219 protein-coding genes, 4 tRNA genes and 2 pseudogenes (2 of these 225 only partly in view) are annotated in these 230,686 nt (G+C 60.7%); 86 read left to right on the forward strand and 139 right to left on the reverse strand.

Annotation, left to right across the window (positions count from 1 at the left end; all coding sequences use genetic code 11):
- A protein-coding gene (glcE, locus tag CO670_RS02260) for a glycolate oxidase subunit GlcE (RefSeq protein WP_097588787.1) crosses the window boundary here: on the reverse strand, positions 1-464 show its beginning. The gene continues 739 nt to the left of window position 1, outside the view; 464 of the gene's 1,203 nt are visible here — the first part of the coding sequence; its start codon is at positions 462-464; its stop codon lies beyond the left edge, outside the window.
- Positions 461-1,900, reverse strand: a complete 1,440-nt coding sequence (locus CO670_RS02265; RefSeq protein WP_097588788.1) for an FAD-linked oxidase C-terminal domain-containing protein — start codon at positions 1,898-1,900, stop codon at positions 461-463. The genes glcE and CO670_RS02265 overlap by 4 nt, the downstream gene beginning before the upstream one ends.
- A gap of 258 nt (positions 1,901-2,158) precedes the next feature.
- On the opposite strand from CO670_RS02265, the pseudogene CO670_RS02270 reads away from it, so the two are divergent.
- Positions 2,159-3,054 (forward strand): annotated as a pseudogene (locus CO670_RS02270) (LysR family transcriptional regulator).
- Positions 3,055-3,069: 15 nt separating this feature from the next.
- Here CO670_RS02270 and CO670_RS02275 read toward each other — a convergent pair.
- Both CO670_RS02275 and CO670_RS02280 read right to left on the reverse strand, forming a co-directional pair.
- Positions 3,070-4,227, reverse strand: coding sequence for an adenosylhomocysteinase (locus CO670_RS02275; RefSeq protein ID WP_097588789.1), 1,158 nt, complete (start codon positions 4,225-4,227; stop codon positions 3,070-3,072).
- A gap of 100 nt (positions 4,228-4,327) precedes the next feature.
- Complete coding sequence (locus CO670_RS02280) at positions 4,328-5,206, reverse strand: LysR substrate-binding domain-containing protein (protein WP_097588790.1); 879 nt, start codon at positions 5,204-5,206, stop codon at positions 4,328-4,330.
- A gap of 262 nt (positions 5,207-5,468) precedes the next feature.
- Here CO670_RS02280 and CO670_RS02285 point away from each other — a divergent pair, with 262 nt between their 5' ends.
- The 5 genes from CO670_RS02285 to CO670_RS02305 all read left to right on the forward strand — a co-directional run bounded on the left by CO670_RS02285 (position 5,469) and on the right by CO670_RS02305 (position 10,789).
- Positions 5,469-5,981, forward strand: a complete 513-nt coding sequence (locus CO670_RS02285) for an NUDIX hydrolase (protein WP_097588791.1) — start codon at positions 5,469-5,471, stop codon at positions 5,979-5,981.
- 62 nt (positions 5,982-6,043) lie between these two features.
- The gene (locus CO670_RS02290) at positions 6,044-7,543 is read left to right on the forward strand and encodes an inorganic phosphate transporter (protein ID WP_097588792.1); all 1,500 of its coding nucleotides are present in this window, start codon (positions 6,044-6,046) and stop codon (positions 7,541-7,543) included.
- 16 nt (positions 7,544-7,559) lie between these two features.
- Positions 7,560-8,297 carry a 16S rRNA (uracil(1498)-N(3))-methyltransferase gene (locus CO670_RS02295; protein WP_097588793.1) on the forward strand — a complete coding sequence of 246 codons (738 nt, stop codon included), beginning with the start codon at positions 7,560-7,562 and terminating at the stop codon, positions 8,295-8,297.
- A 146-nt stretch (positions 8,298-8,443) separates the two neighbouring features.
- Positions 8,444-9,817 carry a glutamate--cysteine ligase gene (locus tag CO670_RS02300; RefSeq protein WP_097588794.1) on the forward strand — a complete coding sequence of 458 codons (1,374 nt, stop codon included), beginning with the start codon at positions 8,444-8,446 and terminating at the stop codon, positions 9,815-9,817.
- A 102-nt stretch (positions 9,818-9,919) separates the two neighbouring features.
- Complete coding sequence (locus tag CO670_RS02305) at positions 9,920-10,789, forward strand: DUF937 domain-containing protein (protein WP_097588795.1); 870 nt, start codon at positions 9,920-9,922, stop codon at positions 10,787-10,789.
- Between the two features lie 88 nt (positions 10,790-10,877).
- Here CO670_RS02305 and CO670_RS02310 read toward each other — a convergent pair whose 3' ends face one another.
- Positions 10,878-11,177, reverse strand: a complete 300-nt coding sequence (locus tag CO670_RS02310) for a DUF1127 domain-containing protein (protein WP_097588796.1) — start codon at positions 11,175-11,177, stop codon at positions 10,878-10,880.
- Between the two features lie 203 nt (positions 11,178-11,380).
- Between CO670_RS02310 and CO670_RS02315 the strand changes: the two genes are divergently transcribed.
- Positions 11,381-12,334, forward strand: coding sequence for a LysR substrate-binding domain-containing protein (locus CO670_RS02315; RefSeq protein ID WP_097588797.1), 954 nt, complete (start codon positions 11,381-11,383; stop codon positions 12,332-12,334).
- 6 nt (positions 12,335-12,340) lie between these two features.
- On the opposite strand, the gene CO670_RS02320 is transcribed toward CO670_RS02315, so the two are convergent.
- From CO670_RS02320 to CO670_RS02335, 4 genes are all read right to left on the reverse strand, one after another.
- Positions 12,341-12,982, reverse strand: a complete 642-nt coding sequence (locus CO670_RS02320; protein WP_097588798.1) for a TetR/AcrR family transcriptional regulator — start codon at positions 12,980-12,982, stop codon at positions 12,341-12,343.
- Between the two features lie 296 nt (positions 12,983-13,278).
- Positions 13,279-16,341, reverse strand: a complete 3,063-nt coding sequence (locus tag CO670_RS02325) for an autotransporter domain-containing protein (protein ID WP_097588799.1) — start codon at positions 16,339-16,341, stop codon at positions 13,279-13,281.
- Between the two features lie 250 nt (positions 16,342-16,591).
- Complete coding sequence (locus CO670_RS02330) at positions 16,592-17,008, reverse strand: MAPEG family protein (protein ID WP_097588800.1); 417 nt, start codon at positions 17,006-17,008, stop codon at positions 16,592-16,594.
- A 106-nt stretch (positions 17,009-17,114) separates the two neighbouring features.
- Positions 17,115-17,870 carry an SDR family oxidoreductase gene (locus CO670_RS02335; protein WP_097588998.1) on the reverse strand — a complete coding sequence of 252 codons (756 nt, stop codon included), beginning with the start codon at positions 17,868-17,870 and terminating at the stop codon, positions 17,115-17,117.
- A 93-nt stretch (positions 17,871-17,963) separates the two neighbouring features.
- Here CO670_RS02335 and CO670_RS02340 point away from each other — a divergent pair, with 93 nt between their 5' ends.
- Entirely contained in the window at positions 17,964-18,881 is a 918-nt protein-coding gene (locus tag CO670_RS02340; protein WP_097588801.1) for a LysR family transcriptional regulator, read from the forward strand.
- Between the two features lie 8 nt (positions 18,882-18,889).
- On the opposite strand, the gene CO670_RS02345 is transcribed toward CO670_RS02340, so the two are convergent.
- The 3 genes from CO670_RS02345 to CO670_RS02355 form a co-directional block, all read right to left on the reverse strand.
- On the reverse strand, positions 18,890-19,444 hold the full coding sequence (locus CO670_RS02345; protein ID WP_097588802.1) for a hypothetical protein: 555 nt from the start codon (positions 19,442-19,444) through the stop codon (positions 18,890-18,892).
- Position 19,445: 1 nt separating this feature from the next.
- Positions 19,446-20,930: an IMP dehydrogenase gene (gene guaB, locus CO670_RS02350; protein ID WP_097588803.1), complete on the reverse strand. Its 1,485-nt coding sequence runs from the start codon at positions 20,928-20,930 to the stop codon at positions 19,446-19,448.
- A 246-nt stretch (positions 20,931-21,176) separates the two neighbouring features.
- Positions 21,177-22,169 (reverse strand): MBL fold metallo-hydrolase, encoded by a 993-nt coding sequence (locus tag CO670_RS02355; protein WP_097588804.1) that lies wholly within the window; start codon positions 22,167-22,169, stop codon positions 21,177-21,179.
- Positions 22,170-22,413: 244 nt separating this feature from the next.
- Here CO670_RS02355 and CO670_RS02360 point away from each other — a divergent pair, with 244 nt between their 5' ends.
- The gene (locus tag CO670_RS02360) at positions 22,414-23,838 is read left to right on the forward strand and encodes an MFS transporter (protein ID WP_097588805.1); all 1,425 of its coding nucleotides are present in this window, start codon (positions 22,414-22,416) and stop codon (positions 23,836-23,838) included.
- Between the two features lie 9 nt (positions 23,839-23,847).
- Here the strand turns inward: CO670_RS02360 and CO670_RS02365 are convergent, their stop codons facing one another.
- Both CO670_RS02365 and CO670_RS02370 read right to left on the reverse strand, forming a co-directional pair.
- Positions 23,848-24,567, reverse strand: a complete 720-nt coding sequence (locus CO670_RS02365; protein WP_097588806.1) for an RlmE family RNA methyltransferase — start codon at positions 24,565-24,567, stop codon at positions 23,848-23,850.
- Between the two features lie 8 nt (positions 24,568-24,575).
- Positions 24,576-26,135 (reverse strand): Ppx/GppA phosphatase family protein, encoded by a 1,560-nt coding sequence (locus CO670_RS02370; protein WP_097588807.1) that lies wholly within the window; start codon positions 26,133-26,135, stop codon positions 24,576-24,578.
- Between the two features lie 245 nt (positions 26,136-26,380).
- Between CO670_RS02370 and CO670_RS02375 the strand changes: the two genes are divergently transcribed.
- A tRNA-Gln gene (locus CO670_RS02375) sits at positions 26,381-26,454 on the forward strand.
- Positions 26,455-26,599: 145 nt separating this feature from the next.
- Here the strand turns inward: CO670_RS02375 and CO670_RS02380 are convergent.
- The 9 genes from CO670_RS02380 to CO670_RS02420 all read right to left on the reverse strand — a co-directional run bounded on the left by CO670_RS02380 (position 26,600) and on the right by CO670_RS02420 (position 35,108).
- Complete coding sequence (locus CO670_RS02380) at positions 26,600-26,899, reverse strand: antibiotic biosynthesis monooxygenase family protein (protein WP_097588808.1); 300 nt, start codon at positions 26,897-26,899, stop codon at positions 26,600-26,602.
- Positions 26,896-27,321: a cupin domain-containing protein gene (locus CO670_RS02385; RefSeq protein WP_097588809.1), complete on the reverse strand. Its 426-nt coding sequence runs from the start codon at positions 27,319-27,321 to the stop codon at positions 26,896-26,898. The genes CO670_RS02380 and CO670_RS02385 overlap by 4 nt, the downstream gene beginning before the upstream one ends.
- A 12-nt stretch (positions 27,322-27,333) precedes the next feature.
- Entirely contained in the window at positions 27,334-28,713 is a 1,380-nt protein-coding gene (locus CO670_RS02390) for an NAD-dependent succinate-semialdehyde dehydrogenase (protein ID WP_097588810.1), read from the reverse strand.
- Complete coding sequence (locus CO670_RS02395; protein ID WP_097588811.1) at positions 28,710-29,540, reverse strand: TIM barrel protein; 831 nt, start codon at positions 29,538-29,540, stop codon at positions 28,710-28,712. Before CO670_RS02395 ends, CO670_RS02390 begins: the two co-directional genes overlap by 4 nt.
- Positions 29,540-30,616 carry an Ldh family oxidoreductase gene (locus CO670_RS02400; protein ID WP_097588812.1) on the reverse strand — a complete coding sequence of 359 codons (1,077 nt, stop codon included), beginning with the start codon at positions 30,614-30,616 and terminating at the stop codon, positions 29,540-29,542. The genes CO670_RS02395 and CO670_RS02400 overlap by 1 nt, the downstream gene beginning before the upstream one ends.
- 33 nt (positions 30,617-30,649) lie before the next feature.
- Positions 30,650-32,161, reverse strand: a complete 1,512-nt coding sequence (locus tag CO670_RS02405; RefSeq protein WP_097588813.1) for a tripartite tricarboxylate transporter permease — start codon at positions 32,159-32,161, stop codon at positions 30,650-30,652.
- A 59-nt stretch (positions 32,162-32,220) separates the two neighbouring features.
- The gene (locus CO670_RS02410; protein WP_097588814.1) at positions 32,221-32,718 is read right to left on the reverse strand and encodes a tripartite tricarboxylate transporter TctB family protein; all 498 of its coding nucleotides are present in this window, start codon (positions 32,716-32,718) and stop codon (positions 32,221-32,223) included.
- 30 nt (positions 32,719-32,748) lie between these two features.
- On the reverse strand, positions 32,749-33,732 hold the full coding sequence (locus CO670_RS02415) for a tripartite tricarboxylate transporter substrate-binding protein (RefSeq protein WP_097588815.1): 984 nt from the start codon (positions 33,730-33,732) through the stop codon (positions 32,749-32,751).
- A gap of 119 nt (positions 33,733-33,851) precedes the next feature.
- Positions 33,852-35,108, reverse strand: coding sequence for an isocitrate/isopropylmalate dehydrogenase family protein (locus CO670_RS02420; RefSeq protein WP_348628100.1), 1,257 nt, complete (start codon positions 35,106-35,108; stop codon positions 33,852-33,854).
- A 48-nt stretch (positions 35,109-35,156) separates the two neighbouring features.
- Between CO670_RS02420 and CO670_RS02425 the strand changes: the two genes are divergently transcribed.
- The 31 genes from CO670_RS02425 (at position 35,157) to CO670_RS02575 (ending at position 67,821) form a co-directional block, all read left to right on the forward strand.
- Positions 35,157-36,071 (forward strand): GntR family transcriptional regulator, encoded by a 915-nt coding sequence (locus CO670_RS02425; RefSeq protein ID WP_097588817.1) that lies wholly within the window; start codon positions 35,157-35,159, stop codon positions 36,069-36,071.
- A 147-nt stretch (positions 36,072-36,218) separates the two neighbouring features.
- Positions 36,219-36,692, forward strand: a complete 474-nt coding sequence (locus tag CO670_RS32435; protein ID WP_141502216.1) for a hypothetical protein — start codon at positions 36,219-36,221, stop codon at positions 36,690-36,692.
- 86 nt (positions 36,693-36,778) lie between these two features.
- Positions 36,779-37,954, forward strand: coding sequence for a glycosyltransferase (locus CO670_RS02435; RefSeq protein ID WP_097588819.1), 1,176 nt, complete (start codon positions 36,779-36,781; stop codon positions 37,952-37,954).
- 27 nt (positions 37,955-37,981) lie between these two features.
- Positions 37,982-38,821: an ABC transporter permease gene (locus CO670_RS02440; RefSeq protein WP_097588820.1), complete on the forward strand. Its 840-nt coding sequence runs from the start codon at positions 37,982-37,984 to the stop codon at positions 38,819-38,821.
- Positions 38,822-38,831: 10 nt separating this feature from the next.
- Positions 38,832-40,061, forward strand: a complete 1,230-nt coding sequence (locus CO670_RS02445) for an ABC transporter ATP-binding protein (protein WP_097588821.1) — start codon at positions 38,832-38,834, stop codon at positions 40,059-40,061.
- Positions 40,062-40,083: 22 nt separating this feature from the next.
- Positions 40,084-40,770 carry an acylneuraminate cytidylyltransferase family protein gene (locus tag CO670_RS02450; RefSeq protein ID WP_097588999.1) on the forward strand — a complete coding sequence of 229 codons (687 nt, stop codon included), beginning with the start codon at positions 40,084-40,086 and terminating at the stop codon, positions 40,768-40,770.
- Positions 40,767-43,016, forward strand: a complete 2,250-nt coding sequence (locus CO670_RS02455; protein ID WP_097588822.1) for an N-acetylneuraminate synthase family protein — start codon at positions 40,767-40,769, stop codon at positions 43,014-43,016. Before CO670_RS02450 ends, CO670_RS02455 begins: the two co-directional genes overlap by 4 nt.
- Before the next feature lie 16 nt (positions 43,017-43,032).
- Entirely contained in the window at positions 43,033-44,013 is a 981-nt protein-coding gene (locus CO670_RS02460; RefSeq protein ID WP_176538855.1) for a GDP-mannose 4,6-dehydratase, read from the forward strand.
- Positions 44,003-45,499 carry a hypothetical protein gene (locus CO670_RS02465; protein ID WP_141502218.1) on the forward strand — a complete coding sequence of 499 codons (1,497 nt, stop codon included), beginning with the start codon at positions 44,003-44,005 and terminating at the stop codon, positions 45,497-45,499. Before CO670_RS02460 ends, CO670_RS02465 begins: the two co-directional genes overlap by 11 nt.
- Positions 45,500-45,801: 302 nt before the next feature.
- Complete coding sequence (locus tag CO670_RS02470) at positions 45,802-46,437, forward strand: class I SAM-dependent methyltransferase (protein ID WP_097588825.1); 636 nt, start codon at positions 45,802-45,804, stop codon at positions 46,435-46,437.
- A 16-nt stretch (positions 46,438-46,453) separates the two neighbouring features.
- On the forward strand, positions 46,454-47,752 hold the full coding sequence (locus CO670_RS02475) for a glycosyltransferase (protein WP_141502220.1): 1,299 nt from the start codon (positions 46,454-46,456) through the stop codon (positions 47,750-47,752).
- Positions 47,752-48,600, forward strand: coding sequence for a methyltransferase domain-containing protein (locus CO670_RS02480; RefSeq protein ID WP_097588827.1), 849 nt, complete (start codon positions 47,752-47,754; stop codon positions 48,598-48,600). Before CO670_RS02475 ends, CO670_RS02480 begins: the two co-directional genes overlap by 1 nt.
- Positions 48,597-49,400, forward strand: a complete 804-nt coding sequence (locus tag CO670_RS02485; RefSeq protein ID WP_097588828.1) for a class I SAM-dependent methyltransferase — start codon at positions 48,597-48,599, stop codon at positions 49,398-49,400. Before CO670_RS02480 ends, CO670_RS02485 begins: the two co-directional genes overlap by 4 nt.
- Before the next feature lie 120 nt (positions 49,401-49,520).
- On the forward strand, positions 49,521-50,276 hold the full coding sequence (locus CO670_RS02490) for a phytanoyl-CoA dioxygenase family protein (protein WP_176538856.1): 756 nt from the start codon (positions 49,521-49,523) through the stop codon (positions 50,274-50,276).
- Positions 50,277-50,335: 59 nt separating this feature from the next.
- Positions 50,336-51,778 (forward strand): putative sugar O-methyltransferase, encoded by a 1,443-nt coding sequence (locus CO670_RS02495; RefSeq protein ID WP_176538857.1) that lies wholly within the window; start codon positions 50,336-50,338, stop codon positions 51,776-51,778.
- On the forward strand, positions 51,775-52,974 hold the full coding sequence (locus CO670_RS02500; protein WP_097588831.1) for a methyltransferase domain-containing protein: 1,200 nt from the start codon (positions 51,775-51,777) through the stop codon (positions 52,972-52,974). The genes CO670_RS02495 and CO670_RS02500 overlap by 4 nt, the downstream gene beginning before the upstream one ends.
- Positions 52,971-54,296 carry a glycosyltransferase gene (locus CO670_RS32440; protein ID WP_141502224.1) on the forward strand — a complete coding sequence of 442 codons (1,326 nt, stop codon included), beginning with the start codon at positions 52,971-52,973 and terminating at the stop codon, positions 54,294-54,296. Before CO670_RS02500 ends, CO670_RS32440 begins: the two co-directional genes overlap by 4 nt.
- Positions 54,297-54,341: 45 nt before the next feature.
- Positions 54,342-55,391 carry a dTDP-glucose 4,6-dehydratase gene (gene rfbB / locus CO670_RS02510; RefSeq protein WP_097588833.1) on the forward strand — a complete coding sequence of 350 codons (1,050 nt, stop codon included), beginning with the start codon at positions 54,342-54,344 and terminating at the stop codon, positions 55,389-55,391.
- Entirely contained in the window at positions 55,388-56,260 is an 873-nt protein-coding gene (gene rfbA, locus CO670_RS02515; protein WP_097588834.1) for a glucose-1-phosphate thymidylyltransferase RfbA, read from the forward strand. The genes rfbB and rfbA overlap by 4 nt, the downstream gene beginning before the upstream one ends.
- A gap of 21 nt (positions 56,261-56,281) precedes the next feature.
- The gene (locus tag CO670_RS02520; RefSeq protein WP_097588835.1) at positions 56,282-57,241 is read left to right on the forward strand and encodes a hypothetical protein; all 960 of its coding nucleotides are present in this window, start codon (positions 56,282-56,284) and stop codon (positions 57,239-57,241) included.
- A 60-nt stretch (positions 57,242-57,301) separates the two neighbouring features.
- Complete coding sequence (locus CO670_RS02525) at positions 57,302-58,198, forward strand: methyltransferase, TIGR04325 family (protein WP_176538858.1); 897 nt, start codon at positions 57,302-57,304, stop codon at positions 58,196-58,198.
- Between the two features lie 78 nt (positions 58,199-58,276).
- Entirely contained in the window at positions 58,277-59,407 is a 1,131-nt protein-coding gene (locus CO670_RS02530; RefSeq protein ID WP_176538859.1) for a DegT/DnrJ/EryC1/StrS family aminotransferase, read from the forward strand.
- Positions 59,394-59,837 (forward strand): FdtA/QdtA family cupin domain-containing protein, encoded by a 444-nt coding sequence (locus tag CO670_RS02535; protein WP_176538860.1) that lies wholly within the window; start codon positions 59,394-59,396, stop codon positions 59,835-59,837. The genes CO670_RS02530 and CO670_RS02535 overlap by 14 nt, the downstream gene beginning before the upstream one ends.
- Positions 59,834-60,682 carry a glycosyltransferase gene (locus CO670_RS02540; RefSeq protein ID WP_097588839.1) on the forward strand — a complete coding sequence of 283 codons (849 nt, stop codon included), beginning with the start codon at positions 59,834-59,836 and terminating at the stop codon, positions 60,680-60,682. The genes CO670_RS02535 and CO670_RS02540 overlap by 4 nt, the downstream gene beginning before the upstream one ends.
- A 26-nt stretch (positions 60,683-60,708) precedes the next feature.
- The gene (locus CO670_RS02545) at positions 60,709-61,710 is read left to right on the forward strand and encodes a class I SAM-dependent methyltransferase (protein ID WP_097588840.1); all 1,002 of its coding nucleotides are present in this window, start codon (positions 60,709-60,711) and stop codon (positions 61,708-61,710) included.
- A 70-nt stretch (positions 61,711-61,780) separates the two neighbouring features.
- Positions 61,781-62,926, forward strand: coding sequence for a glycosyltransferase (locus tag CO670_RS02550; protein WP_097588841.1), 1,146 nt, complete (start codon positions 61,781-61,783; stop codon positions 62,924-62,926).
- Positions 62,923-63,735, forward strand: coding sequence for a class I SAM-dependent methyltransferase (locus tag CO670_RS02555; protein WP_097588842.1), 813 nt, complete (start codon positions 62,923-62,925; stop codon positions 63,733-63,735). The genes CO670_RS02550 and CO670_RS02555 overlap by 4 nt, the downstream gene beginning before the upstream one ends.
- A 39-nt stretch (positions 63,736-63,774) precedes the next feature.
- Positions 63,775-64,572, forward strand: coding sequence for a glycosyltransferase family 2 protein (locus CO670_RS02560; RefSeq protein WP_097588843.1), 798 nt, complete (start codon positions 63,775-63,777; stop codon positions 64,570-64,572).
- 132 nt (positions 64,573-64,704) lie between these two features.
- The gene (gene gmd, locus CO670_RS02565; RefSeq protein ID WP_097588844.1) at positions 64,705-65,808 is read left to right on the forward strand and encodes a GDP-mannose 4,6-dehydratase; all 1,104 of its coding nucleotides are present in this window, start codon (positions 64,705-64,707) and stop codon (positions 65,806-65,808) included.
- Entirely contained in the window at positions 65,801-66,763 is a 963-nt protein-coding gene (locus tag CO670_RS02570) for a GDP-L-fucose synthase (protein ID WP_097588845.1), read from the forward strand. Before gmd ends, CO670_RS02570 begins: the two co-directional genes overlap by 8 nt.
- 143 nt (positions 66,764-66,906) lie before the next feature.
- Positions 66,907-67,821, forward strand: a complete 915-nt coding sequence (locus CO670_RS02575) for a hypothetical protein (protein ID WP_245425729.1) — start codon at positions 66,907-66,909, stop codon at positions 67,819-67,821.
- Between the two features lie 41 nt (positions 67,822-67,862).
- Here the strand turns inward: CO670_RS02575 and CO670_RS02580 are convergent, their stop codons facing one another.
- The 3 genes from CO670_RS02580 to CO670_RS02590 are packed head-to-tail and all read right to left on the reverse strand — an operon-like array spanning position 67,863 to position 69,848.
- Positions 67,863-68,666, reverse strand: coding sequence for a Fis family transcriptional regulator (locus tag CO670_RS02580; RefSeq protein WP_097588847.1), 804 nt, complete (start codon positions 68,664-68,666; stop codon positions 67,863-67,865).
- The gene (locus tag CO670_RS02585) at positions 68,663-69,268 is read right to left on the reverse strand and encodes an RNA polymerase sigma factor (protein ID WP_097588848.1); all 606 of its coding nucleotides are present in this window, start codon (positions 69,266-69,268) and stop codon (positions 68,663-68,665) included. Before CO670_RS02585 ends, CO670_RS02580 begins: the two co-directional genes overlap by 4 nt.
- Positions 69,269-69,311: 43 nt before the next feature.
- Complete coding sequence (locus CO670_RS02590) at positions 69,312-69,848, reverse strand: tetratricopeptide repeat protein (protein ID WP_097588849.1); 537 nt, start codon at positions 69,846-69,848, stop codon at positions 69,312-69,314.
- 173 nt (positions 69,849-70,021) lie between these two features.
- Here CO670_RS02590 and CO670_RS02595 point away from each other — a divergent pair, with 173 nt between their 5' ends.
- From CO670_RS02595 to CO670_RS02605, 3 genes are all read left to right on the forward strand, one after another.
- Complete coding sequence (locus CO670_RS02595) at positions 70,022-71,074, forward strand: type III polyketide synthase (RefSeq protein WP_097588850.1); 1,053 nt, start codon at positions 70,022-70,024, stop codon at positions 71,072-71,074.
- Positions 71,071-71,574 carry an isoprenylcysteine carboxylmethyltransferase family protein gene (locus CO670_RS02600; protein ID WP_097588851.1) on the forward strand — a complete coding sequence of 168 codons (504 nt, stop codon included), beginning with the start codon at positions 71,071-71,073 and terminating at the stop codon, positions 71,572-71,574. The genes CO670_RS02595 and CO670_RS02600 overlap by 4 nt, the downstream gene beginning before the upstream one ends.
- 73 nt (positions 71,575-71,647) lie before the next feature.
- Positions 71,648-72,895 (forward strand): FAD-binding oxidoreductase, encoded by a 1,248-nt coding sequence (locus tag CO670_RS02605; RefSeq protein ID WP_097588852.1) that lies wholly within the window; start codon positions 71,648-71,650, stop codon positions 72,893-72,895.
- Here CO670_RS02605 and CO670_RS02610 read toward each other — a convergent pair.
- The 8 genes from CO670_RS02610 to CO670_RS02645 form a co-directional block, all read right to left on the reverse strand.
- A complete protein-coding gene (locus tag CO670_RS02610) occupies positions 72,885-73,424 on the reverse strand; it encodes a gluconokinase (protein ID WP_097588853.1) in 540 nt (179 codons plus the stop codon). The two genes, CO670_RS02605 and CO670_RS02610, sit on opposite strands and share 11 nt — an antisense overlap.
- 26 nt (positions 73,425-73,450) lie before the next feature.
- Complete coding sequence (locus CO670_RS02615; protein ID WP_097588854.1) at positions 73,451-74,404, reverse strand: peptide ABC transporter ATP-binding protein; 954 nt, start codon at positions 74,402-74,404, stop codon at positions 73,451-73,453.
- Positions 74,401-75,417, reverse strand: coding sequence for an ABC transporter ATP-binding protein (locus CO670_RS02620; RefSeq protein ID WP_097588855.1), 1,017 nt, complete (start codon positions 75,415-75,417; stop codon positions 74,401-74,403). The genes CO670_RS02615 and CO670_RS02620 overlap by 4 nt, the downstream gene beginning before the upstream one ends.
- Entirely contained in the window at positions 75,417-76,307 is an 891-nt protein-coding gene (locus CO670_RS02625; protein WP_097588856.1) for an ABC transporter permease subunit, read from the reverse strand. Before CO670_RS02625 ends, CO670_RS02620 begins: the two co-directional genes overlap by 1 nt.
- Before the next feature lie 9 nt (positions 76,308-76,316).
- Positions 76,317-77,321 (reverse strand): ABC transporter permease subunit, encoded by a 1,005-nt coding sequence (locus CO670_RS02630; protein WP_088676910.1) that lies wholly within the window; start codon positions 77,319-77,321, stop codon positions 76,317-76,319.
- Positions 77,322-77,408: 87 nt separating this feature from the next.
- Positions 77,409-79,004, reverse strand: coding sequence for an ABC transporter substrate-binding protein (locus CO670_RS02635; RefSeq protein WP_097588857.1), 1,596 nt, complete (start codon positions 79,002-79,004; stop codon positions 77,409-77,411).
- Positions 79,005-79,342: 338 nt separating this feature from the next.
- On the reverse strand, positions 79,343-79,825 hold the full coding sequence (gene rirA / locus CO670_RS02640) for an iron-responsive transcriptional regulator RirA (protein WP_097588858.1): 483 nt from the start codon (positions 79,823-79,825) through the stop codon (positions 79,343-79,345).
- Positions 79,826-80,096: 271 nt separating this feature from the next.
- Positions 80,097-81,593, reverse strand: a complete 1,497-nt coding sequence (locus CO670_RS02645; RefSeq protein WP_097588859.1) for a CoA-acylating methylmalonate-semialdehyde dehydrogenase — start codon at positions 81,591-81,593, stop codon at positions 80,097-80,099.
- 121 nt (positions 81,594-81,714) lie between these two features.
- Here CO670_RS02645 and CO670_RS02650 point away from each other — a divergent pair, with 121 nt between their 5' ends.
- Positions 81,715-82,029 carry a putative quinol monooxygenase gene (locus CO670_RS02650; RefSeq protein WP_097588860.1) on the forward strand — a complete coding sequence of 105 codons (315 nt, stop codon included), beginning with the start codon at positions 81,715-81,717 and terminating at the stop codon, positions 82,027-82,029.
- Positions 82,026-82,907: a LysR family transcriptional regulator gene (locus CO670_RS02655; protein WP_097588861.1), complete on the forward strand. Its 882-nt coding sequence runs from the start codon at positions 82,026-82,028 to the stop codon at positions 82,905-82,907. The genes CO670_RS02650 and CO670_RS02655 overlap by 4 nt, the downstream gene beginning before the upstream one ends.
- Here CO670_RS02655 and CO670_RS32850 read toward each other — a convergent pair.
- The 4 genes from CO670_RS32850 to CO670_RS02675 all read right to left on the reverse strand — a co-directional run bounded on the left by CO670_RS32850 (position 82,904) and on the right by CO670_RS02675 (position 84,307).
- Entirely contained in the window at positions 82,904-83,071 is a 168-nt protein-coding gene (locus CO670_RS32850) for a hypothetical protein (protein WP_088676904.1), read from the reverse strand. The two genes, CO670_RS02655 and CO670_RS32850, sit on opposite strands and share 4 nt — an antisense overlap.
- A 48-nt stretch (positions 83,072-83,119) precedes the next feature.
- The gene (locus CO670_RS02665; protein ID WP_097588862.1) at positions 83,120-83,557 is read right to left on the reverse strand and encodes a DUF4174 domain-containing protein; all 438 of its coding nucleotides are present in this window, start codon (positions 83,555-83,557) and stop codon (positions 83,120-83,122) included.
- A 91-nt stretch (positions 83,558-83,648) separates the two neighbouring features.
- Positions 83,649-83,725 (reverse strand) — tRNA-His (locus CO670_RS02670).
- 132 nt (positions 83,726-83,857) lie between these two features.
- Entirely contained in the window at positions 83,858-84,307 is a 450-nt protein-coding gene (locus CO670_RS02675) for a phasin (protein WP_097588863.1), read from the reverse strand.
- A gap of 210 nt (positions 84,308-84,517) precedes the next feature.
- Here CO670_RS02675 and CO670_RS02680 point away from each other — a divergent pair, with 210 nt between their 5' ends.
- Positions 84,518-88,324: a PAS domain-containing sensor histidine kinase gene (locus CO670_RS02680; RefSeq protein WP_097588864.1), complete on the forward strand. Its 3,807-nt coding sequence runs from the start codon at positions 84,518-84,520 to the stop codon at positions 88,322-88,324.
- 305 nt (positions 88,325-88,629) lie between these two features.
- Here CO670_RS02680 and CO670_RS02685 read toward each other — a convergent pair whose 3' ends face one another.
- Positions 88,630-90,582, reverse strand: coding sequence for an acetoacetate--CoA ligase (locus CO670_RS02685; protein ID WP_097588865.1), 1,953 nt, complete (start codon positions 90,580-90,582; stop codon positions 88,630-88,632).
- A 230-nt stretch (positions 90,583-90,812) separates the two neighbouring features.
- Between CO670_RS02685 and CO670_RS02690 the strand changes: the two genes are divergently transcribed.
- Positions 90,813-92,705 carry an AsmA-like C-terminal region-containing protein gene (locus CO670_RS02690; protein WP_097588866.1) on the forward strand — a complete coding sequence of 631 codons (1,893 nt, stop codon included), beginning with the start codon at positions 90,813-90,815 and terminating at the stop codon, positions 92,703-92,705.
- Between the two features lie 56 nt (positions 92,706-92,761).
- Here CO670_RS02690 and CO670_RS02695 read toward each other — a convergent pair whose 3' ends face one another.
- From CO670_RS02695 to CO670_RS02715, 5 genes are all read right to left on the reverse strand, one after another.
- Positions 92,762-93,580, reverse strand: a complete 819-nt coding sequence (locus CO670_RS02695; RefSeq protein ID WP_097588867.1) for an ABC transporter permease — start codon at positions 93,578-93,580, stop codon at positions 92,762-92,764.
- Positions 93,581-93,583: 3 nt separating this feature from the next.
- Positions 93,584-94,495, reverse strand: coding sequence for an ABC transporter permease subunit (locus CO670_RS02700; RefSeq protein ID WP_097588868.1), 912 nt, complete (start codon positions 94,493-94,495; stop codon positions 93,584-93,586).
- A 4-nt stretch (positions 94,496-94,499) separates the two neighbouring features.
- Positions 94,500-95,642: an ABC transporter ATP-binding protein gene (locus tag CO670_RS02705; protein ID WP_097589000.1), complete on the reverse strand. Its 1,143-nt coding sequence runs from the start codon at positions 95,640-95,642 to the stop codon at positions 94,500-94,502.
- A gap of 87 nt (positions 95,643-95,729) precedes the next feature.
- Positions 95,730-96,827 carry a polyamine ABC transporter substrate-binding protein gene (locus CO670_RS02710; protein ID WP_097588869.1) on the reverse strand — a complete coding sequence of 366 codons (1,098 nt, stop codon included), beginning with the start codon at positions 96,825-96,827 and terminating at the stop codon, positions 95,730-95,732.
- 126 nt (positions 96,828-96,953) lie between these two features.
- Positions 96,954-98,363, reverse strand: coding sequence for an XRE family transcriptional regulator (locus CO670_RS02715; protein WP_097588870.1), 1,410 nt, complete (start codon positions 98,361-98,363; stop codon positions 96,954-96,956).
- Positions 98,364-98,652: 289 nt separating this feature from the next.
- Here CO670_RS02715 and CO670_RS02720 point away from each other — a divergent pair.
- Positions 98,653-98,955: pseudogene (locus CO670_RS02720) on the forward strand (isocitrate lyase); the annotation flags it as partial.
- A 21-nt stretch (positions 98,956-98,976) separates the two neighbouring features.
- On the forward strand, positions 98,977-99,213 hold the full coding sequence (locus CO670_RS02725; RefSeq protein WP_088680481.1) for a hypothetical protein: 237 nt from the start codon (positions 98,977-98,979) through the stop codon (positions 99,211-99,213).
- 89 nt (positions 99,214-99,302) lie between these two features.
- On the opposite strand, the gene CO670_RS02730 is transcribed toward CO670_RS02725, so the two are convergent.
- A complete protein-coding gene (locus CO670_RS02730; protein ID WP_097588871.1) occupies positions 99,303-100,172 on the reverse strand; it encodes a LysR family transcriptional regulator in 870 nt (289 codons plus the stop codon).
- An 89-nt stretch (positions 100,173-100,261) separates the two neighbouring features.
- Between CO670_RS02730 and CO670_RS02735 the strand changes: the two genes are divergently transcribed.
- Entirely contained in the window at positions 100,262-100,489 is a 228-nt protein-coding gene (locus tag CO670_RS02735) for a hypothetical protein (RefSeq protein WP_097588872.1), read from the forward strand.
- On the opposite strand, the gene CO670_RS02740 is transcribed toward CO670_RS02735, so the two are convergent.
- The 4 genes from CO670_RS02740 to CO670_RS02750 form a co-directional block, all read right to left on the reverse strand.
- Positions 100,462-102,309 carry a methyl-accepting chemotaxis protein gene (locus CO670_RS02740; RefSeq protein WP_097588873.1) on the reverse strand — a complete coding sequence of 616 codons (1,848 nt, stop codon included), beginning with the start codon at positions 102,307-102,309 and terminating at the stop codon, positions 100,462-100,464. The two genes, CO670_RS02735 and CO670_RS02740, sit on opposite strands and share 28 nt — an antisense overlap.
- A 203-nt stretch (positions 102,310-102,512) precedes the next feature.
- Positions 102,513-105,044, reverse strand: coding sequence for a methyl-accepting chemotaxis protein (locus CO670_RS02745; RefSeq protein ID WP_097588874.1), 2,532 nt, complete (start codon positions 105,042-105,044; stop codon positions 102,513-102,515).
- 311 nt (positions 105,045-105,355) lie between these two features.
- Complete coding sequence (locus tag CO670_RS33615) at positions 105,356-105,487, reverse strand: hypothetical protein (protein ID WP_280951315.1); 132 nt, start codon at positions 105,485-105,487, stop codon at positions 105,356-105,358.
- Positions 105,488-105,664: 177 nt separating this feature from the next.
- Complete coding sequence (locus CO670_RS02750; RefSeq protein ID WP_097588875.1) at positions 105,665-106,864, reverse strand: NAD(P)/FAD-dependent oxidoreductase; 1,200 nt, start codon at positions 106,862-106,864, stop codon at positions 105,665-105,667.
- Positions 106,865-106,973: 109 nt separating this feature from the next.
- On the opposite strand from CO670_RS02750, the gene CO670_RS02755 reads away from it, so the two are divergent.
- From CO670_RS02755 to edd, 5 genes are all read left to right on the forward strand, one after another.
- Positions 106,974-108,410, forward strand: a complete 1,437-nt coding sequence (locus CO670_RS02755) for a glutamine synthetase family protein (RefSeq protein ID WP_097588876.1) — start codon at positions 106,974-106,976, stop codon at positions 108,408-108,410.
- 8 nt (positions 108,411-108,418) lie between these two features.
- Positions 108,419-109,714: an FAD-binding oxidoreductase gene (locus CO670_RS02760; RefSeq protein WP_097588877.1), complete on the forward strand. Its 1,296-nt coding sequence runs from the start codon at positions 108,419-108,421 to the stop codon at positions 109,712-109,714.
- Positions 109,715-109,848: 134 nt separating this feature from the next.
- Positions 109,849-111,324 carry a glucose-6-phosphate dehydrogenase gene (gene zwf, locus CO670_RS02765; protein WP_097588878.1) on the forward strand — a complete coding sequence of 492 codons (1,476 nt, stop codon included), beginning with the start codon at positions 109,849-109,851 and terminating at the stop codon, positions 111,322-111,324.
- A gap of 10 nt (positions 111,325-111,334) precedes the next feature.
- Positions 111,335-112,033: a 6-phosphogluconolactonase gene (gene pgl / locus CO670_RS02770; protein ID WP_088688827.1), complete on the forward strand. Its 699-nt coding sequence runs from the start codon at positions 111,335-111,337 to the stop codon at positions 112,031-112,033.
- Positions 112,034-112,101: 68 nt separating this feature from the next.
- Entirely contained in the window at positions 112,102-113,922 is a 1,821-nt protein-coding gene (gene edd, locus CO670_RS02775) for a phosphogluconate dehydratase (protein WP_088688828.1), read from the forward strand.
- 81 nt (positions 113,923-114,003) lie between these two features.
- Here edd and CO670_RS02780 read toward each other — a convergent pair whose 3' ends face one another.
- The 6 genes from CO670_RS02780 to CO670_RS02805 form a co-directional block, all read right to left on the reverse strand.
- Positions 114,004-114,357 carry a hypothetical protein gene (locus tag CO670_RS02780; RefSeq protein ID WP_020920408.1) on the reverse strand — a complete coding sequence of 118 codons (354 nt, stop codon included), beginning with the start codon at positions 114,355-114,357 and terminating at the stop codon, positions 114,004-114,006.
- A gap of 176 nt (positions 114,358-114,533) precedes the next feature.
- Positions 114,534-115,622, reverse strand: coding sequence for a sn-glycerol-3-phosphate ABC transporter ATP-binding protein UgpC (ugpC, locus tag CO670_RS02785; protein ID WP_088688829.1), 1,089 nt, complete (start codon positions 115,620-115,622; stop codon positions 114,534-114,536).
- A gap of 21 nt (positions 115,623-115,643) precedes the next feature.
- A complete protein-coding gene (locus tag CO670_RS02790) occupies positions 115,644-117,296 on the reverse strand; it encodes an alpha-glucosidase (RefSeq protein ID WP_097588879.1) in 1,653 nt (550 codons plus the stop codon).
- 34 nt (positions 117,297-117,330) lie between these two features.
- The gene (locus tag CO670_RS02795; protein WP_088688831.1) at positions 117,331-118,494 is read right to left on the reverse strand and encodes a carbohydrate ABC transporter permease; all 1,164 of its coding nucleotides are present in this window, start codon (positions 118,492-118,494) and stop codon (positions 117,331-117,333) included.
- 1 nt (position 118,495) lies between these two features.
- Positions 118,496-119,509, reverse strand: a complete 1,014-nt coding sequence (locus tag CO670_RS02800; protein ID WP_088688832.1) for a sugar ABC transporter permease — start codon at positions 119,507-119,509, stop codon at positions 118,496-118,498.
- 182 nt (positions 119,510-119,691) lie between these two features.
- Entirely contained in the window at positions 119,692-121,053 is a 1,362-nt protein-coding gene (locus CO670_RS02805) for an ABC transporter substrate-binding protein (RefSeq protein ID WP_097588880.1), read from the reverse strand.
- Between the two features lie 295 nt (positions 121,054-121,348).
- Between CO670_RS02805 and CO670_RS02810 the strand changes: the two genes are divergently transcribed.
- Positions 121,349-122,377 (forward strand): substrate-binding domain-containing protein, encoded by a 1,029-nt coding sequence (locus tag CO670_RS02810; protein ID WP_097588881.1) that lies wholly within the window; start codon positions 121,349-121,351, stop codon positions 122,375-122,377.
- A gap of 130 nt (positions 122,378-122,507) precedes the next feature.
- Here CO670_RS02810 and folD read toward each other — a convergent pair whose 3' ends face one another.
- The 26 genes from folD to CO670_RS02940 form a co-directional block, all read right to left on the reverse strand.
- Positions 122,508-123,407 carry a bifunctional methylenetetrahydrofolate dehydrogenase/methenyltetrahydrofolate cyclohydrolase FolD gene (gene folD / locus CO670_RS02815; protein ID WP_097588882.1) on the reverse strand — a complete coding sequence of 300 codons (900 nt, stop codon included), beginning with the start codon at positions 123,405-123,407 and terminating at the stop codon, positions 122,508-122,510.
- Between the two features lie 120 nt (positions 123,408-123,527).
- Positions 123,528-125,276 (reverse strand): succinoglycan biosynthesis protein exop, encoded by a 1,749-nt coding sequence (locus tag CO670_RS02820; protein ID WP_097588883.1) that lies wholly within the window; start codon positions 125,274-125,276, stop codon positions 123,528-123,530.
- A 171-nt stretch (positions 125,277-125,447) separates the two neighbouring features.
- Positions 125,448-126,293 carry a WecB/TagA/CpsF family glycosyltransferase gene (locus CO670_RS02825; protein WP_088688837.1) on the reverse strand — a complete coding sequence of 282 codons (846 nt, stop codon included), beginning with the start codon at positions 126,291-126,293 and terminating at the stop codon, positions 125,448-125,450.
- A 293-nt stretch (positions 126,294-126,586) separates the two neighbouring features.
- Positions 126,587-127,126, reverse strand: coding sequence for a hypothetical protein (locus tag CO670_RS02830; RefSeq protein ID WP_088688838.1), 540 nt, complete (start codon positions 127,124-127,126; stop codon positions 126,587-126,589).
- Complete coding sequence (locus CO670_RS02835) at positions 127,126-127,491, reverse strand: hypothetical protein (protein ID WP_003570277.1); 366 nt, start codon at positions 127,489-127,491, stop codon at positions 127,126-127,128. The genes CO670_RS02830 and CO670_RS02835 overlap by 1 nt, the downstream gene beginning before the upstream one ends.
- 11 nt (positions 127,492-127,502) lie before the next feature.
- Complete coding sequence (locus CO670_RS02840; protein ID WP_088676871.1) at positions 127,503-128,066, reverse strand: rod-binding protein; 564 nt, start codon at positions 128,064-128,066, stop codon at positions 127,503-127,505.
- A gap of 31 nt (positions 128,067-128,097) precedes the next feature.
- A complete protein-coding gene (locus CO670_RS02845) occupies positions 128,098-128,511 on the reverse strand; it encodes a hypothetical protein (RefSeq protein WP_097588884.1) in 414 nt (137 codons plus the stop codon).
- Between the two features lie 7 nt (positions 128,512-128,518).
- Positions 128,519-129,271: a flagellar biosynthetic protein FliR gene (fliR, locus tag CO670_RS02850; RefSeq protein ID WP_097588885.1), complete on the reverse strand. Its 753-nt coding sequence runs from the start codon at positions 129,269-129,271 to the stop codon at positions 128,519-128,521.
- A complete protein-coding gene (flhA, locus tag CO670_RS02855) occupies positions 129,268-131,355 on the reverse strand; it encodes a flagellar biosynthesis protein FlhA (RefSeq protein ID WP_097588886.1) in 2,088 nt (695 codons plus the stop codon). The genes fliR and flhA overlap by 4 nt, the downstream gene beginning before the upstream one ends.
- Before the next feature lie 90 nt (positions 131,356-131,445).
- Positions 131,446-131,712, reverse strand: coding sequence for a flagellar biosynthesis protein FliQ (gene fliQ / locus CO670_RS02860; RefSeq protein WP_009992823.1), 267 nt, complete (start codon positions 131,710-131,712; stop codon positions 131,446-131,448).
- 79 nt (positions 131,713-131,791) lie between these two features.
- Positions 131,792-132,220 (reverse strand): flagellar hook assembly protein FlgD, encoded by a 429-nt coding sequence (gene flgD / locus CO670_RS02865; protein ID WP_097588887.1) that lies wholly within the window; start codon positions 132,218-132,220, stop codon positions 131,792-131,794.
- A complete protein-coding gene (gene flbT, locus CO670_RS02870) occupies positions 132,211-132,660 on the reverse strand; it encodes a flagellar biosynthesis repressor FlbT (protein WP_012482697.1) in 450 nt (149 codons plus the stop codon). Before flbT ends, flgD begins: the two co-directional genes overlap by 10 nt.
- A complete protein-coding gene (gene flaF / locus CO670_RS02875; RefSeq protein WP_097588888.1) occupies positions 132,657-133,004 on the reverse strand; it encodes a flagellar biosynthesis regulator FlaF in 348 nt (115 codons plus the stop codon). The genes flbT and flaF overlap by 4 nt, the downstream gene beginning before the upstream one ends.
- Positions 133,005-133,040: 36 nt before the next feature.
- The gene (locus tag CO670_RS02880) at positions 133,041-134,087 is read right to left on the reverse strand and encodes a flagellar hook-associated family protein (protein WP_097588889.1); all 1,047 of its coding nucleotides are present in this window, start codon (positions 134,085-134,087) and stop codon (positions 133,041-133,043) included.
- Between the two features lie 3 nt (positions 134,088-134,090).
- The gene (gene flgK / locus CO670_RS02885) at positions 134,091-135,578 is read right to left on the reverse strand and encodes a flagellar hook-associated protein FlgK (protein ID WP_097588890.1); all 1,488 of its coding nucleotides are present in this window, start codon (positions 135,576-135,578) and stop codon (positions 134,091-134,093) included.
- Between the two features lie 18 nt (positions 135,579-135,596).
- Positions 135,597-136,898, reverse strand: coding sequence for a flagellar hook protein FlgE (locus tag CO670_RS02890; RefSeq protein ID WP_097588891.1), 1,302 nt, complete (start codon positions 136,896-136,898; stop codon positions 135,597-135,599).
- A 126-nt stretch (positions 136,899-137,024) separates the two neighbouring features.
- Positions 137,025-137,696, reverse strand: coding sequence for a winged helix-turn-helix domain-containing protein (locus CO670_RS02895; protein ID WP_008523683.1), 672 nt, complete (start codon positions 137,694-137,696; stop codon positions 137,025-137,027).
- Positions 137,697-137,976: 280 nt separating this feature from the next.
- Positions 137,977-138,540 carry a lytic transglycosylase domain-containing protein gene (locus CO670_RS02900; RefSeq protein WP_097588892.1) on the reverse strand — a complete coding sequence of 188 codons (564 nt, stop codon included), beginning with the start codon at positions 138,538-138,540 and terminating at the stop codon, positions 137,977-137,979.
- Positions 138,482-139,942 carry a flagellar hook-length control protein FliK gene (locus tag CO670_RS02905; RefSeq protein WP_097588893.1) on the reverse strand — a complete coding sequence of 487 codons (1,461 nt, stop codon included), beginning with the start codon at positions 139,940-139,942 and terminating at the stop codon, positions 138,482-138,484. Before CO670_RS02905 ends, CO670_RS02900 begins: the two co-directional genes overlap by 59 nt.
- Position 139,943: 1 nt before the next feature.
- Positions 139,944-141,233: a chemotaxis protein MotC gene (gene motC / locus CO670_RS02910; RefSeq protein WP_097588894.1), complete on the reverse strand. Its 1,290-nt coding sequence runs from the start codon at positions 141,231-141,233 to the stop codon at positions 139,944-139,946.
- Positions 141,234-141,243: 10 nt separating this feature from the next.
- Positions 141,244-142,560, reverse strand: a complete 1,317-nt coding sequence (locus CO670_RS02915; RefSeq protein ID WP_097588895.1) for a MotB family protein — start codon at positions 142,558-142,560, stop codon at positions 141,244-141,246.
- On the reverse strand, positions 142,557-143,186 hold the full coding sequence (locus CO670_RS02920; protein WP_097588896.1) for a hypothetical protein: 630 nt from the start codon (positions 143,184-143,186) through the stop codon (positions 142,557-142,559). The genes CO670_RS02915 and CO670_RS02920 overlap by 4 nt, the downstream gene beginning before the upstream one ends.
- Positions 143,187-143,385: 199 nt before the next feature.
- Positions 143,386-144,348 carry a flagellin gene (locus tag CO670_RS02925; RefSeq protein WP_097588897.1) on the reverse strand — a complete coding sequence of 321 codons (963 nt, stop codon included), beginning with the start codon at positions 144,346-144,348 and terminating at the stop codon, positions 143,386-143,388.
- 300 nt (positions 144,349-144,648) lie between these two features.
- Positions 144,649-145,557 (reverse strand): flagellin, encoded by a 909-nt coding sequence (locus tag CO670_RS02930; RefSeq protein WP_097588898.1) that lies wholly within the window; start codon positions 145,555-145,557, stop codon positions 144,649-144,651.
- A gap of 246 nt (positions 145,558-145,803) precedes the next feature.
- Positions 145,804-146,712 carry a flagellin gene (locus CO670_RS02935; protein WP_097588899.1) on the reverse strand — a complete coding sequence of 303 codons (909 nt, stop codon included), beginning with the start codon at positions 146,710-146,712 and terminating at the stop codon, positions 145,804-145,806.
- A 282-nt stretch (positions 146,713-146,994) separates the two neighbouring features.
- Positions 146,995-147,900, reverse strand: coding sequence for a flagellin (locus CO670_RS02940; protein ID WP_097588900.1), 906 nt, complete (start codon positions 147,898-147,900; stop codon positions 146,995-146,997).
- Between the two features lie 481 nt (positions 147,901-148,381).
- Between CO670_RS02940 and CO670_RS02945 the strand changes: the two genes are divergently transcribed.
- Positions 148,382-150,298 carry a glycosyl transferase gene (locus CO670_RS02945; RefSeq protein WP_097588901.1) on the forward strand — a complete coding sequence of 639 codons (1,917 nt, stop codon included), beginning with the start codon at positions 148,382-148,384 and terminating at the stop codon, positions 150,296-150,298.
- A gap of 79 nt (positions 150,299-150,377) precedes the next feature.
- On the opposite strand, the gene fliP is transcribed toward CO670_RS02945, so the two are convergent.
- From fliP to flgF, 13 genes are all read right to left on the reverse strand, one after another.
- A complete protein-coding gene (fliP, locus tag CO670_RS02950; protein ID WP_097588902.1) occupies positions 150,378-151,115 on the reverse strand; it encodes a flagellar type III secretion system pore protein FliP in 738 nt (245 codons plus the stop codon).
- Positions 151,112-151,618 (reverse strand): flagellar basal body-associated FliL family protein, encoded by a 507-nt coding sequence (locus tag CO670_RS02955; RefSeq protein WP_097588903.1) that lies wholly within the window; start codon positions 151,616-151,618, stop codon positions 151,112-151,114. Before CO670_RS02955 ends, fliP begins: the two co-directional genes overlap by 4 nt.
- Before the next feature lie 12 nt (positions 151,619-151,630).
- On the reverse strand, positions 151,631-152,347 hold the full coding sequence (gene flgH, locus CO670_RS02960; protein WP_088688858.1) for a flagellar basal body L-ring protein FlgH: 717 nt from the start codon (positions 152,345-152,347) through the stop codon (positions 151,631-151,633).
- Positions 152,344-152,883: a MotE family protein gene (locus CO670_RS02965; protein WP_097588904.1), complete on the reverse strand. Its 540-nt coding sequence runs from the start codon at positions 152,881-152,883 to the stop codon at positions 152,344-152,346. Before CO670_RS02965 ends, flgH begins: the two co-directional genes overlap by 4 nt.
- Positions 152,880-154,001 (reverse strand): flagellar basal body P-ring protein FlgI, encoded by a 1,122-nt coding sequence (locus CO670_RS02970; protein WP_088676847.1) that lies wholly within the window; start codon positions 153,999-154,001, stop codon positions 152,880-152,882. The genes CO670_RS02965 and CO670_RS02970 overlap by 4 nt, the downstream gene beginning before the upstream one ends.
- Positions 153,998-154,480: a flagellar basal body P-ring formation chaperone FlgA gene (gene flgA, locus CO670_RS02975; RefSeq protein WP_097588905.1), complete on the reverse strand. Its 483-nt coding sequence runs from the start codon at positions 154,478-154,480 to the stop codon at positions 153,998-154,000. Before flgA ends, CO670_RS02970 begins: the two co-directional genes overlap by 4 nt.
- 16 nt (positions 154,481-154,496) lie before the next feature.
- The gene (flgG, locus tag CO670_RS02980; protein ID WP_088676845.1) at positions 154,497-155,285 is read right to left on the reverse strand and encodes a flagellar basal-body rod protein FlgG; all 789 of its coding nucleotides are present in this window, start codon (positions 155,283-155,285) and stop codon (positions 154,497-154,499) included.
- Between the two features lie 19 nt (positions 155,286-155,304).
- On the reverse strand, positions 155,305-155,649 hold the full coding sequence (locus CO670_RS02985) for a flagellar hook-basal body complex protein FliE (RefSeq protein ID WP_097588906.1): 345 nt from the start codon (positions 155,647-155,649) through the stop codon (positions 155,305-155,307).
- Positions 155,650-155,651: 2 nt separating this feature from the next.
- A complete protein-coding gene (gene flgC, locus CO670_RS02990) occupies positions 155,652-156,068 on the reverse strand; it encodes a flagellar basal body rod protein FlgC (protein ID WP_088676843.1) in 417 nt (138 codons plus the stop codon).
- A gap of 5 nt (positions 156,069-156,073) precedes the next feature.
- Positions 156,074-156,466, reverse strand: coding sequence for a flagellar basal body rod protein FlgB (gene flgB, locus CO670_RS02995; RefSeq protein ID WP_097588907.1), 393 nt, complete (start codon positions 156,464-156,466; stop codon positions 156,074-156,076).
- A gap of 170 nt (positions 156,467-156,636) precedes the next feature.
- Complete coding sequence (locus tag CO670_RS03000) at positions 156,637-157,179, reverse strand: flagellar protein (protein WP_088676841.1); 543 nt, start codon at positions 157,177-157,179, stop codon at positions 156,637-156,639.
- A 2-nt stretch (positions 157,180-157,181) separates the two neighbouring features.
- A complete protein-coding gene (gene fliI, locus CO670_RS03005) occupies positions 157,182-158,579 on the reverse strand; it encodes a flagellar protein export ATPase FliI (protein WP_097588908.1) in 1,398 nt (465 codons plus the stop codon).
- A gap of 70 nt (positions 158,580-158,649) precedes the next feature.
- Positions 158,650-159,384, reverse strand: coding sequence for a flagellar basal-body rod protein FlgF (gene flgF / locus CO670_RS03010; RefSeq protein ID WP_097588909.1), 735 nt, complete (start codon positions 159,382-159,384; stop codon positions 158,650-158,652).
- Between the two features lie 253 nt (positions 159,385-159,637).
- Between flgF and motA the strand changes: the two genes are divergently transcribed.
- The 6 genes from motA to CO670_RS03040 all read left to right on the forward strand — a co-directional run bounded on the left by motA (position 159,638) and on the right by CO670_RS03040 (position 164,943).
- Positions 159,638-160,510, forward strand: coding sequence for a flagellar motor stator protein MotA (gene motA / locus CO670_RS03015; RefSeq protein ID WP_088676838.1), 873 nt, complete (start codon positions 159,638-159,640; stop codon positions 160,508-160,510).
- Positions 160,511-161,461 (forward strand): FliM/FliN family flagellar motor switch protein, encoded by a 951-nt coding sequence (locus CO670_RS03020; RefSeq protein ID WP_097588910.1) that lies wholly within the window; start codon positions 160,511-160,513, stop codon positions 161,459-161,461.
- A 65-nt stretch (positions 161,462-161,526) separates the two neighbouring features.
- Positions 161,527-162,114, forward strand: coding sequence for a flagellar motor switch protein FliN (fliN, locus tag CO670_RS03025; protein ID WP_097588911.1), 588 nt, complete (start codon positions 161,527-161,529; stop codon positions 162,112-162,114).
- Between the two features lie 28 nt (positions 162,115-162,142).
- Positions 162,143-163,183: a flagellar motor switch protein FliG gene (fliG, locus tag CO670_RS03030; protein ID WP_088676835.1), complete on the forward strand. Its 1,041-nt coding sequence runs from the start codon at positions 162,143-162,145 to the stop codon at positions 163,181-163,183.
- A gap of 231 nt (positions 163,184-163,414) precedes the next feature.
- Positions 163,415-164,494, forward strand: coding sequence for a flagellar biosynthesis protein FlhB (gene flhB / locus CO670_RS03035; protein ID WP_097588912.1), 1,080 nt, complete (start codon positions 163,415-163,417; stop codon positions 164,492-164,494).
- Positions 164,495-164,499: 5 nt separating this feature from the next.
- Positions 164,500-164,943 (forward strand): hypothetical protein, encoded by a 444-nt coding sequence (locus CO670_RS03040; RefSeq protein ID WP_097588913.1) that lies wholly within the window; start codon positions 164,500-164,502, stop codon positions 164,941-164,943.
- A 16-nt stretch (positions 164,944-164,959) separates the two neighbouring features.
- Here the strand turns inward: CO670_RS03040 and CO670_RS03045 are convergent, their stop codons facing one another.
- The 13 genes from CO670_RS03045 to CO670_RS03105 form a co-directional block, all read right to left on the reverse strand.
- Positions 164,960-165,706 carry a helix-turn-helix transcriptional regulator gene (locus tag CO670_RS03045; protein ID WP_097588914.1) on the reverse strand — a complete coding sequence of 249 codons (747 nt, stop codon included), beginning with the start codon at positions 165,704-165,706 and terminating at the stop codon, positions 164,960-164,962.
- An 8-nt stretch (positions 165,707-165,714) separates the two neighbouring features.
- Positions 165,715-166,461 (reverse strand): helix-turn-helix transcriptional regulator, encoded by a 747-nt coding sequence (locus CO670_RS03050; RefSeq protein ID WP_097588915.1) that lies wholly within the window; start codon positions 166,459-166,461, stop codon positions 165,715-165,717.
- A gap of 386 nt (positions 166,462-166,847) precedes the next feature.
- The gene (fliF, locus tag CO670_RS03055; protein WP_088688864.1) at positions 166,848-168,539 is read right to left on the reverse strand and encodes a flagellar basal-body MS-ring/collar protein FliF; all 1,692 of its coding nucleotides are present in this window, start codon (positions 168,537-168,539) and stop codon (positions 166,848-166,850) included.
- Positions 168,540-168,674: 135 nt separating this feature from the next.
- Positions 168,675-169,064: a hypothetical protein gene (locus CO670_RS03060; protein ID WP_097588916.1), complete on the reverse strand. Its 390-nt coding sequence runs from the start codon at positions 169,062-169,064 to the stop codon at positions 168,675-168,677.
- Positions 169,065-169,080: 16 nt separating this feature from the next.
- Complete coding sequence (cheD, locus tag CO670_RS03065; RefSeq protein WP_097588917.1) at positions 169,081-169,635, reverse strand: chemoreceptor glutamine deamidase CheD; 555 nt, start codon at positions 169,633-169,635, stop codon at positions 169,081-169,083.
- Positions 169,632-170,021 carry a response regulator gene (locus CO670_RS03070; protein WP_003556488.1) on the reverse strand — a complete coding sequence of 130 codons (390 nt, stop codon included), beginning with the start codon at positions 170,019-170,021 and terminating at the stop codon, positions 169,632-169,634. Before CO670_RS03070 ends, cheD begins: the two co-directional genes overlap by 4 nt.
- Positions 170,021-171,067 carry a protein-glutamate O-methylesterase CheB gene (gene cheB, locus CO670_RS03075; RefSeq protein WP_088688865.1) on the reverse strand — a complete coding sequence of 349 codons (1,047 nt, stop codon included), beginning with the start codon at positions 171,065-171,067 and terminating at the stop codon, positions 170,021-170,023. The genes CO670_RS03070 and cheB overlap by 1 nt, the downstream gene beginning before the upstream one ends.
- Complete coding sequence (gene cheR, locus CO670_RS03080; RefSeq protein WP_088688866.1) at positions 171,064-171,972, reverse strand: protein-glutamate O-methyltransferase CheR; 909 nt, start codon at positions 171,970-171,972, stop codon at positions 171,064-171,066. The genes cheB and cheR overlap by 4 nt, the downstream gene beginning before the upstream one ends.
- On the reverse strand, positions 171,969-172,436 hold the full coding sequence (locus CO670_RS03085) for a chemotaxis protein CheW (protein ID WP_097588918.1): 468 nt from the start codon (positions 172,434-172,436) through the stop codon (positions 171,969-171,971). Before CO670_RS03085 ends, cheR begins: the two co-directional genes overlap by 4 nt.
- A gap of 4 nt (positions 172,437-172,440) precedes the next feature.
- Positions 172,441-174,729: a chemotaxis protein CheA gene (locus tag CO670_RS03090; RefSeq protein WP_097588919.1), complete on the reverse strand. Its 2,289-nt coding sequence runs from the start codon at positions 174,727-174,729 to the stop codon at positions 172,441-172,443.
- A 17-nt stretch (positions 174,730-174,746) separates the two neighbouring features.
- Entirely contained in the window at positions 174,747-175,112 is a 366-nt protein-coding gene (gene cheY1 / locus CO670_RS03095) for a chemotaxis response regulator CheY1 (RefSeq protein WP_003570362.1), read from the reverse strand.
- On the reverse strand, positions 175,109-175,405 hold the full coding sequence (locus tag CO670_RS03100; protein ID WP_088688868.1) for an STAS domain-containing protein: 297 nt from the start codon (positions 175,403-175,405) through the stop codon (positions 175,109-175,111). The genes cheY1 and CO670_RS03100 overlap by 4 nt, the downstream gene beginning before the upstream one ends.
- Positions 175,406-175,468: 63 nt before the next feature.
- Positions 175,469-177,097 carry a globin-coupled sensor protein gene (locus CO670_RS03105; protein ID WP_097588920.1) on the reverse strand — a complete coding sequence of 543 codons (1,629 nt, stop codon included), beginning with the start codon at positions 177,095-177,097 and terminating at the stop codon, positions 175,469-175,471.
- Between the two features lie 625 nt (positions 177,098-177,722).
- Here CO670_RS03105 and CO670_RS03110 point away from each other — a divergent pair.
- Complete coding sequence (locus CO670_RS03110; protein ID WP_088676821.1) at positions 177,723-179,144, forward strand: glycosyltransferase family 39 protein; 1,422 nt, start codon at positions 177,723-177,725, stop codon at positions 179,142-179,144.
- Positions 179,145-179,151: 7 nt separating this feature from the next.
- Here CO670_RS03110 and CO670_RS03115 read toward each other — a convergent pair whose 3' ends face one another.
- The gene (locus CO670_RS03115; RefSeq protein ID WP_088676820.1) at positions 179,152-179,412 is read right to left on the reverse strand and encodes a helix-turn-helix domain-containing protein; all 261 of its coding nucleotides are present in this window, start codon (positions 179,410-179,412) and stop codon (positions 179,152-179,154) included.
- 79 nt (positions 179,413-179,491) lie between these two features.
- On the opposite strand from CO670_RS03115, the gene ybaL reads away from it, so the two are divergent.
- From ybaL to CO670_RS03135, 4 genes are all read left to right on the forward strand, one after another.
- A complete protein-coding gene (ybaL, locus tag CO670_RS03120; RefSeq protein WP_088676819.1) occupies positions 179,492-181,312 on the forward strand; it encodes a YbaL family putative K(+) efflux transporter in 1,821 nt (606 codons plus the stop codon).
- Between the two features lie 54 nt (positions 181,313-181,366).
- Positions 181,367-181,747 carry a hypothetical protein gene (locus tag CO670_RS03125; protein ID WP_097588921.1) on the forward strand — a complete coding sequence of 127 codons (381 nt, stop codon included), beginning with the start codon at positions 181,367-181,369 and terminating at the stop codon, positions 181,745-181,747.
- A gap of 85 nt (positions 181,748-181,832) precedes the next feature.
- Positions 181,833-184,379, forward strand: coding sequence for a protein translocase subunit SecD (secD, locus tag CO670_RS03130; RefSeq protein ID WP_088676817.1), 2,547 nt, complete (start codon positions 181,833-181,835; stop codon positions 184,377-184,379).
- Positions 184,380-184,504: 125 nt separating this feature from the next.
- Positions 184,505-185,218: a HAMP domain-containing sensor histidine kinase gene (locus CO670_RS03135; RefSeq protein ID WP_097588922.1), complete on the forward strand. Its 714-nt coding sequence runs from the start codon at positions 184,505-184,507 to the stop codon at positions 185,216-185,218.
- 16 nt (positions 185,219-185,234) lie between these two features.
- On the opposite strand, the gene CO670_RS03140 is transcribed toward CO670_RS03135, so the two are convergent.
- From CO670_RS03140 to CO670_RS03155, 4 genes are all read right to left on the reverse strand, one after another.
- Positions 185,235-186,182, reverse strand: coding sequence for a sialate O-acetylesterase (locus CO670_RS03140; RefSeq protein ID WP_097588923.1), 948 nt, complete (start codon positions 186,180-186,182; stop codon positions 185,235-185,237).
- Between the two features lie 377 nt (positions 186,183-186,559).
- Entirely contained in the window at positions 186,560-186,997 is a 438-nt protein-coding gene (locus CO670_RS03145; protein WP_088676814.1) for a response regulator, read from the reverse strand.
- A 31-nt stretch (positions 186,998-187,028) separates the two neighbouring features.
- Positions 187,029-187,733, reverse strand: a complete 705-nt coding sequence (locus CO670_RS03150) for a LuxR C-terminal-related transcriptional regulator (RefSeq protein WP_097588924.1) — start codon at positions 187,731-187,733, stop codon at positions 187,029-187,031.
- A gap of 486 nt (positions 187,734-188,219) precedes the next feature.
- Positions 188,220-188,591, reverse strand: a complete 372-nt coding sequence (locus CO670_RS03155; protein WP_097588925.1) for a response regulator — start codon at positions 188,589-188,591, stop codon at positions 188,220-188,222.
- A 192-nt stretch (positions 188,592-188,783) separates the two neighbouring features.
- Here CO670_RS03155 and CO670_RS03160 point away from each other — a divergent pair, with 192 nt between their 5' ends.
- Genes CO670_RS03160 through CO670_RS03175 form a run of 4 tightly spaced genes read left to right on the forward strand, consistent with a single transcriptional unit; the run spans position 188,784 to position 194,641 of the window.
- On the forward strand, positions 188,784-190,928 hold the full coding sequence (locus CO670_RS03160) for a PAS domain-containing sensor histidine kinase (RefSeq protein ID WP_097589001.1): 2,145 nt from the start codon (positions 188,784-188,786) through the stop codon (positions 190,926-190,928).
- Positions 190,915-191,340 (forward strand): response regulator, encoded by a 426-nt coding sequence (locus CO670_RS03165; RefSeq protein ID WP_097588926.1) that lies wholly within the window; start codon positions 190,915-190,917, stop codon positions 191,338-191,340. Before CO670_RS03160 ends, CO670_RS03165 begins: the two co-directional genes overlap by 14 nt.
- Positions 191,341-191,344: 4 nt before the next feature.
- Positions 191,345-192,940, forward strand: a complete 1,596-nt coding sequence (locus tag CO670_RS03170; protein ID WP_097588927.1) for a response regulator — start codon at positions 191,345-191,347, stop codon at positions 192,938-192,940.
- Between the two features lie 21 nt (positions 192,941-192,961).
- Positions 192,962-194,641: a VOC family protein gene (locus CO670_RS03175; protein WP_245425733.1), complete on the forward strand. Its 1,680-nt coding sequence runs from the start codon at positions 192,962-192,964 to the stop codon at positions 194,639-194,641.
- Here the strand turns inward: CO670_RS03175 and CO670_RS03180 are convergent.
- From CO670_RS03180 to CO670_RS03190, 3 genes are all read right to left on the reverse strand, one after another.
- Positions 194,607-195,512, reverse strand: coding sequence for a DMT family transporter (locus CO670_RS03180; protein ID WP_097588928.1), 906 nt, complete (start codon positions 195,510-195,512; stop codon positions 194,607-194,609). The genes CO670_RS03175 and CO670_RS03180 overlap by 35 nt on opposite strands.
- Positions 195,513-195,621: 109 nt before the next feature.
- Positions 195,622-197,058: an FAD/NAD(P)-binding protein gene (locus CO670_RS03185; RefSeq protein ID WP_097589004.1), complete on the reverse strand. Its 1,437-nt coding sequence runs from the start codon at positions 197,056-197,058 to the stop codon at positions 195,622-195,624.
- A 92-nt stretch (positions 197,059-197,150) separates the two neighbouring features.
- Positions 197,151-197,585 carry an OsmC family protein gene (locus tag CO670_RS03190; protein ID WP_097589003.1) on the reverse strand — a complete coding sequence of 145 codons (435 nt, stop codon included), beginning with the start codon at positions 197,583-197,585 and terminating at the stop codon, positions 197,151-197,153.
- A 143-nt stretch (positions 197,586-197,728) separates the two neighbouring features.
- Here CO670_RS03190 and CO670_RS03195 point away from each other — a divergent pair, with 143 nt between their 5' ends.
- From CO670_RS03195 to ligD, 4 genes are read left to right on the forward strand one after another with little or no spacing between them, the layout of a single operon-like run.
- Entirely contained in the window at positions 197,729-197,989 is a 261-nt protein-coding gene (locus CO670_RS03195; RefSeq protein ID WP_088688881.1) for a hypothetical protein, read from the forward strand.
- A 35-nt stretch (positions 197,990-198,024) separates the two neighbouring features.
- On the forward strand, positions 198,025-198,255 hold the full coding sequence (locus CO670_RS03200) for a DUF2188 domain-containing protein (protein ID WP_097588929.1): 231 nt from the start codon (positions 198,025-198,027) through the stop codon (positions 198,253-198,255).
- Positions 198,256-198,272: 17 nt separating this feature from the next.
- A complete protein-coding gene (locus CO670_RS03205; protein ID WP_097588930.1) occupies positions 198,273-199,112 on the forward strand; it encodes a Ku protein in 840 nt (279 codons plus the stop codon).
- 1 nt (position 199,113) lies between these two features.
- Positions 199,114-201,624, forward strand: a complete 2,511-nt coding sequence (gene ligD, locus CO670_RS03210; protein ID WP_097588931.1) for a DNA ligase D — start codon at positions 199,114-199,116, stop codon at positions 201,622-201,624.
- 2 nt (positions 201,625-201,626) lie between these two features.
- Here the strand turns inward: ligD and CO670_RS03215 are convergent, their stop codons facing one another.
- Positions 201,627-202,430: a Ku protein gene (locus tag CO670_RS03215; protein ID WP_097588932.1), complete on the reverse strand. Its 804-nt coding sequence runs from the start codon at positions 202,428-202,430 to the stop codon at positions 201,627-201,629.
- A gap of 410 nt (positions 202,431-202,840) precedes the next feature.
- Here CO670_RS03215 and CO670_RS03220 point away from each other — a divergent pair, with 410 nt between their 5' ends.
- Positions 202,841-204,175 (forward strand): O-antigen ligase family protein, encoded by a 1,335-nt coding sequence (locus tag CO670_RS03220; RefSeq protein WP_097588933.1) that lies wholly within the window; start codon positions 202,841-202,843, stop codon positions 204,173-204,175.
- 22 nt (positions 204,176-204,197) lie between these two features.
- On the opposite strand, the gene CO670_RS03225 is transcribed toward CO670_RS03220, so the two are convergent.
- Positions 204,198-205,343, reverse strand: a complete 1,146-nt coding sequence (locus CO670_RS03225) for a NosD domain-containing protein (RefSeq protein WP_097588934.1) — start codon at positions 205,341-205,343, stop codon at positions 204,198-204,200.
- 301 nt (positions 205,344-205,644) lie between these two features.
- Here CO670_RS03225 and CO670_RS03230 point away from each other — a divergent pair, with 301 nt between their 5' ends.
- From CO670_RS03230 to CO670_RS03245, 4 genes are all read left to right on the forward strand, one after another.
- Positions 205,645-206,532: an AraC family transcriptional regulator gene (locus CO670_RS03230; protein ID WP_097588935.1), complete on the forward strand. Its 888-nt coding sequence runs from the start codon at positions 205,645-205,647 to the stop codon at positions 206,530-206,532.
- Between the two features lie 142 nt (positions 206,533-206,674).
- Positions 206,675-207,076, forward strand: coding sequence for a heme-binding protein (locus CO670_RS03235; RefSeq protein WP_097588936.1), 402 nt, complete (start codon positions 206,675-206,677; stop codon positions 207,074-207,076).
- A gap of 40 nt (positions 207,077-207,116) precedes the next feature.
- A complete protein-coding gene (locus CO670_RS03240; RefSeq protein WP_097588937.1) occupies positions 207,117-207,920 on the forward strand; it encodes an SDR family oxidoreductase in 804 nt (267 codons plus the stop codon).
- Between the two features lie 70 nt (positions 207,921-207,990).
- On the forward strand, positions 207,991-208,539 hold the full coding sequence (locus tag CO670_RS03245) for a nuclear transport factor 2 family protein (protein WP_097588938.1): 549 nt from the start codon (positions 207,991-207,993) through the stop codon (positions 208,537-208,539).
- 15 nt (positions 208,540-208,554) lie between these two features.
- Here CO670_RS03245 and CO670_RS03250 read toward each other — a convergent pair whose 3' ends face one another.
- The 17 genes from CO670_RS03250 to CO670_RS03330 form a co-directional block, all read right to left on the reverse strand.
- Complete coding sequence (locus tag CO670_RS03250; protein WP_097588939.1) at positions 208,555-208,920, reverse strand: cytochrome C oxidase subunit IV family protein; 366 nt, start codon at positions 208,918-208,920, stop codon at positions 208,555-208,557.
- Positions 208,921-208,927: 7 nt separating this feature from the next.
- On the reverse strand, positions 208,928-209,647 hold the full coding sequence (locus tag CO670_RS03255; RefSeq protein WP_097588940.1) for a heme-copper oxidase subunit III family protein: 720 nt from the start codon (positions 209,645-209,647) through the stop codon (positions 208,928-208,930).
- Positions 209,648-209,658: 11 nt separating this feature from the next.
- Positions 209,659-210,372 carry a cytochrome c oxidase subunit 3 gene (locus CO670_RS03260; RefSeq protein ID WP_097588941.1) on the reverse strand — a complete coding sequence of 238 codons (714 nt, stop codon included), beginning with the start codon at positions 210,370-210,372 and terminating at the stop codon, positions 209,659-209,661.
- Positions 210,369-212,147, reverse strand: coding sequence for a cytochrome c oxidase subunit I (gene ctaD / locus CO670_RS03265; protein ID WP_097588942.1), 1,779 nt, complete (start codon positions 212,145-212,147; stop codon positions 210,369-210,371). The genes CO670_RS03260 and ctaD overlap by 4 nt, the downstream gene beginning before the upstream one ends.
- A gap of 68 nt (positions 212,148-212,215) precedes the next feature.
- Positions 212,216-213,034, reverse strand: a complete 819-nt coding sequence (locus CO670_RS03270; protein WP_097588943.1) for a cytochrome c oxidase subunit II — start codon at positions 213,032-213,034, stop codon at positions 212,216-212,218.
- Positions 213,035-213,178: 144 nt separating this feature from the next.
- The gene (locus CO670_RS03275; RefSeq protein WP_245425735.1) at positions 213,179-213,568 is read right to left on the reverse strand and encodes a cytochrome c family protein; all 390 of its coding nucleotides are present in this window, start codon (positions 213,566-213,568) and stop codon (positions 213,179-213,181) included.
- Positions 213,569-213,892: 324 nt separating this feature from the next.
- The gene (locus CO670_RS03280; protein ID WP_097588945.1) at positions 213,893-215,986 is read right to left on the reverse strand and encodes a carboxy terminal-processing peptidase; all 2,094 of its coding nucleotides are present in this window, start codon (positions 215,984-215,986) and stop codon (positions 213,893-213,895) included.
- A gap of 202 nt (positions 215,987-216,188) precedes the next feature.
- Positions 216,189-216,264 (reverse strand) — tRNA-Phe (locus CO670_RS03285).
- A 169-nt stretch (positions 216,265-216,433) separates the two neighbouring features.
- Entirely contained in the window at positions 216,434-216,646 is a 213-nt protein-coding gene (yacG, locus tag CO670_RS03290; RefSeq protein WP_088676783.1) for a DNA gyrase inhibitor YacG, read from the reverse strand.
- A 132-nt stretch (positions 216,647-216,778) separates the two neighbouring features.
- A complete protein-coding gene (locus CO670_RS03295) occupies positions 216,779-217,399 on the reverse strand; it encodes a Maf-like protein (protein ID WP_010028866.1) in 621 nt (206 codons plus the stop codon).
- A gap of 37 nt (positions 217,400-217,436) precedes the next feature.
- Positions 217,437-217,655: a translation initiation factor IF-1 gene (gene infA, locus CO670_RS03300; protein WP_003545338.1), complete on the reverse strand. Its 219-nt coding sequence runs from the start codon at positions 217,653-217,655 to the stop codon at positions 217,437-217,439.
- Positions 217,656-217,778: 123 nt separating this feature from the next.
- On the reverse strand, positions 217,779-218,264 hold the full coding sequence (locus tag CO670_RS03305; protein WP_176538861.1) for a low molecular weight phosphatase family protein: 486 nt from the start codon (positions 218,262-218,264) through the stop codon (positions 217,779-217,781).
- Complete coding sequence (locus CO670_RS03310; RefSeq protein ID WP_097588947.1) at positions 218,261-218,734, reverse strand: UPF0262 family protein; 474 nt, start codon at positions 218,732-218,734, stop codon at positions 218,261-218,263. Before CO670_RS03310 ends, CO670_RS03305 begins: the two co-directional genes overlap by 4 nt.
- A gap of 4 nt (positions 218,735-218,738) precedes the next feature.
- Entirely contained in the window at positions 218,739-220,037 is a 1,299-nt protein-coding gene (hisD, locus tag CO670_RS03315; protein ID WP_097588948.1) for a histidinol dehydrogenase, read from the reverse strand.
- 58 nt (positions 220,038-220,095) lie between these two features.
- The gene (locus tag CO670_RS03320) at positions 220,096-220,527 is read right to left on the reverse strand and encodes a DUF2948 family protein (RefSeq protein WP_097588949.1); all 432 of its coding nucleotides are present in this window, start codon (positions 220,525-220,527) and stop codon (positions 220,096-220,098) included.
- 94 nt (positions 220,528-220,621) lie between these two features.
- On the reverse strand, positions 220,622-221,914 hold the full coding sequence (gene murA, locus CO670_RS03325; protein ID WP_097588950.1) for a UDP-N-acetylglucosamine 1-carboxyvinyltransferase: 1,293 nt from the start codon (positions 221,912-221,914) through the stop codon (positions 220,622-220,624).
- A gap of 92 nt (positions 221,915-222,006) precedes the next feature.
- The gene (locus tag CO670_RS03330; protein ID WP_097588951.1) at positions 222,007-222,201 is read right to left on the reverse strand and encodes a hypothetical protein; all 195 of its coding nucleotides are present in this window, start codon (positions 222,199-222,201) and stop codon (positions 222,007-222,009) included.
- Positions 222,202-222,357: 156 nt separating this feature from the next.
- On the opposite strand from CO670_RS03330, the gene CO670_RS03335 reads away from it, so the two are divergent.
- Together CO670_RS03335 and CO670_RS03340 are read left to right on the forward strand one after the other, a co-directional pair.
- A tRNA-Thr gene (locus CO670_RS03335) sits at positions 222,358-222,432 on the forward strand.
- Between the two features lie 227 nt (positions 222,433-222,659).
- Entirely contained in the window at positions 222,660-222,902 is a 243-nt protein-coding gene (locus CO670_RS03340; RefSeq protein WP_097588952.1) for a DUF982 domain-containing protein, read from the forward strand.
- 222 nt (positions 222,903-223,124) lie between these two features.
- Here CO670_RS03340 and CO670_RS03345 read toward each other — a convergent pair whose 3' ends face one another.
- The gene (locus tag CO670_RS03345; RefSeq protein WP_097588953.1) at positions 223,125-223,391 is read right to left on the reverse strand and encodes a hypothetical protein; all 267 of its coding nucleotides are present in this window, start codon (positions 223,389-223,391) and stop codon (positions 223,125-223,127) included.
- 168 nt (positions 223,392-223,559) lie between these two features.
- On the opposite strand from CO670_RS03345, the gene CO670_RS03350 reads away from it, so the two are divergent.
- A complete protein-coding gene (locus tag CO670_RS03350) occupies positions 223,560-223,826 on the forward strand; it encodes a hypothetical protein (RefSeq protein ID WP_097588954.1) in 267 nt (88 codons plus the stop codon).
- A 107-nt stretch (positions 223,827-223,933) separates the two neighbouring features.
- Positions 223,934-225,994: an ATP-dependent helicase gene (locus CO670_RS03355; protein WP_097588955.1), complete on the forward strand. Its 2,061-nt coding sequence runs from the start codon at positions 223,934-223,936 to the stop codon at positions 225,992-225,994.
- 123 nt (positions 225,995-226,117) lie between these two features.
- Here CO670_RS03355 and CO670_RS03360 read toward each other — a convergent pair whose 3' ends face one another.
- The 4 genes from CO670_RS03360 to galE all read right to left on the reverse strand — a co-directional run.
- Entirely contained in the window at positions 226,118-227,056 is a 939-nt protein-coding gene (locus CO670_RS03360; RefSeq protein WP_097588956.1) for an MBL fold metallo-hydrolase, read from the reverse strand.
- 241 nt (positions 227,057-227,297) lie between these two features.
- Positions 227,298-228,350: an enoyl-CoA hydratase/isomerase family protein gene (locus CO670_RS03365; protein WP_097588957.1), complete on the reverse strand. Its 1,053-nt coding sequence runs from the start codon at positions 228,348-228,350 to the stop codon at positions 227,298-227,300.
- A gap of 124 nt (positions 228,351-228,474) precedes the next feature.
- Positions 228,475-230,436, reverse strand: a complete 1,962-nt coding sequence (locus tag CO670_RS03370) for an EAL domain-containing protein (protein ID WP_097588958.1) — start codon at positions 230,434-230,436, stop codon at positions 228,475-228,477.
- A 123-nt stretch (positions 230,437-230,559) separates the two neighbouring features.
- Positions 230,560-230,686, reverse strand: the final stretch of a protein-coding gene (gene galE, locus CO670_RS03375) for a UDP-glucose 4-epimerase GalE (protein WP_097589005.1). The gene runs 908 nt beyond the window's last position; the window shows 127 of its 1,035 coding nt (coding positions 909-1,035); the start codon falls outside the window, past its right edge — the gene reads right to left on this strand; its stop codon occupies positions 230,560-230,562.

Genomic DNA, 230,686 nt, shown 5'->3' on the forward strand with positions numbered 1-230,686 from the left:
AGGCCGGTGACATTCTTCATCACCCGGCCGCCGGCCTTGATGACCTCGCCCCTGCCGTTGACGAAGCGCACCCCGAGCAGGCTGTCGCGGGCAGCGCCCGCAACGAGGCGGCGCGGGCCGGAGACATTGGCGGCGAAGACGCCGCCGATGGTCGGCTCGCCCGACCTGCCCATGACAAGGCGATGATCCATCGGCTCGAAGGCGAGCATCTGGCCTGCTTCGGCGAGCGCCGCCTCGACCTCGGCAAGCGGCGTGCCCGAACGGACCGTCATGACCATCTCGCCGGGATTATAGGCGAGGATGCCGGAAAGCCTGGTCGATCGCAGCCGGTCTTCGGCGGCAACGGCATTGCCGAAACCCGAGCGCGTATCGCCGCCGCAGATCGCAAGCGGCCGGTTCATCTCCGCATGGGCGAAGACGATCGCCGCCGCCTGTTCCTCGCTCGTCGGCATCAGATCGATCATGCGGCAGGGCGTCCTTCGAGCGGGAAGACCTTCGAGGGGTTGAGGATCCAGCCGGGATCGAAGGCGGCGCGCACCGCCATCTGCTGGGCAAGGTCGGCCTCGGAATATTGATGCCGCATCAGGTCGCGCTTCTCGATGCCGACGCCATGCTCGCCGGTGAGGCAGCCGCCGGCATCGACGCAGAGCTTCAGAATATCGTTGCCGGCCGCTTCCGCCCTGGCGGCATCCTCGGGATCGTTGGCATTGAAGAGGATCAGCGGATGCATGTTGCCGTCGCCGGCATGGAAGACATTGGCGACGCGCAGGCCGTAATGATCAACGATCTCCGCTGTCCGCTTCAGCACATGGGAAAGCTGGCTGAGCGGCACGGTGCCGTCCATGCAGATATAGTCGGCGATCCGGCCGGTGGCGCCGAAGGCGGATTTGCGGCCCTTCCAGATCAGCGCCGCTTCGGTCGCCGACTGGCATTCGCGCACGGTCTTCACGCCGTGCCGGCGGGCGATTTCGACGATGTCCTTCAGCGTCGCGTCCATCTCGGCTTCCGAACCTTCGACCTCGACGATCAGGAGCGCGCCGACATCGAGGGGATAGCCGGCATGGGCGAAGGCCTCGCAGATCTCGATCGCCGGCTTGTCCATGAATTCGATCGCAACCGGAATGATGCCGGCGGCGATGACATCGGCCACGCAGGCGCCGGCTTCCTCCGACGCTTCGAAGCCGAAGAGCACCGGGCGCGCGCCTTCCGGCTTGGCGATCAGCCGCACCGTCGCCTCGGTGACGATGCCGAGCTGGCCCTCGTGACCGCAAACGAGGCCGAGCAGATCATAACCCGCCGCATCCAGCGCCATGCCGCCGAGTTCGATCACCGTGCCGTCGACCAGCACCATTTTGACGCCGAGCAGATTGTTGGTGGTGACGCCATATTTCAGACAGTGGGCGCCGCCGGAATTCATGCCGATATTGCCGCCGATGGTGCAGGCGAGCTGCGAGCTCGGATCGGGCGCATAGAAGAAGCCATCGGCGGAGACGGATTCGGAAATATTGAGATTGGTGACACCTGCCTGCACCACGGCGACGCGGTTCGCCAGATCGATCTCGAGGATGCCGTTCATCTTGGAGAGACCGAGCACGACGGCATCCTCCTGCGGAATGGCGCCGCCGGACAGCGAGGTGCCGGCGCCGCGCGGCACGACGGGAATCCCGTAGCGATGGCAATAACGCATGACCGCAGACACCTCGGCCGTCGTGCGCGGCAGCGCGACGGCAAGCGGCAGGCGCCGATAGGAGACAAAAGCATCCGTCTCGAACGGCACCAGCTCTCGCGCCTCATGGACCAGGCATTCCGGCGGCAGGAGATCGGTCAGATCGGCAACGATCTGGGCCCGCCGCGCCAGCACGTCGGCACGGGGTTTCAGAAACGGAATGGCGTCGGACATGGCGTTCTCCCCAGAGCATGATGCCGAAAAATGTGCGCGGTTTTCGGGCGACATCATGCTCTAACTCTTTAACAGAACAGGATTCAGATCTTAGGCCAACCGGCCTAAAATCATTCTGTTCTAGTCCTGGCGACGGGAAAATGACAGCGGGAACCGGCCGCGAACCTCCCTGCCGCCGTGACATCGGCTTAGCACTTTCCCGAAACCGGCGCAAATGCTAAGCACTTATGCCAAAAGAGGAAAAAGCCGCAGAACCTTATGACCAATCTGGGTGATCTCGAAATCTTCGCCAAGGTCGTGGCCACAGGAAGCATGTCGCTCGCCGGCCGGGCGCTCGGCTTTTCCCCCGCCGTCGTTCCAAGCGCATCAAGCGGCTGGAGGACAGGCTCGGCACCCGGCTTCTGCAGCGCACGACGCGGCAGATTTCGCTGACGGAAGCCGGGCAAGGCTTCTACGACCGCGTCCTCGGCATCCTCGCCGGCTTGGAAGAGGCCGAGTTCTATATTTCCGGCCGCTCGACGCAGATGCACGGCACGCTGAAGATCTCGGCGCCGACCTCCTTCGGGCGCATGCATATCGCGCCGCATCTCAAAGACTTCATGGAAGCGCATCCGGACCTTGCGATCAATCTGGTGCTGACCGACGAATTCTCCGACATCGTCGGCGGCGGCTTCGACCTGGCCATCCGCATCGCCGAACTCACCGATTCAAGCCTCGTCGCCCGACGGCTCGCGCCGGTGCGCCGGCTGCTCTGCGCCTCGCCGGATTACCTTGCCGCGCATGGCAAGCCTGAAACCATCGACGCGCTGAAACACCACCGCTGCCTGCCGGCGCACAACAACGACACCTGGCGGCTGAACGGGCCGGACGGACCGCTCAGCCTGCGGCCGGAGGGCATGCTGATCACCAACTCCAGCGAAGTGATCCGCGAGACTGTCATCGCCGGCCTCGGCATCGCGCTGCGCTCCACCTGGGATATCGGCGAAGAACTCAAGGCCGGCCGCCTGGTGCAGGTGCTGCCGGCCTATGAGGGCTCGCACAATGTCGCGCTCTCGGCCGTCTATCCCAGCCGCCAGTTCCTGCCGGCCAAGTTGCGGCTGTTCATCGATTATCTCACCGAGCTTTACGGACCCGTTCCCTACTGGGAGCTCTGACTGAAGGCGGCAGGGTCAGCGCGACAGATCGAGATAGGCGTTCGCCACCATCGCATCGATATCGGCCGGCACCGGCACGACGCAGGACCCGGCATCGGCTTCGCCCCTGGCGATGCGCTCCAGGCAGCGCGCCTGAAGCGTGAAACCGAGATCCATCGATTCGGCGGAATTGCCGAGCGGCCGCGGACCGGCAAGATTGGCCATATGGCCGCCGCCGAGCACGTGAAAAGACCGGCCGTCCTTCAGATGGAACGTCTCGATATGCTCGGCCTCGTAACGATCGATGCCGATAACGTCGGGATGGCGCCGAAAGGCTTCGACGTCGATCTCACGCGGGAAATGGCCGCCATTCATCAGGATTGCACCGTCCTTGAGGAGCGGCAGGTCGGCGGCCGTGACGATATCGGCAAAACCCGTAACGGTGACGAGAATATCGGCCGAGCGGATCGCCGCCTCGCGCAGCGGCGTGACGAAACCGTCGAGATGGGCTTCGAGCGTCGTCACCGGATCGATATCGACGACGCTGACGGTGGAAAAGGCATTGCGGAAACAGGCGGCCGTGCCTTTGCCGCAGGCGCCGTAGCCAAAAACCGTGACGCGTTTGCCATTGGTGGACCGGTTGGTGAAGCGCAGATAGCTTTCGAACAGGCTCTGGCCGACGGCATGCCTGTTTTCGGCGAACTGCTTGATCGGGCTGTCGTTGATGACGAGGATCGGCATGTTCAGGCGCTCGCGCATCGGTAGCAGCCGCGTGCGGCCCGACGTCGTCTCCTCGGTGCCGCCAAGGAGGTTCGCATAGGGCTTTTCCGCGGCGATGGCGAAGAGATCGCCGCCATTGTCGAGCAGCAGTTCCGGCCTTTCGGCAATCACCGCTTCCAGGCTCTGGTGATGCGCGGCAGGATCGGTCGTCTGGGTGGCAAAGACGGTGATGCCCTGTGCACGCAGGAACTCGACCGTCGAAGGCTGGGTGCTGTTGAGGTTGCCGGTGCAGACGAGATGCGCCCCGCCGGCGCGAAGCGTCATCAACAGCGCTACCGTCTTCGGCTCGAGATGGATGCCGGTGCCGATCGACAGGCCCTCGAAGGGGCGCGTGCGCTCGAATTCGGCCGCCGTGGCCTTGAGCAGCCGGCAACTGCTGGCGATCCAATCGATGCGGGTTGCAGTCCTTTCCATCATGTTCTCCTCTGCGTCTGATGCCGGCGCCATTTCTAGCTGAGCGAAAGGATGGCGAGTATGGAGGTTATTCTGACGAAAGAGCAGAAAATCTGCCCCTTCAGGCTCGCTTCCCGCAACGAAGCAGCCAGCCGGACAAGGCAGCAAAGGCCGGCCGTTTCGCATCGGGCTTGCGGCAGCAAAGGCTGTAACCCGAGGGCCGGGAGATGAAGTCGTAGGGCGCGACCAGCCGCCCGCGCTCAAGATCGTCTTCTATCGAGGCGCGCGGCGCAAGGGCGATACCAAGCCCGGAACGGGCCGCACCGAGCGCCAGCAGCAGATCCTCGAATTCCTGGCGGCGTGAAAAGGCGACGGGCGGCGTGGCGCTTTCGGCAAACCATTCGTCCCATAACTTCGGGGCGCTGCGGCTGACCAGCATCGTTTGCGCAGCCATTGCGGTGGGGTCTTTCGACAGCATCGCCGCAAGCGCCGGCGTGGCGACCGGGCCGAACTCGTCCTCCATGAAGCGCAGCGCGGTAATCCCCGCGGCCGGCCGGTATTCGCCGCCCATGATCACCGCGTCCAGTTCCGGGTGCTTCTGCAGCGGTTCGACCACGGTCATCGGGACGATATCGACCAAGAGATCGCCGAGGCCGGCCTGCATGTCCGCGACGCGCGGCATCAGCCACCAGACGGCGAAGGCGGAGGGAACGCCGAGGCGGAGGCGGCCCGTTCCGGCACTTTCGAACTCCGAAGCGGCGCGCTGCAGGATGTCGAATGCCGCGCCCGAGGCTTCGGCGAAAGCGCATGCCTCGCCAGTCGGAACCAGCCTGCGGCCTTCGCGTGTGAAGAGCTTGCGGCCGAAGTGATTCTCGAGCGTCGCGATCTGCTGGCGCACGGCGCCGCGCACGACATTCAGCTCCTCGGCGGCCTTCAAAATACTGCCGTGGCGGCAAACGGCCTCGAAGGCGCGCACGGCATTGAGAGGCGGTAGACGCATAGTTGCCACATTCGCAAAATGATTGGGAACAATTGATCCCGCCATTGATTAGAAAGCAAGACGAAGCCATATTGTACACCTGTGCAATATGGCGCATTCGAAACAGGTCGTGACGGATTTCTGAGCCTGCCCCTGCTCGATTTCCCCTAAGAACGGCGGTGAAACCACGTTTCGGACCGTGCTCGGTTTTGGATTGCGTAAGCTTTCCGTGATACACGTATATGAGTGATTCCTAACAACCACTGCGAAGGTGACCCGACAATTGACTCTTCTCGCCAGATTGGCATCCGATGTGCAACTGATGTTCCGGCGTCCGCCGCGACAACAATACGGCGCGCTGTGCTACCGGGTGAAGAAGAAAAGCGGTGAGGTCGAGGTGCTCCTGATGACGAGCCGCGATACCGGCCGCTGGGTCATTCCCAAGGGCTGGCCGATGAATGGGAAATGCGCCCATGAAGTCGCGATGCAGGAAGCCCTGGAGGAAGCCGGCGTCCGCGGCTCCGTCGAGGCGGAAACGCTCGGCGCCTATACCTATCCGAAGGTGCTGCGCGACGGGGTGCAGGTGATCTGCAAGGTGCAGGTCTATGCGCTCGAAGTCACCGACATGGCAAAGAATTTCAAAGAGAAGGGCGAGCGCACCATCGAATGGGTGTCGTTCGACGAGGCGGCCAAGCGCGTGCGCGAACCGGAGCTGCGCCACCTTTTCCTCGCCTTCAAGCAAAAGATGATCGACAGGCTTTCGGCCAAACCGGCGAAGCAAATTCCGGCGGAATGAATCCTGCCATCTTGCACTGCTAAAAAAGCAGCGTAGAAGCAGATTTATCTCTGGAAAAACGAATGCCGCCACGCCCAGCAGTTCTTACCAAACGCACGCTCGACAAAGATCTCGATAAGATCACCTATGTCGAGGACGCGGCAAAGCATGTGGCGCGACGGCTGGTGGCCCCCGGTCTTGGGCTGATTTTCCTTGGTCTCGCCATGCTGTTTGCCGGCGTCTACGTCTTCGACCGGCCGGGAGCCGTGCTCGTCGTGGCGGCAGCCGCCCTTGCCGCCTACATGGCGCTGAATATCGGCGCCAACGACGTGACCAACAATGTGGGCGCGGCCGTCGGCGCACGCGCCATGACGATGGGCCAGGCGCTTGTCATCGCCGCGATCTTCGAGGTCCTGGGGGCCACGATCGCCGGCGGCGAGGTCGTCAAGACGATTTCCTCCAACATCGTTGATGCCGCCCAGGTGCCGCCTGTGGTGCTCGGCTGGATCATGATGGCGGCGCTGACCGCGGCAGCCCTCTGGATCAATCTCGCAACCTGGATGAACGCGCCGGTTTCCACCACGCATGCGATCGTCGGCGCGGTGATCGGCGCCGGCGTCGCCGCCGTCGGGCCGGAGCCGGTAAACTGGCGGGTGATGCTGGAAATCACCTCGAGCTGGATCACTTCGCCGCTGATCGGCGGACTGATCGCCGCCGGCCTGCTCTATCTCGTCAAGACGCTCATCATCTATCGCGACGACAAGATCGCGGCGGCGCGGCGCTGGGTGCCGGTCCTGGTCGCCGTGATGGCCGGCAGCTTCATGGCCTATATGGTGCTGCAGCTGTCGCCCGCCGGTCGCTTTCCGTCTCTCACCGTCATTCTCATCGGGATCGGCATCGGCCTGGTGAGCTGGCTTTGCGCCCGCCCGCTCGTGCTCGCGCAAGCGCGGAATCTCGAAAACCGCAACAGCTCGCTGCGGGCGCTGTTCCGCCTGCCGCTGATCGGGTCGGCAGCGCTGCTTTCTTTCGCGCACGGGGCAAACGACGTTTCGAACGCTGTCGGGCCGCTGTCGGCGATCGTCCGCTCCGCCAGCGTCGGTGGTGACGGAGGCGCGGGCCACCCGCCGCTCTGGGTGATGCTGATCGGCGCCTTCGGCATCTCCGTCGGCCTGCTGCTCTTCGGGCCGCGCCTCATCCGCCTGGTCGGCGAAGAGATCACCAAGCTCAACCCGATGCGCGCCTATTGCGTCGCGCTGTCGACCGCTTTCACCGTCATCGTCGCCTCCTGGCTCGGCCTGCCGGTCAGCACCACGCATATCGCCGTCGGCTCGGTGTTCGGCGTCGGTTTCTTCCGCGAATGGTATACCCGCAATTCGAAGCGCCGCATCGCCTATATCAGGCGCAAGACCGAGACCTGGGAGCTCGACGAGCCGGAGGAGCCGAACGTCCACGAGAGGCGGCGGCGTTATCTGGTGCGCCGCTCGCATTTCATGACGATCGTGGCTGCCTGGATCGTCACCGTGCCGGTTTCGGCCACGCTTGCGGCAATGATTTATTGGGCTATGTTCGCGCTCTTCGTCTGAACTTCTGAGTTTTCAAATGCGCGCCAATTTTCGCATGCAACGACTGTTCGTCGATGCGCCGCTTTCCCGCGGCGCCGTCCTGGAGGCAAATTCCGACCAGTTCAATTATCTCGCCAATGTGCTGAGGATGGAGGATGGCGCGGAGATCCTGCTCTTCAACGGCCGTGACGGCGAGTGGAAGGCGAGCCTCTCCTTCCCCACACGCAAACGCATCCTGCTGACGGCAAAGGAAGAGACGCGGCCGCAGCCGGCGCCTTGCGACCTGCATTATCTCTTCGCGCCGCTGAAGGTCGGGCGCATGGATTATCTCGTGCAGAAAGCCGTGGAAATGGGAGCCGGTTTGCTGCAGCCTGTGGTGACCCAGCACGTGCAGGGAAAGATCACCAATCTCGGCAAGCTCCGTGCCAACGTCGTCGAGGCAGCGGAGCAATGCGGCGTCCTCGGCATCCCTGAGGTGGCCGAGCCGGCGAGGCTTTCCGACCTGCTCGACCGCTGGCCCAGCGAGCGCCGCATCATCTATTGCGACGAGGGCGATGCCGGGCAGAACCCGCTGCCAGTCTTGTCCGCCATTAGGGAAAGGCACCTCGCCCTGCTGGTCGGGCCGGAAGGCGGCTTTTCGGAGGAAGAACGCGCCCGGCTTCGAAGCCTCGATTTCGTCACCGCCATTCCGCTCGGACCGCGCATCCTGCGGGCCGACACGGCAGCCGTTGCGGCGCTCGCCGTGGTCCAGGCGGCGATCGGCGACTGGACGTGACGCCGAAAACGGGTTGACGCGGAAATCACTGCTGTTTTTTTGATGCGTCATTGAAAGAATTTCACTTGCAACATACGTGGCTTGGGTCCTAATCACCTTCCAATTGCCCGGCCCCCTGGGCGCCTTTTCGAATACAGGTACCCCGCATGGCCCGCGATACTACCGACCAGACGCCGCTCTCTTCGGTCCAGGAACTGACCGATTACCTCGCTGCGGGCAACAAGCCGCGGGAGCGCTTCCGGATAGGCACCGAACACGAGAAGTTCGCCTTCTTCCGCGCCGATAACAGCCCGGTTCCCTACTTCGGCGATGCCAGCATTTCCGCCCTGCTCACCGGCCTGCAGAAAAAGAGCGGCTGGGAGCCGATCATGGACGGCGCCAACATCATCGGCCTTGCCGAACAGAACGGCATGGGGGCGATCTCGATCGAGCCCGGCGGCCAGTTCGAATTGTCAGGCGCGCCGCTGGAGACGATCCACCAGACCTGCAAGGAATCGAACCAGCATCTGGCGACGCTGCGCGAAATCGCCGAGCCGATGGGAATCCGCTTCCTCGGCATCGGCGGCAGTCCGAAATGGACCTATGCGGAAACCCCGCAGATGCCGAAATCGCGCTACGAGATCATGACCCGCTATATGCCGAAGGTCGGCACCCAAGGTCTCGACATGATGTACCGCACCTGCACGATCCAGGTGAATCTCGACTTCTCCTCGGAAGCCGACATGCGCAAGAAGATGCGCGTCTCGATGAAGCTGCAGTCGCTGGCGACCGCGCTGTTTGCATCCTCGCCCTTCACCGAGGGCAAGCCGAACGGGCTGCTCTCCTGGCGCGGCGACATCTGGCGCGATACCGACAACCGCCGCGCCGGCCTGCTCGATTTCACCTTCCGCGACGATTTCGGCTTCAAGGACTATGCCGAATGGGCGCTCGACGTGCCGATGTATTTCATCGTCCGCGACGGCCGTTATCACGACTGTACGCGCGTCACCTTCCGCCAGTTCATGAACGGCGCATTGAAGGGCGAGGTCGCCGATCCGGCGCCGACGATGGGCGACTGGACCAACCATCTTTCGACGCTCTTCCCCGACGTCAGGCTGAAGCGCTTCCTCGAAATGCGCGGCGCCGATGGCGGCCCCTGGCGGCGCATCTGTGCCTTGCCGGCCTTCTGGGTCGGCCTGCTCTACGAAGACGCAGCCCTGGAGGCGGCCGACGAACTGACCAAGGATTGGGGCTTTGCCGAGATCAGCGCCCTGCGCGATGCCGTTCCGGCGCAAGGGCTGAAGGCTGCGTTTCGCGGGCATGCGCTCTTCGACGTGGCGCGAGAAGTGATCGGCATATCGCGGGCCGGCCTCAAGGCGCGCGGCAAGCTCAACGGGGAAGGCCAGGACGAGAGCATCTTCCTTGCGCCGCTCGACGAAGTGCTCGCCAAGAAGGCGACGCTCGCCGAGGATCTGCTTTCGCTCTACAACGGCCGCTGGCAGGGTTCCGTCGAGCCGGTCTTCGAAGACTATCAGTACTGAGACCGTCTCTCTAAGTTCCTCTGGCAAAAAGCCGTTTGCGCATTACCATTTCCGGATATAGTGACGCTACAACGCGTCACGACTCGGGGAAAGGGACCTTCCATGCTGCCACTCTTCGACATGATGATGCAGGCGCAGAACGGTGCGGCGATGGAGGCGGTCGCCCGGCAATTCAACCTGGCGCAGGAACAGGCGACCAAGGCGATGGCCGCACTGATGCCCGCTTTTTCCGCCGGCCTGAAGCGCAGCACCAGCAACCCGTATGATTTCGTCGGGCTGATGCAGGCCGTCGCCTCCGGCAATTACGCGCGCTATTTCGAGGATATGAGCCGGGCCTTCACACCGGAGGGCATTTCCGACGGCAACAACATCCTCGCCCAGCTTTTCGGCTCGAAGGAGGTCTCGCGCGCGATCGCCGCCCAGGCGGCGCAGATGACCGGCATCGGTCAGGACATCTACAAGCAGATGCTGCCGGTGCTGGCCGACACGCTGATGGGCGGGCTCTTCAAGCAGACGACCGGCCAGATGGCCTCGCCGGTCAATCCCTTCGTCAACACGGCAATGGGCGAGAGCATCCAGAAATGGCTTGAGAGCACCGGCTTTGCGCCGAAGCCGAAGGCAGCCCCTGAGCCCAGCATCTTCGACAATCCGTTCACGCAGGCGATGCAGGTGATGTTTTCGACGCCGAAGCCGGAGCCCGCGTCTCAACCGAACCCCTTCCTCGACAATCCCTTTGCCAAGGCCTTCCAGGAAATGATGGCAGGTCTTAGCCAGCAGCCGGCGGCCAAATCCCCGGCAGCAAAGCCCCCCGAGCCTCCGAAAGAGGAAACGAAGGCCAAGGCGGAAACCTATGCCGAGATGCTGAACGCCATGTTCGACAGCGGGCTCGAAGTGCAGAAGAGCTACCAGAAGAGCCTGGAAGCGATCTTCGAAACCTACCGGCCGAAACCTTCTTCTGAAACCAAGGAATAAAAAAACCCGGAGATGGCTTGGGAAAAGCCGATCACCGGGTCAAGCGGCAGGGCTATTGGCTATCACCCTGCGGGGAAACTCGACGCCCCTACTCCTGGTAGGGGCGGAAGAGCGACAGGCTCCAGCGCTTTCGCGCCGAGCGCGTCAGATGTTCCGACGGGTCCTCGAAAAAGGTCGAGGCCAGGAACGCGGAGGTAAGGTCGGACCTGGTAAGGCCGATATCCCTCAGCTGACTGTCGTTCAGATCATGCAACGCGTTGATCTCCATGCGATTGCGGAACCCGCGAAAGAGGGCGACCAGCGGAGCGAGACCTGCCACCAGACGCTGGAAAAGCGTCGGGGTCAGCTTGCTGCAGTCGAGTTCTATTGTTCGGTCTGTCGTGTGCATCGAACTCTCCTTTCTTTCGGGCACGCAACAACCCACCCCGCCCGCGAGGTCGTGCGGGAGGGATCAGGCTGAATTCTGCTTGGACAGGCAGGGTGTCTGTCCTTCACTTTGCTTGATTTGCATCCCGAAGATGCCAAAGACCTATTGATCAGTCCAACGAATGTTTCTAATGATTATCATCAGCTATCTTTATGGGTGATACCATGTCCGCGCCTCTTGATCTCGACCAGTTGCAGACTTTCATCGCCATCGTCGATTCCGGCAGCTTCACCAAGGCGGCCGACAAGGTCTACAAGACCCAATCGGCCGTTTCCATGCAGATGCGCCGCCTCGAGGAGCGCATCGGCAAGCAGCTGTTCATCAAGGACGGCCGCGGCAACCGGCTGACGGTCGAGGGCGAGAAGCTGCTCAATTACGCCCGGCGCATCATCCGCCTCAACAATGAGGCGATCGCCGCCTTCGACGACAACAGGCTGGAGGGGACGCTGCGCATCGGCACGCCTGATGATTACGCCGACCGCTATATGCCCGAGATCATCGGCCGCTTCGCCAAGACGCATCCGAACGTCGAGCTCTACATCGTCTGCGAGCCTTCGGTGGACCTTGCCGAGCGCATGCACAAGGGCGAGCTCGATATCGCGCTCGTCACCCATAACCCGCGCGAGCGCATGTCCGATGTGGTGAGAACCGAGCCGCTCTGCTGGGTCGGATCGGCCAACCATCCGATCCGCGACGATGCGCCGGTGCCGCTTGCCGTCGGCCGGCGCGACTGCCAGTGGCGCCAGCTCGCCTGCTCGGCGCTCGATGCTGTGGGACGCGAACACCAGATCCTGTTCACCAGCTGGTCCTGCACCGTGGTTGCCGCCGCCGTGCTTGCCGGCATGGCGGTTTCGGTGATGCCGGAGTCGGCTTTGCGGACGGGCATGAAGGTGCTGAGCCAGGCCGATGGTTTTCCGGCGCTACCACCGGTGCAGATCGGCATCATGAAGCGGCCGGGCGTCTCGATCTCGCTGATGAACGCGATCACCGCCCATATCACCGCCTGCCTCGACAACATCACGCCTGCCGTCATCGACGACAATCTCGAGGCGGACGTCAAATCCGCCCAGGCGCGTTACCCGCGGCTGAAGGCCGCCAACATGGTGCCGAGCTGGTAGAGGCGCTCAGGCGGCGCTTGGCGCCGCAGCGGCGAAAAGCGAGGCGCGGATGACGCGCTTCCACTCGTCGAGCATGCGCCGCGCCAGGGTTTCCTCGCTGACGGCCGCAAGCCGGATGACGGCGCCGATCAGGTGGCTGAAGAGGTAAGTGCGCGCATACATTTCCTCGTCGCAGAGATCGGGCGCCAGCTGGCGGACGGCGTCCTGGAAGATGCCTGCGACGCGGCCGCTATGCTCGATGTTCAGCTGCAAGAGATCCTGATCCGTCTCCGTGCCCATCCAGACGCCGAGATAGACGGGGTCGTTGCGGTAGGATTCATAGTACCAGTCGATGGTCGCGCAGACGAGATCGAGCGCCTGGTCCAGCGACTGTACATCGGCGAACATCGCTGCCGCCTTCGCCTGGATTGCCGAAGCGTGCTGGTCGAACAGCGCTTTGACGATCGCCGCCTTCTCCGGAAAATACTGATAGACAGAACCGATCGGCACCTTGGCGGCGACGGCGAGTTCCGTCATCCGCATGGCGCTGACACCTTTTTTTGCAATGATCTTCGAAGCGGCGGCGAGAATGAGGTCCAGCCTCTGGATACTGCGCTCCTGCTTCGGCTTCCTGCGGAGGCCGATCCGATCTACGCTTTCCGCGCCCATGTCGTTCCCATTCTTATCGTTTTTCACGCAGGAAGAAGCTCTCGGCCAAACCGGCGCATCGGGCCGATATGACATGCAGGTCTTCATCCGCGGTAAATGGAAACGCTCACATTTTAACGACCGGCAAAAGCCCGTGAAAATCGGCGCGCAGCAGCACCGATTGTCTCCTCACGCGCGTAAAGAACGCCGTAGCACTTTAAAATTGCTGGATAATTTCATCCGTGGGCCGATTGAGGCCGCCGCGCCCGGCAACCTGCCGCTTCCCCTCCGTCGCCATGAATGCAGGTCAGCGGATGTTAGAACTTCACCGACAGCGTCGCTTTGACGCCATGCTGCTGCGCGCCCTCGGCGATCTGGCCGGAATAGGCAATACCGAGGGCGGAGTTTGGGTTGAGGTCGAAGTCGAGCCCGGCAGCGAGGATGAAGGCGTTGCGCGCCACCGGGATGCCGGCGACCGTGAAGTCGTCGCCTCCCGCAAAAGCATGCGTCGCCAGCGGAACGGTATCGCCGGCCGCATGCCGCCAGCCCGACATGCCGCGCAGGGTGGCATTCGTCCCGCCCAGGCGAATATCCATCTCGGCATGCAGGCCAAGCGTGGCGACGGTGGTGTTGGTCGTGCGGCTCGAACTGTCGAGCGCGGCCGCCCCGCCCTCTTCGGTAAAGCCCGCCGTGCGAACCGCCACGTGAGCGAGATTGACGAAAGGCTCGAAGGAGGCCGCCGCCGTATCGAAGCGATAGCCGAGCTCGGCGAAGGCCTGCAGCGTGCCGGCGCTATAGCTCGCATCGAGCCTGTCCTCGAAGCTTCCGATCACGACGCGGCGGCTTGTCTCGATCTCGTGCCAGGTATGGGCAAGGCCGGAGCGGAAAGCGAGATTGCCCCACTGCGTGCCGGCATAGAGGCCGAGATGATAATCGTCGCTCGATCCCGACGAGGCGCGGTGGCGCGGGTCGAAGCCTGAGTTGCTGTAGCCCGCCATCAGGCCGAGCCTGACGTCATCGAAGCTGGTGTCTACGCCGGCCAGAAACCCGCCGGTCTGATGGCGCAGCGTGGCGGCGTTGCCATCCGTGGATGCCTCGCTCAGGCCGCCAAAGGCCGTGCTCCAGAACACCGGCCCTTCGGGCGTATCGGCGGCGATCAGTTCCGGACCGCCGGGCCAGAAGGCCTGTATCGGGACCGCAGCAGCACCGGGATCACCGAAAGCGGAGCGCAGGCGCTCATTGGCGGCCTCGCGGACAAAGAGGCTCTGGGTGATCAGCCCCGTCTTGATCGAGGCATGGATTTCGCCGGAAAGCGCATCGAAGCTCGCCTGAATCTCCGACTCGTCGTCCGGCAATGTGACGATCGCGTCGTAAATGTCGTTGCCGGTTCCGAGCTGCTCGGCAGCCCCCGCCGCGGCAATCTGGTTGCGCGTCGCCGCCATGTCGGTGAAGCTCACGTCGTTGCGCGCGATCTCCAGATAGACGTTGTTCAGGTCATAGGAGAGGTCGGCTGCCAGGAAGGCATAGTTGGAAGTGACGGCGCCGAACGTGCCGCTGATCCCGCCGGCAGCGGTCAGGATGGTATAGGTGGAGAAGGGCTTGTAGTTGCCATTCATCCCGACATGGGTGACGGTGGCGCCGTTCAAAAGCGCGGTGCCGGCGACCGAGATGAAATCGCTGGCGGTGCCGCCGGGATCGACCTCGACCTCATAGGTGGAGCTTGGATCGAAAGTGAGGTTGCCGCCGACAGTCAATGTTCCGATGGAGTTGCCGGGCGCAACGGTGACGCCCGCGCCGATGTTCAGCGTCCCAATGGACCCCGAGCCGCCCAGTCTGCCGCCCGTCATCGTCAGGATGCCGCCAAGGCTGCCATTGACGATCAGACGGCCGTCCGACACGGTCGTGGTGCCGGCAAAGCCCGAACTGTTGCCGGTCAGGAGCAAGGTGCCGCTGCCGAGCTTGGTGAAATCGCCGCTGCCGGAGAATATGCCGCCATAGGTGCTGTCGCTTGCCTGATCGATCGTGAGATCGGCGCTGCCGATCGCGACCTCGCCGCCGCTTCCGGAAAGCTCCGCCATCGTCAGATCGAAGCCGCCGAGATCGAGTATGCCGCCATTGACCGCATAGGCGCTATTCTGCACGAAGGCGCCGGCGCTGCCCGCCAGCAGCCTGCCGGCATCCACCGTCGTCACGCCGGTATAGATGTTGGTGCCGGAAAGCGTCAGCGTACCCGTGCCCTGCTTGGTAAGGCCGCCCGTGCCTTGCAGATCGGCGGCGATACCGACGGCAAAACCGTTGGTATCGATAAAGGCGCCGCCGGCGTCGATCGTGACCTCTCCGGCGCCGAAGCTGCGCAGGAAATTCGCCTCGTTGCCCGTTGCGCGCAAAATACCGCCGTCGAAAACGAGGTTTGCGTCACCGGCCCCTCTCTCGACGTAACCGGTTTCCAGGACGCCGCGCCCGCTTCCGGCACTTCCGTCAATCTCCACCGTTCCCGTGGCACCGGAATCGTCGGCGATAACCACCTCGGACGCAGACACCAGGCCGCCATCGCCGATCGTGACGCCGCCTGTGCCGAATTCGCCGACAAAGAGTGCGCCTGAGCTGATCCAATTCGACCCCGTTCCGGTCACGCTCACCACGCCGCTGCCGACAGAACTGTAGCCGACATAGCCTTCGCTGCCGGTGACGGAGCCGCCATTCGAAATGGTCAGCGTTCCTGTCCCCGCCTCGCCGACCGAGACATAGGTGGAATTGTTCCAGACCGAATTCGCGCCCGTGACGATCACCGCGCCGACGGCGCTGGAATCGTTGCTGATATAACCGGAGGCGCTGTTGACCGTCCCGCCGTTCGAGATGGTCAGCGTGCCGGCGCCGCTATCGCCGATAGTGATGTCCTGGGAGCTGGTCCAGGTCGAACCTGCGCCGGTGACCGTGACCGTACCGCTCGCGCCGGAGAAATAGCCGACATAGCCGAAGGCATTTTCGACCACGCCGCCATCTTCGATGCTGAGCGTGCCGGTGCCCTCATGGCCGACATAGAGGTCGTCGGAACTAGTCCATGTGGAGCCCGGCCCCGTCACCGTTACCGTGCCGGCCGCGCCCGGATCGACGCCGAGCACGCCGAAATCATTGCTGACATCGCCGCCATTGCGGATGATGAGGGCCGCGTCGTCGCCGCTTTGCTCGCCTACGAGGAGATCGTTATTGATCGTCCATGGACTTGGCTGCGTGCCCGGACCGGTTCCGCTCGGATCGTTGCCGTCGACAATCTCCGTATCGTTGCCACCGATGACCTGCTGCGCCCATGCCGGCTCTGCCGCCAGCATCAGCGCCAGAGCCACGCTGCTGGCTGATCCCGCAAGTCTAAGCGTGGCCATCCGATGGATTGGCGCCCCGCCTGTCTTCTCGCCCGTCTTCGCTCGCAAATCGTCCTCACCACACTTCGCTCGCGCAGAAATAGACGAATCAATTTAAATATTAGTAACCATGTTCCTGAAATTATTCTTCGACCACGACGCCGCGTGTCTTTGCGGAGGCAGAACCCACGCTGCAACATCTTGAATTCTTGTGTAATTTCCCTGCTAAATCGATTCCAATCCAAGGAACCGTTCAGGAGCTCGGCGAGCGTCAGCCCATCGCCATCCAAACAGCCAACCAGCCCCACATGGCGGCCAGCGCAACATAGCCGGCGGCGAAGAGCGGGCTGCGGTAGCGCAAGTCGTTGCTGGTGACATGCACGCCGGCATGCGCGTAACGCAGGGCGACGAAGAGCCAGGCGAGGCAGACGCAAACAAGATTATCGGCCTCGGTGACATAGAGAAGAACACAGCAGGCGTAGAAGAGCACAGGCAATTCGAACTGGTTGGCCAGGCAGTTCTTGACGACCAGGCTTTCGGCGGGCTCGCCGCGATTTTCGCGGTAATCGGATTTCGCGATGCCGCCGGCGCGGACCATTTTTGCGCGACGAAGCCCAAGAAGCGCATAGAGACCGTAGACCAGGGCCACATGGGCGATGAGTGGCCAGAAGATTTCATAGCCGGTCATGGTCGCTGCTTCCTTTCCGCTTCCGCATGTTGTCGGCAGCATTAGCGGAAAGGAAAAGCGGATGCCAGCGGCTCGCCGCTGTGTAACCGCAAACCGGATATTGGTTTCACACCTGGGCGCTGCCGCCATCCACGAAGAGTTCGGCACCGGTAACGAAGCTGGAATCATCCGAGGCGAGGAAGAGTGCGGCAGCGGCAACCTCCTCGGCACGGCCGACCCTGCCCATTGGTACCTGCGCCGCCAGGGCAGCGAGCAAACCCTGCTGTTGGGCCGGGTCCTTACCCGCCAACTCGACCAGTCCGGTCGTTTCCGTCGGGCCGGGACTGAGCGTGTTGATCCGAATGCCGCGATCCTTCAAGTCGAGGATCCAGTTGCGCGCAAAGCTGCGCAAGGCGGCTTTCGATGCCGCGTAAACGCTGAAGGCGGGTGTGCCGGTGGAGCCTGCAGTCGACCCCGTCAGGATGACCGATGATCCCTGCGAGAGCAGTGGCAAGGCCTTCTGCACCGTAAAGAGAACCCCCTTCACGTTCCGATCGAACGTGTCGTCATACTGCTCTTCCGTGATTTCGCCGAGGGGCAACATGGAGCCGCCACCTGCGTTGACGAAGAGCACATCAACTCTCCCGGCCTCTGCCTTCACCTTCTCATAGACGCGATCAAGGTCGGCGAGGTTGGCTGAATCAGCCTGAATTCCCACAACTCCGCCGCCGATCTCAGCGATTGCTGCATCGAGAACATCCTTGCGACGGCCCGTGATAAAAACCCGTGCGCCCTCAGCCACGAAGCGCTTAGCCGCTGCAAGGCCAATGCCGGAAGTGGCACCGGTGATAACCGCAATCTTCGCATTCAATCGTTGTGTCATTGTCGTCTCCTTTTGGTTCGACTGAAGCTGAGATATGGACGAGGCTATCGTTTCGGAATAGAAAGAATTGAAAGCCATTGTTTCAGGAATGAAATGACCAAGTTTCCCGATTTCGAGGGACTGGCGATGTTCGCAAAGGTCGCCGAGGAGCGTTCTTTCGTGCGGGCCGCGCAGACGCTCGGCGTATCGGTTCCGACCGTTTCGCGAGCCATAAGCCGTCTTGAGCAGAGGCTGGGCGCAAGGCTCTTCAATCGCACCTCGCGGCAGCTCGCTTTGACCGATTTCGGCCTGCGACTGGTCGACAGCGCCGCACGGATCTATGCTGAGGCAGAGATGGCGGAGGACGCCGCCCGGGAGCTTGCGACCCGGCCGAAGGGGCTCATCAGGCTTGCCGCGCCGATGGACTTCGGGACACGCTGGCTGGCCCCGATCCTGCCTGACTTTTTCGAGCTCTTTCCGGAGATTTCCATCGACCTGCACATGAGCGACGCCGTCGTCGATATCGTGGGAGACGGCTTCGATGCGGCACTTAGAATCGCGGTGCTGCCGGATTCGTCATTGGTCGCGCGCAGGCTGACGCCGGTGGATCGCTTCATTCTCGCTGCACCCGCATACCTCGATCGCTACGGCGTACCGGGACATCCCCGCGAACTGGCGGCTGACCATTGCCTCGGATACGCCTACAGGGCGCGACAGGACGTCTGGCGTCTGCGCAACAATGAAGGCAAAGAGGAGGTCATCGTGCCAAGCGGCCCTCTCAGGGCCACCAACTCGCAAGCATTGGTGCCAATGGCGTTACGGGGCCTCGGGATCATCGAACTGCCCGAATTTCTCGCGCACGACTATCTCATCGACGGCCAGCTGACGCCAATCCTTCCCGACTGGACGCTGCCGACCGGCGCACTGTATTTCGTCACACCTTCGGCTCGGAGCCGGCCAGCGAAGCTCGAGGTCCTTTCCGATTTCATGATGGCGAGACTGTCAAAGCCGGTTTGGCGGCAGAGGAGCTGATAGCTGCTTCAATCTCGGCCCGGCGACAGCCAACGGCCGATGGCAAGCCTGACAAGGACGATGAACGAGATGGCGAGGCACGCGAATTTCAGCCGTGTCATCCATGGCAGCAGCTGCGCGGCGAGGCCTGCGGAAGGACTGTCGCCGAAGGCGATCAGACTTGAGATATTCTCGCCGTAGTCGGCGATGCCGTAGACGAACGGCAGCAGATAGACCGCGCGACCGACGAGCGGGGGCAGCGATCGTCCAAACCAGGCATCGACAGGCCCGAGCCTCAGGAAGGCGAGGAACAGCAGCGCCGTCAGCAAGGCCGGAAAGATCAGCTCCGGCCCGAAATACATGGCGCTCAGCAGTCTCGCCGCCGTCTCGTTCTCATCCAGCAGCTTCTGCATATGGAAGACGGCCGACTCGTCGTAACCGGCGAAATAGGTGTCCAGCACCGCCTGCCCGGTTTCGTGCTTGAAGGGCACGACGAAGCCGAAGGTCGTCCAGGCGAGCACGGCAAGGCAGAGAGCTGCGAGCAGCGCGACCACCCAGAGGGGAATCCCGCTGCCCGCCTTCATGTCAGAGACCGGCGCCCGGATAGTTCGGGCTTTCGCGGGTGATCGTCACGTCATGGGCGTGGCTTTCGCGAAGACCGGCGCCGGAGATGCGCACGAAAGTGGCGCGTCCCTGGAAATCCTTGATGTCCTTGCCGCCGACATAGCCCATGGCCGCCTTGAGGCCGCCCGCGAGCTGGTGGACGACGGCCGAGACCGGCCCCTTGTACGGCACCTGGCCTTCGATACCCTCCGGCACGAGCTTCAGCGTGTCGCGCACTTCCGCCTGGAAATAACGGTCGGCCGAGCCGCGGGCCATGGCGCCGACGGAGCCCATGCCGCGATAGGCCTTGAAGGAGCGGCCCTGGTAGAGATAGACCTCGCCCGGGCTCTCATCGGTGCCGGCCAGCAGCGAGCCGATCATGACGGCGGAAGCACCGGCGGCGATCGCCTTGGCAAGGTCGCCGGAGAACTTGATGCCGCCATCGGCGATGACGGGCACATCCTGATCCTGTGCGGCCTGAACCGCCGACATGATGGCGGCGAGCTGAGGAACGCCGACGCCGGCGACGATGCGCGTCGTGCAGATCGAGCCCGGGCCGATGCCGACCTTGACGGCGTCAGCTCCGGCATCGATCAGCGCCCTCGTGCCGTCATAGGTGGCGACATTGCCGGCCATGATCCTGACCGAGTTGGAAAGCTTCTTCACCCGGGTGACGGCGTCGAGAACGCGCTGCGAATGGCCATGGGCGGTATCGACGACCAGAAGATCGACGCCGGCCTCGATCAGCCGCTCGGCGCGCTCGAAGCCGTCATCGCCGACGCTGATGGCGGCGGCGGCGCGAAGCCTGCCCTGCGCATCCTTGGAGGCGTTCGGGTTCAACTGCGACTTCTCGATGTCCTTGACGGTGATGAGGCCGACGCAACGGCCTTCGGTGTCGACCACCAGCAGCTTTTCGATGCGATGCGAATGCAGCAGGCGCTTGGCTTCCTGCTGGTCGACGTTTTCCTTGACGGTGACCAGATTGTCCTTGGTCATCAGCTCGTGGATCTTCTGCTCCGGATCGGAGGCGAAGCGGACGTCGCGGTTGGTGAGGATGCCGACGAGGCGGCCGGACTTTTCGACGACGGGAATGCCCGAAATGCCGTGCGACTTCATCAGGCCCAGCGCTTCGGCGAGCTTCGCCTCCGGACCGATGGTGACGGGATTGACGACCATGCCGCTTTCGAACTTCTTCACCTGGCGGACCTCTTCGGCCTGCTCGACCGGCGTCAGGTTGCGGTGGATGACGCCGAGGCCGCCGGCCTGGGCCATGGCGATCGCCAGCCGGCTTTCGGTGACGGTGTCCATGGCCGAAGAGAGGATCGGGATGTTGAGGTCGAAGTCGCGGGCGATGCGGGTTGCGATATTCGTCTGGCCGGGCATGACCTCGGAGTGACCGGGCTGCAGCAGCACGTCGTCGAAGGTGAGCGCGTCCGCGCCGGTTGCCGTTTCTATGATGCGTGCCATCGCCAAATTCCTTCAGTTAAGAAAAATGCAACCCGTCCCGGAAACGAATCGTCCGCCCCGGCGGTGTGCATGAGTTGCTTGGAAGTTGGCGAGGGCTGGTAACACGTCTATGACAGGAAGGAAATAGCAAAAAGCCCGGCATGTGCGCCGGGCTCGTCATGGGTGCCATGCATCCAAAGCGCATCGCGTCAAACTTGGTCGATGCGACGCTCTACCGCCGCACACTTCCAGGCGACATGCGGTCGATCAGATGTCGAACTGATAGGTCTTCGGCACGAAACGATAGCCGGTCTCCTGCTTCTCGGCGAAGCCGACCGCCGGGAACGGCATGTGGTAGCCGAGAAAGGCGATCTTATCGGTGGCAATCATGTCGAAAACCTTGCGGCGGGCGGTTGCGGCCTGCGCCTTGTCCATATCGAAGCGCACTTCCCAATCCGGGCGCAGCAGCGACAGGATATAGTGGTTGGCCGTATCGCCGGTCAGCACCAGGCGCTTTCCTTCCGATTCGACATGGAACACCATATGCCCGGGGCTGTGACCGGCAGCCAGCATCGCCGTCATGCCGGACGCGACGCTGTCGCCATCCTTGATGAAGGTGGCTTTTTCGACGAGCGGCGTCACATTGGCGAGCACGGCCTTGTGGCCGCCTTCGGCCGGCGTGCCTTCGCGCGCCTTGTTCGACCAGAAATCATATTCGGCCTGGCCGATGACATAGCGGGCATTCTTGAAGGCCGGTGCGCCGTTTTCCATCAGCCCGCCGATATGGTCGCCATGCAGATGGGTGAGCGCGACGATGGTGACGTCGTCTGCCGAATATCCGGCGGCTTTCAGTCCCTCGGCAAGCTGGCCAGCCCCGCGCGCGCGGCCGCCGGCGCCGAAGCCGGTATCGACGAGAATGACATCCGAACCGGTGTCGATGAGAGCCGGCGAATAGCCGTTCACGAACTTGTCGGCCGGCAGGAAGTTGGTGGTCAGCAAAGTCTTGACGGTTTCGGGATCCTGATTGGTGCCGAAGGTCTCATAGGGCTTTTCGGAAATGTTGATGCCGTCGCGTACGACGGTGAGCTTATAGGAACCGAGCTTGAATTGATTGATTTCAGGCAAAGGCGCTGCATTCATATTGCTGCTTTCTCCAGTCGCGGCCGCTTCGGCCTTCTGTCTTAAAATCATCGGCGCCGCCAGCAAGCCGAGGCCTGCGGCAAAAAGCGTGCGTCGCTTCATTCGCGTTGAAATTGCCATATCCACTCCCCTATGATGCGCGGCGTCTCGCCACACTGCCCCGACAATTCGCCAGCCGGGGGCCCTGCCCCGGCCAAGCAAACATATGTCAATCTTGACAGGCGAGAATGTCGGACAAGCCATCTCACGCAGACGTGAACCAAACGTGTCATCCAGGCAGATTGAAGGATTGGCAGGCTTTGGAAGTGGGACTACACAGCAAGCACCTTTCCTGATCCAATCCGCGGCCTATCAAGGCTCCCCTATGAACCGCATCGTCCCGCTGATTCTCGCCGTCGCCCTCTTCATGGAGCAGATGGATTCCACCGTGATTTCGACGGCGCTGCCGGCGATCGCTAGGGATCTCCATGTCGGACCGATCACGCTGAAGCTGGCGCTGACCTCCTACATGGTGGCGCTCGCCGTGTTCATTCCGGTCAGCGGCTGGATGGCCGACAGGTTCGGCGCCAAGAAGATCTTCCGCCTTGCCATCTCCGTCTTCGTCGTCGGCTCGATCTTTTGCGCCGTCTCGTCCAACCTTGTCGAATTCGTCTTCGCCCGCTTCCTGCAGGGCATGGGCGGGGCGATGATGACGCCGGTCGGCCGCCTCGTCCTCGTGCGCACCACGCAGCGCAGCGACCTCGTCTCGGCCATGGCGCTGCTGACCATTCCGGCGCTCGTCGGCCCGCTCACCGGCCCGCCGCTCGGCGGCTTCATCACCACCTATTTCAGCTGGCACTGGATCTTTTTGATCAACGTTCCGGTCGGCATCATCGGCATCTGGCTTGCGACGATCTTCCTGCCGGAGGTGGAAGCGACGGCGCCGCCGAAGCTCGATCTCACCGGCTTCGTGCTCACCTCGCTTGCGGCCGCAGGCGTCGTCTTCGGCCTGTCGGTGGTCAGCCTGCCGGCCCTACCCCCGATGATCGGCATCACCGCCACCTTGATCGGCCTTGCCAGCGGCTTCCTCTATGTCGGCCATGCCAGGCGTCACCCGGCGCCGATCCTCAACCTCAACCTGTTCAGGAATCCGACCTTCCGGGCCTCGACCACGGGCGGCAATCTCTTTCGGATCTGCGTTGGGGCCATGCCGTTCCTCACGCCGCTGATGCTGCAGCTCGGCTTCGGACTGACGCCGTTCCAATCCGGCCTCATCACCTTTGCCGGGGCGATCGGTGCGATCACGACGAAGTTCATGGCCAAGCGCGTCTTCGCCGCCACCGGCTTCCGCACGACGCTTATCTGCGCCGCCATGGTGACGACCGGAGTGACCGTCATCACCGGCTTCTTCACGCCGGCAACCCCGCATCTCGTCATCATCGGCGTGCTGCTTCTTGGCGGCTTCTCCCGCTCCTTCATGTTCACCGGCGTCAATGCGCTTGCTTTCGCCGAGATCGACGATGCCGAAGCCAGCCAGGCGACATCGATGAGTTCGGTGATGCAGCAGATCAGCCTGGCGCTCGGCGTCGCGGTCGCAGCCGCGATCCTGGAAACCTCGATCTATTTCCGCGGCGAGGCGTTGCAGGTGGCCGATTTCCACCTCGCCTTCTACATCATCGCCGGACTGACGGTCGTTGCGACCATTCCCTTCTTCAAGATGGACGGCAATGCCGGGGCGGTCGTTTCCGGCCACCGCTCGAGGCGCATGGCGGCATCGGCTGGTGAAGCAGAGCAGCCGGCAGTAAAATAGGCCAGAAAATCAGGCTTCCGGCTCTTCGCCTTCCGCCTTGCGGCCTTTGAAGCCCTTGGCGAGCAGGAACATCTCGACCGATTCGGCGCGAGACGAGTTCGGCTTGACATGGACGACCTGGCGGAAATTCTGCTTCAGCATGGCGAGCAGTTCGCGCTCGGTGCCGCCCTGGAAGGTCTTGGTGAGGAAATGTCCGCCCTCCCCCAGCACCTCGATGGCGAAATGGGCCGCCACCTCGCAGAGGTGCATTGTGCGCAGATGGTCGGTGCGGTGATGGCCGGTGGTGGGTGCCGCCATGTCCGATATGACGAGATCGGGCGTGCCGCCGACGGCCTCCATCAGCTTTTCCGGCGCCGTCGGGTCGAGGAAATCGAGCTGCAGGAACTTCACGCCCGGCAGCTGGGCCATTTCGAGAAAGTCGATCGCGGCCACGCGGATATCCTCATCCGTCGAGCCGGTGACCTTGGCGGCGATCTGCGACCAGCTGCCGGGAGCAGCCCCGAGATCGATGATGCGCTTGGCGCCGCGCAGGATATGGTATTTCTCGTCGATCTCCAGCAGCTTGAAGGCGGCGCGGGCGCGATAGCCCTCAAGCTGGGCGCGCTGCACATAGGGATCGTTGATGTGGCGCTGCAGCCACTGGCGGGAGGACGCCTTCATCTTCTTGTTCTTGACGCGCTGGCCGAGCTTGCGGCCGGTGCGGTTTCCCGCGATCGGTGCCTTGGTCATGCCTTCCCCTATCTAGCCCGCTGGCCGCGGCGATTGCGATTGCGCCGCCACACACCGTCATCGGCCATCATGTCGGTCAGCAGGCCTTCCCTCAAGCCGCGATCGGCAACACGCATGCGCGGGCTCGGCCAGCGGCGGCGGATCGCCTCGAGGATGGCGCAGCCGGCAAGCACGAGGTCGGCGCGATCGGGCCCTATGCAGGGATTGGCGGCGCGGCTTGCGAAATCCCAGGAGAGCAGTTTTGCCTGCATGGCTGAGACCTCGCCATCGGACAGCCAGATGCCGTCGACCTTGCGCCGGTCATAACGCGGCAGGTCGAGATGGACGCCGGCGAGCGTCGTGACCGTGCCCGACGTGCCGATCAGGTGAAAATCGCCGCTCTGGGCGATCTCGATCTCCGGGCAGTCGAAACCACCGAGCATGCCTTCGACCTCACGCACCATGCCTTCGAAGAGCTCCGGCGTCACGTCGCGTCCGCCGTGGCGCTCCGACAGCGTCACGACGCCGACCGGCAGCGAAGTCCAGTGGGTGATGTGATTGGCCAGCCGGCTGAAGCGATTGTCGCCGATACGGATGACGGCGATTTCCGACGAGCCGCCGCCGATATCGAAAAGCACGACGGAGCGTGTCTCCCGCCCGACGAGCGACGAGCAGCCGGAAACGGCAAGCCGCGCTTCCGTTTCGCGGTCGATGATTTCGAGCGCAAGACCGGTTTCGGCGACGACCCGGCGGAGAAACTCCTCGCCATTGATCGCCTGACGGCAGGCTTCGGTGGCGATCAGCCGCATGCGCCGGATTTCCCGATTCCTCAGCTTGGAGGCGCAGATCCTCAAGGCTTCGATCGCCCGGTCCATCGCGTCGTCCGACAGACGGCCGCTCGCCGCAAGGCCTTCGCCGAGACGGACGATACGCGAGAAAGCATCGACGACGCGGAACTGCCCCGGGCGGGTCGGCTGAGCGATAAGGAGACGGCAATTGTTCGTGCCGAGATCGAGCGCGGCGTAGAGCTCCTCCGGCCACGCATGCTCGCCGGCCTGGCGATCGCCGTCGCGACCGGGACGAACGTCACCATCCTGACGGCCCTTGCGGATCACGCTCGCGCCATTCGGCGTTTCGCGCGGCTCGACACTGCGCGCCGTCTGCTCCATATGGCTTTCACGCTGCAGCGAAGGCTTTGCCGGCGCCAGCGGCCGGCCCTGCAGGCCGCGCTTGCCGCGATGCTTGCGGCGGTTGCGCCGGCTCGGCACCGAATCGCCATCGACCCGGCCGGAGTGACCTGCCGCGGCCGCCTGTTCCATCGCATGGGGCTGAAGTGAACCGTCCTGCGCAACGCCTTGTCCGCCACGGCGGCGGCGCTTTCGCTTGCGGGCCGGATTCCCGGCTGCATCCTCTATCGGGCGCGCAGACTGTCCGGCATTGCCGGAAAGCTCATGCGAAGCGGGATGAGCCGCGCTGCGGGTTTGCCCGCCACGCTTGCCCTTGCGGCGCCTGGACTTCTTGCCGTCCCTGCGCCCTACCGCCGACGCCCCGTCAAATTGCGGCTTGGCGCCGCCTTCGGGGTCTTCCACGTTCGTTTTCCATCGCGCCGCGCAAGTCCCAAAGGTATGCAGCTGGCGCTCATTCGATTTTTGCGTTGCCGCAAAGATATCAGCGCCCGCCGAAATCGCCAAATTCTTTTTTGGACAAGGGATTTGCGGATAAGTTGCCCGGGTCCCTTGCAGCACCGGATTTTTTTCAAAACAGGTATTTGCAATCCTCAGGCTTTTGTTTATAAGCGCCGCACACCAGCCGAACCGCCCGCCGGTTTGCCTGCTGGGGAATAGTTCAATGGTAGAACAGCGGACTCTGACTCCGTCGATCTTGGTTCGAATCCAGGTTCCCCAGCCAATTCTCTCTGAATCCCCTTAATTCCTTGATTTTCAATCGTATCGGATCGCGTTCAGGCATCCGCGGTTTTGACGTCGGGCTCGCCAAAGCAGCGATCGGTAGGGTCAGGGCAAAGCTGCGGCCGCAGCGCGTTTCCTATGCGTGATCAGCCATAGAAAGCGGTGCATTCCGAATGGGTGACGCTCGGCGGGCCGTCGAAGTACGGACCGACAAGTTTGCGCCATTCCTGGAAATCGTCGGAATTGCGGAAGTCGACAACGTGGTCGTCGACCGTCTCCCATTTCACCACGAGGCGATAGATTGATGGCGTCTGGACGACCCGATGGAGGGATAGGCCGTGGCATCCCTTGGCGCGCAGGAATAGCGGCGCGGCCTTGCCGACACCCTCCTCGAACAACCGCTCGCTGCCAGTCTTCACGGTGATCTCGGCAACTTCAAGAATCATTGGCCCGTTCCTGCCTGATGACCGTGTTCGGCATCGATGGCGCGTTCCTCACCCGTCGCGATCATGGTTCGCGTTGCGTCGATCGATGCATAGATCCAGAAGATCCGCATCGGCTTATCCGTGGCGTTGATGAAACGATGCGGGACGTTGGCAGGAATCCACGTCGTATCGTTGGTATCGAGGTGATGCCTGATACCATCGATCTCCGCGATCGCCTGCCCCTCGATGACCATGACGCTCTCTTCGCAATTGTGCTTGTGCAAGCCGATGGCGGCCCCCGGATCAAAGGCGGTGATACCGTTGATCATGCTGGTCGAGCCGCATTTGCGCGTGACGAGCGGAGTCGTGCGCGCGCCACCGCCGCGGTCGTTCGTCTTCAGGTCGCGGGGGCGCAGAATTGCAGGCTGGGCCGATGAGGTCATAATTGTCATTCCTTATTTTGCGGCGCTGGCCGGACCGATCCAGATGGTCTTGATGTTCACGAATTCCCGGATCCCGTAGACGCCGAGTTCACGGCCGTATCCGGACCGCTTGATCCCGCCGAAGGGATAGCGGGGATCGGACGCCACCATACCGTTGATGAAGACGGCACCCGCATCGAGATCGCGGGCGAGCTCACGGGCACGCTTGACGTCGCGGCTCCAGATCGCCGAGCCAAGCCCGAATTCCGTCTGGTTTGCGAGGCGGATCGCTTCTGCGGCAGTCTTCACCCGAACGATGGCGGCAACCGGCCCGAAGGTTTCTTCCCGGAACGCGGTCATCTCGGGCGTTACGCGATCGAGAACGGTCGGCGGATAGTAGAAACCCTCGCCTTCCAGCGGCTTTCCGCCCATGGTCAGCGTGGCGCCGGCAGCAACTGTTTTCTCGACCTGGGCATGGAGGCCCGTCATAAGGTTGGCGCGCGCCATCGGACCGATGTTGGTATCGCGTTCCATCGGATCGCCGATCTTCAGCTTGGCAACGCCGGCACAGAACAGCTCGACGAACCGATCGGCGACACTCTCCTCCACGATGAAGCGCTTGGCGTTGACGCAGGACTGGCCGACATTGATGTAGCGTGCCTTGACCGCGACCGCTGCCGCTTCTTCGAGATCGGCATCAGCAAGGACGATGAACGGATCGGAGCCGCCGAGTTCAAGCACTTGCTTCTTCAGCGCTTTGCCTGCCTGCGCAGCAACGATCGCGCCGACTTCCGTCGAGCCGGTCAGGGTGACGGCGGCAATGCGGTCGTCCTCGATCAGGCCTGCAACCTTCCCCGGCTCGATCAGAAGCGTGCGGAACAAGCCGCTTGGGCAGCCGGCCTCCGCCATCACCTCCTCGATCGCAAGCGCGCATTGCGGCACATTGTTGGCATGCTTCAGGATCGCCCCGTTGCCGGCGGCAAAGGCCGGCGCGGCAAACCGGAAGAACTGCCAGAAAGGGTAGTTCCACGGCATGATGGCGAGAACGACGCCAAGAGGATCGAAAGCGACGGCACTCTCGGAAGCATTGGATTTGAGGGGCTCGTCGGCGAGATATTGCGGAGCATGCGCCGCGTAGAAATCGCAGTTGTAGGCGCACTTCTCGATTTCGGCTTCCGCCTCGACAATCGGCTTGCCCATTTCGAGGGTGATCATTTCCGCATAACGAGACTTGTTGGCCCGGAGAACCTTCGCCATCCCGCTCAAGAGGCCAACCCGTTCGCTGACGGGAACCTTCCGCCAGGTTTTCTGAGCCTCGGCGGCGGCAGAGAGCGCAGCCTCGACATAGCCGTCGTCATGGAGCTCATAGCGCGCCAGTTCGCTTCCGTTCGTGGGATTGATCGCCGTTATCATTCGGGCCTCCTGTATTTGCGTTCTTGCTTGGCATTTGCTGCCATGAATTGCTTCCAGCGCGGCAGGAAGGCAGCGCTATCGACCGTGGTTTTCGACGGGACGTATTCGAAGCCGATCGCCCCTTCGAAAGCCTGGGATTGCAGGAGCTTGAGCAGCGCTTCAAAATCAACGGTTCCGGTTTCCGGCTCATGCCTGCCGGGGTGGTCGGCGATGTGGATATGGCCGATCCGGTAGTGGTTCGCAGCGATCCAGGCTTCAAGCCCAACGCCATTCGCACAGGCATGATAGGTATCGACGAGGAGCGAGATGTTGCCCGGTCCGAACATGTCCTGAACCTTGGCGGCATGCTCAAGCGTCGACATGGCATAGCCTGGCACGGCAGCGTCGCTGATCGCCTCGATCAGCACCTTGACCGATGTGCCTGCCGTACGCTCGACCGCATAGGCCAGGTTGCCCTGATAGGTTTTGGCGATGGAAGCGCCGTCGCTCGCCGACGGAACCCCTGCCATCGGGTGCACAAAAGGACAATCGACGGCGATCGCATAGTCGAGGGCGCGATCGAATTGCTCACGAAAGCCCGCCTCCCGTCCGGGGATGGCTGCGAGCCCCTTCTCACCCCGGCTGGCGTCGCCGACGGCAGCCGCCATCTGCGAGAGGACAAGTCCGCAGCGTGCCAGTTCCGCCCGCATATCCGCCGGGGGAATCGCAAAGGGTTGCGGATGCTCGATCGCCGTGAAACCGGCATCTGCCGCAGCCGCAATCCGTTCAAAGAGCGGCAGCTCGGTAAAGAGATAGCCGATATGGGCTGACCATCGGTTTTGCGGCATCAGGCAGCCTCGCCCTCAGACCGTCCACGGGGAAAAGCGGCCCCGATACGCTCGCCTTCCCTCGTCAGGTCGGCGATGACATTTGCGGTGATCGGAACACCGGTTTTCGAGCGCTCCTCTTCCCGCCGCTGTTCCGGTTCGCCAGGCATCATGATCTCGTCGACGCCGGCCGCCCTGGGCAGTTTCTTGATGCGCTCGTAGAATTCGTCCATGCGGGCTTCGAAATTCTCCAGCGACATGAACAGGTCGGGTTTGATGGCAAAGAACAGATGCCCGACGTTCTGCGGTTCGCTGTGATCGAAATAGAGGCTCCTCACGTCGCCGCCAAAATTCGCGCCCGTGAGCACTCCGGACATCAAGTCCATCAGCGTCGCGAGCACAGAGCCTTTCACGCCGCCGAACGGAAGGCAGACGCCCTCGAAAGCTTTTGCGGCGTCGGTCGTGGGGTTGCCGTCGACATCAAGCGCGAGGCCTTCGGCAATCGCCTCGCCTTTCATGGCCGCAAGGCGAATCTTGCCGCGGGCGATTACCGTCATCGCCATGTCCATGACATAGGGTGCATACTTGCCGCCAGGTATTCCGGCGGCGATGGGGCTTGCACCGAGGAACGTCGTTCGGCCGCCCCACATGGGGATCGCAGGCGACGAATTGGTGAAGATCATCGAGATATAACCGGCTTCGATTGCCTGCAGAGCATAGAGCGCGCCCATGCCGAAATGCGTGCTGCGATGGACGCCGACGAGACCGATGCCGTTCCGGCCCGCGAGCGAAACGGCCTCGTCCATCGCCTTGTGAGAGGCGATGAAGCCCATGCCGTTGTTGCCATCGACGATGGACACGGCGCCCGCCACCTTTTCCACCGTGACATCAGGGCGCGGATTGACAAGCCCGCGCTGCAGCCGCTCGACATACATTGGAATGCGCGAGACGCCGTGGGAGTCGATGCCGCGAAGGTTCGCCTTCACCAGATCCCGAGCGATGACGGCTGCGTCCGCATCGGACATGCCGGTGCCAACGAAGACCTTCCTCGCAAAGGCAATCAGTTCGTCCGCTTGGAAATATTTGACTGTAGACATAGCAAGCTCCCTGAATTGGCTGGCGGCGTTCGCTCAGACGTTTGGAGACGTTTCCCGTTCATGGCGCGCGGCACGCCAGCGATAGATGGTCGGGAGAATGACAAGCGTTACGGCAACGATCAGCAGCGCCAGCGAAATCGGGTGGGTGAAGAAGACACTTACATCGCCCTGGCTGATCGTCAGTGCGCGGCGGAATTGCTGCTCGGCGAGCGGTCCAAGGATCAGGCCGACGATGCACGGAGCGACGGGTACGTTCAGAACCCGCATGCCGAAGCCGACGAGGCCAATGATCCAGAGGATCGCAACATCGACAATGTTGTTGTTGAGCGTGTAGGCACCCATCGTCGCAAAGAGCAGAATGCCGGAATAGAGCCAGGGCCGCGGAATGTTCAGAAGCTTCACCCACACACCCGCGAGCGGCAGGTTAAGAAGCAGCAGCATGACGTTTCCGATATAGAGGCTCGCGATCAGGCCCCAGACCAGTTCGGGATTGTTATCGAACAGAAGCGGTCCGGGCTGGATGCCGTATTGCTGGAAGGCGGCCAGCATGATCGCCGCGGTCGCCGACGTCGGCAGCCCGAGAGCAAGCAGCGGAGCAAGAACGCCGGCGGCCGACGCATTGTTTGCCGCTTCCGGTCCCGCCACCGCCTCAATCGCTCCGTGGCCGAACTCTTCCGGGTTCTTCGATAGGCGTTTCTCCGTGAGATAGGACAGGAAGGTCGGGATCTCGCTTCCGCCGGCGGGCAAGGCGCCAATCGGGAAACCGAGCGCGGTACCACGCAGCCATGGCTTCCAGGACCGGCGCCAGTCTTCGCGGCTCAGCCATTTGGATCCCTTGAGCTGGTAGATTTCCTCCGTCTCGAAACAATGGCGCGCGACGGTGAAGAGTGTTTCGCCGACGGCGAAGAGGCCGACGGCAACCACCACGACGTCTATTCCATCGAGGAGTTCCGATATGCCGAGCGTGAAACGCGCCTGGCCTGTTTGCAGGTCGATGCCCACCAACCCGAGCGCCAAGCCGAACAGAAGGCTGGCCAGTCCCCGCGAAAGCGAATCTCCCAGAACCGCAGTCACGGTCGTCAGCGCGAGAAGCATCAAGGCAAAATACTCGGTCGGACCGAACAGCAGCGCCAGTTTGACCATCAGCGGCGCAACGAATGTCAGCGCGATCGTGGCGATCGTCCCGGCAACGAACGATCCGATGGCGGCCGTCGCCAGGGCCTGTGCGCCACGCCCCTTTCGCGCCATTGCATGGCCGTCCAGGGCAGTCACGATCGATGCGGATTCACCCGGTGTATTCAGGAGGATCGAGGTGGTGGAACCGCCATACATGGCGCCGTAGTAGATGCCGGCGAACATGATGAAGGCGCTGGTCGGGTCGAGCCCGTAGGTGACGGGAAGAAGCAGGGCCACGGTAAGCGCCGGGCCAATTCCTGGCAGAACCCCAATTGCCGTTCCGAGCGTCACTCCGACGAGAGACCAGAACAGATTGTAAGGCGTTACCGCGACGGCGAAGCCGTGAAAGAGTGCTGCTAATGTATCCATGATCAGTCCGCCCTTTGGGCATGAGAAATATGCGTGAACTCAGGGTTTCGATTCCCGCGTCACACCGACCCGCCAAACGCGATGATGAGGTCTTCGATGGTGCTGCCCATCGGCAGATCGAGGTCGAGGCCGTAGTCGAATACGAGGTAGGTCACCGAACTCAGGGCGATGCCGATCACGATGTTACGAATGTGGGACCGACTGCCGAAAGCCATCGCGGACGTGGCGAAGAGGAAGGTTCCGGAGAGGATCCAGCCGAGCCGCTCCAAGATCATGAGTTGCGACGCAAAGGCCGCAGCGACGATGATGACCGCCTTCCAGTCGAGTTCGAGGAACTCCTCCGCTTCGAAACGGCGGAGGATGGCCTCATAGAGCAACTGGGCACCGACGAGAATGAGTCCACCCGCGATCAAGGCTGGAAACAAGCCCGGTCCGATCACCGCCTGAGCGGCGATGGGAGGTGTCATCCACGTGTCGATCGCAATGAAGAGCCCGAGGCTTAAGGTCGCGAGCCCAAGGACCGTTTCACCGATCCGGAAGTTGGCCGATTTCAACATGATGATACCTCCCGATGCCGTGGGCTCCCGTCAGAGGAGCCCGACCTCCTTCAGAGCGCTCTCGACGCGCTTCTGCTCCCCGGCAAGAAACTCGCCGAACTCCTTGGCCGGCAGGTAGGTGTCGATCCAGCCACGCTTCTCCAGGGCGGCCTTCCAGTGATCCGTCTTCACCATGGAAGCGATCGCCTTTTCGAGATCCTCGCGGTCCTTATCCGACAGCTTCGGATGCGCCATGATCCCCCGCCAGTTCATGACCGCGAGATCGACGCCCGCTTCCTTCAGGGTAGGAACATCGACGCCAGGGATGCGCGTGTCGCCCGTGACGGCAAGGGCGCGGAGCGCTCCGGCCTCGACCTGGGCGCGGAACTCCTCATAGCCGCTGATGCCGACGGTTGCGTGCCCGCCGAGCGTCGAAGCAAGAACTTCACCACCGCCGGCATGGACGACGTAGTTGATCTTCTTCGGATCGACCCCGACGGTCTTGGCGATAAGACCGGCCGCAACGTGGTCAATGCCGCCGATGGAGCCGCCGGCCCAGGCAACCTTGCTGGGATCGGCCTTCAGACGGGCAACGAGATCGCCCATCGTCTTGATGTCCGAGTTCGCGGGTACGACGATGGCGTCCGCCTCGCCCATCAGCCGTGCAACCGGGACAGTCTGGTCGAGGGTAACCGGCGACTTGGTGGTCAGGACGCCGCCGACCAGTGCGAAACCGATCACCATCGCGCTCGGGTGCCGGGGCTTGGAGGTCACGAACTGGGACAGCCCGACAGTGCCACCGCCGCCGGCAACGTTCTGCACCTCGACCGGCCCCGTCAGCTTCTGGTCCTGAAGGATCGTCTGGACCGTACGGGCGAGTTGGTCGTAGCCGCTGCCGGGACTGCTCGGAGCCATGATGTGAAGAGATTGCAGTTGCTCGGCTGCAAGGGCGGTCGCCGCCGTTTGATGAACGAGCACCGCTGTCGCCGCTGCCGCAAGCAGCGTCGTGAAAGCGCGTCTGGTTACAGTTTTCATGGAAGATCCTCCAATCCATGGTTTGTGCAATTCGATCCCAGGGACTGCCGATCAGCCCCTCCTCCAGGATCACCGGCACACAATCCGGCCAGCCCCTTTCGGGAATTCTTTTGCGACTGCTAGGCCGCTGTGCTCGGGGCGGCTTCCGCCCTGATCGCCTCCGCGACCTTCGTCGTGAACGCGTCGGTGTCGAGGGTTCCGCCAAGGTCGCGGGTGCGCAGGACGGGGCGGCTCAAGACCGCCTCCACCGCATTCTCGATCATCTGAGATGCGCGCAGAAGATTGGCGTCATTCCGCCGCTGCCCGAGCCAATGGAACATCATGGCGGCAGAAAGAATGAGCGACGTCGGGTTGGCGACGTTCTTGCCCGCAATGTCGGGAGCCGAACCGTGCTGGGCCTGGGCCACGCAGATGTCTTCCCCGGCATTGATCGAGCCCCCCAGCCCCAGGCTGCCCGACAGTTCCGACGCTTCGTCGGACAGGATGTCACCAAACATGTTGGTCGTGACGATCACGTCGAACCTGTCGGGGGAGCGGATCAGATGAGCGGCAGCGGCATCGACAATAAGCTCCTCGAGCTGGACGTCCGGATAGGACTCGGCAACCTTCCGGACCTCCCGAAGGAACAATCCGTCCGAGAGCTTGACGACATTGGCCTTATGAACGGCCGTCACCTTCTTGCGGCGGCCCCGCGCGATTTCGAATGCGGCCTTGGCAACGCGAGAAGACGCCTTCGCGGTCACCTTGCGGATTGAAAAAGCCAAGTCGGGATCGGGCATGAACTCCCCCGTTCCGGCGAACATGTTGCGGTCGGAGTAGAAGCCTTCGGTGTTTTCGCGGACGATGACGAGATCCATGGGTTTGCGCAGGATCGTGAGGCCATCACGGGAGCGGCACGGACGGACATTGGCAAACAGCTCGAACTTCGTCCTCAGTTCGCCCGAAGGATTGATGCCTCCCTTGTCCCGGGCAGGATATTCGTAGTGAGACACCGGGCCGAGAATGACTCCATCTGCCCTGGGGACCTCGGTCAGAACGGCTTCAGGCAGTGTCGTGCCCTGCTCTGCCAGGGATTTCAGGCCGATGTCGAGCTTCTGGAATTCCAGTTGCAGTCCGATGGCAGCGTCGGCGGCCTTCAACACATTCAAGGTCGCGGCCGTAATTTCCGGTCCGATCCCATCGCCTGGCAGCACGAGAAGCTTGAGTGTCATTTCTTTCCTCACATGGTTCCGAGAGATGGAGGAGGGCGCGCAAGATCGTTCGCCCACCGTGTAGCGGGCGTGCTGAAAGCTGCGATCAAGTTGGAGTCCTCCAGACCGACTTTGGTCTTTTTCTCCTCTTAAATACCAAGTATCCAAGATAGTGGTATTTTGCAAGCGATAAATACCAAATTCTCTTGGCGAGGTTTCGACGCTGTGGCATAGATGAATGAAATCGGGAGTTTAACCGTGCAGACCACGCCATTGATCGCCAGCCTGGCGGACCAGATCGTCGCCCATATCCGCACCGATAAATTGGCAGAAGGGGATCGGCTTGTTGAACGCAAACTCGCCGAGCAGTTCCGGGTGTCAAGGTCGCCCGTCAGAAACGCCATGAAATTGCTGCACGACATCGGCGTGCTGAAGCAGAGCGATGGCGGGGGGTACATGATTGCCGACGTCGAAGCCGCCCAGAAGCTGTCGCTCGAATCTTCCTCCGCGGAAGAAGATGAGAAGATCTATCTCACGATTGCAGACGATCGGCTGCATGGCCGGCTGCCGGAGAGAATCACCGAAAGCGAGTTCCTGCGACGCTACGACCTGACCAAGGGACGTCTCTCGAAGATCCTGCTTCGCATGGCCAATGAAGGCTGGATCGAACGCCTTCCCGGCAACGGCTGGGCCTTCCTGCCAGTGCTGACATCGCTGCAAGCCTATGAGGACAGCTATCGCTTTCGTCTCCTGATCGAACCCGCGGCTCTGCTGGAACCGACCTTCAAACTGAACCGCCCGACCCTGCTTCGCTGCCGCGAGGAACAGCAATGGCTGGTGGACGGCGGCATCTGGACTGTGTCGGATGCGAAACTGTTCGAACTCAACAGCGGCATGCATGAGGCAATCATCGAGTGCTGCCAGAACAGCTTCTTCATCGAGTCGCTGAAACGTCTCGACCGCCTGCGCAGGCTTATCGACTATCGCCAGATGCTGGATCGGCAAAGTGCTCGCGAGCGAAGCCGCGAGCATTTGCAGCTGCTGGATCTCATCCTTGCCGGAAAGAACCAGGAGGCGTCCCGCTTCATGGCGCAGCACCTTGAGGATCTCAGCCGATTGAAAACGGTTGCACGGGAGGTGCGGGGGTAGGTGTGCAGTTGGCTTGGACCTCCAGTGCGGAAATAATTTCCGCCAGTCCCTGCTGTTGACTGAGGCCTAAAGCCAAGGCCCGAAGCCGGCTCCACGGTCGTTCGCGATGCGAAAACAGAGGGAATTTCAAGGCGTTCCGATAAGCCCTTGAAACTGTATAAGAATCCAGATTCCTCAGCCAATTCTCTTTACCAAAGAAATCAAATGTTTATAGAGAGCAGAAGAGTGCCAGCAAGAGCGGTTCCTGGCGGAACTTCTGTCTTGTCGCGACGACTGGAAACTGGCAATTCGAATGCTGATATTTCGATTATCGATTGGAGAGAATACATGCTGCGTGTGTCATGCTGGTTAATTATCCCGGCAGCGATAGCGGCAATTTTCGACCGAGCTCTTGCTATGTCGCTCAATGACGGGTCCGGCGATCCTTTCTATATCGCGCACAATATCGGCGCCGGATTGGGGGACCTGACATTCCACTTCCTTTGCGGTTTCATCTTCGCCTTGGCCGCTCGATATCTGTTTACCAGCAAGGTGGCTCGTGGCCCTTATACAGGTCTATTAACTGGCATCTTCGCAATTGTGATTTTTGCCGTTCTGGCAGCGATTGGCGCCATCTATTGATCTGTCGACTGAAAAGGCGGCAGGTATGGACAGGCAGACTTCACCTTCGGCCCAGTGCTAAATGACTATCGGAAGCTTTCAAAAGAATGGCCATGCGCGTTTTCATTATCAATACCGATTATCCTGTGTTTCTGCGCAGGTTCTATGCTGACCACCCTCATCTGGATTCGGCTTCCTATGCCGAACAGATGGCAGCGCGCAACGAAAGTCTTTTTGGCGTCTTCGACGCTTATTCGCTCGGATTTCGTCACTGCGGCCATGAGGCGATCGAAGTTCATGCCAACAATGGCACGATGCAGACTGCTTGGATGAAGGAAAATGGTTATGCTCCTCCTCGCCTAGCCACCCGTTCGAAACCTTCTCTATGGGCGCGAGCAGCAAGACGCTTGCTACCCACAGCGACGACCCGACAGCTTATAGACTCAAGCTTCACGCTTCGTCCGGCGACCCCAGTCGAGGGGTGGTCTCTGGCCGAAATGTTACTTGAGCAGGTCAAGCTATTCCGCCCTGATATTGTGCTCAATCAGTCAGTAAGCGAGGTGGGTTCGGATCTCCTCATGAAGATGAAGCCTCACGCGGGTAAGTTCGTCGGCCAGATAGCTTCGCCGTTGCCTGATAATGAAGGCTATGCGGCTTACGATATGATGATTTCATCGCTGCCGAACTTCGTCGACTTCTACCGACGGAAAGGCATTCCCGCGCACCTCAACAGGCTCGGATTCGATCCGCGTGTTCTCCATACGATCGGGCGCGTGGAGCGCAATATCGACGTATCATTTGTGGGCAGTGTTTCGGAAGCGCATGCGGATCGAACGACGTTGCTCGAATATTTGACCAGAAACACCGACATCGCTATATGGGGCGGCGGCAGGGACCAGTTGAGCAATGCATCGCCTATTCTACCGCGACACAAAGGCGAAGCGTGGGGTGCGGAAATGTTCCATATTCTCGGCTCATCAAAAATAACGGTGAACAACCATATCGGCATTGCTGAAAATTTTGCGAATAACATGCGCCTTTACGAGGCAACAGGCATGGGTGCGCTCCTCGTGACCGATCGCAAATCGAATATTGCGGAAATCTTCGAGCCTGGAAGAGAAGTCGTATGTTACGACAGCGCTGAGGAATGCGCCGAACTGATACGGTTTTATCAGAAAAACGATCACGAGCGGGAGCGGATCGCGCAAGCGGGCCAGAGACGAACTCTCCAAGATCACAACTACAATATCCGAACGCAAGAACTATCGAAGCTGTTTGCCTAACAGCATATTGAAGGACGGCTTTGGCGCATGGAACATATGAATGAGCATGTGGTGAAAATTCATCCGAGAAAAGGTTTCTCGTCAGTGAATTTTGCCGAGCTGTTTGAATATCGATACCTGCTTTACCTTTTTGTGTGGCGAGATGTGAAGACCCGCTATAAGCAGTCTTATATCGGCCTCATCTGGATTTTGCTGCAGCCGCTTGCAACCATGGTGATCTATTCTGTCTTCTTTGGTTATCTCGCGAGGTTTCCGTCAGAAGGCGTACCGTACCCCGTCTATATTCTTGCAGGCATCACCTGCTGGCAATTTTTCAGTCGCTCGTTGACAAGTGTCAGCACGAGCTTGGCGGACCAGCAAGCTCTCCTAAGCAAGATCTACTTTCCTCGGCTGCTCGCTCCGATCGCGGCCCTGCTCAGTTCGCTTTCCGACCTCGCCGTACTTTTCCTGCTGCTTCTTTGCGTGATGGTGATTTTCGGCGTTCCGCCATCCTTCAACATGGTTGTCGCTTTCGGCTACCTGATCCTGCTGGGTCTTTTAGCGCTTGCGATCGGTCTGATCCTCACTGGGCTCGACGCATTGATCCGCGACGTGCGCCACGGATTGGCGCTCGTTACACAGCTGTGGTATTTTGCATCTCCGATCATCTATCCGATCGAACTCGTTCCAGAGCAATTTAGGTTTTACTATCTTCTCAATCCGACGACGCCATTGGTGCAGGGATTCCGTTGGGCGCTGCTCGGCGGAGGTGTTGCGGCGCCACCGGCGTGGGCAGTCATCACCTCCATCTGTGTCACCATCGTATTAATGCTGATTGGCTTGATGCTGTTCCAACGTCTGGAACGCACGATCGTCGACCACATCTAGGGCCTCCGAAATGTCGCATCCAGTTATCACGGTCGATAACCTGTCTAAATACTATCGGCTGGGCGAAACCGCCTCAAGTGGAGGTGCGCTGTCGTCGCTGACATCGCTTTTCAAGCCTCGTTCGACTGCACAAACAACGAGAGATCTTTGGGCGCTTAAGGACGTCTCTTTCGAAGTCCCTCGAGGACAGGTCACAGGGATTATTGGTCGCAACGGAGCGGGTAAAAGCACTCTGCTGAAAATTCTATCGCGCATAACGGACCCGACCAGTGGCTCGGCCACCATTCATGGCCGCGTCGGCTCGCTACTTGAAGTGGGAACTGGCTTCCACCCTGAACTGACCGGTCGTGAAAATGTCTTCCTCAACGGCTCCATTCTCGGCATGGCACGAAGCGAGATCGAGAGGAAGTTCAATGAAATTGTCGAATTTTCTGAAATCGGCATTTTCATAGACACGCCGGTAAAGCGTTACTCCAGCGGCATGTACACGCGGTTGGCATTTTCGGTTGCGGCTAATCTGGATCCGGAAATCCTGATCATCGACGAGGTCTTATCCGTCGGCGATGCCGCTTTCCAAAAGAAGTGTCTGGTGAAGATCAATCATCTGATGAGGAGTGGCCGGACAGTCCTCTTCGTCAGCCACAATATCGGATCGATCAACGAGCTATGCAACTCGGCTGTCCTTCTTCACAAAGGAAGGATGGTAAAGTCGGGAGGCGTCAGCGAGACGATCGAGGAATACACCAAGCTGATTGCTGAGAGTTCCACGACCCAGAATGAAACCGGCTACCACGGTGACGGCGTCAGCTTGAATCGCATCGCTGTGACGAAATCGGATGGCACGCCGGAAACCGTTTTCGATCTCAACGATGAGATTGTCCTAAACTTCGAATATCAGGTGCATAAACCGCTTGAGACCTTGCAACTATGTATCGTCCTCTCGCGCAATATGATCGAACTGTTCTCCAGTTTCGATACCGACGGCTTGGAAATGCCGTTGATTCGCCGCGACCCCGGCAGATATCGCGCATCTTTTCATATTTCACCGGGTTCGCTGAAGGCAGGCGGCTATTCGGTTGCGACTTATCTCGGCACGATGACAGACCTCTTATTGGAGGTGCCCGCCTCTACACAGTTCACCATCGAGGAGCTATCCGAAAATACTGCTTACCGAGGTTACAGAAGGGAGCGGCTAGGCCATATCGTCGCCCCCGGCCTTTGGGATACAGTTGAGCTCTGATATTGACAGACTAGGTTCCGACGTGAAAATACTTGCAATCATACCGGCACGGGCCGGCTCCAAGGGCATCCCTCGCAAAAACCTTCTGCCTCTGGGCAATAAGCCATTGGTTGCATGGAGCATTCAGCAAGCCCTGGAAGCAACCTCCATCGATCGAGTCGTTGTGTCGACAGATGGCGCCGAGATAGCCGACGTCGCGCGTCGCTATAAAGCGGACGTGCCTTTCCTGCGACCCGAGCACCTTTCCACGGATACATCTTCAACAGAAGATGCGATGATCCACACGGTCGAAACGTTGGCAAAAACGGGCTATAATCCAGATTTTGTCATTCTTCTTCAGCCCACCTGCCCTATCCGCAAGCCAGGGTCTGTCGAACGCTCCATCCGGACTCTCTTCAACACCGGCGGCGACAGTGTCGTATCGGCGCGCGAGATCCATCCCTTCCTTTGGCAAAACCCCACAGACGCCCACGCGCACTACGATTTTCGCAATCGACCACGTCGTCAAGACGTTGCGGAGGAAGACGGGCTCTATGAGGAGAATGGTTCCATATATATAACTCGGACGGAAATCCTCACGCGCGACAAATGTCGCCTGGGTGGAAAGATTGGAATTTATCAGATGTCTGCGATTGAGAGCATCGACATCGATACGATTGACGACCTTACGCTGGCGGAAGCCGCGCTTCGCTCGACAGGTATGCTATGATCATCGACAGGAACATCTCCAAATACGCCGTACTTTCCGACGCCTCGATTACAGAGGCGCTTACCCAGATCTCGAAGAATAAAAGGGGCTTTGTTCTTTGCCTTAGCCCCACAGGTCATCTGGATGGTATACTCACGGACGGAGATTTCCGGCGATGGATATCGGCAACTCCGCGCATCGAGCTCGATCAACCCGTGTTGTCGATCTGCAACCGGTCGGCAGTCAGCGCTCGCGATGACAGCCCGACGGAACTACTTATCGGGCTGTTTAACGGCCAGGTTAAGTTCGTGCCGTTGATCGATGCGCATGCAAAGGTGACGGCGATTGCGTTGGCCCAGACCGACGATGGCTTCGAGATTGCGGGGCGGAAAATTGGTCCTGACCAGCCCAGCTTCATTATTGCTGAGATCGGGGTAAACCATAATGGCAGCGTTGCCGTCGCCAAACAGCTCGTTGACTGCGCAGTAGAGGCTGGCGCCGATTGCGCCAAGTTTCAGCTTCGCGACCTGCAGTCACTCTACCGGAACAATGGAAAATCCGACGATGCAAGCGCCGACCTTGGCGCGCAGTATACGCTCGAAGTGCTCGCCCGATCCAATCTTACGAATGAACAAATGGGCGAGATTCTCGATTACGCCCGCTCGCGCGGCATCGTCCCCCTCTGCACGCCGTGGGATCTGCGTAGCGTTGCCTATCTAGCCGCCTGGGGCGTAGAGGCCTTCAAGATCGCATCGGCCGATCTCACCAACCATCAGTTACTCCGCGCCGTAGCGGCCACTGGTAAGCCGATGATCCTGTCAACAGGCATGTCACGCGAAGCCGAAATCTTGGAAAGCGTTGGTGAATTGCGTCGAGCAGGCGCGCAATTTGCGCTGCTCCATTGCAATTCGACTTATCCGGCGCCTTTCAAAGACGTGCATCTCAGATACATGGATCGGTTGGCAAAGCTTTCGGGCGCCATCGTGGGCTACTCAGGACATGAGCGAGGTTATTCGGTCCCGATCGCCGCGATCGCTCGCGGTGCCTCTATCATTGAAAAGCATATTACATTGGACCGGAACATGGTCGGAAACGACCATAAAGTGAGCCTCGAACCCGGCGAATTCAAGGATATGGTGACGGCAATTCGCGAGATAGAAGCTGCTCTCGGAACATCCGCTGTTCGGGAACCTTCTGTCGGCGAAATGATGAACCGCGAAGTGCTCGCCAAGAGCCTTGTTGCCTCCTGTGACATAGCCGAAGGAACAAAGATCGATGCTTCGATGGTGTCGATTACAAGCCCTGGGAAAGGGCTGCAGCCCAATCGCATAAACGAGCTTGTCGGCCGTGTTTCGAACCGCAAGATCGATGCGGGTGACTTCTTCTATCCGACGGATTTGCAGGATGCGATTGTCAGACCGAGGGCTTTCTCGTTCAAGCGCCCTTGGGGTATCCCTGTTCGTTACCATGACTGGCGGCAACTTCATCAGGGACTGCCGATGGATTTCATCGAATTCCATCTTTCGTACAAGGATATCGAAGCCGATCTCGATCGTTTTTTTGACACCGAAGTCCAGACCGGACTCGTGGTCCATAGCCCGGACCTCTTTGCGAATGATCACATTCTGAATCTGGCGGCCGATGACGAGGAATATCGAGAAATCTCGATCGGCCACCTGCAATCAGCCATCGATGCTGCGCGAAGCCTGAGACGCTGGTTCCCCAATGCAGGAAAGATACCGCTTGTGGTGAGCCTCGGCGGCATGTCCCGCGATGAAGCTGTTCCCAAGGATCGTATTCCGGAGCTCTATCAACGGGTCGCGGACTCCCTTCTACGCGTCGACAGCACAGGCGTGGAGATCATGCCGCAAACATTGCCACCATTTCCGTGGTATCTCGGTGGACAGTTGCATTGCAATCTGTTCGTCGATCCCGAAGATACGCTGGAATTCGCGAAAAGCACCGGGCTCAGAATTTGCTTCGATGTTTCGCATTCCAAACTCGCCGCCAACCACCGGGGACGCTCTTTTGACGAATATATCGAGCTGTTGGCGCCTGTAACCGGCCATTTGCACATCGTCGACGCCGCCGGCGTAGATAGTGAAGGCCTGCAGATCGGCGAAGGGGAGATTGACTTTGTCCGGCTAGGCGCGCGCTTGGCCGAACTTAGCCCCGGTATTTCCTTTATTCCGGAGATCTGGCAAGGGCACAAGAATGCCGGTGAGGGATTCTGGATTGCGCTCGATCGGCTGGAAGGAATTCTGTGATCGGAGAACACTGACCATGGCGATCCGTGCACTTGTAACGGGCGTGACCGGTCAGGACGGTTCCTATCTTGCTGAACTGCTTCTGCAGAAGGGATATGAAGTGCACGGTATTGTCAGGCCCGAGCGCCTGGCACATCAAACGCTGATGCCTGAATATCTTCAATTGCTTCTTTCGAAGATCGTCGTTCACGGTGCTGACCTGCGCGACATTACAGGGATTGCCGGTATTTGCCGATCAGTTGCACCAGATGAAACTTATCATCTTGGCGGTCCCAGTCGCGTCGATAGTAACGTCACAGGCAGCTCTGATGTCTATCATGCGATCTTCGGCAGCACCAAAGCCCTCCTCGACGCAGTGAGCGATCGTCCCGGCAACCGCTTCTTTCTTGCCAGCACGTCCGAGATCTTCGGCAATCCCGTGCAGACGCCACAAACTGAACTGAGCGCTCGCAATCCACGCTCTCTCTACGGATTTGCGAAACTCGCAGCAACCGATCTTGTCGCGCGGTACCGTACGACAACTGGCGGCTTCGCCTGCACAGGAATCTTGTTCAATCACGAATCAACCCGCCGGGAACCGTTTTTTCTCTCGCGCAAGGTTACCCGCGGCTTGGCAAGAGTGGCGCTAGGTCGGCAACAACACGTAAGTCTGGGAAATCTCGACGCCCTGCGAGACTGGGGGTATGCTCCAGACTATGTCGAGGCAATGTGGGGCGTTTTGCAGCATAGCACGGCGGCAGATTATGTTGTCGCCACGGGCAAAATCAGAAGCGTCCGGCAGTTGGTCGAGACCGCCTGCTCCGTTCTCAATCTTGATCCCGCAGACTGTATCGAACAGGATCCGCGATTTTTCCGGCCGCTGGAGCCTATACCACTCTGCGGGGACCCACACTTTATCGAGCGCGAAATCGGATGGCGCGCCCGAAAATCCTTTGAAGAACTGATCCGTGAAATGGTCTTGCACGATCTTGACGCAGAGAAAAAACGTGGGGAATAAACCTGCGCGTAACGGAGTTGTCGATCCTAAGGCCTACCGCTTTCAATCTGCTCTAATTGAAGCGATCGAAGCACATGTTTCGGCTCTCAGGCATACTGGATTTCGCGCCCTACGCTATCGAGGGGCCGATTTCGGCCGTGTCATTGCGATCGAACTCTATTTCCGGCTGATCAACGACGCCGATCTACGGAACGCTTTTGATCGGCACGTCGCCGGCGAGACATTGCCCGATCACCCAGACGCCATTCCTATTTCGACCGTTGCGAATTGGGTGTTCCAGCACATGTCCGGTCGCTATCGAAACCCGTTGACAACGCTGGATGGCTGGAAAGCTTTTGTTCGGGAGCGCCTTCAAGACCTGCGCGCTTGTAGGCGGGCGCGGAACAGGCAACCAAACGGACGCGTTCGACGCGAAAAGAAAAGTCCCGTTGTGGCACTTGCCCTGTCGCGACGATTCTACTTGTATCTTTTACCCATCATGCAGCGGACCGGCAGTGATCCCATATGGCTAGTTCCGGACAACCAGCCATGGGTAGATGATCTCGTTGCACAAGGCAGCCGCGTCGAGCGCTTCCCCACCGGCCCTGGCGTGGAAGCGCAGTCACCGATCATTGGCCCGTTGGCGAACTGGGATGCGAGCCTTCGAAGATACGATCACTTCGTCGAGGCTCTTCGCGAGCTGTCGCCGGCGACGGTTGTTGTCGCTGAGGGTAACAATCCCGACGACGAAATTTTGGCGCGTGCGGCGCAATCCGTTGGCGTGCCCAGTATCGGCATTCAGCAGGGTTGGTCACCCGTCATTCATAATGGTTTTCGTCGCATGCAATTCGACATGTTTTGCGTTTGGGGCGAGGAATTTGCCCGCATGCTGCGCCCCCTCAATCGGAGGCAACCATTTGCGGTCACCGGAAGCCATATGATCGCACCTCTGGAAAGAAAGACGGACCCAACCGCGCGCGGGATTTCCATTTTCCTTCAAAAGGATTCCCTGCTAATCACGAAGTCTGCCTGGATCGGAATGCTCGACTTCGTCCGCTGGTGTGCAGCCACTTGGCCCGATCGTGAAATTCTCGTCCGAGAACATCCCGCCGGCCCGCTCAACGCCGAGGAATTGGCAGCGATCGGCAGCTTTGAGAACATCGTGTTCTGCCCCGCCCGCGATATGCCGCTGCAGGAAGTGCTTGATCGGTCCGAGCTCGCGGTCGCATTCTTCTCAACAACGTTGATCGAAGCCTTAGGACGCCATGTGGTACCACTTATCGTCAATATCACGGGCGCACCCCGCTACTCCCCCGATCTGGAGGCCATGGGTGTCGCAGTAGAAGTTCATGATTTTGATCAAGCGAAGGTCGCCGTCAAAAATCTTCTTGATGGGGATATTTCTCGCATGCAACACCGCATTCCAGCGATTATAAACCGCTTTTTTGCTGCCAAGAGAGACGCGGCACTGGACAATATCGCTCGGCTGATTAAGAAGTCCGGCTAGTCGGTGGTAAATCTGCGGTGGTATTGCGTGTAAGTTGGAGGGCCTAACCAGTGCCAGAACCGGAAAAGAACGATGTTACCGTTTCGAGAATGGTGCCGGTCACGTCGTTTATAGCCCTGCCCTACCGGCATCACAATTGGGAAACGCCTGTCGAGCGTATTGAATCCCGTTCGACTGCACCGGCCCAGACGACAGGAGCACTGGAACTACCTCAGTGGGTATTTCGTGTCGCCCGTCTCATTCTAGGCCCCCGTCTATATAACATGCTCAGGCGTCTCGCCAGGCGCCAAGAGAGGTAATTAATGTCTGTCGTCAAGGAAAGCTGGTCTTCATTCGATTCCAACATTGCAAAGATATACCTCGACGGATTCGGCCATCCTTCGGAACGCTCCAAACACCTCATGGCCAGCGTGCTAATCGAGATCTTTGGCGGTTCTGAATTCCATCTCGCCGATTTCGGGTGCGGCAACGGTCATCTTTATCGCTTCTTTCGAGAGCGCGGACTACAGTTGCGTTACACGGGCTATGATTTTTCGACATCGCTGCTTCAGGCTGCGCGCGAACGCTATGCTGATGACGATAAAGCTGTGTTTCTCGAACGCGACATTCAGAATCCGGCAGCGGAACTTGGCAGTGCTGATATCGTCCTGTATTCACACGTCCTCGAAACCTTGGAGGCGCCAGGCGCCTCCCTCGAAGCTGCTAAACGAATGGCACCCCGGATCATGATCCGCTTTTTCCAGCCTCCGGCCGAACGCTTTGATCTCGTCGAACTACGGATGCTGGATGTCGGAAATGGTGAACCACAAGTGCCTTATCTGCGTCGCTCGTTTTCCCTCGACCACTACAACCTTCTCCTGAACAAGGTTGGATGCACATCGGTGGATGTGCATCAGGTGGAAGGTGACGTCGATCAGGTTCACGTCCTGAATTTCTGAGGTCTTCTTAATTTATATGGCTTGTTTTCTAAAGGCACCTGAAGGGGATAAAAAGGGTTGCGTCGTATTTACAACGCCAGAACGCGACAATGTCATCCGCAATTCTCCGGGTGTGCGCGCCGCTCTGGAACGTCTGAAGAAGCGCTATCTCATAGGCTTGCATCATAACTGGCACGACTATTCATTCCGTTATGACTCCCTCTTTGATTTCAGCATGGCTGGCGATGGCGATCTGATAGAGGTCGACAATGCGCCATTCGAACGTATTCCGCTTGATGCGTGCAACTTTTCACCGAATTTTTTTCTGCAGCCACGCGCAGCTGAATCGTTTTGGGATATTTTATACGTTGCACGCGCTGTTGCCTTTAAAGGTATCCCTGAACTACTTTCTACGGTCCGCGCGCTTTACGATACAGGACACATGTATCGTGTTCTTTTTATATGCCCCACGCAGAAGAAAACCGAGCTACCGGGAATAGCCGACCTTCGCGAACATTTCGAAGCAATGTTCACACCGAAGGAGCGTCAGTTTTTCACGTTATTGACCTTAGATTGGGATTATCCATTCCCGCTGGATCTCGAGACTCTATCGTTCTTCTACAGAAATAGCCGTATTTTTCTTCATCCGGCTCCGGAAGAGCGCCGTTGCAGGACTGCAGCCTATGCGTGGGCCGGCGGCATGCCCGTTGTGGCGAACGAGCACGTCGCCAGCATTCTGCCCGCCAGCTTCCATAAGCCACCCTATTTATTCAAGTATGAAAATCCGTCAGACATACCAGCGGCTGTGATTAACGCTCTGCAATATACCGAAACAAATGAGACCGATTGGTCTGTGGTATCAGATCAATTTTCTAGTATAAAATCCGCTGCGAGGATCGATGCGATGTTGGGCGAGATTGCCACAGCCTCGGACCGAGGGCTCATGTCGCCGCACCCGATCATGCCAATAGGCCTCGATATTCGACTCGGGCGTCACCACCGGTTAGCGGTGGGCGGCAATCGCATAGGATACTCAATTGAGGAATTTTGTGATGTTTTGATGAAGTGCGGCGACGACGATCTCCTTAGATGTCTGAATGAAGCTGATCCTGAGATCGCCCTCGGCCGATATGTCCAAGACCCACCCGGGGTAACGGAGGACGTTATATCGGGGGGCAAGAGAGGTCACACTTCACCGTTGCCAGAGACTGTTTCATCAACGCGGCGGACGGCTTCTCCCGAAGATGGAGCGGCCGCAGCGGCGCAGCAGCATCGAGTGGGGTGGGCACTCTGGGCAGCATCTCGACGATGGCTAGGAGCCAGAAGGAAACGCTGATGGGTATGCTGATTTACGATGCACTGGTCTTGGGCAGGATTGCACAAGAGATCGCAGAAAGGAAAAGCTGCCTTACACTCGGGGTTCCAACGCTAAATTTTAAGGATGAGCATTTTCTTCATCATTGGACCACGCATCCAAATTTGGCAAATGCGAACATCGGCCGGCAGCCGTTTGATACCTCAGCCGGCTTTTTCCAGAATCTGGGTTTTGAGAATACATCAGCCCTGGACATTTCCGATTACGAAGGGGCCGATATCGTTGCGGATTTGAACGATCCTGATTTGCCTCAGAAGATCGGCAGACAATTCGATGTAATCTATGACAGCGGTACGTTGGAACATATATTCGACGCACCAGCAGCAATGAGGTCAATTGCACAGCTTGTGAGGGTCGGAGGTGTTGTTGTCCATGCGACCCCGAGCAACGGTTTTCTTGACCATGGATTCTGGCAAATCAGCCCTGACCTCTATCGGACTTTTTATAAAAAAGCTGGGTTCGAGGTTCTGACTTCATCGCTGTTCGTATTTGCGGATACCCCATACGCAATGCCCGCAGAGCAAAATCTTTATCGAACCCATGGTCGAAAATACATAACAAGAATGGCGCCAGAGGCGATTCTCGTTTTTGCAGCCCGCAAAACCCATGATGGCGATCTCGGACCGATATCGCTGCAGGAATACTACTCGCATATCCACGCAGATGCGTCGGCGGAGACAACAGCGCGCTTCTTTCTGAAATTCGGCGAAATTCCCGATCCGGATCAGATCCCCGCGCAGTCCGCCGGGCTTAGTGCGCGTGGTGTCCTTTCAGCACTTCTTTCCCGTCTTGGAGTACGAGACCGATGACTCTTATCGACCTCCTGCGGGCGGTTCGTTTGCTTCGGCAGCGGAAATCCGATTCAGAAGCAGCAATGGCGATCGAGCTAGCTGGCGGCAGGCTCATTTACGACAGGCATGTAAAGCTGGGCTCTTTCGAAAAACGGGAAGTTGCCGTCAATACCGGAATTAATAAAGAGATCGACGCACGCCGGATTATTTTCGACACGCAGACTCCGAGTGGCCTCTTCTTCGAGATCGGAAGTGGCAGCGGCGATCTGACTTATTTGCTTGGCATACAAGGCAACTTCAAGTTCGATGAACGGGAGCGCGAAAAAAACCGGGCACGGTTCGAACAGAAATTTCAATATCGAGGGAATGATCTTGAGGGCGATGTGGAGCGTAATATCCTCGGGGGTGATATCTGCTCGCCGAGCTTCCTTCAGAGTTCAGGTTGCAAGCCCGAATCTGCGTCCGTAGTGTATTCCAACAATGTCTTCGAGCATCTGCGCCAACCTTGGATTGCTGCGGAAAATGCTTATCGCATTCTCAAACCTGGTGGCGTTTGCATCACGGTTGTCCCATTCTCCCAACGCTATCATGAGTCGCCAGGTGATTATTTTCGATATACGCATACCGGCTTGGCGTCTCTGTTTGAGAACGTAGGTCCGGTCGAAGAGATATTGAGTGGCTATGACATTCTCGGCCGTCGAAATAATTGGCAAGGCGGCGGCAAGGCCAACGACTTGGTGCCGGTGGATGCGTTTGGCGCTTGGCGCGAAACGTGGTTTACGTTTTACGCTTTCAGAAAACCTCTAGTACAGCCGTAGGGTGCAATGATGTTGAGCATTAAGAACGGGATTGACGCCAGGAACTATTGGAGATCGATCTTAAGGTCGCAGCAAGAGCACGCCCTGCCCGTTAAAGCAGAGGAACTCTCGGCGTATCTGATGTCCGTGCGTTCGGATTCTGCGGACATCGTGAAGCGTATCGCTTCCGACGGAGTTGCAGTTATCGAGAACTATTGGTCAGCTGAGCAATGCGGCAAGGCGCTTACCGAAATGGACAGCGCGATCGACACTTATCCCGATTGCGTGAGGAAGTTTTCCGGTGGCGCAGACATGCGGATGTTCGGCGTCGAAATGGTCAGCGAAACAGCGCGGCTTTTTCACGAGGATAAATACCTTCGATCAATGGGGGAACTTATTGGCGGCTGTGGCCTCTATAATTTTGCGACGCTCGGTGCGCGAATTGATGCGACCGACACCAACCGTGGCTCGGGCGACGGCTGGCATCGCGACGCCTTCGGCTTCCAGTTCAAGGCGATTATCTATCTCTGCGACGTAACACCAGAAAACGGGCCGTTTGAATATATTCCTCGCAGCCACAAGGAATGGCGGGTTGCGATCGATTCGGCGCTCGGCCGCCTGCCAGTTCCACCGGAAAGCCGGATCGAGGATGCCCGAGTCCAAAAGATGATTGCCTCCGGCGCGGCTTCGTCCAAGACATTTATCGGCAAGGCAGGAACACTTGTGCTAGCGAATACGACCGGTGTTCACCGAGGCACTCCGTTGCTCCACGGCCGCCGCTATGCCTTGACCAACTATTACTATCACCATTTCCAGATCGGCGAGACGATGCTGCAGAAATTTGCACCGATGATGCCTGGTACGGCCGAGCGCATCGCCGACATGATCGCGAGTTAAAAGTGGGAACCTTGCTCTTCAGGGGGCGAGGCTGAGTTCTTATGAGACAGGCGCCGCATATGACTTCGATCCAGAAGCTGAAGAGTAATTTTTCGTTGGTCCAAGATCTGATCGACACCGAGGCAAAGAAATCGGCTGCAACCGTTTGGGGGCGAACATCTGAATTCTGGGAAGGCATCTTCAGTGAGCGATCCAATTTTCCTTCAATGGTTGATTTCCTCGCATTTCGACGAGGAGATTTTGGCTATGGCATGGCCGACGAACGGCAAGGCGAACTTGCCCGGGAAGAGGAGCATGCGCGTCGAACCAGCGAAATATTTCGCCAGACGGTCGATCCTCGCCGGATTGGTGAATTGGACGAATCCTCGCTGGGTGCTCCCTTCGTCTTCGAGAATTTCGGCGCTTTGCGCAGCGCGGCTTTCTGGACGAACGCAACAACAGCCATACGCATAAGGGACCTCGTACAGCGTCATCATGCCAGCCCGGCAAACACCCTGAGCGTGCTGGAAATTGGTGCGGGTTGGGGTTGTGTGTCCGATCTGTTGCATCAACTGCTGGAGATCGGCAGCTACACGATCATCGACCTTCCAGAAAATTTGTTTCTGTCAACCAATTACGTAGCAGCGACACGAGACGTTCGCCTTGTCCCCCTCAGAATTACTGGACCAAAGATCCAAAGCATAGCGCCGGGTTCTCTTGCTTTTGGACTTCCGGGTTGCTTGCCTGTTATTGACCATAAATATGATGTCATCATCAATAGCTTCAGCCTGCAGGAGATGGATCTTGCAACTGTAAAAGGTTATTTTTCCTGGATAGCCGACATATTGGCGCCAGGTGGCATATTCTTATCATTTAACTCTCATGGCAAGGCAGGCGTATTGAAGCCGTCAGACTATCCTCTGTCCGGTTTTCGCATCCGCGAGTTGGGCATGTTTCGGGTCTATCCCTCCGGACTATTGAATACGATCCCCTATGAAATGGTTCTCTCAGCGGCTCCTGACGATGCCGGGTGTGACGAAAACACACTGGATGTTCTTGGGTGCCTCATGCAATTCGGGCTCGGAGATGATCTGAAGGATATTTGCGCAAGCTTCGTTGCAGGCGACATCGACAAAGATACGCAATCGGCGTTGAACGACCTTGGCGGATTTTTCTCATCCTCCCGCTCCGATCGAGCAAAGGCTCTTACTAAGCGGGCGGAGCAGATGCTCCCAGCCATCACATCCTATCTGCGTGCCATGGATGCTTTTGCCGCGGGTGAAATGGCGGCAGCAAAGATCGCATTCTCCGAAGCTCTCCGGCTTCGGCTAAGCGGGTTTGCAAAATTGCGGGCATGCGCGCACATGGCGATCATCGATCGTCGCAAGGAACTCGCCCTGTGGGACGAGGATTTCCATGCGCTCTTCGCTTATCCGGAGCTGAAACGCATTCTTGAAGCCTCTGACGGCGGCCCATTCAAGCTGCAGTTTGAAAAAATCGTGTCGGTGAATCTTAGATCATGAACGCGCTGAACAAATCACCGTTGCGGGGAGCTGCTGCGGCATTGTTAAGAGATATCGCCACGCGGTTGCGCAAAGGAGTCACCGTTCCGCTGACCGGCGTCAATATTTCCGTAAATGTGGCACGCCTTCAGAGCGGTGGCATTGTTTCCCAAGCCGCAATAACGACCGAAGCCTGCGATAAACAGAAAACGCTCGACGATGTGGCTTTAAGGATATTGCGAGGGCATATACGCGCTGTGCTGGAAAAATGCCCCGAGCTGAAGCGCTTCTATCATCCTCTGCTTGAAAGTAATCTCGAAAAGACAAATGCGTTTCTGGATTTTTTGAACGATACGCTTGTTGTATTCGAGAATAATGCCCGTGGCGTCCACGTTCGCCGGCAATTGGCGAAACTGCGCGAAAAGATCGGGGAGGACGATGTAGCGCAGATCGTCAATCAGCAGATTGCCATCAGCGATCTCGACGATGGTGTTATCGAACGTGCTTTGATCCTCATTGACGACCGACAATACGGCGAAAAAGTCGCAAGTGATGTCCAGGCGTTCGATGATAGCTACGAGGCGTCTCCACCGTTCTTGGCATTTACCAGAAGCAATCTAAACTTCCAGGGAGACGTCCGAGGCAATAGCCTCGTTTGGTTTTTAAGACAAAATCCAGGCATTATTGCTGGAAAGCGGATACTGCACATCGCACCCGAGGATGTAGTTTCACATTATATTCTGGAGCATCAACAAGAGCTGAATTGCACCTATGAGACGCTCGACGGCTTCAGTAGCACTGTAGATTATGCGCAGGATATTACGAACCTCCAGTTTTCGACCGGTATGTTCGATTTGATTATCTGTCATCGGGTTCTGGAACACGTAGTTGACGATCTGAGCGCCATGGCGTCGATGTTCAGAATATTGTCGCCAGGTGGAGTGCTCGATATATCCGTCCCACAAAGTATGAATCTCGCTACGACGAATGAATGGATCGCGCAGGATTCTACGCATCACGATCACGTTCGCCAATATGGGCGCGATTTTGCTTTCCGATTGTGTTCGGTCGGATTCGAAGTTTCGGTTGAGCGAGGTCTATTGGAACGGGATCTAACGGATCACCGCTCGGATGGCACCTATCCGATGCGCCACTATATTTGCAGGAAGCCGATAGATAGCGTGGATACCGCGAAAGGCGGAGCGTTCGCTTTGTGACAGCCTTCCCTATCTATCTCGTCAATCCTATTTCCGGTCACGGCCATTTGGATGCCTATGCTCGTCTTTATGCACGGGCTCTCGCCGAACTTGGCCATCAGGTTATTCTGCTTGCTCCTTCGGACGGTGGAACAACCGCCTATCTCAAGCGCAACACTCCCACCGCGCTCAAAAATTTTCGGTTCTTTTCATTCGATGCACTTGATGATGAGTTGCGCTCACGTAGCAACAATCCACGCGCCAACCTTTCCACAATTGCACGTGCGCGCCTGGTGTTGGCAGAGGAAGGTTTGTCAGGCATTCATGGCAGGCTTCGCCTGTATTTATCACGCATTATCATGCGACTATCCCCCGCTGTGGGGACATTTCTTGGTTTGAACCGGAGCAACCCCCGTATCTCTTTTGCGCCGTTTCCCGGCAGGATCGATCTTGCTCGTGAGTGGAGCAATCTTCCCGAGGGGCTGATCTTTTTTCTCTATTTGGACATGATGGCGGAAGATCAGCAAAGCCTTGAAACATTGCATGGCGATATTTCGCCTTGGGGTGGAATCCTGTTCCATCCAAGAAATAGCGAGAGCCTGCGAAGCAAGGGGCCCGAACAATATCTCCTGACGCCGATGGCACGCGGAGCGCTTTTTCTCGTCCCCGAAGCGGCGGAGGACTATCGCTCTGCTTGCGATAACCTATCTGTCACGGTCGTTCCTGATGTCGCTGATCTCGAGCCCGCCGAACAACCGGCCGCCATCGCCCGTAGCATCCGCGCGAGGGCAGCTGGCAGAACGGTCGTTCTGCAGGTCGGAACGCTCACACCGCACAAGGGCATTCTCGATCTCCTGGAAGTCGTTCCCAGAGCCGATTCTGAACGCTTCTTCTTCGCTTTCGTCGGCAAGGTCTACGAGGAGGCATTCGGCGACGACGCCGGCCGGGTCAGGGATTTCTTTTCCAATCCTCCTGAAAACGTTCTCGTGTACAATGGCTTCATCGATGATGAACGCGACTACAATTCGATCGTCGCCTCAGCCGACGTCGCCTTTGCCGTGTATCGGAATTTTCCAAGCTCCAGCAATATCCTGACAAAGGCCGCCGAATTCAATATCCCCCTTCTCGTCAGTGATCGTTACATGATGGGGCAACTGATCCGTGAATACGACATTGGCATCGCTGTGCCCGAGGGCAACTCGGACCGCATTCTGACCGGTCTAACAACGGCTGCGGAACGCGAATGGCCCAGTGAGAATTTTCAAGCCTATGTTCGCGAGCGATCGATCGAACGGTTGAAAATGGTGCTCGGAGAGGCAATAAGAACTTGGCACATGCGGTAAATGCCATTAGGTAGCGCCGACTTGGATATCGGAAAGCAGAGCAGAATGAAGACTGTAATTGTTACTGGCGGCTGTGGATTTATCGGTTCCCACTTCATCGAGGTTCTTCTTGAGAAGGGATATCGCGTCGTCAATGTCGACGCTTTGACCTATGCCGGTGACCCCATCAATACGCGGAGCTTCGCCGACAAGGACAACTATGCCTTTCTGCACGCCGACATTGGCGACAGCGCTCTGATTGCGGATGCTCTATATAAGTTTCGTCCGCATATGGTTTTCAATCTGGCGGCGGAAAGCCACGTGGACCGCTCGATCGACAACGCGACACCTTTCCTTACAACAAACGTCATTGCAGTCCACAGCCTCCTCGATACCTGCCTTGTTTACTGGCGCAAGCTAAGCGAGATCGAAAAGGCCGAGTTTCTCTTCGTCCAGATGTCGACCGACGAAGTCTATGGCTCCATCAGCGAAGGCGTCTTCACCGAAGAAAGCAATTATGCTCCCAATTCGCCCTATGCAGCATCGAAGGCCGCCGGCGATCACCTTACACGGAGCTACCGGGTAACCTATGGCTTGCCTACGGCGATCGTGCATGCCTCCAATACCTATGGTCCGCGTCAGTTTCCAGAAAAGCTCATACCGCATATGATTGCTTCGGCATTGGCCGGTAAACAGCTTCCGGTTTACGGAGCCGGCGACCAGGTTCGCGACTGGATGTATGTAGGCGACGTTGCGCGAGGGCTCGAGTATGTGGTCGCGGAAGGCAAAACTGGAGGCGTATACAATTTCGCCGGCGGACAGGAACGTCGCAACATCGATACCGTCAAATCAATCTGTGCGATCCTCGATACGCTTGTTCCAAAGCAAGAATCCTACGCCGGATCCATCAGCCACGTTACGGACCGGCCGGGCCACGACGCGCGTTACGCCATGAGCAGTGAGAATGTCGGGCGTCTATTTGGGTGGAAGCCCGAGACCGCCTTCGAAGATGGTCTTGCAAAGACAGTCAGTTGGTATCTCGAAAATGGCAGCTGGATGGATTATATCCGCAACCGAGGATATTCCATACAGCGCATCGGGGGCGCCGATACATGAGACGCGGCATTGTTTTGGCAGGCGGCAGCGGAACCCGACTTGCACCTTTGACGACGGCGGTGAGCAAACAATTGCTGCCGATCTACGACAAACCGATGATATATTATTCGCTTTCGGCGCTGCTGTTGAGCGATATCCGAGAGATTTTAATAATCTCGACCCCGCGCGACCTTCCGCTGTTCCAGCATCTTCTTGGAGACGGCGCACGCTTTGGAATCAGTTTGCACTATGCGGTCCAGGAAAATCCAAACGGCCTAGCGGAAGCCTTCATCATCGGAGAGAAGTTTCTGGATGGCTTGCCCAGCGCACTGGTTCTCGGCGATAATGTTTTCTACGGCGAAGGGTTTTCGGATCATCTGATGACCGCGAGCAGCCGGACGCGAGGGGCGACGGTCTTCAGCTATCCTGTTCAGAACCCGAGAGATTTTGGCGTCGTTTCCTTCGGCGCCGATGGGCGGGCTTTGGCAATCGAGGAAAAGCCGGAAAAGCCGAAGTCTAACGCCGCCGTAGTCGGCCTTTACTTTTATGATGAACGTGTCGTGCAGTTTGCGCATGAACTTACGCCTTCGGCACGTGGAGAGCTTGAGATAACCGACATCAACAAGCGCTATCTCGAAATTGGCGACCTTTATGTCGAGCAGCTTGGCCGCGGATTCGCCTGGCTCGATACCGGTACCTTCACATCGATGCTTGACGCGACCAACTTTGTCGCGACACTGCAGCGCCGCCAGGGTTTGCGCATCGCCTGTCTTGAAGAAATCGCATTCCGAAAGGGCTGGATTTCTGAAACCGACCTGCTCTCTCATGCCGAACGCTACAAGAACAGCGAGTACGGCAAATATGTACTGGAACTTCCTAATTTCGTTTGAGAGAGACTGAGTGTCCGAGCAATGACCGTTCATTTCTGCACGCTGTTCGACATGCGCTACGCGACACGCGGGCTGGCCATGCTTGAAAGCCTTCATGCCAGCTTCAAGGGCCACATGACGGTCACCATTCTCGCGATGGACGATCGAGTGCCGGCGTTGATCCAAACAATGGGCCGTGCAGAATGGAAGGTCCTAACTGTTGATATGATGGGCGATGCTGAGCTGATCACAACTCGCAATACCCGTCCGCATCGGGAGTTCTGCTGGACGTGCGCTCCAGCATTTTCAGCGCATATAGTCAATCAAAGCAAAGACGGTGACCTCGTCGTCTATGTCGATGCCGATTTGTTCTTTTTCGGGTCTCCACAGGTCCTTCTGGATGAACTTGCCGATGACGGCACAATTCTCATTCACGAGCATCGCTATTCAGCTGACCGTTTGCACTACGAACCTTCTTCCGGTCGTTTCAACGTCGGCTTCGTCGCGTTCCGTGTCGGTGATGAAGCGCGAAGCTGCGTGAGCCGCTGGCGCCAGCAGGTTCTCGACAAGTGTGTTCTCGATCCGGAAAACGGCTACTGCGGTGACCAGGGATATCTGAACGAATGGCCATCGCTCTATCCGGGATTACGCATTCTCAAGAATCTCGGCGGGGGAGTTGCGCCGTGGAATCTCGTAACCTACACGGTTGGCGGGGATGCAGCGCAGCCGGTAGTCGATGACGCTCCCGTCGTGTTTTTCCACTATCATGCGTTTCGGACGGTATCCGTAGCAGGGCTCGCACATATCGCAGCCATTCCCGCATGGGGATATGATTTTTCAAAATCAGCGAAGCGTCTTCTCTTTGCCAATTATGCAAGCCGGATTCGGAAGATCAGTTACCAAGCCAGAAAGGCCGGGTTCATGACTGCGGCGGATACAAGTCATCCGCTAAGGGATGCCATCCGCTCCTGGCTAGGTGGTAATCTTATTTTAGCGATCTAGACGCAGTCGACCCGAACCGGGGTTCCCGGGGTGGCCTGACGCGAAAATATGAGGGGTGAGATGGCAAACGCAAGACAGGTGATCGTTCGATTACTACCGCCAATTCTCGCCGATCTTCTGCGCGCCGCAAAGCATCGTGTCGGACATGCCAACTCTTTCAAAGAAGCTTTGGGAAATGCCGTCTCCGGGGAAAGGCCTGAATGGGAAGCCGTCCCCGCCGATCGGTGGACCGCAAGCAATGGTTGGCTTCATCCTTCGATTGTGGCAACGCAGATCGAGAAGTGGCGAGAGTTCTCGCGATCTATCCAAAGTCCGGAACCCTTCGGCAAGTCTCACGAGGCCAATCCCGAAGCCGCTATCAATATCAGTGCCCATAACATTACCATGACGTTCGGCTATGCTGTCGGTAGGGTCGTCGTTGAAAAACAAAGCGGCGATGCAACGCGACTTCTCGACTGGGGCGGCGGGATCGGCCACTATGCCTCACTTGCACGCGAGCTGTTTCCCGGTGTTCATTTTGACTATGTAATCCGAGAACTCGAGACTTTGGCAGAGGCAGGTCGGCCACTTTTGCCGCAGGTTCGCTTTCTTTGCGATGATGACCAGGCGCTGTCGCAATCTTATGATTTGATCTTTGCCAGCAGCTCGCTGCAGTACAGCCGAGATATTTATGGCCTTCTGTCGAAGATGGCAGAAAGCGGCAGCCGGTGGATAATGGTCTGTCGTATGCCGTTCATCGATCATGCGGACGATTTCGTCGTGCTGCAGCGTCCGCATCGCTATGGCTATAATACCGAATACACAGGCTGGTTTCTCAATCGCTTCAAATTTATCGACTTTATGAAAGCGAAAGGCTATCGGCTTGATCGGGAATTTCTGAACGACGAACGCCCCTTTGTGCCAAATGCAGTAGAACAGTGCACTTACAGGGGCTATCTGTTTGAAAAGATACGCTGACGTCAGCGTTGGTCTTACGAGGATGGCCAGCCAGTTTGTCGGCAGGAACTGAACGTTTTTGAAGGGAGATTTCTTCTCGTGGACGCAGTGACGGAAAGCACAGTCGGCCTTGCCGATCCGAGACGCGATCTTGCTCGATTTGAAGACCAGTTGGTTGAGGCCGCAAGACGTGTCATTGCCAGCGGCTTCTACATCAATGGAACCGAGGTACGCTTTTTCGAAGAAACGATGGGACGGGCTCTCGGTCTCGAATCGCCGGTCGTCGGTGTCGGCAGCGGAACGGATGCGCTGATCATGGCGTTGCTTGCAGCCGGCATTGGTTCTGGCGACGAAGTCATCGTCCCCTCGCATACGGCAGGTCCCAGCGTCGCCGCCATTCGTGCAGTTCTTGCCACTCCAGTGTTCGTCGACGTCGAGGCAGATACTGCCTGTGTCGATCCCGATTGCGTAGCGCAGGCTGTATCGCCGAGGACCAAAGCTATTCTGGCCGTTCACCTTTACGGCCATCCCGCGGATATGGATCGGCTAAAGCCAATAGCGAAACGTCACGACCTCGTCCTTATCGAAGATTGTGCGCAGGCGCAGGGTGCGCTACTCCATGATCGACCCGTGGGCTCGATTGGGGACCTCGGCTGCTTCTCTTTTTACCCGACGAAGAATCTCGGCGCCATTGGCGATGGCGGCGCGGTCAGCGGCAGCAAAGAACGGCTGAAAATCGTTCGCAAGCTCAGAACCTATGGCTGGAGCGAGCCTCAATATTCTGATCTCGCGCTCGGGCGCTGTTCCCGCCTTGACGAAATTCAGGCCGCCTTCCTCAACGTGAAGTTTTCGACGTTGGACACAGACGTCAAGAGCAGGCGGCGCATCGCTGAAATATATAAGAATCGGCTTTCTGATCTGCCGATCGAGCTACCTGTAGAACGGCCTGGGGCCTATCACGCCTACCATCTCTTCGTCGTCAAGACGGCTTCCCGTGATCCGCTTCGTGAATATCTTTCTAGGGCTGGCATCATGACAGGGCTTCACTATCCATTCCCTGTGCATGTCCAGCCGGGCCTTTCCCAAGGTGCACGCACTGCGGGCTCGCTCGTCGTAACGCTTGATCTTCAAGCAAAAATCCTGAGCCTGCCGCTCTTCGTCACCATGACAGATGCAGAGATCGAAAGGGTTGTCACAAGCGTGCAAGATTTCTTCCGTGGCAGGCATTGAGATGGCCGGCACAGCTCTCGATAAGATTACACGTGGAAAGGTCAGCCTATTCAAAGATGCCCGCGGAGCACTTGGGGTGGTCGATTTTTCCAAAGAGATTCCTTTTACGCCGGTACGAATGTTCTGGATTCATGATGTGCCGACAGGCGGACAACGTGGCGCCCACGCACACAAAGCCTGCACCCAGTTCATCATATGTGGCCAAGGGCAAATAGAAATCGACGCGTTTGACGGCACGCGGAGAGAGGAAATCAAGCTATCCGCAGGCGAATATGTCAACCTCGTTCCCGGTATCTTCGCGACGCTGACCTTTCCCCAGGAACATTCAACAGTGACGGTACTTTGCGACCGTCCGTACGAAGCAGATGATTATATCTACGACGCAGAGATGCTTGCGAGAGGTTCTATCGTTGCGGATGGGCGCAAGTGAACTTCAGTGTTTTCGTGCTTGTTCCCGTCTTCAACAGGCTGCACCATACCCAAACGATGGTGGAGTGCCTACGCGCTCAGGAAACCGAGGCAAAGCTCGTCATTGTCATCATAAATGACGGATCAACCGACGGGACAGCCGAATATCTCGCCGAGCAACCCGACCTGGTCGAACTGAAGGGTGACGGCACTCTATTTTGGGGCGGGGCTATGGAGCGTGGCCTGCAATACGCGCTGCCACGCTGCTCGGAAGACGACTACATTCTGTTCCTGAACAATGATACGTATTTTGCTCCCGGATATGTCGACGCTCTCGTTCGAGCGAGTCGGGAGAATGGCGATGCCGCAGTTGGCAGCATGATTCATGATGCGAATGTCCAGCCGCCGCTTGTTAGCATCGGGGCTCGCGTCAATGTGGCTCGGATACGGGTTACGGATATCATCGACGAACTTTCGGCTGCCGAGCGGACTGATCCAGCGGAATTCTATTTTCCTGATGCTCTTTCCGGGCGGGGCACATTATTTCCAGCTGTCATCTTCAGACAGTATGGAACTTTGGTACCGAAGCTCTTGCCACATTATTTTGCGGACTACGAATTGTCGATGCGCTTCCGACGCAAAGGAGTGCGGCTGGTAGTATCTCGTGATGGTTTCGTCATCTCCCCTCCGATCTACGGGAACTCAACGGAAGGAATGACCTTAACGGAGCGACTTTTCAGCATTCGCTCTTCGAGAAACCTGCGCCATACCCTGACGTTCTTTTGCTTGGTGGGAACACCAATGCAACGTCTGACTGCACCTTTACGGCTGCTTGCTAAAGCTATATGGCAGGGCGTCAGACGATAGGTATTTGAGAGCGAGACGGAATTTTCATGGCGGCAGGGAACATCGGGGCATGTATCGCGTGTGGCGGTAAGAACGAGCCTTTCATCGATCGCATCTGGGATGATCGTTATGGCAGCCCGGGGATATTCTCTGTCTTGAAATGCGAGAATTGCGGCCAGATGGTCACCGCCCCCCCTTTGTCGGAAGCTGATCTTCCCGATCTCTACAGTCGCTACTACCCACGTGGCAACGTCGATTTTGGCGCGATCGAGCGTGAAGCAGCGGCGGTGACGATGCCTGGAGCATCTGAGAAAAGGCATCGTGAAGGCACGGACAATCAAGGACACTATGCCGTGCTACCTGGACAAACTGTCCTCGACATTGGCTGCGGCTCGTGTGTTTCACTGCTTGAGGTTCGCAATCTCGGCGGTACGGCGTTTGGCGTCGAGGCGGATCCGAACGTGCGGGCGATCGCCGAGCATTTCGGCCTGAATGTTCATATCGGCAATATTCACGATAATCCCTTTCCCGGTCAAACATTCGATTTGATCGTACTCAACCAGGTCATTGAACATGTTCCCGAGCCCTTGGCGCTGTTACGTCTTGTGCGCGAGCGGCTAGCTCCGGGTGGCAAGGTTATTCTTGCATTTCCGAATACCGGATCGCTAAACCGGAAGTTTTCCCGTGGGAAGTGGATCAATTGGCATATTCCGTACCATTTGCACCATTACAATAAGAAGTCTTTCGGGCTCATCGCTGCCAAGACCGGCTATCGCGTCGCCAGCATGAAGACGATTACACCGAATGTGTGGACGATCCTGCAGTTGCGGGCATTTGGTGACGTTGCTGCCGAGGGTCAAGCATCCTCCGCATGGACGGGTCGAGGTCCTTCCGTTCCCTCGACGAGTTCGTTCGCTATGCGGTGGAAAAACCGCTTCGCATCGCGTGTTTCCGGTACGGCGGGCAGAACAATGACGTACGTCAACAGACTAGTGGACCGCCTGGGCTTCGGCGACAGCCTTCTCGTCGTTCTGCAAAAGCAAGACTGAGAGCCAGGCTTCAATAGCTCGTGCAGCTGTCGATCGGCTAAGTGAACGGCAGCAAAGGAAGCAGATTCGGATGCGGATCGTCATTTTCGATACCTACTATCGGCAATTTCTCTCGCGGCATTATGCCGCCAATCCCGCGCTTGCTCTTGAAAGCTTCGACGATCAACGGTGCAGCCTGCTCTCGCAATTCTTCGGCACGTCGGATTTTTACTCCCACCATCTTAATGATCTCGGCTGGGAGGCGCATGACCTGATCGGCAATTGCGTGCCCCTACAAATGGCATGGGCTCGCGAGAACGACTTTCCCATCCGCGAATTTTCACTCAAAATACCACATCGCTTTTTTCGAGTGCCGTTGGTCGGACCATTGCTTTCCTCCATGCCGGGCCTTCTCGACGTTGCCATCGCTCAGATCCGCAAACTGAAGCCCGACGTTCTCTATTGCCAGGATCTAAGCTTTTTCCCCAGCCGCGTCCTGAAAGAGCTGAAACGCGATACCCGCTTGATCGTCGGCCAGATCGCCTCCCCACTACCCCCAACGGATTTTCTTTCCGGTTACGATCTTATTCTCACCTCCTTTCCCCATTTTGTGGATCGCATTCGGGGGCTGGGTATCAAATCGGAATATTTTCGTATCGCTTTCGAGCGCCGAGTTCTCAATGCGCTAGGCGCCGTCGAGAAGGATATCGATATCTCCTTTGTTGGCGGCATCAGTCCCCATCATAAAAATGCAATCCCGATCCTCGAACATCTCGCGCGCACCACGAAAATCGCGTTCTTCGGTTATGGAGCAAAGAACCTGCCGCAGGATTCGCCGATTCTTGCCGCTCACCGGGGGGAGGTCTGGGGCCTCGACATGTATCGTGCGCTCGCGCGAAGCCGCATCACGATCAATCGACATATCGCGGTCGCAGAAAACTATGCCAACAATATGCGACTCTACGAGGCAACAGGCGTCGGTTCTCTTCTTCTAACCGACAGCAAGAGCAATCTCGGCGATCTTTTCGTCGAAGGGCAGGAAGTCGTACCCTATTCGGATGCGCGCGACGCTGTGGAAAAAATCAATAAATTGCTGCAAGAACCCAATGAGATTAGTCGAATTGCGGCGGCTGGCCAGCGGCGGACGTTGGCTGAGCATACCTATGAGCACCGCATGCATGAACTCATCGGTATTCTCGAACATCACATCGACGGCCGCCGAGGGAGGCTTGCATGAAAGCCTTTACACGTCGCCTGTTGAAGAGATACCCCCGGCTACAAGATGCCGCGAAGTTGCTGATGGGTATTGTCGATCCACGCTTCGGCGTATCGTCACGATATGCCCTCGTAGCGGGAGACGAGGTTTCGACGGAAGCGGAACGGTTGGCCAAATCGTGGACGGCGGCCTCCATTCCTGCCCGCCAGCGGCAGCTGGTCGACCGGCAATTGCAGGATTTCGCCTCCGGAAAATCCATCCAAGCCTTCGATGTTTTCGTCGATCTGCTGAAACCGCACGCTCAAGAAGGGCATACGCGAAGCCTGCTCGAGATCGGCTGTTCCAGCGGCTACTATTCTGATGTCCTGAGACTTCGCGGCCTTCCTTTCGCTTACAGCGGATGCGACTATTCACCTGCCTTCATAGCAATGGCGCAAAGCCATTATCCCGAAATTGATTTCCGCGTAGAGGATGCGACGCGGCTGACCTATCCCGACGCGTCTTTCGACGCCGTTGTCTCAGGTTGCTGCCTGCTGCATATTCCCGACTACGAAGCAGCGATAGCCGAAACAGCGCGTGTTGCGCGCGATCTCGTCCTGTTTCACCGTACACCATTGGTGATCGGCAGACCGACCGAAGTTTTCACAAAAGCCGCCTATGGAGTCGAGACGATCGAAATTCATCTTTCCGATGCATTGTTCTATCAGCTGCTGGCCAATCACGGGCTGAAAGTTGTTCAAACTGCAACCCTCTCGACCGACCAGACACCACGCGGCCCCTCGGAAGTCATCAGCATCCTCTGCCGCAAAACGGAGCCGTCGCATGCATAACCATTGCGTTGCTATTTCAATAATGGCTGCGATGTTTCCATGACGACAACTGCCTCCACTTGTGCTGCGCGACCCCACATCACCTTGATTACCGTTTGCTGGAATGTGGAAAAAACCATTGCAAGCACCTTGGCCTCCGTCGACGCTCAGACGTTCCGGAACTTCGAACATCTGATCATCGACGGTGGCTCGACGGACGCGACCCTGTCAATCATCGCTGCCGCCGGCAATCGTGTGGTTTTCTCAGGCCCCGACAAAGGCATCTATGACGCGATGAATAAGGGAATCGCCCGGGCATCGGGAGATATCATCGGCTTCCTTAATGCGGACGACATGTTCGCGAGCAATCTGGCTCTTGAAACGATTGCCAGTGCACTTGAAGATGAAAACTTCGATTGCTGTTATGGCGATCTGATCTATGTCTCGCAACAGGATACCAGCAGGCAGGTTCGATACTGGAAGTCTTCCCCATTTACGGCCGGGGCCTTCCGCAGAGGATGGTGCCCTCCGCATCCAACATTTTATGTCCGTCGTGCAGTCTATGAAAAATATGGCGTCTTCGACCTACGCTATTCTCTTGCAGCCGATATCGAATTGATGATGCGATTCCTCGAAAGAGCTCGCATTACCTCTCTCTATATTCCGGAGATATTGGTAAAAATGCGTCTTGGGGGAGCGACGAACAAGAGCTTCAGCAACATCCGGCGACAGAACGCTGAGATTCTTCATGCACTGGCAATGCATGACCTCAAAGTTTCGCGACTTGCGTTCTGGGCGCCCAAGCTTGTAAACCGCCTGCGGCAATTTCTTAGGAAGAGACAGGAAACAAGGGATTGAACATATAGCAGATGCGTTATCGTAGCATTCCGGGGGTGCCAATGATTGCATTTTGCGCTATGCCGCCACAACAAGCTGATGAGGCACTCAGCACTTGAGACCGCAAATCTATTATATCGGGAAATGAGACTTATGAAACAGACGGGGCGTGGCGATCAGAAGGTAGCATTGATAACGGGCGTAACCGGCCAGGACGGCGCATATCTCTCCGAACTTCTGCTGGAGAAAAATTATATCGTCCACGGGGTCAAGCGTCGGTCCTCTTCATTCAATACATCTCGAATCGAGCATCTTTACGAAGATCCGCACGTAGAGGATCCGCGCTTTATTCTGCATTTCGGCGACCTGACGGATTCGACCAACCTTATCCGCATCATTCAGGAAACCCAGCCGGACGAGATCTATAACCTTGCAGCACAAAGCCATGTGCAGGTCAGCTTTGAAACGCCGGAATATACCGCAAACGCTGACGGCATCGGCACGCTGCGTGCCCTTGAAGCAATTCGTCTTCTGGGACTGACAAAGAAAACACGTTTCTACCAGGCATCCACATCAGAGCTTTATGGAAAGGTACAGGAAGTACCGCAAAGCGAAACGACACCTTTCTATCCGCGCAGTCCCTATGCGGTTGCAAAACTTTATGCCTATTGGATTGTCGTTAACTATCGTGAAGCCTATGGAATTCATGCCTCCAACGGCATCCTCTTCAACCACGAAAGCCCAATTCGCGGTGAAACCTTCGTGACGCGAAAGATCACGCGTGCGGCGGCGGCAATTCATCTCGGCCTCCAGAATAAGCTTTATCTTGGCAATCTGGATGCTCAGCGCGATTGGGGGCACGCCCGCGAATATGTGCGCGGCATGTGGCTCATGCTGCAGCAAGATCAGCCGGACGATTATGTGCTGGCAACCGGCGAGACCCATACGGTTCGCAGTTTCGTTGAAAGATCCTTTGCTGAAGTCGGAATTACCATCGAGTGGAAGGGTGAAGGCGTCGATGAAAAAGGATACGACACGGCAACCGGTCGTGCCGTGGTCGAAGTCGATCCGCGCTACTTCCGGCCCACAGAGGTCGAACTACTGATCGGCGATCCGCGCAAAGCGCAGGAAAAGCTGGGATGGAAACATGAAATCGGCCTCGACCAGTTGGTCAAGGAAATGGTGCGCGAAGATCTGAAGATTATGGCGCGCACGCCACTTGACAATGGCGGCAACAAGGGATTGGTCAATGTCTGACATCCTCTACAGCCTCGCGGGTAAACGAGTCTGGATTGCCGGTCACAAAGGCATGGTGGGTTCGGCCATCGCCCGCCGGCTGGAGAGCGAAAATTGCGAAATATTGACGACGGATCGCAAGGATGTCGATCTTCGCAATCAGGCGCAAGTCGATGCTTGGATGACCGCGTTCCGCCCACAGGCGGTCTTTCTTGCCGCCGCCAAGGTTGGCGGTATTCTTGCCAACGATCAGTTTCCTGCCGATTTCCTATATGACAATCTAATGATGGAAGCGAATATCATCCATGCCGCTTATAAGGCGGGGGTGGAAAAGCTCCTATTTTTGGGATCGAGTTGCATCTATCCAAAATTCGCCAGCCAACCAATCGTCGAGGAAGCGTTGCTGACCGGCACGTTAGAACCAACTAACGAATGGTATGCCATTGCGAAAATCGCGGGCATCAAACTATGCCAGGCATATCGTCGCCAGCACGGTGTGGATTTCATATCCGCTATGCCTACAAATCTTTACGGGCCAGGCGATAATTTCGATCTCAACTCCAGCCACGTTGTGCCCGCACTGATTCGAAAGGCACATGAGGCCAAGATATCAGGCAAGCTGGCGATCACGATCTGGGGAACGGGAAATCCCCGACGTGAATTCCTCCATGTTGACGATTGTGCGGACGCATGTGTGCATCTGATGAAGGTCTATTCAGGCGACAGCCATATCAATGTTGGCTCGGGCGACGATGTCACCATTCTGGAGCTGACAAAGCTTGTTTGCGATGTCGTCGGTTTTTCCGGAGAGATTGATCATGATCTCTCGAAGCCAGATGGAACTCCGCGGAAACTTATGAGCGCAACAAAACTGCGATCCTTTAACTGGGCGCCTCGCATCAGCCTTGAAGAGGGAATCGCTGATGCATATCGTGCCTTTCTAGGAGGCGAATATGCGATGCGGGCCTATGGTTAAGTCGTCCGGGTCGTAGCCTGACTCTCGCAAGCAAGTCATTTGAAGGCGTTTCCGACGCCCGAACAGCCTTACGAGACAACTCGAATATGACAAAATATTTCTGCACGCTTTTCGATAGTGGATATCTTATCAAAGGGATAACCATGATCGACAGCCTCATGCGTCAGAGTTCAGATTCTCACGTTTTCGTACTCTGCCTGGACCAGCAAACCAGTGACATCATCACGCTTCTGGCGATCCCAGGCGTCACGGGTATATCGCTTGCCGAAGTGGAGACGGAAGAACTCCTTCAAGCAAAAAAAACACGGGGCGTGGCTGAATATTGTTGGACGCTTTCGCCCTGCCTCCCTTGGTATCTATTCGAGAATTACCCGGAAATTGATTTACTTACCTATCTCGATTCCGATTTGCTTTTTTATTCCCCGCTTCAGCCGATCTTCGATGAGATCGGAGACAGCTCCGTCGCAATTATCGAACACCGCTTTGCGCCGCGGCTCCACGACCGCGAGGTGAATGGAAGATTCTGTGTTGAATGGGTTACGTTCCGACGCGACGACGAAGGAATGGCCTGTCTCTCCAGATGGCGCGATCAATGCATCGAATGGTGCTATTATCGTCTAGAGGACGGGAAAATGGGGGACCAGAAGTATCTCGACGAGTGGCCCGACCGTTATAAGCACTGTCATATCATAGAGCATCCCGGCGCCGGTGTTGCACCGTGGAATTATGAAAAGCATACGTTCGGCGTGAGTGCAATGGGCGCCATCATTGTTGATGCATCACCGCTAATATTCTACCATTTTCACCAATTTCAACTGCTTGAAAATGGTGGTTTCGATCGGCTTTCAACCTTTTACACGTCTGTTTGCCCGGAGCCTGATGGGATCTACCTCGCTTATGAATCCGCATTGACGCGAACATTGGAGCGGGTGCGAACGATTGTGCCGGGATTTTCAGGTGGATTGCGCTCATCGCGTCAGGTAGCGCGCAGGCGCTGGGCGCAGCGATATCTACCTTTTACCCTAAAAGAGGCGATTCGTCGTTTTCTGCGATATTAGAAACACCATACTACCCCGGAAGTCGAAATTTAGGCGAAGTCTCACGCCGCCACCCTCCCCCGCACCTCATCCGCCATCGCCGCCATCCTGTCCGCCGCCGCATGGCCGATCAGCATGAAGGCGTGTGTCGCGTTCGACCAGTAGACGACGTTCATGCCTTTGCGGCTCTCGAGGTCCGGGGCCTTCGGCCCTGCGTCCGACCTGACGATGCAGAGCGCCATCGGGCCGGTTTCGGGGTCGAGATAGGCGATCTGGGCGAGCGGTTTGGCGTCATATTGCAGCAGCAGAGCGCGCTTGAAATCGATACCCGGAAGCGCGACGGCTTCGGGGGAGAGCGACAGGTCGAGTTTCTCGTCAAGCGGGCCGAGCTGGGCGGCCTGTTCCTCTCTCGCGGGCACGGGACCGGCCAACGTTTCCGGCGTGTAGAGCGAGATATATTCGGCAACCACAGCGCGCCATTCGCTGTTTTCGTCCTTTGCCGAAAAGCTCCGGCCGATGCCGATGACGGCGCGGTCGATGGCGATGCCGGCAACGAGTGAGGCGGCAAGGGCGCCGAGGAAGCGGCGGCGGGTAAGGATCGAGGGCGCGGAAGCAGGTTTTAGGCTGTCGCGCGGCGGAATGGCGGCGAGCATCACCTCCAGTCTTTGGCGTGGCGCTTCGGCGAGCAGCGGGGCGAAGGCCTGTTCGAAGGGCAGGCTGGCGCGCGACAGGAATTCCAGCCTTTCGGCGACGCTCTTGTCTTCGTTCACCATGGTTTCGATGCGCGCGGCCTCTTCGGCCGTCAATTCGCCGTCGATGAAGGCGGTCAGATCCTCGTCGGAGGGAATGGTGTGTTTCTCGTTCATTGCCGTCCCCCTTCCGCTCCGGCGCCGGAGAGCTTGGCGCGGGCAGCCGCCAGCCGGCTCATCACGGTTCCGATCGGAATATCCAGTATGTCTGCGACCTCGCGATAGGAAAGTCCTTCCACATAGGCGAGGAAAACCACCGTCCTTTGCGCCTCGGGCAGCGCGTTGACCTGCTTCAGCACCTGCCCCGCCATCACATGCGTTTCGGTATCGTGGGCGCCGTCGAAAGTCAGTGTCTCGCCGGCATCGACGAACCCCTGGCCCTGGCGCACCCGGCGCGATCGGATCTCGTTCAGCCAGATCGAATGCAGGATCGAAAACAGCCAGCGGTCGAGCCGGGTGCCGGGAACGAACTGGCCGGCACGCTCCAGCGCGCGGAGGCAGGTTGCCTGCACCAGATCGTCGGCGACGTCGCGCTGATGCGAGAGAACGAGGCCATAGCGCCAGAGCCGCGCCAGATTTTCCGTCAGGCCGCTCCTGATATCCGCTTCGCTCGCGATGGCCGCCTCCGTCAGTCCTGTGTCCGTGGGAATCGCCGGGTGAACCGGCGATTCCGCACTTGCACGACTATAGGCAGGAAATGGAGTGCGCGCGACCGACATTCGGGTATCCCTTCCCGTTCCCTGTCCTGCCCTTGCCGGCCGATCAGATCTTCGACGGATCGAGGATTGCGGCGTTCAGATCCTGATATTCCTCGCAAGCGGTGCCGCAGATCGCCTTGATGGTGCTCAATTGCTCCCTGGCAAGATCGAGCCGGCCTTTGACGACATAGGCTTCGCCGAGATATTCGCGGACCTTGGCATATTGCGGATCGAGCTTCACCGATTGGAGGTAATAGGAGATGCCTTCGTCGGTCCGGCCGAGCTTGCGGGTGGCATAACCGCGATAATTCAGCACCTCGGCCGTGTTCTGGTCCTTGACCGTGTCGAGCATGGCAAGCGCCTCTTCGTAGCGACCGGCCTTGGCGAGCGAATAGGCATAGTCGGTGCGGTTCTCGTCCGACACATTGGCGCTCTGCTGCTTGACGCATTTCTTGGTCTTCTGGTCGTAGATCTCGCCCTTCTTGCAGGTCGGCATAGTGCTGCTGTCGTCACCGATCGCAAAGACGGGGCCGGCGAAGAGGGAAGCGGCGAGGCAGCCGCCGAGAAGGATGGAAGCGGCGCGAATTGTCATGTTCGTCATGGGAAAACTCCTCGAGAGTGACGTTGCGAGGAGAGAACACCGCTGCATCAGGCTTTATTCGGCGGCGTTTTTATTTTTCGTCATCACTGCTTCGTGAAGCAATTGCGGCCGAATAAATCATCGGGACCGCGTGTTTTCTCAGTCGTTGCGCCAGGAGCGACAAGGAGAATTCCGTGACCTATACCGTAAAACTCATAAGCCTCGCCGTCGCCGCACCCGAACACGTCATTTCCCAGGCACAGGCGGCCGAAGCCTCCGCCCGGCTGTTTGCAGACCGTTTCGACGATTTCCGCCACCTTGCCCGTGTCTTCGAGAGCGCCGGCATCAACAAGCGCCATGCGGCGCGGCCGCTTTCCTGGTTCGACGAACCGCATGGCTGGCAAGACCGGATGCAGGCCTATTCGGAGGTGGCGGGCGGGCTCTTCGTCGAGACCGCCACTTCGGCACTGCGTCAGGCGGGGCTTGATGCCGGCGATGTCGATTGTGTCGTGACGGTTTCATCCACCGGCTTCACGACGCCGAGCCTCGATGCGCAGCTTGCCCGCCGCATGGGCTTCAGGGCCGATATCGAGCGCGTGCCTGTCTTCGGGCTCGGCTGTGCGGCCGGCGTCTCCGGTTTTGCACTCGCCTCGCGGCTGGCCCGCAGTCGGCCGGGCGCTGTCGTGCTCTTCGTCTCGGTCGAGCTCTGCACGCTTGCCTTCCGCCTGGACGAGCTGACGCGGGCGAACATCATCGCGACGGCGCTTTTCGGCGACGGTGCGGCGGCCTGCGTGCTGCGATCGGGCGAAGGCGGGCTGGCGGAGGTGGAATCGACCGGCGAGCATCTCTTTCCCGACACGCTCGATATCATGGGCTGGAAGATCGACGACGGCGGCTTCGGCATCGTGCTGGCGCAATCGCTGCCGCCGTTTGCCGAGAAGGAGCTCGGCCCGGCGGTGACGGCCATTTTGGCACGCAACGGGCTGAAGCGGCAGGATATCGGCCGCTTCATCTGCCATCCCGGCGGCACCAAGGTGCTGGCCGCGATGGAGAGCGCCTTCTCGATGGCGCCGGGCACGCTCGATCACGAACGCGCCGTGCTTGCCGAATATGGCAATATGTCCTCGCCGACCGTGCTCTTCGTGCTGGAGCGGGCGATCCGCGCCGGATTGCCGGAACGGGCCGCGATGATTGCCATGGGGCCGGGCTTTTCTGCCAGCTGCGTGACGCTGAGGAGGGCCGCGTGATGTGGCCGTCAGTCGCCCTTCTTGCATTCGTGACGCTGCAGCGGCTGGGGGAGCTCGTGCTTGCCCGGCGCAACACCGCAGCCCTTCTCGCCAGGGGCGCCAGAGAAGTGGCGCCGGAGCACTATCCGGCCATGGTGGCGCTGCATGCCGGCTGTATCATCGGCCTCTGGCTGCTCGCGCCAGGCAGGTCGGTCGGGCTCTTCTGGTTCCTGGTCTTCATGGGGCTGCAGGCGCTGCGGCTCTGGGTGCTGGCGACGCTGAAGGAGCGCTGGACGACGCGCATCATCATCCTGCCGGGCGCGCCGCTCGTTACATCAGGCCCCTATCGGTTCCTGCGGCATCCGAACTATGCGATCGTCGTCGGCGAGATCGCCGCGCTTCCGCTCGCCTTCGGCCTGCCGCTATACGCACTCGTCTTTTCGCTTCTCAACGCCTTCGTCCTGCTCATCCGCATGAGAGCCGAAAATACCGCACTGGAAAGCGCAATGATTTTGAAATGAATGCGATTTTTTGTTTGCGCGGCAGTAGCGGCAGGGGCATTTTCACCTGATAACAAAGCGGAATTCAGGGGAAATGACGAAGAACGCAATCGTGCTCGGCGCCGGCATCGTCGGGGTTTCCACGGCCATCCATCTCCAGCGGCGCGGCCGGCAGGTGACGCTGATCGACCGCAAGGATCCGGGCCGGGAAACCTCCTTCGGCAATGCCGGGCTGATCCAGCGCGAAGGCGTCGTGCCCTATGGTTTTCCCCAGCAGCTCGGTCTCCTGCTGCGCTATGCCCTCAACAATCGCATCGACGCGCATTATCACCTGCGCACGCTGCCGAGCCAGGTCACCTTCCTTGCCCGCTACTGGTGGAATTCCAATGCGCGGCGCCACGAAGCCATCACCCGGGCCTATGCGCCGCTGATCGAGAACTCGATCGCGGAACATAAGGACCTGATCGAGGCCGCGCAGGCGCAAGCGCTGATCCGCAAGGATGGCTGGATGAAGATTTACCGGACGGAGGCCAAGCGCGACGAGGCCTTTTCGGAAGCAGCGCTCTGGCGAAACGAATTCGGAGTCGAGTATGACCGCCTGAGCGCGGAAGATATCGCCCGCATGGAGCCCGACATCAGGGGCGATTTCGTCGGCGGCCTGCGCTGGCGCGATCCCTGGTCGGTGCTCGATCCGCATGCGCTGACATCGGCCTATCGCCGCTATTTCGAAAGCCTCGGCGGAAGGTTCGTGACGGGTGAGGCCGCCTCGCTCGGCCAGTTCGGCTCCGGCTGGAAGATCATGACCGGGGAAGGCCCGCTCGAGGCGGATGATGCGGTGATTGCGCTCGGCCCCTGGGCGGCCGTCGCAACCCGCCGGCTCGGCTATCGCTTTCCGCTCGGCGTCAAGCGCGGCTATCACATGCATTATGGCGTTGAGGGCGATGCCGTTCTCAACAACTGGACGCTCGATGCCGAGCGCGGCTATCTCCTGGCGCCGATGAGCCGCGGCATCCGCCTGACGACGGGAGCGGAGTTCGCAAGGCTCGATGCGCCGAAGACGCCGGTCCAGCTCGACCGGGCTGAAGCCGTGGCCCGCACGATCTTCCCGCTCGGCAAAAGGCTCGATCCGGAGCCCTGGATGGGCGCGCGCCCCTGCACGCCGGACATGATGCCTGTTATCGGCAAGGCGCCGCGCCATCAGGGCCTGTGGTTCGCCTTCGGCCATGCCCATCACGGGCTGACGCTTGGGCCGGTGACCGGCCGCGTGCTGGCAGAGGTCATTACCGGCGAGACGCCGTTGATCGACATCGCGGCCTATTCGCCGCAGCGCTTCAAGCCGTGACGCCGAGGGTCGCGAGGCCCTTCAGAGCCGTTGCCGCGATGCCTTCGATCGTATCGCCGATATCGACGGTGACGACGCCTTGTTCACCTCTGGGCATCTCAAGCGTCGCCAGCTGGCTTTCGAGCAGGGTGACCGGCATGAAATGCCCCTTGCGCTCGCCCATACGCTTTGTCAGGAGCGCCTGGGAGCCTTCGAGATAGACGAAAAACAGATTGCCGCCGGCGGCAATGCGCAGCCTGTCGCGATAGAGACGCTTCAGCGCCGAGCAGGAGACGATGATGCCCTCGCCCTTCTCCAGCGAAGCCTTCATTCGTTCACCGATAAGGTCGAGCCAGGGCATGCGATCCTCATCGGTCAGCGGAATGCCCTTCGACATTTTCTCGACATTGGCGGCCGGATGCAGCGCATCGCCTTCGACGAAGGGCAGGTGCAGGGCTTCGGCAAGCTTTTCGCCGACGGAGGATTTGCCGCAACCGCTGACCCCCATGACGATGATCGCATGGGGCTCGTTCAACCGCTCATCCGGCATGGTTCCTCCAAACCCTCGTTTCCCGCTCAGTCGAGCGGGAAGTGACAGGCATATTGTTGCGCACCCTCTCCACTTAGTTCGGGAGAAACCTGGCGGCAATAGTCCTGCGCCTTCCAGCAGCGCGGATTGAAGTGACAGCCGGACGGCGGCTTCAACGGCGAAGGCAGCTCGCCCTGCAGACGGATGCGGTTCTTGGCACGTTCCGGATCGGCAATCGGTGTCGCCGACAGCAGAGCAGCGGTATAGGGATGGCGCGGCCGCGCGAAGACCTCGGCGGCGGGACCGGTTTCGACCGGGCGGCCGAGATACATCACCATCACCTCATCGGCGATGTGATGGACGACGGAGAGGCCATGCGAGATGAAGAGATAGGCAAGGCCCATCTCCTTCTGCAGATCCATCAACAGGTTCAGGACCTGCGCCTGGATCGAAAGATCGAGAGCCGAAACCGGTTCGTCCAGCACCAGCACCTTCGGCCGCAGCATCAAAGCGCGGGCAATGGCGATACGCTGGCGCTGGCCGCCGGAGAACATATGGGGGTAGCGGCCGTGATGTTCCGGACGAAGGCCGACGCGGGCCATCATCTCCTCCACCTTGCGGCGGCGGGCGGCGGCATCGAGGTCGGTGTTGATCTTCAGCGGCTCCTCGAGGATGGCGCCGACTTTCTGGCGCGGGTTGAGCGAGCCGTAAGGATTCTGGAAGACGATCTGCACCTGGCTGCGCAGGCTGCGGTCGCCGACCTCAGCGGGTTTGCCGTCGATCAGCAATTGCCCCGATGTCGGATCCTCGATCATCGTGACCAGGCGGGCGAGCGTCGACTTGCCGCAGCCGGATTCGCCGACGACGGCGAGCGTCTTGCCGGATTGGAGGCTGAAGCTGACGCCGTTCAGCGCCCTGACGGTCGCATCGGCTTTGAAGAGGCCGCGGTTGACGGTGTAGAAGCGGGCGAGATCCCTGCCCTCAAGAACAGCGCCCGTCATACCAGGTCTCCTGCAGTTTCAGTGGCCATGACACCGGGATGCCCGAGTGGCTTGCCGTCTTTCAAAGGATAGTTGCAGAGTGCCAGCCCAAGCTCCGGCCCCTGGCGGACGACGCCGCGTTCGCACTCGACGGTGGCGTAGCCGCAGCGCGGTGCGAAAAGACAGCCCGTCGGGCGGCCGTGCTGACCGGGAACGACGCCGGCGATGGAAGGAAGCCGCTGACCGACTTCGGCGCGCTCCGGCAGGGCGGCAAGCAGAGCTGCCGTATAGGGATGGTGCGGATCGCGGAACAGCGCCTTGACCGGCTGCTCCTCGACCTTCTGGCCGGCATATTGCACCTGCACGCGCTCGGCGGTTTCGGCAACGACACCCATGTCATGGGTGATCAGCACCAGCGCCATGCACTGCTCCTTCTGCAGGCGCACGAGCAGATCGAGGATCTGCGCCTGGATCGTCACGTCGAGCGCCGTCGTCGGCTCGTCGGCGATTAGGAGTTTCGGATTGCAGGCGAGCGCCATGGCGATCATGACGCGCTGGCTCATGCCGCCCGACATCTGATGCGGGAAGTTCGACAGGCGGTCTTCCGGCGCCGGGATGCCGACGAGGTTCAGGAGCTCGATCGAGCGTTCGCGGCGTTCCTTGCGGTTGAGACCCATATGGACGCGCAGCGTCTCGCCGAGCTGGAAGCCGACCGTGAAGCACGGATTGAGGCTCGACATCGGCTCCTGAAAGATCATCGCCATGTCCTTGCCGACGATCCTGCGGCGCTGGCGGGCGGAAATGCCGCGCAGATCCTGGCCGTCGAACTGCATGCGGTCGGCGGTGATCTTCGCCGTCCAGGGCAGAAGCCCCATCAGGGCCAGCATGGCAACGGATTTGCCCGAGCCGGATTCACCGACGACCGAGAGGATTTCTCCTTTGTCGCAGGTGAGCGAGACGCCGTCGACGGCGCGGAAAAGACCGGACGAGGTTTGAAATTCGACGGTCAGATTTTCGATTTCGAGAAGTGGCATCACGACCTCTTCAGCTTGGGATCGAGCGCATCGCGCAGACCGTCGCCCATCAGATTGATGGCGAGAACGGTGATGAGGATGGCAAGACCCGGAAATGTCACAACCCACCAGGCGCGCGAGATGAACTCACGGGATTCGGCGAGCATCGTGCCCCATTCGGGTGTCGGCGGCTGTGCGCCCATGCCGAGGAAGCCGAGGGCGGCGGCATCGAGGATCGCCGCCGAGAAGGCGAGCGTCGCCTGGACGATCAGCGGCCCAAGACAGTTCGGCAGGATCGTCTTGAACATCAGGCGCAGGGTGCCCGCACCAGCAACGCGCGAGGCGATCACATATTCCTTCTCCCGCTCCGAAATGACCGAGGCGCGCGTCAGCCGGACGAAATGCGGCTGGTTGACCAGCGAAATCGCGATCATCGCATTGGTGAGGCCCGGCCCCAGCACGGCGACCAGCACGAGTGCCAGCAGCAGCGACGGGAAGGCCAGGATGATATCCATCAGGCGCATGATCGCCGTATCGATCTTGCCGCGGAAATAGCCGGCGACGAGGCCGATCAGAACGCCGCAAATGACCGAAAGTGTCACGACCACGACGCCGATGAACAGCGAGAACCGCGCGCCATAGATCAGCCGCGAAAGGATGTCGCGGCCGACTGCATCCGTTCCGAGCGGGAAGGAGGCGCGGCCTCCCTCCATCCAGGCGGGCACGGCGAGCAGCACCTCACGGTTCTGCTCGTTCGGCGCATGCGGCGCAAAGACCGGCGCGAAGACCGCGACGACGAGAATGATGACGAAAACAACGAGGCCGATGACGGCGCCCTTGTTGCGGGAGAAATAATGCCAGAACTCCGCAAGAGCGGATGGCTGGCCGGTTTTCACGGTGACCGTGCTCATGGTCCGCTCCTAGTGACGAATGCGCGGATTGATGAAGCCGTAGAGAACATCAACAATCAGATTGACCAGCATGATGACGCCGGCGATCAGCAGAAGACCGCCCTGGACCACGGCGTAGTCGCGCTTGAAGACCGAATCCACCATCCACTTGCCGATGCCCGGCCAGGAAAAGATCGTTTCGGTGAGGATGGCGCCGGCGAGAAGGACGCCGATCTGCAGGCCGATCGTGGTGATGACGGGGATCATCGCATTGCGCAGCGCATGCACGCCGACGACACGCAGCGGCTTCAAGCCCTTCGAGCGCGCCGTGCGGACATAGTCCTCGCCCAGCACCTCGAGCATCGCCGAGCGCGTCTGGCGCGCGATGACGGCAAGCGGGATCGTCGCCAGCACGATGGTTGGCAAGATGAGATAGCTGACAGCCGAGGCGAAGGCGCCCTTCTGGCCCGACAGCAGGCTGTCGATCAGCATGAAGCCGGTGACCGGCTTAAAGAAATACATCAGCGAAATGCGCCCGGACACCGGCGTCCAGCCGAGGTAGCCCGAGAAGAAGATGATGAGCAGCAAGCCCCACCAGAAAATCGGCATGGAATAACCGACAAGGGCGATGCCCATCACGCTTTGATCGAACCACGTGCCTCGCTTGACGGCCGCAAAGACGCCGGCGGGCACGCCAAGACAGACCGCGAGGATGATGGCGCAGAAGGAAAGCTCCAGCGTTGCCGGAAACAGCGTCAGGAATTCGCCGAGTACCGGCCGCTTGGTGACGATCGAAGTGCCGAGATCGCCTTGCAGCACTTTTCCGAGGTAATCGAAATACTGCACATACATGGGCCGGTCGAAACCGAGATCGTGCATGATCTGGGCGTGCCGCTCCGGCGCCATGACACGTTCACCCGACAGAAGCATGACGGGATCGCCGGGAAGCAGGCGGATGAACGAAAAGGCTATCAGGGAAACGCCGAGGAATGTCGGTATCAGCACCGCGAAGCGGCCGAGGAAAAAACGCAACATGGCAGATGTCCAATAGTTTCCGGCGGTCAGGGGGCGCCTGACCGCCGGCTGCGCCCAGCTCTGCCGGGCATTCTTACATTATTCTTGTTATTCGGATACGTCGACGCCGTCGAAACGGTGAATGCCGAGCGGGTCCATCTGGAAGCCGGAGACCTTCTTGCTCATCGGGACGAAGACGAGCGAGTGATCGAGGGTCGCCCAGGGGGCTTCCTTCTTGAAGATCAGCTGGGCCTGCTCATAGGCCTTCGTGCGCTCGCCGACATCAGCCGTGAGCTTGGCCTTGGTCATCAGGTCGTCATATTCCTTGTTGCACCACTGGGCGCGGTTGTTGCCGCCGACGGCATCGCAGCCGAGCAGCGTATCCATGAAATTGTCAGGGTCGCCGTTGTCGCCGGTCCAGCCAAGGATGACGGCGCCGTCGCGCTTCACGTCGGAGGAGAGCTTCAGATATTCGGCCCATTCATGGGTGACGATCTCGACCTTGACGCCGACCTTGGCGAAATCGGCCTGGATCAGTTCGGCGGCGCGGCGCGCATTCAGCATGTAGGGACGCGACACCGGCATCGCCCACACCTTCATGCTGAGATCCTTGACGCCGGCATCGGCAAGCGCCTTCTTGGCTGCATCCGGATCGTATTTTTCGTCCTGAACGGCGTCGTTATAGGACCACATCGTCGGCGGGATCGGGTTCTTGGCAACGGTGGCCGCACCCTGGAAGACGGCGTCGACGATCGCCTGCTTGTTGATCGCCATGTTGAGCGCGCGGCGAACCTCCGGCTTGTCGAAGGGAGCCATCTGCGTGTTGTAGGCGAGGTAGCTGACGTTGAGGCCGGCCTGCTCCTGAACGACCAGATTTCCATCCTTCTTCAGTTCCGGAACGTCGGCGGCGTTCGGATAGGGGATCAGGTGGCATTCGCCGGCCTTCAGCTTCTGAGCGCGGACAGCGGCATCAGAGGTGATCGCGAAAACCAGATCGTCGATCTTTTCCTTGCCCTTGAAATAGGTTTCGTTCGCCTTGTAGCGGATGACAGCATCCGGCTGGTAGGCGACGAAGGTGAAGGGGCCGGTGCCGAGCGGCTGCTGGTTCAGCTGTGCCATCTTGCCGTCGGCGGCAAGCTTGTCGGCATATTCCTTGGAAACGACCGAAGCGAAATCCATGGCGAGGTCGGCAAGGAACGGCGCTTCCGGGTGGTTGAGCGTGAACTTGACCGTGAGGTCATCGACCTTCTCGACCGACTTGATGAGCTCAGGGAAGCCCATGCCGGCGGCGTATTCGTAGGAGCCGCCCTCGACATATTTGTTCCACGGATTGTCGGACTTCAGCTGGCGCTCGAAGGAGAACACCACGTCGTCGGCGTTGAAATCGCGCGTCGGCGTGAAGAAGTCGGTGGTCTGGAACTTCACACCGGGATGAAGCTTGAAGGTGTATTCCTTGCCATCGTCCGAAACGCTCCAGCTGTCGGCCAGGCCGGGTTCGATCTCAGTGCCGCCGTGCTTGAATTCGACGAGGCGGCTGTAGACGGTGCGCGACGACGCATCGAAGGTCGTGCCTGCCGTGTAGAGGCTCGGGTCGAAGCCTTCCGGCGAGCCCTCGGAGCAATAAACAAGGGTCTTGGACCAGGCCGACGTCGCCATGACCGAAATCAGGGCCGTCGCTGCCAGCATGACAGAGATCTTTTTCATAGTATTGTTTCCCGGTTGTTCTTTTTTGATGTCTGGAGACCGCAGATAGGCATCCCGATCGACGGTCGATGGAACGACATTTATCTACTGAAAGCAACGGGCTAAGGAGAAAATTTTTCCAGTTGGACAATTTTAGAAATTTTCAGTCAAAAATCAGCCTCAATTGGAAATATTCGCACAAAAACGACCGAAATTTTGTCGCATTTGGTATAAAAACGCCGCCAGAGGCGACATGTGACCGACATTTCCCAGCTTTCGAAGCGGGTTCGACGCGCCAAAACAAAACCGCGGCTGCCCAGGCAACCGCGGTTTCAGAAGTCTGCGCTGCTCTTTAAAATTCAGGCGGCCGGCGCCACGATGGCGGGCTTGCGATATTCCTGTTCGCCGGTCAGACCGAGAAGGAAATTGATCTGCGGACGCGCCTTGACCAGGTCGTCGATCGTATATTCCGAAAGCACGCCGAAGAAGGCGTTGAGCGCCTTGCGCAAGGCCGAGTTCAGGCCGCAGCTGTCGACCAGCGGGCATTCGACCATGCCGTCGTCCTCGAAACATTCGGCCATGGCGAAACTGTCTTCCGTCACCCGCACGACATCAAAGAGCGTGATCTCGGCCGCCGGCTTGCCCAGGCGCACGCCGCCGTTGCGGCCGCGCACGGTCTCGACCAGACCCGCCTTGTTCAACGGCTGGAGGATCTTGAAAAGAAAGAGTTCGGAAACCCCGTAAGCCTTGGCAATTTCCGGAATCCGGCTCAGCTGCCCTTCATTGGCAGCACAATACATCAACATGCGAACCGCATAGTTGGTCTGCTTCGTCAACCGCATGCCGATCTCCTGACTCGTGCTATTCAGACCTATATAGGCGGTTTGCTAGTTTTGAACAATTCCAAAATATGAAATTCGCATTCAGCTTATGAGGCCAATTGCCGCGACGTCAATCCCGTTTCGGAACCCTCTGGTTGCAATCCAAACCAGTCTGCGCACTTGGGGCCCGAATGGATGGCAGCGCGCCGGTCCGGTAGCCAGCCTGTTTCCAACGATCAAATGAAACGGGGGCCGAATGGCCCCCGCATTGCGAATCGATGGATTGCGCAGATTACTTCATCGTCGGCATGACGAATTCCGCGCCGCTCTTGATGCCGGACGGCCAGCGGGCAGTCACGGTCTTGGTCTTCGTCCAGAACTTGATCGAATCGGTGCCGTGCTGGTTGAGGTCGCCGAAGCTCGATGCCTTCCAGCCGCCGAAGGAGTGGTAGGCGAGCGGAACCGGGATCGGGACGTTGATGCCGATCATGCCAATATTGACGCGCGAGGCGAAATCGCGGGCGGCATCGCCGTCACGGGTGTAGATCGCGACGCCGTTGCCGTATTCGTGCTTCATCGGCAGCGACAGCGCTTCTTCGTAGTTGTTGGCGCGCACGACGGAGAGAACAGGCCCAAAGATCTCGGTCTTGTAGATATCCATTTCCGGCGTGACATGATCGAACAGGCAGCCGCCGACGAAATAGCCGTCTTCATAGCCCTGGAGCTTGAAATCGCGGCCGTCGACCACGAGCTTGGCGCCTTCTTCGACGCCACGGTCGATGAGGCCGCGAACGCGGGTATAGGCTTCCTTGGTGACGAGCGGACCCATGTCGGCCTTGTCGTCGGTATAGGGGCCGATGCGCAGGGATTCGATCTTCGGCGTCAGCTTTTCGACGAGACGGTTGGCCGTTTCTTCACCGACCGGAACGGCAACCGAGATCGCCATGCAGCGCTCGCCGGCCGAACCGTAGCCTGCGCCCATCAGCGCGTTGACGGCCTGGTCCATATCGGCATCGGGCATGATGATCATGTGGTTCTTGGCGCCGCCGAAGCACTGGGCGCGCTTGCCGTTCATCGCCGCCGTGCCATAGACGTAGCGAGCGATCGGCGTCGAGCCGACGAAGGAAACGGCGCCGATATCGGGATCGGTGAGGATGGCGTCGACCGCGCCCTTGTCGCCGTTGACGACGTTGAGAATGCCGGCGGGCAGGCCAGCTTCGATCATCAGTTCGGCAAGACGGATCGGCAGGGACGGATCCCGCTCGGAAGGCTTCAGGATGAAGGCGTTGCCGCAGGCGATCGCCGGCGCGAACATCCACATCGGGATCATGCCCGGGAAGTTGAAGGGGGTGATGCCGGCGCCGATGCCGACCGGCTGGCGGATCGAATACATGTCGATCGCAGGACCCGCACCCTCGGTGAACTCGCCCTTGGCGAGATGCGGAATGCCGCACACGAATTCGCAGACTTCGAGGCCGCGAATGACGTCGCCCTTGGCGTCCTCGATCGTCTTGCCGTGCTCCTTGGAGAGCATTTCGGCCAGCTCGTCCATGTGCAGGTTCAGGAGTTCGACGAACTTGAAGAAGACGCGGGCGCGGCGCTGCGGATTGGTGGCAGCCCATTTTGGCTGCGCGGCCTTGGCGTTCTCGACGGCGGCGCGCAGTTCCTCGACGCTAGCGAGCGCCACGGTCGCCTGCACTTCGCCGGTCGCCGGATTGTAGACGTTGCTGGTGCGGCCGCTGGTGCCGGCAACATGCTTGCCGCCGATGAAATGACCAATCTCACGCATGGGTGTTCCTCCTGTTTTTGGGATGCCCCACAATCGCACTTCAATTTGCACAAATCAATGCGCGGATATAAGCAACCATTGTGCGTAGATTAAAGTCAGACGATAGGAAGGACAATCGCCGATGAGCGAAGAACATGTCGTCCGGATGGCAGAACTCAAGATCGACCCCGCGATGCTCGAAGCCTATCGCGCATTGCTGGCCGAGGAGATCGAGGCATCCGTCGCGCTGGAAGAAGGCGTCCTTTCGCTCAGCGCGGTTTCGCTGAAGGACGACCCGAGCACGATCCGCATCCTCGAGGTCTACGCGAGCAGCCAAGCCTACGAAGCGCACCTGAAGACGCCGCATTTCCTCAAATACAAAAGCGAGACGGCCGGCATGGTGGTCTCGCTGACGCTGATCGAGGTCGACCCCATCATGATGCGCGCCAAATCATGAACTGGGATGATGTCCGCATCTTTCTGGCCGTTGCCCGCACGGGACAGATCCTCGCCGCGTCCAAAAGGCTGGGGCTGAACCACGCGACGCTCTCGCGACGGCTGACCTCGCTCGAAGAGGCGCTGAAGACCCGTCTTCTCATCCGCCGGCCGACCGGCTGCGAGCTGACGGCGGAAGGCGAAGTGTTTCTTGCGTCGGCGGAACGCATGGAAACCGAAATGCTGGCCGTCCAGGCCAATCTCGGCCACACCGATGCGGCGATCGCCGGAACGGTGCGGGTGGGCGCGCCCGATGGTTTCGGCGTTTCCTTTCTTGCGCCCCGCATGGGCCGGCTGATCGAGCGCCATCCTGAACTGAAGATCCAGCTCGTGCCGGTGCCGCGCTCCTTCTCGCTGTCGCAACGAGAGGCCGATATCGCCATCACGCTCGAGCGGCCGCAGCAGGGCCGGCTCGTTTCCTCGAAGCTCATCGATTATACGCTCGGTCTTTATGCCTCGCGGGAATATCTGGCCTCGCAGGGAGCACCCCCCGATATCGACGCTCTCAAGGCGCATCGGCGCATCGGCTATGTCGAAGACCTGATCTTCACCGCGTCGCTGAATTTTTCCGGCGAAGTCATGCGCAGCTGGGATGCGGGCTTTGAGATCTCGACTGCGATCGGTCAGACGGAGGCAGTCCGCACGGGGGCCGGCATCGGCATCCTGCATAACTACATCGCCCGGCAATATCCCGAACTCCAGCGCATCCTGCCTGATATTTCGATCCGCCGCGCCTACTGGACGACCTATCACGAAACGGCGCGCGATCTCTTGCGCGTCAGGAGCGTCGCAGACTTCCTCCAGGAACTCGTCAGCGCCGAGCGGCACATCTTCCTTTAGCGCCGGAACGTATGTTTTGCCGGCTCGTCGTTCTCGTCGGGATTTGGGACGGGCGCCTCGTCGGGCAGCCGGTCCGGCTCCGGTTCCTTGATCGGAGGCACCGGCTTCCAGCCGGGCGCGGGCATCGGCGGCTGATCGGGAATGGGTTCGTTCGGCAGGGACATGGCGGCCCTTCCTTTCATGATGTTCGTCGTAAACGATGTTCGGTCGGGTTATTTGTCCGGCTTCAGCGTTTCGGCGGCGCGCATCGGCATGCTGTCGATGATCGCGAATAGTTCGCCGCCGGTAATCGGCTCGCTGACCTTGAGCTTGACCGTGCCGTCCTTGCCGACAAGGAAGGCGGAAAATTCGCCCGGTTCGGACGCCTCCAGGTCGCGGCGCAGCGCTTGCCCGTCCAGACCCTCGGCCGCGCCGAAGAGCGACCGTACAGTGTCGCCCGACACTTTCAGCACCACCATATCGCGCTCGTCGAGCGCGCCTCGATCAGCAAGCAGCTGATTTTCCTGGCGGGCGGCGCGGGCATTGTCCTTGTCGGCGAAAAGGATGAAGACTCGGTTCTTCCACTGGAAGGCCGCAAGGCTCTCGGCCGGCGCATAGGCGCTGTTCGTCTCATCGATCTTGGTCGCGCCGTAGAGCAGGGTTTTCGACATGCGGGTTCTCCATCATCTTGGAGAACGGCCCGGGATGGCGCGGGTTCCATCGAAATGAGCGAAACCGTCTTCACTGCTATTCTGGGGAGAATGGTACGGTTGGGGGGTCTCGAACCTCCGACCTCAGGTGCCACAAACCTGCGCTCTAACCAACTGAGCTACAACCGCACATACCGCGCTCGGCGCGATGGGGGTCACATACGAGGACTTGGCGATGAATTCAAGTCCAAATTCCTCGCCAATATACAAAAAGGCTGGACGCGAGGTCCAGCCTTTATATCACTGAACGGCAAAAACCGATCAGGCAACCTTGAAGGAGGCCATGGCCTTTTCGGCGGCTTCCTTGGAGGGCTTTGCGAGCTTTTCGGCAACCTGCTTGGTGGTTTCCTGGATCGACTTCGCCTGTTCGACGGCGATTTCGGCCTGCTTGCGCAGGAAGGAGGTCTGCAGTTCGAAGAATTCGGCTGCGGACTTGACGCCGAGCAGCGCTTCCATGTGCGAGAGCGAGCTTTCGGCGTTTACGCGCAGAACGTCGATCGCCTTCAGGCCGATCTCGACGGTGCCGGCCTGGGCCGTCTGCACGGTGGCTTCGAGCGTCTTGCCGGCTTCCTCGCCAGCGGTCTTCAGCTTGGCATAGGCGTCCTTCGACTGCTGTGCGCCCTTTTCGGCGAAATCACGGAAGGATTCCGCGAGCTTGGAAGGGTCGAAAGAAGCGATTGAAAAAACGTCATCGGTCTTTATGGTAGCCATGTCGCATTCCTTTGGGTTGAGGCAGTCGCTGCCTGTGATCATCGAATGACGTCTATATAGGATAGTTTATTGTGCATTGCAACATTTTTTGTGCGACGCACAAGTCGTTAACCTTTCTGGCCGAAAGGACCCTGCCGTTCTGGACCGGTTTGCGACCTGCAGTTATTAATAAGCCGTTAATTTAGAGGCCGACAGCGACAAGGTTCGAACATGCCCGCAGTCCAATATCCGTTCATTGACATTGCCGTGCATGCACGGGTGCGGGAGCGCTTTTCACGCGGCGAGGCGATGGTGCTGTTTTCGGCCGATCTTGCCCGTCTGCTCTGGGCGAACGGTGCGGGTGCGGAGCTTTTCGGCCACTCGGCGGTCTATGACCTGCTCGATCAGGGCATCGACCGCGGCGACATCACCTTCCGTCAGCTGGAAACGGCCGCGCGCCAGCTTGCCGACATCGGCGACAGCAGAAATCTGATGATCCGCGTCGCCAAGGGCTTCCAGCGCGTGCAGGTGCAGGCCGCGGCCGAATTGATCCGGCTTTCGTCGGGCGAAAAGGCCATCCTGTTTTCCGTGCCGGTCTCGGCAAGACCGATGGCATCAGGCGCTGCCGCCGCCCAGATGCTGCAGGGGCTCGATGATCCCGACACGCATATGGCCGTCATCGGCGCCAATGGCGAGGTCATCGCCGCCTCGCCTGGCTTTGCCTCGCTCGCCATATCAGGCGAGACCGCAAAGACGCTGATCAATCTTGCAGGCGCCCATCCCGACCGGCTGGTGAAGCGTCCTGTCGCGACCGGCAGGGGCTATCTGCCTGCCGCCGTCGGCAAGCTCAGCGACGAGCCGGCGCTCAATCTGCTCTTTGCGGTCGAGACCGTGCTCGGCCACCTCGACCCGATCGATCCGCCGGGGCATGAAACCATCGATACGCGCCTGCCGCAGGCCGCTGACGTCCCCGCGCCGCAGGCGACTGGCGCGCCCGCGGGAGACGAAAGCCCGGCGCCGGCCGAAGCGCTTCAGGACGAGCCCGCCGCCACGGGCTTCACCGAAATCATCGATGCTGTTTCTGACATCGAAGAGGTCGAGGAGACGCTCGAAGAAATCACCGGCGAAAGCGACCAGGCGGCCGCGGCAGAAGGAGACGACGCGGTTGCGGAGACGCATCCTGCCGAGCACGAGATGCCGGAAAGCGATGGCAGCGTGATCGACGGCAGTGCAGTGGAGGTCGAGGAGCCTGCCGCGACCGTCGATGACGACGTAATCTCTGGCGGCGAGACGGCGGAAGATGCGGCGATGGCGGAAACGCCTGCGGAGGCCGGCGACACGCCGAATGAAGAGGCGCCGGCAGCCGTCCGTGAAGAACCCGCACCCGCGACGGCTGAAGTTGCCGACGTGCCCCCTGCCCCCAAGCTCGCGGCCGAGCCCGGCTTCGTCTTCAGGCCGAACAGCCGCGCCACGCGCTTCGTCTGGAAGATCGATGCGGATGGCCGGTTCAACGAGGTCAGCCATGAATTCGCCGAGGCTGTCGGTCCGCATGCGTCCGACATCATCGGCTCCGCCTTCAGCGATATCGCCGCGCTCTTCAATCTCGATCCCGATGGCAAGCTTTCCGAAGCGCTCGCCCGCCGCGATACGTGGTCCGGCAAAACGATCCTCTGGCCGGTCGAAGGCACCAGCCTGGTCGTTCCGGTCGATCTCGCGGCTTTGCCGACCTATACCCGCAATCGCGATTTCGACGGTTTCCGCGGTTTCGGCGTCGTCCGGCTGTCCGATGCGCAGGAAGACCCGCTGGCGCTTGGACTGACGCTCGGCCCGGACGGGATCGGCCATGATGCGGCGAGCCTCGGCCCGGTGCCCGAGCCCGTTGCCGACGAGGACGCTGCGCCCCAGCATATTCCGGCTGAAACGGCCGTGGCGGAAGATCAGGCGGCTGCAGCAGCCGAGTCGGAGAGCCGGGTGTCGACGCCCGAAGGAGTTGCCGCCGGCGCGCCTGCCCTTGAAGCGCCTATCTTCGAAAGCGCGGCAGAGGAAGCCGAGGGCAGCGCCGACGCCGGGCAAGCCTCAGCCGCCGAACCGGCCGCCAGCCCCGCGGATGAGCCGCCGGCACTGCGCATTTCGGAAACGCCCAATCGCCGTTTCACCGACAAGGTCGTTCAGCTTCACAGCGGCGGCGCCGGATTGACGGCTGCAGAACAGGCGAATTTCCGCGAGATCGCCAAACGTCTCGAAGCCTTCGGCGCGCGCAAGGAAGACCCAGCCGCCCCGGAAGCGGTAGAAGCCGCCCCCACGGAGACGGCCGATCTTCAGGAAGCGCCCACAATCCAGAAGGTCGAGGCCGAAGTCCCCCTCGTCGGTGAAGCAGCGCCGCAGGAAGCGATCTTCGAAAATGCGGCCGAGGCCGAGGGTGAAGACGACGCGCCGGCAATCATCGCCGATGACGAGGCGACGGAAGGGCTCGAGGAGACGGTCAGCCAGATCGAGGTGCTGACGAGCTTAATCCCGCCGCGCGTGAAGATGACGGATGGGCTTTCGGCCGGAACGGTCGACCAATTGCCGGTCGCCGTGCTCATCCATGTCGGCGATGCGCTGCTCCATGCCAATCCCGAATTCATGCGGCTGACCGGCTACGCGTCGCTCGATGCGCTGCGCGAGGTCGGCGGCATCGAAGCCCTGCTGCAGCGCCGCGAACTCGAGGAAAAGGCGGCGGGCTCCGGCACCATGATGCTCGTCAAGGCCGACGACAGGCTGGTGCCGGTGACTGCGCGGCTGCAATCGGTGCGCTGGGAAGACGCCAATGCGCTGATGCTGGCGCTGATGCCGGTGGAAGGCAAGGACGACAGCCGCGGCGACGCCAGCCGGTCCGAAACGCGTCCCGAGCGGATGGTCGAGAAAGTCGCCAAGCTGCAGATCGAGGTCGAGGAATTGCGCTCGATCCTGGAGACGGCGACCGACGGCGTCGTCGTCATCGGCACGGAAGGCGACATCCGCTCGATGAACCGCTCGGCGAGCGCGCTTTTCAATTACGATGAGCAGGAGACGCGCGGCAAACCCTTCGTGATGCTGTTTGCCCATGAGAGCCAGAAGGCGGTGCTCGACTATCTGAACGGCCTTTCCGGCCATGGTGTGGCGAGCGTCTTGAACGACGGGCGCGAAGTGATCGGCCGCGAGGCCGGCGGCGGCTTCGTGCCGCTGTTCATGACGATGGGCCAGCTGACCTCCTCCAACGGCTATTGCGCGGTCATCCGCGACATCACCCAGTGGAAGCGCACCGAGGACGAACTGCGCAACGCCAAGGGTGCGGCCGAAACCGCCAATGCCCACAAGACGGATTTCCTCGCCCGTGTCAGCCACGAAATCCGCACGCCGCTCAACGCCATCATCGGCTTTTCCGACATGATGGCCGGCGAACGCTTCGGGCCGATCGGCCATCCGCGCTACATCGAATATGCCAACGATATCGGCCGCTCCGGCCGGCACGTGCTGGATATCGTCAACGACCTGCTCGACATTTCGAAGATCGAAGCGGGCGAGATGGATCTCGATTTTGCCGCCGTCGGCCTCAACGAGGCGGTCTCGGAGGCCGTGGCGCTGGTGCAGCCGCAGGCGAACGGCCAGCGCGTCATCATCCGCACGGCGCTGTCGCATGCGGTGCCCGACGTCGTGGCGGATCTGCGCTCGATCAAGCAGATCGCGCTCAATATCCTGTCCAACGCCATCCGCTTCACCCCCTCGGGCGGGCAGATCGTCGTTTCCACCTCCTATGAGGCGAACGGCAGCGTCGTCTTGCGGGTCCGCGATACCGGCGTCGGCATGACACGCAGCGAACTCGACCAGGCGATGAAGCCGTTCCGGCAGGTCTCCTCGACCCAGTCGCGCCATCGCGGCGACGGCACCGGGCTCGGCCTGCCGTTGACCAAGGCGATGGTGGACGCCAACCGGGCGACCTTCTCGATCAATTCGGCGCCGAACGAGGGCACGCTCGTCGAGATCACCTTCCCGTCGCAGCGCGTGCTGGCCGGCTGATCCGGAGTATTTTCGTTCCGTTGAAATTCTCTATCTCTTTGTTTTCATGCTATTCTTTGGAAGACGCCGCGAAGTTTTGCCGGAATTGCTCTCAGAAAAAAAGGCAGCCAAAGGCTGCCTTGAATTTGTGCTGTTCAACAAGAGCTCAGTCGATCAACGTCATGTTTCGTAAGCCCGGAGGCTCCAGGCCGCCTCGTTCATGTGCGGCCCCCAAGTTGCTTCACCTTTGACCAACCTTTCTTAACGAAAGGTTTCCATGACAACGAATTGATGAATGGTGAAAGCTTATAGTTTACGATCCCTTATCAGGTCCGCAATTCCTCCAAGCCCGCAAAGAGCTGCAGCGCCTCGGGATTGGCGAGCGCCTCCTGGTTTTTCACCGGCCTGTTGTGGACGACTTCGCGCACGGCAAGCTCGACGATCTTGCCTGACTTGGTCCGGGGAATATCGGCGACCGCAATGATCTTTGCCGGCACATGCCGCGGCGAGGCGCCGGTGCGGATGCGCGTCTTGATCGCCTTGACGAGATCCTCGGTCAGCGTGACGCCGGATGCAAGGCGGACGAAGAGGATGACGCGCACGTCGTCGTCCCACTCCTGGCCGATGCACAGCGCCTCGGCCACTTCCTCCATCTGCTCCACCTGATTGTAGATCTCGGCCGTGCCGATACGCACGCCGCCGGGATTGAGCGTCGCATCCGAGCGGCCATGGATGACGAGGCCGCCATGCTCCGTCCATTCGGCGAAATCGCCGTGGCACCAGACATTGTCGAAGCGGTCGAAATAGGCGGCGCGATATTTGGCGCCGTCGGGATCGTTCCAGAACATGACAGGCATGGAAGGGAAGGCCTTGGTGCAGACGAGTTCGCCCTTCTCGCCGCGCACCGGCTTGCCGTCATCGTTCCAGACGTCGACCGCAAGGCCGAGGCCCGGCCCCTGGATCTCGCCGCGCCAGACCGGCTGCAGCGGATTGCCGAGCACGAAACAGGAGACGATATCGGTGCCGCCGGAGATCGAGGCGAGCTGCACATCCTTCTTGATGCCCTCATAAACGAAGGTGAAGCCCTCCGGCGACAGCGGCGAGCCGGTCGACGTCATCAGCCGCAGGCTGGAAAGATCATGGCTTTGGCGCGGCGTCAGGCCGCTCTTGCGCACGGCATCGATATATTTCGCCGAGGTGCCGAAGATCACGAATTTTTCGGCTGCGGCATAGTCGAACAGCACATTGCCGTCCGGGGCAAAGGGCGAACCATCGAACAGGCAGAGCGTGGCGCCGCTGGCGAGCCCGCTGACCAGCCAGTTCCACATCATCCAGCCGCAGGTGGTGAAGTAGAACAGCTTCTCGCCGGCCTCGAGGCCGCAATGCAGCCGCTGCTCCTTGAGATGCTGCAGGAGCGTGCCGCCGGCCGAATGAACGATGCATTTCGGCACGCCCGTCGTGCCTGAGGAAAAGAGGATGTAGAGCGGGTGGGAAAAGGCAAGCGGCGTGAACTCGACCTCCCTTGCCTCATAGGGCGCAATGAAGGCTTCGAGCGTCGAAGCCCCTGGCGTCTTGCTCGCCACCGCCCCGGCATCGCCGGCGTAGTGGACGACGATCGCCGGCACGCCCAAGCTTTTCGCCACCGCAGCGACCTTGGCGCCGACATCCTGCAGCTTGCCGGAATACCAATAGGCATCGCAGGCGATGAAGAGCTTCGGGCCGATCTGGCCGAAACGGTCGAGCACGCCCTGCTCGCCGAAATCGGGGGAGCAGGACGACCAGATGGCGCCGATCGAGGCGGCCGCGAGCATGGCGGCGACGGTCTCCGGCATGTTCGGCATCATGGCGGCGATGCGGTCGCCTTCGCGGATGCCCTGCGCTTTGAAGGCCTGCTGCAGCTTCGAGACCAGCGCGCGCAGCCGGTCCCACGACCAGCGATCCTCGACCTTGTCCTCGCCGCGAAAGATGATGGCATCGCCCCCGCCGCGGCCGGACAGCAGATTTTCGGCAAAATTCAGCGTCGCGTCGGGAAAGAAACGGGCGCCGAGCATGCTGTCGCCGTCGATAAGGATCCTTGCGCCGCGCTTTCCTTTCACACCGCAGAAATCCCAGACGGCCGACCAAAATTTCTCCCGCTCGGCAACAGACCATGCATGCAGGTCCTCAAAGCCCGAAAGCGAAAGCCCGAAGTCGGCATTGCAGCGCTCCATGAAGGCATGGATCGGGCTTTTTGCGAGGGCTTCGTCCGATGGCACCCAAAGTGGTCTGTTGTCCTGCATTCAATCCTCCTCCCCAATATCGTCTTTATATCATGCTGCATTGCATTATAAAGGCCGGAACCCGACCGGATCCGACGCCCGGCGAACACCCGGAAATCGCAATCCGTCAGCGTCGATTTCAAAATACCGGCAGCCGCGCAACGCCGGGGGATTTGCATCTAAGAGGCATTTCCTATATCCGGCGAAATCAACGCATAACGGGTTAACCGGCTGAATTACCGGCGGAGATCATGAGTACGTCAAGACATCGCAGGTGGCGCAGGAAGATCGGGCCCGTTTCGCGCTGGCTCCCGGCATTTGCGCGCCTTTCGACGCTCTTCCTCCTGATCGCGCTGGGGCTTTTCGTCGCCCTCAGGGTCGCCGCGCCCTATCTCATCTCGACCGGTTTCGTGCGCTCCGGCATCGAGGAGGCGCTGTCGAAATGGACGGGCTATCATGCCGAGATCAAGGGCAGCCCGGTTCTGGAATTCTGGCCGACGCCGCGCATCACGCTGAACCAGGTCACCATCCGCCAGCCGCGTGAGAGCGGCGACAAGCTGCTCGGCAGCGTTGAAAGCCTGTCGGCCGATTTCAGCCTGATCGACGCTCTGAGAGGCCGGACGAGCTTCCACGAATTCCACCTGCTGCGCCCGAACCTTGCGCTGACGCGTGACGAGAAGGGGCTGATCGACTGGAGCTATGCGGGGCTACTCGCGCGCGCCATCAGCGGTGTCCGCTACGAAAACGGCGCGGAGGTGCTCGATCCTGATCTTGACGCCGAGATCGGCGCGGTGACAGTCGAGGACGGCACGCTTGTCGTTACCGACGTCAGGAGCAACAAGATCTATCACTTCGACAGCGTCACGGCCGACATCGCCTGGCCGAGGCTTTCAGGCGCCATCTCGGCGGTCGTCATCGCCCGCATCAACGGCGAGGACCTGAAGATCGACTATGCCTCGCGCCAGCCGCTGCTCGCCTTTGCCGGCAGGAACGCCGAGGCCAGGACGTCGCTGACGTCAAATCTGATGACCGCACGCTTCCAGGGCGTCGCCAGCATCGCCAGCCTTTCGTCCCTTTCCGGAAACGTCGCCGTCACCATTCCCGACATGCCGCGGCTTCTCACATGGTCAGGCAAATCGATCCCCGGCATCGGCACACTGAAGAGCGCTTCGCTCGACTCCGACATCATGTCGTCCGGCAGCGGGCTGCGCTTCAACAATCTCAGCCTGTCGCTGAACGAGGCGAGCGCCACCGGCGTGATGGACCTCTCGACCGCGCCGGGCAAGCGGCCGAAGATCGGCGGCACGCTCGCCTTCGACCAGATGAACCTCAAGCCATTCCTCGACGCCTTCGCGCTGAGGCTCGCCGCCGGCGAGGCAGAGGAAATCTCCGCCGACATGAGAGAGCCGCTGAAGATGCTCGATGTCGACGTCAGGCTTTCGGCCCGCCGTGCGCAGATGGGGCTCTTCGAGCTTTCCGATCTCGGCGCCAGCATGATCGTGACCGGCGGGGAGGCGAAATTCGACATTGGCGACAGCCAGTTCGAAGGCGGTGAAATGACGGCGCATCTGGAGGCGACGCAACGCGATTTCGACGGGGGCGGGAAATTGCAGCTGTCGATCCGCAACGCCGACTTCGCTGCCCTTGCCGAACGCCTGCAGCTCAAGGGGCCGCTGCCGCTTGCGACAGGATCGCTCGATCTCGACCTGCAGTCGTCGAAGGCGATCTGGACGGCCGGTCTCGGCGACGTCACCGGCAAGCTGCACTTCTGGACGCGGGAAGGCACGATCCCCGGTATCGACGCCGGGGCGCTGCGGACCCAGGCGGCCCAAAAGCCGTTCTTTCCGCTCAGTGCCGCGGCGAGCGGCGCTTTCACCTTCGACCAGCTGGACCTTCAGGCCGATTTCGCCAACGGCTCCGCAGAAATCCGTGACGCCCGCGTCGCCGGGCCGGCGCAGACGCTGACGCTTTCCGGCGTCGTCACCTATCAGACGAACGGACTGGCGCTTTCCGGATCGCTGGAGGCGACCGACCCGGCCAAGGCGGCGGAGCTGCCGCTTCTGCCGTTCTTCGTCGGCGGCTCATGGCCGAACCCGGTCATTTCGCCGGTTCCGCTTCTCAACAGCACACCCCACGCGCAGTAGGCCGACACCGGACAGGACTTGCCGCGAAACCGCTGCACACTTTCGCGCGACACGCTTTAGGCGCCGGCGGCTGCCGCGCGCTCATCGCGCTCGCGTTGCACTTCGCGGCGCTTGGTGATGACCGAAGCACAGATGACGCCGACCGCCACGATGGCGATGAGGATCGTGCAGACCGCATTGATCTCAGGCGTCACGCCGAGACGCACCTGGCTGTAGATCTTCATTGGCAGCGTGGTCGCACCCGGACCGGAGGTGAAGCTTGCGATCACGAGATCATCCAGCGACAGGGTAAAAGCCAGTATCCAGCCGGAAAACACCGCCGGGGAAATGATCGGCAAAGTGATTTCGAAAAAGGTGCGCACCGGCGGCGCTCCCAGATCCTGCGCGGCTTCCTCGATCGACTGGTCGAAGCTCAAGAGCCGCGATTGCACCACGACGGCGACGAAGCACATGGTCAGCGTCGTATGCGCCAGCGTGATGGTCCAGAAGCCGCGATCGAAGCCGATCGCCACGAAGAGCAGCAGCAGCGACAGGCCGGTGATGACTTCCGGCATGACGAGCGGCGCATAGACCATGCCGGAGAAGAGCATGCGGCCGCGGAAGCGGGTGTAACGCACCAGCGTCAGCGCCGCCATGGTGCCGAGCACGGTCGCGAAGGTGGCCGACAGCAGGCCGACACGGATCGTCACCCAGGCGGCGTCGAGCAGCGCCTGGTTCGACAGCAGTGAAACATACCACTTGGTGGAGAAGCCGCCCCAGACGGTAACGAGCTTCGACTCGTTGAAGGAAAAGACCACCAGAAGCACGATCGGCAGATAGAGGAAGGCAAAGCCGAGCACGACGGAGATGATGTTGAAGCGGGTCCATCTCAACATGGCTTACTTCCCCCGCTCTTCGGCCTTGGCCTGCGCATTCTGGAAGAAGACGATCGGGATCACCAGGATCATGAGCAGGATCGTCGCGACCGCCGAGGAGACCGGCCAGTCTCTGTTGGCATTGAATTCGTTCCAGAGCGTCTTGCCGATCATCAGCGTCTGCGAGCCGCCGAGAAGATCGGGGATGACGAATTCACCGACGGCCGGGATGAAGACCAGCATGCAGCCGGCAATCACACCGGGGATCGACAGCGGAAAGGTGACGCGCCAGAAGGCCTGGATCGGCGTGCAGCCGAGATCCTGGGCGGCCTCGATCAGCGTGCCGTCCATCTTTTCGAGCGCCGAATAGAGCGGCAGCACCATGAAGGGCAGATAGGAATAGACGATGCCGATATAGACGGCCGTCGTGGTGTTGAGGATGATCAGCGGGCTGTCGATGATATGCAGCGACAGCAGAAGCTGGTTCAGCAATCCCTCCGGCTTCAGGATGGCAATCCATGCATAGACGCGGATCAGGAAGCTCGTCCAGAAGGGCAGGATGACCAGCATCAGCAGCGTCGGGCGAATGCTGCGCGGCGCCTGCGCCATGCCATAAGCGATCGGATAGGCGATCAGCAGCATCAGAAAGGTCGAAATACCGGCAATGACGACGCTCGAGAGATAGGCGTTGAAGTAGAGCGGGTCGTCCGTGAGGTAGCCGTAATTGTCGAAGGAGAAGGTCGCGACCTTGCTCCAGAAACCGGCCCAGCCATCGGCAAGCGAGAAGACCGGCTCGTAAGGCGGTATGGCGATCGCCGTCGTCGACAGCGAGATGCGGAAGACGATGAAGAACGGCGCCAGAAAGAACACCAGCAGCCAGGCATAGGGAATGATGATGACGAGGCGGCTGTAGAAGCGAGAGGCAAATGTTCCCATAGGCTCAATCCTTCAAGAGCACGCCGGCATTCTCATCGAAGGAGATCCAGACGTCCTGATCGTAGCCGAAGGGGTCGTCGACGGAACGCTGCGCGTTGAGAGAAGAGGCTCTGACGACTTTGCCGCTCGGCAGCTTGATATGAAAGACGGTCATGTCGCCGAGATAGGCGATATCCCAGATCTCGCCCTTGACTGAATTGACCGAGGCATTCGCGGGTGCTGCACGCGTCACACGGATCTTTTCCGGGCGGATGGCAAAACCGACCGCATTGCCGATGGCCGGTGTTTCAGCGGCGGCGCTGCGGATGGTGAAGCCGCTTTCGACCGATATTTCGACAGCGCCGTTTCCAGATGCCGCCACCTTGCCGTCGAAGATGTTCACGTCGCCGATGAAATCCGCGACGAAGCGGGAATTCGGCGCCTCGTAGATTTCGGCGGGCGTTGCGACCTGCACCACCTTGCCGTGGCTCATGACGGCGATGCGGTCGGCCATGGTCATCGCCTCTTCCTGGTCGTGGGTGACGACGACGAAGGTGAGGCCGAGGTTCTGCTGCAGGTCCATCAGCTCGAACTGGGTTTCCTCGCGCAGCTTCTTGTCGAGCGCGCCGAGCGGCTCGTCGAGCAGCAGCACCTTCGGGCGCTTGGCGAGCGAACGGGCGAGCGCCACGCGCTGGCGCTGGCCGCCGGAGAGCTGGTTCGGCTTGCGGGAGGCGAATTGCTCGAGTTTGACGAGCTTCAGCATCTGCGCGACGCGTTCGGCCATTTCGTCCTTCGGCATGCCATCCTGCTTCAGACCGAAGGCAATGTTCTTCTCGACCGTCATGTGCGGGAAAAGCGCGTAGGACTGGAACATCATGTTGACCGGCCGCTTGTAAGGCGGCGTGCCGGCAAGATCGGTGCCGTCGAGGACGATTTCGCCCGAAGTCGGCTGTTCGAAGCCGGCGAGCATGCGCAGAAGCGTCGACTTTCCGCAGCCGGACGCGCCGAGCAGCGCGAAGAACTCGCGGTGATAGATGTTGAGCGAGAGATCGTCGACGGCGGTGAAATTGCCGAAGCGCTTGGTGACATTCTTGAAAGCGATGAAAGGTTTTGCGGACGGATCGGTCCAGGGTGCGAAAGCGCGGCGGATATTGCCCAAAGATTTCATCATTATTCCCCGAAAAATATGCAGCCGGCTTCCACCCGGGCCGGGAATTGAAAGGCCCGGACGTTGCCGTCCGGGCCTGGCATCAAATTACTGGCCGGTGACGACCTTCGTCCAGATTCGCGTCGCGGTGCGCTGCGTCTTCGGATCCCACGGCTTGACGGTGAAGAGGTTCTTCATCACCTCCTCCGTCGGATAGACAGCCGGATCCTCCAGCACTTCCTTGCTGATAAACTGCTGGGAAGCCTTGTTGCCGTTCGCATAGAAGGTGTGGTCGCTCGCCTTGGCGATGACCTCGGGCTTCATCATGTAATTCAGGAACTCATGCGCTTCGGCCACATGCGGCGCATCGGCCGGGATCGCCATCATGTCGAACCACATCTGGGCGCCCTGCACGGGGATCGAGTAGTTGACCTCGACGCCGTTCTTGGCTTCGGCCGCGCGGTCGCGGGCCTGCAGCATGTCGCCGGAATAACCGAAGGCGATGCAGATGTCGCCGTTGGCAAGGGCGTTGATATATTCGGACGAATGGAACTTGCGGATATAGGGGCGCACCGCCGTCAGCAGTTCCTCGACCTTCTGGAAATCCTCGGCCTTGGTGGAGTTCGGATCGAGGCCGAGATAACGCAGGGCCGTCGTCATGACGTCCTTCGGGGTGTCGAGCACGTAAATGCCGCAGTCCTTGAACTTTTCGGCGACCTTCGGATCGAAGATCACTTCCAGACCGGGCTTGGCATCGGGACCGAGGATTTCGGCGACCTTCTTGACGTTGTAGCCGATGCCGTCGGTGCCCCACATGTAATCGACCGCATATTCATTGCCCGGATCGTAGGCCGCGGTGCGCTGCAGGATCACGTCCCACATGTTGGAAAGGTTGGGCAGTTTGGACTTGTCGAGCTTCTGGAAGACACCGGCCTGGATCTGGCGCTGCAGGAAGTCGGCTGTCGGAACAACGACGTCATAACCGGTGCCGCCGGCGAGCAGCTTGGTTTCCACGGTCTCGTTCGAATCGAAGGTGTCGTAGACGACCTTGATGCCCGTCTCCTTCGTGAAATCGGTCAGGATGCTGTCGTCGATATAATCCGACCAGTTGTAGACATTGACCACGCGGTCCTGCGCAAAGGCCGGAGCGGCAGCAAGGAGCGCGGCAACGGCGGCGGCCGTCACGCTTGGGATGATTGACCTCATGACTTCTCCTGTTTGTTCAAAGAGCCCGCACCCCCGGACGTCTTTTCCCTCTGGTTTTGCTCGCAGACTAAGAAGGAATTTCGCAGCCCACAAGCGCAAAATCCTGCGTCTTCAACGATTTCACAATCACTGGAAATCGAAGGCGCTAAGCCCCGCCACCATCTCATCGAGCCCGAGCGGCCTCGTCACCGGTGGCTCGGCGCGGGAAAGACAGCCGCGCCGCTCGCAGAGGCGGCAGGCCGGACCGATCGTGACCGGCTCGAGCGCCGTCGCCTGCCCGTAAACCAGCCCCTCGCCGAGGGTCGCGTCACAGCCGATCAGGATCGCGGTGCGCCTCACCCTTTCGCCGAATTCGACGCTCGGCCCCTCCAGCGTACGGGCGACCGTCAGGAAGGATGCACCATCCGGCATGACGACGGTCTCGGCGAGGATCTGGCCCGGCTGCAGGAAAGCGGCATGGATGTTGAGCTTCGGGCAGCCGCCGCCGAAACCGGCCTGCGGGAAACCCTGGGCGCCGGCTCTGCGCAGCCGGTGGCCTGCGGCATCGATCTCGATCAGGAAGAAGGGGATCGCGGCGGCGCCGGGGCGCTGCAGCATAGTAAGCCGTGCGGCGGCATGGCCGAAGGAAACGCCGAAGCGGGCCCGCAATATGTCGATGTCGTAGCGTGTCGATTTCGCCGCCGACAGAAAAGCCTCGTAGGGCATTGCGAGCGCCAGCGCGGCGATGCGGGCAAGCTCGAAACGGGCGATGCGGCGCGCCTCGGCCGAAGAGAGCGAGAGATCGTCGAGTTCGGCATCGATGGCCGGCAGCAACGCGAGCGTGACGGCCTCGACGGCAATTTCATGGGCGCGGTCCGCCTGCGACAGGCGTTCGGAGATGAAGAGCCGCATCGAGTGGCGATCGAAACGGCGGCGCAGATCCGGCATGACGTGCACCGGCAGGACACGCACGGCAATGCCGCGCTCGGTGCGCAGCCAATCCTTCAGCCCGGCGCCGAGATCGGTCCCGCCGGGAAGCGTTGCGGCAAAGGCTTCCGCCGCCGTCTCGATCCGGGCGAAATAGCCGGACCGGCGCTCCAGCGTCTCGCGCACCTCATCGAGCGGCAATCGGCCGGCGGCGATCGGCGCATGGCCTTCGGCGGCCATCAGCGCCGTCAGGTCGGAAAGTCTCGCCGCCTGCTCGCGATAGGCGCGATAGAGCTTGATCATACCGCTTGCGGCATTGGGCGCGGCTTCAGCCACCTCCACCAGTTCCTGGTCGCCGGGCAACTCACCTGCCAGCAGCGGATCGGCAAAAACTTCCTTGAGCTGACCGAGACTGCCGCCGGTCTGGCCCCGCAGCTCCTCCAGGTCGACCCTGTAGACCGACGCGAGCTTAAGAAGAAGCTGCACCGTCAGCGGCCGCTGGTTGCGCTCGATCAGATTCAGATAGGAGGGCGAGATCTCCAGCGCTTCGGCCATGGCCGTCTGCGTCAGCGCCAACGCATTGCGGATGCGCCTTACTTTCGCGCCGGCAAATATCTTTCGTTCCGCCATGTCACACCCTTTGACAAGCGAGGCGAGCCGTATTTACAAGAATTTACAAATTCACAGCGCCCCACTGTCAATCCTCCTCATCTTAACCTCTTTTCGGCCCGGAAATCAAAGGTTTTTCTGGCTATCTCAAGCGATATTGTCAATCTTGTCACGCATCCACTTTGCATTGAACTTCAGCGAGGAGAGCGGCATGACCGATTTTTACAAACTCGCCCAAACACGTCGGCAACCCGTTTCGCCGGCATCGAGAGGCCCTACTCCGCCGATGACGTGCAGCGGCTCAGGGGCCAACCTGGACGAGGCGACGATCGCCAAGTTCCAGCGTGAGCTCGGCGCGATGGGCTCCAAGCTGAACTACGGCATGTACGAGCTGGCGCGCGGCTATCGGCAGCAGCAGATGTCGGCCTATTCCGAGCTGCAGGAGGCGGAGTTCGCCGCCGAGGTCAACGGCTACACCGCCACCAAACATCAGCGCGAGGTCGGCACCGGCTATTTCGACGCCGTCTCGCTCGCCATCACCGGCGGCCGGTCTTCGACCACGGCGATGCATAATTCAACCGAGCATGCGCAGTTCAAACCGGCTGCGGAATAACCCGAAGAGGAGGAGAAGACCATGGCATCCATCGCACGCGTCCGGGAACGGGCCGAGGAGCAGGCAAGCAGCATGAGCGACGACCAGCAGACGACGATCCGCATGCTCGCCAACGACCTGCACCGGCTGAACCAATCCGTCATGAAAGCCGTCGAGGCCGGCGTCTCGGTCGAGCTGGTGCGCTCGGCCCGTCATCATGGCGGCGACGGCAACTGGGGCGACCTGCTGATCCCGGTCGTCGTCACCAACCGGCATTGACGAAAGAGGCGGCCCGGCTGGTTCGGGCCCCAGCCATCAGTCGAAGCGCCCGCGTGTCCCGGAGATGCGCGGGCGCTTCATCGTGAACCTCAGCCTCGGCTTGGCCGCTTTCCGGCGAAGAGATCGGCATAACTTCTGATGAGCTTCGTCATGCGGTCCGCGACCGTGCGGATCTCCGGGCGATGACGGTCCTCGGCATTCATGACGATCCATTGCCGGTGGCGCAATTCCGGCAGCTCGCTGCCCTGGCGCTGCAGCTCGGGATGAAGATCGCCGACGAAACAGGGCAGCACCGCCTTGCCGGCGCCGGCGCGCACGAGATCGGGCAGCGAACGCGGCCGGTTGACGGTGGCGACGATGCCGGCGGCGGCATTGGCGTGCGGCCAGCGCAGATAGGCCGATATCGCCTCCTCCTCGGCGACCGCGATCCAGCGCTCGTCGGTTTCGGCGGCATTGCGCCTGACATAAACGGCATAGGCCACCTCGCCGAGCAGACGCGCGGCAAGATTGGCTTCCGCCGGCTCGAAGGCGCGAATTCCGATATCGCTCTCACGATAGGCAAGGCTCGCGCGCGCCTCGCCGATGGTCAGCGCGATGGCGAAGGCATCGCCCGGCATGCGGATTGCGGCGAAATTCTCCGTCAGCAGCCAGGCGACCCAGGTGCCGGCGGCAACCCTGACGGTCGTGGCGCCCTCGCCGGATTGCCGCCATGCTTCCACCTTGCGGGCAGCGGCTTCCATTTCCTGAAGATGATCGAGCAGCGCCTGGCCATCCTGCGTCAGGCGGTAGCCGGTCTGGCTGCGCGAAAACAGGGCACGACCGATCTCCTGTTCGAGATCGAGCATGCGCCGGCCAACGGTTGCGGGGCTGAGTCCGCTTGCGGTGCTCGCCCCGGTCAGCCCGCCGAGCCGGGCCACTTGCAAGAAAAGCTGGTAGGAATCCCAGTTGGCGTTTTTCATTGGTGAAAAACATAGTGGAATTTCTTCTATTTATGAAGAGAAATTTGACGCTTAAATCAGGTGATGTCTTGCAATGAAAGGACATTCCCATGATCGACATGGTCGCAATCGCAGCCATCCGCGATACTCAATATTCCTGGCGATGCCGTTCGAAGCTGCGCGAGGATGAATTCTATGCCGAATTCGGAGACAGTCCGCTTGTTCGTTTCGCCACCTGGCTGACATCAGTCGATCTCAGATGGCGAGAAGGCCGCACGCCGCCGGCCCAAACCGACGGCGGCTGCGGGGTTCAGGCGACCTTCCTGGCCGTCAGGTGAGCGGATGCGGGCTCTGCGCCGATACGGAAGCGCTCAATCAACGTCATCAATGTATCGGCCTCGCCCGCCAGCAGACGGCTTGCCTGCGTCGTTTCGGCCACCATCGAGGCGTTCTTCTGGGTCATCTGGTCCATGGCATTGACCGAACCGTTGACCTCCTGCAGCGCGGCGGACTGATCCCGGCTTGCGGTGGCGATGGTTTCGACATGACCGCTGATCGCGATGATCTCATGGCTGATCGAGGCAAGCACGCTGCCGGTCTTCTGGACCAGCTCGGAGCCTGCGGTCACTTCCCGGCTGGATGTCTCGATGAGCGACTTGATTTCGCGGGCCGCATCGGCCGAACGCTGGGCGAGTTCGCGCACCTCCTGGGCGACGACGGCAAAACCCTTGCCCGCCTCGCCGGCGCGCGCCGCCTCGATGCCGGCGTTCAGCGCCAGGAGATTGGTCTGGAAGGCAATGTCGTCGATCACCTCGATGATCTGCTCGATGCGCTGCGAGGCCTCCTCGATGCGCTCCATGGCGGCGACGGCGTCGCCAACGACGGCGCCGGAGTTGTCGGCCGTTTTCTTGGTGGTAGCGACCACATTGTTCGCTTCCCGGGCACGCTCGGCGGAAGAACGAACCGTCACGGTGATCTCCTCGACTGCGGCGGCGGTCTCCTCCAGGCTGGCCGCCTGGGCCTCGGTGCGCTTGGAAAGCTCGTCGGCGGAGGCGGAGACGGCGCCGCTGTTGCGCTGGATCGTCGAGGCGCTGTCGCGGATACCCGACAGCGTATCCTGGAGCCGCAGCAGGGACGCGTTGAAATCGACGCGCAGCTGTTCGAGCCGGCCGACGAAAGGCGTGCCGATCGTCTGGGAGACATCGCCCTGCGACAGGCGCCCGAGACCGGCGGCCAGCTGGTTGACGGCAAAATCGATCTGGCCGTCGAGCGAGCGCTTGTCGGCATCGTTCCTGGCGCGTTCGGCATCGCTCAACGCACGCTGTTCGGCGGCCTGTGTTTCCAGATCGCGCTTGGCGCGGGCGCTGTCGCGGAAGAGCGCCAAGGCCCGGCCGATCTCGCCGAACTCGTTCTTCTTGGCGATGCAGGGAACCTCTCCCTCGAGATTGCCCGAGGAGATCGAATGGACGCTCGCGGTCAGCGCCAGAAGCGGCTTCACCGACAGCCGGATCGTATAATAGGCGAGAACGCCGACGAGCAGCATGACGATGAGGCCGACGCCGAGAACCAGCATCTGCAGCTCATTCAGGCGCTCGTAATAGACTTCCATCGGAATGCCGATGAAGAGAAGGCCGACATTGGCGTTCGATGCGTTCTTGATCGGGAAGTAGCCGGTCATGAACTTGCGGCCGAAAAGATCCGCCGGGCCGTAATAGGCTTCGCCCTTGGCGAGAACCGGCTGGGCGGGGTGATTGGCGACGAGCTTGGTGCCGACGGCGCGCTCGCCGTTTTCCTTCTTGACGTTCGTCGATATGCGGACGTAGTCGCTGCCCTCTTTCTGGAAGATGGTCGCTACACCCGCGATCGACTGCGCCGTGCGGTCGACCAGCGAATGATCGGCAAGGGCCGGAATGGCGTCTTCGGTGACGGCGGCAAGCTGATTGTCTTTGACTTCGATCTTGGCTGCCTGGTCGGCCGCGCCATAGAGGACGGCCATCGCGCGGGTGGCGTTCCTGGCGTCGGCAACGGCCCCGTCCATGACATGGTAGCTCAGATTGTAATAGGTCGCGCCGACGATGGCGGCGGTGCTGACAGCCAGCAGAAACAGCGTGATCGCGACGATCTGGCGTACGATCGACGTAGAGAAAAGGCGCAGCATCAAAACCCCCGGCCAAGACAAGCAATGCTAAATTAGCCGAAAAGCGTTAAGGAAAATTTTCGGTGAATCAGGGCCGCCGGAGATAGCGATCCGCTTCGTTTCAGGACGTTTCCGCCTCCCGGCGGAGCACGATTTTCAAGGCGCGGACAAACGAAAATGGCCCCGGAAGACCGGGGCCATTCGAATGAGAATGGGATCGATGATCAGGCGGCGCGGTAGACAGGCGCTTCGGCCGCCTCGCCGTCGATCTTGAACTGCTGGATGAGGCGGCGCAGCGAACCCGCCTCGTCGGCGAGCTCGCGGCTGGCGGCGGTGGTCTCTTCCACCATCGCGGCATTCTGCTGCGTCATCTGGTCCATCTGGTTGACCGTCGCATTGACGCTCTGCAGCGCGTTCGACTGATCGTGGCTGGCGCGGGCGATCATCTCGACATGCTGGCTGATCGTGACGATCTGGGCGCTGATCTTGGCGAGCACCGTGCCGGTCTCCTGCACGAACTGCGAGCCGGAGCTGACCTCGTTGGTCGACTTGTTGATCAGGCCCTTGATTTCCTGGGCCGCGGCTGCGGAGCGCTGGGCGAGTTCGCGCACCTCCATGGCGACGACCGCAAAGCCCTTGCCCGCCTCGCCGGCGCGCGCCGCCTCGATGCCGGCGTTGAGCGCCAGGAGGTTGGTCTGGAAGGCGATCTCGTCGATGACGCAGATGATCTGCTCGATCTGGCGCGAGGCATCCTCGATGCGGCCCATCGCATCAATGGCGTTGCTGACGACGACGGCGGAGTCATCGGCGCTGCGCTTGGCCTGGCGGACGATCTGGTCGGCATCCTTGGCGCGTTCGGCCGACGACCGGACCGTGACGGTGATCTGATCGACGGCGGCCGCGGTCTCCTCGAGCGAGGCAGCCTGCTGTTCGGTGCGCTTGGAAAGATCCTCGGCCGACTGGGCCATCTGGTTGCCGTTGCCCTGGATGAGTTCGACATTGTCGCGGATCTGGCTCATCGTTGCCTGCAGGCGCATCATCGACCCGTTGAAATCCTGGCGCAGCTGTTCGAGGCGGCCGATGAAGGGCGTTTCGATCGTCGTCGAGATATCGCCCTGCGACATGCGTTCGAGGCCGGCGGCGAGCTGGTTGACCGCGAATTCGATCTGACGATCCATCTCCCGCTTTTCGGCATCGTTGCGCTGGCGCTCGTGTTCGGCGGCGGCGCGCTCCTCGTCGCTCTGCTCCTCGATGCGGATCTTCGAGATGGCGTTTTCCTTGAAGATGCCGAGGGCGCGGGCCATGTCGCCGATTTCGTCGTAACGCTTCTCGCCGGAGATGCTGGTGTCCAGCGCTCCTTCGGCGATGCGGCGCATGGCGGCGGTGATCTGGCTGATCGGGCGCTGCAGCGTCAGCACCAGGGCGATGCCGCCGAGGATCGAGAGCAGGATGCCGAGGCCGGTGGTCATGACGGAGATGCTGTTAGCCTGGGTGCGCTCGGTTCCGGCCGTCTGCTTCTGCAGCTCGGCGAAATCGGTGAGCTTCCTCCAGATATCGTCAAGTTCCTGACGAGCCGCAGCATAGGCCGCGACACGCTGGCCGATCGTATCGACGATCTTGGAGCCGCCGCCGGAGATCACATCGAGCGCCGGCTGGATCGCGCCGGAAATGCCTTCGGCAAAGCCCATGCCCTTGGCGCTGGTGGTCAGCACCTGCATGTCCTTGCCAAGCGTGCCGGCCTGCTGCTGCAGACGCACGAGGTTCTCCTTGCTCGAGTTGGCGAGGAAATCGGAAAGAACGATCTGCAGCGAATAGACGGAGTTTTCGAGGCGCCGTGTATCCTGGAGGACGGAGTTGGTCTGGGCGATGCGGCCTTCGAGATCGGCGAAGCGCTGCGTCGCCTCGCGCATCTTCTGCGTCGCGGTCAGCTGCGTATAGGTGGATGTCTGGCGGAAGCGCGAAACGAGACGGCCGAGCTCGGCGATGTTCTCGTCGGTCGGCGCCGGCATCTCGGTGATCGTCTTGATACTGTCGATGGTCGCGGCCAGCGAATCGATGACGTTTTTCTGGTTGGTGGGAACCGAGATGGCGATCAGGCGCTGGGACTTCGTAATCTGAGGCAGCTGTTCCTTGATGTAGGCGATCTTGTCCTGTGGCGTCTGCGGCTTGCTGTAGCCGCTGGCGACGCTGCCGAGGAAATCGCCGCCCTTCAGCAGGCGGTCGGCCGTGCGAAGGGTGATGGTGGCGTCGCCTTCGTCGCGCTGGAGCGCGGTCTGCAGCTCGTCGGCCTGGTAGGAGACCGTGAAGCGGGTGCTGATCAGGCTCTTCTGCGCCGCGTCGATCGACTGGTGCAGCGCCACTTCCTGCTCGTGCAGCGCCCAGAGCTTGTCGACGACGCCTGAAATGTCCTTGGTGCGGCGCGACGCTTCGGCAAGGCTGTCGCGGCCGGCAGCCTGTTCGCCGACCTGGTTCAGCGTCTGGTCGAGCACGCCCTGCTGGGTCTTCAGATCCGCAAGCAGCTTGTCGCGCGCTTGCTGGCTGGTGATGCGCAGGAAATCGTCCATGGAACCGTAGAGATCCTTGAAGCCGCTCAGCGACTGCAGGACGCTGTTGGAGATCTCCATGCGGCCCTGCAGAAGGCCCGACGCGTAGAGGCCGGTCAGGCCCACCGCCGAAATGGTGACCACGAAGGGCAGAACGAAGATCAGAACCTTCGTCTTGATCCTGAAACGGGAAAGAATCTTATCAATCAACATGGCGTTCCGGGCCTTTCATACATCACTCCTCCCGCAGGCGGCCACATGGCGCCAGCCGGGTACGCATCGAGATGTGCTTGTTTACACTGGGGAACCCGGAGGCCAGGCGGCAGTCATTGCCAATTCATTTCCAAGCAACTTGGAGACGCCCAAAACATTCGTGGGCAATTGTGTCGGATTAGTTATTAATTTTCGGATAAGCGGTAAGGCAGAGTTAAGCCAAGGTGGTGAAATAGTTGTAAATTATGGCCCGCGGCCAGCAGGCCGCGAAGACGACATCACACGGGTCCGTTCCGTGCCTGCCGGCAAGATCAGAGGAAGTGGGAGAGCAGCAGTGCGAGGCTGGCGGCGGTGGCGCCGGCGGCGAGCATGAGATAGTGCAGGGCGGTCGGCTTTGCCTTGGCAATTGCGATGGCGCGGGCGCGTCGTGCGTTTCTGGTCATGCTCGAAACCTCACTTCTCATGTGACACAACAATCCAACAAATCGGCCAGTCCGTAAAGCTTAATTTAGAAAGAGCTATGCAAACCGCCAATTAAGACAGGATGGCGCACCTCTATTAAGAAGTCTTGAATCGAGATTGCTAATATATGCCGGAGCCGCGTGCAGAAAAACAAAGCTTCAGGCGTATTCGCCCGCGGCAAAACCGGAGGCCCAGGCCCACTGGAAATTATAGCCGCCGAGCCAGCCGGTAACGTCCACGCATTCGCCGATGAAATAGAGGCCGGGAACGGCCTTGGCCTCCATGCTGCGGGAATCGAGCGCCGCCGTATCGATGCCGCCGAGCGTCACCTCGGCCGTGCGGTAGCCTTCCGAGCCGGAAGGCTTGACCGGCCAGCTCTGGGCGCTGGCGGCAAGGCGCATGAGCGTCTTGTCGGGCAAGTCGGCCATGTTGCCGGAGATCTTTTCGCGCTCGACGAGAAACTGCCCCAGCCGCTTCGGCAGGATCTCGCCAAGCGCCGTCTGCGCCGACTGGCGGCCATTGCGCTGCTTTGCCGCCTTCAGCTGCGCCGCAATGTCGATCTCCGGTTCGATCGCAACGACGATCTCGTCGCCCTCGCGCCAGTAGGAGGAGATCTGCAGGATCGCCGGCCCGCTGAGGCCCCGATGGGTAAACAGCAGCGCCTCGCGGAAAGCGGTCTTGCCATGGCGGATTTCGGCCGGAGCGGAAATGCCGGCAAGCGGGGCGATGGCCTCGAGCAGGCCGGGATCGAGGGTCAGCGGCACGAGGCCGGGGCGAGTTTCCAGCACGGGCAGGCCGAACTGTTCGGCAAGGCGATAGGCAAAGCCGGTGGCGCCCATCTTCGGGATCGATTTGCCGCCGGTCGCAACGATCAGCGACGACGCTTCATAGACGCCCTCGCCGGTCGAGATGCGGAAGCTGCCCCCTGCCCTTTCGACGCCTGATATCTCGGTGCCGAGATGCAGCGCCGCGCCGGCCGCGCGCATCTCGTCGAGCAGCATGCGGATGATATCCCTGGCGCTCTCGTCACAGAAGAGCTGGCCGAGCGTCTTCTCATGCCAGGCGATGCCGTGGCGCTCGACCATGGCGATGAAATCGGCCGGCGTGAACCGGGCAAGCGCCGACTTGCAGAAATGCGGATTGGCCGAGAGGAAATTCTTCGGTCCGGCATGGATATTGGTGAAATTGCAGCGGCCGCCGCCGGAGATGCGGATCTTTTCGCCGGGCGCTATCGCATGGTCGAGAACCACGACGGAACGGCCGCGTTTACCCGCGCGGATGGCCGCCATCATGCCCGCCGCCCCGGCGCCGATGACGATGACGTCGCTCTTGCGCTGCAAACCCGTTTCCCCGATCAAAAGTCGCGTCTTCTTTTTCCATCAAAGGGCGAAAGTCAACGTTCCCAACCCCTCGCCAATTGCCACAGTCCGGTTATGATGGCGCCAAGATCAACCAAACCGGTGTGTCATGTCCCCAAAAAAGACGACGCTGAAGCCTGCCAGAAACGTATCCGCCTCGACGAAGACACCTCCGGACCCCGGATCCCTGCGCGGCGTTGCGAACTGGAAGGAAGCGGCGCAGTGGCTGAGAGCCAGGGGCATCGAAGACATCGAATGCATCACGCCCGACCTTGCCGGCGTGCCGCGCGGCAAGATGATGCCGAGCTCGAAATTCACCTCGAACACCTCGCTGGCGCTGCCCTCGGCAATCTACCGGCATACGATTTCGGGGGAATATCCCGAAGAGACAGAGAGCTTCCGCTACGAGCCGCGCGACAGCGACCTGAAGCTGATGCCCGATCTTTCGACACTTTCGGTCGTGCCCTGGGAGACCGACCCGACGGCGCAGGTGATCTGCGACATCGTCGATTCGGACGGTGGGGAAGTGCCCTATACGCCGCGCAACGTGCTGAAGCGGATCATGAGCCTCTATCACGACCGCGGCTGGAAGCCGATCGTCGCGCCCGAGATCGAATTCTACCTCGTCGCCAAGAATGACGATCCCGACTATCCGCTGCACCCGCCGAAAGGCCGGTCCGGCCGCTCGATCCTCGGCGGCCAGGGTTATTCGATCGCCGGTATCAACGAGTTCGACGAACTGATCGACGACATCTACCATTTCTCGGAAAAACAGGGGCTGGAGATCGACACGCTGATCCATGAGGAGGGACCGGCCCAGCTCGAAATCAACCTGCGCCACGGCAATCCGATCGAGCTTGCCGACCAGGTGTTCCTGTTCAAGCGCACGATCCGCGAGGCGGCGCTGAAGCACGACATCTATGCGACCTTCATGGCCAAGCCGATGCAGGGCCAGCCGGGTTCGGCGATGCATATCCACCAGTCGGTGGTCAATATCGAGACGGGCAAGAACGTCTTCTCCAATGCCGATGGCTCGGCCTCGAAGGAATTCTTCCATTTCATCGGCGGCATGCAGAAATTCGTGCCGAGCGCGATGGCGATGCTTGCCCCTTACGTGAATTCCTACCGGCGCCTGCAGCCCGACATGTCCTGCCCGGTCAACAATGCCTGGGGCTACGACAACAGGACGACGGCCTTCCGTGTTCCGGTTTCCGATCCGCAGGCAAGGCGCGTCGAAAACCGGCTGCCGAGTTCGGACGCCAATCCGTACCTGGCGCTCGCCGCTTCGCTGGCGGCCGGTCTGCTCGGCATCATGAAGCAGATCGAGCCGACGGCGCCGACAGAGGATTCGGCCAATGAAGGCTCGATCGATCTGCCGCGCGGCCTCTTGGAAGCCGTGGCGCTGATGGAAGACGAACCCGCCTTCGAAGAGGTCTTCGGTTCGCAGTTCATCGGCCTTTATGCCGGCGTCAAACGCGGCGAATTCGAAACCTTCATGCAGGTGATCAGCCCCTGGGAGCGGGAATTCCTTCTGCTCAACGTGTGAGGCATATCATGGCATCGCAGGAGATGTGGCAGAGCCCGATCGCGCCCGGGCTATCCTGGTATCAGGCAACGGTCGGCGAGCGGCCGACCTATCCCGCTCTCGACGGGTCGAGAACATGCGACGTCGCCATTGTCGGCGGCGGCTATACCGGTCTGCAGGCCGCCTATAATCTCGCCAAGTCAGGCGTTTCGGTGGTCCTGATCGAGGCCTGCCGCTTCGGCGACGGGGCGTCCGGGCGCAATGGCGGCCAGCTCGGCACCGGCCAGCGGTGGTGGCCGGAAGAGCTCGAGGAAAAGATCGGCTACCAACGCTCGAAGGCGCTGTTCGATGTTGCCGAGGCGGCCAAGCACCATCTCCTCGATTTCGCAAGAGAGCATCAGATCGAGATCGACTTCGTGCCCGGCCAGCTCAACGTCGCCCACAAGGCGAGCTACGAACGCGACTATCGTCAGAATGCCGAGATCGCCGCGCAACGCTACGACTATCCGCATATCAGCTTCATGGACGGGAAAGAGACACAGGAAAGGCTCGGCTCGAAGCGCTTCCACTGCGGCGTGCGCGATGTCGGCACCGGCCATATCCATCCGCTGAAGCTGCTGATCGGGCTCGCCCGGGTCGCCGCCAATGCGGGCGCTGATATCTTCGAGATGACCAAGGCAACGGCGCTCCGTCAGGGCGGCGGCAAGGTGACGATCGAAACCGAGAGAGGGACGATCACCGCAGATCGGGCGCTGATCGCCTGCAACGGTCATATCGGCAATCTGGAGCCGGTGACGGCAAGCCATGTCATGCCGATACGCTCCTTCATCGGAGCCACCGTTCCGCTCGACGGGCATCCCGACGTGCTGCCGGGGGGCGAGGCCGTGGCCGATTCGCGCTTCGTCGTGCGCTACTTCCGCAAATTCGAAGGCCGCCTGCTGTTCGGCGGGCGCGAGGCCTATACGGCAGACAATCCGCGAGACATTTCGCAGCATATCCGCAGGCAGATCAGCGAGATCTATCCCGCCCTGAAAGACATCGAAATCACCCATGCCTGGGGCGGCTCGGTCGGCATCACCATGCCGCGCGAACTCTTCGTGCGCGAGGTCATGCCCGGCGTCACCTCGATCGGCGGTTATTCCGGCCATGGCGTCATGCTGTCAAACTATTGTGGCAAGCTCTACGCGGAAGCGGTGCTTGGCAAATCCGGCGATCTCGACCTGTTCAAATCGCTCGATATTCCAGCCTTTCCCGGCGGAGCCCGCATGCGGGCGCCGTTGCTTTTCCTTGCCTTGTCGTGGTTTGCCCTTCGCGACAAGTTTTAGTCCGATTGCGGATTTCCTCTTCGGGAAATTCGCTCTAAAACCGGTGCCTGACAGATTCATTGCACTGCACACTGGCTTTTTTAAATCGATTAGATTAAAAGGGCCGTCAACCAGCATGATTGAGAGACAAGCTCATGAGCAGCCAGATCATTCCCGTTGAGCCTTTTGATTACGTCGTCTTCGGCGGCAGCGGCGATCTTGCCGAGCGCAAGTTGCTGCCCGCCCTCTATCATCGTCAGATCGAAGGCCAGTTCGGCGAACCGACCCGCGTGATCGGCGCCTCGCGCAGCCCGCTGACGCATGAGGAATACCGCAAGTTCGCCCGCGACGCGCTCAAGGAGCACTTGAAGAAGGGCGAATATAACGACACGGAAGTGGAGAAGTTCTGCGCCCGTCTCTACTACGTCTCGGTCGATGCGCGTTCGGATACCGGCTGGGATCAGCTGAAGAAGCTGCTCGATGAGAGCAAGGATCGCGTGCGCGCCTTCTACCTCGCGGTGGCGCCCGGCATTTTCGGCGATATCGCCCAGAAGATTCACGACCACAAGCTCATTACGAAGTCGACTCGCATCGTCGTCGAAAAGCCGATCGGCCGCGATCTGGCGTCTGCCCTGCAGCTCAACGACAATATCGGCCGCGCCTTCAAGGAAGAGCAGATCTTCCGCATCGACCATTATCTCGGCAAGGAAACGGTGCAGAACCTGATGGCGCTGCGCTTTGCCAATGCGCTCTACGAGCCGCTGTGGAATGCCAACTATATCGACCACGTGCAGATCACCGTTGCCGAAGCCGTCGGCCTCGAAGGGCGCGCCGGCTATTACGATACTGCCGGCGCCCTGCGCGACATGGTGCAGAACCACATCCTGCAGCTCCTCTGCCTGACGGCGATGGAAGTGCCCTCCTCGATGGATTCGGAAGCCGTCCGCGACGAAAAGCTGAAGGTGCTGCGGGCGCTGAAGCCGCTCGACGCCTCCAATGTCGAGCAGGCGACGGTGCGCGGCCAGTATCGCGCCGGCGCATCGGGCAGCGGCCCGGTCAAAGGCTATCTCGAAGAGCTCGAAGGCGGCGTCTCCAACACCGAGACCTTCGTCGCCATCAAGGCCGAGATCAACAACTGGCGCTGGGCGGGCGTTCCCTTCTACATCAGAACCGGCAAGCGCCTTGCCGGCCGCGTTTCGGAAATCGTCATCACCTTCAAATCGATCCCGCATGCGATCTTCGACCAGGCCGCCGGCCGCATCAGCCAGAACCAGCTGATCATCCGCCTGCAGCCGGACGAAGGCGTCAAGCAGTCGCTGATGATCAAGGATCCGGGCCCGGGCGGCATGCGGCTGCGCAATGTTTCGCTCGACATGAGCTTCGCCCAGGCTTTCAATGTCCGCAATCCCGACGCCTACGAGCGTCTGCTGATGGACGTGATCCGCTCCAACCAGACCCTGTTCATGCGCCGCGACGAAGTCGAAGCCGCATGGAAATGGGTCGATCCGATCCTCAAGGGTTGGGAAACGACCGGCCAGCAGGTGCAGGGCTATACGGCCGGCACCTGGGGCCCGAGCCAGGCCATCGCACTGATCGAGCGTGACGGCCGCACCTGGCACGACAACATCTAGGAAGACATCGATGGCATCGACCCTGCATTCCTTCGCCAGTGCCGCAGACCTCGCCGACAGTCTCGCCGATAAGGTCGCTAACACACTTTCGGCGGCGATCGCCGCCCGCGGAGCGGCCTCCATCGCCGTTTCCGGCGGCTCGACGCCGAAAGTCTTCTTCCAGGTGCTGTCGACGCGCGACATCGCCTGGGACAAGGTGACGATCACCCTCGTCGACGAACGCTTCGTGCCGGCCGACAATGCGCGCTCGAACCACCTGCTGGTCGATGCCAATCTTCTTCAGAACAAGGCCAAAGCGGCCCGTTTCGTGCCGCTCTACCAGCCGGCGGCTTCCGTCGAGGAGGCAGCAAGGCTTGCAACGGCGAAAAGCGCCGAGATCGGCATCCCTTTCGATGTCGTCATCCTCGGCATGGGCGGAGACGGCCATACGGCGTCGTTCTTCCCCGGCGGCAGCAATCTGCGCCTCGCGCTCGATGCGCAGACGCCGCGCGGCATCATCACCATGGAAGCGGAAGGAGCCGGCGAGCCACGCCTGACATTCACCTTCTCCGCTCTCGAAGATGCCAAACTTCTCATTCTCCATATTGAGGGCGAAGGCAAAAAAGACGTTCTCGCCAAGGCGGAAGGCAGCGGTGACGAGGCAGAAATGCCGATCCGCGCCGTTCTGCGCCGGGCCACTTCCCCGGTCGAGATCTACTGGGCTCCCTGACACGGCCCGACAGGCCGCCGGAACCAGCGAACAGACAGAGACGAACCAGAACAAGGCAGGGATTTTCCATGTCCGCTCACGCACGCATTGCTGCGATCACGAACCGTATTGTCGAACGCTCGAAGCCGACCCGCGAGCGCTATCTGGAACGCCTGCGCGCCGCAGCGTCCCAAGGTGTCCAGCGCTCGGTACTCGGCTGCGCCAATCTCGCCCATGGCTTCGCAGTCTGTTCCCCCGCCGAGAAGGACGCGCTCGCCGGCGACCGCATTCCCAATCTCGGCATCATCACCGCCTATAACGATATGCTCTCGGCCCATCAGCCGTTCGAGACCTACCCCGCGATCATCCGCGAGGCGGCCGCCGAGGCCGGCGGCGTCGCCCAGGTGGCCGGCGGCGTGCCCGCCATGTGCGACGGCGTCACCCAGGGGCAGCCGGGCATGGAGCTCTCGCTCTTCTCGCGCGACCTGATCGCCATGGCCGCCGGCGTCGGCCTCTCGCACAACATGTTCGATGCCGCCCTCTTTCTCGGCGTCTGCGACAAGATCGTGCCGGGCCTCGTCATCGCCGCCCTCTCCTTCGGGCATCTGCCGTCGATCTTCGTTCCGGCCGGTCCGATGACGACGGGCCTGCCCAACGACGAGAAGTCGCGCGTGCGCCAGCTTTTTGCCGAGGGCAAGGTCGGCCGCGCCGAGCTCCTGGAGGCGGAATCGAAATCCTATCACGGCCCCGGCACCTGCACCTTTTACGGCACGGCCAATTCCAACCAGATGCTGATGGAGATCATGGGCTTCCACATGCCGGGCTCCTCCTTCATCAATCCCGGCACGCCGCTGCGCGAAGCGCTGACGCGCGAAGCCGCCAAGCGGGCGCTGGCGATCACCGCGCTCGGCAACGAGTTCACGCCGGCGGGCGAGATGATCGACGAGCGCTCGATCGTCAACGGCGTCGTCGGCCTGCATGCGACCGGCGGTTCGACCAACCACACGCTGCACCTCGTCGCCATGGCGCGGGCAGCCGGCATCCAGCTCACCTGGCAGGACATCGCCGAGCTTTCGGAAGTCGTGCCGCTGCTTGCGCGCGTCTATCCGAACGGACTTGCCGACGTGAACCATTTCCAGGCGGCCGGCGGCATGGGCTTCCTCATCAAGGAGCTCCTGAAGCAAGGCCTGGTGCATGACGACGTGCGCACGGTCTTTGGCCAGGGTCTAGAAGCCTATACGGTCGATGCCCGTCTCGGCGAAAACAGCACCGTGCTCCGCGAGCCGTCGCCGGAAAAGAGCCATGATCCGAAGGTGCTCTCCAGCATCGAGACGCCTTTCCAGGCGAATGGCGGATTGAAGATGCTGCGCGGCAATCTCGGCAAGGCGGTCATCAAGATCTCCGCCGTCAAGCCGGAGCGCCATGTCATCGAGGCGCCGGCGATCGTCTTCCACAGCCAGCAGGAACTGCAGGACGCCTTCAAGGAAGGCAAGCTCAACCGCGATTTCGTCGCGGTCGTGCGCTTCCAGGGACCGAAGGCGAACGGCATGCCGGAACTGCACAAGCTGACGCCGCCGCTCGGCGTGCTGCAGGACCGCGGCTTCCGCGTGGCGCTTCTGACCGACGGGCGCATGTCCGGCGCATCCGGCAAGGTGCCGGCGGCGATCCACGTCACCCCGGAAGCGGTCGATGGCGGCCCGATCGCCCGCATCAAGAACGGCGACATCATTCGCCTGGACGCGATCAAGGGAACGCTGGAAGTGCTGGTCGATGCGGCCGACATGGCCGAGCGCGAACCGGTGACCGTCGATCTCTCCGACAATGAATTCGGCATGGGCCGCGAGCTCTTCGCGCCGTTCCGCCGCGCCGTCGGCGCCTCGGATCAGGGGGCCAGCGTTCTCTTCCACTGAACGCGACCAACGCAAACAAGCAAAAACCCGCGAGGCGCGAAGCGTCCCGCGGGTTTTCTTTATTGTCAGTCCGGCTGTCCGTCAGGCGCGGATATCGAGGACGTAATCCTTGTGCGCCGGGTGCGTGCTGTAGACGAAGATCTTGTTCAGCTCCTTCTGCGTCAACAGGCGCAGGAAACGGACTTCGATCGTGTTGTTGGCATTCACCTTCATCAGCAGGCAGCCGACCTTGGTGATGCGCGCATCCGGAATATCCAGATAGAACTGCTTCGGCAGGCTGAACTGGGTCAGAATGGCGAGCGTCGCGCTACTCATCGAAATACGGACGATGTCGCAGCGGCGCGACGCCGCGTGCATGACGCCCTTTTCCGTATATTCGATGCGCGCGGCATTCATTGTGTCCTCCATTTTGAACCGCGCTTCGCGGTCATACATGAAGGATTCTTCCTTGCTCAGGAAATGAGACTTTGGCTGTGACGGATTGGAAGCGGCCACGTGCTTATCCCCCTCATAAATTGACTGGGAAAAGGTAGCAGCCGATCTTTAACAGAAAGTGATAATTCGCTCCGCCAAGTATAATTCCCGGGATTATTACCCCAAAAATGGCTCGCTCATTTCCTGTAAGTGTGGCCGCTCGCGTCGAAGAGATGCAGTTTCTGCCGGTCGGCGGCAAACCGCATCTTCTGGCCCTTGTGGACATCGTAGATGCCGGGCAGCTTGACGACGATCGGCTCGCCGGGGACAAGACCTTCGATGTAAAGCAGCGTCACTTCGCCGAGCGCCTCGACGATCGAGACCTCGCCCTCGAAAACATAGTCGGCGCCGTCGGCGATCCTCAGATCCTCGGGACGGACGCCGAAGCTCGCCTGCTTGCCCTTCTCGGAGGTGTCGGTCGCGATATCGAGCGTCACCGACATGCCGCCGGTCAGCGTCACGGTCGTCTCATTGCCGGTTGCAGTGATCGTCGCGGGGATGATGTTCATGGCCGGCGAACCGATGAATTTCGCGACGAAGAGGTTGGCGGGGCGCTCGTAAAGCTCCAGCGGCGCGCCGACCTGCTCGATATTGCCGGCGGAGAGGACGACGATGCGGTCGGCGAGTGTCATCGCCTCGACCTGATCGTGGGTGACGTAGATCATCGTCGTATCGGCCATCTGCTCGTTGAGGCGGGCGATCTCGATGCGGGTCGCGACGCGCAGCGCGGCATCGAGGTTCGACAGCGGCTCGTCGAACAGGAAGACCTTCGGATCGCGGCAGATGGCGCGGCCAATCGCCACGCGCTGGCGCTGGCCGCCGGAAAGCGCCTTCGGCAGGCGGTCGAGATATTTGGTCAGCTGTAGGCTCTCGGCCGCCGCACGGACGCGGCGGTCGATCTCCTGCTTGCTTTCGCCGGCGATCTTCATGCCGAAGGCCATGTTGTCGTAGACGGTCATGTGCGGGTAGAGCGCGTAGGACTGGAAGACCATGGCGATGCCGCGCTTGGAGGGCGGCACGTCGTTGACGAGCTGGCCGTCGATATACATCTCGCCGCCGGTGATCGCCTCGAGACCGGCGATCATGCGCAGAAGCGTGGATTTGCCGCAGCCGGACGGACCGACGAAGACGATGAATTCGCCTTGCTTGATATCGAGGTCGATGCCGTGGAGAACGTCCACGGAACCGTAGGATTTGCGAATATCCTTCAGCGTCAGTCCAGTCATTTCTCTCTCCCCTCCTGATCCTTAGGCGAGACGGGCGAAATACGCCCCCCAGGCCGGAATATCGATCTTGTCGCCATAGTTGTTGCTGGTAAAGCCATGGCCCGTCAATGCCTGCCATTCACCGGCAGGCAGCGTGACGCCCGTTTCGGCCGGGCTCATGTTGAAGATGCAGAGCAGCTTCTCATCGCCATATTCGCGGGTGAAGACCAGAGTCTCGCCCTGCACCTCCTCGAATTCGATCTCGCCCTTGGCAAAGGCCGGGTGAAGCTTGCGGAAGGCGATGAAGCGGCGGTAGTGCTCGAGCACGGAAGTCTCGTCGCCCTGCTGGACGTTGACGGCGCGCAGGATGTGTTCGACCGGCACCGGCAGCCAGGGCTTGACGGTTGAGAAGCCGCCCTGGGCGACGTGGCTGTCCCAGACCATCGGCGTGCGGCAGCCGTCGCGGCCCTTGAATTCCGGCCAGAACTGGATGCCGTAGGGATCCTGCAGATCCTGATAGGCGAGATCGGCCTCCGTCAGCGCCAGTTCCTCGCCCTGATAGAGGCAGACCGAGCCGCGCAGCGTCAAAAGCAGCGAGGCATAGAGCTTGGCGAAAGCGTCGTGATCGGCAACCAGTCCGCCCCAGCGGCTGACATGGCGCACGACGTCGTGGTTGGAGAAGGCCCAGCAGGCCCAGCCATCGGGTGCGGCGGCTTCGAAATCCTGCATCACCTCCTCGACGCGCTCCGGCGTCAGCGGATCGGGCGCCAGGAATTCGAAGGCGTAGCACATGTGCATCTTGTCGTTGCCGGACGTGTATTCGCCGACGATTTCCAGCCCGCGCTGGCTATCGCCCACCTCGCCGACGGCGGCAATCGCCGGGTATTCCTCGAGAACGGCGCGGAAGCGCTTGAGGAAGGCAAGATTCTCCGGGCGGTTCTTGTCGTAGATATGCTCCTGGAAATTATAGGGATTGACCGCCGGCGCGGTCGAGGCGTTGCGCCTTTCGGGGGCAAGCGCCGGGTTGTCGCGCAGGAGCGGGTCGTGGAAATAGAAATTGATGGTGTCGAGGCGGAAGCCGTCGACGCCGCGGTTGAGCCAGAAGCGTACGACGTCGAGCAGACGGTCCTGCACCTCGGGATTATGCAGGTTCATGTCCGGCTGCGAGGTCAGGAAATTATGCAGGTAATATTGCATGCGCGTCGGATCCCACGCCCATGCCGAGCCACCGAAGATCGAGAGCCAATTGTTCGGCGGCGTGCCGTCCGGCTTGGCATCGGCCCAGACATACCAGTCGGCCTTGGCGTTGGTCTTGCTGGAGCGGCTCTGGACGAACCAGGGGTGCTGATCCGAGCTGTGGGAGATGACGAGGTCGATCATCACCCGGATGCCGAGGCGATGGGCTTCCGATATCAGCGTGTCGAAATCCACCAGCGTGCCGAAAATCGAATCGACGTTCTCATAATCGGAAACGTCGTAGCCGAAATCCCGCATCGGCGAGGTGAAGAAGGGCGAGATCCAGATCGCATCGGCGCCGAGGCTTGCCACATGCGGCAGGCGGGCGGTGATGCCCTTCAGGTCGCCGATGCCGTCGCCGTTCGAATCCTGGTAGGAACGCGGGTAGATCTGATAGATCACCGCGCCGCGCCACCAGTCCTTATCGGCGGTCAAGATCGATTGGGGAGCCACGTTCATGGAATATCCTGTCTGAAGTCACGTTCGGGAATGATCAGCCTCCCTTGACCGAGCCCGCCAGCAGACCGCGCACCAGATAACGCTGCAGCCCGAAGAAGACGAGCAGCGGCACGACGATGGTGACGAAGGCTGACGCCGTCAAAATCTCCCAGTTGCCGCCGCGCGAGCCGAGCAGCGCGTTCAGGCTGCCGGTCAGCACGATGTGGTCCTTGTCGGTGCCGAGGAAGACCATGGCGACGAGCAGGTCGTTCCACACCCACAGGAACTGGAAGATGGCGAAGGAGGCGAGCGCCGGGAAGGACAAAGGCAAAACGATGCGGGTGAAGATCTCGAAATCGCTCGCGCCGTCGACGCGGGCGGATTCGATGATCTCCTTCGGCAGGCCGGCGATATAGGCCCGCAGGAGAAAGATGGCGAGCGGCATGCCGAAGGCGGTATGGGCAAGCCAGATGCCGGGATAGGTCTTCGACGGCTGGCCGAGCATGTTGCCGACTTCGTTATAGAGACGCAGCAGCGGGATCAGCGACATCTGCAGCGGCACGACGATGAGGCCGACGACGAGCGCAATCAGCAGCGCCCGGCCGGGAAACTCCATCCAGCTCAAGGCATAGGCGGCGAAGGCGGCAATCAGGATCGGGATGATCGTCGCCGGGATCGTCACCGTCAGCGAATTGATGAAGGATTGGCCGATGCCTTCGCCTCTCAGAACCGTATTGTAGTTCTGCGTCGTGAATTCGGGCGGCGCCGAGACGGAAACGTAGATGCGCCGCGGCCGCTCGTCAGGCGAAAAGGCGGCGTTCTTCATGTAGCGATAGCTGCCGTCGCTGTTGATCTGCAGCGTTTCGCCGTCGCCGAGATCGGCGGTCGTGCCGGCATCGTAGGCGGCCGGCTGCTGCACGCGGTTGCCGAAGGCTTTCACGGAACGGCCGGTCTGTCCTTCCAGCACATTGCCCGAAATGACGTAGTTGGCGCCTTCCTGCTGTTGCTGGTCAGGCGTGCCCAGGCGCACTGCAACGGTCTGCGTCGAGCCGACGAAGGACGTCCACCAGCCGGACACGACGATCTGGTCCTTGTCGCGCAGCGCGCTGACGAAGATGCCGAGCGTCGGGATGAGCCAGACGATGACGATCAAGAGAACCGCAAGGTGAACGAAGAGCCGGGCGGGGCCGATCTTGAAGTAGCTTCCGACAGCGGTCATCTCAATGGCCCTTCAGTTCGCGGTTGGCACGGCGCACGTTCCAGATCATGATCGGCGTGACGGCGAGCATGATGATGATGGCGATGACGGCGCTTCGGCCGGAATCGCCGCCGCCGCGGAACATCCAGTCGAACATCAGGTTCGCCAGCACCATCGTCTGCCATTGGCCGTTGGTCATGGTCAGCACGATGTCGAAGACCTTGAGGACGAGGATGGTGATCGTCGTCCAGACGACGGCGATGGTGCCCCAGACCTGCGGCACCATAATGCGCCAGAAGATCTGCCAGCCATTGGCGCCGTCGATGACGGCGGCCTCGATCGTCTCCTCGGGAATGCCGCGCAGAGCGGCCGACAGGATGACCATGGCGAACCCGGTCTGAATCCAGATCAGGATGACCATCAGGAAGAAATTGTTCCAGAAGGGAACCGAGATCCACACTTCAGGCGTGCCGCCGAACAGCTGGACGATGGCATTCAGCAGGCCGATCTGGACATCGTTGCCGCCGCGATATTCATAAATGAATTTCCAGATGACCGAGGCGCCGACGAAGGAGATCGCCATCGGCATGAAGACGATGCTCTTGGCGATATTGCCCCACCAGATGCGGTCGGTCATCACGGCGATGACGAGGCCGAAGAAGGTGCAGGCGGCCGGCACGACGGCGAGCCAGAGGATGTTGTTGAAGATCGACTGACGGAATTCGCGGTCGCCGATCGCCCATTTGTAATTGGCGAGGCCGACGAACTGCAGGCCGGCGCGATCGTAGAAGGACAGGATGAAGGTCGCGACGACGGGATAGACGAGATAAACGAAGAGCAGGAAGAGCGCCGGGCCGAGAAACAGCCACGGCCGGATGACTGCACGGCGATTGAGATTGCGCGATGCGGTGCGAATGTCACCGTCCTTTACCGGCAGCGCCAGGTCCAGGATCTTGTTCGAAAAATAGAAATAGGCCGAGCACGCGAAAACGGCGACGACCACGACGCCCAAAGCGGACACTATCTGCGACAGCATTACGTCCCTCCCCTGCTTCCCCTGATCTTATTCCGACCGGTTTATTCTGACGGGTCAGCGCCGGTCATCGTCAATAAGCCTGCCCCACTTGACCACAGTATCCTCGGATGGCCGGACTCTTTTGAATCCGGCCACTCATGCAGACCATGCCGCCGGCAAGCCGGCGGCATAATTCCGGAAGATTACTTGATGCCGTCCCAGGCGCTCTGGATTTCGCCAGCGGCCTCTTCTGCGGACTTGCCGCCGACGAAATCGACCATGCCCGTCCAGAAGGCGCCGGCGCCGATCTTGCCCGGCATCAGGTCGGAACCGTCGAAGCGGAAGGTGGTGGCGGAGGTCAGAATCTCTCCTTCCTTCTTCATCTGCGGATTGGCGTAAGCCTCGGTGCTGACACCCTTGTAAGGCGTCAGGAAGCTCGACTGCGCCATCCAGATCTCATGCGCGATCGGCGTCTTGAGGAAGTCGATGAAGGCGCGGGCGGCCTTCGAGTCCTTGGCGATCGAGACGAGCGTGCCGGCGCCCAGAACCGGCTTGCCGAGTTCGGGATGCGACGCATAGGTCGGCATGTAGAAGAAGTCGGCATCCTGGCCGAGCTTCGTGCCCTCCGGGAAGAAGGACGGGATGAACGAGGCCTGGTGGTGCATGTAGCACTTCGGCGGAACGGCGAAGAGGCCCTTCGGGCTGTCGCGGAAGTCGGTCGAGGCCACAGCCGCGACACCGCCATCGACGTATTTCTCATTCTTGGCAAACTTGCCGAATTCGTCGATCGCGGCAACGACGGCCGGATCGGTGAATTTCAGCTCGTTCGTCGTCCACTTGTCGTAGGCTTCCGGCGGCTGCATGCGCAGCATGATGTCTTCGACCCAGTCGGTCGCCGGCCAGCCGGTGGCGCCGCCGGAACCGAGGCCGATGCACCAGGGAACCCCGCCGTCCTTGACGATCTGATCGGTCAGGGCGTGCAGCTCTTCCATGGTCGTCGGAATCTTGTAGCCGGCTTCCTCGAAATTCTCCGGTACATACCAGACGAGCGACTTCACATCGGCCTTGTAGGGGAAGGCATAGAAGGATTCCTTGCCGTCCTTGCCCTTGTAGGTGCCGTAACCGACCCAGCTGTCGCCGGCGCCGTAATTATCCTTGATCCACTTGGAATTGTCGTCGCCGAGCGGCGTCAGGAAACCCTTGCCGGCGAGATCGGCAAGAAGGCCCGGCTGCGGCAGAATGGCGATGTTCGGCGGCGAGCCTGCCTGGGTGTCGATGACGATCTGCTGTTCGTAGTTTTCGGACGAGGAGTATTTGGCTTCGATGCCGGTCGCTTCGGTGAAATAGGCGAGAACGCTCATGAAGAACGCCTCGTCCTCGCCGCGCCACGGCCCGAAGATCGTCAGCGGCTGGCCCTTCAGATCGGCATGGGCAGCCTTGAATTCGTCATAGCTCTTCCAGTTGAACTTGGCATCCTGCCCGGGCGCAAATTTCAGATCGGCCGCGGACGCAGCACCAGCAAAAAGCGCCGCCACGGCAACGCCCATCAAAAACGTCTTCTTCATGTGATCAACCTCCCATCACAATCCCAACCGCGCCAAATTCCTTCAAAGGGAAATTTCAAAGCGCTTTGACAACCAACTCATTCCATTTTCGGTGGAACGGAGTCAAGTCATTTTGCGAAAACTCGCCATAGGCATGCGGATTGCGCAGCCACGCTGCGTCAATTGGGGAATATGGAGCGATTTTTCTTGAGTCAAGCACACTAAATGCTACATAATTGAAAGCGCTTTGGATGCCGCGGGGAGGTGGCCCGCCTTTTCAGACGGCGCCAGAGCGGGCCGGGAGGAAGCATAGCAGGTGAATCTCAAACAGCTATCGGAATTGCTGGGGCTGTCGCAGACGACGGTGAGCAGAGCGCTCAACGGCTATCCCGAGGTCAACGAAGCGACCCGGGAGCGCGTGCTCCAAGCTGTCAAGGAAACCGGATACCGGCCGAACAAGGCGGCGCAGCGGCTTGCGACCGGCAAGGCAGGTTCGATCGGTCTCGTCATGCCGACGGCGCCCGGCCATCAATCCGACGTGCATTTCGGCGAATTCCTGGCCGGCCTCGGCGAGGAGTCCGTCCGCCACGACTTCCATTTCGTCATCATGCCGTCCGACCCCGATGACGAGGTGGCGGCGCTGCGGCGCCTTGCGATCAGCGGCAATGTCGATGCGTTGTTCGTCGCCTATATGCGCGGCCACGATCCGCGCATTCCCATGCTGAAATCGCTCTCCATGCCCTATGTCGTGCACGGCCGCTCTTTCGGATCCGAGCCGGACTATCCCTTCCTCGACATCGACAATGAGGGAGCGTTTTACGATGCAACGCGGCTGTTGCTGCAGCTTGGCCATACGCGCTTTGCGCTGATGAACGGGCCGATGCATCTGGATTTCGCCATTCGCAGGAAGAACGGCGTCATATCAGCCCTTGCCGAACGCGGCCTCACCCTCGACGAGGACTGCATGAGCCATGCTTTGATGACCGACGAACAGGGCCTCTTGGCGATGGAGCGGTTCCTGCAACTGCCGAACCGGCCAACCGCCATCCTCTGCTCCAGCACGGTGCTGGCGCTCGGTGCGATCCGCGCGGTCAACCAAGCGGGACTGCGCCTCGGCGAGGATATCTCTCTGATCGCCCACGACGACGTGCTGCCGCTCTTAAAGCCCGAGAGCTTCTCGGTGCCGCTGACGACGACACGCTCTTCGTTGCGGGCGGCGGGCGCGCGCATCGCCCAGCGGCTGATCGGCACCGTGAAGCAGGCCGGGCCCTTCCCCGACCAGGAGCTCTGGAAGACCGAGCTGATCGTCAGGGCTTCGACCGGCCCTGCCCCGCAGCAGCTCTAAAGCGCGTCGCGATCTTTCAGATTCGCTCCTCGCGCTTTAGCCCTTTGCTTTTACGCATGTCGTTTGCGGCAAAAGCGCTTAGCGCTTTGCCTGGCAAAACCGCCGCACACTTTTGCGCGACATGCTTTAATCAGAACTGCGGCGGCGTCTGCCCCGCGGCGCGATGGGCGGCGATGACCGTATTGGCCATCAGCATGGCGATGGTCATCGGGCCGACGCCGCCGGGAACCGGGGTAATGGTGCTCGCGACTTCGGAGACTTCGAGGAAGGCAACGTCGCCGACGAGCCGGGTCTTGCCCTCGCCCCTGTCGGGAGCGGCCACGCGGTTGATGCCTACGTCGATGACCGTCGCGCCCGGCTTGACCCAATCCGCTTTGACCATCTCCGGCCGGCCGACGGCGGCAACCAGAATATCGGCGTTGCGGCAGACCTCGGCGAGGTTCTTGGTCCTGGAGTGAGCGATCGTCACCGTCGCATTGGCGTTGAGCAGCAATTGCGCCATCGGCTTGCCGAACAGATTGGAGCGGCCGATGACCACGGCGTTGAGGCCGGAGAGGTCCTCGCCATGGGTGCGGCGGACGAAGACCATGGCGCCGGCCGGCGTGCAGGAAACCAATCCGGTCTTCAGATCGCCCGTGGCGAGCTTGCCGGCATTGACGACGCTCAGGCCGTCGACGTCCTTTTCCGGCAGGATCGACTGGATGATCGGCTCGCTGTCGAGTGGCTTCGGCAGCGGCAGTTGCACCAGAATGCCATGGATCGACGGATCGGTGTTGAGCGTGGCGACGAGGGCTGCGAGCTCCTCCTGGCTGGTCTCGGCCGGCAGCGTGTGCTGGACGGATTTGAAGCCGCATTCCTTGGCCATGCGGCTCTTGGAGCCGACATAAGCATGGCTTGCCGGATCGTCGCCGACGATGATGACCGCAAGACCGGTGGTCACGCCGCTGCTTTTTTCCAGCGCCGACGTTGCACTCTTGACCGTCTGAATCACGGATGCAGCTACGTTCTTGCCATCGATTACTGTCGTCACGCGTCTCTCCGCCTTGTTTCGCGCCAATCTATGGATGTTCGGCGGGCGCCAATTGCCCGCTAACGCCCTATCCTGTCCGAAAGAGGCAAGGCAATATCAAACTTGCAAGGAAATGTTCGTTCAGTGCTGCGCTTCGCGCGCATGAATACGAAGCCGGTCGCGCAGGCCGGAGATCTCGGAGCGCAGTACGTCCATTTCATCGACCGGCGCAGAGGACTGCACGGGCACCGACGGCGCGGCGTGCGGCCGGGACACCGGCTGATCCTCCCGTGCGGGATCGACGGCTGGCCTACGGCGCCACAGCAGGAATGCCGCGCCAAGGCCTATCGCAAGGCCCGCCGCGGCACCGACCAGCAAGCGGAAGGTCAGACCATCGGTTCGCGACACTGCGGTCGCGAACGCCGGCTTCAGGAGAACGATGCGACCATCGGCGGCCGTTCCCGTCGCTGCGGACGTTGCCTCCTCCAGACGCGAGCGCGCGGCATTCGCCTTTTCTCGCAGCTCGGTCAGGCGTGGCAAATCGACGCCCGTATCCCGGCTCTGGGCGATCAGCGTGTTGCGGCGGTCATTCAGGGCCTTGCGGGCATCGACAGCGGCCTTGGCGGCCGTGTTGGCGGCCTGGGCAAGACGGGTGAGCTCCTTGCTCATATTCTCCTTCAGACCATCGGCTTCGGTCTGCTGCTGCAGCAGGCGCGGATGGCGCGGGCCAAGCTCGGCGGAAAGCTGCGCCAGCGTCGTCTTGGCCACGGCATATTTGTCGCGCAAGTCCTGCAGCGCCGGCGAAAGCATATCGGAGGGCAACGAACCGGCGAGCACTTCGGCAAGCTTTGCGGCCTTCAGCCGATCGGCCTGCGCCTTCGCTGTCAGGATGTTCTGCTCAGCCTCTTTCAGATCGGCATCGAGCCCGTCGATCTGACGGCGGAGGTCGATCGCCACCTTGACATTGCCTTCGCCGCTTTTTGCCGTGAAGGTGGCAAGCTCGGCCTTGGCATCGTCATAGGCCTTGCGCAAGGCGGCATCGGTCTCCGCGTTGCCGCTTCGCCCGTCGCCGCCGGCGGCTTCGGCAAGCCTTGCGGCGATGCGCGTGGATTTGCCGCCGTCGCCGGTCGTCACCCTCACGAGGATCGTGCCGGCCGCCGCATCGGGCAGGATCTCGACCGCGTGCTTCAGCGCGGCCTCGGCCCGGGAGGCAGGATCGGCGGCAGCGCCCGTGGCCGACAGGAGATCGAGTGCGACGCCGAGCGCATTGGCGCTGGAGCCGGCAAACTCGGGATCGTGATCGAGCTTCAGGGCGGCGACCGTCGAAGAAACCGTCCGTGCCGACAGCAGCCCCTTTGCGGCAGCCTCGGTGAAGGCGGCGCGGCTTGCGGCATCCGTCTTTATCGCAAGCGTCGTCTCGGCACGGTAGAGCGCCGGGGGAGCCGGCATCAGCGCCGGCAGGCCTGCACCGAGAGCCGTTGCGGCGGCGAGCATCACCGCCAGACCAAAGCGTCCCCCGCGGCGTTGCGGCGCTGTGGCGCGCAGTTCGGCCGGTTCTTGATAAATTTCAGCAGGCGGTTCGATTGAGATCATCGGCTCGCCGGCCAGCGCGTCATGGCGCGCAGGCCCCGGCGGAAGATGATGGCCGACATCGTTGGCGGCACGCAGGCGATTGCCGAGAATGGTTTCGATGCGGTCGACCAGCGGCGCCGTGCGCGCTGCCCTTGCGCGTTGCTCCTCGAGGGCGCGGCCGATGGCGCGCAGCAATTCCGCCTCAGGCGGCGCGACAGCCGGCCCGTTCGATCCGGGCGATCGATAAAGATCGTCATCGGCACGCCGGCCCGCGGCGGCGCGATTGTGGAAGCTGCTTCTCGCCCTGATATCGTACATTGCGCCACATCTCATGCACATGATGGCCGAGTTCGCTCATCCGCACGACATGCAGATGATTAAGCTACTCTAAATATTCATGGCAAAGAAATGGTTAACCGCAGCGGCAAGAAACGATAGCGCCGCGCATCTTTTCGAGGCACGGAAGGAAACCGCGGCGATTGATGACAATCAGCTCGCCTTCTTGTGATCCAGCCGCGGCTGCTGCTGCGGTGCGCTGGTCTGCTCTTCCGGATAGCTGAGAATTCTCTCGCGCCGGCGGAAGCGGTATCGCAGCACGTGGAAGAGGAAGACCGGAATGCCGATGATGTAGCGGCGCCAGAGGCGCGCCGGTTCCTGTATCAGGCGATAGGCCCATTCCATGCGCATCATCCGCACCGTCTTCGGGGCGCGCGGAACAGCGCCGGAGACGAAGTCGAAGAGCGCGCCCACCGTCAGCACCAGGCGCGCATGATCGGCGCGGATATTGTCGTGAACCCATTTCTCCTGCAGCGGCGTTCCCATGCCGACGATCAGGATATCGAGCTTCTGGCGCTCGATCTCCTCGATGACCGGGCCGGAATTGACCTTGTCGAAATAGCCGTCGGAAACGACGACGAACTCGTGCCAGGGCGTGTGCTTGCGGAAGTTTTCCGCCGCCGCCTCGACGACCGAACGCGTGCCGCCGATGAGACCGATACGGCGCGGAGCCTCCATGAAGGTGAGGAAGGCCGGCACGAAATCGGTGCCGTTCAGATTGGCGGGAAACGGCCCGCCATGGGCGATCTGCGACGCGATGTTGAGGCCGATGCCGTCAGGCAGAACGAGATTGTGCGACATGATCCGATAATATTCGTCGTCGCGCAGCGCCGTCAGCATATTGTGGGCGTTGACGAAGCAAACCACGGTCTGGCCGACCGGAATCGAAGCCAACTCGTTGATGAAAACGAGGGCATCATCCCAGCCGAGATCGCATACCGGCAGATCGAAAATCGTCCGCCGCGATGCGAGCACCGCGAAGTTTGCAATCAGATTCATTCCAACCTCCTGCCGAGGGTGCGTCATGCGCCCGATATCCCGGAAAACAAGCCCATACTTCCGCACCGGAGGTCTCGAAAGGACCGGTCGCGTCACGCCGGGAGGGCGTCGCCCCCGATCACGGGAAGGCAGCGCAGACCAAGCTGTGATGCTTGGTATAACAGGACGGTTTCAAACAACCCTTAGGAAAATTCTTCGGATTTCCATGCTCGCATAAGTGGTTTGTTAACCACGCGCGCCAACGCAAAACGGCGCCCTTCGGCGCCGCCTTTTCATCGATGATCGATGAGGTCTCAATGCGCGGCTGCTGCCGGCGCTTCCGCGGCCGGCGCGGCCTCGACGATCTTGACGGGACTGCCGACCTTCGACGGCTTGCCGGCGGCACCCTGCTTGACGTCCTCCTTGGAGAGGTAGTCGAGCTGCTCAAGCATCACTTCGGCGACATATTCGCCACCGAGGCGCTCGTTCATGCCCTTCTTGACCGCCTCGCGGAAGGCCTGCGGGTCGAAGGATTTGACGTGGGCGATATCGACCATCTTGTTGCCGACGAGCAGGCTGAAAAGCTCGTCCGTCGTCATCTCGGTCAAAGGCAGCGTCACGCCTTTCAGCATTTCCTTGTTCATCATGAAGGAAACGCGGCCGAGGAAGTAACCGGTGACAGCACCGTCGCCGATGATCGGAACCGTGATCGTTTCACCCTTGACCAGCTCGAGCGCGCTCTGCTTGGAATCCGTTGCCACAGGCGCCGGCGCGGTCGCCAGGTACACCGAAAAATAAACGGAAGCCAAGGTAATGGCGCAGACCCAGACACCGGTGAGGACGAGCTTGATCATCAGTTTCCACGCGCGGCGAATTGTTCCTGGGAATAGGTGCCGTCAGCATCGGCATCCTGAACCGCATTCTTCAGGAGGTCGGCCACGGCGCGAACCGCTTCGAGATGCGCCTCGACGCGGCGGGCATTGAGAACCAGCTTCTTTTTCAGGCCGTGCAGCTGATCGAGATGGGCAGCGGCGAGCTCGGCCGGATCGGTGTCGCGGAAAAGCATCGACAGCTCATAGAGGCAGCGGCTCTTGTGCGCGTTGGAGACCTTGAGATCGAACTGCGGGTCGCTGCCGATCCGGGTGTTCTCATTGTCGATGATCATTTCGAGGCGTCCGAGAACGGATTTGATCCTGTATTCGTTCGAAACTATTTCCATTGTACCCTCGGTTATGCGTCGCTTGCGTTCTTGGCTTCGGCGGTCGGCGTGCCAAAGGTCTTGCGCTGGAAGTCGTCGATCATGCCGAGCGCGGTGTTGCGGTCGTCATTATCGGTCGAAGCATTGACGATCTTGCCTTCCTGCCGGCGCAAGAGTTCGCCGTACATCTGCTTGGCGATGCCGATGCCGTCACCCTTGGCCATGGTGTTGCCGAGCTGTTCGGCCATCATGCCCTTCCAGATGTCGCCGGTCGCGCCCTTGCCGTAGACGTCTTCGCTTTCGCTCGGCAGCATGGACTTGACGAAATTCTGCAGAACCATGGCCTCGAACTTCCGGTAGCTTTCCGGAACTTCCTCGGTCTTGGTGCGATTCTGGATGTTGGAGAGACCGCTCTTCTGGCCGATATGGTCGAGAACGTCGACCGTATTGGAGAAGCCCTTGCCATTCTCGGCGAGGCTCGTGGCGGCAAAGGCCGCGCGGTTTGCCTTCAATTTTTCCTGGGCCACCTGAACCTCCATGGGGTCGGCAGCTTTGACAACGTCCAGGACCAGATCACTGGGGGGCGAAATAGCCACGTTACAATCCTCTAAATTAAGATCGTAACGACTATGGTTTTTGAAGCTTGCTGGAGGCTGGCGTTGCGAATTGCTGGTCGATCACATCATAGACGGCATTGTCGTCGGCCTCGCGGCGCTCGGCCTCCAGCGCCTCTTTCATGCCGCCTTCCAGGCGATCGCCCTTGGCGCGCTCGCGGGTCAGCCGCATCTCGTGAACCTGCTGCATGCCGGTCAGCTGCTGGTCCTTGATGGTGAGCCTGCCGAATCGGTCGGCGTAATTCTGCGAGAAGGCGTGGTGAACGGGGTCCATCGAGCCGAGCGCAACGATGACATCGTCCATCGCGGCATTGACCTCGACGCGCTGACGGCTGGTTTCGGCCAGGTCGTTCTCCGCCATCCTCTCGATATGCCGCTGTACCGACAGTAGACGCTTGAGTTTTTGGGAGCGGCTCTTCTCGATCATATCAGCCTCATCGCCCGATATAGATCGAATCAAAGGCCTGGCCGAACTGGCTGACCAGGGCCGCGACCGAGACATAAAACAGGAAGAGCCCGCCCATCAGCAGATAGGGCGTGGAAATGAAATAGACCGGGATCTGCGGTGCCAGCTTGTTGATGAAGCCGATCGAGACGTTGAAGATCATGCCGTAGATCAGGAAGGGGCTCGACAGCCGCAGCATGATGTAGGTCGTCTGTTCCAGCGTGTCGGTGAAGGAGATCAACGTCGCGCGCATCTGCACCAGGCCGCCGAACGGCATGGTCGTGTAGGAATCGATCAGCGCGCGGAAGACGATGTGGTGGAAATCCATGATGAAGAGAATCATCATGCCGGCGAAGGTGATGAAAGCCGAAAGGCTGGTCTCCGGCGAGTCTTCGATGACGTCGGCGGAGCCCGGCTGGGTATAGCCGACCATCATGGCGATGATGGAGGCGGCAAACTGCATGCCGAGCGTGTAGATCCTTGCCAGCATGCCGTACATCACGCCGATCAGCGTCTCGCTGAAGATCAGGCCGATATAGGTCCCCGCCCCCGTGTGGATTGCGGGGTAGACGGTGTCCCAGAGCAGCGGCATGACGGCGATCGAGAGAGCGCCCGCGATGAAGACGCGCAGCTGTTCGGGCACGCGCGCCGAGGAAAAACCCGGAAGAGCCAGGACACAGCCGCCGATCCGGCAGAAAACCAGAAACAGCGCGAGAACGGTCCCTTGCGGGTCTGTTATCATGAAATAGAGCCCAAAATCTTTATCTCGATGCCCTTGGCCAGCTCGACATGCGACAGGACCGGCAGCGTAGCGAACAGCCGTTCGATGATCATGCGCACATAGGAGCGTGTTTCGGGCGACGTGACAAGTGCGAATGGCAGGCCGCGATCCATGAACTCACGGATAACTTTGGTGGCCTGCTCGCTGAACTCTTCCAGACTGCGGGGATCGATGTCGAATTCGATCACCTCGCCCTTGGCGTCGCGCTTCAGCGCCTGATGGAAGGCGAGATCCCACTTGCTGCCCAATCTCAGCACGCGCAGCACGCCGTTGTCGGCGAGATCGCCGCAGAGCTGCTGGGCCATGCGGATGCGAACATGCTCGACGATCTGCTCGGTCTTCCTGACATGCGGGGCTAGCTCGGCGACCGCTTCGAGAATGAGATGCAGGTTGCGGATCGAGACGCGCTCGGCAAGCAGCAGCTTCAGCACTGCCTGCAGGCCGGAATAGGACATGTGCGACGAGCAGATTTCGTCGGCAAGCTTCTTGTATTCGGGATCGAGGCGATCGATCAGCACCTTGACGTCCTTATAGGACAGGAGCTGCGGCAGGTTGTTGCGGATGACCTCGCTCATATGCGTCAGCACGACGGAGACGTTGTCGATCGGCTGGAAGCCTTCGCGTTTCAGATCGTCGGCAAAGTTTTCAAGGATTGAGACGGCAGGCATGCCGAAGGCGGGTTCGCGGATTTCGTCGCCCGGAATGCTCGGCTTGCGGCCGGCGCCTGTGACAACGAGGACTTCGCCGACGCGCAGCAGGTTCGAGGCCACCGTCGTGCCGTGGATGCGGATCTGGTAGGACTTCTCGGCGATGCCGATATCGTCGGTGACCTTGATCTCAGGCACGACGAAGCCGTATTGCGTGGCGAACTTCTTGCGCATCTTGCCGACGCGGAAGGCGAGTTCCTGATGGGCGCCGAGCAGCCGGGTCGAAACCATCTTGCCGAGCGCGAGTTCGATCTCGGAAGTGCGTAGCACGGATTTGACCGAGTCCTTTTCCAGCTCCTTGCTCTGGACGACCTTTTTCTCCTCCTGTTCGCGGCGAAGCTTGTTTTCAGCCTCGACCTGGCGCGGGATGAACCAGGCGCCGAAAGCGAGAAGACCGCCGAGAACCGTGAAGGGAATGGTGGGCAGGCCCGGCATCAGGCCGAGAACGAACATCAGCACGGCCGAGACCGAGAGCGCGCGCGGATAGCCGCTCAACTGGTTGACGACCGCCTGGTCGGTGGAGCCGGTGGTGCCGCCGCGGGAGACGAGCAGGCCGGCTGCGAGCGAGACGATGAGGGCAGGCATCTGCGAGACGAGGCCGTCGCCGACGGAGAGCTTGACGAAAACATCGGCCGCTTCGCCGATCGGCATGCCATGGCGGAAATAGCCGATGATGATGCCGCCGAAGACGTTGATGGCGGTGATGATGAGGCCGGCGACCGCATCGCCTCGTACGAACTTCGACGCACCGTCCATCGCACCGAAGAAGGAGCTTTCCTCTTCGAGCTCCCTGCGCCGGCGCTGGGCTTCCTTCTCGTCGATGATGCCGGCCGAGAGATCGGCGTCGATCGACATCTGCTTGCCGGGGATGGCATCGAGCGTGAAACGCGCGCCGACTTCTGCGATACGCGTGGCGCCCTTAGTGATGACGATGAAGTTGATGGTGATGAGGATCAGGAAGACGATCAGACCGATGACGAAGTCGCCCGACATCACCAAGCTTGCGAAACCGGCGATGACGCCGCCGGCCGCATCGTGGCCCTCGTTGCCGTGGGACAGGATGACGCGGGTCGTGGCAATGTTCAGCGCCAGCCGGGTCATCGTCGCGATCAGCAGAATGGTCGGAAAGGACGAGAAATCGAGCGGCTTCTGGATCCACAGCGCGACCATCAAGATCAGCACCGAGAAGGCGATCGAGAAGGCCAGCCCCATATCGATCAGGAACGGCGGGATCGGCAGGAAGAGAATGCAGATGATGACGATGATGCCGAGGGCAAAACCGACATCGCGCAGGCTCGGGGCGACTTTCGGAAGGGGGAGTGCGGGTGGTTGCGCCATGACGATTCCGTCTCTTCATGAGAGGAGGCGGACTGAGGTCCGCCCAATTCGGATCGAGAATTAAATGGCGAAGCTTGCGCGAAGGTGGCTCTAGAAGCCGGACTGGATGCGCGAGAAGACGAGATTGGTAAAAATCGAGATCTGCGAGCCGACGAAGGGAGCGGTGACGCCGACGGTGATGAGCACGGCGACGATCTTCGGCACGAAGGTCAGCGTCGCTTCCTGCACCTGGGTCAGCGCCTGGATCAAGGCAATGACGAGACCCACCACCATCGCAGCGATGACCGCGGGACCGGCAGCGATCAGCACGGTCCAGATTGCGGCCTGGAACAGATCCAATGCATCAGCTTCATTCATCCGAAGGCAACCTCATATCGCCTTGAAGCGGCCCCGCCATTACCGGGCCGCATTGGTTGGCATCAACAGGCGCGTCGCATCAGGAGCTGCTGCTCGGAGCCTCGTCGGCAATGGTGATTCCCGCCTGCACGAGTATCTTACCGCCATCCGTGGTCGTCGCAATGATGCCGTCGGAATAAACCTTGACGGAATCGATGACGCCCTTGACGGTACCATCGGCGCTTTCCATGTACTTTCCGACATAGCTGCTCGCCTGGGTGAGGCTCGAGCTCGCCAGAAGCGTGTCCAGCTTGCTGTTGGTCTGGATCGTCTGCTCGACCTGCGAGAAGCTCGCAAGCTGAGACATCTGCTCGCTGGCATCCATCGGATCGGTCGGATCCTGGTTCTTCATCTGCGCGATGAGCAGCTGAAGGAAGTTGTCGTAGTTCAGCGTCGCCTTCTTCTGAGCCGAACTCGTCGAACCCGTCGAAGTCGTGGTGCTCACATTCGACGTTGCATCTACCGCCATGGTGCGATCTCCCTGCGGATCTGCTCGACCATGGTCGGCGGCAGTTCGTGGTTGTTGAGGATATTGTCTTCGATGGCGTAAAGACCGCGGATCGCCTTCAACGCGTCGAAGGCGCGACCGGTCGAGACGAGCGCGTCGATACGCTTCAGCTCGGCGAGGATTTCCTCGTTCTTGAAGCAGGTGAGCAGCATGGTGATCGACTTGCGGAACATCGCCGTCGAGTGGTCCTTGCCCTCGGGATTGATGAGGATCATCTGCGCGATGAAGTAAAGCTGGCGCAGCGGCGTCGTTGCGCCTTCCGGCTGCAGGACGTGATTTTCGAGAAGGAACGTCACATCATTCAGGAATTCCAGCGCGACCTTGCGGTCGACACGCAGGACGGCACCGTTGATGAAGATTCTTTCCCCGGCTTTCAGAGAAATGCGAAGTGTACTTTTCATTTAAGTCCATCCCTGATGATGGTGGTAACGTCAATGATGCCCTGGTAGTTATTTGACAGACGTTTTCTGATCCTGTCGCATTCCTTCAAGATCCAGATCGCGATCGAGATGAGGTTGGCCCTGAGCTCGATCTCCAGCTGGTTGTCGGGATGTTTCAGATCCTCGATGAAGCTGATCCACACCCGTCGCGTATAGAACAGGGCTTCAATGGCTTCCCGCCCGTATTTTTCCTTGTCGCGCGCCAACGACAGCAGTTCTATGGACCGGTCAAGAACCTGCCATTCCCGCTCTTTCGCGTCGGCCACCGAGTCTTGCATGACCTCGGCATATGAGAACTGATACATTCATGCATCCTTCTTTATATTGCGCGCCTTTGCTCATCAAAGGTAGTTTACTAGACTCAACTGCTGTATCTTCGAGACGATCGTGTAGGCGGTTTCAAGCTGGGTTTCCAAAGTCTTGACCAGGGTCGAGGCTTCGTAAGGATCAACGCCCTGCAGATCCACGAGCTTGTTCTTGATGATGTTCGACTGTGCATCGAGCGCATCGTTGGACTTCTTCACGCGCTCCTGGGAAAGGCCGAGCTGACTTGCCTGCGTCACAAGGCCTGTGGTCGCCTTCGTCGTGTAGCTGATCGCCTTCTTGGAAACCGTGCTCATCGCATCGGTGCTGAGGTTCTGGCTAAGCAGCGCAGAGGCCGTGACCGAGGCGAGCGCGAAGTAACGCATGCCTTCGGAATTGGCGTTAGTCGAGGATTCGATCACTTCCGAGTTGCTGATGCGGCTCGTCATGTTCTGGCTCGACGCCTGCGACCAGCCCGTCGTCGGGTCGGTCCAGTTGGCCTCGCTGAACATCGGCTCGACGGTGCCAGTTATAAAGGTCTCCATTTCGGCGCCGGTCAGCTGGTTGACCGGCTTGCCGAGACCCGCCGCATAGGTGTTCAATGCCGTCACGATCGCCGCGCTCGTCGCTGTCGTCTTGTCGGTCAGCGGCTGCACATCCGTGTTGATGCCGGAGAACAGATATTCGCCGTTCACCATGGTGTTGGACGTATCCATCATGGTCGAGAGCGCGCTGGTCGCCGACTGGATGGCGACGGTGATGCTGCCGGGATCGCGGCTGCCCTGGAGCGCCGTCAACTTGGAAACCAGGCCGTCGCCGACGTCCTTCATCTTCGACAGACCGAGCTGCGAGGATTCCATACGAGCGGTAACAAGCGAATTGCTTGATTTGATCGAGTCTATCCTGTCGACCTCGCGGCTGAAGTCCACGCTCCTGGCGGCATTGCCGCCAAGGGAGACGCCGATATCCGCATAGACTCCCGTCGTTGCTTCCATCGTCGCCTTCGTCATCTGGTTCTGCGCCTGACGGATCGTCAACCGCATCGCATTCTGAATGGCCGAACTTGAAATAAATGAGCTCTTCATGGCTTAACTCGCAATATCCAGCAATGACTTCAACATTTCGTCGACGGCGTTCAGGATCTTCGTCGCCGCCTTGTAGGACTGCTCGATGTCGAGAAGCAGCGTCAGTTCCTCGTCGAGATTGACGCCGGTCTCGTTGGAATAAGCTTCATCGGAGCGCGACAACGCCGCCGAGGTATTTTCCGCCGCCGTCGTGGCGTTGCTGCGGTACTGCTCGAGCCAGCCCAGGGAATTCGTAGCGTATTCCATGATGCTGACGTTCGAATCGATCCCCGTCGTGGCATCGAAACCGACCGGCGCTCCCGCTGCCGGATCGAAATCGATGTCGGAGCTCATGGCAGTATATAGGCGATCAAGTTCAGTTGTGTAGCCGCTGACGTGACTGGGGTTCGTGACAAGGCCCGTGGCGTTGACGCCGCCGTCACGCAGGCGCATCGGATCGCCGCCCTGCGAGGTGATCACGCGGGTGCTGACTGTGATGGTCGCCGCCATGCCGGCGACGGCCGTGCCGCCGGTATCGACCGTGCCGCCGCTCCAGGTGAAGAGTCCGGGCACATAGGCCGGGGGCGCTGCCGTATTCTGCTCCTTGAAGAGCGAAACCAGGCCGCGGGCGACTTCGTCGAGCTGCTTCTGGAAATTGGGGGCGATCTCGTCGCGGATCTGCAGGAGCGACTGCAGGCTCCCCTGCCCCGTCGTCGTCGAACCCTTGCCGAGCGGCAGCGCCACGCCGTCGATATAGATGGAGTTGCCGACGGTCGTCGCGGTATAGACGTCCTGGGATTTGAACGTCACCTTGCGCGGGATGGTCTCGAAGAGGATCGTCCCGTCAGGGGTGCTCAGCACCATGTCGTTGTTGTCGCGCGTCGTCGCGCTGACGCCGACGATCTGCGAAATCTGCTTGAGCACCTTCTCGCGCTCGTCAAGCGCGCCGGATGCATCCGCACCGGACGCCGTGGCGGTCTTCACCGCATTGTTGGCCTTCTCGAACTGGCTGAGGAGCGTATTCAGCGTATCGACCGCAGTGGCGATCTGTTTGTCGGCCGTCGCTCGAACGTCCTGCACGGCTTTCGATGCGTTGTTCAGCGAGTTGGCGACGTCCTGGGCGGCGGTGATCGCCCCCTGGGCGGCGACAGTGCTGCCCGGCGAGGTCCTGAAAGCCTGAAGCTTTTCCTGGAAAACACCGAGATAGGTGGACGGCGACGTTTCGTAGTCGTTGCCGCCCATGATCGATTTCAAGTCCTCGAGACCACCCAGCAGGGTCTGCTGGGCGCTGTCTTGAGAAGAGGTCTTCAGATATTGGCGCAGCAGGGCATCTTCCTGTGCACGGTTGATCTGGACGACCTGCGCGCCATTCAAGGACGTGGTAAGCATCGCCTGCCGGCGCACGTAATCTTTGTTGCCGGCATTCGAGATATTGTTCGATACGACACTGCTCTGAGTGCCGGTATTGTTGAATATGCTCTGCGCGGTGTTAAGTGCTGACGTGAGCGACATGGCTTACCAGTACCCTACTTATCTCTTGAGGTTGACGAGTACGTCCATGATGTCGGAACCCGTCTGGAACACCTTGGAATTGGCGGTATAGCTGCGCTGCGATTCGATCATCTCGGTCAGTTCGCCGGCGAGGTCGACGTTCGAACCTTCGAGGGCGCCCGATTTGATCGTGCCGAGACCGTTGGTCTGCGGGAAGCCGGTGACGGTGACGCCCGACTGGCCGTTGGCGCTGTAGACGTTGCCACTCATCAGCGTCAGCTTGTCGGGGCTGGCGACATTGGCGAGCGGGATGCGATAGAGCGGCTTGGTGCTGCCGTCTTCGTACTTGGCATAGACGATGCCGTCGCCATCGATGGTGACGTCCTTGACCGGGGTCGCCGCCTGGCCGTTCGGGGTACCGGTGCCGGAGAAGTCGGCGCCGAGCTGCGTCAAGCCAGAGAAATCCATGGCGATCGTTTGGCCGGTCACCCCATCAACAATGTTGATAGCGCCGCCCGTGAGCAACTTGCCATCGCGGTCAAAGGTGATGTTTCCCGATCCGACAGCGCCACCGGCGCTATACGGGAAGGAAGTCGTGCCGCCGACCGCCGCATTGGCATTGCGAAACATCGCCACTTCCCAGGTGGCCGCCGCGGCGGGAGGTGCCGGTGGCGGCGCTGCCGCGACTGCGGTTTTCGTGAAGTAGAAGTCGTACATAACTTTGTTGCCGAGACGGTCGTAGGCGACCATCGAGACCTTCTTCGTGTCGGCAGTCGTCGTGGCGAGGTTGGCGCTCGGAGCCGTCGCAGGAGCGACCGGAATCTTGGCGTTAGAATCGAGGTTACCCTTGAAGACACCCGATGTTGAGGCGATGGCTGTCAACCCATCCTGGTTGACATTGACAGGAACGAGGCCATCGAAGCCGTTGACGACAACGGCGGGAGAGCCGGAGTCGTAGGAGTAGCCCATCAGCTGGAAGCCGGCGGCATTGACGAGGTTGCCTTCGTCATCCTTCTGGAAGTCGCCGGCGCGGGTCAGAACCGGCGTGCCGTCAGCGCCTTGGACGATGAAGAAGCCGTCGCCGGAAATTGCGAGGTCGGTGCCCGAAGTCGTATAGGAGATGTCGCCCTGATCGGAGACAGCCTGGCGGACAGAGGTCTGCACGCCGCCGGAATTGTAGTTGCCGCCCGAGGAGGGCAGGACCAGCGACGAGAAGCTCGTCGACACGGCCTTGTAGCCGGTGGTGTTCACGTTGGCGATGTTGTCGGCGACGGTGCTGAGGCGGTTCGCCTGCGCGTTCATCCCCGATACTGCCGTCTTCATGCTGCCGAAAATGCTCATCTGAAAACCTCGTTTTACCTGTTAAGCTCAAGAGTATTTGGCGGGCCTTGCGTGAAGCTGTCTGTAATGCGGACAGCGAGGCCAAATATCCAAACTTCAGCCGGGCGTTTCCGCCCGGCTGAAAAATCAAGCCCAATCAATGCAGTAACCAAGGAAGCGCTTGGAATCGACCGGATCGACGCCGAGCTTCTTGCGCAGCTTCTTGCGCAGCTTCGAGATGTGACTTTCGACGACATTCTCCTCGACCTCTTCGTCGAAGATGCCGTAGATGGCGTTGAAGATCTGGGTCTTGGTGACCCGGCGACCGCGGTTGGCGATCAAATATTCGAGGATACGCCGCTCGCGCCGGGGAAGCGCGAAGACCTCGCCGTTGATCTCGGGATCACGGCCATCCGAGAAGACGCGGATCGCGCCGATATCGGTGTAGTTGGCGATTGCCTTCAGCCGGCGCCGGATAGCCGCCGCCCTCGCGAGGATTTCTCGGGGATGAACCGGCTTGCGCACCACGTCGTCGACGCCGCAATCGAATAGCGCAAGGGTATTTTCGAGCGACGGCTGATCGCTGACTGCGATCACCGGCGCCATCGACCGATCCCGGATTGCCCGGGGCAGTTCCAGATTGCGCTGGCCCTGGCCGATCAGGAAGGCCTCGACGGCCGCAATATCGGAATCCGCGGCGGTCTGTACCCACTCGCCGAATTCCGCAGGATCAAAGCCGGTAGAGGGAATGCCCTCACGGCCAAACAGAGATGTGTATCCATCTTTTACGAGCTCACGCTCATCAACCACTACGATCATTCGTCCGCCTCCGAATCAGTGTGGCACTTCGATGATCTATGGGTACGAATCGCACGAATCGGCGACAACTCGTTAAAGTTAATGGCAGAAATTAATAATTGATTAAGATCCTGGTAGCGATTTGATCTATATCTAGTATGGGCGCCTGTTTATGCACACAAAAATTTCGTGGAAAAGTTAACGCTCCCTTAATTATGACTTGCGCACAGGATTCGTGCCGGATTCCTGCCATATTATGACACAGTTTCGTCACAATAGGCCGATTCAATTTTTGATTGAATTAATTTCGGCAGAAGTTACTCGCATTAGGAGTCCACTTGCCATACCCCGTCGCGACCAGATTGGCGATGACGCGACAGACATATCGCTTCTGGGCGGGGTCGTTATTGGGGCCGGCGTGGTATCTGGCTACCGCCATTGTCCACGTTTCATGCCGGTCATGCAGGTTGCGAAGGAATTTCGCCGCGTACTCCACGTTGCGATGCGGGTCGAACATATCCTCGGCGGAGCCGAAATTCTCACCATGATAGTAGTGGTTGATCTGCATGCAGCCGATGTCGATGAGCTTTGCCCCGCTCCTTCGGGCGACATCGAACTGCTTCATCGCATCCTGCTCGGAGGGCGGAAAGATCGCCTTGCCTTCGACATTCATGGCGTAGGGATAGAGCGACCCCTTGCGGCCGGTCTCCGTCAGGCCGACCGAATAGAGAATGCCTTCCGGGATGCCGTATTTGGCGGCTGCCGATTGGATCTCGCGTTCGCAGGCGCCGGTGGAGGCGGACGCCTCAGAGGTAAACGCCGCCAGCGCCGCCGCTGCCAGGCCGGCCAGCAGAAACGTCTTCAATACCGGTCTCGCCTGCGCCATTGAAGCCTCCATCCGTCCGCTGCGCCGTCTGATTCTGGCGCTCTCGCGCCGCGCCGCCCTGCCCCTGCTGGGCAAGCGACTGCTGCTGGGAGGCCTGGCCCTGGCTGCCTGCCTGGTTGCCCGCATCGGCACGCTCGACCGGCGCCATGCTGACGGTGACGTTCTCGATCGCGTAGCCCTGGCTGCGCAGTGCTTCGAGAATCTTGCCGTGATCTTCCTTCAATTGGCGGTAAGCCGCACCCGTCTCGACCTTGAGATCGACGTTCAGTGCGTCGCCCGACAGGCGCATGGTCGCCGTCACCAGGCCGAGATCGATCGGGTTCATCTGGATCTTCAGCGTATTGACCACCTTGCCGGTGCTCGTCCACTCCGCCGCGTTGGATAGGGCCGAGCTCGGCTGCATGGCCCGCGCCCATTCGGAATCGCCGGAGAGAGCGGCGGTGACGGCGGCAGAGTTCGAATTCTGCGCCAAGCCTATATAGCGGCGCGATTCGAGGACCGAAATATTTTCGACATCCGCCTTCTTGGAGCTGTCCTTCGGCCCCGCTTGATCGGCGCCGATATGCATATCCATCGATACACCGCGGCCATCGGCGCGGCTGAGCCTGAACGTCCTGCCATCGGCCGCGTCGGCATTCTCCGTTCCGGGAAGCCTGACGTCGTCGGTCTTGCCGCTCTCGGCGCTGCTGACGGCCGCCAGTGCATCGGAGGCGTGGCCGGCCGCCTTGACGTCGGTACCGTCGCTCTTCTTGTCTGATGCAGCAGCTTCATCGGCCTTGGTGGACGCCTGATGCGCGACGACTGCCGCCGGCAAGGCCGCAACACCTTCCGCAGGTTCCTGCTTCAACAGGCCGAGGACATCGGAAATACCGCCGTCATCGTCACCGCTGCTCTCCTTGTCCGCATCCGTTTCCGATGCTTCGGCCTTCACGTGCTTGACACCTTTGGCCGTCTGGGCGGCATCGGCTGCAGCAGCGTCCTTCGGATCGAGCTTGCCGAAAGCGAGATCGGCCGGCATTTTTGCCTGGTTCTTTGCAGGCTTTGCCGCGACCTTTCCAGCATTGGCCATATCGGCGATTTTTTCCGGCTCCACTTCCGCCTGCGCCTTCAATGCGGCGTCACTGAGATCGATCAAAGGCTTTGCGCCGCGGCTGCGGATCGCCCGCGCCGTCCTCTCGGCAGCACCTTCGGCAACTACGCCCTGATCCGGCTGCGCCTCATCGGACTCGTTGGCTGTCCCAGCACCGCTCGCCTTGGCAAGCGCATCGAAGAATCCGTTTTTCTGGTCGGCGGCATCCGCCTTTCCGCTCTGGCGCGCGGACTTCGCAGCCGCAGCCGTCTCCGTACCAGGGGCTCCGCCCGAGACGCTCATATCCATCATTTTAATTGCCTTCCTGCGCCAGAAGACTGTCGATCTCGTCGAGCCTGGATCGACTGGTCGTCACAAATGCGTTGAATGAGGGGTCGGTATCCTGGCTCTGGCCAGTCGATGCCACACCTCCTGGAACAGGCTCGGGACGCGCGCCTGGCGCTCCCGGTTGCGGGGCCATAGCCGCAGCCTTTTCAGAAGTGATTTCTTGATGATCATTGTTAGGAGCGGATGCTTGCGTCAGGCTTGCCGGATCGGGAGCGCGCAGGATCTGCTCCGCGACGGATCTCGCCGCCTCCTGCAGCGCCTGATCCCGCGGCGAAAGCGCATTGCCGTCGATGCCGCTGACATTTTTCGCCGCCCGGTCGATATCGTCCGTCGGCAAGCCGGCCATGCCGCCGTAGAAATCGGCGAGAGGGCCGAAAGCATTGTCGGTTCCGGCGCCGAGCGATTGCACGCGCTCCACCGCCATGCGCGCCATCTCCGACTTGCCTGATATTGCCGCGGCGCGCGCAATGCGCAGATAGACCTCGCGCTGGCGCGGAGGATCCATGAAGGACAGGATGTCGATCACATCCTGCGGCTTCACATCGTGATCATGACCGACGACGAGCTTGACGAAGAGATCCGCGAACTGGCTGGCATAGGGCGAATGGAGGAAGCGCCTGACATAACGCTGCGAATAGGCCATTCCCCTGTCCAGCATTCCCTTGTCGAGGCAAATGGCGACGGAGCGGCGCAGCGCCGCCTCCTCGACGATCGTGCCCGGCGCGGCGAGACGCGCCTGGTCGTAAAGATCCAGCGCTTCCGTCGGTTTCGTCGCGATCAGCACATTGCCGCCGATCAGCGCAAGATAGGGGCCGATCTTCTTGTCGCGATATTCCCTGGCGGTCTCCTCCAGTGTCTTCGCAACGAGGAGCCCCTTGCCGCTAAGATATTTGCGCAGCACGTCGGTCACGCGATTGTCGAAATAGCCGTTGACGTCGTGGGCGATCAGATATTCGAGCGTCTGAGGATTGCCGCCGCTCATCGCGTAGATCAATGCGGCATCGACATTGCGGTCGTCGTCGAAGATCGAGGGATCGACGGTGCGCAGCCGCTGATCGATCGTACCCAGCATGAAGCGCTGCATTTCGCCGGCCGAATGATCGCCGGCAGCAACGGAGTCCTGCACGAACTGCAGCGACCGTAGCATCTTGTACGGCGCAAGATCGTCCGGATCCTCGGCATTGCCTACGGCCGGCGAGAGTATCGCCAGGCCGAGGGCCACAAATCCAAGGGTGCGATGCTGACGGCGCGCCATCCTGTTATCCTTAATCCGCCTGCACCAGAATCTCGATCCGGCGGTTAGCCGCATCGAACGGGTCAGCCGGCACCTTCAGCCGGCGGTCGGCGAAGCCGGAGACCTGAGATATGCGCTTTTCATCGAGCCCGCCGCGCACCAGCATGTAATAGGCGCTCTGGGCACGGTCCATGGAAAGCCGCCAGTTCTCGTTCTGGGTGCCTTTATATTGACGGCCGTCCGTATGGCCACGGATAGCTACCGCGCCGCCCCTCTCCTTCAGGATCTCGCCGATCTTGCTCATGGCGAGCACCATCTCTTGGCGCGGAACCGCGGAACCGATATTGAACATCGAGTCGTCGTTCTGGTCGGAGATACTCACCAAAAGCCCGCCTTCGGCTGCCGTCACGGTCAAGCCTTCTGCCAGTTTGCCGGCAACGCCGCCGATCTGCTGGGCGATCTGCTCCTGGAGCTGCTTTGCTTCTTCCTTCTGCTGCTCTTCCGTTTCGGCCGCGCTCTTGTCCGCTTCCTTCTGATGATCAGCGTCTTTTTGCGCGTCGGCCTTCTTTTCGTCGAGCGTCTTGCCGTCCCCCTTGCCGTCCTGGGCCTGCGCCGCGCCCTTCGCGTCCTGAGACGGCTTCTGTTCCGGCACCGGCACCGGCTTCAGATTCTCGGGCGTCACATTCTCGGCCTTAGCGATCTCGGTCGGCTCGCTCTCGCTCGGCTGTTCCTCGCTCTTGCCGGGCGGCTGTGACTTGCCTGCCGTCGTAACCTCGACCTGCTTGGTCCAGAAATCCGGATCGAAGGGATCGCGATAGGCCTCGCCGCCATCGGCGCCTGTGGCCGGACCGGAATCGGCCGCGCCGCCATCGCCCTTGGCGCTGACATTGGCCTGCTGGCCGACTTCCTGCGCGATCTCGGCGAGAACCGAATAGGGGTTTTCGAAGAAATCGGCTTCCGAATAATTGGTGTGGTCGCCTGAGGTCGATGTCTGGTCGTCACCATCCGCGGCGGACTTGCCCTCGGTCGGATTTTCTTCCTTCTGCTTCGACTTCTCCTGCTTCTCCTCGCCCTCGTCATTTTTGACGGGCTTCTTCAGGCCCTTTTCGGTCGGTTTTTCGTCGGCAAGCTTGATCGGGTTGAAATAGGTTGCGACAGCAGCCTTCGTCTCCTCGTTGGCGGCATTGACCAGCCACATGACCAAGAAGAACGCCATCATCGCCGTCATGAAGTCGGCATAGGCAATTTTCCACGCACCGCCATGGGCGCCATCGTGATCGCCGCCGCCATGTCTCTTGACGATGATGATCTCGTTCTTGCCGTGGTGGTGGTTTTCGCCTTCACTCATTCGAGAACTTTCTTCAAGCTGGCCGCCCAGGCGGACATACGGGTGACGATGACGGATTCGCCGATTTCGACGGCAAGATCGATATCGTCGGTCTCAACGTGGCGAACCGCCGTGGCATGTTCGCCGAGCTCGGCCTTCAATCTGTCGAAAAGCCGTGCCGGCCCTCTGACGACGATCGGCCCGGCCGCGCCTTCAAGGATCGCGTCGCGCAGCAGTGCGGCAAGGTTTTCGGCAGCCTTGACGGCGAGCGCGTCGGTCATCACAGGCGCGATTACCGCCGCGGCACCGGCGCTGACCAGCTCGGCGACCTCCTCGGCGATATCGCGGATACGCGATGCAATCACCGCCGCCGCCTCGACTTCGTAGCGGAGCTTCAGTTCCTCGAGTTCGCGGGCGTGGACTTCGGCCAGTGCCCGCGCCTCGAGCTCATACTTTTCCGTCAATTCCGCGGTCGCTGCCGCATGGCCTTCAGCATAGGCCTCGCGGCGCTCCGCCTCGACGTCGACGACTGGCTCGCTCGGCATCTCAGGAAAACCGGCGCCGGCGAAATCATCCACGTCGATGATCGGCGCCGGCGATTCCGGTTCACCGAAATCCTTCAAATACCGCGAAAGCGAAATGCTCATAAAAACCATCCAGCATTGGCGAGGCATGCGGCATGCCCACCCCGCTCAAAACGACCTTGCGCGCCGGCATGCCGTTTCGAAACGGGCAAGGGCTTGGCCTCGCGCCGGCACGAATTCGGACGATGCCTTCATGCCGGAAACTAGGAAGTCAAACTTGCGCGAGGATGAATGCCGCCGCCGCCCGCGCTCGCGTCCACCTTTACTCCAGCAGAATGAGGATCTTGCTTGCCGCCGTGTTGAGGATCGAGATCGCTTCGACGGCCATCTGCTTCTGCGTCTCGATCGCCTTCTGACGGATCGACGCCTCGTCCATATCGGTATCGACCAGCGCGCCCACGCTCTTGTCGATCGAATCGGACAGGTCGGCGGTGTAGTCGATCTGATCGTCGATGCGCGCTTTCATCACGCCGATCGAAGCAGCCGTCGTCGTCAGCGTCGAGAGCAGCGAATCGGTGACATCGAGCATGTCGACGAGCTGCGCGTCGGTCGTGTTCTTGCCGATCGCGATTTCCGTGCCAGTCGCCGGCGTCGTCGAGTTGGCGTTCAGCAGGTAGTAATTGCGGGGGCCGGTCCCGCTATTGTTGATTGCCTGCGCATCGACCGATTTGGTCAACAGACCGCCGCTGGCATTGTTCTTGTCGATGAGAATGGTCTGCGACGATGGGAAATCGATGCTCTGGGCCTGATATTCGCCGGTCGAGGCGCGCACGAAGCCCGAGATGACCGACCATGTCGGGGGAGCGGCGGAATCACCGTTCAACAGCCAGTTCTCACCTGCGAACGATGTCGATTCGACGACCGTCTGCAGCTGCTGCTTATATTCGCTGATCTCGGCGTTGATCTTGTCCTTGTCGGTGCCCGGCTCCCGCGCCGCGACCAGCTTGGTACGGATCTGAGTGATGAGATCGATCGCCGAATTCATCGCCGTATAGGTCGCATCCACTTTCGCGGCGCCGAGGCCGAGCGCATCGCCGATCGTGCCGAGATTGGTGCTGTCCGAGCGCATGACGGTCGCGATCGACCAGTTGGACGCGTCATCGGCGGCCGTTTCGATACGATATCCCGAGGAAACTTGCTGCTGGGTCTGATTGGCTTCTTTATTGATGCTGCGCAGCACCGCAAGCGCATTCACCGCGGCCGCGCTGGTAATCTTAACGGTCATCGACAGGGTCTCGGATAAAGTGAAAGGGCAGGCCGGATTGCCGGCGGCGATTGACGTGGCGTCATGCCTCCGACGGGTTTCCGTCGGCGTCTCGCAAAAAACAAATCAACTCAAGGCGAGGTTAACTCGATACCAAGCTGTTGGGCAAGAGCGCGCCTCACGCGCGCAAAACAGCGAAACTTAGCACCAATCAACCTATTGATATAAAATAAAAAACCGCGCCGTTTCGGGCGCGGTTCTTGAGGTTTTCTGCTTGCCGCCGGATGGCGGCGCAAGATTCGGTCCAGCTTCAGCCGAGCATTAGCTGCGGAACAGCGTGAGGATGTTCTGAGCGCTGGAGTTGGCAATCGACAGCGACTGGATCGCCAGCTGCTGCTGGGTCTGCAAGGCCGTCAATTTGCTCGATTCCTCTTCCATGTCGGCGTCAACGAGGCGTCCGACGCCTGAGTCGATGGAGTCGCTGAGGGAGGCGACGAAGTTTTCCTGCAGGTCGATGCGGGTAGAAATCGAGCCGAGCTGCGAGGCCGCCTTGGTCATCGCTTCCAGGCCGGCCTCAACCGCCGTCAGAGCCATCGAGATTTCGGTCGAGCCGAAGCTGGTGATGTCCATCGTGTAGATCGAGCCGATCGTACCGCTGGAGGTGCCGATAATGCCGGAGGTCGTCTCGATCCCTCCGACCGACGTCATGCCGAAAAGAACGTTGCCCATCGAGCCCGAGCTCAGGACGTAATCCGTCGTCTTGACCGAAACATTGCCGTTGCCATCGCGAACGAAAGTCGAAACGACACTCTTCGTCGTGTTTCCTGCCACCCAGTTTTCGCCGGAGAAGGAGGCCGACTGGGCGATGCTCATCAGTTGCGCCTGCAACTGCTTGATCTCTTCCTGCACCTTGGTCTTGTCCACGCCCTTTTCGGTCGCGGCGACGATTTTCGCCTTGATTTCGCTGATCACGTCGATGGCGCTGTCCATGGCGGAGTAAGCCGTATCGACCTTAGCGGCGCCGAGACCGAGAGCGTCGGAAACGGCCGAAAGAGCCTTGTTGTCCGAGCGCATGGTAGTCGCAATCGACCAGTAGGCGGCATTGTCGGATGCCTTTTCGACGCGGTAACCCGACGATACGCGGTTCTGCGTATCCTCGAGGCTGCCGTTGATGCCGCGGAGCGTCTGAAGAGCGGCCATCGCCGCAACGTTTGTCAAAATGCTGGACATGAAAATGATTGCCCCTAGTTGGCTGATGGGAAAAGGGACATTCCGGAAAGCCACCGGGAACGGGGATCAGCCTCATGCCTGTTAACCGGTTCTTAAATTTGGTTAACTCGCCGTCTCGTTGGCCTGAGAAAACAGCATTATGGTTAATCAACAGTTAATGAAAATAAAAAAGCCGCGCTCCATCGGAGCGCGGCTCGATTCCGGAGGCCCGCCGGTGGACCGGCAGGCCGATATTTGCTCGGGCTATTAGCCGCGGAACAGGGTGAGGATGTTCTGCGAAGAGGAGTTCGCAATCGACAGCGACTGGATCGCCAGCTGCTGCTGGGTCTGCAGGGCACTGAGCTTGGAGGACTCTTCTTCCATGTTGGCGTCGACGAGACGGCCGACACCGGAGTCGATCGAGTCGCTGAGAGCGTTGACGAAGTCTTCCTGCAGACCGATGCGGGTGGAGACCGAGCCGAGTGCGGCGCCGGCGCTGGTCATCGCCTTCAGGGCCGATTCAACGTTGGTCAGAGCCGTCTGGATCTGGCCGAGCGTGAAGTTGGTGATGCTCATCGAGTAGATCGAGCCGGTTGCGCCCGTGGAAGTGCCGAGGATGCCTGTGGAGGTTTCGACCGAACCGCCGCTCATACCGAACAGAACGTTGCCCATGGAGCCGTTCGAGAGGACGTAATCCGTCATCTTGACCGAAACGGCGTTGGAAGCATCACGGACGAAGGTAGAAACGACGCTCTTGGTGCCGTTCGTGCCGGCAACCCAGTTTTCGCCGGAGAAAGAAGCCGACTGAGCGATGCTCAGGAGCTGCTGCTGCAGCTGGCTGATTTCTTCCTGAACCTTGGCCTTGTCGACGCCGTTTTCAGTGGCGGCTACAAGCTTGGCCTTGATGTTGCCGACGACGTCGATGGCGCTGTCCATTGCGGCGTATGCGGTGTCAACCTTGGCGGCACCGAGGCCGAGAGCGTCGGAAACAGCCGAAAGAGCCTTGTTGTCCGAACGCATGGTCGTTGCGATCGACCAGTAAGCAGCGTTGTCGGAAGCCTTGCCGACGCGATAGCCGGAGGAAACGTGAGCCTGGGTTTCCTGGAGACCCTGGTTGATGCCGCGGAGAGTCTGGAGGGCTGCCATTGCAGCATTATTGGTGTTGATGCTCGTCATAGTTTGCTTGCCCCTTGTTGGCAGATTTTAAAAAGGGACATTCCGGATTTTGGGCCGGCCCACAGCGATCAGCATCATGCCTGTTAACCATTTGTATTAGGGTTAACTCGCCGTTTCGATGGGGCTAGAAAACAGCAAGATGGTTAAGGAAGGCTAAATCGAGATTAGAAATTTCGTAAAAATATCTAATACTTAGAAGGATTTTTATTAACCTTATCTTAAAACATTTCGCGGCCGGGAATGACCCGACCGCGAAACTTGGAAACCTGATGCCGACCGCTCTTAGCGGAAGAGCGACAGGATGTTCTGCGAAGAGGAGTTCGCGATCGACAGCGACTGGATCGCCAGCTGCTGCTGGGTCTGCAGGGCACTGAGCTTGGAGGACTCTTCTTCCATGTTGGCGTCGACGAGACGGCCGACACCGGAGTCGATCGAGTCGCTCAGAGCGTTGACGAAGTCGTCCTGGCTGTCGATACGCTTGGAGAGCGAACCGAGAGCGGCGCCGGCGCTGGTCATCGCCTTCGGGGCCGATTCAACGTTGGTCAGAGCCGTCTGGATCTGGCCGGCAGTGAAGTTGGTGATGCTCATGGAATAGATCGAGCCGGTTGCGCCCGTGGAAGTGCCGAGGATGCCTGTGGAGGTTTCGACCGAACCGCCGCTCATGCCGAACAGAACGTTGCCCAGAGAGCCACTCGAGAGGACGTAGTCAGTCGTCTTGATCGAAACGGCGTTGGAACCGTCGCGGACGAAGGACGATACGACGCTCTTGGTGCCGGCAGCACCAGCAACCCAGTTTTCGCCGTTGAAAGAAGCCGACTGAGCGATGCTCAGGAGCTGCTGCTGCAGCTGACCGATTTCTTCCTGAACCTTGGCCTTGTCGACGCCGCTTTCTGTAGCAGCAACAAGCTTGGCCTTAATCTCGCCGACGACGTCGATGGCGCTGTCCATCGCGGTGTAAGCCGTGTCGACCTTCGCAGCACCTACGCCAAGAGCGTCGGAAACAGCCGAAAGAGCCTTGTTGTCCGAACGCATGGTCGTTGCGATCGACCAGTAAGCGGCGTTGTCGGAAGCCTTTTCAACGCGGTAACCCGACGAAACGTGGTTCTGCGTCTGGTTGAGGCCCTGGTTGACGCTGCGCAGCGTCTGGAGAGCGGCCTGTGCGGAAGAATTCGTGTTAATGCTTGTCATAAGTCTGTCCCCTGGAAAACTAGATACAAAAAGGAGGACATACCGGACTGTAATACCGGCGATGACGGACCAGCTTCATGCTACTCGGCGCCCTGTTTGTTTTGGCCCAAACCCGTCATGTCCAGGGCAATCTCGCAGCCAATGCTTGCCAACTTCTTAAAAATACGGGGTCTCGCTGAGGGCCTCACATGGCATAGTTAATGCCTCCTCACAGCGCTTAGTTAATGGCTGCTGAAGATAATTTTGCCATTCGAATTTCGAGTGGCAAAAACGCACTTTATCGGAGAAAAGGACTCTTTCTGAGACAGGTGAGGCGTTGAGGATAACGCAGGCACCCGCGCGCCACCGGTTTCAAGCAAGCTTCGAATGGCAGTGTGTGAGATGCCACCATCGGACCGATCCCCTGCTTTTCCGGGGGCGGCCCGCCTGTGCTTCGGCAATCGGCAGCCACGCCAGAATATTTCCTTCACGGAGTTGGGTTTTGAACAGCAAAGTTTCGTTCTCTGCGGCATCCAAGGATTACCAGATGGGCCGTTACACACAGTCCCTGGCGACGCTCAACCAGCTGATGGATATCCAGCAGGATGCCAAGACCTATGCGCTGCTGGCCAAGAACCTCGTGCAGCTCGGTTTCAAGGCCGACGCCGCGAAAGCCTATAGCCTTGCCGGCAATTGCGAGGGACCGAACGCCTACGAATATCAGAAGCAGGCTGCCAAGCTGCATTATGAGACCGGCAACGAGGATGAAGCGCTGCTGATCGCCATGCGCAACCTTACCAAGGCGCAGGAAGATCCAGAGCTCGCATTCATCATCACAGCGATCTATCTGAAACGCCAGCAGCGAGATATCATCAGTCCCTTCAAGGCGGTGCTGTCGGAGAGCATGAATCCCGATCACATGCGCCTGGCCGCCTTGCTGCTCGGCGACGATCTCCATGACGCAACCAACCAGACGCTTGCGCGCAACCTCTTCAAGCGTTTTCCCGGCAATCACGCATTCCGTTTCCTCCATCTTGTTTTCCTCCGCGAATTCAACGAGTTCGATGAAGAGGCCAAGCATAAGTCTGTGATAGACCAGGCCCTTGCAAAGGGCGATCTTGAGATCCTGCGGAAGGACAATCCGTTCTATCACCTGCATTGGTGCGGCAATGAGGATTTCAATCGATATGCGACAATCGGCACCACGCCTCTCAATCAGGAGCGCGTGGCCTTCCGTCGCAACCAGCCACATACGTGGTCTAACAAGATCCGGATCGGCTACATGTCATCGGACTTCTGGGATCGCCACGCGACGATGAAGCTTTTGCAGCGCATCCTCGAACTGCACGACAAGGATCGCTTCGAGGTCACGCTGTTCTGCCATACAGGCCCGGAATTCTTAAAGCACAACGACACCGACCGCAGCCGCTGGGGCAGGATCGTCGACATTCACGGATTCTCCGACCAGGCGGTGCTCGAAACTGTACGCGAGCACAATATCGACATCATGGTCGACCTGAAGGGCCATACGTCGGGCAGCCGCGCGACGGCTTTCAACCTGCCGCTCGCACCGGTGCATGTCGGCTGGCTCGGCTTCCCCGGCAGCACCGTCAACATCGATCTCGACTATGTGATCGGCGACCATTTCGTCCTGCCTGATGTGGCAATGCCGTTCTATCATGAGAAATTCTGCCGGCTTCCGGAGAGTTACCAGCCGAACGATCCGACGCATCGTCCGAAGCCACGTCCTGTCACCCGCGAACAGCTCGGCCTGCCGGAAGAGGCATTCATCTTCGCCTCCTTCAACGGCAACCGCAAAATCACGCCGGAAACGATCAACAGCTGGTGCCGGATTCTCAAGCGGGCGCCTAACAGCGTGCTCTGGCTGATGGCGAATACGCCGCGCAACCAGGCGAACCTCCTGAAGCAGTTCCAGACCGCAGGCATTTCCCCCAAGCGGATCATCTTCTGCCCGCGCGCGCCCTATGAAGAGCACATCGACCGTCAGCAGGCGGCCGATCTCGGCATCGACACCTTCCCCGTCAACGGCCACACGACCACCTCGGAGCAGCTCTGGGGCGGACTGCCGGTTCTGACCGTCAAGGGCACCAACTTCGCCTCACGCGTCAGCGAAAGCCTGCTCCAGGCAATCGACCTGCCGGATCTCGTCGCCGCCGACCTGCAGGCCTATGAAGACCTTGCTGTCGAACTGGCGCAAAATCCCGGGCGGATCGCCGAATACAAGGCGCATCTGAAGGAGAAGCGCTACATCGCTCCGCTCTTCGACGCCGAACGTTTCTGCCATCATCTGGAGCAGGCCTACGAAATCATGGCCGAGCGCGCCAAACAGCGCCTTGCGCCCGATCACATCGACATTCCGGCGCTGCCGCCGCGCACGGCGCCCTTCGCCGCCGAGTGAGGCTTTCGATCCAAATGAAAAACCCGCCGGAGCGATCCGGCGGGTTTTTTCGTTGGCGACGGGAATAAAAGTCCGCCGTTCAGCTGAACGAACGCACCAGGCTGCCGACGAGCAGGTTCCAGCCGTCGATCAGCACGAAGAAGAGAATCTTGAAAGGCAGCGAGATCGAGGTCGGCGGCAGCATCATCATGCCCATCGCCATGGTGATGGTCGCGACGATGAGGTCGATGACCAGGAACGGCAGCACGATGAGAAAGCCGATCTCGAAGCCGCGGCGAATTTCGGAAATCATGAAGGCCGGGATCAGCACGCGGTAGTCGACCGGATCGGCCGTCTGAATATTCTGCCCGCGCTCGCGCGCGAGATCGACGAAGAGCGCCAGATCCTTGTCGCGGGTATTGGCCGCCATGAAGGTGCGGAAAGGTTCGGCAATCCGCTGAACGGCTTCGGTCTCGTTGATCTGGTTGGCGAGCAGCGGCTGCACGCCGTTCTGCCAGGCCTGATCGAAAGTCGGCGACATGACGTAGAAGGTCATGAACAGCGACAGCGACAGCAGGATCATGTTGGAGGGCGTCGAGGAGAGGCCCATGCCCGAGCGCAGGATCGAGAAAGCGATGATGAAGCGCGGGAAGCTCGTCACCATGATCAGGATGCCCGGCGCGACCGAAAGAACGGTCAGCAGGCCGAACGTGCGGATGATCCAGGCGGCGACGGAGCCGTCGACCGGCACGTTCAACAAATCGGTCGGCAGCTGCTGTGCCACCGCCAGTTCCGGTACCGCCATCATGGCAGCAAGGAAAACTATGAATCGAATCATTCGATGACAAATGTCCTGAACATGACCTTCGATACCCGCCCTTGCGAGCGAAGGTCAACACGTTCCTGTATGTCATCCTTGAGATATTGAAAGCCCCGCGGCCCCTCGATCTGCTGGAGGGAAACGGTCCTGATATAGGCGAGGATATCCTGATGAATATCCTCGGAAACCTTGACATCAGGCGGACCGTTGAACAGCAGCGCGACCTCGAGTCGGACCCAGTTTTCAGAGGGGTAAGCGAGGTTCGACGTGATCGGCTCGAGCTGGACGACGTTGTTCTCTTCGGTCGAGATGCGAGCCAGGCCTTCCTCGGCCTTTTTCTTGGCCTCGGCCTCCTTGGCGAGCTCCGCTTCCTTGGCGCCTTTGACGTTGGGCGCGACGATCGTGCCCACTGCCCAGCCGCCGCCGGCGCCGACGAGCGTCAGCGCGGCGATGCCGATGATCGTCATCAGCGCGGCGGATTTCTTCTTCGGTTGACCTGCGATTGCGTCTGGCTCTGCCATCGTCGTTCAGCCTCAAAGCGGCGAGAAAAGATCGACGGCCTGCTGGCCGCGCGGAGGCTGCTGCACTTCCATCAGACGGCCGCGGCCGCCATAGGAGATGCGGGCTTCGGCGATCTTGTCGTAGGAGATCTGGTTGTCGGCATTGACGTCCTGTGGCCGAACGATACCGGCGACGTTCAGGATGCGCAGTTCCTGGTTCAGACGCACTTCCTGCGAACCCGAGATGACGAGGTTGCCGTTTTCGAGGATGCCGGTGACGACGGCTGCGACCAGAAGGGTGATCTTGTCGGTACGCTCGATCTTGCCCTTGCCGTCGGTGCTGGTGTCGGAACCGTAAGTCAGGTCGGTCTTGGACTCGGGCGTCCAGCCGAAGATCTGGGCGTTGATATCCCAGTTCATGCCGCTCGAATTGGTGCGGCTGCGGTTGGTCTCGTTGTCAAAGGAGGCCTTGTCGTTGATCTGTATGTCGACGGTCAGAATGTCGCCGACGTTCAAGGCGCGCGCATCCTTGAAGAGGGCGGCCTGCGAATCGCTCCACAGCGAATAGCCCTGCGCCACGGCGCGCGGCTGCTTCGGATAGAGCGCCATCTGCGGCGTCTGGCCATAGGCGAGACCACTGCCGATCGGGCTCATGGCAGGCGCGCGGCCGATCTCGCTGACTGCCGTCGGAGACTGGCAACCTGCAAGGAGTGCGAGAGCGGCGATCGCTGCCGGGAGACGCATATTCATGAAGGATCCTTCGACGTATTGGGGTCGGACGCACTGGCGATGATGTTTGCGATGACCGCAGCTTTCTCAGGGTCCATCTCGTTGAGGATGAGGCTCGACTGGCGCGGTCCGAGCCGCATGATAACCGCAGACGCCACCTCGATCTTCATGTCCTGCAGCTGGAGTGCTGCCGCATCCGGCTTCATCTTCTTGTAGATTTCGGTGAGCCCGGCTTCCGCCTGCTTCAGGAAATCGTCGCGGCGCTTGAGCCAGTCCTGATATTCGGCCTTGCGCTTGTCCATCTCGGCCATGCGGGCGTCGATGTCGGCGCGAAGCTTTTCCAGCTCCTGCTTCTGCAGAAGATAACGCTGGTCGCGGGCGGGATCGGCGATGTTCGTGCAGAACTGCTTGATCTCGTCCTGGGGCGTGATGGCGCCTTCCGGATGCTCCTGTGCGAAAGCGCCGGGAATCGAGAGGAGGACGAGGCCCGCCGCCGGCAGCGCCAGCCGGCGCAGCAGTTGCAGGACCGTCATGTCAGGATTGATGAGACCAATCATTGCAGCACAAGCTCCGCCTGCAGGGCGCCCGCCGACTTGATGCCCTGGAGAATGGCGATGATGCCATCCGGTTTCACGCCGATATTGTTGAGGCCGGCGACCAAGGTCCTGAGATCGGGGCCATCGATGATGGCGACGCGTCCACCGGTCTGTTCGGCCGCAATGTCGGTCTGCGGCTGGACGGCGGTGCGGCCGCGCGAGAAGGGTTCGGGCTGGATGATCTGCGGCGTCTCGGTGACCTGGACCGTCAAGGTGCCGTAGCTGACGGCGACCGGCGAGACGCGGACGTCCGAGCCGATGACGATCGTTCCGGTCCGCTCGTTGATGACGACCTTGGCCGGCGTGTCGGTTTCGACGATGAGATTTTCGATATCGGCCATCAGGCGGGTGAGGTCGGCCGCACGCGGCTTCTGGACCACCACTTCCTGCGAATCCTTGGCTTCCGCCACCGGGCCGCCGAAGCGCGCCGAGGCATAACCATTGACGATGTCGGCGATGCGGATCGCCGTCGAGAAGTCGGGGTTGCGCAACTGCAGGACGAGATTGACCGAATCCTTGAAGCGGGACGGCAGCTCGCGCTCGATGATCGCGCCGCCGGGCACGCGGCCGGCGGTGGTGACACCTTCGGTCACCGTCGCCGCCTGGCCTTGCGCCTGAAAGCCGGAGACGATGACGGCGCCCTGGGCGACGGCATAGATCTGGCCGTCGGCGCCGGAAAGCGAGGTCATGACGAGCGTGCCGCCACGCAGCGACGTCGCGTCGCCGAGCGAGCTCACCGTCACGTCGATACGGCTGCCGGGACTGGCAAAAGGCGGCAGGTTGGCGGTGACCATCACCGCCGCCGTATTCTTGGCGCTGGACTGGCCGCCCTGCGTCGAGATGCCGAGATTCTGCAGCATCGCCCGCATCGACTGCTCTGTGAAGGGCGAGGAACGGAAACCGTCGCCGGTTCCCTGCAGACCGACGATCAGGCCGTAACCGATCAGCTGGTTGTCGCGGCCGGCCTGGAGGGAGGCGATGTCCTTGATGCGAGAGGTCAGCGCCCAGGCGGGCGCGACATCGGCCAAATTCATGGCGAGAACCGCGACAAGGGTCAGGAAACGGAAGAACAATTTCATTTTGCCCTCACATGGATCGTGCCATCCGCAAGCACCGTGCCGCTGACGATGACGCCGGAATCCATATTGCGCGCGCGGATGAGCTGCCCCGTCGCGCCGTCTTCGAGCGGCGTGCCGGCGGCCGAGATCGTCATTGCGCCGAGAGAGAAGACCAGGCGGATCGAAGAGCCGCGCGTCACCGTATAGGGCTCGCGCAAGGCCGAGACCGAAATCGTGCGGCCAGGCAGCAGTGTGCGCTTGGAAACCAGGCCTTCGACCTGCGAAATCGATTTGGCATAGTCTCCGGCGAGGTTGGGGTTTGTGACCTCGACCTCCTGAAGCTGGCTGCCCGACAATGTGTCGCCGGGGTAGATGATCGTCGTCGGGACGACGGCATAACCCATGCCGGCATCCGCGTCCGCGGGCACAACGATGCCCGCGAGTGCGATCGTGGCTGCCGCCACCCATCCTGAGATGCGTCCTGCCCGGCAAAACATCATGTTTCGGCCCTTCCCTCTACTTCAGGTTCTTGCTGACGATGGAGGCCATTTCATCAGCGGTGGTGATCACCTTGGAATTCATTTCATAAGCGCGCTGGGCCGAGATCAGCTCGGTGATTTCCTTCACCGGATCGACGTTGGAGGATTCCAGGTAACCCTGCTTCATGTAGCCGAAACCTTCCTCGTCCGGATTGCCGACGACAGCCTCGCCCGAGGCCGCCGTTTCCTGGAAGAGGTTGTCGCCGATCGGCTGGAGGCCCGCCTCGTTGACGAAGTCGGCAAGCGTCAGCTGACCGAGCACGGTCGTATCGGTTTGACCGGGCAGCTTGACCGAAACTTCGCCGGAGCGGCTGATCGTCAGCTCCGTGGAACCCTGCGGGATGGTGATGCCAGGAAGGACCTCATAACCGTCGATGGTGACGAGCTGGCCCTGGTCGTTCTTGTTGAATGCGCCGGCGCGGGTATAGAGCGTGGTGCCGTCGGTCGACTGGATCTGGAAGAAGCCCTTGCCGATCAGCGCCACGTCGAGGTCGTTGCCGGTCTGGGTGAGTTCGCCCTGGAGATGCAGATTGCGGACCGCCGAGGTCTGAACGCCGAGGCCGATATTGGCCCCCTCGGGAACGACGGCCTGGTTGGCGCGGTTGGCAACGCCCTTGGCCCGTTCGGTCTGGTAGAGCAGGTCGGTGAACTCGGCGCGGGCCCGCTTGAAGCCCGTCGTGTTGATGTTAGCGATGTTGTTCGCGATGACTTCCAGATTGGTCTGCTGGGCATCCATGCCCGTTGCTGCGATGGCGAGCGCTCTCATGTCTTCGTCCTCAAATCAGTTACATCTGCATCTTGGTGACTTCGAGAAAGGCCGAGACGACCTTGTCACGGATGGCGATCGCGGTCTGGAGCGTCTGCTCGGCCTGCAGCATGGAATCGACGACTTCGCGCGTCGTCGCCGTGCCCTTGATGCCGGCAAAGGACATGCTTTCCGCACCCTTCAGGCTGTTGACTGCGTCAGTCGCCATACCGCCCAGGACCGAGGCAAAGCTCATGCCGTTGGCGGCACCCGCGGTGCCCGGCATGGTGGCGGCGGCAGACGACGAGGCGGAATTTTCGGTGTCGACGGCGCCGAGCGCACGGGTCATCGAAAGGTTGCTGACATTCTGGACGCTGCTGATCATTATTATTGGCTCTTCAGGAGATCGATCGTGGAGGAGATGAGGTCGCGGGTCTGCTTGATGGTCTGCAGGTTGGCGTCATAGGAGCGGTTGGCTTCACGCATGTCGGCCATCTCGACCAGGATATTGACGTTCGGCAGCTTGACGACGCCCTTTTCGTTCGCAGCCGGATTGCTGGGGTCGAATTCGGTGCTGAAATCGCCTTCGTCGACGCCGACCTTCTTGACGTTGACCGTCTCGACGCCGCTCGTGCGGTCCATCTGCTGGCCGAAGGTGATCGTCTTGCGGCGATAGGGGTCGGCGCCGGGCGTGTCGCCGGTCGAGCGGGCGTTGGCGATGTTTTCCGAGACGATGCGCAGGCGCGTCGATTGCGCTTCGAGCCCGGAACCGGCGATTTTCATTGCTGCTGAAAGCGGATCCATGACTTTTACTTCCTGACGGTCATCAACATCATGCGGTTGAAGGAGCTGATCAGCGAGGTGTTGAGTTCGTACTGCCGCTTGATTTCGCCGGACTTGGAAAGTTCCTCGGCCAGGCCGACGGTGTTGCCCGATTCCTGAATGCCGATTTCCTGGTCGAGCGCTGCGTCCTTGACGTCGATGTCGCCGCTGGCGCTGAAATCGTTGCCGCTCAGATGCGCTGGATTGGTGCGCGCCATGGTGATCTCGGACCTATCAAGCACGGCGTCGAAAGGTGTCACGTCCTTGGCGCGGAACTTCGGCGTGTTGGCATTCGCGATGTTGCCGGCAACAACCTGCTGACGGATCGTCAGCCATTCCGCCTGCCGCGAAGCCAAGTCGAAAAGTTGGATCGGTTGCATGAGAACTCTCCGTTTTTACTGTCCCGAACCTAGTGAGGTAATCTTGCGTGGGACTTACGGGAATTCGGGCTTCGAGACCTTTTCAGCCGGTGCCGGAGGCCGTTGAAAGAACAAAGGCTCCGGCCGGTTGACATCGGAGCCTTTGTTGCCTCATGCTTTTGCAAGCAGCATCAGTTGTTCTGGTAGATTTCGCCCTTGGAGGTGACGATCACCCATTTGCCGTCGCGCTGCTCGAGCGTCGCCAGACGGCTCTCGTCCGGCAGGATCGAACCGATCCGCACCACGTACATGCCCGAGGGATCCTCGATCAGCGCCCGGCCGTTGGAAACGTGCAGCAGCCGGAAGGAAGACTTGCCGGGAAAAGGCTGATCCTCCTTGAGCATGGCGCCATCACGCGCCTTGCCGAGATCGGAGACCGTCGCCGTCGTCAGCGTATCGACCGGCGGGACCTTCTTGTCCGTCTCGTTCTTGTTGACCATCGCAAGCGGCGAGACGCTGAAGACGTTGCGGGCCGGCCAATCCGGCAGCTCGCGTGCATTGTCGCTGCTCGCCACGTTGATGCCGAACTTGTCCTCGTTGAAGAAGACATACCAGGGGAAGAAGGCGGAGGCGCCGGCGAGCGCCAGGCCGGCGAACGTCAGAAACCGATCCAGAATGACGGTCTTCCTGCGCTGCTTCGGGGAAGCGATGCGTTCGTCGTCGAATTCAGCCACGTCTATCTCCTCTGGATGGGGGCGCCCTGATTGCCCATGCCGGCCGCGGCCTTGAGCGCGCCGGCGAGATCGGCGAAGGCATCGGCCGACTCGCGGTCACCGGGAGACTGCTTCAGAACGTCGTAAATGATGGGCACCTGCTTGACCGCCATATCCAGATCGGGATCGGCGCCCTGGCGATAGCCGCCGATCAGGCGCAGGTCGCGTGTCTCCTCGAAGCGATGGATGAGCACCTTCAGCCGCGACACCAGCTTTTCCTGGTCCGGCGTCCAGGCCTTCCGGGCAAGACGCGAGATCGAGGCGAGCGGATCGATCGGCGGATAACGCCCTTCTTCGGCGAGACTGCGCTGCAGGACGATATGGCCGTCGAGGATGCCGCGCGTCGAATCGGCGATCGGGTCGTTGTGGTTGTCGCCGTCGACGAGGATGGAAATGATCGCAGTGATCGTGCCGGCGCCTTCGGAGCCGGGCCCGGCACGTTCCAGGAGACGCGGCAGCTCGGTGAAGACGGAAGCCGGATAACCGCGTGCGATCGGCGGCTCGCCGGAAGCCGTCGCCACCTCGCGGATCGCATGGGCAAACCGCGTGACGCTGTCGACGATGAAGATAACGTTCTCGCCCTTGTCGCGGAAATGCTCGGCGATGGTGACCGCCGTCAGCGGCGCCATCTTGCGCAGCATCGGGCTTTCATCGCTGGTTGCGACGACGGCGATCGCCTTCTTCATATTGCTGCCGAGCGTATCCTCGATGAATTCGCGTACTTCGCGGCCGCGCTCGCCGACCAGCGCGATCACCACCTTGTCGAAGGCATCCGCACGGGCGAGCATGGACAGAAGCGTGGACTTGCCGACGCCGGAGCCGGCAAAAATGCCGAGGCGCTGTCCGAGGCAGAGCGGCGAGAAGATGTCGATGGCGCGCACGCCGGTCTTGAAGCCGGTCTCGACACGCTTACGGGTCATCGAGGGCGGCGCGGTATTCGAGATCGAGCGGCGATCGAGCCCTTCGGTGATCGGGCCGAGCCCGTCGATCGGCTCGCAGAGCGAATTGATGGTGCGCCCGCACCAGCTGTCCGAGGGTGAAATGCGGAAGGCGCCCTTGCGGATGACGGTATCGTGGATACCGATCGGCTCGCCGGGTTCGATCGGGCAGACATAGATCAGATCCGGCTCGACGCGCACGACCTCTCCGAGATGAATGCCGGTCGCCGACTTATGGGCGACGAACTCACCGAGACGAACATGGCGCGAGAGACCGCGGACCGTATAGTGGCCGGCGGCGATGGTCTGAACGCGCCCGCCATGGGCGATGGCGAAATCCGGCGAGACGTAGCGGTCGACGAGGCCTGCCAGATGCGCCAGTTTGGGAGAGAGGCTTTCCTCGGACAGCAACGTGGTGCTCATACGTCAAATCCCGCCGGAAAATGTCTCGCGCATCCCCCCAAAACCGCTGCATACTCTTGGGCGGCATGCATTAGCGGCTGCCTCCGAGCGTCTGGACGGCTTGCTTGAACGAATCCTCGCTGTCACGCATCAGCGAGGAGATGCTTTCAAAGGCGCGGTTGACTTCGATCAGCTGGGTGATCTCGCGCATGGCGTTGACGTTGGAATTTTCGAGATAGCCCTGCTCGACACCGATATTGAAGCGGTCCACGACGGCGCGCGGCTGGTCGGTGGTCATGATGCCGCTGTTTTCGTACCTGAGGTAACCCTTGCTGATATCGGCCTCGAACAGGCCGAGTGAACCGACCTGGCGGCCGCCCTGATAGATCACGCCGTCGGTGCCGACCGCCGGCTCGCCGGCTTTCGTATCGAGCTGGATCGGTGCGCCGCCGGCGTCGAGAACCGGATATCCCCGGATCGAGACGAGTTCGCCGGTTTCTTTCAGGGTGAAGCGGCCGTCGCGCGTCAGCACGCGGCCGGCCGGCGTGTCGAGCGAAAACCAGGCATCGCCCTTGACGGCGAAATCGAGCATGTTACCGGTGTGCTGCAGCTCGCCGTTCTGCTCATTCAGATAATCATTGCCCTGGGAGACGAAGGCGACCTTGGTGTTCAGCTTGTTCTTGGTGGCCGCCACCATCTCGTCGAACTTCACCTCGGTGGCACGAAAACCGGTCGTATTCACGTTCGCCATGTTGTCTGCGATGGTGTTCAGGCGCTTTTCCAGAGCCATCTGCGACGACAGAGAAACATAAAGACCGGATTGCATGTCGGTAAGCTCCAAGCATTGGCGATGAACGGAACGAAAAGCCGGGCGTCGTTTGGTCTGGTTCGGCCGGGATTCGCTGAGGCGGCATCTCAGAAACAGGTGCGGACACCCATTCGTCACCTTTAGCCTGACGGCAGATGCTTGCGCGAAGCTGGCACGCGGAAATGCCCCGCGACGGGCTCTTTCATCAGCCTCACGCAAGGCAGAAACCCTATCGGTCTCAAAGAAAAGCAACGTTCAGATTGGGCTGACGATGAACATCATTATCGGATTTATAGTGACTTGCGGCTGCGTCATCGGCGGCTTCATGGCAATGGGCGGCCACGTGGACGCTCTGTTCCAGCCCTTCGAGTTCGTCATCATCGGCGGCGCGGGTCTCGGCAGCTTCATCATGGCCAACCCGATGAAGGTGGTGAAGGATTCCGGAAAGGCGCTCGGCGAAGCCTTCAAGCACGCCGTGCCGAAGGAACGCAATTATCTCGACACGCTCGGCGTGCTCTATTCGCTGATGCGCGACCTGCGCACCAAGTCGCGAAACGAAATCGAAGCCCACATCGACAATCCGGCCGAATCGACCATCTTCCAGCAGGCTCCGACCGTTCTGAAGAACAAGGAACTGACCGCATTCATCTGCGACTACGTGCGCCTGATCATCATCGGCAATGCCCGCAGCCACGAAATCGAGGCGCTGATGGACGAAGAGCTCAACACCATCATGCACGACAAGATGAAGCCCTACCACGCGATCCAGATCATGGGCGATTCCTTCCCGGCGATCGGTATCGTCGCGGCCGTTCTCGGCGTCATCAAGGCGATGGCTGCGATCAATGAATCACCTGAGGTGCTCGGTCACCTGATCGGCTCGGCGCTCGTCGGCACCTTCCTCGGCATTCTCTTGTCCTACTGCCTCTGCTCACCGCTGGTCTCCCAGATCAAGATCGTGCGCAACAAGCAGCACCGCCTCTACGTCATCGTCAAGCAGACGCTGCTTGCCTACATGAACGGCTCGGTGCCGCAGGTCGCTCTCGAATACGGCCGCAAGACGATCTCCGCTTACGAGCGTCCGTCGATCGATGCAGTCGAGCAGGAAATGATGAACCCAGGTGGCGAAAACAAGGCGGCTTAAATGACCATGAGCAATGCTTCGCATGACAAACCGGCAATGGATCCTGCCCTTCTGGCCAAGCTGACGGGCGGGCTGGGCGACAGAGGCAGGGTCGCCAAGATCTGCAGCTCCTTCGGCGAAGTTTACAGCGAATTCTTTCCCGACGTCATCAAGAGCGAGACCGGCCTCGACGTGACGGTCAACTATCTCGGCTGCGAGATCGGCTACAAGAACCACCTGATCGACGACCTGAGCGCGAATGTCACGCTCGTCGACGCGGCGCTGCGCAACTGGTCGCAGAACATCACGCTTGCCTGCGGCAACGGTTTCGTCATCACCCTGATGGAACACCTGCTCGGCGCCACGGCCGATACGATCGAGGAACCGGCCGACCGGCTGCTGTCGGTAATCGAACTCGACCTCGCCGTCATGATCTTCGACAAGATCGCCAAGGTGCTGCGCTCGGCCGTCAACGCGCCGGGCGGCTTCGAACCCAGCCTGTCGGCCCCGCATGCTCATGACGCACGCGCCCGGCCACCGGAAGACCGGCCGGATGAATTCGCCGCCGCCATCAACATGTCGATCACGCTGGCCGGCATCGTCTCGGAATTCTCGCTGATCGTTCCGCAGACGGCGCTTCTCAAGACCAACGTGACACCGCCGAAGCCGAAGCGCCAGGCCTCCGGCAAATCGCCGGAATGGACCGAGCAGCTCGGCGACCAAGTCCGCCGCTCGCATGTGACGCTAGAGGCAAAGATCAGACTACAGGATCTGACGCTGCGCACTATATCGAAACTGATGGTCGGCGACGTCATTCCGTTCCGCGACCACGAAGACGTACGCGTCGAGGTGAGCGCCAACAGCAAGGAATTGTATGTCTGCGAATTCGGGCGTTCCGGCGAAAACTACATGGTCCGCGTCAAGGATACGATGAACTCGGATGACGAACTCATCCGTCATTTAATGAATTAATCGGTTCTCTGGCTTTTGGGCTGCAAAGGCAGTTTGAGGCAAGTTTCAACTGGAATAGTGATTTCATGGCTACGAAGAAAACACAGCAGAACAGCGACCTCTCCCTGGATATGCCGGGCAGCGAAGCGGATCTCGACCAGGCGATCGACGATCTGCGCGGTGTGTTGAAGCAGGATGCCGATGGCGACTTGTCGCAGTTCGGCGGCGACCTGGAGAATGATGCCTTCGGTGCAGGAACGGATCTGGCAGCCTTCGGCGGCGAGACTTCGGATTCCCCGTTCGGCGGCGACGATTTCGGCGGCGATTTCGGCGCTGGCAATGCCAGCCCGGCCGCAGGCATGGATTTCGGCGGCAGCTCTTCTTTCGAGGCGGCGCCGGCGCCGCTCGGCAGCGCGCTGACCTCGAATTTCGAACTGATCATGGACATTCCGATCGACGTCCAGATCATGCTCGGCACCAGCCGCATGCAGGTTTCCGGCCTGATGAATCTCAATGAAGGGGCGACGATCGCCCTCGACAAGAAGATCGGCGAGCCGGTCGAGATTATGGTGAATGGCCGCAGGATTGCACGCGGCGAGATCACGGTGCTTGATAACGACGACACGCGATTCGGTGTGAAACTGATAGAAGTTTTGAGCACGAAAAAAGCCTGATCCCTGTGTGGGACGGAGAGGTTAGACCATGATGGACTTTGACGATTTCGGCGGCGCGCTAGCCGGGAAACCGTTGACCCAGGCTGAAAAGGCGGCGGCTGTTCTTCTCGCTATGGGAAAGGGAGTCGCCGGCCGGCTGTTGAAATATTTTACCCAGGCAGAACTGCAGACCATTATCTCATCCGCCCAGTCGCTGCGCGCCATTCCGCCGGACGAGCTGCTGTCGCTCGTCGCGGAATTCGAAGACCTCTTCACCGAGGGCGCCGGCCTGATGGACAACGCCAAGGCGATCGAAGCCATCCTGGAAGAAGGGCTGACGCCCGACGAGGTCGACAGCCTGCTCGGCCGCCGCACCGCATTCCAGGCTTACGAAACCTCGATCTGGGATCGCCTCAGCGAGGCCGAACCGGCATTCGTGGCACAGTTCCTGCTGCGCGAACACCCGCAGACCGTCGCCTATATCCTTTCGATGATGCCCTCCGCCTTCGGCGCCAAGGTGCTGCTGCAGCTTCCCGACAACCGCCGGGCCGACATCATGAACCGCACGGTCAACATGAAGACCGTCAGCCCGAAGGCCGCGCAGATCATCGAGAACCAGGTCATGACGCTGCTCGCCGAAGTCGAGGCCGAGCGCAATGCGGCCGGTTCGACGAAGGTCGCCGATCTCATGAACGAACTCGACAAGCCGCAGGTCGATACGCTGCTCACCTCGCTCGAATCGATCAGCCGCGAAGCGGTCAACAAGGTTCGCCCGAAGATCTTCCTCTTCGAAGACCTCATGTACATGCCGCAGCGCAGCCGCGTCATGCTGCTCAACGACATCTCCACGGATGTGCTTACCGTCGCGCTGCGCGGCTCGCCGCCGGAGATCCGCGAATCGGTTCTTTCCGCCATCAGCCCTCGCCAGCGCCGCATGATCGAATCGGATCTGCAGAGCGGCATGGGCGGCGTCAATCCGCGCGAGATCGCCATCGCTCGCCGCGCCGTCGCCCAGGAAGCGATTCGCCTGGCCAACTCAGGCCAGATCGAGCTCAAGGAGAAGGAAGGCGACGCTTCGGCAGCCGCCTAACGCTTCGAGACTGTTGACAAATCCGGCGTGCCGAAAGGCGGCTGTTGATCGCCCTGCTGCGGGCGACTACCCTTCCAGCAACAGGTCGTGCTTCAGAGCGCCTTGCATGAACGCAATTCATGTGAGGCGTTCGGGTCTTTGCTTTGATGCATATCGTCATCCCAAAACCGCTGCACGCCGCCGGGCGGCATGCATTGGCTGCGGCCCGTTTGTCTGACGGAGGGCCGCGACTTGGCAGATGATGACAAGGACAGCAAAACAGAAGCCCCGACCGCGAAAAAGCGAAGCGATGCGGCGGAGAAAGGCAATGTGCCGTTTTCGCGCGAGCTGTCGATCTTCGCAACCATCCTCGCGACCTTCATCTATCTGGTATTCTTTCTTCCCGACAGCGTCGGGCGCATGAACGAGACGCTGCGCGACATCTTCGAACAGCCCGACCAGTGGAAGATCGAGACGGGGCCGGATATTCTGGCGCTCTTTGTCCGGCTCGGCTGGGCGAGTGCTGCGCTGCTCGCCCCCGCCTTCATCCTGTTCATGGTGTTCGGCATCGCCTCCTCCATCTTCCAGAACCTGCCGACGCCGGTGCTCGAGCGCATCCGGCCGCAGGCCTCGCGCATCTCGCTGATCAAAGGCTGGTCACGGCTCTTCAGCCTGCCCGGCCTCGTCGAATTCGGGAAGTCGCTGTTCAAGGTCGTCATCGTCGGGGTCATCCTGTTTTTCGTGCTGAGGAGCGAATATTTCAGCTCGATCGACGCGATGTTCTCCGATCCGCAGACGATCCTCGTGCGGATGATGACGGCGATGCGCAAGATCATCATCGTCATGCTGATCGCCACGGCGATCGTCGCGATCGCCGATCTTTTCTGGACGCGCCATCACTGGTTCACCGAGCTGAAGATGACGCGGCACGAAGTAAAGGAAGAAAATAAGCAGGCCCAGGGCGACCCCTTCGTCAAGAGCCGGCAGCGCTCGCTGATGCGCGACCGCGCGCGCCGGCGCATGATCGCCAACGTGCATCGCGCCACACTCGTCATCGCCAACCCGACGCACTATGCGGTGGCGCTGCGTTATGCACGCGAAGAAAACGACGCGCCGGTGGTGCTGGCCAAGGGCCAGGACCTCATCGCGCTGAAGATCAGGGAGATCGCCGAGCAGAACGGCATCCCGGTGTTCGAGGATCCGCCGCTTGCCCGCTCCATGTTTGCGCAAGTCTCGGTCGATAGTGTCATACCGTCAGTCTTCTATAAGGCCGTTGCGGAGCTGATCCACCGGATCTACGCCGCAGACGCCAAGAACAAACGGGTAAGATAAGCCGAATGAAAAAATGCCCTCACTCTGCCCAACGTGAAAAGATCCTCGCAAACGCCATCAGCCCAGTTGCCACGGAACTGCGCCTTCTGGACGCTTCTGACCTTATTTCACTGCTGCGCTTCGAGTATTACGGCAATCTTTCCGATCTCGTCGCTTCGGCGGCGGAGCTTTTCTTTCATCCCGGCACGGTGAATTTCGGCCTTGGCGGAAACTATACGCTGGAGTGGGGCGGCAAGCCCGAGGTCGTTCTCGATCTGGAGATCAAGCCGCGCGGCGTCACCGTCTATGCCCAGCTCACCCTCGCCGAAGACCATGCCGGCATCGAGATCAACCACATCGCATTTCAGGACCCCTCGGCCGATCCCGATGAGAATACCCGCTTCCTCGAAAAGAGCCTGCGGGAATCGCGCTACAACGTGAACCAAGCGCCAAGGGCGCTGGCGGGCTGATCCCTTCAATCCCGGTTCAGCTGATATAGCCGAGCCGGATTGCCTTGGCGATCGCCTGGATGCGGTTGACGGAATCGAGCTTGATGGTCGCCGAGCCGAGATAGGCGTTCACGGTGTGCACGGAAAGGCCGAGCTTGTCGGCAATCTCTTCACTGATGCGGCCGTCGCCGGCAAGCTGCAGGCAGGCGATCTCGCGTTCGCTGAGGGCCTCGGCGGCACCGGTGCGGCGTTCGTCGAGCGAGAGCAAATCCATCATGATATGGCAGCAGCGGCCGTGCAGCTCGACGATCGTATCGCTCGAGGGGTCGATTTCATCGCCGGTGAACAGGATGAAGCCGTTGCCGACGGCGCCGAGCCGCACCGGAAAAGCGATGCCGGAAAAAGGCAGGATACCGTCCTTCAGCCGCGTCATGAACGGCGAGAAGTCCGCCGGGCCGGGTGCCGCACGATCATAACCGCCGGCCCATGAGAGCGGCAGCAGCGATTTGTCGATATGATCGAGAAGGACATCGCCATAGGCATCGGTGAAGGCCTTGCCGAAACCGGCGTTCGAAGAGCCCCAGTTCTCGAGCTCGCAGACCAGGCGCTGCTTTGCCGGCAGGCCCGAACCGCTGACGCGATAGATCGCAAAGCCCTGGGCTTCGGCGAGCTTCTGCATCGCGATCAGCCGCGGGAAAAGGTCGGACCGGCTGGAAATCCTGTTCACCCGCACCATGCGCAGCTGCTCAGCGCCGCTCATCGTCCTGCCTGATGGATGGGCCATGGATCCCCCTATACGAGATTATTCCGGACAGCGAAGGCAATGGCCTCGGACCGGGTCTTGGTCGCCGTCTTGCGCATCACGCTGGTGATGTAGTTGTTGATGGTATTGCGGGAGATTCCGAGGATCATCGCGATCTCGTCGCTGGTCTTGCCCTCGGCGATCCAGAACAGGCATTCCAGCTCGCGGTCCGTCAGTTCGAAATCGCGATCGACGCGTGCGCCGCCGCAGCGAAGGAAGCTCGCGACATAACCTGCGAGCAGACCCACGTCCCGCAGGCGCTCCGGCGAAAGGATGAAGCCTTCGCCGAACAGGAACATCAAAGCCAGCCGCGACCGGCCGACATTGAAGGTCAGCGAACAATATTGGCGGCTGGCGCCCTCCGGTACATCGGCGCTATCGGGCAGGAGAGCGAAATTCGGCTGGAAGACCTGCATGCATTTTTCCAACTCGGTCGAGCGGGCATAGCCGCCGACCAGATCGTCGGCGATATCCTTGACCAGATCGAACGGCCAGTCGGACGAAACGATGAAATCGAGGCCGCTTTCCTGGATGAGATCGCAGCGCGCCAGGAGATAGTGCGAAGCGCCGACATACTCCGTCAGAGCGCGCAGACCGGACTGCAACCTTCCAGTGTCGGCGACACCGTGCAGGCGCCGGATCAGCTCGTCGCGCGGCAAGAGTGCCGGCGCCATCACGCTCGCGAAATTCGCCATTTGCCTCTCGCCTTTGCTCGCCTGAAATACGGTCATATCCATTGGCAATTTCCTGCGGCTGAGGAACGATCAAACTCGGTGCGACAGCAATTTTTCTGTAAAGGATTCAATTCAAGCCCCGCGCGAATCCCATTTCGAATCACCTAAGGGTAAGTCAGCCGATGTAAATCACCATCTCCGACTTCTGGGGATTTACTTTCGCTGTCGCCCATGCACTGATTCGAGCACCAATTGCGCCCCTCAGAATATAGGGAAGGCTAAGATGATTCTGGCTGTACCGCAACTTGATTCGCGTTTTACGCGAGTGATCCTCAACAATTTTATCTAAATTTTCCCGGCCGGCGTTCAAGAGACCCAGATCTATTTCCGATCTGGATGGAACCAGCCTCTTACCCACATGAAAAAAGGCCGGTTGCCCGGCCCTTTTTTTATGCTGCGTCGTCGATCGCCCATTTCCTGAGGATTTTCGCAGCGCGTTCCTCGTTGATCTCGACCATGCGGGACAGTTTGCGTTCCGGACCTTCCTTGACGCGGCGATTGAAGTTGCCGTCGTCGTCGCCGAGGCTGAGCAGGTCTTCCGTGCTGTCGAAGCCGAAGTCGGATCCGAAGCCATCCATGAGAGCCCCGCCGGACGCTCCGGCCGCCGGCGCGAAGTCCGGCAGCTCCAGGCCGGCCGCTTCCGGCGTGGCGTCGCCGAGCATTGCACCCGAGCCGCTGCCGTTGACGCTGCGCACCAGAGGCCGCAGGCCCATCCAGACCACCACGAAGGCGACCGCGACGAAGGCGAGCGAGTTGATGATGCCGGCAAGATTGCGGCTCAGCATGTCCATGACGCGGACACCACCGGTCGCCTCTTCGAGCAGCTGGTTCTCGAGGAAATCCATGGCCGTGACGGTGACGACGTCGCCGCGCTTGGCATCGATACCAGCCGCCGAAGCGACGATCTTCTGCATTTCGGCGAGATAGGCGTCGATCTTGGCCTGGTCGGCGGGTTCACCGACCATCTTGGCGATGCGGCCCTTGTTGACCACCACGGCGATCGAAAGCTTCTCGACCTTGTAGCTGTTGCGGGTCGTCGCGGTCGTCTTGCTGTTGATTTCGTAGTTGGTCTGCTCTTCGCGCTTGTCGGACTTGTCCTGCGATTCCGGTCCGCCGGCGCCGCCGGCCTCGGGAGCGGCCTGGGGGATATTCTGCTCGACGGTCGTGGCGTTGTCGGACTGCCTCTGCTGCGACTGCTGGGCTTCCTTCGTCGAGCGGACCGAGCGTTCGACCTTGGATTCGGGGTCGTAGACCGTTTCCTGGATCTGCTGGGCGTCGGTATTGAGATCGGCGGTAACGCTGGAGCGGAAGTTGTCCATGCCGAGGAAGGGCGCCAGCGCCTTGTCGATGTTGGATTCGACTTCCTGCTGAACGTTCTGGACGATGTTGAGCGAGCGGTTCAGCGAGCTGTTGCTCGTCTCGTCGCCGGATGCGAGCAGCTGGCCGGCGGAATCGAGGATCGTCACGTCATCGACGTCAAGCCCCGGCACGGCCGAGGCGACGAGGTGGCGGATCGAGGTGGCGGCGCTGCGCCCGGCGGCAGCGCTCGCACGAATCATGACGGAAGCGGTTGGTTTCTGCTCTGCCTTCCGGAAGTTGCCGACTTCGGGCATGACGATGTGGACGCGCGCGGCAGTGATGCCCGAGATCGACTGGATGGTGCGTGCGATTTCACCTTCCAGCGCGCGAACCCGCGTCACTTCCTGCATGAAGGAGGTCAGGCCGAGCGAGCCGACATTGTCGAAGAGTTCGTAACCGGCATTGGCGCTGTTCGGCAGGCCGCGTTCGGCAAGCAGCAAGCGGGCCTTGCCCGTCATCCCCGCGGGAACGGTGATGCTGGAACCGTCCGTGCCCACCTGGAAATCGATGTTGGCTTCGGCGAGCGCCATGCTGATCTGATTGAGATCGGGCGAATCCAGACCGACATAGAGCGTTTCCTGTGCCGGTTTGTTGACGAAAAGGGCAGCCGCAAGGACGATTGCGATGGAAACGGCGCCGACGCCTCCGAGAATCATCAGGCGTGTACGGCCTAGGGCGCCAAAGTTCTTAAAAATCTGAACTAATTGATTTAACAGATTCATTCTGTTCTCGCACGATCCGTCAAAAGACAAAGCAGGCTTATTGCCTCATCTGACGAATAATCGGCGAAACTTGCGCGAGCGTTTCGTAAAGGGCGCGCGGAGCGAAAACGGACCGGCGGGCTGGTAGAGCCTTTCCTAGAAGAAATCGAAGTCGCCGGCCGCCTTGCTCAGCGGCTGGGAATGACCGTGGCGCATGGCGCCGCCCAGCGCCTTCTGCATCTCCGCCAGCTTGACGAGGCTGAGCGCGGTCGCGACGTCGACCGTCCAGCCGTGCGGGATTTCGCCGGTGATGGTGTCGATGAATTCGGCAAGGCCGCGCGATTTCTGCACGGCGAGATCGATACCCTGCATGACCTTCATAGAATCCGGCGAATTCAGGATTTCGGCGCCGCCGAGATCGAGAAGCTGCGGCTCGATGCGCTCGATGAGGTAGGCGACATCGTGCAGTTCGGAAACGATGCGCATCAGGATGTCGCTCAGCGCTTCGACTGGCGCGGGAGGTTCGATCACCGGGGTAAAGGTCATATGAAAATCCTCGCCATCAAAAAAATTCGATACTGGTTTCGGCGGGCTTCTGCGGAGCGGCGGGACGCTGCTCGAGAGCGACGGTTCTCTGGGTTTCGGCGCCGGTCAGGGGGTATTGCCGGGCACGGCCGGAGACCGGCCAATATTCAAGCTTGCGTCCATGGTCTCCGCCGGTGGAGGAGCCGACCACCGGAATGCCTTCATCCCTCAGGAACTGCATGGCGAAGGCCGCGTTCTGCTCACCGACATTGGAAAATGTCGAGATCGTCTTCGCGCCGCCGAAGATCTTCGCCTCCAGCCGGTCGCGCCTGGCGCCCTGCTTCAGAAGACCGTTGATCAGCAGTTCCATCAGATGCACGCCGTAGCGCGTGGCATCGCCGCCTGATGTCGGCGAGGTCGCCGAACCGGGCAGCAGGAAGTGGTTCATGCCGCCGACGCCGGCGACAGGATCTCGGAGACACGCAGCCACGCACGAGCCGAGAATGGTCGAGAGCACCGCATTCGGGTCGCTCAAAACCTTATACTCGCCCTGAATGATGTGCACGCGGCGGGCTGCCCCCTCATTGATCATTTCAAGGCTCCAAACACGGCTTCGATGGCCGCTTTCATCTTTTCGATCGTGAACGGCTTCGCCAGCACGTTGTTGGCGCCGAGCTGGGCCGCCTTCTGCACCAGCGCGCGGTCGCCCTGGGCGGTGAGGATGATGAAGGCCGCCTTCTTGGTGTTCGGGTTGGTGCGCACGGCTTGGAGGAAGCCGATGCCATCCATCTTCGGCATGTTGAAGTCCGAGATCACCAGGTGGTGCGGTTGCTCGGCCATGATCTTCATGCCCTGCTCGCCGTCGCCTGCGGACGTGATCTGCTTGAACCCGAGCTGGGTCAGCGCATCGCTGAGCAGCAACCGGCTCGTTACCTGATCATCGACGATCAGAACTTTGATTTTCTCCGCGATCGACATTATTCGGTCCCTTCCTTTCGGGCGGCTGTCATTTTCAATATTTCCTCACCGATGGCAGACAGTGGCAGCTGCTGCTCAACGGCGCCAAGTTCATGAGCAACCCTTGGCATTCCGTAAACGACACAGGTTTTTTCGTTCTGGCCGAGCGTTCTGGCGCCGGCGTGGCGCATTTTCAACAATCCGGCCGCGCCATCGCGGCCCATTCCGGTCAGGATCACGCCGACGGCGTTGCGTCCCGCCAGTTCCGCGACCGAATCGAAGAGCACGTCGACCGATGGGCGATGACCGTTGACCGGCGGCCGGTCGACGAGGCGGCAGCACGGCGCGGAGGCGCCGGTGACCTGAAGGTGACGTTCGCCGCCGGGCGCCAGGTAGATCTTGCCGATCTCAAGACGGGCGCCGTCGGTCGCTTCCTGCACCACCGGCGCGCAGAGGCGGTTGAGGCGCTCGGCGAAGCTCTTGGTGAAGGTCGGCGGCATGTGCTGGGTGATGACGGTCGGCGGGCAGTTGGCCGGAAACTTCTGCAGCACGGCGATCAGCGCCTCGACGCCGCCGGTCGATGAACCGATCGCGACGATCTTGCGGCCGACGCGGAAATCGGCGACGGCAGGGGGCGGCGTGACGGCGGCAGCCGCCGGCTGAGAGAACTGGCGCTGCGTGCGCGCGGCCGCCTTGACCTTTTCGGCAAGGTCGCCGAAGGGCCGGGGTTCGCCGGGCGCCGGCTTGCCGACGCAGTCGAAGGCGCCGATCTCCAGCGCCGCAAGCGTGGCCTCGGCGCCGCGGTGCGTCATTGTGGATACCATGATGACCGGCATCGGGCGCAGCGTCATGATCTTTTCGAGGAAATCGAGGCCGTTCATATTCGGCATCTCGATGTCGAGCGTCACGACGTCGGGATTCAGCCGCTTGATCGCCTCGCGCGCTTCCAGCGCGTCGCCGGCCTGGCCGATGACGTTGACCTCGGGGTCCGAACTCAGGACAGCGGTGATCAGACCGCGCATCGTCGGCGAGTCGTCAACAACGAGAACCCTTGCCGGCGCGCTCATGCCTTCCTCCCGAGACCCTTGGTCGTGTAGCGATAGGTCGTGATGCCGATATTGTCGAAGACGTGTTTCGCCTCGCCCGAGACACGCTCGGAATGGCCGATATAAAGATGGCCGCCTTCCGGCAGCAGGCCGGCGAAACGCTGCCAGATCTTCATCTGCGTCGGCTCGTCGAAATAGATGACGACGTTGCGGCAGAAGATGACGTCGAACTTGCCCTTGAACGGCCACTGCGCCATCAGGTTCAGCTCGTTATAGGTGATCAGCCGCTTTACGCGGTCGTCGACCTGGAATTTCCTGCGGCCCTGCACCTCGACCTCGCTGAACCATTGCTTGCGCATGGCGGGCGACACGGTTTCGAGCGCGGCCTCGTCATAGGCGCCGGCGCGGGCGATCGCGAGGATCTTCGGGTCGATGTCGGTCGCCAGGATCTTGAAGTCGTAGTCGGCGACATTCGGCATCAGCGACAGCACCGTCAGCGCGATCGAATAAGGCTCCTGCCCGTCGGAGGAGGCGGCCGACCAGATGCGCACCCTGCCGCCGGATCGCGCCCGCTGCAGAAGCTCCGGCAGGACATGGTCGCGCAGATGCTCGAAATGATGGTTTTCGCGGAAGAAGCGGGTGAAATTGGTGGTCAGATGCGACAGCATCTCGCGGCGGGCCGCAGCGCCGGCCGGCGAAGCGACGAGCGCGCAATATTCCCGGAAACCGGACAGGCCGAGATTGCGGATATGTTTCGACAGGCGCGAATAGACGAGCGAAGCCTTCGTCTCGTTGAGGAAGATTCCGGCATCCGAATAGATCATCGCGGCGATTTCCGTGAGGTCGCGGCGCGTCAGCGGATATTCTCCGCTCGCCAGGACCTCGTCGGCTCCCTGCCTCTGATCTTTTGCGCCCATTGCATTCATGCGGCTTCGCTTTCGGTTTCGGAAAAGAGGGCTTCGAGTTCGATCAGGCAGATCATGCGCTTATCGATGGCGAGGACGCCGCGGGCGAACTGGCGCTCGAGGTCGGACGAAATCTCGGGCGTCGGCTGGATGATCTCGTCGGTCACCGTCAGGATGTCGGAGACGGCGTCGACCAGGAGGCCGACGACCTTGCGCCGGACCTGGGCGACGATAATGACGTGGCGGGCTGTGGGATCCGCCGGCTTCATGCCGAGACGGGCCGAAAGGTCGATGATCGGCAGGACGGCACCGCGCAGGTTGATGACGCCGAGCATATAGGCCGGCGAGTGCGGCATCGCGGTTGCCGGGGTCCAGCCCCGGATCTCGCGAACCGACATGATGTTCACGCAAAATTCCTGATCGCCGATGCGGAACGCGATCAGCTCGCGGTCCCCTTCGCTCAGACTTTTTACGGTGTACGACATCGCCTTATCCTACCGCTGCCAACGACATTTCCGCCTTGAGCGACTGGCCGCGCGAAGCGCCGACAACCGCGTCGACATCGAGGATGAGAGCCACGCGGCCATCACCGAGGATGGTGGCGGCGGCGATGCCCGGCACGTGGGTGTAGTTCGCTTCCAGGCTCTTGATGACCACCTGGCGCTGGCCCTGGATGGCATCGACCATCAGGGCGCGCTGGCCGCCGCCTTCGGATTCCACCAGAAGCGCCACGCCTTCGACCGGATTGGCCTGGGTCGCGCGGAAGTTCAGGATGCGGCCGACATCGACCAGCGGGCAGAAGGAGTTGCGGATCGAGATCAGCCGGTGGTTCGCACCGAAGGAATGGATCGCGGAGGCTTCCGGCTGCAGGGTTTCGACGATCGCGGTCAGCGGCACGACCAGCGTCTGGCCGGCGACGGTGACGACCATGCCGTCGAGGACGGCGAGCGTCAGCGGCAGGCTCATGGTGAAGACCGAACCGTGGCCCGGCTTCGACGTGATGTTGATGCGGCCACCGAGCGCCTGGATCGAGCGCTTGACGACGTCCATGCCGACGCCGCGGCCGGAGATGTCGGAGATCTTGTCGGCGGTGGAGAAGCCCGGCAGGAAGATCAGGTTGTCGATTTCCTCGTCCGACAGGTTGGCATCGGCCGGAATGAGATCGTTGTCGATCGCCTTCTGGCGAACCTTCTCGCGGTTGATGCCGGCGCCGTCGTCGGCAAGCTCGATCAGGATGCGGCCCGAGCGATGCTTGGCGGTGAGGCGAACCGTGCCTTCAGTGTTCTTGCCGGCGGCGGCGCGCTTTTCCGGCGTCTCGATGCCGTGGTCGACGGCATTGCGGATCATGTGGGTCAGCGGCTCGGCCAGCTTGTCGATAACCGTCTTGTCGACTTCGGTGTTTTCACCTTCGGTGATCAGGCGGATCGACTTGCCGGTCATGTCGGCGATTTCGCGGACGATACGCGACATGCGCTGGAAGACCGGCTTCACCGGCTGCGCGCGGATCGCCATGACCGAATCCTGGATCTCGCGGGTGAGCTGTTGCAGCTCTTCGAGACCCATGTTGATCGAGGAGGTGCCGGTCGTGTCGTTTTCGATGACGCTCTGCGAGAGCATCGCCTGGTTGATGACCAATTCGCCGACGAGGTTGATGAGGCGGTCGACGCGGTCGAGATCGACGCGGATCGTCTGGCCGGCACCGGCTGCATTGTTCTGGGCGGCGGCATTTGCGGCAGCGGCCGCGGATGCTGCCGATTCCTTCTTTTCGACGCGAGCGGCGGCCGCGGCCATCTGCGTGACGTTGGATGCGGTTTCCGCAGCCGCAACGGCCGCGGCCGTCTCGTCGGCCCGCGCGCCGGGGGAAGTCTCTTCCGTCGCGCTCGTTTCGTCGAGGATCGACAGGTCGAAGGGAACCGGCACCATCGGCAGTTCCTCGTTGGTGCCTGCATCGCCCGCCGCTTCGTCGACCGGCTTAATCGTCAGGTCGCAATCCCACTCGGCGAATTCGAAGACGGTGCGGATGGCGTCCTCGCCCTTGTCCGTCTTGATCGTGACGTTCCAGAAGAAATAGGCGCCTTCCGGATCGAGCTCATCGAGGCCCGGCAGCTCGTCCATGTTGCAATAGATGGTCATTTCGCCGAGGCGGGAGAGGTCGCGCAGCAGCAGCGTGGCGTCGTTGCCCTTGGAGTAGAGCTCGAAGCGCGGCTTGAACGTGACTTCATAAGCCGGCAGGTCGGAATCCGCCTCATCGCCGCCGAAATCGTCGAAGGAGAAGGGGATCGGCTGGAAGCCGCTGTCGTCGGTCGGCTTGGGAGCGGGTGCCGCAGCAGCCGGCGCGGGTTTTGCGGCGGCCTTCGGCGCAGGGGCTTCAGCGGCGGCCGAAGGAGACGGCAATTCGCCGTTGGCCAGCGCTTCCAGCTCCTTGACGAGGCCGCGGCTGCGGCTTTCATCGACGCTGCCGCCATCGCGTGCAGCATTCGTCAGGTCGGCGAGCACGTCAGCCGACTTCAGCATCACCTTCAGGACGTCCTGGGTCGGCTCAAGCTTGTTGGAACGAACGCAATCGAGAGTGGTCTCGAAGACATGGGCGAAGGCTACGAGATCGTCAAGGCCGAAGGCGCCGGCGCCACCCTTGATCGAATGCACGGCACGGAACACCGCATTGACGGTTTCCGGATCGCGATCGCCATCATTCATTTTCAGAAGACCGGATTCCAGTTCGGCGAGCTGCTCCTCGCACTCCTGGAAAAAGATCTCTTTGATTTCGTTCATATCCATAGGAGAAAATCCTGGGTTTAAGCGGTTACACGCTCAATGGCATCGATCAGCTTGGCCGGGTCGAAGGGCTTGACGATCCAGCCCGTGGCACCGGCCTGGCGGGCGCGGTTCTTCTTTTCCGCGTCGCTTTCGGTGGTCAGGACCAGGATCGGGATCGCCCGGTATTTCTCGTTGCGGCGCACACCTTCGATGAAGCCGAAACCGTCGAGGCGGGGCATGTTGATGTCGGTGACGATGACGTCGGGGTTGGACTCTTCGAGAACCTCGAGGCCCTCGACGCCGTCTTCCGCCTGGATCGTCTCGAAACCGGCATTGTTCAGCGTCACGAGCAACATGTTTCGGATGGTGCGGGAGTCATCCACGGTAAGCACTTTTTTCTTCATTGCCGAATCTCCTTGGCGAGCAGGTGGTCAATATTGACGCCAACCAGCTGCATGGTTTTCTGAAATGCATCGGACACCTTGGAAAAGGCGAAGGGTTGCTTGTCCTGCTCCCAGGTCTTCTCGGCGGACATCAGAACCTGAGCGCAGAGAGCACCGATCCGTTCGACGCCCGATGCGTCGATCGAAAGACCGCTGCCTCGCAGCGAGAGGAGTTTATCGCGCAAGGCGGAAGCCTCGTTGAGGTCGAGCACCGCTGTCAAATTCAGCGTCTTGCCACTCTTCTTTGCTACCATCAGCTTTTCCTTGTCCCCTTGTCCCCGGCCCGAGAAGATGAGCTGAGGCGATAATCCGATAGGTTAGTAAACATTCCGCCCACCTCCGACGCTTGCGAAGGGCTGCGGAAGGCCAAAATCATCATTTTCATATTCGTCTTCGACCGGTACCGGACGGGCGGCCGCCTCGATGGCGCGAGGCGGCGTCGCGCGGGCCGGCGCCGGGCGCCCGGCAAGAGCGTTCTCGCGGGCGATGCGGAATTCGCGAATCGTCTGGCCGAGTTCGAGAATGACGGTATGGAGGTGGTCGGCGCCATCAGCCGTGCGTTCGGCAAAGCCGGCGCTATCGGCCACCTCGGCGCCCAGGCCCTTGACGTCGGCGGTGACGCTGTCGAGGCTTGCGGCATGCTCGCCGGTCTTGGTGGCGATGCCTGATATCGCCGCATTGATGTCGGTGACCTGGCGCACGATACTGCCGATCGAATCCTGCGTGCGGCCGACCATCTGCACGCCTGCATCGACCTGCGCCTTGGTCGTCGTCACCAGCGTCTTGATCTCGCGGGCGGCTTCGGCCGAGCGCTGGGCAAGTGCCCGGACTTCCTGGGCCACGACGGCAAAACCGCGACCGGAATCGCCGGCGCGGGCGGCCTCGATACCGGCATTCAGCGCCAGGAGATTGGTCTGGAAGGCGATCTCATCGATCGCGCCGATGATCTGGCCGATCTTTTCGGCCGATTGTTCGATATCGGCCATGGCGGTAATCGCGCGGCCGACGACCTCGCCGCTTTCCTCGGCGGCAGCGCGGGTCGAGGCGGCAGCCTGTTCGGCGGCACGGCTGTCGGCGGCACCGTCGCGGACACTGCCGGCGATGCCGGCAAGAGCGGCGGCGGAAAGCTGGAGGCGATCGGCCTGGCCGGAAGCATTGCCGGCAAACTGTCTGGACAGGCCGGCAAGCGAGCCTGTCGCCGCCTCGGCCTTATAAGTGCGTTCGGTGATGGCGGTGAACTCGGCCTGCAGGCCATCCAAGGCATTGTTCAGCGCGGTGGCGATCGCGGCATTGGCGCCATCGACGGGCGCGCGCCGCGTCAGGTCGCGTGCGGACAGGCCTTCGATGACATCGCCAAAGATCCTGGCGATCTCGGCCTCGCTGTCGGTCCGCTGATCGGCGAGCGCGCGGCTCTGGGCGGCGCGTAGCGCGTTGAAACGGAGCGAGACGGCAATTTCCACATCGACCATGACGATGCGGATGATCGCCGTCATCAGATCGGAGATTTCACGTGCACGGCGCTTGGCCGACGGCAGCAAGGGGCGGCCGGCGATTTCTTCGGCAAGGCCGGAAACGACATGCTCGAGTATGACGCCGTGACCGGCCACGTGCCAGCGCGGGTCGAGCCCCATCTTGCTTTCGGTATCGGAGAGGACCTTGACACGCTCGGCATAGAGGCTGTCGAAGCGCGCATCCGTCAGCACGTCCCAATGCGAGGACTGCAGATCATGCAGGCGATCGACCTGTCTTTCGCTCTCGAAATTGCGGGCGGCGTCGGGGAAGGACTGGAACCGGTGGAAGAGATCGCGCAGACCGGCCTTCAAATGCGCTTCGAGGGCCGGCCGGTTGCGGCGCACGAGTTCACATTGATCGGCATCGAGACCGGCAAAGCGCAGGCGGTCGCGCAAGCTGCCTGCCTGCGCTCCACGAGCCTGATCTGATGGCATGTCCTGCCTCAACGCCTGTCCCCAACCCACTTTCCAGGCGAATGCCTGGCCAAAAACCTTTGCAGCATCCGATGAACGCAGAGCGTGGAGACGGTCTTCATCGCCGGTTGGCACCGGCCGACAAAAGCCCTCTGATCAGCTATGTTTCGAAGCTGTCTGAAGAGATGGATACCGGATCGACCCGGTACGGCGGTACGGCGTCATGCCTGGTGGGAACGAGTGCATCTTCCCATTCCGACGTGTAACCCAATGTTTATGGTTAATTCCTTGCTTGAAGGTTAATAAGCCTTTCCCAGTGCTGGCTTTTGAAGCAATTCAGCTCAGCTCATAAGAAATACTGCCGCGCAGTTGCACGGCTGCTACAAGGCACACGCAAGCTCCGTGTTATATGCCGGTCGATAACCAAGACATGACGTCGACAAGGACAGAGCAATGATTGTCCTCGGATTGGGTTCCTGCTTGATTGCAATAGCGGTGCTTGCAGCCGTCGCCCGTCTCGATTTTATCGCAGCAAACCGCGACATCCGCCCGCTTCGGGTGTTCTAAGAACCCTTTCCCGTTGGCAGTCCGGCGCCTTTGGTGTAATCGCACTCGCGCCTTTCATGTCAGCGGAACACTTAAGTTCATGTCCCCCAGATCTGGTCTCCTCATCGTCCTTGGCTTCACGCTCTGGCGCGTCGTCTCGCTCCATTTCGATGCGACGGACCTTTTCGTTGATGAGGCGCAGTACTGGTTCTGGTCGCAGAATCTCGATCTCGGCTATTATTCCAAGCCGCCGATGATCGCCTGGGTGATCCGGGCGATGACCGAGCTTTCCGGCTCCAACGCCATCTATTGGATCAGGCTCTCCGGACCGCTGATTCACATGGCGGCGGCCCTGGTGCTGATGAAGGTGGCCAAGCGGTTCGTCGGCCCGGAGATCGAAGGCTGGACGGGCGCCACCTACATCACCCTTCCTGGCGTGGCGCTTTCCTCGGTGTTCTTCTCGACCGACGTGATCCTGCTCTTTTTCATCGCGATCGCCCTGCTTGCCTATTTCGGCCTGACGCAGCGGCGCTCGGTCGGGCTGGCGCTCGTCATGGGCCTCGGCGTCGGCCTCGCCTTCCTGACGAAATATGCAGTGCTGTTCGTCGTTCCGGGCGGCGCGCTTGCCCTCCTTCTCATTCCAGCGGCGCGCATCGCCATTCGCGATTTCATCATCGCGGTCGCGGTATCGGCGGCCGTCGCCCTGCCGAACCTCTGGTGGAACCTGCAGCATGACAATACGACAGTGCGCCATACGCAGGATATCGCCCATTGGAGCGAACTCGGCATCAACCTCAGGCGCGGGCTCGAATTCTTCGCCGCCCAGTTCGGCGTCGTCGGGCCAATCATATTTTTCGCGATGCTCTGGGCGGTCTACCGCATGATCAGGGGCAGGAGCGACGACCGCGAGAAGATGCTGATCTGGCTGTCGATGCCGGTGGTGGTGCTGATCACCCTGCAGGCGACGGTCGCCAAAGCCTATGCCAACTGGGCCGTGACCGCCTATGTCGCCGGGACGATCCTTGCCGTCTGGCTTCTCTATCGCCTGTGGCCGAAGGGGCTGCGGCTATCGCTCACCATCAACGGCATCGCAAGCCTGCTCTTTCCACTGGCGACGATCTTTCCGCAGCAGTTGCTGCTGCCGAACGGCGACGAGCTGATGAAGCGCTATCTCGGCCGCGCCGAGGTCAGCCGCGAGGCGGCGGCACTTGCGGGCCCGGCCGGCATCGACATCATCGTCACCAACAACCGCGACATGGTCGCCGATCTTTTCTATACGCTGCGCGACGCATCCTACAGGATCTATGCGCGGGCGCCGGCAGGCCTTCCGGAGAGCTATTACGAGCAGGAATTCGCCCTGCCCGCCGATATGACCGGCACCGTGCTTTTCCTGACGGACGCCCCCCTCACCTGCGCCACCGAGACGCCCGAAGTGTTGAAGAACTGGCAGCCGACAGCAGGCTACTACAAGGGCAAGTCGCTCTATATCTACAAGGTCTCGGCCGCCTGCCTGGCGCCCTGAGCCGGCGTCAGCCTGGCCGATTGGGCAGGCAGAGGCCGGTGCCCGCGCCTTCGATCTCGATGAATTTGACGCCGCCTTCCTCGAAGGCGAGGCGCAGCTGCGCCTCCGTCGCACGATGGATGTCGTGGTGGCGCCCCTCGTAATCGCGAATGGTGCTGCGCGAGACGGCGGCCTTCTCGGCAAGATCGGTCTGGGTCCAGTCGAGGAGACCACGTGCAGCCCGGCAAAGAGCGGGGCTTAGAATTGTTTCCCTGGCGCCTTGACCCATGATTTCAAGTTACCCATATTGGTCGATATAGACCATATATGTCATATTGCGAACGGGATTTCCAGATCGGGAGACAGCAATGCCACACGATACGCCCTTGATCTCGACAATCGTCGGCGGCCTCGTGCTGGCTTTCGTCTTCGGCGCCATCGCCCATCGGCTGCGCATGCCGCCGCTTGTCGGCTATCTGATCGCCGGCGTGCTGGTCGGGCCGCATACGCCGGGTTACGTGGCGGATCAAAGCCTTGCGCCGGAGCTTGCCGAAATCGGCGTGATCCTGCTGATGTTCGGCGTCGGGCTGCATTTCTCGCTCAAAGACCTGTTGTCGGTGCGCGGCATCGCCGTGCCGGGCGCCATCGCGCAGATCGCCTTCGCCACACTGCTCGGCTGGGCGCTCGGCGCCTTCATGGGGTGGCCGACCGGCGGCAGCCTGGTTTTCGGCCTGGCGCTTTCAGTCGCCTCTACCGTCGTGCTGCTGAAGGCGCTGCAGGAGCGGCGGCTCGTCGAGACCGAGCGCGGCAGGATCGCCGTCGGCTGGCTGATCGTCGAGGATCTCGCCATGGTGCTGGCGCTGGTGCTGATACCGGCAGCCGCCAGCATCGGCGGTGACGGCCACGGCCCCGTCGAGCCGCTTTCAGCGGGGCTGAGCCGCCTGCTCGGCTTCGATCTCGGCATCGGCGCCATGATTGCGATGACGCTGGTGAAGGTGGCGCTGTTCGTGGCGCTGATGCTGGTCTTCGGGCGCAAGCTCATTCCCTGGACGATGCACCGCATCGCCCATACCGGCTCGCGCGAGCTTTTCCGGCTGGGCGTGCTCGCCATTGCGCTCGGCGTCGCCTTCGGCGCAGCGAAGCTCTTCGGCGTGTCGCTGGCGCTCGGCGCCTTCTTCGCCGGCATGGTGCTTGCCGAAAGCGAGCTCAGCCATCGCGCCGCCCAGGAAAGCCTGCCGCTGCGCGACGCCTTCGCCGTGCTCTTCTTCGTCTCGGTCGGCATGCTGTTCGATCCGAACATCCTGATCGACAGGCCGCTGCTGATCCTCGCCACCATCTTCATCATCGTCATCGGCAAGTCCGTCGCCGCCTTCCTGATCGTGCTCGCCTTCAAGAAGCCGCTCGGAACGGCGCTGACGATCTCGGCAAGCCTTGGCCAGATCGGCGAATTCTCCTTCATCCTCGCCGCTCTCGGAGTCGAGCTCGGGCTGCTGCCGGAGGAAGGCCGCGACCTGATCCTCGCCGGCGCCATCATCTCGATCGTTCTCAACCCGCTGCTGTTCTTTCTCTGCGACCGCATGCGGCCTCTTCTCGAAGGCGCAAAGCGCGAGGAGGCCGCGGCCGACCCCGCTGCCGCCGCGGATGCGGGCGCCGCTCAGGAACAGATGCCGCTTGAAGACGACGAGGTCCACCCGACTGCCCTCAGCGGCCACGCGATCCTCATCGGCTACGGCCGGGTCGGCAGGATCGTCGGGCAGAACCTCAAATCGTCAGGCACGCCCTTCCTCGTCATCGAAGATTCCGACAAGCGTATCGGCGAATTGAAGGCGCAGGGCATCGAAGCCTTCATGGGCAATGCGGTGGCGCGGGAGACGCTCGATCTCGCCAATCTCTCGACGGCGCGCAGCCTCGCCATCGCCATTCCAAACGCCTTCGAGGCCTGCCGCATCGCCGAGCAGGCGCGCAGCGTCAATCCCTCGATCCTCATCGTCGCCCGCGCCCATTCCGACGCCGAGGTCGACGAGCTGAAGCAATACGGCGCCGATACCGTCATCATGGGCGAACGCGAAATCGCGCTTGGCATGGTTGACCGGCTCGCTCAAGTGCATCATGAGAGTGTTCCCTATGAAGACAGGCACGAGCCTGATACAATCATACCGACGGGCACTGCTCCGCTGGAAAAAGAATGAGAGATTGGCGCGCTTTTGAGCCGATACGGGAGTGACATCGCCGGAACGGAGGAGATGGAGCTGGACCAGCACCGTCTGACGATCCGTATCGCCGCTTCCCTTGCGGTCGCCATCCTTGCCTATCTCGGCCTACTCTTCGGCGGCAACCTGGTTCTCTCGCCTGCCGCCGCCGTCAATACGCTTTCCTCTTCCGGCCGTGATCCGCAGGCGCCGCAGCTGACCGCGCGCGAGGCTCTGCGCGGGGTGCTCGCCGCCGAGCGCAAGCTTGCGCCGAAGCAGACCACTCACGACGCCGGATCGTCCCTGCTTGCCGCCGTCCCGCCTTTGGATTTCGACGGCTGGGCCGCCGCCGTGCCTTTTGCGGCATTCAAAGCCCCGCTGCGTACCGCCGTCTCCGCCACCTATCAGCCGCGCGCACCGCCGGCAGTTGCCTGAGGCCTGCGCCGAGCGGCGCTTCCGACCATTGACGACATACCGCCAGCGCCGGAGCGCCGGCCCCTGATTATCTAAGGAATACAACATGCGTACCTCACCATGGCTGGTGCTCACCTATTCGGTGATCATCATAGTGGGCCTCTTGATCGCCCTGCCGAACGTCCTGCCGCAATCCACCCTCCAGCGCATCCCGGCATGGCTGCCGCATGACCAGGTGTCGCTCGGCCTCGACCTTCGCGGCGGTTCCCACCTCGTGCTGGAAGTCGATGAAGCCGACCTCACCAAGGAGCGGCTGCAATCGCTGCTCCAGGACGCGCGCCGCGTGCTGCGCGAAAAGGGCATCCAGCCGAAGGCCGTCGTGCGCAGCCAGAACCAGATCGTCGTGACGCTTGCCGATGCCTCGCAGAGCGATGCGGCCGTCACCGAACTCAAGACGCTCGCCAACCCGATCAGCACCGGCCTCAGCGCCGGCCAGGCCGATCTCAATGTCACGGCGAATGGAGCGACCATCACCGTCGGCTTCTCGCCGGCCGGCATCTCCGCCAATGTCGACAACGCCGTCCAGCAGAGCCTTGAAGTCATCCGCCAGCGCGTCGACCAGGTCGGCGTTTCCGAGCCGACCATCCAGCGCATCGGCGGCAACCGCGTGCTCGTCCAACTTCCGGGCGCGCAGGATCCGTCGCGCCTTCGCGAACTCCTGGGCTCCACGGCGAAGATGTCGTTCCATATGCTCGCGCCGAACAACCAGCCCGGCCCCGGCGTGACGATGATGAAGGACGACGAAGGAAACTCCTATCCTGTCCTCGACCGCGTCGAAATATCAGGCGACCGGCTTTCGGATGCCCGCGTCAGCTTCGATCCCAACACCCGCGAGCCGGTCGTCAGCTTCCGCTTCGACAGCGCCGGCGCCACCCGCTTTGCCGATATCACCCGCCAGAACGTCGGCAATCCCTTCGCCATCGTCCTCGACGACAAGGTGCTGAGCGCGCCTGTCATCCGCGAGCCGATCACCGGCGGTTCCGGCCAGATCTCCGGCAACTTCTCGGCCGACAGCGCAACGACGCTTGCCGCCATGCTGCGCGCCGGCGCCCTGCCCGCCAAGCTGACCGTCATCGAGGAACGCACCGTCGGCGCCGACCTCGGCGCCGACGCCATCAAGATGGGTGTCTACTCCGGCATCGTCGGCTTCGCCCTCGTCGCAGCCTTCATCTTCGTGCTCTACGGAACCTGGGGCATCCTGGCGAACGTGGCGCTGCTGATCCACACCATCCTGACCTTCTCGGCCCTGACGCTGGTCGGCGCGACGCTGACGCTGCCGGGCATTGCCGGTGTCGTTCTCGGCATCGGCCTCGCGGTCGATGCGAACGTCCTCATCAACGAGCGTATTCGTGAAGAGACCCGCAAGGGCAAGGGCGCCTTTGCCGCCATCGATACGGGCTTCAATCGCGCCTATTCGACCATTATCGACGGCAATATGACGGCGCTGATCGCTGCCGCCATCCTGTTCTATTTCGGGTCCGGACCGGTTCGCGGCTTTGCGGTGACCATGGCGCTCGGCCTGATCATCTCGATGTTCACCTCGGTCGCCTTCGTTCGCGTCGCCATGATCGAGATCACCCGCCGCCGCAAGTTCAAGGTGCTGAACATCCGGCCGTTGATCCCCTTCAGCCCTTACGACAAGCACATCCAATTCATGAAGGCGCGCTTCTTCGGCGTCACCGTTTCGGCGCTGCTTTCGATCGCCTCCGTCGTGCTGTTCATCCATCCCGGCCTGAACTACGGCGTCGATTTCCGCGGCGGCATTCAGATGTCCGTCAAGACCCAGGGCGCGGCCGATCTCGCCAAGTTCCGCGAGGGTCTCGATAGCCTCGGCCTCGGCGAAATCACGCTGCAGTCCTTCGGCGACAACAACAGCATTCTCGTTCGCGCCCAGCGGCAGGAAGGCGGTGAAGAGGCGCAGACGGCAGCAGTGACCAAGCTGAAGGCCGAAGTCGCCAGGATCGATCCGACCGCCACCGTCGAAGGCACCGACGTCATCGGCCCGAAGGTCAGCGGCGAGCTTGCCTCGGCCGGTATCCTGTCGGTGGTGATCGCAAGCTTTGCGATGCTGATCTATATCTGGGTGCGGTTCGAATGGCCGTTCGCCGTCGGCGCCATCGTTACGCTGGTGCTCGACGTCACCAAGGCGATCGGCTTCTTCGCGATCACCGGCCTCGACTTCAACCTGACGGCCATTGCCGCCATCCTGACGCTCGTCGGCTATTCCGTGAACGACAAGGTCGTCGTCTATGACCGCATGCGCGAAAACATGCGGCTTTACAAGTCGATGCCGCTGCGCGAGATCATCGACAAGTCGATCAACGAGACGCTCGCACGAAGCCTCTACACCAATGCGACGGCCTTCCTCGCCCTGGTGCCGATGGCGATCTGGGGCGGCAGCGCGGTCTCGAGCTTCGCGATCCCGATGGTCTTCGGCATTCTCGTTGCCGGCGCCTCGTCGATCTTCATCGCAGCCCCGATCCTGCTCTTCCTTGGCGACTGGCGCCGCCGCCATGCCAAGGCACCGGCAAGCGACGAGAACGTCGACATCATCCCGCCCGAACAGGGCCGGCCGCGCAAGTCCGCCACTTAACTTCGGTTGTTAACGCATCCTTGAAGAGGGCGCCGGTTGCAGAGCCGGCGCCCTCTTTCTATTGTCGGCACTGCATCGTGCGTTCCCACGCGCGGCGCTCCAAAAATGATCGGGGAAACCGCCATATGTCACCCAACCCGACGAGACCGCCGGAAACCAGCGCTGCCGACAACGAGGAGCGAATCAAGCGCTTCCTCGCAACCGCCTCGCACGACCTGCAATCGCCGCTTCGCCATATCGCCATGTATGCCGAGGTGCTGCTCGACGACCTTGAGGAGACGCTCGAGGATGAGCATCGTCAGAGCCTCAGGATGATCATGGAAAAGGCGCAAACCGCTCAGCGCCTGACCAAGGCGCTGATGAGTCTCGCCGGCGGGACGCCTCAGGTGACGCCCGAAGAGGTCGATCTGCAGGCGCTTGTCGAAAATGTCTGGCAGGAACTGACCGACGAACCATCGAGCCGCGACGCCAGGCTTGCGAGCGAAGGCCTTCCCTCCATCCGCACCGACCCTGCACTGCTCGGCCTGGCGCTGCGGCATCTCATTGCCAATGCGCTGACCTATCGCGGCGAATCGCCGCCGCACGTCACGATCACGGCAGACCGAGACGGCCCGCTGTGGTTCATTCGCATTTCCGACAATGGCATGGGTATCGACCCCGCACATCGGGAGCGGATCTTCGAGCCGTTCTGGAAGCTGCCGAAGGCAGGAACGGTTCCCGGCGCCGGTCTCGGACTGACGACGGCGCGGGAGTTTCTGAAGGCGCTCGGCGGCGATGTCAGCCTCGAACATTCGGATGAAAGCGGCAGCCGCTTCACCATCCGGCTGCCCGTTGGCTGAAGGCGCGAAAACCGGTTCACGGAAGACTATCCGAGGTTTCCAGGCGGCGACCGCCACTCAGAACGTCCAGCCAAGCCTGCGACACTTTCTCCCCGGCCGTGCCCCCGAAATGGCAATCGTCGTAGCGGTCATCGCCATCGAGCAACATATCAGAATTTACGCCTTCCCGGATACCATGGCCGCCTTTTGACAGGGCCAGTTGCGCCTGTACGATCGCGTTGTCTGGAATATGCTCCTTAAAGCCGCCGTTGCTCGGCTCGAGGCATTTCGATGCGATCGAAATGTAAACGGGTGCTTCGACCCCGTGCTGACGCAACGTGCCAACCATCGACATGAAACGTTCCTGATAGGCCTCGGCAGTGGTGCCCATAACGAGGTCCGCCTCGCCTTGCACCCAGATGACGCCCGTTATCCGATACCCGGAATCCTGAAGCTGTTTCATCGTATCGACCAGCACAGGATTGAAGTCACCGCCTGCCGCCCATCGTGCGACCTCAGATCCGGAATAGGCAAGAGGTGCGAGGATGACGCTGTCATTTTGTCCTGATGCGATCAATTTGTTTCCAAGAAGCGTCCAGTACTCTCCCCTGGTATTGGTCGATCCGAGAAGGGGCGAGGCCGCGATGAAGCACCGTTTGTCAAAGGCGTTCACGACCCGAGCGCCATAATTGGACCGGTGCCGTTGTCCACCGTAGTTGGCTGCGTTCGATTGGCCAAGAATGAGCAAGACCGCAGTTCGATCGGTTTGTGCCGGGCAGGTCACGAGCGTTTTTGTTTCATCGCCGATCAGTCGTTCCTTGTCGTCGAAAGTATAACGGCTTGGAGCCGCCGCCTTCTCTGCGCCGACCATTTTCCGCAGCGCGGAAAGTTGTGGCCAAGGAAAGATCTCATGTCTCGCGCTCATGCCTCCGAGAAAGAACACGGCGATCAACGCGGCCAGGCCGACTGCTATCGTTTTGCGCATGTCGTTACCTCTCAAACATCATCCGATGACATGGAGCCTGCTGACCAATTCAGGCTGCTCCCAGCCGCAAAGGTTCCTTTAGAGCAGCCCCATCTTCCTGCTCGGGCACGATCTGTAAAAAAGAGTTCGTCGCGAAGATCGAGCCCCAAGTCGACGACTATTTCGCGTGAAGTCGCCGAAAACCTGCTCTAAACTATAGTCCGGACCAGTGAGTACAATCATCCGGTTGGGTGATATCCCGTGACATTGCCGCGTCAAAAATAATTGATTTTGAAGTAGGCTCTGGCCGGCATTTTGAAGGAGCACCAGCCGGGCATGCCGGTCTCGGAGCTTTGCCGAAAGCACTTCATGCCAACATCTACAGTGGGGTCTCGGAACTAGATGCTGTAATCGTCCTTCCAGAAATCCGGCACGTCATAGGTCACATATTCGCGAATGATGTGCTGGAGCGTCTGGACGTCGATTTCGTCCTTGCCGATACGGAAATCGACGCCGTACTCCGGAAACTCCTGGAAATAGCCGCCCGAAATGTCGGTCGAGACGACGCCGATCGGTCCGGTGTAGCCGATGCCGCGCAGTTCCGGCACCGTTTCACGGAAATCCGCGTTGGGCAGAAGGCGGTTGTCGAGCAGGATGAGATCGAAGCGCCCCGCGCGGATCTTCTCCAGCGCATCGCCGATCGATGCCGAATATTCGAGTTCGACGGCAGGCTCGGAAAGGTCGGCGATCTTCTTCTTGAGCGCACGGAATTCGATGAATTCATCGTCCACAAAGAGAACTTTTACAGCACTCCTCCGCGTTGTTTCGGCGCTCATCTTCCCAATTTCCCCAGTCCCGAAACCAACTTCACGAAACCAAACCGTTTCTCAATGCGATCGCCACCATGTGGACGCGGTTCACGGCATCGAGTTTGCGCGCCGCCGCGGTGATATGCGAATTGACCGTATGTTCGGACAGGCCGAGGATGATGGCGATTTCCGCCGACGTCTTGCCCTCGCTCGTCCACTTGACGATTTCCGATTCGCGCTGGGTGAGCCGCCCGGACATTTCCTGCGTCAGAATTTCCTCGTAGAGCTTGTCGAAAATCCGCATTGCATCCAGCAGCATGTCGGCGATTTCGCCCTGATCCGGCTCCTGACGCTCGCCGCTGAGCACGAGGCAGTATCGCCGCCCTTCCGGCGTAAACAGGGGAATGAAGAGAAAGACGCCATTCCGGAACTCGTTGAAGACGAGATCGGACGCATAGGCTTCCGGCTGGGCGCCCCGCCCGTGGACGGGCGTCGCCAGAAACTGAGCGGACTTTGCCCGCACGGTCCCAAGCGCTTCCTTCAACGTAGCAATGAAAAGGCCGATGCGCCGCTCGGCAACGTTGGTGATGACGATATCCCGCTCGCCGAAGGGAGCCGAAGCCTCGGAAATGCGGGCAAGCGCGAAATTGTCGAAGTTGTAATGCTGCGCCGCCGCCTTCAACAGGCGGAAAAAATCGGTCCGGTTGATCGCTCGGCTAAGCTCCGGTCCGGCATGAAAGGGAATTGCCGAAGCATTGTTCATTCCCACTCTTTCCTCTCCTCCCGCCCAATGCCTCCGATCCCGAAATCTTGGGATATACGTCTTAAACGCGAACAGCTACAAAAATTGCGAGACGGTTGATGACAAGTATCGAAACGGGGACTTTCGATATGGAAGGCGGATATCATCAATTATCTCAACTACAGGTGATGCACGGGCAGTTTTACTGGGGGCAGTAGTTCTTACCTGGGTATCGTAATCTCCCCGCGTTCAACATCCATGAATGCGGGAAGGCAGTGCCAGACGTAAGCGCGAGAGAGCCGATTGGCCCATTCAGCTAAGGGGTTGGCTGATGTTCGTGGCGGCGAACACGGGTAAATCGGTTCTCTCAGCGCTTATTTTTGCGTTATGGTGTCTTCGCTTCGGTTGCATCTTGGGATGCGTCCTCGACCTTGTCAATTGCGGTTTGTCAACCGCAGGGAACGAACGGCGGAGAACAGGCCTTCAGGCTTCCACCGTTTTCTACACTTAAAGATTGAGGATGATCGCAGCAAGATCAAGCGGCTTCTCGAGATAAAAATCGGCGCCGGCCTCCAGCGCACGCGCACGGTCCTCATCGGCATCCGATCCGCTGCAGATTGCAAGCCGCATCGCTTTGAACCGATCATCCCGGCGCAGCTGGTTCATCAGCCCAACGCCGCTGTCCAGCGGCATATAGAGATCGGCAATCAGCAGGTCGGGTGGGCTCTTGCCTTCCGCCACACGCCGCTCCAGCGCCTCGAATGCCGTCTCGGCGGTCGAAAAACAGAATAGATCGACATCTATCTGCTGCTTCCTGCTGATATAGTCGAGATAGAAGAGGTCATCCCTGCTGTCGTCGACGTAGAATAAAGTAGGCATCCAGCACCGCAACTCAGATATTGTTGGAATGGTCCTCGCCGTCCTTCGACATCACGATAAGGCCGTTTTGCTAAAATTCGATATACATTGCTACAAATCGTTTCACAAAAAGCACGGCACAGCCCTGGCTTGCCTATTGAGTATTCGTCGATTTCGGAAAAAATGACCGCGCGAACCGAGGAGGATACGCGGGTGCAGGATAGGAACGACGTGGACCTGCGAGACCAGCGGAGGCGGTGGCGTTACCATGCCTTCGCGATCGCCGTCGGCTGCCTGATGTTCGTTCTCGGCATGACCGTGCTTGCCGGCTGGCTGCTCCAGATCAAGGTGATTCTCTCGGTCATTCCCGGCTTTCCCTCGATGGCCTTCAATACCGCGCTCGGCTTCATGCTGTCCGGCGCGGGGCTTGCCGCCTCGACATTTCCCGCCCGCCGCTTCCGGGCAGCGGCAGCGATCATGGCAGGGCTGGCGGCGGCGATCGCCGCGGCCCGGCTCGTGGAGATGGTCACCATCGGGCGAAGCTTCCACTATGTCGACACGCTCGTGACCGGTCTGCTGATCGCGCCCGATTTTTCCGCGGAGATCGGCGGCGGCATGGGGCCGAACACGGCGCTGGTGTTCCTGATCGGCAATCTCTCGCTGCTGCTGTCGCTTCGCATGGAGAAATCGAGAGGTCAGGTGGTGCAGGAGCTGGCGAGCTATATCGTCATCACGCTCGGCATGATCGCGCTCGCCGGTTACGTCACCGCCGCCGAACAAGGCTATCGCTGGGGGCCTTATGCGGCGATGGCGCTGCACACGGCCGTCGGCATGGTGATCTTCGGGTCGGGGCTTCTGGCCCGATCCTGGCTGATGCAGCCGGCGAACCGGGCGCAGATCCCGCTGTGGATCCCGGCTGCGGTCTGCTTCACAGGCCTTCTCGTCGATCTCTATACGCCGCTTGGCGTCGCCAACGGTATTCTGTACGTGCCGCTGGTGCTGACGGCGCTGTGGTTCGGCAACAGGAATGCGCCGCTTTTCTTCGCCTTTGCCTGCACCGTGCTGCTAATGCTCGGCTTCTTCGCCGTCCGGCATGACGAGGCCTCGTTCTGGCAGGAAATCGCCAATCGCACCATCACGGCCGCCACGCTCTGGCTGATCGCGATCCTGATCTTTTATTTCATGCGCAACAGCCATCACCTGGAGACCGAACGTATCCGCTTCGGCGCGCTGGTGCGCAGCACGCCGGATGCCGTCATTGTCATCGACGAGCGCGGAACGATCACAAGCTTCAATCCAGCGGCCGAAGCTATGTTCGGCTACTCCCCGCAGGAGACGACCGGCCGGAACATCAAGATGCTGATGCCCGAACCCTACCATTCCGAGCATGACGGCTATCTCGCCCATTACCGGCAGACCGGCGAAGAGCGCATCATGGGCACGACGCGCATGGTCTCGGGACGGCGCAAGAACGGCATCGTCTTTCCGATCGACGTTTCCATCAGCGCCGTCGTCACCGGCAGTACGAAAACCTTCGTCGGCATCGTGCGCGATATCAGCGATCGCGTCCGGCAGGAGGAACGGATGAAGACGACCCTTGCCCAGCTCGAGGCCTATACCGCCGATCTCGAGCGCAGCAACCACGATCTCGACGAATTCGCCTATATCGCCTCGCATGATCTCAAGGAACCGCTGCGCGGCCTGCACAACCACTCCCGCTTCCTGCTGGAAGATTACGAAGACAAGCTCGACGACGACGGCGTGCGACGGCTGAACCGGCTCGTGCGCCTCAGCCAGCGCATGGAGAAGCTCGTCAACGACCTCCTGTATTTTTCCCGGCTCGGGCGCCAGCAGCTGGCGGTCAAGCGCACCGACATCGGCCTGATCGTCAAGGACGTCGTCGCGACGATGGAACTCCTACTGGAAGAACGGCATGCCAGGGTCGTCATCGACGGCAGGCTGCCGGACGTGATCTGCGACGCACCGCGGCTGACCGAGGTGTTCCGCAATCTCATCACCAATGCGATCAAGTACAACGACAAGCCGGCGCCGCTCGTCTCGATCGGCTATCTCGAACGCTATGTCGGCAAGGACGGCACGGTTGCCCGCAACGTGTTTTTCGTTAAGGATAACGGCAAGGGCATCCCGCAGGAATTCCACGAGGATATTTTCCGCATTTTCAAGCGGCTGGAAAAGTCGCAGGATTCCGACGACGGGACCGGAGCAGGCCTCACCTTCGTCCGCAAGATCATCGCGCGGCACAATGGCGATATCTGGCTGGAGTCCGAAGTCGGCACCGGCACGACATTCTATTTCACCTTGGGAAAAAAGCGCGAGGGGCAGAATGCAGCAGCGTGACACGCAACCGATCCTGATCGTGGAAGACAGCGAAGACGATTTCGAAGCGACGATGCGCGCCTTCAAACGCACCAACCTGCGCAACTCGATCCGCTGGGCGGCGTCGGGGCAGGAAGCGCTCGACATGCTCGCCGCGATGGTGCCGAAACCGGGGCTGATCCTGCTCGATCTCAACATGCCCGGCCTCGATGGCCGCAAGACGCTGGAGGCGATCAAGTCGAACGACGGCTGGCGCAAGATCCCCGTGGTGATCCTGACGACCTCCGACGACGAGCGCGATATCGAAGGCTGCTACGCGCTCGGCGCCAATACCTATGTGCAGAAGCCGGTCGATCTCGACGGCCTCTTCGCCGCGATCCAGCGGCTGAAGGAATACTGGTTCGAAATCGCGATCCTGCCGCTCGAGGACTGACAGATTGGCGGAAGACTGCTGCATTCTCATCATCGACGACAATATCGACGACCGCGAGGTCTATCGCCGCATATTGGGCCGGGTCACCAGCATCGCTTACACGGTGGTCGAGGCCGAGACCGGCGAAGAGGGCCGCGCGCTGAACAGCCGCAGACGGCCGAACTGCATTCTGCTCGACTATTCGCTGCCGGGCCGCGACGGGCTCGGCGTTCTTGCCGATATCCTCGAGGACGACCCGGCCGCCAATGTCATCGTGCTGACCGGCCAGGGCAGCGAAACCGTCGCCGTCGAGGTGATGAAGAGCGGCGCGCGCGACTATCTGACCAAGGATTCGCTCTCACCGGAAACACTGCATCGCTGCATCCAGAACGCCATCATGCACGGCGTGCTGGAAGCAAAGCTGGAGCAGAAGCGGCAATCGCTGGAGATCTTCACGCGCGCCATGGCCCATGATCTGAAGGAGCCGCTCCGGACGATCAAATCCTTCAGCCGTATCCTGCACGGTTCTGCAGCGCTTCCCGCCGAAGACCGGGAACTGCTCGATTACGTGCTGAGTGCCGCCGATCATATGGAAGACCTGATCGTCAAGGTTTCGGGCTTCACCAAGCTCGAGGCCTCCGGCGGGCCGGAGCTGAAGCCGGTATCGCTGTCCGATGTGCTCGGCCAGGTGGAGGACAATCTGCGCCAGCAGATCGAAAGCCGCGGGGCCGTGATCATCCGCGGCGCGCTGCCGGAGGTCATGGGCGACGCGACGCTTCTGGTCCAGCTCTTGCAGAACCTGGTCTCGAACGCCATCCGCTATTGCGATCAGAAGGTTCCCGAGATCACAATCTCGGGCGAACCGCATGGCGACGTCTGCCGCCTCACCGTGCATGACAACGGACCCGGCATCGATCCGCAGCATCGCGAACTGATCTTCCAGCCGTTCAAACGCCTCGTCGGCCGCGGCATCGAGGGCACCGGGCTGGGCCTTGCCATCTGCCGCCGCATTGCGCAGCTGCACGGCGGCGCAATCTGGTGCGAGGCAGGAAACGGAGCCGGCGCCACCTTCATCGTCGAAGTGCCGCTCGCCGCGGCGAAGCCTCAGGCGCCCGCCGCTTCGCCCGTGACGCACAATGCCAGGCTCGGCGAACATCTGGGCGAAGGTTCCGGCCGGCTCGCCGAGGTGCTGCTGGTGGAAGACAGCCCCGCCGACATCCAGCTTTTGAAGATCAAGCTGATGCGGCGCGAGAAAGTGAATTTCAACCTGCATGTCGCCACTAACGGGCGCGAGGCGATGCAGCTGCTCGAAGAACGCGCCGGCATTGCCGATGTGCCGCAGATCGACCTGATGCTGCTCGACATCAACATGCCGATCATGGACGGTTTCGAGGTGCTGCATGCGCTTTCGGCCGATGCCCGTCTCAAGCAGATTCCTGTCTGCATCCTCAGCACGTCGAGCGACGAGAGCGACATGCGGCGGGCACGGGATCTCGGCGCTCTCGCCTATATGGTCAAGCCACCGACCCGCCAGCAACTGGAAGAGGCACTCGAGGATGTGGAGCATCTGGAATTGCTGCAGCGCGGCGATTCGCTTGCGCTTTGTGCGGAACAAAACTAAGCGATGGTCATTGGCAACGGTATGACTGTCGCAGCTCTCATACTCGCGCTCCTGACGCCCATTCAATCAGGACTGCTCTCGATGGTATCAGGCATACATCACGTCACGGCCGTCACCCGGAAGGTGCAGGCGAACGTGGACTTTTATGCCGGCTTTCTCGGCATGCGGCTGGTCAAGCAGACGGCCGGTTACGAGGACGCGACGCAACTGCATCTCTTTTACGGCGATGCGGCGGGGACGCCGGGTTCGCTGCTGACCTTCCTCGCCTGGGAGGATGGCGCGCCCGGACGGGCCGGCTACGGCCAGATCAGCGAAATTTCGCTGGCGATCGACCCTGCAAGCATCGGCTACTGGCTGACACGCGCCATGAGCTTCGGCCTGCGCTCCGAGGGACCGGCCGAGGAATTCGGCGAGCCCGTCCTGCGGCTCAAGGATCCCGACAACATCATTCTCAAGCTCGCCGGCGCAAAGGGCCTCGCGTCGCAAGCCGTCTGGGATGGCGCCGCTATCCCGGTCGAGCACACCATCCAACGGGTGCGCGGCGCGACCATGCTGACCGAAAAGCCCGCCGAGAGCCGCAGCTTCCTCGAAACCCATTTCGGCTACCGCTTCCAGGCCAACCGCGGCACGATCGACAGGCTGGTCTCGCAATCCGGCGACATTATCGACGTGCGCGATGCGCGCGGCTTCTGGTCCGGCGCGCCAGGCACCGGCACGGTCGATCACGTCGCCTTCCGCGCCCCTGATGAGGAGACGCTGCTGTCCGTCCGCCGGGCATTGGAGACGACCGAGGCGTCGCCGACCAACATGCACGACCGCAAATATTTCCGCTCGCTCTATGCCCGGGAACCCGGCGGCACGCTTATCGAGCTTGCGACGGACAAGCCCGGCATGATCGTGGATGAAGAGCAGGCAGCGCTCGGGAAAAAGCTCTTTGCGCCGCCCGACGCCATCACCGATCTCGGCGACCTGAAGGTGGTGCTGCCGCAATTTTCGATGCCCGGCGAACCGCGCATCAACTACCGCGAACTGCCCTTCGTCCACCGCTTCTATACGCCGCCGAATCCCGACGGCAGCGTCTTCGTGCTTCTGCACGGTTCCGGCGGCAACGAAACGACGCTGATGCCGCTCTTGAACAAGGCGGCGCCTCGCGCAACGCTGCTCGGCGTGCGCGGGCGGGCGACGGAGGAAGGTTTTCCGCGCTGGTACAAGCGCATCACCCCATTCTCCTTCGACCAGAACGACATCAAGACCGAGGCTGAGGCTTTCGCGGCCTTCATCGAAGGCGCCGTCAAATCCTACGGGCTCGATCCGAAGAAGGTCGTCTATGTCGGCTATTCGAATGGCGCAAACCTTCTGAACTCGCTGCTCTATCTGCACCCGAACCTCATTCACAAGGCGGTGCTGCTGCGCTCCATGCCTGTTCTCAGCGACTACCCGCATGCAGATCTCAAGGGCACGGACCTGCTCGTCATCAGCGGCAAGACGGATGCCTACGGCAAATATGCACGCGAGCTGGAAGGGCGGCTGAAAAGTTCGGGCGCCACTGTCGATTCCGATGTCATTCCCGGCGGCCACGACCTCGGCGATGCCGATGTGCCGATCATCCAGAAGTGGCTGCTGCAGAGAATGGGTGACGAGCCGCCGACGCTGGAGCAGCAGGCGGTCAAGCCGAAGCCCGAGCTGTTCGGGCAACCATGATCCCGGCAAGCACGACAGCGCCGCCCACGGCCTGCATCGTGCCGATCGCCTCGCCAAGCAGCGCCCAGGCCAGGATGGCTGCGACGACCGGCTGCAACAGCAGCGTCAGCGAGGAAAAGGCCGGCGGCAGGTAGGCCAGGGCATAGGTGATCGCCACCTGCCCGCCTGCGTGGCTGATGAAGGCAAGGCCAAAGACCATCGACCAGCCATAGACCGTCACCGGCACCATGTCGCCCTCGAAGAAGAAGGCGACCGGAAGGATGCAGACGGCAGCGGACGCCGTGCTCCACAGCATGATGCGCATCGTATCGAACCGGCTGCGCAGCCTGCCGAGCGCAAGGATGTAACAGGCGTAGAAGAAGGCGGCGATCATCGCCAGGCCATCGCCTTGGAGGTCGCCATTGCCGAGCGCAGCCGGCCCGCCCTTCAGGATGATGACGCCGGCCAGCGCCGTGACGAGCCCAAGCATGAAGACGCGGCTGACCGGCGCCTTGAAAAAGAAGAAGGCGATGACGGTGACGAAAACCGGCGCGAGGTTGGCGAGCAGCGTCGCATTGGCGACCGATGTCATGGTGATCGAAAGGTGCCAGGCGGCGAGATCGAGCGACAGCATGACACCAGGAAGGATCAGCATGCCATAGTCGGAAAGGCTATGCGGTTTCGGCCCCGCATTCTTCTTCATGAGCGAGACGATGAAGATCGGGATCAGCGCCAGCGCCACTCGCCAGAAGGCCGTGGCCATCGGCCCGACCTCGGACAGCCTGACGAAGATCGGTGAGCCGCCGATCGCCGCTCCGCCGATAAGGAGCATCGCCAGGGGAAAACGATTGGAAGGCGAGGCTTCGGAAAGGGTGGAGGCAGCCTGCGACATGATCTCGATATTTCTGGTCGCCCAAACCGGGCCAGCGGATATTGGCTGGCGAGTGAGTACCAGAAGTCGATCAGCGGCGACAGTCAAAGAGCGACATCGGAATAGGAAATCAGGCCGGTCGTGGATTTGTCGCAGTTGCCTTTAGCTTCCCGGCAATCTCGCTCGCGACGAAGAATGCATGCTCGGTGATCTGCGGCAGTCCCATCAGCTCGCCGAAGGTGCCGCGCGCCAGAGGACCGGAGATTAGCAGCGACGGGTCTGCCGTCCCGGTCGAGCCAATCGCCTCCGAACGCTCGGTGCAAGCAAGGCCGAGGCCGGTCGGATCGAGGCTCAGGTGGCCATTTGCGGCAAGGGCCGAGAGCCAAGGCTGGGTTTCGAGAATGCCGCCATGGGCCGGGCCGGTGGTGACGACGACGGCGTCATAGCTCCGCTCCAGCGGCTTACGCTGGTGCCGCGGCTGCAAGGTGCAACGAATGAGCTCGCCCTCGAGACGCGCATCGGCGACCGATCCGGCAAGGATATCGAGACGGCCGGCGGAAACTGCCGCGTCGAGCACGGCTTCGACCTGCGGCGCGATGCGGAAACGGTGCACATCCCAATAGGGGCGGAGATGACGGACGACACGGCGTCGCTCGGCAATCGGCAGCGCCTGCCAGAGATCATACCCCTGCGCCCTGACCTGATCGATCACGCCGTGCCAGCTGATACCCTCCCCTTTCGCGGCGTCGATGGCCGAGCGGATTGCCGCCAGCAGCGCAACGGCGGAATGAGCGGCATGGGAGAGGAAATCGCCGAAGAGCTGCTGCGGCACCGGCGCGTGGCCGCGCGAACGCAGGCCGCGGCGCGAGATCGCGGTAATCGGACCGTCATGCCCGCGCTGTGCCAGCGAGGCAATGACGTCGGCGGCCGTCAGGCCGTTGCCGATGACGAGCACCCGATCGTGCGGGCGGATCACCTCGAGCGCGCCCGGCCTGGTGGTATCGGCGACGAAGCGGGGATGGGCGCCAAGCCTGGCCGCAAGCCGGCCGGGCGCTGCCGGCGGCGGATGGCTGGTGGCGATCGCGACGATATCGGCCTCCGTCACGCCGCCTTTGTCATCCTGGATCGACCAGCGGCCGCCCCGGCGCTCGACGGCAGTCACCACGGCACGGCAATGGCGCACGGCGCCATCGTCGAGCAGCGGCTTCAGCAGGGAAGCGACATATTCGCCGAAGAGCCGGCGCCGCGGGAAAAGCATGCCATCCGGCTGTTTCGCCTCGGGATCGTCGGCGACGGCATCCCGCGCTTCGATCCAGGCCTGGAATTCGCCGATGTCGGCGGGCTGCAGGCTCATCTTGGCGGCCGGAACATTGATGCGGTGGGCCGGATCGGCCGTGTCATAGGCCAGGCCGCGGCCAAGTTCGGCGCGCGGCTCGAAGACGACGATGACAGGACGTTCGCGGCAATTTGCCCTGGCGAGATGGTAGGCAACGCCTGCGCCGGAAACGCCGCCGCCGATGATGGCGACGACAGGCCGTTGAGACTTCAGGAGTGGATTGAACTGCATGGTGGCCGGATCATCGCTTTCGATGCCCGAGCATAGAAGCCAGGCATTGGCCGCGCAATCCTTCGCCGGCAATTGTCTATAATAATTATGGATTATGCCCGATCCGATATCGTCGTCGAAAAATCGGCATTGCCGCGGATCGTATTGCTGACCGTGCAGATCTCATCTTCGGCTGCGTGGACGATTTTCTCGCGCATTTCCTCGTCGATATCGCCCTTGATCGAGAAGGCAATATTGAACTTCGCAACGCGCGAAAGACCTTCCGTCGCCTTCTCGCCGGTGACGTCGGCGGTGATCTCGGTGATCCTGTCCAGAACGCCCATCTGGCTGGCGGCGATGCGGGCGCTGAGCACGAGGCAGGCCGAAAGCGAGGCATAGAGCAAATCGAGTGGGCTGAAGCCTGGATGCGACGGCGCGGTGACGATATCGATCTCGCCCTTGGTGGTGGACGTGACATGCGGAAAACCCATGCGCCCGAGAACGGCGGTGGCGCCGGTCGGACGCGGACGAGCCTTGAGATCTGCCATGATGAAATCCTCTGACAACAGCCTTTCAGACAAAGCTTCCGCCCTTGCCCCATACGGGCGCCGGCAGCGCTCGGCAACGGAACCTTTCCATCCCTCATCAGTTGATTACACCTGAACGAAATCAGTGACAAAGGTGGATTGCGATGGCTGATGTCCGCAGCATGGACCGCCAGGGCCGACGGATGGACGCCCGCGATCGGCTGATCGTCGCGCTCTATGCCCAGCTGAAGGCCGAGCGGGAAACACGCGAGACCCTGGAATGGGCAATCCGCAACGGCGCCATATCTCAAGAAGTGCTGGAGGCGATCGCGGCCGATCCCGTCCCCGTCGTCACCAGCGAGGATATCGCTTCCCTGGAGAAGATCATCGCGCTCGACGAAAGGCGCAAACCAAATCGGAACTAGAGAGCATGATGCTCCATGACGAGAGGAGATCCGAAATGGCCGATATCACCTATCAGGTCGTGCCGCATGACAATGGCTGGGCCTATAAGCTCGGGGACACGCTTTCTGAAACCTATGCCACTGCCGATGAAGCGATTGTCCGCGCCAAGGACGCCGCATCGCGCCAGAAGATCGGTGACGGCGATGCGCTGCTCGCCTATCCCTCACCCGATGGCGGCTGGGCATTTCAGGAACTCGAGACCGACAAGAGCAACAGTCGGCTCTGAATGCGACGGAGGATGGAATGGCCGCTCGGGCAAGCTGGAAAGGTCATTTGAAAGTCGGCGACCTCGCCTGTGCCGTCGGGCTTTACACCGCCATTTCCTCTTCCGACCGCGTCTCCTTCAACATCATCAACCGCAGGACCGGCCACCGGGTCGAACGGCAATTCGTCGATAGCGAGACGGGTAAGCCGGTCGGACGCGACGACCAGGTGAAGGGCTACCGGATGGAGAATGGCGATTACATCGTCATCGAAGGCGACGAGATCGCCGAGATCATGCCGCAAAGCGACAAGGTGCTGGATGTCAAAGCCTTCATCGGCTGCGACGCCGTCGACAAGCTTTATTTCGACCGCCCTTACTACCTCGCGCCCGCCGATGCGCATGATGAAGAAGCTCTTTCGCTGATCGGCCGGGGCATGCGCGACGGCAAGGTCGTGGCGCTCGCTGAAGCCGTGCTTTTCCGGCGCAACCGCACACTGCTGATCCGTCCCCATGACGACCATATCGTCGCCACGATGCTGAACTTCGATTACGAGGTTCGCTCGGCCGACAGCGTCTTCAAGGATATTCCCGACATCAAGTTCGACAAGGAAATGCTCGAGCTCGCCGGCCATATCATCGAGACCAAGCACGGCAGCTTCGATCCGAGCAAATATGAGGATCGCTACGAGCACGCGCTCGTCGAGTTGGTGAAAGCGAAGATCGAGGGCCGCGCACCGCCGAAGAAGAAAGCGCCTAGGGAAAGCAAGGTCGTCGACCTGATGGAGGCGCTGCGTCAGAGCGCAAAGATGAGCGGCAAGCCGCCTGCGAAGAAGAAAGCGCCGGCGCGCAGCGACAGCGGCAGGAAGAAGGCAAGCTGAAATGGCTCTCGAAACCTATCAGGCGAAGCGCAATTTCAAGCTCACGCCGGAACCGCGCGGCCGAAAGGGCCGCACGAGCGGCAACAGTTTCGTCATCCAGAAGCACGATGCGACCCGGCTGCACTACGATTTCCGGCTGGAGATGGACGGCGTGCTGAAGAGCTGGGCGGTGACGAAAGGGCCGAGCCTCAATCCCGAAGACAAGCGGCTTGCCGTGCATGTCGAGGATCATCCGCTTTCCTACGGCGATTTCGAGGGCATCATCCCGAAAGGGCAATATGGCGGCGGCACTGTCATCGTCTGGGATCACGGCACCTGGACGCCGCACGGCGATGCCCGCAAGGCCTACCAGAAGGGCCATATGGAATTCGAACTCGACGGCGAGAAGCTGAAAGGCCGCTGGCATCTCGTGCGCATGCACGGTCGGCCCGGCGAGAAACGCGAAAACTGGCTGCTGATCAAGGGGGATGACGCAGAGGCGCGCTACGACGGCAATATTCTCGATGAACGGCCGGAATCGGCCAAAACCGGCCGGCAGCTCGAAGAGGTGGCGGAAAACCCCGATGCGACATGGGATTCCAAGTCGAAGGAGGGTAAGGCGTTTGCCGCCAAAAAGCCGGCGCGGAAGGCAAAAGCCCCGGCACCCGAGCAACGCGACTGGCCGAAGGGGGCGCGCAAGGCAATTTTGCCCGATTTCATCGAGCCGGCGCTCGCCAAGCTGAAACCGAAGCCGCCCGCCGGCGACCGCTGGATTCATGAGATCAAGTTCGACGGCTACCGCCTGCAGGTCAGAATCGAGGATGGCGATGTCAGGATGCTCACCCGCAGCGGGCTCGACTGGACGAAGAAATTCGGCAAGGACGTGCTGGATGCCTTTGCCGCGCTGCCGGTGCAGTCGGCGGTGATCGATGGCGAGATCGTCGTGGAGCGCGATACCGGCGCTTCGGATTTCTCGGCGCTGCAGCACGACCTGAGCGAGGGCCGCTACGATCGCTTCGTCTTCTATGCCTTCGATCTTCTCCATCTCGATGGCCACAGTCTGTTGAACGCGACGCTCATCGATCGCAAGCACCTGCTCGAAACCCTGCTCTCCGGCGACGACGACAAGCTGCGCTACAGCGCGCATTTCAACGAAAGCGGCGGGTTGGTGCTGGACCATGCCTGCCGGCTCAGCCTGGAAGGCGTGATCTCCAAGCTGCGTGACAGCAAATACACGTCGGGACGAAAGGGCGAGTGGATCAAATCGAAATGTTCGCATCGCCAGGAATTCGTCATCGGCGGCTATGTGCCCTCGACGTCGATGAAGAACGCGATCGGCTCGCTGGCCATGGGCTATTATGAAAACGGCGATCTCAAGCATGTCGGCCGGGTCGGCACCGGATACACGGCGGCAACGGCACAGATGCTTTATGAAAGGCTGTCGCAGCTTCAGCAAAGCGAAAAATCATTCGACGACAAACTGACGGCAGAGGAGCGGCGCGGGCTGATCTATGTGAAGCCGCAGCTTGTCGGCGAGGTGGAATTCCGCGCCTGGTCGGCCGACGGCAACCTGCGCCATGCCGCCTTTCGCGGCCTGCGCGAGGACAAGCCGGCGAAGGGCGTGACGCGCGAGACGGAAAAGACGACAACACGCGATCTGCCGAAATCGGCCGTGACGCTCACGCATCCCGACCGCATCTACTGGCCGGACGAAGGCGTGACCAAGGAAGGGCTGACGAATTATTACGCCCAGGTCTGGCGCTTCATGGCGCCCTATGTCGTCAACCGGCCGCTGGCGCTGCTGCGCCTGCCCGACGGCATCAACGGCCGCCAGCGGTTTTTCCAGAAACATGCCTGGAAAGGCATGAACCAGCATATCGGCGAGATCATCGATCCGAAGGACAAGCAGGGAGAGAAGCTGCTGCGCATCACCGATTTCAACGGCATCGTAGCCCTGGTGCAATCGGCCGTACTCGAAATCCATCCCTGGGGTGCGACGACGGACAATTGGGAAAAACCCGACATCATCACCATGGACCTCGATCCCGGCGAGGACGTGGAATGGGAGGATGTGATCGCCGCCGCTTACGAATTGAAGGAGCGCCTGGAAGCCGAAGGTCTCGCGGCCTTCGTCAAGACATCGGGCGGCAAAGGCCTGCATGTCGTGACGCCGCTTGCACCGAAGGCCGGCTGGGTGGAGGTGAAGGCTTTCGCCAAATGGCTTGCCGACAGCATGTCATCCGACGATCCCGACCGTTATCTCGCAACGGCGACCAAGGCCAAGCGCAAGGGCAGGATCTTCATCGACTATCTCCGCAACGGCCGCGGCAATACGGCGGTCGCCCCCTATTCGACGCGGGCAAGACCCGGAGCCGCGGTCTCGATGCCGCTGGAATGGAGCGAACTCGGCGCCGACATCGGGCCCGCCTATTTCACCGTTGATAATACGCCGACGCGGCTCGACGCATTGCCGAAAGATCCCTGGGACGGGTTCTTCGCGGCGGCCAAACCTTTGGAAAAGAAGAAGCGATAGAACTACCTCGGCTTCTGGCCGCCTTCCGCGGCCAGGCTCTTTTTCAGCGCGTCCATGATGTTGATGACATTGCCGGTCGATTTCACCGGCGCCGGTTTTTTGGCGGGCGCGGCCTTCTTCAGGCTCTTCTGCTTGCCGCGGATCATCGACTTCAGCCGTTTCTGGATCGGATCCTGCACCATGGCCGGGCTCCAATCCTTGGTCTCTTCCTTCACCAGTTGCTTCATCAAAGCCAGCAGCTTGCTGTCGATCTTGGCCCCGCTGTCAAGTTCGGCCATCGGCTCGCGCACCTCCTCGCCGTACCGCAGGGTCCAGAGAATGATGCCTTTGCCCTGAGGCTCCAGGAGCACGGCCCGCTCGCGCCGATAGAGAACCAGACGGGCGATGCCGACGACGTCGTTTGCCTTCATCGCCTCGCGGATGACGCAGAAGGCTTCGACGCCGACCTTGTCCTCGGGCGCCAGAAAATGCGGTTTGTCGTACCAGATCCAGTCGATCGAGCCGCGTGGCACGAAGCTGTCGATATCGATGGTGCGGGTGCTTTCGAGCCCGACCTCCTCGATCTCCTCGTCCTCCAGGAGAACATAATCGTCCTCGCCGCGCGGATAGCCCTTCACTTGGTCCCGCTCGGCCACCGGCTTATGGGTGACGCTGTCGACATAGCGGCTCTCGACGCGGTTCTTCGTTTGGCGATTGAGGACATGGAAACGCACCTTGTTGCTCTCCGTCGTCGCCGGCGTCAGGGAGACGGCGGCAGTGACGAGCGAGAGCTTGAGATAACCTTTCCAGAATGTCTGACGTGCCATGGGTTCCCACCTGCCACACACCTGTGGATATGGCAGTGAACGGCGGATCCGCGCTTTGGTTCCGAGAATGCGGATGAACGAACAACCCGGCGCGACATCATGGAACGTCTTTAGCGACTGGATTCAGGGAGTAAGATCGCTTAAAGTCGCCCGGCGTGGCGATGAGACGTCCTGCCTGAAGCAATAAGCTGTTGAAGTCATTGGGAAAAGCCTACCATGACTATGTCGCCCGCCGGAGCGGGCAGTTCGCAAGCCAGTGATACAGTTATCGAAACGGCCAAATGAATTCACTTCCAGCAAACAGAATCCGATGGATGAAAAAATCAATTCCCGGCACCCTTCGATCGAAGCTCCCATTCGTTCGACGACGCGCAGCCGGGTTTTCCCAGATTGATTTATAAGAGCCTTCAATGACGATAGAAGATGCAGCTTCGGCAAGAAACTACTATCCACCAGGCTACCACCGGCGGTCTGTACCCCGATGGCGCGTTAGACGCGACGTCCTGGCCAAGCTTGTTCTTACGATAGCATTTTACGCTGCTCTTTGGCGAGCCACGAGCATGTGGTACGGCCTTCCTGCAAACTTCGAAGACGGGGCATCGGTCGATCCACTTCCGATGAAGCTGCTGCTCTACAGCCTTATTCCTTTGTCGGGCTTATACTTTCTATTGGAGCAGCGGCAGTTCCTGCGGGTCTTCTCGAGGATTTCGCCGTTCATCGTGGTTGTCGGCATTTCCTGCCTGACATCAATCGTCTTCTCGATCGACAAGGCAGCATCCTTAAAAGGATTGGCTGCGGTCATCGTTCTCGCGATTCCACCGCTTCTGTACCGTGCGCGCTACGGCAATGTCGAAGCATTCCGGATACTTGGGCGTTTTGCGATAGCAGCGGCATTTATCAACGTTCTCTATACAGCAGCCTTCCCTCAATTCGCCATCATGCGTGGCAGCTATGCGGGCATGGTCAAGGGTGCTTTTTATCATAAGAACACGTTGGGACAGTTTTGCTCGGTCAGCTTTGTCTGCCTGTTGTCGACGGAGAAGCTCGGCCGGCTTCGTTACAGTACCCTCATCCGCTGGGCTGCGATGCTCTGCCTTCTCGCCCTGATCGTGGCGACGAAATCTTCGACAGCCGTTGTCCTGACGATGTTCGGCAGTGTCATGCTGTACGGGATCCGTATAATTCACGTCTACCCGAACCGCCTTTTCCGTTCATTCGTCGTCTTCCTATTGTTTGTGATCGTGGGATTTGGCGCCAGCTTCGTTTATCTCGGCGTGGCCTCGGCCGTTGCAGAAGCATTCGGCAAGGACATTACCTTCTCGGGGCGCACCAATATCTGGGAACAGCTATTGCCCCTGATATGGGATAGGCCGTTGACGGGGTATGGCTTTGCGATGTTCCGGCAGCCCCAGGTCATGGAAGAATATGTCAAGGTCACCTTCGATGCGCGCTCGACCCACAATACCTATCTTGAACTAGCGCTTAACATCGGCATTCCCGGCATCGCGGCATGGACATTGTTCTTGCTGACCCGCCTATTCAGGAAGATGACAATCGTCGATCCCGACCCGGCGGAATCCGGCGCCAGACGAAAAGAGATCGTCATCATCATCCTGATCATGCTTGGGGCCATGACCGAGGCAGGTATGATGCTTGCGCCTTTTATTCTCTGGCCACACCTGGTCATCGCGCTCTCGGAGTTGCGACCGAGATCGCGGACAAACCAGACCCTACGCCAAACTTGATGGGAACGCGCGCGATCGCCGCTTAAATCGAGAGATACCGCTTCTGCCAGGGCAACATATGCTCCTGCCATGCGCGCGGCGTGAAGTCGTCGTAGGCGGTCTCGGCGATCGCCAGCATCCAATTCTGGCCTTTGCGGGCCAGCAGCACGCATGACAATTCCATGCCGGGTTCGGCGGCGATGGAAGGCCGATTGGCGCCGGGGATATCGATCCCCTTATCGCGCCACTGGATGCGGATCTCGTCCGGTTCGGATGTCCATTCGCCGGAGGCGACGGAGGCTTTTCCATCGGGCCGGAAGCGAAGCGGCGGCGGCGTGACATTCAGAAAACTGCCGTCATTGGCATAGTTACCGTCAACTTCGCCGGCCGTCTCTTTGCCTGGTCCTTTCAGAACGATATCCTGCTTGCAGCGCAGGAAGATGTTGCGCCGGAAGCTCCCGGACCAGGCGCGGTTGGCGAAAAAGGCGATGTCGCATCCGCTGATCACGTTATCATGAATGTCGATGTCTTTGCGGAACGCGAGCTCCTGGTCGGAAAAACCGCTCAGGGCCACGCCGCGATTGTTGTTCTCGATCCAGTTGTCATAGACATGGTGGCCGGCATGGTCGGCCTTGTCGCCGATGCCGTAGCCGAAGGAATAGTCGTTCATCCTGCCATCGCGCATGATGTTGCTGCGCACGACGGCATCATCGCCGATCGATGAAAAGGAGAAGTTCTTGCCGCCAATGAAATTGTATTCGACGCGGTATTTTCGGGTTTTATCGCAGACCAGGGCGCCCTTGTTCGAAGCGCTGGCGGGCGACTGAAGGAAGAGATTGCCGCGGATCAAGACGTCGGAACTGATATTGGTGTCGCTGTTCTGATAGGCGAACTGGCAGCAGTCGGCACCCTGCCCGGTCGCTGCTCCGATGCGGTTGTTTTCCAGCAGCACGTCCACCGTCTTCGTCAGATAGATGCCGTCACCCTTCACATTCTGGGTTTCACAGCGTCTGATGACGAGATTTCTGCCATTGTGAAATTTGAACCCGCGTGGGGAATTCTTGACGATGACATCCTCTATCACCGTATCGGAAAACACCTGATAGGCGACACCGATATCCTCAGCGCCGTCTATGACCTGCCCTTGCGTGCGGGCGCCGTGAACTTTCTTTCGAGAGATGGCGGGCATCGGATCTCCAATCGGCAGGATCATCGCTCAGCGAATTAAGGAAGCGCATATGGCAGGAGTTTGACGGTCTGCTCTCGTCCGATGCGCGGGCAATATGAAACCTCCGCGACTGCAGCACTTGCTGCCTGCGTGAACTTTCGCCACAATCCATACTGCAATTCATAGGCTGTCCCAACCTCGGTCTGGCTCACGGCACGATATTGTTAAGTTAGAAAATGATTGCAGATTGAAGGCGGCGGCAATCGGCCCGCCAGTCTGAAAACTTCAAAATCTCGAACCGGTTTTGCGGCGGGGACGCGACATGACCTTCGTGGAGTCGCAAGGGGATCGAAAATACCGGACCAGCGAGCGGGTGGGCGAGCTCGTGGAATGCTCGTCTCTGCAGGTCGAACTGCGGCGTTTCGATCCGGGCTGGCAGGTGGACCTTACCCTCGAATGCACCGAGATAGCGGTCCTGCTTTCGGGCCAATCGAAAATCAGGTGGACGGGAGACGGTCATCGCCGGGAGGCGATCGCCCGCCCGGGCGTCGCATGGGTATGCCCTGCGGGCGTCCATGAAAGCGGCGTGGAGGTGGTCGGCACGATGCCGGAATCCCTGCACATCTTCCTGCCGCCCTCGCTCGTCGGGCAGACCGCGCTTTCGAATTTCGACATCGACCCGGCCAAGGTGCAGCTCGCTTATGCGGGCGGCGTTCCCGATGCCATGGTGCTGCAGATCGGTCGGCTCTTTCGCGGTTTGCTCAATCGCGCCCTGGAGCCGACGGATCGGCTCTTCCTCGACGGGCTGCAGCTGACGCTGGCGGCGCATCTGCTCGGCACCTATTCGTCCGGTCGGTGGCAGCCCGCCGCCCGGGCGCCGACCATCGACCCCAAAAGGCTGCAGCGCGTGTTCGATTTCATCGAAGCCCGTATCGCTGCGGAAATCTCGCTGGACGACCTTGCCGCCGAGGCCTGCCTCAGCTCCTTTCATTTTGCCCGGATGTTTCGCAGGGCTACCGGCATGGCCCCGCATCGCTACGTCACCGAGCGGCGGATCGAGGCAGCCAAGGAGAAGCTCCGGCTCGGACGATCCTCGCTCGTGGAGATTGCGCTCGACACCGGCTTCGGTTCGCAGGCGAACTTCACACGCGTCTTCCGCAAGATGACCGGCCTGACGCCCGGCCAATACCGCGCGCTGCTTGCCGGTTAGCAGTGGCCGCCATCATGTGCGCGGCACAGCGCAAGATCTGCAAACAGCGCAGCAAGAACTGAAAATACCGCGCCGCCTTTCCTGCCTACACCTGTCTCGTCGAACGGGGAGATTAACTCCGCACGAAAAAAGGAGGCAGGAGATGATGACCATCGACGAGGCCCGCAGGATCATCGCCGCGGGCGAGGCGCGGGCAGAAGAAATCGGCATTGCGGTCAATATTGCAGTCCTTGATGCCGGAGCGCACCTGAAGGCGTTCGCGCGCATGGACAGCGCTCTCCTCGGCTCCATCGACATCGCCATCGGCAAAGCCCGGACGGCCGTGCTGTTTTCCATGCGCACCGAAGCGATCGGCGAATTCTGCAAACCCGGCGGCACCTCCTTCGGCCTAGAGCAGACCAATGGCGGCCTCGTCGTCTTCGCAGGCGGCATCCCGCTCACCAATGGAAACGGAGTCCTGATCGGCGCCGTCGGCATATCCGGCGGGGCCGTCTCCCAGGACCTCGACATTGCCCAGGCCGCAGCGGCCGCCATCGCGCGCTAAGCCGCCGTTTCAACTCCAAGCAGATCGAAAGGAACCGATCATGAGTAAAACCATTCTGATCACCGGCGCAGGCTCCGGATTCGGCAAAGGCGCCGCCATCGGCATGGCCAGGAACGGCCACGCCATCATCGCAACCACGCAGGTTTCGTCGCAAGTCACGCCGCTGCGCGAGGAAGCCGCCGCCCTCGGCCTCAAAAATTTCCGCGTCGAGCGCCTCGATCTCACCGACCATTACGATATTCAACAGGCGCAGGGCTGGGATTTCGACGTGCTCTGGAACAATGCCGGCATGGGCGAAGCCGGTCCGGTCTGGGAAATTCCGATCGAACTCGTTCGCAAGAACTATGAAATCAACGTCTTCCTGCCGCTGGTGCTGACCCAGGGCGTCGTCCAGAAATGGGTGCGCGAAGGCAGGAAGGGCAAAGTCGTCTTCACCTCCTCGATGGGCGGACTGTTCACCCCGGCCAACTGGGGCACCTATGTCTCCACCAAGCACGCGCTGGAATCGATCGCCGAAGCGCTGCAGCAGGAACTCAGCCACTACGGCATCAAGATCCAGACCATCAATCCGGGCGCCTACTACACGGGCTATAACGAGACGATGGCCGACAATCCCTTCCGCTGGCTGGATGACAGCAGGAATTTCACCAAGCGCGCCGACCTGCGCAAGGGCTTCGACGATTTCTTCGCCACGCCGGAAGGCAAGATGGATCCCAAGGAGATGATCGACCGCATGATCGAGGTCGTCCCGGCCGACACCGGCAAGTTCCGCAACGTGGTTCCGAAGGTCATCGAGGACATGCTGAAGGACCACCAGCTCAAAGCCTGGGAAAACCAGATCTGATGTGACCTTTACGGCGAGCGGCACCCGGTCGGCGGGTGCCGCGCCAATACCCCAATCATCGGAGGAAGCCATGTCCGCCACTGCAAACGCAGTCGTCCGCCGTCCCGATTCAACCGGCCGCCGCATCGTCAACGCTGCCTTCGGCATCGCCGCTACTCTTCTGGCGCTAACGGGCCTCGAAGCGCGCGCTGCGCCGCAGGCGCCGAGCGAGACCGAACGCCGCAACAAGACGGCCGTCGAGGCCGGCTTTGAGGCATGGGCAGCCGGCACCGGCAGCCCCTACGACCTGCTTGCCGACGACGCCCGCTGGACGATCGAAGGCTACTCGCTGGCATCGAAAACCTATCCGAACCGCGAGACCTTCCTGCGAGAGGTGATCCGCCCCTTCAATGCCCGCATGCAAGCGCCACTGAAGCCCGTCATCCGCAACCTCTATGCCGATGGCGACACCGTGATCGTCTTTTTCGACGCCCGCGGTATCGCCCGCGATGGCAAGCCCTACGTCAACACCTATGCCTGGTTCCTCGACATGCGCGACGGACGCATCGTGCGCGCCTCGGCCTTCTTCGATTCAGTGGCGTTCAACGAGTTCTGGACGCGTGTGAGGCCATCCGAATAGGGCGGCTTGCCCGCTTCAGGGCGTAGCGCCGAAGAAGGCGAGCCGGGTGAAGATGGTATAATCGGCTTCCGATACCATCAATGCGACGAACACCAGCACCAGCAGCGGCGGCAGCAGGATGGCATAGACGAGCGCCAGCCGCTCCCAGGCCATATGCATGAAGACGGCAACGATCAGGCCGGCCTTCAGCATCATGAACACAAGGATCAGCGTCCATCTGATATAACCCTGGATGCCGAGATAATCGACCATGTAGGAAAAGGCGCTGAGCACGAAGAGCAGGCCCCAGACGACGAGATAGAGCCGGATCGGGTGCTGCTGCCCGGTGTGTGCCTCGACATGTGCCGTTTGGGCTTGCGCGTGCGCCGTTGTCTCGCTCATGACGACCTCACCACAAATAAAAAAACGCGAAGATGAAGACCCAGACCAGGTCGACGAAGTGCCAGTAGAGGCCCATGATCTCGACGGCCTCGTATCGGCCTTTCCGGCTGGTGAAGAAACCGCGCCGCTCCACATCGAAATCGCCCCGCCAGACCTTGCGGGCGACGATGAGGAGGAAGATGACGCCGATCGTGACATGAGTGCCGTGAAAGCCGGTGATCATGAAGAAGGTCGACCCGAATTGAGCCGCGCCCCATGGATTTTCCCAGGGGCGCACGCCTTCGGTGATCAGCTTCGTCCACTCGAAGGCCTGCATGCCGACGAATGTCGCCCCGAGAAGGGCCGTCAGCAGCATCAGCATCGCGGTCTTATGACGGTCGCGGCGATAGCCGAAATTCACCGCCATCGCCATGGTGCCGCTGCTCGAGATCAGGACGAAGGTCATGATGGCGATCAGGATCAGCGGAACGTCCTGGCCGCCGATATGCAGCGCGAAGACCTCGCTCGGATTGGGCCATGCGACCGGCGTCGACATGCGGGCGGTCATGTAGGCGATCAGGAAACAGCCGAAGACGAAGGTGTCGCTCAACAGGAAGATCCACATCATCGCCTTGCCCCAGGAGGCGGTTTTGAAGGCGCGCTGATCCGAGCTGAAATCGGCGGCGACACCGCGCAGGCCTGCCGGCCTGAGGGCAGCTTCGCCATGTGTCTCGACAGTCTGTGCCATCAACAAATCTCCTAGTTCAGCAATGTGCGGCAGAGATCGACGAAATCGTTCGCCCATCCGGCAAAGAGCGAAAAGAGCAGGAGCCAGACGGCAAGCATGAAATGCGAATAGATGGCGGAAAGCTCGACGCTGAGGCTGAGCCTGTCCGTCGCGACCTCGCTTGCAAACGCCTTCACCGTCGTGTGCGCGAGCACGGCGAGCCCACCTAGAATATGCAGGCCGTGCAGGCCGGTCAGCATATAGAAGAAGCTGTTGGCGGGATTGTCGGCAAGCACGTAGCCCGCCGCCGCGAGTTCCCGCCAAGCCTGGATCTGTCCGGCGAGAAAGAAGACGGCAAGAGCAAGGGCAGCGGCAAGTGCGGGGCGCAGGCGCTGCATGCGGCCATGCCCCGCTTCGCTTTTCGCCCATTCCAGCGAAACGCTGCTGAGGGCCAGTGCCGCGGTGTTCACCCAGAGGAGGCGCGGAACCGGCGTCGCCCACCAGTCCGCCGAGGCCATGCGCATGAAATAGGCGCTGACGCCTAGGCTGAAAACGGCGCCGACGACGCCGAGAAACACGAAGAGGCCGATTTTCACGGCCGGCGCCGGCGGCCGTTCGGCGCTCGCATGATGCGGCATCTGCACAGACCCGGTTTCGAGCCAGGGCTTCGAGGTCAGCCGCTGTCCGGCGAGCCACCAGACGATGATGGCGCCGATCGCGGCAAGGAAGATCAGCGTGACGTTCATGCCGGGCTCTCCCGGGTTGCGCTGCCATCTGCCGGCACCGTCTGCGGAATGAAATCCTCGGCCGCGCCGGGCACGCTGTAATCATAGGCCCAGCGGTAGACGACAGGCAGATCCTTGCCCCAGTTGCCGTGCGCGGGCGGCGTCTGCGGCGTCTGCCATTCGAGCGTCGTCGCCCGCCATGGATTGCCGCCGGCCTCCCGGCCCCGGAAAAGGCTCCAGGCCAGGTTGAACAGGAAGACCATCTGCGCCGCACCGACCACGAGCGCCATGACGGTTATGAAGACGTTCAGCGTGTGGGCGGAAGGCGGCACGAAGGTGATCTCTCCGAGTTCGAAGTAACGGCGCGGTACGCCGAGCAGACCGAGATAATGCATCGGAAAGAAAATCGCATAGGTGCCGAGGAAGGTGACCCAGAAATGGATCTGGCCGAGCGCCTCGTTCAGCATGCGCCCCGTGACCTTCGGATACCAGTGATAGATCGCCCCGAAGATGACGAGGATCGGCGCGACACCCATGACCATGTGGAAATGCGCGACGACGAACATCGTATCCGACAGCGGCACGTCGACGACGACATTGCCGAGGAAGAGGCCGGTCAGGCCGCCATTGACGAAGGTGACGATGAAAGCGAGCGCAAAGAGCATCGGCAGCGTCAGATGGATGTCGCCGCGCCAGAGCGTCAGCACCCAGTTGTAGACCTTGATGGCCGTCGGGATGGCGATGATCAGCGTCGTCGTGGCGAAGAAAAAGCCGAAGGCCGGGTTCATGCCGCTGACATACATGTGGTGCGCCCAGACGACGAAGCTTAAGCCCCCGATGATGACGATCGCCCAGACCATCATGCGGTAGCCGAAGATATTCTTGCGCGCATGGGTGCTGATCAGGTCGGAAACGATGCCGAATGCAGGCAGCGCGACGATATAGACTTCCGGATGCCCGAAGAACCAGAACAGGTGCTGGAAAAGGATCGGGCTGCCGCCGCCATGTTTCAGCTGCTCGCCCATTTCGACGATCGCAGGCATGAAGAAGCTGGTGCCGAGCAGACGGTCGAACATCATCATGACGCAGGCGACGAAGAGAGCGGGAAAGGCAAGCAGCGCCATCACGGTCGCGGTGAAGATGCCCCAGACGGTGAGCGGCATGCGCATCAGCGTCATGCCCCGCGCCCGCCCCTGCAGCACGGTCACCACATAATTCAGCCCGCCCATGGTGAAGCCGATGATGAAGACGATCAGCGAGGAGAGCATCAGCAGGATGCCCCAATCCTTGCCCCCCGGCGTGCCTGACAGAACTGCCTGCGGCGGATAAAGCGTCCAGCCGGCCCCCGTCGGGCCGCCGGGCGCGAAAAAGCCCGCGGCGAGGATCAGAACGGCGAGCAGATAGATCCAGTAGCTCAGCATGTTCGCGTAGGGGAAGACCATGTCGCGGGCGCCGACCATCAGCGGAATGAGGTAGTTGCCGAAGCCGCCGAGAAAGAGCGCTGTCAGGAGATAGATCACCATGATCATGCCGTGCATGGTGATGAACTGGTAATAGTGATCGGCATCGATGAAGGCGAAATAGCCGGGAAAGGCGAGCTGAATCCGCATCAGCCAGGAGAGCACCAGCGCCACCAGTCCGATCGCGATGGCGGTGAGCGAATATTGGACGGCAATGATCTTGGCATCCTGGCTGAACACATATTTCGTCCACCAGCTGTGGGGATGATAGAGCTCGACATCCTCGACTTCGGCGGCTGGGATGGCGCCTGCGCCGCTGGACGGAATCTCGACCATGATATCTCCTCCGTTTCCTTCCCGCCGGTTGATTCGACCGGCACGCGGCCTTCCCTCTTCCCGCCAGTTCAGTTCGCCGGCGGCGCGTCTCCCGAGGACGCCGTCAGCTGGGTGAATGTCTGTTGCTGCTCGAGCCAGGCCTGGTAGTCAGCGTCATTGTCGACGATGACGGTGCCACGCATCTGCGGATGGCCGACGCCGCAGAGTTCGGCGCAGAGAACCTCGAACGTTCCCGTACGCGTCGGCGTGAACCAGAAATAGGTGACCATGCCGGGGATCATGTCCATCTTTGCGCGGAATTCCGGCACATAGAAATCATGCAGGACATCGACCGATCGTAACAATATGCGCACCGGCTTGCCGACCGGCAGATGCAATTCGCCGCCTTCGACGATCACGTCGTCGAGCCCGCTTGCATCGTTCTTGTCCAGCCCGAGCGGATTTTCGGCAGTGATGTCGCGCGTCTCCGCGCGGCCGAGCTTGCCGTCTGCGCCCGGCAGACGGAAACTCCACAGCCACTGCTGGCTGACGACCTCGACCGGGGCGGCATCGTCGGGCACCGTGATGAACTGGTTCCAGACGATAAGGCCCGGCGCGAGCATGGCCGCGACGCCGACCGCAGTCCCTCCCGCCAGCAGCCACTCCAGCCCGCGGTTCTCAGGCTCGTAAGCAGCCCGATTGCCCGGCCGGTGGCGGAAACGCAGGACGCAATAGGCCATGAAGGAGATCACCGCCACGAAGACGATGCCGGTGATCCAGAAGGTGATGACGAGGGTGCTGTCGATATAGGTCCAATTGGACGCGATCGGCGTCCACCACCACGGGCTCAGCACATGGAACAGCACGGAGCCGACGACAAGCAGGACGAGAATCAGCACAACAGCCATTTCCGCCCCTCCTGGGCTGAGCGACCGTGAAACCTCATTCCAGAAAAATGTCGAGTTTATTATCGCACAGATAGAAAATCTCGGCAATTACGGCGATTTAAGCAGGCGCCGTCAGCCGGAACTGATCATTTGGGGTATTGCCCTTCATTTGGAATATTGCTTGAGATAGGCGACGAGATTGGTGATCTCCTGATCATCCTTGACCCCTGCGAAGGCCATCTTCGTGCCCTTCACCTTCGCTTTCGGATTGTGCAGATAGTCGCGCAGCGTCGCCTCGTCCCAGACGAGGCCGCCCTCACCGGCCGCCTTCATCCCGCTCGAATAGGCAAAGCCCGGATGCGTCCCGGCCGTGCGGCCGAAAAGCCCGTTCAGCGACGGACCGACCTTGTTCGTATCGGAATCGGCGACATGACAGGTCGCGCATTTCTTGAAAACGGTGGCACCCGCCGTCGCATCGCCCTCCTGCGCCCCCGCGTCAGCAGGGGAAAGGGCAACAACTGGGATGGCAATCAGCAGAACAACACGATAGTCCACGGCAAACCTCATCCTCCTCAAGGTTGCCCAGCCACTCGCACCCTCCGCTGCCATTGCCGTGCGGAGCATGTTAGCGATGCTTAAAGTTTAGTCTTTCGTGGATGCAAGTCAATGTTCCACAATTCTGGCATCGGCGACAGACGTCTGCAATGACTGACGGAAGCGGCACTCCCGGCACAGCCGTGAAGCCTTTGATCTCGGCGGTTCTCGGTATGCCGCTGTTGGCGGCCCATGATTTGGCGGCGTACTCTGCAATCATTCCGCTATGCAAGCCTGCGCAAATGAAAGCGCAGGCCGGCATGAATATCTCCGTCCGTCGTCCGGTTATTTGGTCGCCGCGTTGAGCACGCTTTGCTGCAAATCCGCCTCGTCGCCGACGATAGCGGCGGCTTCGTCCAGCAGGACGTCTTTTGCATTCTTGCGGGCATTTTCGATGGCGATATCGGCGCTCAGGCTGCGCTCGCCCGACTCCAGGCCATCATCTTCGCCGGGATCTTCGCCACCGCTCGCCTGCGCCCGGGACTTGAACCGGGCTTCACGAGCGGCCGCTTCCTTGCGCCGTTCTGCCTCGTTCAAGGAGATGACGCCCTTCTCGCGCTGCGCCTTCAGGTCGGCGATATCCTGTACCAGACGTTGAAAATCCGGATCGCCCTTGACCCGCGCATCGTGGCGGCTTTGCAATGTCGGCAGCAGTCTCGCGACGGTGTCGGCCGGGGCGTATTTCGCCGGCTTGATCTCTGCCCACGGCAGGGCATTGTCGTAACTGGTCTCGCCGAAGAGGGTCGGATCGGAAAGTCCCGGCAAGCTGATGTCGGGCGTCACGCCGTGCAGCTGTGTCGTGCCGCCGTTGACCCGGAAAAACTGGGCGATCGTCACCTTCAGCTCACCATATTCGGCTTTGCTGTTGCGAACGATCTGGTCGAGATCGACGACGGTCTGGACCGTACCTTTGCCGAAACTCGGTTCGCCGATCACCACGCCGCGGCCGTAGTCCTGGATTGCCGCGGCGAAAATTTCCGAAGCCGAGGCCGAGCCGCGATTGATCAAGACACCCATCGGGCCATCCCAGACAGGCGCCGCAAACTCGGCGCTTTTGACCTCGACCTTGCCGTCGCTGCTGCGCTGCTGAACCACCGGGCCCTTGCCGATGAAGAGGCCCGTCAGATCGATCGCCTCGTCCAACGAACCGCCGCCATTGTTACGCAGGTCGATGAGAACGCTGTCGACCTTTTCCTGTTTCAGTTCGCCGAGAAGCTTGGCGACGTCACGGCTTGCACTCTTATAGTCCTTGTCGCCTTTGTGCCTGGCTTCAAAATCCTCATAGAATACCGGCAGAGTGATCACGCCGACTTTGCGAGTGGCTTCGCCCGCCTTTACCGACAGCACGGACTTTTTGGCAGCCTGCTTTTCGAGATTGATTTTATCGCGCACCAGGTTGACGACGCGGTGCGTGCCATCGGCTCCGGCATCCGCCGGCAGGATATCCAGCCGCACCACGGAGCCTTTTTTCCCACGGATCATCTGTACGACTTCATCGAGGCGCGTGCCGACCACTTCCTTGATCGGCCCGTCCTTGCCCTGGCCGACGCCGGTAATGCGGTCTCCGACGGCGAGCTTGCCGGAGAGCTGGGCCGGGCCGCCGGGCACGAGTTCACGGATCGTCGTGTAGTCGTCGCGTTCCTGCAGCACCGCACCGATGCCGAACAGCGAAAGCTTCATCGAAACATTGAAGTCGGCTGAAGCGGCCGCGCCGAAATAATCCGTGTGCGGATCGATCGACGTGGCATAGGCATCCATGAACGACTGGAAAACGTCGTCGCTTTTAAACTTGTAGGCGCGCTCGAGCGTATTTTCATAACGCTTGTCGAGCGTTTCGCGAATGGCCGCATCGGTCTTGCCGCCGAGCTTCAGCCGCAGCCAGTCGCTCTTGACGCGCTTGCGCCAAAGCTCGTTGCTCTCCGCTTCCGACTGCGGCCAGGGCGCCTTGTCGCGAAGCACCGAATAATTTTCCTGCGCACTGAAATCGAAGCCCTGCTTCAGCAGGCCGCGTGCGTAGGTCATGCGGTCGACCACACGCTGTTCATAGGCGTTGAAGATCGAAAACGGGATTTTCAGGTCCTGCCGTTCGATGGCATCGTCGATCTTGTTGCGGTCAGCCATGAACTTGTCGACGTCGGCCTGCAGGAAGAGCATGCGGTCCGGATCAAGCGACTTGATGAACTGATCCATGACCCTTGCCGACAAGGCATCGTCGAGCGGAACGGGTTTGTAGCTATAGCGCGAGAGAAATTCTGCGCTCAATTCGGCGGCCTGCGCCTGCCGCTTCAGCGGCGCCAGATCGGGCGGCGATGCGACCTCTGCATATGCGGACTGTGCTAGTGCAAGAAATGCACCGAGAAAAACATAGGCTATGCGCATTTAGTCTTGATCCGATTCATAGTGCCGGGGGTCGAAATAATATCTAGGTGAGACAATTATGGTTTTTTGGCAAGCGGAAGCGTCTTTTGTGCCAAATCTTCCCGAGCTTATCGGCAGTGACGCTGAAAACCGATGAATCGCAAGCCTCGACGAGAGCCTGTTCGTTCTGGGCAGCCGCTGAGATTGATTTGGAAAAGTGATGTGGTGCCCAGGACCGGAATCGAACCAGTGACACGCGGATTTTCAATCCGCTGCTCTACCAACTGAGCTACCTGGGCTAACCTGCTTCCAATGGCATCTCTACCGCGGGGCCTTGGTTCACCCCGGAAGCGAGCGGGGTTATAGCATCTTGTTCGGCCATGGCAAGCGTCAAATGACTCTTTTTTGACGGTCGTGCCGGTTTTGCGGATTCATGAGGAAAAATAAGAGCTTCGCGGGCGGAATTCTTCAGTTTTCCTCGTCCGGATAATCGGCCTTGGTTTCATCGTCGGCCACCGGAATGGCATAGGAACCGGTCAGCCAGCGGGAAAGATCGACCTCGCGGCAGCGGTTGGAGCAGAAGGGATAGTGTTCGCGGCTGGAGGGCTTGCCGCATTCGGGGCATGGGCGCGTCTTGCGCAGCGGCTCGACCTTGGCGGCTGCTTTCTTTTCTTCAGGCATGATCGTCCGTCCTAAAGCATGTCGCACAAAAGTGTGCACGGTTTTGCGATAACGACATGCGGAAAACAAAGTCTGGAAGCGCGACGCGCTGATCCGAAAGATCATGCCGCGCTTTCGCATCGGCATTCGGGCTCAGCCCTCGGGCCACCGGCTATGCACGTCGAAGCCTTCGCCGGTCAAAAGTACAATCGTTTCATAAAGCGGCAGGCCGACGACATTGGTGTAGGAGCCCACCATTTTCTGCACGAAGGTGCCGGCGAGACCCTGTATGCCGTAGGCGCCCGCCTTGCCGCGCCACTGACCCGACGCCAGGTAGTTTTCGATCTCGAAGCCGGAAAGACGCTTGAAGCGCACTTTGGTCTCTACGATCTTCTGGCGGATCTTGCGATCCGGCGTCACCAGGCAAACGCCGGTGTAGACGAGATGGTTTCGCCCGGAAAGCAGATGCAGCGAACTCAACGCCTCATCGGCGAATTCGGCCTTGCCGAGAATCCGCCGCCCGACGGCGACCACCGTATCGGCCGAGAGGATATAGCTACCCTTCCAGGTGATATCGCCCTTGATGGCGGCAAGGGCGGCTTCCGCTTTCTCAGCCGAAAGCCTTCGGGCGAGCGAGCGCGGATGCTCCGACTTTTTCGGCGTTTCGTCGATATCCATCGGCATCAGGCGCGAAGGCTCGATGCCGGCCTGATTGAGCAGGTCGACGCGACGGGGCGAGCCCGAGGCCAGAATGAGCTTGTATTTCAGCGCCATGGAACCTCGACCATCGGCAGACGGGGGCGGGGTAAGCTTACTTGAAACGGTAGGTGATGCGGCCCTTGGTCAGGTCATAGGGCGTCATTTCCACAAGCACCTTGTCGCCGGCGAGAACGCGGATGCGGTTCTTGCGCATGCGGCCGGCCGTATGGGCGATGATCTCATGCTCGTTTTCAAGCTTCACGCGGAATGTCGCATTCGGCAGAAGTTCGGTGACGATTCCCGGGAATTCGAGGACTTCTTCTTTCGGCATATAGTGGTTTTCTTCCTGTGGGTTGAAGAGGCAGCGCAGCGCGCGCCTTTAAAATTTGCGCGGAAACTACACAATCAAGGCAGGTTTGTGAACCTTGTTGATCAGGCTTTCCGTCATTTGTTTTCATGCCGATTGCGCGGCAACGCCTTTTCTTTTCAGCAGCCGGCTTTCGATGAGGCCTGCAAGGTGATTGCGGACCTCGCGGTAGCTTTCCAGAATCTGCTCGCGCGTTCCGGTAACGACCGTCGGATCCATGGTCGGCCAGTAGACGACATCGACGGCGTTCGACCGCGTCAGCTCCAGCGCTGCATGATGGGCCTGCGGCGAAAGCGTGATGATCAGATCGAAATAATCATCCTCGAGCTCATCCAGCGTCTGCGGCTGGCGGCGCCCGAGGGAGAGCCCGATCTCATCGAGCACGACATCGACGAAGGGATCGCGCTCGCCGGCGCGAACGCCGGCAGACCGTATATAGGTATTGGCCGGCAGAATGCTACGGGCGATGATCTCAGCCATCGGCGAGCGGATGGCGTTCAGCCCGCACATGAAGAGGATGGCGCCCGGCCTCTTTCCGTCCTCGACGTCGGCGGCGAGTTCCATGGCCGTCATCCACGCCAGTAAAGCACGCAGACCAGCGTGAAAAGACGCCGGGCGGTGTCGAAATCCACCTCGATCTTGCCGGCCAGCCTGTCCCTCAGCGTCTGCGAACCTTCGTTGTGGATGCCGCGGCGGCCCATGTCGATCGCCTCGATGCGGCTTGGCGTCGCCGAACGAATCGCTTCGTAATAGCTCTCGCAGATCATGAAGTAATCCTTGACGATACGCCGGAACGGCGTCAGCGACAGGATATGGGTGGCGACGTCGCCGCCCTCTTCGGTGGTGATGCCGAAAACCAGCTTCGAATCGACCAGCGAAATGCTCAGGCGATAGGGCCCGCCGGCATGGCCGAGCGGCTCGAAGCTGTTTTCCTCGATCAGGTCGAAGATGGCGACGGCGCGCTCATGCTCGACATCGGGCGTCGAACGGCCGATCGTATCGTCCAGGACGACGTCGCAAAGCCGGAAATCGCCCTTCGCCATGCCCTCACCTTTCGAGGTTGAGGCGGATCGCAACCGACCGCGCATGGGCATCGAGGCCTTCGGAGACGGCCAGTGCGATCGCCGCCGGGCCGAGGTCCCGCAACTGCTGCGGGCCGAGGCGCAGGATCGAGGTGCGCTTGACGAAATCGAGCACCGAAAGGCCGGAGGAGAAGCGCGCCGAACGCGCGGTCGGCAGCACATGGTTCGAACCGCCGACATAATCGCCGATCACCTCGGGCGTATGGGCGCCGATGAAGATTGCGCCGGCATTGCGGATGCCGTCAAGCAGCGGGTCGGGATCGGCGACGGCAAGCTCCAGATGTTCGGCGGCGATGCGGTTCGCCAGCGGAATGGCCTGCTGCAGATCGGAGACGAGGATGACCGCGCCGAAATCGCGCCAGCTTATCGCCGCCGTCTCGGCGCGGTTCAGCGTCTTCAACTGGCGTTCGACCGCCTGCTCCACCGCCTTGCCGAATTCGGCATTGTCGGTGATCAGGATCGCCTGGGCGCTGACATCGTGCTCGGCCTGCGCCAGGAGGTCGGCGGCGATCCAATCCGGATTGTTGTCCTTATCGGCAATGACCAGCACCTCTGAGGGGCCGGCGATCATATCGATTCCGACGGTGCCGAAGACATGGCGCTTGGCGGCAGCGACATAGGCATTGCCGGGGCCGGTGATCTTGGCGACCGGCGCGATCGTCTCGGTGCCATAGGCAAGAGCGGCGATCGCCTGGGCGCCTCCGACACGATAGATCTCGGTCACACCCACGAGTTTGGCGGCCGCCAGAACCGCCGGATTGACGGCGCCGCCGGTGGCGGGAACGGCAATGACGATGCGCTCGACGCCGGCGACCTTGGCCGGCACCGCATTCATCAGCACCGAGCTCGGATAACTCGCGGTGCCGCCGGGAACATAGAGGCCGACCGCCTCGATCGCCGTCCAGCGCGAGCCGAGGCCGACGCCCATGTCGTCCTCGTATATATCGTCCTTCGGCAGCTGCCGGCGATGATGAGATTCGATGCGCAGCGCCGCGAGCTTCAGCGCCCCCAGCACTTCCGCAGGCACCGCCTCGACGGCCGCGTCGAACTCCTCAGGCGTGACGCGCATCGGCACGGTGGCGAAATCGATGCCGTCGAACTTTCGCGAATATTCGGCAAGCGCCACATCGCCGCGGGCCCTGACATCATCGATGATGGCGCGAACGACGGTGTTCACATCCTCGGAGACTTCACGCTTCGTCGTCAGAAAGGCGGCGAAACGCTGCTCGAAACCTTCCGATGCCTGATCCAGCCAGATTGCCAAGGCCGATATTCCTTCTCAACTCGAAACCGCGATGTTCAAACTTCCGACACCACAGGCGTCAGGGATGGCGAGGCTTGGCGACCGCCGCCCAGGCGCCGCCGACATCGGCCATCTGGACCTCGATGCATTCGACATCGAGGGCAATCGAAGCCGCTCCCGACAGCGCCAGCTCGATCGTGCCCTCCGGCCCCTCGCCCTTCTTCTCGAAGCGCAGCGCCAGGAGCGACAGCACCTCGTCACGTTTTCCGCGGTCGAAGCCGAGCGAACGCACCGCGAGCACGCGCTTGAAAACCAGCGCCGCCCGGCGGCGCTCGAAACCCCTCCGCTTGCGCTCGGCACCTTCCCAGACGAAACGATTGGCGGCAAGCGCGAACTGCGCGCCGCGCGGCGACCAGTCTATGTCGCCGACCTTGAAGACGCTGTCCTGCATATGCGCGGAAATGATCCCAAGATCCTCGTCATCGAGCGCAACAAGCTTTAGATCGGTCATTCAGGCTTATCCCAGCAGGCATCGCCGGAATGGCGATGCGTCAGACAAGGGAAATAAGATGCTGCGGCGAATTACGCAACCGGGATGAGCTGGCTTACTCGCTGATGCGCTCGACGACGGCGCCGCAGCGGGTCAGCTTTTCCTCGAGCCGCTCGAAACCGCGGTCGAGGTGGTAGACGCGGGAGACCGTGGTTTCGCCCTCGGCGGCAAGGCCGGCGATGACGAGCGAGACGGAAGCGCGCAGATCGGTCGCCATGACGGGTGCGCCGCGCAGGCGCTGGACACCCTCGATCTTCGCCGTCTGGCCGGAGAGCGTGATCCTGGCGCCGAGGCGGGCAAGCTCCTGCACATGCATGAACCGGTTTTCGAAGATGGTCTCGGTGACGTGCGAAATGCCGGAGGAGCGGGTCATCAGCGCCATGAACTGCGCCTGCAGATCGGTCGGGAAACCCGGGAAGGGATCGGTGACGATATCGACCGGCTTGATGCCGGCGCCATTGCGCCTGACGCGCATCCCGTTGTTGGTCGCGGAGATATCGGCGCCGGCGCGGCGCAAGGTTTCCAGCGCGGTGTCGAGCAGCGCCACATCGGTATTTTCGAGCACGACGTCACCGCCGGCCATGGCGACGGCCATGGCGTAAGTGCCGGTCTCGATGCGATCCGGCAGGACGCGGTGACGGGCGCCGGAGAGCGAAGTGACGCCTTCGATGGTGATGGTCGCCGTGCCGGCGCCCGAGATCTTGGCGCCCATGGCATTCAGGCAGTTGGCGAGGTCGACGACTTCGGGCTCGCGGGCGGCGTTGCCGATGACAGTCGTGCCGCGGGCAAGCGTTGCCGCCATCATCAGCACATGGGTGGCGCCGACCGAGACCTTCGGGAAGGTATAGCGCGCGCCGATCAGGCCGCCGTCAGGGGCTCTGGCATTGATGTAACCGGCATCGATCTCCATGGTCGCGCCGAGCGCCGTCAGGCCTTCGATGAAGAGATCGACGGGACGCGTGCCGATGGCGCAGCCGCCCGGCAGCGAGACGCGGCAGTGACCTTCACGCGCCAGCAGCGGGCCGATGACCCAGAAGGAGGCGCGCATCTTCGAGACCAGCTCATAGGAAGCTGTGGTATCGACGATGGTGCGGCAGGTGAAATGGATCGTGCGGGCGTAGGAATCTTCCTGGCGCTCGCGGCGGCCGTTGACGGCAACGTCGACGCCGTGATTGCCGAGGATGCGCATCAGGAGCTCGACATCGGCCAGATGCGGCACGTTTTCCAGCGTCAGCGTGTCGCTGGTCAGAAGCGAGGCGATCATCAGCGGCAGTGCGGCATTCTTGGCGCCGGAAATCGGGATGATGCCATTCAGCTCATTACCGCCGACAATTCTGATACGATCCATGTGCGCTTACTTCCTGAAAGTTCTGCCGTGAAAGAAGGAGTGGAGTGTTTAAGGGATTTATCAAGCCGCTTCAATTCGCGACGGACGGAACATTACGATTCGTCCATTTTTGCGGCGGGCAGGCCATTTGTTTCGTCGGCCTGCCCGGAACGGCGGGCACGAACCTGCTGTTTGCGCCTCGAAAGATTTTCCCTGAGTTTTTCGGCGGCGCGCTCGCGGCGCAGTTTCGCCTGTGCCTCGATCGCCAGTTTGCGGCTCTGCTGGCCGGTTTCGGTCTTTTCGTTCATGTGAGCAGAATTAACCGAATTCGCGCCGATCCAAAAGTCCCTCGCATCGCAATCCACGCGAAGTTGGATTTTGCGGCTTGCGCTTGTCGTCAAGCTGTGGCAATAGCCGCCCCGTTCCCGCAATTGAGCCGCCCGGCTCGCACGGGTCCTGGTCTTGCTGCCGTAGCTCAGTGGTAGAGCACACCCTTGGTAAGGGTGAGGTCGGTGGTTCAATCCCACTCGGCAGCACCAGTTTTCTCTCCAGATATCCAGCATTATTTCTCGTGGGCTCGGCTGGCCCCTCACCCGGTTACCGGCGCCGATCACCTTGCGTGGGCTGACATTTCGCCTCATCGGCAACAAACGATTCACCATTGTTGACCGCAAAAATCTCGCTAGAATGCCTATCATGGCGGCGTCTCGCCTGAGGATAGGCGGGCGCAGCACACTGGTTCTGTCGAAACCCTGGAGGAGCATCGATGGCAACTGAAAAATGGAACGACCCGGTCAAGGTCGGTTTCGAAGACACCGACCTCAGAACCATCAACGGGCCGTTCGATGCGCTGAAATGCCTGGCGGATCTCTGGCCGAGCGCGCGCGGGCTGCATTATATCAAGGCTCGCAGCACCTGCCGGGCAGCGCTCGACGGGCGCAAGAGCGTGGAAGAGGCCAGAGCCGAATTCCTGGCGGCGGCCGAAGAGGCGAAGCTGAAGCTGCACTAACGGCTCGGCAAGGATTTCCGGCTCTCGCTGAATAAAAGCGTGCCGGAACGATACATTGTTTAATTTTCACTTAACCCTGCATCGAGCAGGTGCCGGGTTTTGGGTCAAAAGGCGTTGCACCTGGCGCAGATGCTTCGATAGGAAACAACCAGCCATCATGATGATGGTGAGAGGCTCGTCACCGGAAACGCCGGCGAGCCTCGTCCGAGCGGACCGCCATTCTCAGCAGGCTGTGCCGCCTTCGCTTTCCACCTCGACATAACCGACACCGATGATCGTGCCATCAGCCGCGCGGATGAAGGACGGCAGATAATGCGGCTCCACCTCATCGCAGGCGGGCGTCCCGGTATATTCGTTGAGGGCGATCTGATCCTTGGGCAGAGCCGAATAATCCGCGCCGGTCGTTTCCAGAGCGGCATAGGCGGAACCGGCGAAGACGCCGCAACCTGATATCAGGGTCGCTGCCCAGAGGCGAAGAACGAGCTGCATGATGGTCTCCAGCATTTAGATCCGGCATGACAACCCCCAGGGCGGCGCTTTGGTTCCCTTGCCGATGCAGGGATGTGAGCGCGATATTCTCACGGACGGCGGGTCACTCCCTTGGCGGAAACTGTGGCGGTTTCCATATGTCACTGCAGTCAAAGAGGGATGACGACAATGAGAGCGCTTCTGCCCGCTTTGATAACCACGGTGCTGCTGGCCGGCTGCTCTTCGGCCGATACACCGGCGCTGGAACCCATTCCCGGCAGCATCACCTATGGCGGCCAGCCGCGGACGAAGCTCACCAAGTCGCCCATCGGCAGCGCCGTCTACAATCAGTTCTACAACGAGACGGGTCAGCGGGTGGAGGAAACCTATATTCTCCAGCCGGACCGCAGCCTCAAACTGGTGCGGCGCGAGGTCGGCCCGGATTTCCCCGACTGAAAACCGGTCCAGGCACAGCGGCGCTTGACAGAGGCGGCAATCGCGAACATTCAAGGAACATCTAATCTTTCCCCGGTGATTCTGCGGGAGCCCGACCGGACGGCTGGATGTACCTCGATAAGCTCAATCCCCAGCAGCGCATGGCCGTCGAGCACGGCACGCTCATCGACGGCAGCCATATTGCCGGGCCGCTGCTGGTCATTGCCGGCGCCGGTTCCGGTAAGACGAACACGCTGGCGCACCGGGTCGCTCATCTCATCGTCAAGGGCGCCGATCCCCGCCGCATCCTGCTGATGACATTCTCTCGCCGGGCCGCCGCCGAAATGGCGCGGCGGGTCGAACGCATCTGCCGCGACGTGCTCGGCTCGAATGCCGGTGTGATGGCGGATGCGCTTCACTGGTCGGGCACTTTCCACGGCATCGGCGCGCGACTGCTGCGCGACTATGCGCAGCAGATCGGCCTCGATCCCGATTTCACCATCCATGACCGCGAAGACAGCGCCGACCTGATGAACCTCATCCGGCACGATCTCGGCTTCTCCAAAACGGAAAGCCGCTTTCCGGCCAAGGGCACCTGCCTTGCCATCTATTCCAGGACGGTGAATTCGGAGACCGCGCTCGACCTCGTGCTGCGCGACGCCTTTCCCTGGTGCGCGGCCTGGGAGAAACAGCTGCGCGAGCTTTTCGCCTGCTATGTCGAGGCCAAGCAGAGCCAGAACGTGCTCGATTACGACGACCTCTTGCTCTATTGGGCGCAGATGGTCGGCGAGAGCGTGATCGCCGAGGATATCGGCAGCCGCTTCGACCATGTGCTTGTCGACGAATATCAGGACACGAACCGGCTGCAGGCCTCGATCCTGATGGCGCTGAAGCCCCAAGGCCAGGGGCTGACCGTCGTCGGCGACGATGCGCAATCGATCTATTCCTTCCGTGCGGCGACGGTGCGCAACATCCTCGATTTTCCCGCATCCTTCAGCCCGGCCGCCAATATCGTCACGCTCGACCGCAATTACCGCTCGACGCAGCCGATCCTGGCGGCAGCCAACGCCGTCATCGATCTGACCTCCGAGCGCTTCACCAAGAACCTCTGGACCGAGCGGCAATCGGCCGAGCGGCCGCGCCTCGTCAATGTGCGCGATGAGGCCGAGCAGGCGCGCTATGTCGCCGACAAGGTGCTCGACAATCGCGAGGAGGGCCTCAAGCTCAAGCAGCAGGCCGTGCTCTTCCGCGCCTCGCATCACAGCGGGCCGCTGGAGGTCGAGCTGACCCGGCGCAACATTCCCTTCGTGAAGTTCGGCGGGCTGAAGTTCCTCGACAGCGCGCATGTGAAAGACATGCTGGCCGCCCTTCGCTTCGCGCAGAACCCGCGCGACAGGGTGGCCGGTTTCCGGCTGATGCAGATCCTGCCGGGCGTCGGGCCGTCGACGGCGCAGAAGGCGCTCGACCTGATGGCCGAGGATGCGAGCCCGCTGTCGGCGCTCGCCACCATGCCGGCGCCACCGCGCTCCGGCGAGGACTGGACGGCCTTCGTTTCCATGCTGCAGGAGATGAAATCCGGCAAAGCCGGCTGGCCGGCGGAAATCGGGCTGGCGCGGCAATGGTACGGGCCGCATCTGGAAAGACTGCATGAGGATGCTTCGACACGGCAGGCCGATCTCTTACAGCTCGAGCAGATTGCGGGCGGCTATGCCTCGCGCGAACGTTTCCTCACCGAACTCACCCTCGATCCGCCGGATGCGACCAGCGACCAGGCCGGCGTGCCGCTTCTCGACGAGGATTATCTGATCCTTTCGACCATTCATTCGGCCAAGGGCCAGGAATGGACGCGGGTCTTTATGCTGAATGTCGTCGACGGCTGCATTCCGAACGATCTCGCCGTCGGCACCACCGCCGAAATCGAGGAGGAACGCCGCCTGCTCTATGTGGCGATGACGCGCGCCCGGGATGGTCTCGACCTCGTCGTGCCGCAGCGCTTTTTCACGTACGGGCAGAACGCCCAGGGCGACCGGCACGTCTATGCCTCGCGCAGCCGCTTCATTCCGGCGACGCTGCTGCAGTTCTTCGAGGCCTGCAGCTGGCCGCAGGTGAAATCGGAATCCGCCGCTCAAGCGCAAGCGCGGCAGGTGCGCATCGATGTCGGCGCCCGCATGCGCGGCATGTGGCGATAATGCGTGTCGCCCGGAAGTGTGCAGCGGTTCCGGGACAACGACATGCATAAAAACAAAGAGCTAAAGCGCGCCGCATGGAATCCGATCCATGCGACGCGCTTTCGTTCGGTCTTGAGCTGGCGCTCAATAATCCCAGAATACCGGCACCCAACGGAAGGCTTTGCCTTCGACCGCCACGCGGCCGACGGACGGGAAAGGCAGGTGGGTCGCCACCAGTTGTTCGCCGGTCGCCGCCAGCTCCCGCAAAAGTTCGAGGCGAACACGAGCAGCCTCCTCGGGATCGTGTTCGAAGCCGTTGTACCAGTCAGGATGCTCGAACCCGACCGCGAACACGGCGTCGCCGGCGAATGTCAGCCGGTCGCCGCCCGATGCCAGGCGAACCACGCTATGGCCGGGCGTGTGGCCGCCGGTGCGGCGGACGACCACGCCCGGCGCCACTTCGGACTGCTCGTCGAACAGCTTGAGATGGCTGCCGTATTCGCCGAGGAACCGCTTTGCCGTTGCCCGAAGCGCATCCGGAAAGCCGGGCGGCATGGAGACGTGGCTGAAATCGGGCGCCTCCCAGAACTTGGCCTCGGCGGCCGCCACGTGGATCCGGAGGTCGGGACGCAGCCGGTCTTTCACCCCATCGACCAACAGGCCGCCGATGTGATCCATGTGCAGATGGGTCAGCACCACGTCGGTCACGGATGCCAGATCGATGCCGGCACCCTCCAACCGCTTGATCAGTTGTCCGGCGCGCGGCAAGTTCAGGTCCGGATCCAGCCCCAGCCCGGCGTCGATGAGGATGGTCTGAGTGCCGCTGCGCACGAGGACCACGTTCAGCGCCCAGTCGAAAGCGTCGCGCGGCAGGAACATATCGTCCAGCCAGACGGCGCGGTCGGCCGCATCGGCGTTGTGCCCCAGCATCGCGGTCGGCAGCGGCAGCACGCCATCGCTGATGATCAGCACGTCGATCTCGCCGATCCGCACCGCGTAGCGCGACGGCACCAATTCTTCATGTTTCGGTCTGCCAGTCTCCTGCTGACCTGATGTACGAGGTCTTGCTTCTGCCTGCGACATGGTGCGCTCCTGTTTTGCGTGATCGAAAGGTGCCGGTTACGGCTCACGTCGCGGACACTATGCCGAAGCGTGTTTGGCGGTCGATCAGGTCAAGGGAGAGGAAAGGCTACGCCTTAGGATAGGCCAGCCTATAGCTTCAGCGGGCCGCCGCGAAGGTTTGGCGGTGAAGAGGCTGGCGTAAAGAAGAAGAGGTTATCGCCCGCCGAACGATGCCTGTACTCAGTATTCAGAGGGTGCGGCGTCAGAGCGAAAGCGGCGGTTCGGCCGGTTTCAGGAAGCGCTCGACAATTGCCGGCTCGACGGCCTCGACTGACGCCGGCGACCATTTCGGATTGCGGTCCTTGTCGATGACGGCGGCGCGGATGCCTTCGAAGAAATCCGGATTGTGCAACATCTGCAGGCAGGCGCCGAGTTCGCGGCCGAGGCATTCGGCGAGCGAGGCGCTGCGGCGGCCGGCTCTCAGCAGATGCAAAGCGAGCTTCAGGCTGGTCGGCGAACGTGTCAGCAGCACACGGCGCGTCTCGGCGGCGAAGTCTCCCTCCTCCCGGGCGAGCGCCGCCAGAATCTCCTCGACGCTGTCGAAACCGAACGCACGGTCGATCACTGCCGCGTTCTGCCGCAGCCGGCTCTCACCCGGAGGCTCTGCGAAGGCCTGCAAGGCAGCATCGACATCGATCGACGAACTGCCGCGCGGCAGGGCGGACAGCGCATCGATCACCTCGCCGAGCCGCGACGACGCGATCTGAAGATCGGCAAGGCCCGCATGGATCGTGTCGGCCGCGCCGATATCGAGCCCGGTCAGGCCGAGCCATGTTCCAGCTTCGCCCGGAGCCTTCGGCAAGAGCCAGGTGGCGCCGATATCAGGAAGATAGCCGATGCCGGTTTCCGGCATGGCAAGGCGCGTGCGCTCGGTGACGACGCGGTGGCGGCCATGCGAGGACAGGCCGACGCCGCCGCCCATGGTGATCCCGTCCATCAGCGCGACATAGGGTTTCGGGTAGAGGGCGATCTGATGATTGAGACGGAATTCCTCACGCCAGAAGCTTCCGGCAAAGCCATCGCCGGCGCGGGCGCTCTCATGCAGGGCGCGAATATCGCCGCCGGCACAGAAGCCGCGTTCGCCCTCCCCCGTCACGACCACGCTCGCCACCTCGGCATCGCCGGCGAAGTTATCGAGGGCCTCGGCGATCGCCCGGATCATCGGCAGCGTCAGGCTGTTCAGCGCCCGCGGCCGGTTGAGCCGGATGGTGCCGGCAGTACCCCGCCGCTCGATGATGACTTCGCCGTCCTGCATGCTCCACCTCCACTGTTGGAGTCTTTCCTGGTCAGATTGAAGCATTCCACCCAGGAAAGACTCGAGAACATGAATAGACGACGATGGAGCATCGCTCCAGTCGATTTGCGAGGCGACGACCGGTTCAGGCGGAACGCGAATTGCGGGCGGAGGCCGCGCCGTCGCATTTGGCGGCAAATTCGATGGCGAGATCCAGCGGCAGCGGCCGCGAGAAATAATAGCCCTGCGCCAGGCGAACGCCGATCGCCTTCAGCCCCTCGGCGATCTCCTCGCTTTCGACGCCTTCGGCAACCGAGGCGATGCCGAGATTCTGGCAGAGATTGGCGACCGAGCGGGTAATGCTCATGCAGCGGGCGTCGCGATCGAAATTCATCACGAAACCCTTGTCGATCTTCAACTTGTCGAAGGCGAGACGATGAATATGGCTGAGGCTCGAGAAGCCGGTGCCGAAATCATCGAGCGCGATCGAGATGCCGGCGGCGCGCAGCATCGAGATGACCCGGTCGGCGGTGTCGAAATCGGAAAGCAGCGCCGTTTCGGTGATTTCGAATTCGATCCGTCTGGGATCGACGCCGGAGCGGGTGATCATCGCAAGCAGCGCCATCGAGGTCTCGTGGTCGCAGATATCGCGGGCCGAGAGGTTGAAGGATAACCTCAGATGTCTCGGTATGATCGCCAGCGCTTCGAGCGCCTGGGCAAAGAGGATGCGGGTCATGCGGCCGATGACCGCCGTGCGCTCGGCGGCCGGAATGAAGGCATCGGGGCTGATGCGGCCGAAGCGGGCGCTGTCCCAGCGGGCGAGCGCCTCGTAGCCGACGACGCGGCCGCTCTTCAAGTCGACGATCGGCTGATAATCGAGCTTCAATTCCCGGACAAAGTCGCCCGCCTGCAATTCGAGTTCGATCAGGTAGCGCTGGGTCAGGATCTTCTCGTGATCGGCCGAGAAGAACTCGACGCCGCTGCTGCGTTTGCTCTTGACCTGATAGAGGGCGAAATCCGCCTTCTCGTAAAGGTCCTCGGCCGTGTAGCTGCCAGCATCGGGATAGACGATGCCGCAGGAGCCGAACACACGCACCGAGCCGTCGGGGATTTCATAGGGATTGCGGACGGCGGCGCAGAGCGCCTGGCCGAGATCGGCAATCGCCTGCCGCGTCATCGCGCAGGGAAAGATGATGCCGAACTCATCGCCGCCGAGGCGGGAGACGAGGCCCTCATCGCCGACCAGCGCGGTGAAACGGCGGGCCGTCTCCTTGAGCACGAGATCGCCGGCAGCATGGCCGAAGACATCGTTGACGGGTTTGAAGCCGTCGAGATCGATAATGCCGATGACCGGCGGCGAGGCCGGATTCTCCTGCAGCCGCGTTTCCAGCGAGAGGAAGAAGCTGCGGCGGTTGGCAAGGCCGGTCAGCTGGTCCTGCAGGGCGTTGCGGCTGTTGACGAGGTTCAGCTCCTCGGCTTCCGCCCGCTTCTGCTTCAGCTCCTCGGTCAATTGCACGAGGCCGACGAAATTCTGGAAATAGCTGTTGATCACGCGGAGGAAGGGCGGGATCAGGAAGAGGCCGCTGACGGCGGTCGCCACGAAAACCGGATTGCCCGAAAACATGAAGGTCCCGACCATCGCCGAAAAGGTGATGACCGTGGTGATCGCCGCCGCCATCGGCAGGTGCATGAGGCAGAAGATGCAGGAGATGCCTGTGACAACGAGAAAATAGGCGATCTGGCCCTGCTGATAGGCATCGCCATACTGATAAAGCGCGATGGCCCAGCCGCCGAAAGCGGCGGCCAGCACGCAGGCGCCCGATATGGTGACCTTCATCAGCCTGTATGCCCGCTCGGCGGTCACGTTTTCCTTGCCCCGGACCTCCCACCAGCAGAGGCGGAAGACGCAGACGACGCTCAAGGCCACGGGAATGTAGAGCGAGAGCCACAGTGGCGCGGATCTGATATGGGTGATCGCCACCGCGAGGGCGTTGATGATCAGGAGAACGTAGAGAATGGGGATCTGCGACGCCAGAGCCTGGAACTGCGCCATCAGAAAGGTCGGATTGTCTCGTCGCAGCTGCAGCGCCGCCAGAAAGTTCTTCATGTTTTCTTTTCCGTCGGCAGAAGCCAGCCAGAGAAAGCTTGATGTTTCCTTATTCACTTAGCGTCATGCGAACCCTGCAGGCACGGGGATGGTAAACAGGCTATTGCCGCCGGCGTGCGCTGCTCAGAAGGAAGCGGCGGCGAGCGCGCGGTGGATGCTGTGAAGGTCGTCGACGTTCTTGTTCGACAGGAACAGTTCCCAATCGAGCGAACTCTGGACGATGGTTTCCAGCGAATCGTAGCGGGGCTTC

Source organism: Rhizobium sp. J15 (assembly GCF_002531825.1).
Classification (GTDB): domain Bacteria; phylum Pseudomonadota; class Alphaproteobacteria; order Rhizobiales; family Rhizobiaceae; genus Rhizobium.

Coding starts and splice junctions, on each gene's coding strand:
- CO670_RS03245 (WP_097588938.1), top strand. CDS start 207,991: ATGTCCGCCACTGCAAACGCAGTCGTCCGCCGTCCCGATTCAACCGGC.
- CO670_RS32850 (WP_088676904.1), bottom strand. CDS start 83,071: ATGTCCCTGCCGAACGAACCCATTCCCGATCAGCCGCCGATGCCCGCG.
- CO670_RS03310 (WP_097588947.1), bottom strand. CDS start 218,734: ATGGCGAAGGGCGATTTCCGGCTTTGCGACGTCGTCCTGGACGATACG.
- CO670_RS02585 (WP_097588848.1), bottom strand. CDS start 69,268: ATGTCGGTCGCGCGCACTCCATTTCCTGCCTATAGTCGTGCAAGTGCG.
- CO670_RS02355 (WP_097588804.1), bottom strand. CDS start 22,169: ATGGCAATTTCAACGCGAATGAAGCGACGCACGCTTTTTGCCGCAGGC.
- CO670_RS02920 (WP_097588896.1), bottom strand. CDS start 143,186: ATGAGCATTTCGCTTTCGCGGTATTTGAAGGATTTCGGTGAACCGGAA.
- flbT (WP_012482697.1), bottom strand. CDS start 132,660: ATGAAAAGTACACTTCGCATTTCTCTGAAAGCCGGGGAAAGAATCTTC.
- CO670_RS02520 (WP_097588835.1), top strand. CDS start 56,282: ATGACCGTTCATTTCTGCACGCTGTTCGACATGCGCTACGCGACACGC.
- CO670_RS02490 (WP_176538856.1), top strand. CDS start 49,521: ATGTCCGTGCGTTCGGATTCTGCGGACATCGTGAAGCGTATCGCTTCC.
- CO670_RS02590 (WP_097588849.1), bottom strand. CDS start 69,848: ATGACGAACATGACAATTCGCGCCGCTTCCATCCTTCTCGGCGGCTGC.
- CO670_RS02780 (WP_020920408.1), bottom strand. CDS start 114,357: ATGTATGACCGCGAAGCGCGGTTCAAAATGGAGGACACAATGAATGCC.
- CO670_RS03200 (WP_097588929.1), top strand. CDS start 198,025: ATGGCCGATATCACCTATCAGGTCGTGCCGCATGACAATGGCTGGGCC.
- CO670_RS03180 (WP_097588928.1), bottom strand. CDS start 195,512: ATGTCGCAGGCTGCCTCCACCCTTTCCGAAGCCTCGCCTTCCAATCGT.
- CO670_RS02435 (WP_097588819.1), top strand. CDS start 36,779: ATGGCCATGCGCGTTTTCATTATCAATACCGATTATCCTGTGTTTCTG.
- CO670_RS02630 (WP_088676910.1), bottom strand. CDS start 77,321: ATGTTGCGTTTTTTCCTCGGCCGCTTCGCGGTGCTGATACCGACATTC.
- CO670_RS02485 (WP_097588828.1), top strand. CDS start 48,597: ATGACTCTTATCGACCTCCTGCGGGCGGTTCGTTTGCTTCGGCAGCGG.
- CO670_RS02845 (WP_097588884.1), bottom strand. CDS start 128,511: ATGATCGAGAAGAGCCGCTCCCAAAAACTCAAGCGTCTACTGTCGGTA.
- CO670_RS02700 (WP_097588868.1), bottom strand. CDS start 94,495: ATGGGAACATTTGCCTCTCGCTTCTACAGCCGCCTCGTCATCATCATT.
- CO670_RS02895 (WP_008523683.1), bottom strand. CDS start 137,696: ATGATCGTAGTGGTTGATGAGCGTGAGCTCGTAAAAGATGGATACACA.
- CO670_RS02360 (WP_097588805.1), top strand. CDS start 22,414: ATGAACCGCATCGTCCCGCTGATTCTCGCCGTCGCCCTCTTCATGGAG.
- CO670_RS02745 (WP_097588874.1), bottom strand. CDS start 105,044: ATGTTGATTGATAAGATTCTTTCCCGTTTCAGGATCAAGACGAAGGTT.
- CO670_RS02790 (WP_097588879.1), bottom strand. CDS start 117,296: ATGAACGTGGCTCCCCAATCGATCTTGACCGCCGATAAGGACTGGTGG.
- CO670_RS02560 (WP_097588843.1), top strand. CDS start 63,775: ATGACGACAACTGCCTCCACTTGTGCTGCGCGACCCCACATCACCTTG.
- CO670_RS02645 (WP_097588859.1), bottom strand. CDS start 81,593: ATGCGTGAGATTGGTCATTTCATCGGCGGCAAGCATGTTGCCGGCACC.
- CO670_RS02570 (WP_097588845.1), top strand. CDS start 65,801: ATGTCTGACATCCTCTACAGCCTCGCGGGTAAACGAGTCTGGATTGCC.
- CO670_RS03020 (WP_097588910.1), top strand. CDS start 160,511: ATGACCATGAGCAATGCTTCGCATGACAAACCGGCAATGGATCCTGCC.
- motA (WP_088676838.1), top strand. CDS start 159,638: ATGAACATCATTATCGGATTTATAGTGACTTGCGGCTGCGTCATCGGC.
- CO670_RS02345 (WP_097588802.1), bottom strand. CDS start 19,444: ATGAAGGCGGGCAGCGGGATTCCCCTCTGGGTGGTCGCGCTGCTCGCA.
- CO670_RS02820 (WP_097588883.1), bottom strand. CDS start 125,276: ATGTACGATATCAGGGCGAGAAGCAGCTTCCACAATCGCGCCGCCGCG.
- CO670_RS03135 (WP_097588922.1), top strand. CDS start 184,505: ATGTCACCCAACCCGACGAGACCGCCGGAAACCAGCGCTGCCGACAAC.
- CO670_RS02690 (WP_097588866.1), top strand. CDS start 90,813: ATGAGTACGTCAAGACATCGCAGGTGGCGCAGGAAGATCGGGCCCGTT.
- secD (WP_088676817.1), top strand. CDS start 181,833: ATGCGTACCTCACCATGGCTGGTGCTCACCTATTCGGTGATCATCATA.
- CO670_RS02835 (WP_003570277.1), bottom strand. CDS start 127,491: ATGGAAATAGTTTCGAACGAATACAGGATCAAATCCGTTCTCGGACGC.
- CO670_RS02955 (WP_097588903.1), bottom strand. CDS start 151,618: ATGGCAGAGCCAGACGCAATCGCAGGTCAACCGAAGAAGAAATCCGCC.
- CO670_RS03225 (WP_097588934.1), bottom strand. CDS start 205,343: ATGCCCGCCATCTCTCGAAAGAAAGTTCACGGCGCCCGCACGCAAGGG.
- CO670_RS02330 (WP_097588800.1), bottom strand. CDS start 17,008: ATGACCGGCTATGAAATCTTCTGGCCACTCATCGCCCATGTGGCCCTG.
- CO670_RS02705 (WP_097589000.1), bottom strand. CDS start 95,642: ATGAAATCTTTGGGCAATATCCGCCGCGCTTTCGCACCCTGGACCGAT.
- CO670_RS03220 (WP_097588933.1), top strand. CDS start 202,841: ATGACGATAGAAGATGCAGCTTCGGCAAGAAACTACTATCCACCAGGC.
- CO670_RS02555 (WP_097588842.1), top strand. CDS start 62,923: ATGAAAGCCTTTACACGTCGCCTGTTGAAGAGATACCCCCGGCTACAA.
- CO670_RS02625 (WP_097588856.1), bottom strand. CDS start 76,307: ATGAGCACGGTCACCGTGAAAACCGGCCAGCCATCCGCTCTTGCGGAG.
- CO670_RS02665 (WP_097588862.1), bottom strand. CDS start 83,557: ATGTCGAAAACCCTGCTCTACGGCGCGACCAAGATCGATGAGACGAAC.
- flgF (WP_097588909.1), bottom strand. CDS start 159,384: ATGCAATCCGGTCTTTATGTTTCTCTGTCGTCGCAGATGGCTCTGGAA.
- rfbA (WP_097588834.1), top strand. CDS start 55,388: ATGAGACGCGGCATTGTTTTGGCAGGCGGCAGCGGAACCCGACTTGCA.
- fliR (WP_097588885.1), bottom strand. CDS start 129,271: ATGATAACAGACCCGCAAGGGACCGTTCTCGCGCTGTTTCTGGTTTTC.
- CO670_RS03190 (WP_097589003.1), bottom strand. CDS start 197,585: ATGGCAGATCTCAAGGCTCGTCCGCGTCCGACCGGCGCCACCGCCGTT.
- CO670_RS02915 (WP_097588895.1), bottom strand. CDS start 142,560: ATGAGTGAAGGCGAAAACCACCACCACGGCAAGAACGAGATCATCATC.
- CO670_RS03090 (WP_097588919.1), bottom strand. CDS start 174,729: ATGGATATGAACGAAATCAAAGAGATCTTTTTCCAGGAGTGCGAGGAG.
- ligD (WP_097588931.1), top strand. CDS start 199,114: ATGGCTCTCGAAACCTATCAGGCGAAGCGCAATTTCAAGCTCACGCCG.
- CO670_RS02605 (WP_097588852.1), top strand. CDS start 71,648: ATGACGAAGAACGCAATCGTGCTCGGCGCCGGCATCGTCGGGGTTTCC.
- CO670_RS03355 (WP_097588955.1), top strand. CDS start 223,934: ATGTACCTCGATAAGCTCAATCCCCAGCAGCGCATGGCCGTCGAGCAC.
- CO670_RS03125 (WP_097588921.1), top strand. CDS start 181,367: ATGGAGCTGGACCAGCACCGTCTGACGATCCGTATCGCCGCTTCCCTT.
- CO670_RS02830 (WP_088688838.1), bottom strand. CDS start 127,126: ATGATCAAGCTCGTCCTCACCGGTGTCTGGGTCTGCGCCATTACCTTG.
- CO670_RS02280 (WP_097588790.1), bottom strand. CDS start 5,206: ATGCGTCTACCGCCTCTCAATGCCGTGCGCGCCTTCGAGGCCGTTTGC.
- CO670_RS02325 (WP_097588799.1), bottom strand. CDS start 16,341: ATGGCCACGCTTAGACTTGCGGGATCAGCCAGCAGCGTGGCTCTGGCG.
- CO670_RS03250 (WP_097588939.1), bottom strand. CDS start 208,920: ATGAGCGAGACAACGGCGCACGCGCAAGCCCAAACGGCACATGTCGAG.
- CO670_RS03110 (WP_088676821.1), top strand. CDS start 177,723: ATGTCCCCCAGATCTGGTCTCCTCATCGTCCTTGGCTTCACGCTCTGG.
- CO670_RS03100 (WP_088688868.1), bottom strand. CDS start 175,405: ATGGTAGCAAAGAAGAGTGGCAAGACGCTGAATTTGACAGCGGTGCTC.
- fliG (WP_088676835.1), top strand. CDS start 162,143: ATGATGGACTTTGACGATTTCGGCGGCGCGCTAGCCGGGAAACCGTTG.
- CO670_RS02795 (WP_088688831.1), bottom strand. CDS start 118,494: ATGACCGCTGTCGGAAGCTACTTCAAGATCGGCCCCGCCCGGCTCTTC.
- CO670_RS03240 (WP_097588937.1), top strand. CDS start 207,117: ATGAGTAAAACCATTCTGATCACCGGCGCAGGCTCCGGATTCGGCAAA.
- CO670_RS02965 (WP_097588904.1), bottom strand. CDS start 152,883: ATGATTGGTCTCATCAATCCTGACATGACGGTCCTGCAACTGCTGCGC.
- CO670_RS02615 (WP_097588854.1), bottom strand. CDS start 74,404: ATGACGGGCGCTGTTCTTGAGGGCAGGGATCTCGCCCGCTTCTACACC.
- CO670_RS03205 (WP_097588930.1), top strand. CDS start 198,273: ATGGCCGCTCGGGCAAGCTGGAAAGGTCATTTGAAAGTCGGCGACCTC.
- zwf (WP_097588878.1), top strand. CDS start 109,849: ATGAGCAGCCAGATCATTCCCGTTGAGCCTTTTGATTACGTCGTCTTC.
- CO670_RS03150 (WP_097588924.1), bottom strand. CDS start 187,733: ATGAACAATGCTTCGGCAATTCCCTTTCATGCCGGACCGGAGCTTAGC.
- CO670_RS03185 (WP_097589004.1), bottom strand. CDS start 197,058: ATGCAGTTCAATCCACTCCTGAAGTCTCAACGGCCTGTCGTCGCCATC.
- CO670_RS02890 (WP_097588891.1), bottom strand. CDS start 136,898: ATGAGCATTTTCGGCAGCATGAAGACGGCAGTATCGGGGATGAACGCG.
- CO670_RS03360 (WP_097588956.1), bottom strand. CDS start 227,056: ATGTCGCAGGCAGAAGCAAGACCTCGTACATCAGGTCAGCAGGAGACT.
- CO670_RS03140 (WP_097588923.1), bottom strand. CDS start 186,182: ATGCGCAAAACGATAGCAGTCGGCCTGGCCGCGTTGATCGCCGTGTTC.
- CO670_RS02310 (WP_097588796.1), bottom strand. CDS start 11,177: ATGCACACGACAGACCGAACAATAGAACTCGACTGCAGCAAGCTGACC.
- CO670_RS03115 (WP_088676820.1), bottom strand. CDS start 179,412: ATGGGTCAAGGCGCCAGGGAAACAATTCTAAGCCCCGCTCTTTGCCGG.
- CO670_RS02275 (WP_097588789.1), bottom strand. CDS start 4,227: ATGGAAAGGACTGCAACCCGCATCGATTGGATCGCCAGCAGTTGCCGG.
- CO670_RS03215 (WP_097588932.1), bottom strand. CDS start 202,430: ATGGCACGTCAGACATTCTGGAAAGGTTATCTCAAGCTCTCGCTCGTC.
- CO670_RS03085 (WP_097588918.1), bottom strand. CDS start 172,436: ATGTCGTACACCGTAAAAAGTCTGAGCGAAGGGGACCGCGAGCTGATC.
- CO670_RS02365 (WP_097588806.1), bottom strand. CDS start 24,567: ATGACCAAGGCACCGATCGCGGGAAACCGCACCGGCCGCAAGCTCGGC.
- CO670_RS03145 (WP_088676814.1), bottom strand. CDS start 186,997: ATGAGCGCCGAAACAACGCGGAGGAGTGCTGTAAAAGTTCTCTTTGTG.
- CO670_RS02620 (WP_097588855.1), bottom strand. CDS start 75,417: ATGCCACTTCTCGAAATCGAAAATCTGACCGTCGAATTTCAAACCTCG.
- CO670_RS02305 (WP_097588795.1), top strand. CDS start 9,920: ATGCTGCCACTCTTCGACATGATGATGCAGGCGCAGAACGGTGCGGCG.
- CO670_RS02935 (WP_097588899.1), bottom strand. CDS start 146,712: ATGACGAGCATCAACACCAATAATGCTGCAATGGCAGCCCTCCAGACT.
- CO670_RS03270 (WP_097588943.1), bottom strand. CDS start 213,034: ATGGCTGTTGTGCTGATTCTCGTCCTGCTTGTCGTCGGCTCCGTGCTG.
- pgl (WP_088688827.1), top strand. CDS start 111,335: ATGGCATCGACCCTGCATTCCTTCGCCAGTGCCGCAGACCTCGCCGAC.
- CO670_RS02675 (WP_097588863.1), bottom strand. CDS start 84,307: ATGGCTACCATAAAGACCGATGACGTTTTTTCAATCGCTTCTTTCGAC.
- CO670_RS02685 (WP_097588865.1), bottom strand. CDS start 90,582: ATGCAGGACAACAGACCACTTTGGGTGCCATCGGACGAAGCCCTCGCA.
- CO670_RS02930 (WP_097588898.1), bottom strand. CDS start 145,557: ATGTCCAGCATTTTGACAAACGTTGCGGCGATGGCCGCTCTTCAGACG.
- fliQ (WP_009992823.1), bottom strand. CDS start 131,712: ATGAATGAAGCTGATGCATTGGATCTGTTCCAGGCCGCAATCTGGACC.
- CO670_RS02460 (WP_176538855.1), top strand. CDS start 43,033: ATGGCGATCCGTGCACTTGTAACGGGCGTGACCGGTCAGGACGGTTCC.
- CO670_RS02315 (WP_097588797.1), top strand. CDS start 11,381: ATGTCCGCGCCTCTTGATCTCGACCAGTTGCAGACTTTCATCGCCATC.
- CO670_RS02730 (WP_097588871.1), bottom strand. CDS start 100,172: ATGAAAAACGCCAACTGGGATTCCTACCAGCTTTTCTTGCAAGTGGCC.
- CO670_RS02335 (WP_097588998.1), bottom strand. CDS start 17,870: ATGACACAACGATTGAATGCGAAGATTGCGGTTATCACCGGTGCCACT.
- CO670_RS02405 (WP_097588813.1), bottom strand. CDS start 32,161: ATGGATACATTAGCAGCACTCTTTCACGGCTTCGCCGTCGCGGTAACG.
- CO670_RS02805 (WP_097588880.1), bottom strand. CDS start 121,053: ATGAAGAAGACGTTTTTGATGGGCGTTGCCGTGGCGGCGCTTTTTGCT.
- CO670_RS02545 (WP_097588840.1), top strand. CDS start 60,709: ATGGCGGCAGGGAACATCGGGGCATGTATCGCGTGTGGCGGTAAGAAC.
- CO670_RS03255 (WP_097588940.1), bottom strand. CDS start 209,647: ATGGCACAGACTGTCGAGACACATGGCGAAGCTGCCCTCAGGCCGGCA.
- CO670_RS02760 (WP_097588877.1), top strand. CDS start 108,419: ATGGCATCGCAGGAGATGTGGCAGAGCCCGATCGCGCCCGGGCTATCC.
- CO670_RS03175 (WP_245425733.1), top strand. CDS start 192,962: ATGACTGTCGCAGCTCTCATACTCGCGCTCCTGACGCCCATTCAATCA.
- CO670_RS03260 (WP_097588941.1), bottom strand. CDS start 210,372: ATGAACGTCACGCTGATCTTCCTTGCCGCGATCGGCGCCATCATCGTC.
- CO670_RS03155 (WP_097588925.1), bottom strand. CDS start 188,591: ATGCCTACTTTATTCTACGTCGACGACAGCAGGGATGACCTCTTCTAT.
- CO670_RS02480 (WP_097588827.1), top strand. CDS start 47,752: ATGGGTATGCTGATTTACGATGCACTGGTCTTGGGCAGGATTGCACAA.
- cheY1 (WP_003570362.1), bottom strand. CDS start 175,112: ATGAAGAAAAAAGTGCTTACCGTGGATGACTCCCGCACCATCCGAAAC.
- cheR (WP_088688866.1), bottom strand. CDS start 171,972: ATGAATGCAATGGGCGCAAAAGATCAGAGGCAGGGAGCCGACGAGGTC.
- ugpC (WP_088688829.1), bottom strand. CDS start 115,622: ATGACTGGACTGACGCTGAAGGATATTCGCAAATCCTACGGTTCCGTG.
- CO670_RS02695 (WP_097588867.1), bottom strand. CDS start 93,580: ATGTTGAGATGGACCCGCTTCAACATCATCTCCGTCGTGCTCGGCTTT.
- gmd (WP_097588844.1), top strand. CDS start 64,705: ATGAAACAGACGGGGCGTGGCGATCAGAAGGTAGCATTGATAACGGGC.
- CO670_RS02680 (WP_097588864.1), top strand. CDS start 84,518: ATGCCCGCAGTCCAATATCCGTTCATTGACATTGCCGTGCATGCACGG.
- CO670_RS03050 (WP_097588915.1), bottom strand. CDS start 166,461: ATGGATATGACCGTATTTCAGGCGAGCAAAGGCGAGAGGCAAATGGCG.
- CO670_RS02925 (WP_097588897.1), bottom strand. CDS start 144,348: ATGACCGTTAAGATTACCAGCGCGGCCGCGGTGAATGCGCTTGCGGTG.
- CO670_RS02425 (WP_097588817.1), top strand. CDS start 35,157: ATGAATGAAATCGGGAGTTTAACCGTGCAGACCACGCCATTGATCGCC.
- CO670_RS03365 (WP_097588957.1), bottom strand. CDS start 228,350: ATGCAGGACGGCGAAGTCATCATCGAGCGGCGGGGTACTGCCGGCACC.
- CO670_RS02735 (WP_097588872.1), top strand. CDS start 100,262: ATGATCGACATGGTCGCAATCGCAGCCATCCGCGATACTCAATATTCC.
- CO670_RS03340 (WP_097588952.1), top strand. CDS start 222,660: ATGGCAACTGAAAAATGGAACGACCCGGTCAAGGTCGGTTTCGAAGAC.
- CO670_RS02500 (WP_097588831.1), top strand. CDS start 51,775: ATGAACGCGCTGAACAAATCACCGTTGCGGGGAGCTGCTGCGGCATTG.
- edd (WP_088688828.1), top strand. CDS start 112,102: ATGTCCGCTCACGCACGCATTGCTGCGATCACGAACCGTATTGTCGAA.
- CO670_RS02295 (WP_097588793.1), top strand. CDS start 7,560: ATGCGCGCCAATTTTCGCATGCAACGACTGTTCGTCGATGCGCCGCTT.
- CO670_RS03195 (WP_088688881.1), top strand. CDS start 197,729: ATGGCTGATGTCCGCAGCATGGACCGCCAGGGCCGACGGATGGACGCC.
- CO670_RS02650 (WP_097588860.1), top strand. CDS start 81,715: ATGAGCGAAGAACATGTCGTCCGGATGGCAGAACTCAAGATCGACCCC.
- CO670_RS03280 (WP_097588945.1), bottom strand. CDS start 215,986: ATGCGCATAGCCTATGTTTTTCTCGGTGCATTTCTTGCACTAGCACAG.
- flhA (WP_097588886.1), bottom strand. CDS start 131,355: ATGGCGCAACCACCCGCACTCCCCCTTCCGAAAGTCGCCCCGAGCCTG.
- CO670_RS02985 (WP_097588906.1), bottom strand. CDS start 155,649: ATGATCAGCAGCGTCCAGAATGTCAGCAACCTTTCGATGACCCGTGCG.
- CO670_RS02710 (WP_097588869.1), bottom strand. CDS start 96,827: ATGAGGTCAATCATCCCAAGCGTGACGGCCGCCGCCGTTGCCGCGCTC.
- CO670_RS03070 (WP_003556488.1), bottom strand. CDS start 170,021: ATGTCGATCGCGGAGAAAATCAAAGTTCTGATCGTCGATGATCAGGTA.
- cheB (WP_088688865.1), bottom strand. CDS start 171,067: ATGAGCGCGCCGGCAAGGGTTCTCGTTGTTGACGACTCGCCGACGATG.
- flgC (WP_088676843.1), bottom strand. CDS start 156,068: ATGGATCCGCTTTCAGCAGCAATGAAAATCGCCGGTTCCGGGCTCGAA.
- infA (WP_003545338.1), bottom strand. CDS start 217,655: ATGCCGAAAGAAGAAGTCCTCGAATTCCCGGGAATCGTCACCGAACTT.
- CO670_RS03230 (WP_097588935.1), top strand. CDS start 205,645: ATGACCTTCGTGGAGTCGCAAGGGGATCGAAAATACCGGACCAGCGAG.
- CO670_RS02395 (WP_097588811.1), bottom strand. CDS start 29,540: ATGCCGCAAAACCGATGGTCAGCCCATATCGGCTATCTCTTTACCGAG.
- CO670_RS02265 (WP_097588788.1), bottom strand. CDS start 1,900: ATGTCCGACGCCATTCCGTTTCTGAAACCCCGTGCCGACGTGCTGGCG.
- fliI (WP_097588908.1), bottom strand. CDS start 158,579: ATGAGCACCACGTTGCTGTCCGAGGAAAGCCTCTCTCCCAAACTGGCG.
- CO670_RS02475 (WP_141502220.1), top strand. CDS start 46,454: ATGGCTTGTTTTCTAAAGGCACCTGAAGGGGATAAAAAGGGTTGCGTC.
- CO670_RS02470 (WP_097588825.1), top strand. CDS start 45,802: ATGTCTGTCGTCAAGGAAAGCTGGTCTTCATTCGATTCCAACATTGCA.
- guaB (WP_097588803.1), bottom strand. CDS start 20,930: ATGGCACGCATCATAGAAACGGCAACCGGCGCGGACGCGCTCACCTTC.
- CO670_RS03295 (WP_010028866.1), bottom strand. CDS start 217,399: ATGGCGCTGAAATACAAGCTCATTCTGGCCTCGGGCTCGCCCCGTCGC.
- CO670_RS02410 (WP_097588814.1), bottom strand. CDS start 32,718: ATGTTGAAATCGGCCAACTTCCGGATCGGTGAAACGGTCCTTGGGCTC.
- CO670_RS02390 (WP_097588810.1), bottom strand. CDS start 28,713: ATGATAACGGCGATCAATCCCACGAACGGAAGCGAACTGGCGCGCTAT.
- CO670_RS02580 (WP_097588847.1), bottom strand. CDS start 68,666: ATGAACGAGAAACACACCATTCCCTCCGACGAGGATCTGACCGCCTTC.
- CO670_RS02415 (WP_097588815.1), bottom strand. CDS start 33,732: ATGAAAACTGTAACCAGACGCGCTTTCACGACGCTGCTTGCGGCAGCG.
- CO670_RS02755 (WP_097588876.1), top strand. CDS start 106,974: ATGTCCCCAAAAAAGACGACGCTGAAGCCTGCCAGAAACGTATCCGCC.
- flgK (WP_097588890.1), bottom strand. CDS start 135,578: ATGTCGCTCACGTCAGCACTTAACACCGCGCAGAGCATATTCAACAAT.
- CO670_RS02290 (WP_097588792.1), top strand. CDS start 6,044: ATGCCGCCACGCCCAGCAGTTCTTACCAAACGCACGCTCGACAAAGAT.
- CO670_RS02740 (WP_097588873.1), bottom strand. CDS start 102,309: ATGCTGCGCCTTTTCTCTACGTCGATCGTACGCCAGATCGTCGCGATC.
- motC (WP_097588894.1), bottom strand. CDS start 141,233: ATGGCGCGCCGTCAGCATCGCACCCTTGGATTTGTGGCCCTCGGCCTG.
- cheD (WP_097588917.1), bottom strand. CDS start 169,635: ATGATCAATGAGGGGGCAGCCCGCCGCGTGCACATCATTCAGGGCGAG.
- CO670_RS03345 (WP_097588953.1), bottom strand. CDS start 223,391: ATGCAGCTCGTTCTTCGCCTCTGGGCAGCGACCCTGATATCAGGTTGC.
- CO670_RS02400 (WP_097588812.1), bottom strand. CDS start 30,616: ATGTCTACAGTCAAATATTTCCAAGCGGACGAACTGATTGCCTTTGCG.
- CO670_RS03105 (WP_097588920.1), bottom strand. CDS start 177,097: ATGCCATCAGATCAGGCTCGTGGAGCGCAGGCAGGCAGCTTGCGCGAC.
- ybaL (WP_088676819.1), top strand. CDS start 179,492: ATGCCACACGATACGCCCTTGATCTCGACAATCGTCGGCGGCCTCGTG.
- CO670_RS02300 (WP_097588794.1), top strand. CDS start 8,444: ATGGCCCGCGATACTACCGACCAGACGCCGCTCTCTTCGGTCCAGGAA.
- CO670_RS02725 (WP_088680481.1), top strand. CDS start 98,977: ATGGCATCCATCGCACGCGTCCGGGAACGGGCCGAGGAGCAGGCAAGC.
- murA (WP_097588950.1), bottom strand. CDS start 221,914: ATGGATCGTATCAGAATTGTCGGCGGTAATGAGCTGAATGGCATCATC.
- flgA (WP_097588905.1), bottom strand. CDS start 154,480: ATGATGTTTTGCCGGGCAGGACGCATCTCAGGATGGGTGGCGGCAGCC.
- CO670_RS02380 (WP_097588808.1), bottom strand. CDS start 26,899: ATGATTCTTGAAGTTGCCGAGATCACCGTGAAGACTGGCAGCGAGCGG.
- CO670_RS02340 (WP_097588801.1), top strand. CDS start 17,964: ATGACCAAGTTTCCCGATTTCGAGGGACTGGCGATGTTCGCAAAGGTC.
- CO670_RS03040 (WP_097588913.1), top strand. CDS start 164,500: ATGAAAAAATGCCCTCACTCTGCCCAACGTGAAAAGATCCTCGCAAAC.
- CO670_RS02610 (WP_097588853.1), bottom strand. CDS start 73,424: ATGCCGGATGAGCGGTTGAACGAGCCCCATGCGATCATCGTCATGGGG.
- CO670_RS03305 (WP_176538861.1), bottom strand. CDS start 218,264: ATGACGGCCATGGAACTCGCCGCCGACGTCGAGGACGGAAAGAGGCCG.
- CO670_RS02455 (WP_097588822.1), top strand. CDS start 40,767: ATGATCATCGACAGGAACATCTCCAAATACGCCGTACTTTCCGACGCC.
- CO670_RS02445 (WP_097588821.1), top strand. CDS start 38,832: ATGTCGCATCCAGTTATCACGGTCGATAACCTGTCTAAATACTATCGG.
- CO670_RS02525 (WP_176538858.1), top strand. CDS start 57,302: ATGGCAAACGCAAGACAGGTGATCGTTCGATTACTACCGCCAATTCTC.
- CO670_RS02320 (WP_097588798.1), bottom strand. CDS start 12,982: ATGGGCGCGGAAAGCGTAGATCGGATCGGCCTCCGCAGGAAGCCGAAG.
- CO670_RS03060 (WP_097588916.1), bottom strand. CDS start 169,064: ATGACCTTTACCCCGGTGATCGAACCTCCCGCGCCAGTCGAAGCGCTG.
- CO670_RS02575 (WP_245425729.1), top strand. CDS start 66,907: ATGATCGACAGCCTCATGCGTCAGAGTTCAGATTCTCACGTTTTCGTA.
- CO670_RS02905 (WP_097588893.1), bottom strand. CDS start 139,942: ATGATGGATATGAGCGTCTCGGGCGGAGCCCCTGGTACGGAGACGGCT.
- CO670_RS02880 (WP_097588889.1), bottom strand. CDS start 134,087: ATGAAGAGCTCATTTATTTCAAGTTCGGCCATTCAGAATGCGATGCGG.
- CO670_RS03350 (WP_097588954.1), top strand. CDS start 223,560: ATGAGAGCGCTTCTGCCCGCTTTGATAACCACGGTGCTGCTGGCCGGC.
- ctaD (WP_097588942.1), bottom strand. CDS start 212,147: ATGGTCGAGATTCCGTCCAGCGGCGCAGGCGCCATCCCAGCCGCCGAA.
- rfbB (WP_097588833.1), top strand. CDS start 54,342: ATGAAGACTGTAATTGTTACTGGCGGCTGTGGATTTATCGGTTCCCAC.
- CO670_RS02385 (WP_097588809.1), bottom strand. CDS start 27,321: ATGACCTCATCGGCCCAGCCTGCAATTCTGCGCCCCCGCGACCTGAAG.
- flgB (WP_097588907.1), bottom strand. CDS start 156,466: ATGCAACCGATCCAACTTTTCGACTTGGCTTCGCGGCAGGCGGAATGG.
- CO670_RS03330 (WP_097588951.1), bottom strand. CDS start 222,201: ATGAACGAAAAGACCGAAACCGGCCAGCAGAGCCGCAAACTGGCGATC.
- CO670_RS03235 (WP_097588936.1), top strand. CDS start 206,675: ATGATGACCATCGACGAGGCCCGCAGGATCATCGCCGCGGGCGAGGCG.
- CO670_RS03370 (WP_097588958.1), bottom strand. CDS start 230,436: ATGAAGAACTTTCTGGCGGCGCTGCAGCTGCGACGAGACAATCCGACC.
- CO670_RS02970 (WP_088676847.1), bottom strand. CDS start 154,001: ATGAAATTGTTCTTCCGTTTCCTGACCCTTGTCGCGGTTCTCGCCATG.
- CO670_RS33615 (WP_280951315.1), bottom strand. CDS start 105,487: ATGACCAGAAACGCACGACGCGCCCGCGCCATCGCAATTGCCAAGGCA.
- flgG (WP_088676845.1), bottom strand. CDS start 155,285: ATGAGAGCGCTCGCCATCGCAGCAACGGGCATGGATGCCCAGCAGACC.
- CO670_RS02715 (WP_097588870.1), bottom strand. CDS start 98,363: ATGGCGGAACGAAAGATATTTGCCGGCGCGAAAGTAAGGCGCATCCGC.
- CO670_RS02940 (WP_097588900.1), bottom strand. CDS start 147,900: ATGACAAGCATTAACACGAATTCTTCCGCACAGGCCGCTCTCCAGACG.
- flgH (WP_088688858.1), bottom strand. CDS start 152,347: ATGAATATGCGTCTCCCGGCAGCGATCGCCGCTCTCGCACTCCTTGCA.
- CO670_RS02800 (WP_088688832.1), bottom strand. CDS start 119,509: ATGCTGTCGCAGATAGTGTCCGCTTTGGGCGTCGTGGTCGTCGCCGTT.
- yacG (WP_088676783.1), bottom strand. CDS start 216,646: ATGCCTGAAGAAAAGAAAGCAGCCGCCAAGGTCGAGCCGCTGCGCAAG.
- rirA (WP_097588858.1), bottom strand. CDS start 79,825: ATGCGGTTGACGAAGCAGACCAACTATGCGGTTCGCATGTTGATGTAT.
- flaF (WP_097588888.1), bottom strand. CDS start 133,004: ATGTATCAGTTCTCATATGCCGAGGTCATGCAAGACTCGGTGGCCGAC.
- CO670_RS02635 (WP_097588857.1), bottom strand. CDS start 79,004: ATGAAAAAGATCTCTGTCATGCTGGCAGCGACGGCCCTGATTTCGGTC.
- CO670_RS03165 (WP_097588926.1), top strand. CDS start 190,915: ATGCAGCAGCGTGACACGCAACCGATCCTGATCGTGGAAGACAGCGAA.
- CO670_RS03045 (WP_097588914.1), bottom strand. CDS start 165,706: ATGGCCCATCCATCAGGCAGGACGATGAGCGGCGCTGAGCAGCTGCGC.
- fliP (WP_097588902.1), bottom strand. CDS start 151,115: ATGATTCGATTCATAGTTTTCCTTGCTGCCATGATGGCGGTACCGGAA.
- CO670_RS02440 (WP_097588820.1), top strand. CDS start 37,982: ATGGAACATATGAATGAGCATGTGGTGAAAATTCATCCGAGAAAAGGT.
- CO670_RS03320 (WP_097588949.1), bottom strand. CDS start 220,527: ATGACCGATCTAAAGCTTGTTGCGCTCGATGACGAGGATCTTGGGATC.
- fliF (WP_088688864.1), bottom strand. CDS start 168,539: ATGAATCTGTTAAATCAATTAGTTCAGATTTTTAAGAACTTTGGCGCC.
- fliN (WP_097588911.1), top strand. CDS start 161,527: ATGGCTACGAAGAAAACACAGCAGAACAGCGACCTCTCCCTGGATATG.
- flgD (WP_097588887.1), bottom strand. CDS start 132,220: ATGGCGGTAGATGCAACGTCGAATGTGAGCACCACGACTTCGACGGGT.
- CO670_RS02550 (WP_097588841.1), top strand. CDS start 61,781: ATGCGGATCGTCATTTTCGATACCTACTATCGGCAATTTCTCTCGCGG.
- CO670_RS02655 (WP_097588861.1), top strand. CDS start 82,026: ATGAACTGGGATGATGTCCGCATCTTTCTGGCCGTTGCCCGCACGGGA.
- CO670_RS02495 (WP_176538857.1), top strand. CDS start 50,336: ATGACTTCGATCCAGAAGCTGAAGAGTAATTTTTCGTTGGTCCAAGAT.
- CO670_RS02825 (WP_088688837.1), bottom strand. CDS start 126,293: ATGAATCTGATTGCAAACTTCGCGGTGCTCGCATCGCGGCGGACGATT.